The organism is Streptomyces sp. NPDC058246, from assembly GCF_042881985.1.
In the GTDB taxonomy this organism is placed as follows: domain Bacteria; phylum Actinomycetota; class Actinomycetes; order Streptomycetales; family Streptomycetaceae; genus Streptomyces.
Window position 1 is genome coordinate 56,788 of sequence record NZ_JBHVWZ010000005.1, and the last position, 230,686, is coordinate 287,473.

At 71.1% G+C, this 230,686-nt stretch carries 193 protein-coding genes, 5 pseudogenes and 1 riboswitch (2 of these 199 running past the window's edge); of the genes and pseudogenes, 89 read left to right on the forward strand and 109 right to left on the reverse strand.

Annotated features, from left to right (window positions below):
- On the forward strand, positions 1-1,300 hold the 3' portion of the coding sequence (locus ACFVXA_RS09375) for an MMPL family transporter (RefSeq protein ID WP_362017461.1). Its footprint begins 974 nt before the window's first position; 1,300 of the gene's 2,274 nt are visible here — the last part of the coding sequence; the start codon falls outside the window, past its left edge; it ends in the stop codon at positions 1,298-1,300.
- Between the two features lie 264 nt (positions 1,301-1,564).
- Here ACFVXA_RS09375 and mgt read toward each other — a convergent pair whose 3' ends face one another.
- From mgt to ACFVXA_RS09395, 4 genes are all read right to left on the reverse strand, one after another.
- A complete protein-coding gene (gene mgt / locus ACFVXA_RS09380) occupies positions 1,565-2,764 on the reverse strand; it encodes a macrolide-inactivating glycosyltransferase (RefSeq protein ID WP_390024487.1) in 1,200 nt (399 codons plus the stop codon).
- A gap of 594 nt (positions 2,765-3,358) precedes the next feature.
- Entirely contained in the window at positions 3,359-4,642 is a 1,284-nt protein-coding gene (locus ACFVXA_RS09385) for an ABC transporter substrate-binding protein (RefSeq protein ID WP_390024644.1), read from the reverse strand.
- A gap of 89 nt (positions 4,643-4,731) precedes the next feature.
- Positions 4,732-5,565, reverse strand: a complete 834-nt coding sequence (locus ACFVXA_RS09390) for a carbohydrate ABC transporter permease (RefSeq protein ID WP_390024489.1) — start codon at positions 5,563-5,565, stop codon at positions 4,732-4,734.
- Positions 5,562-6,500: a carbohydrate ABC transporter permease gene (locus ACFVXA_RS09395; RefSeq protein WP_383738154.1), complete on the reverse strand. Its 939-nt coding sequence runs from the start codon at positions 6,498-6,500 to the stop codon at positions 5,562-5,564. Before ACFVXA_RS09395 ends, ACFVXA_RS09390 begins: the two co-directional genes overlap by 4 nt.
- A 233-nt stretch (positions 6,501-6,733) precedes the next feature.
- Here ACFVXA_RS09395 and ACFVXA_RS09400 point away from each other — a divergent pair, with 233 nt between their 5' ends.
- A complete protein-coding gene (locus ACFVXA_RS09400; RefSeq protein ID WP_383738155.1) occupies positions 6,734-7,597 on the forward strand; it encodes a phosphotransferase enzyme family protein in 864 nt (287 codons plus the stop codon).
- A 49-nt stretch (positions 7,598-7,646) separates the two neighbouring features.
- Here ACFVXA_RS09400 and ACFVXA_RS09405 read toward each other — a convergent pair whose 3' ends face one another.
- The 4 genes from ACFVXA_RS09405 to ACFVXA_RS09420 all read right to left on the reverse strand — a co-directional run bounded on the left by ACFVXA_RS09405 (position 7,647) and on the right by ACFVXA_RS09420 (position 12,030).
- Positions 7,647-8,369 carry a 3'-5' exonuclease gene (locus ACFVXA_RS09405; protein WP_383738158.1) on the reverse strand — a complete coding sequence of 241 codons (723 nt, stop codon included), beginning with the start codon at positions 8,367-8,369 and terminating at the stop codon, positions 7,647-7,649.
- Between the two features lie 105 nt (positions 8,370-8,474).
- Entirely contained in the window at positions 8,475-9,764 is a 1,290-nt protein-coding gene (locus ACFVXA_RS09410; RefSeq protein WP_362017449.1) for an SAV2148 family HEPN domain-containing protein, read from the reverse strand.
- Positions 9,765-9,828: 64 nt separating this feature from the next.
- Entirely contained in the window at positions 9,829-11,148 is a 1,320-nt protein-coding gene (locus tag ACFVXA_RS09415; protein ID WP_383901078.1) for a copper amine oxidase, read from the reverse strand.
- Between the two features lie 75 nt (positions 11,149-11,223).
- Positions 11,224-12,030 (reverse strand): Tat pathway signal sequence domain protein, encoded by an 807-nt coding sequence (locus ACFVXA_RS09420; RefSeq protein WP_362017445.1) that lies wholly within the window; start codon positions 12,028-12,030, stop codon positions 11,224-11,226.
- 178 nt (positions 12,031-12,208) lie between these two features.
- On the opposite strand from ACFVXA_RS09420, the gene glgX reads away from it, so the two are divergent.
- On the forward strand, positions 12,209-14,317 hold the full coding sequence (gene glgX, locus ACFVXA_RS09425; protein ID WP_383738164.1) for a glycogen debranching protein GlgX: 2,109 nt from the start codon (positions 12,209-12,211) through the stop codon (positions 14,315-14,317).
- Here glgX and ACFVXA_RS09430 read toward each other — a convergent pair.
- Entirely contained in the window at positions 14,314-15,921 is a 1,608-nt protein-coding gene (locus ACFVXA_RS09430) for an MFS transporter (protein ID WP_390024491.1), read from the reverse strand. The two genes, glgX and ACFVXA_RS09430, sit on opposite strands and share 4 nt — an antisense overlap.
- A 552-nt stretch (positions 15,922-16,473) precedes the next feature.
- Between ACFVXA_RS09430 and treY the strand changes: the two genes are divergently transcribed.
- Complete coding sequence (gene treY, locus ACFVXA_RS09435) at positions 16,474-18,900, forward strand: malto-oligosyltrehalose synthase (RefSeq protein WP_390024493.1); 2,427 nt, start codon at positions 16,474-16,476, stop codon at positions 18,898-18,900.
- Here treY and ACFVXA_RS09440 read toward each other — a convergent pair.
- The gene (locus ACFVXA_RS09440) at positions 18,860-20,197 is read right to left on the reverse strand and encodes a cytochrome P450 (RefSeq protein ID WP_389463471.1); all 1,338 of its coding nucleotides are present in this window, start codon (positions 20,195-20,197) and stop codon (positions 18,860-18,862) included. The two genes, treY and ACFVXA_RS09440, sit on opposite strands and share 41 nt — an antisense overlap.
- Positions 20,198-20,860: 663 nt before the next feature.
- Here ACFVXA_RS09440 and ACFVXA_RS09445 point away from each other — a divergent pair.
- Positions 20,861-22,111 carry a M14 family zinc carboxypeptidase gene (locus ACFVXA_RS09445; RefSeq protein ID WP_390024646.1) on the forward strand — a complete coding sequence of 417 codons (1,251 nt, stop codon included), beginning with the start codon at positions 20,861-20,863 and terminating at the stop codon, positions 22,109-22,111.
- A 136-nt stretch (positions 22,112-22,247) separates the two neighbouring features.
- Here ACFVXA_RS09445 and ACFVXA_RS09450 read toward each other — a convergent pair whose 3' ends face one another.
- From ACFVXA_RS09450 to ACFVXA_RS09460, 3 genes are all read right to left on the reverse strand, one after another.
- Positions 22,248-22,688, reverse strand: a complete 441-nt coding sequence (locus ACFVXA_RS09450) for an SSI family serine proteinase inhibitor (RefSeq protein WP_390024495.1) — start codon at positions 22,686-22,688, stop codon at positions 22,248-22,250.
- On the reverse strand, positions 22,685-24,010 hold the full coding sequence (locus ACFVXA_RS09455; RefSeq protein ID WP_390024497.1) for a M14 family zinc carboxypeptidase: 1,326 nt from the start codon (positions 24,008-24,010) through the stop codon (positions 22,685-22,687). The genes ACFVXA_RS09450 and ACFVXA_RS09455 overlap by 4 nt, the downstream gene beginning before the upstream one ends.
- Positions 24,011-24,340: 330 nt before the next feature.
- Positions 24,341-24,892, reverse strand: coding sequence for a DUF1707 and FHA domain-containing protein (locus ACFVXA_RS09460; RefSeq protein WP_362017431.1), 552 nt, complete (start codon positions 24,890-24,892; stop codon positions 24,341-24,343).
- Between the two features lie 216 nt (positions 24,893-25,108).
- Here ACFVXA_RS09460 and treZ point away from each other — a divergent pair, with 216 nt between their 5' ends.
- Entirely contained in the window at positions 25,109-26,854 is a 1,746-nt protein-coding gene (gene treZ, locus ACFVXA_RS09465) for a malto-oligosyltrehalose trehalohydrolase (protein ID WP_390024499.1), read from the forward strand.
- Between the two features lie 303 nt (positions 26,855-27,157).
- Here treZ and ACFVXA_RS09470 read toward each other — a convergent pair whose 3' ends face one another.
- From ACFVXA_RS09470 to ACFVXA_RS09480, 3 genes are all read right to left on the reverse strand, one after another.
- Positions 27,158-28,099, reverse strand: a complete 942-nt coding sequence (locus ACFVXA_RS09470) for an aminoglycoside phosphotransferase family protein (protein ID WP_390024501.1) — start codon at positions 28,097-28,099, stop codon at positions 27,158-27,160.
- Positions 28,100-28,162: 63 nt separating this feature from the next.
- Entirely contained in the window at positions 28,163-29,284 is a 1,122-nt protein-coding gene (locus tag ACFVXA_RS09475) for an aminopeptidase P family protein (RefSeq protein ID WP_384397351.1), read from the reverse strand.
- A gap of 95 nt (positions 29,285-29,379) precedes the next feature.
- The gene (locus ACFVXA_RS09480; protein WP_384017702.1) at positions 29,380-30,000 is read right to left on the reverse strand and encodes a LysE family translocator; all 621 of its coding nucleotides are present in this window, start codon (positions 29,998-30,000) and stop codon (positions 29,380-29,382) included.
- Positions 30,001-30,157: 157 nt separating this feature from the next.
- Here ACFVXA_RS09480 and ACFVXA_RS09485 point away from each other — a divergent pair, with 157 nt between their 5' ends.
- Positions 30,158-30,910: a metallophosphoesterase gene (locus ACFVXA_RS09485; RefSeq protein ID WP_390024503.1), complete on the forward strand. Its 753-nt coding sequence runs from the start codon at positions 30,158-30,160 to the stop codon at positions 30,908-30,910.
- 76 nt (positions 30,911-30,986) lie between these two features.
- Here ACFVXA_RS09485 and ACFVXA_RS09490 read toward each other — a convergent pair whose 3' ends face one another.
- Together ACFVXA_RS09490 and ACFVXA_RS09495 are read right to left on the reverse strand one after the other, a co-directional pair.
- Positions 30,987-31,619, reverse strand: coding sequence for a PDZ domain-containing protein (locus ACFVXA_RS09490; RefSeq protein WP_362017419.1), 633 nt, complete (start codon positions 31,617-31,619; stop codon positions 30,987-30,989).
- 90 nt (positions 31,620-31,709) lie between these two features.
- On the reverse strand, positions 31,710-32,576 hold the full coding sequence (locus tag ACFVXA_RS09495) for a LysR family transcriptional regulator (RefSeq protein WP_362017417.1): 867 nt from the start codon (positions 32,574-32,576) through the stop codon (positions 31,710-31,712).
- A gap of 94 nt (positions 32,577-32,670) precedes the next feature.
- Here ACFVXA_RS09495 and ACFVXA_RS09500 point away from each other — a divergent pair, with 94 nt between their 5' ends.
- Entirely contained in the window at positions 32,671-33,567 is an 897-nt protein-coding gene (locus ACFVXA_RS09500) for a hypothetical protein (RefSeq protein ID WP_389752230.1), read from the forward strand.
- A 43-nt stretch (positions 33,568-33,610) separates the two neighbouring features.
- On the opposite strand, the gene cyc2 is transcribed toward ACFVXA_RS09500, so the two are convergent.
- Positions 33,611-35,818 (reverse strand): germacradienol/geosmin synthase Cyc2, encoded by a 2,208-nt coding sequence (gene cyc2, locus ACFVXA_RS09505; RefSeq protein ID WP_389463457.1) that lies wholly within the window; start codon positions 35,816-35,818, stop codon positions 33,611-33,613.
- A 231-nt stretch (positions 35,819-36,049) separates the two neighbouring features.
- Between cyc2 and ACFVXA_RS09510 the strand changes: the two genes are divergently transcribed.
- Both ACFVXA_RS09510 and ACFVXA_RS09515 read left to right on the forward strand, forming a co-directional pair.
- Positions 36,050-36,865: an alpha/beta fold hydrolase gene (locus ACFVXA_RS09510; RefSeq protein WP_390024505.1), complete on the forward strand. Its 816-nt coding sequence runs from the start codon at positions 36,050-36,052 to the stop codon at positions 36,863-36,865.
- On the forward strand, positions 36,862-38,130 hold the full coding sequence (locus ACFVXA_RS09515; RefSeq protein ID WP_390024507.1) for a cytochrome P450: 1,269 nt from the start codon (positions 36,862-36,864) through the stop codon (positions 38,128-38,130). Before ACFVXA_RS09510 ends, ACFVXA_RS09515 begins: the two co-directional genes overlap by 4 nt.
- Before the next feature lie 13 nt (positions 38,131-38,143).
- On the opposite strand, the gene ACFVXA_RS09520 is transcribed toward ACFVXA_RS09515, so the two are convergent.
- Positions 38,144-39,343: a damage-control phosphatase ARMT1 family protein gene (locus ACFVXA_RS09520; RefSeq protein ID WP_390024509.1), complete on the reverse strand. Its 1,200-nt coding sequence runs from the start codon at positions 39,341-39,343 to the stop codon at positions 38,144-38,146.
- 89 nt (positions 39,344-39,432) lie between these two features.
- A complete protein-coding gene (locus ACFVXA_RS09525; RefSeq protein WP_390024511.1) occupies positions 39,433-41,229 on the reverse strand; it encodes a S8 family serine peptidase in 1,797 nt (598 codons plus the stop codon).
- A 399-nt stretch (positions 41,230-41,628) separates the two neighbouring features.
- Here ACFVXA_RS09525 and ACFVXA_RS09530 point away from each other — a divergent pair, with 399 nt between their 5' ends.
- A complete protein-coding gene (locus tag ACFVXA_RS09530) occupies positions 41,629-42,582 on the forward strand; it encodes a lytic polysaccharide monooxygenase (RefSeq protein WP_390024513.1) in 954 nt (317 codons plus the stop codon).
- Positions 42,583-42,595: 13 nt separating this feature from the next.
- On the opposite strand, the gene ACFVXA_RS09535 is transcribed toward ACFVXA_RS09530, so the two are convergent.
- A complete protein-coding gene (locus tag ACFVXA_RS09535) occupies positions 42,596-43,261 on the reverse strand; it encodes a Tat pathway signal sequence domain protein (RefSeq protein WP_390024515.1) in 666 nt (221 codons plus the stop codon).
- Positions 43,262-43,822: 561 nt separating this feature from the next.
- Here ACFVXA_RS09535 and ACFVXA_RS09540 point away from each other — a divergent pair.
- From ACFVXA_RS09540 to ACFVXA_RS09550, 3 genes are all read left to right on the forward strand, one after another.
- Positions 43,823-44,482, forward strand: coding sequence for a DUF6230 family protein (locus tag ACFVXA_RS09540; protein ID WP_383738221.1), 660 nt, complete (start codon positions 43,823-43,825; stop codon positions 44,480-44,482).
- On the forward strand, positions 44,482-44,895 hold the full coding sequence (locus ACFVXA_RS09545) for a DUF6114 domain-containing protein (protein ID WP_383901036.1): 414 nt from the start codon (positions 44,482-44,484) through the stop codon (positions 44,893-44,895). Before ACFVXA_RS09540 ends, ACFVXA_RS09545 begins: the two co-directional genes overlap by 1 nt.
- Positions 44,896-45,019: 124 nt before the next feature.
- Positions 45,020-46,264, forward strand: coding sequence for a cytochrome P450 (locus ACFVXA_RS09550; RefSeq protein WP_362017395.1), 1,245 nt, complete (start codon positions 45,020-45,022; stop codon positions 46,262-46,264).
- Between the two features lie 55 nt (positions 46,265-46,319).
- Here the strand turns inward: ACFVXA_RS09550 and ACFVXA_RS09555 are convergent, their stop codons facing one another.
- The 5 genes from ACFVXA_RS09555 to ACFVXA_RS09575 form a co-directional block, all read right to left on the reverse strand.
- Positions 46,320-47,618 carry a cytochrome P450 gene (locus tag ACFVXA_RS09555; protein ID WP_389744960.1) on the reverse strand — a complete coding sequence of 433 codons (1,299 nt, stop codon included), beginning with the start codon at positions 47,616-47,618 and terminating at the stop codon, positions 46,320-46,322.
- A 143-nt stretch (positions 47,619-47,761) separates the two neighbouring features.
- Positions 47,762-48,379 carry an ATP/GTP-binding protein gene (locus ACFVXA_RS09560; protein WP_362017393.1) on the reverse strand — a complete coding sequence of 206 codons (618 nt, stop codon included), beginning with the start codon at positions 48,377-48,379 and terminating at the stop codon, positions 47,762-47,764.
- Positions 48,357-48,716, reverse strand: a complete 360-nt coding sequence (locus ACFVXA_RS09565) for a DUF742 domain-containing protein (protein ID WP_362017391.1) — start codon at positions 48,714-48,716, stop codon at positions 48,357-48,359. The genes ACFVXA_RS09560 and ACFVXA_RS09565 overlap by 23 nt, the downstream gene beginning before the upstream one ends.
- Positions 48,713-49,126 carry a roadblock/LC7 domain-containing protein gene (locus ACFVXA_RS09570; protein WP_362017389.1) on the reverse strand — a complete coding sequence of 138 codons (414 nt, stop codon included), beginning with the start codon at positions 49,124-49,126 and terminating at the stop codon, positions 48,713-48,715. The genes ACFVXA_RS09565 and ACFVXA_RS09570 overlap by 4 nt, the downstream gene beginning before the upstream one ends.
- Entirely contained in the window at positions 49,123-50,571 is a 1,449-nt protein-coding gene (locus ACFVXA_RS09575) for an ATP-binding protein (RefSeq protein ID WP_389744818.1), read from the reverse strand. The genes ACFVXA_RS09570 and ACFVXA_RS09575 overlap by 4 nt, the downstream gene beginning before the upstream one ends.
- Before the next feature lie 256 nt (positions 50,572-50,827).
- Here ACFVXA_RS09575 and ACFVXA_RS09580 point away from each other — a divergent pair, with 256 nt between their 5' ends.
- The 3 genes from ACFVXA_RS09580 to ACFVXA_RS09590 all read left to right on the forward strand — a co-directional run bounded on the left by ACFVXA_RS09580 (position 50,828) and on the right by ACFVXA_RS09590 (position 54,362).
- Complete coding sequence (locus tag ACFVXA_RS09580) at positions 50,828-51,772, forward strand: helix-turn-helix domain-containing protein (RefSeq protein ID WP_362017385.1); 945 nt, start codon at positions 50,828-50,830, stop codon at positions 51,770-51,772.
- A 91-nt stretch (positions 51,773-51,863) separates the two neighbouring features.
- Entirely contained in the window at positions 51,864-52,733 is an 870-nt protein-coding gene (locus ACFVXA_RS09585; protein WP_383738233.1) for a LysR family transcriptional regulator, read from the forward strand.
- A gap of 357 nt (positions 52,734-53,090) precedes the next feature.
- Positions 53,091-54,362, forward strand: a complete 1,272-nt coding sequence (locus ACFVXA_RS09590) for an MFS transporter (RefSeq protein ID WP_390024517.1) — start codon at positions 53,091-53,093, stop codon at positions 54,360-54,362.
- 78 nt (positions 54,363-54,440) lie between these two features.
- On the opposite strand, the gene ACFVXA_RS09595 is transcribed toward ACFVXA_RS09590, so the two are convergent.
- Complete coding sequence (locus tag ACFVXA_RS09595) at positions 54,441-55,583, reverse strand: YhgE/Pip domain-containing protein (protein ID WP_390024519.1); 1,143 nt, start codon at positions 55,581-55,583, stop codon at positions 54,441-54,443.
- Here ACFVXA_RS09595 and ACFVXA_RS09600 point away from each other — a divergent pair.
- From ACFVXA_RS09600 to ACFVXA_RS09620, 5 genes are all read left to right on the forward strand, one after another.
- Positions 55,566-56,042, forward strand: a complete 477-nt coding sequence (locus ACFVXA_RS09600; protein ID WP_390024521.1) for a hypothetical protein — start codon at positions 55,566-55,568, stop codon at positions 56,040-56,042. The genes ACFVXA_RS09595 and ACFVXA_RS09600 overlap by 18 nt on opposite strands.
- A 306-nt stretch (positions 56,043-56,348) precedes the next feature.
- Positions 56,349-57,059, forward strand: coding sequence for a TetR/AcrR family transcriptional regulator C-terminal domain-containing protein (locus tag ACFVXA_RS09605; RefSeq protein WP_362017379.1), 711 nt, complete (start codon positions 56,349-56,351; stop codon positions 57,057-57,059).
- 89 nt (positions 57,060-57,148) lie between these two features.
- Complete coding sequence (locus ACFVXA_RS09610; RefSeq protein ID WP_390024523.1) at positions 57,149-59,539, forward strand: SpoIIE family protein phosphatase; 2,391 nt, start codon at positions 57,149-57,151, stop codon at positions 59,537-59,539.
- Between the two features lie 301 nt (positions 59,540-59,840).
- Positions 59,841-60,836, forward strand: a complete 996-nt coding sequence (locus tag ACFVXA_RS09615) for a lysylphosphatidylglycerol synthase transmembrane domain-containing protein (protein ID WP_362017375.1) — start codon at positions 59,841-59,843, stop codon at positions 60,834-60,836.
- A 158-nt stretch (positions 60,837-60,994) separates the two neighbouring features.
- The gene (locus ACFVXA_RS09620; protein WP_390024525.1) at positions 60,995-61,735 is read left to right on the forward strand and encodes an SDR family NAD(P)-dependent oxidoreductase; all 741 of its coding nucleotides are present in this window, start codon (positions 60,995-60,997) and stop codon (positions 61,733-61,735) included.
- A 98-nt stretch (positions 61,736-61,833) separates the two neighbouring features.
- Here the strand turns inward: ACFVXA_RS09620 and msrB are convergent, their stop codons facing one another.
- The 4 genes from msrB to ACFVXA_RS09640 form a co-directional block, all read right to left on the reverse strand.
- Complete coding sequence (gene msrB, locus ACFVXA_RS09625; protein WP_362017370.1) at positions 61,834-62,241, reverse strand: peptide-methionine (R)-S-oxide reductase MsrB; 408 nt, start codon at positions 62,239-62,241, stop codon at positions 61,834-61,836.
- A 28-nt stretch (positions 62,242-62,269) separates the two neighbouring features.
- Positions 62,270-63,658 carry a UDP-N-acetylmuramate--L-alanine ligase gene (gene murC, locus ACFVXA_RS09630; RefSeq protein WP_362017368.1) on the reverse strand — a complete coding sequence of 463 codons (1,389 nt, stop codon included), beginning with the start codon at positions 63,656-63,658 and terminating at the stop codon, positions 62,270-62,272.
- Between the two features lie 330 nt (positions 63,659-63,988).
- Positions 63,989-64,462, reverse strand: a complete 474-nt coding sequence (locus ACFVXA_RS09635; protein ID WP_362017366.1) for an indole-3-glycerol phosphate synthase — start codon at positions 64,460-64,462, stop codon at positions 63,989-63,991.
- Between the two features lie 135 nt (positions 64,463-64,597).
- Complete coding sequence (locus ACFVXA_RS09640) at positions 64,598-65,392, reverse strand: pyrimidine reductase family protein (protein WP_383738251.1); 795 nt, start codon at positions 65,390-65,392, stop codon at positions 64,598-64,600.
- 37 nt (positions 65,393-65,429) lie between these two features.
- On the opposite strand from ACFVXA_RS09640, the gene zapE reads away from it, so the two are divergent.
- The 6 genes from zapE (at position 65,430) to ACFVXA_RS09670 (ending at position 70,595) form a co-directional block, all read left to right on the forward strand.
- On the forward strand, positions 65,430-66,527 hold the full coding sequence (gene zapE, locus ACFVXA_RS09645; protein ID WP_383738254.1) for a cell division protein ZapE: 1,098 nt from the start codon (positions 65,430-65,432) through the stop codon (positions 66,525-66,527).
- Positions 66,528-66,651: 124 nt separating this feature from the next.
- Positions 66,652-66,990, forward strand: coding sequence for a hypothetical protein (locus ACFVXA_RS09650; RefSeq protein WP_362017360.1), 339 nt, complete (start codon positions 66,652-66,654; stop codon positions 66,988-66,990).
- Between the two features lie 70 nt (positions 66,991-67,060).
- Entirely contained in the window at positions 67,061-67,639 is a 579-nt protein-coding gene (locus ACFVXA_RS09655) for a carbonic anhydrase (protein WP_362017358.1), read from the forward strand.
- Between the two features lie 8 nt (positions 67,640-67,647).
- Positions 67,648-69,186 carry a SulP family inorganic anion transporter gene (locus ACFVXA_RS09660; RefSeq protein WP_362017619.1) on the forward strand — a complete coding sequence of 513 codons (1,539 nt, stop codon included), beginning with the start codon at positions 67,648-67,650 and terminating at the stop codon, positions 69,184-69,186.
- Between the two features lie 102 nt (positions 69,187-69,288).
- Complete coding sequence (locus ACFVXA_RS09665) at positions 69,289-70,251, forward strand: slipin family protein (protein WP_390024528.1); 963 nt, start codon at positions 69,289-69,291, stop codon at positions 70,249-70,251.
- Between the two features lie 191 nt (positions 70,252-70,442).
- Complete coding sequence (locus ACFVXA_RS09670) at positions 70,443-70,595, forward strand: hypothetical protein (protein WP_390024530.1); 153 nt, start codon at positions 70,443-70,445, stop codon at positions 70,593-70,595.
- A gap of 124 nt (positions 70,596-70,719) precedes the next feature.
- Here the strand turns inward: ACFVXA_RS09670 and ACFVXA_RS09675 are convergent.
- Positions 70,720-70,905: pseudogene (locus tag ACFVXA_RS09675) on the reverse strand (hypothetical protein); the annotation flags it as partial.
- Here ACFVXA_RS09675 and ACFVXA_RS09680 point away from each other — a divergent pair.
- From ACFVXA_RS09680 to ACFVXA_RS09695, 4 genes are all read left to right on the forward strand, one after another.
- Complete coding sequence (locus tag ACFVXA_RS09680; protein ID WP_390024532.1) at positions 70,826-71,140, forward strand: hypothetical protein; 315 nt, start codon at positions 70,826-70,828, stop codon at positions 71,138-71,140. The pseudogene ACFVXA_RS09675 and the gene ACFVXA_RS09680 sit on opposite strands and share 80 nt — an antisense overlap.
- A 428-nt stretch (positions 71,141-71,568) precedes the next feature.
- The gene (locus tag ACFVXA_RS09685) at positions 71,569-72,414 is read left to right on the forward strand and encodes a PPK2 family polyphosphate kinase (protein WP_362017618.1); all 846 of its coding nucleotides are present in this window, start codon (positions 71,569-71,571) and stop codon (positions 72,412-72,414) included.
- 81 nt (positions 72,415-72,495) lie between these two features.
- Positions 72,496-73,356, forward strand: a complete 861-nt coding sequence (locus ACFVXA_RS09690; RefSeq protein ID WP_383738260.1) for a polysaccharide deacetylase family protein — start codon at positions 72,496-72,498, stop codon at positions 73,354-73,356.
- Between the two features lie 72 nt (positions 73,357-73,428).
- Positions 73,429-73,632 (forward strand): hypothetical protein, encoded by a 204-nt coding sequence (locus ACFVXA_RS09695; protein ID WP_362017352.1) that lies wholly within the window; start codon positions 73,429-73,431, stop codon positions 73,630-73,632.
- A gap of 10 nt (positions 73,633-73,642) precedes the next feature.
- Here ACFVXA_RS09695 and ACFVXA_RS09700 read toward each other — a convergent pair whose 3' ends face one another.
- Together ACFVXA_RS09700 and ACFVXA_RS09705 are read right to left on the reverse strand one after the other, a co-directional pair.
- Entirely contained in the window at positions 73,643-74,314 is a 672-nt protein-coding gene (locus ACFVXA_RS09700; protein WP_362017350.1) for an ABC transporter, read from the reverse strand.
- The gene (locus ACFVXA_RS09705; protein WP_389744836.1) at positions 74,311-75,216 is read right to left on the reverse strand and encodes an ATP-binding cassette domain-containing protein; all 906 of its coding nucleotides are present in this window, start codon (positions 75,214-75,216) and stop codon (positions 74,311-74,313) included. The genes ACFVXA_RS09700 and ACFVXA_RS09705 overlap by 4 nt, the downstream gene beginning before the upstream one ends.
- 110 nt (positions 75,217-75,326) lie before the next feature.
- Between ACFVXA_RS09705 and ACFVXA_RS09710 the strand changes: the two genes are divergently transcribed.
- The gene (locus ACFVXA_RS09710) at positions 75,327-76,046 is read left to right on the forward strand and encodes an aminoacyl-tRNA hydrolase (protein ID WP_362017346.1); all 720 of its coding nucleotides are present in this window, start codon (positions 75,327-75,329) and stop codon (positions 76,044-76,046) included.
- Between the two features lie 217 nt (positions 76,047-76,263).
- Here the strand turns inward: ACFVXA_RS09710 and ACFVXA_RS09715 are convergent.
- Positions 76,264-76,380: pseudogene (locus ACFVXA_RS09715) on the reverse strand (TetR family transcriptional regulator); the annotation flags it as partial.
- A gap of 140 nt (positions 76,381-76,520) precedes the next feature.
- Between ACFVXA_RS09715 and ACFVXA_RS09720 the strand changes: the two are divergent.
- From ACFVXA_RS09720 to ACFVXA_RS09750, 7 genes are all read left to right on the forward strand, one after another.
- Positions 76,521-76,892, forward strand: a complete 372-nt coding sequence (locus tag ACFVXA_RS09720) for a DUF4267 domain-containing protein (protein ID WP_390024534.1) — start codon at positions 76,521-76,523, stop codon at positions 76,890-76,892.
- A 127-nt stretch (positions 76,893-77,019) separates the two neighbouring features.
- Positions 77,020-77,511 carry a cupin domain-containing protein gene (locus ACFVXA_RS09725; RefSeq protein ID WP_362017342.1) on the forward strand — a complete coding sequence of 164 codons (492 nt, stop codon included), beginning with the start codon at positions 77,020-77,022 and terminating at the stop codon, positions 77,509-77,511.
- Between the two features lie 139 nt (positions 77,512-77,650).
- Positions 77,651-78,445: a DUF4142 domain-containing protein gene (locus tag ACFVXA_RS09730; protein WP_362017340.1), complete on the forward strand. Its 795-nt coding sequence runs from the start codon at positions 77,651-77,653 to the stop codon at positions 78,443-78,445.
- A gap of 162 nt (positions 78,446-78,607) precedes the next feature.
- Positions 78,608-80,167 carry a DUF692 family multinuclear iron-containing protein gene (locus ACFVXA_RS09735; RefSeq protein WP_390024648.1) on the forward strand — a complete coding sequence of 520 codons (1,560 nt, stop codon included), beginning with the start codon at positions 78,608-78,610 and terminating at the stop codon, positions 80,165-80,167.
- 282 nt (positions 80,168-80,449) lie between these two features.
- Positions 80,450-81,217 (forward strand): DUF4142 domain-containing protein, encoded by a 768-nt coding sequence (locus ACFVXA_RS09740; protein WP_383738274.1) that lies wholly within the window; start codon positions 80,450-80,452, stop codon positions 81,215-81,217.
- 165 nt (positions 81,218-81,382) lie between these two features.
- Entirely contained in the window at positions 81,383-82,165 is a 783-nt protein-coding gene (locus tag ACFVXA_RS09745) for a TIGR04222 domain-containing membrane protein (RefSeq protein ID WP_383901001.1), read from the forward strand.
- Positions 82,166-82,308: 143 nt separating this feature from the next.
- A complete protein-coding gene (locus ACFVXA_RS09750; protein WP_390024536.1) occupies positions 82,309-84,045 on the forward strand; it encodes an alpha/beta hydrolase in 1,737 nt (578 codons plus the stop codon).
- A gap of 15 nt (positions 84,046-84,060) precedes the next feature.
- Here ACFVXA_RS09750 and hemQ read toward each other — a convergent pair whose 3' ends face one another.
- Together hemQ and hemG are read right to left on the reverse strand one after the other, a co-directional pair.
- Positions 84,061-84,780: a hydrogen peroxide-dependent heme synthase gene (gene hemQ, locus ACFVXA_RS09755; RefSeq protein WP_390024538.1), complete on the reverse strand. Its 720-nt coding sequence runs from the start codon at positions 84,778-84,780 to the stop codon at positions 84,061-84,063.
- Between the two features lie 4 nt (positions 84,781-84,784).
- Positions 84,785-86,317 carry a protoporphyrinogen oxidase gene (hemG, locus tag ACFVXA_RS09760; RefSeq protein WP_383900996.1) on the reverse strand — a complete coding sequence of 511 codons (1,533 nt, stop codon included), beginning with the start codon at positions 86,315-86,317 and terminating at the stop codon, positions 84,785-84,787.
- Positions 86,318-86,490: 173 nt separating this feature from the next.
- Between hemG and ACFVXA_RS09765 the strand changes: the two genes are divergently transcribed.
- Both ACFVXA_RS09765 and ACFVXA_RS09770 read left to right on the forward strand, forming a co-directional pair.
- Complete coding sequence (locus ACFVXA_RS09765) at positions 86,491-87,474, forward strand: DUF4349 domain-containing protein (RefSeq protein ID WP_390024540.1); 984 nt, start codon at positions 86,491-86,493, stop codon at positions 87,472-87,474.
- Between the two features lie 27 nt (positions 87,475-87,501).
- On the forward strand, positions 87,502-88,911 hold the full coding sequence (locus tag ACFVXA_RS09770; protein WP_383900991.1) for an FAD-dependent oxidoreductase: 1,410 nt from the start codon (positions 87,502-87,504) through the stop codon (positions 88,909-88,911).
- 94 nt (positions 88,912-89,005) lie between these two features.
- Here the strand turns inward: ACFVXA_RS09770 and ACFVXA_RS09775 are convergent, their stop codons facing one another.
- On the reverse strand, positions 89,006-89,341 hold the full coding sequence (locus tag ACFVXA_RS09775; RefSeq protein ID WP_362017324.1) for a hypothetical protein: 336 nt from the start codon (positions 89,339-89,341) through the stop codon (positions 89,006-89,008).
- Between the two features lie 166 nt (positions 89,342-89,507).
- On the opposite strand from ACFVXA_RS09775, the gene ACFVXA_RS09780 reads away from it, so the two are divergent.
- Positions 89,508-90,326 carry a rhomboid family intramembrane serine protease gene (locus tag ACFVXA_RS09780; RefSeq protein WP_390024650.1) on the forward strand — a complete coding sequence of 273 codons (819 nt, stop codon included), beginning with the start codon at positions 89,508-89,510 and terminating at the stop codon, positions 90,324-90,326.
- Positions 90,327-90,517: 191 nt separating this feature from the next.
- On the opposite strand, the gene ACFVXA_RS09785 is transcribed toward ACFVXA_RS09780, so the two are convergent.
- A complete protein-coding gene (locus ACFVXA_RS09785; protein ID WP_389463422.1) occupies positions 90,518-91,216 on the reverse strand; it encodes a UdgX family uracil-DNA binding protein in 699 nt (232 codons plus the stop codon).
- Positions 91,217-91,441: 225 nt separating this feature from the next.
- Positions 91,442-92,509: a uroporphyrinogen decarboxylase gene (gene hemE / locus ACFVXA_RS09790; protein WP_383738290.1), complete on the reverse strand. Its 1,068-nt coding sequence runs from the start codon at positions 92,507-92,509 to the stop codon at positions 91,442-91,444.
- Between the two features lie 211 nt (positions 92,510-92,720).
- Between hemE and ACFVXA_RS09795 the strand changes: the two genes are divergently transcribed.
- The 5 genes from ACFVXA_RS09795 to ACFVXA_RS09815 all read left to right on the forward strand — a co-directional run bounded on the left by ACFVXA_RS09795 (position 92,721) and on the right by ACFVXA_RS09815 (position 99,808).
- Positions 92,721-93,389, forward strand: a complete 669-nt coding sequence (locus ACFVXA_RS09795; protein ID WP_383738293.1) for a DUF3000 domain-containing protein — start codon at positions 92,721-92,723, stop codon at positions 93,387-93,389.
- Positions 93,390-93,795: 406 nt separating this feature from the next.
- Positions 93,796-94,458: a response regulator transcription factor gene (locus ACFVXA_RS09800; protein ID WP_019073943.1), complete on the forward strand. Its 663-nt coding sequence runs from the start codon at positions 93,796-93,798 to the stop codon at positions 94,456-94,458.
- Positions 94,459-94,647: 189 nt separating this feature from the next.
- Positions 94,648-95,919 carry an HRDC domain-containing protein gene (locus ACFVXA_RS09805; protein WP_390024543.1) on the forward strand — a complete coding sequence of 424 codons (1,272 nt, stop codon included), beginning with the start codon at positions 94,648-94,650 and terminating at the stop codon, positions 95,917-95,919.
- 539 nt (positions 95,920-96,458) lie between these two features.
- Positions 96,459-97,679 carry an acetyl-CoA C-acyltransferase gene (locus tag ACFVXA_RS09810; RefSeq protein ID WP_362017315.1) on the forward strand — a complete coding sequence of 407 codons (1,221 nt, stop codon included), beginning with the start codon at positions 96,459-96,461 and terminating at the stop codon, positions 97,677-97,679.
- Positions 97,676-99,808 carry a 3-hydroxyacyl-CoA dehydrogenase NAD-binding domain-containing protein gene (locus ACFVXA_RS09815; protein WP_362017313.1) on the forward strand — a complete coding sequence of 711 codons (2,133 nt, stop codon included), beginning with the start codon at positions 97,676-97,678 and terminating at the stop codon, positions 99,806-99,808. Before ACFVXA_RS09810 ends, ACFVXA_RS09815 begins: the two co-directional genes overlap by 4 nt.
- Before the next feature lie 169 nt (positions 99,809-99,977).
- On the opposite strand, the gene ACFVXA_RS09820 is transcribed toward ACFVXA_RS09815, so the two are convergent.
- The 5 genes from ACFVXA_RS09820 to ACFVXA_RS09840 all read right to left on the reverse strand — a co-directional run bounded on the left by ACFVXA_RS09820 (position 99,978) and on the right by ACFVXA_RS09840 (position 106,579).
- The gene (locus ACFVXA_RS09820) at positions 99,978-100,994 is read right to left on the reverse strand and encodes a hypothetical protein (RefSeq protein WP_383738429.1); all 1,017 of its coding nucleotides are present in this window, start codon (positions 100,992-100,994) and stop codon (positions 99,978-99,980) included.
- A gap of 83 nt (positions 100,995-101,077) precedes the next feature.
- Positions 101,078-102,139, reverse strand: coding sequence for an NlpC/P60 family protein (locus tag ACFVXA_RS09825; RefSeq protein ID WP_362017311.1), 1,062 nt, complete (start codon positions 102,137-102,139; stop codon positions 101,078-101,080).
- A gap of 18 nt (positions 102,140-102,157) precedes the next feature.
- Positions 102,158-102,640: a poly-gamma-glutamate biosynthesis protein PgsC/CapC gene (locus ACFVXA_RS09830; protein ID WP_327432493.1), complete on the reverse strand. Its 483-nt coding sequence runs from the start codon at positions 102,638-102,640 to the stop codon at positions 102,158-102,160.
- A complete protein-coding gene (gene pgsB, locus ACFVXA_RS09835; RefSeq protein ID WP_390024545.1) occupies positions 102,637-104,397 on the reverse strand; it encodes a poly-gamma-glutamate synthase PgsB in 1,761 nt (586 codons plus the stop codon). The genes ACFVXA_RS09830 and pgsB overlap by 4 nt, the downstream gene beginning before the upstream one ends.
- A gap of 10 nt (positions 104,398-104,407) precedes the next feature.
- On the reverse strand, positions 104,408-106,579 hold the full coding sequence (locus ACFVXA_RS09840; protein WP_362017306.1) for a HAMP domain-containing protein: 2,172 nt from the start codon (positions 106,577-106,579) through the stop codon (positions 104,408-104,410).
- Positions 106,580-106,892: 313 nt separating this feature from the next.
- Here ACFVXA_RS09840 and ACFVXA_RS09845 point away from each other — a divergent pair, with 313 nt between their 5' ends.
- From ACFVXA_RS09845 to ACFVXA_RS09855, 3 genes are all read left to right on the forward strand, one after another.
- The gene (locus ACFVXA_RS09845) at positions 106,893-107,876 is read left to right on the forward strand and encodes a hypothetical protein (protein WP_389752267.1); all 984 of its coding nucleotides are present in this window, start codon (positions 106,893-106,895) and stop codon (positions 107,874-107,876) included.
- Between the two features lie 98 nt (positions 107,877-107,974).
- Positions 107,975-109,402 carry an FG-GAP repeat protein gene (locus tag ACFVXA_RS09850; RefSeq protein WP_384017616.1) on the forward strand — a complete coding sequence of 476 codons (1,428 nt, stop codon included), beginning with the start codon at positions 107,975-107,977 and terminating at the stop codon, positions 109,400-109,402.
- Positions 109,403-109,462: 60 nt separating this feature from the next.
- Complete coding sequence (locus ACFVXA_RS09855) at positions 109,463-109,834, forward strand: NTP pyrophosphohydrolase (RefSeq protein ID WP_362017300.1); 372 nt, start codon at positions 109,463-109,465, stop codon at positions 109,832-109,834.
- A gap of 111 nt (positions 109,835-109,945) precedes the next feature.
- Here the strand turns inward: ACFVXA_RS09855 and ACFVXA_RS09860 are convergent, their stop codons facing one another.
- The 10 genes from ACFVXA_RS09860 to ngcE all read right to left on the reverse strand — a co-directional run bounded on the left by ACFVXA_RS09860 (position 109,946) and on the right by ngcE (position 123,790).
- On the reverse strand, positions 109,946-111,400 hold the full coding sequence (locus ACFVXA_RS09860; RefSeq protein ID WP_390024547.1) for an ArnT family glycosyltransferase: 1,455 nt from the start codon (positions 111,398-111,400) through the stop codon (positions 109,946-109,948).
- Between the two features lie 73 nt (positions 111,401-111,473).
- Positions 111,474-112,997: an amino acid permease gene (locus ACFVXA_RS09865; protein ID WP_362017296.1), complete on the reverse strand. Its 1,524-nt coding sequence runs from the start codon at positions 112,995-112,997 to the stop codon at positions 111,474-111,476.
- Positions 112,998-113,146: 149 nt separating this feature from the next.
- Positions 113,147-115,078, reverse strand: a complete 1,932-nt coding sequence (dxs, locus tag ACFVXA_RS09870) for a 1-deoxy-D-xylulose-5-phosphate synthase (RefSeq protein ID WP_362017294.1) — start codon at positions 115,076-115,078, stop codon at positions 113,147-113,149.
- A gap of 252 nt (positions 115,079-115,330) precedes the next feature.
- Entirely contained in the window at positions 115,331-116,623 is a 1,293-nt protein-coding gene (locus ACFVXA_RS09875) for a sugar ABC transporter permease (RefSeq protein WP_362017292.1), read from the reverse strand.
- Positions 116,620-117,411: an ATP-binding cassette domain-containing protein gene (locus tag ACFVXA_RS09880; RefSeq protein ID WP_362017289.1), complete on the reverse strand. Its 792-nt coding sequence runs from the start codon at positions 117,409-117,411 to the stop codon at positions 116,620-116,622. Before ACFVXA_RS09880 ends, ACFVXA_RS09875 begins: the two co-directional genes overlap by 4 nt.
- A 183-nt stretch (positions 117,412-117,594) precedes the next feature.
- Complete coding sequence (locus ACFVXA_RS09885; protein ID WP_362017613.1) at positions 117,595-118,692, reverse strand: substrate-binding domain-containing protein; 1,098 nt, start codon at positions 118,690-118,692, stop codon at positions 117,595-117,597.
- 133 nt (positions 118,693-118,825) lie between these two features.
- Positions 118,826-120,025: an ROK family transcriptional regulator gene (locus tag ACFVXA_RS09890; protein WP_362017287.1), complete on the reverse strand. Its 1,200-nt coding sequence runs from the start codon at positions 120,023-120,025 to the stop codon at positions 118,826-118,828.
- A gap of 407 nt (positions 120,026-120,432) precedes the next feature.
- Positions 120,433-121,353: a carbohydrate ABC transporter permease gene (locus ACFVXA_RS09895; protein WP_362017285.1), complete on the reverse strand. Its 921-nt coding sequence runs from the start codon at positions 121,351-121,353 to the stop codon at positions 120,433-120,435.
- Entirely contained in the window at positions 121,353-122,276 is a 924-nt protein-coding gene (locus tag ACFVXA_RS09900) for a sugar ABC transporter permease (RefSeq protein WP_362017283.1), read from the reverse strand. Before ACFVXA_RS09900 ends, ACFVXA_RS09895 begins: the two co-directional genes overlap by 1 nt.
- Positions 122,277-122,338: 62 nt before the next feature.
- On the reverse strand, positions 122,339-123,790 hold the full coding sequence (ngcE, locus tag ACFVXA_RS09905; protein ID WP_362017281.1) for an N-acetylglucosamine/diacetylchitobiose ABC transporter substrate-binding protein: 1,452 nt from the start codon (positions 123,788-123,790) through the stop codon (positions 122,339-122,341).
- 555 nt (positions 123,791-124,345) lie between these two features.
- On the opposite strand from ngcE, the gene ACFVXA_RS09910 reads away from it, so the two are divergent.
- Positions 124,346-128,107, forward strand: a complete 3,762-nt coding sequence (locus ACFVXA_RS09910) for a GH92 family glycosyl hydrolase (protein ID WP_384017610.1) — start codon at positions 124,346-124,348, stop codon at positions 128,105-128,107.
- 74 nt (positions 128,108-128,181) lie between these two features.
- On the opposite strand, the gene ACFVXA_RS09915 is transcribed toward ACFVXA_RS09910, so the two are convergent.
- Complete coding sequence (locus tag ACFVXA_RS09915; RefSeq protein ID WP_390024550.1) at positions 128,182-131,466, reverse strand: GH92 family glycosyl hydrolase; 3,285 nt, start codon at positions 131,464-131,466, stop codon at positions 128,182-128,184.
- A 471-nt stretch (positions 131,467-131,937) separates the two neighbouring features.
- Here ACFVXA_RS09915 and ACFVXA_RS09920 point away from each other — a divergent pair, with 471 nt between their 5' ends.
- Positions 131,938-132,432, forward strand: a complete 495-nt coding sequence (locus ACFVXA_RS09920; RefSeq protein WP_389933253.1) for a hypothetical protein — start codon at positions 131,938-131,940, stop codon at positions 132,430-132,432.
- A gap of 250 nt (positions 132,433-132,682) precedes the next feature.
- On the opposite strand, the gene ACFVXA_RS09925 is transcribed toward ACFVXA_RS09920, so the two are convergent.
- The 3 genes from ACFVXA_RS09925 to acnA all read right to left on the reverse strand — a co-directional run bounded on the left by ACFVXA_RS09925 (position 132,683) and on the right by acnA (position 137,607).
- The gene (locus ACFVXA_RS09925; RefSeq protein WP_390024552.1) at positions 132,683-134,455 is read right to left on the reverse strand and encodes a sensor histidine kinase; all 1,773 of its coding nucleotides are present in this window, start codon (positions 134,453-134,455) and stop codon (positions 132,683-132,685) included.
- A complete protein-coding gene (locus ACFVXA_RS09930) occupies positions 134,452-134,703 on the reverse strand; it encodes a hypothetical protein (RefSeq protein WP_383900965.1) in 252 nt (83 codons plus the stop codon). Before ACFVXA_RS09930 ends, ACFVXA_RS09925 begins: the two co-directional genes overlap by 4 nt.
- 189 nt (positions 134,704-134,892) lie before the next feature.
- The gene (acnA, locus tag ACFVXA_RS09935) at positions 134,893-137,607 is read right to left on the reverse strand and encodes an aconitate hydratase AcnA (protein WP_390024554.1); all 2,715 of its coding nucleotides are present in this window, start codon (positions 137,605-137,607) and stop codon (positions 134,893-134,895) included.
- A 249-nt stretch (positions 137,608-137,856) separates the two neighbouring features.
- On the opposite strand from acnA, the gene ACFVXA_RS09940 reads away from it, so the two are divergent.
- Positions 137,857-138,054: a DUF4236 domain-containing protein gene (locus ACFVXA_RS09940; RefSeq protein ID WP_362017266.1), complete on the forward strand. Its 198-nt coding sequence runs from the start codon at positions 137,857-137,859 to the stop codon at positions 138,052-138,054.
- Positions 138,055-138,320: 266 nt separating this feature from the next.
- The gene (locus ACFVXA_RS09945; protein WP_362017264.1) at positions 138,321-139,850 is read left to right on the forward strand and encodes a UDP-N-acetylglucosamine 1-carboxyvinyltransferase; all 1,530 of its coding nucleotides are present in this window, start codon (positions 138,321-138,323) and stop codon (positions 139,848-139,850) included.
- 76 nt (positions 139,851-139,926) lie between these two features.
- Here ACFVXA_RS09945 and ACFVXA_RS09950 read toward each other — a convergent pair whose 3' ends face one another.
- Entirely contained in the window at positions 139,927-140,352 is a 426-nt protein-coding gene (locus tag ACFVXA_RS09950; protein WP_362017262.1) for a DUF6299 family protein, read from the reverse strand.
- A gap of 252 nt (positions 140,353-140,604) precedes the next feature.
- On the opposite strand from ACFVXA_RS09950, the gene ACFVXA_RS09955 reads away from it, so the two are divergent.
- Positions 140,605-140,799 carry a DUF5999 family protein gene (locus tag ACFVXA_RS09955; protein ID WP_383738342.1) on the forward strand — a complete coding sequence of 65 codons (195 nt, stop codon included), beginning with the start codon at positions 140,605-140,607 and terminating at the stop codon, positions 140,797-140,799.
- A gap of 71 nt (positions 140,800-140,870) precedes the next feature.
- Here ACFVXA_RS09955 and ACFVXA_RS09960 read toward each other — a convergent pair whose 3' ends face one another.
- Together ACFVXA_RS09960 and ACFVXA_RS09965 are read right to left on the reverse strand one after the other, a co-directional pair.
- Positions 140,871-141,269: a RidA family protein gene (locus ACFVXA_RS09960; protein WP_362017258.1), complete on the reverse strand. Its 399-nt coding sequence runs from the start codon at positions 141,267-141,269 to the stop codon at positions 140,871-140,873.
- Positions 141,266-142,417, reverse strand: coding sequence for an acyl-CoA dehydrogenase family protein (locus ACFVXA_RS09965; RefSeq protein WP_362017256.1), 1,152 nt, complete (start codon positions 142,415-142,417; stop codon positions 141,266-141,268). Before ACFVXA_RS09965 ends, ACFVXA_RS09960 begins: the two co-directional genes overlap by 4 nt.
- Positions 142,418-142,545: 128 nt before the next feature.
- Between ACFVXA_RS09965 and ACFVXA_RS09970 the strand changes: the two genes are divergently transcribed.
- Positions 142,546-144,243: an AMP-binding protein gene (locus tag ACFVXA_RS09970; RefSeq protein WP_390024556.1), complete on the forward strand. Its 1,698-nt coding sequence runs from the start codon at positions 142,546-142,548 to the stop codon at positions 144,241-144,243.
- Positions 144,244-144,258: 15 nt separating this feature from the next.
- A pseudogene (locus tag ACFVXA_RS09975) lies at positions 144,259-145,062 on the forward strand (PaaX family transcriptional regulator C-terminal domain-containing protein); the annotation flags it as partial.
- 401 nt (positions 145,063-145,463) lie between these two features.
- Here ACFVXA_RS09975 and ACFVXA_RS09980 read toward each other — a convergent pair.
- On the reverse strand, positions 145,464-147,731 hold the full coding sequence (locus ACFVXA_RS09980; RefSeq protein WP_390024558.1) for a bifunctional salicylyl-CoA 5-hydroxylase/oxidoreductase: 2,268 nt from the start codon (positions 147,729-147,731) through the stop codon (positions 145,464-145,466).
- Between the two features lie 168 nt (positions 147,732-147,899).
- Entirely contained in the window at positions 147,900-148,727 is an 828-nt protein-coding gene (locus ACFVXA_RS09985) for an enoyl-CoA hydratase family protein (protein ID WP_390024560.1), read from the reverse strand.
- A 395-nt stretch (positions 148,728-149,122) separates the two neighbouring features.
- Between ACFVXA_RS09985 and ACFVXA_RS09990 the strand changes: the two genes are divergently transcribed.
- Positions 149,123-149,575: an ATP-binding protein gene (locus ACFVXA_RS09990; protein ID WP_362017248.1), complete on the forward strand. Its 453-nt coding sequence runs from the start codon at positions 149,123-149,125 to the stop codon at positions 149,573-149,575.
- Here ACFVXA_RS09990 and ACFVXA_RS09995 read toward each other — a convergent pair.
- The 3 genes from ACFVXA_RS09995 to ACFVXA_RS10005 form a co-directional block, all read right to left on the reverse strand.
- Entirely contained in the window at positions 149,535-150,986 is a 1,452-nt protein-coding gene (locus ACFVXA_RS09995) for an amino acid permease (protein WP_389744897.1), read from the reverse strand. The genes ACFVXA_RS09990 and ACFVXA_RS09995 overlap by 41 nt on opposite strands.
- Positions 150,987-151,331: 345 nt before the next feature.
- Complete coding sequence (argF, locus tag ACFVXA_RS10000; protein ID WP_390024562.1) at positions 151,332-152,339, reverse strand: ornithine carbamoyltransferase; 1,008 nt, start codon at positions 152,337-152,339, stop codon at positions 151,332-151,334.
- A gap of 113 nt (positions 152,340-152,452) precedes the next feature.
- On the reverse strand, positions 152,453-153,676 hold the full coding sequence (locus ACFVXA_RS10005; protein ID WP_362017241.1) for an arginine deiminase: 1,224 nt from the start codon (positions 153,674-153,676) through the stop codon (positions 152,453-152,455).
- 196 nt (positions 153,677-153,872) lie between these two features.
- Here ACFVXA_RS10005 and ACFVXA_RS10010 point away from each other — a divergent pair, with 196 nt between their 5' ends.
- Together ACFVXA_RS10010 and ACFVXA_RS10015 are read left to right on the forward strand one after the other, a co-directional pair.
- On the forward strand, positions 153,873-154,985 hold the full coding sequence (locus ACFVXA_RS10010) for an SPFH domain-containing protein (protein WP_362017239.1): 1,113 nt from the start codon (positions 153,873-153,875) through the stop codon (positions 154,983-154,985).
- On the forward strand, positions 154,982-155,875 hold the full coding sequence (locus ACFVXA_RS10015) for a hypothetical protein (RefSeq protein ID WP_362017237.1): 894 nt from the start codon (positions 154,982-154,984) through the stop codon (positions 155,873-155,875). Before ACFVXA_RS10010 ends, ACFVXA_RS10015 begins: the two co-directional genes overlap by 4 nt.
- Positions 155,876-155,911: 36 nt before the next feature.
- Here the strand turns inward: ACFVXA_RS10015 and ACFVXA_RS10020 are convergent, their stop codons facing one another.
- The 3 genes from ACFVXA_RS10020 to ACFVXA_RS10030 form a co-directional block, all read right to left on the reverse strand.
- Positions 155,912-158,458, reverse strand: a complete 2,547-nt coding sequence (locus ACFVXA_RS10020; protein WP_390024564.1) for a polynucleotide kinase-phosphatase — start codon at positions 158,456-158,458, stop codon at positions 155,912-155,914.
- Positions 158,455-159,930: a 3' terminal RNA ribose 2'-O-methyltransferase Hen1 gene (locus tag ACFVXA_RS10025; protein WP_383738367.1), complete on the reverse strand. Its 1,476-nt coding sequence runs from the start codon at positions 159,928-159,930 to the stop codon at positions 158,455-158,457. The genes ACFVXA_RS10020 and ACFVXA_RS10025 overlap by 4 nt, the downstream gene beginning before the upstream one ends.
- A 221-nt stretch (positions 159,931-160,151) precedes the next feature.
- Positions 160,152-161,138 (reverse strand): alpha/beta fold hydrolase, encoded by a 987-nt coding sequence (locus ACFVXA_RS10030; protein ID WP_390024567.1) that lies wholly within the window; start codon positions 161,136-161,138, stop codon positions 160,152-160,154.
- A gap of 267 nt (positions 161,139-161,405) precedes the next feature.
- Between ACFVXA_RS10030 and ACFVXA_RS10035 the strand changes: the two genes are divergently transcribed.
- A complete protein-coding gene (locus tag ACFVXA_RS10035; RefSeq protein WP_389463396.1) occupies positions 161,406-161,879 on the forward strand; it encodes a DUF5990 family protein in 474 nt (157 codons plus the stop codon).
- A 218-nt stretch (positions 161,880-162,097) separates the two neighbouring features.
- On the forward strand, positions 162,098-163,021 hold the full coding sequence (locus ACFVXA_RS10040; RefSeq protein WP_362017227.1) for an LLM class F420-dependent oxidoreductase: 924 nt from the start codon (positions 162,098-162,100) through the stop codon (positions 163,019-163,021).
- Positions 163,022-163,899: 878 nt separating this feature from the next.
- Here ACFVXA_RS10040 and ACFVXA_RS10045 read toward each other — a convergent pair.
- The 4 genes from ACFVXA_RS10045 to ACFVXA_RS10060 form a co-directional block, all read right to left on the reverse strand.
- Positions 163,900-164,373 (reverse strand): DUF6099 family protein, encoded by a 474-nt coding sequence (locus ACFVXA_RS10045; RefSeq protein ID WP_390024652.1) that lies wholly within the window; start codon positions 164,371-164,373, stop codon positions 163,900-163,902.
- A 192-nt stretch (positions 164,374-164,565) separates the two neighbouring features.
- Entirely contained in the window at positions 164,566-164,901 is a 336-nt protein-coding gene (locus ACFVXA_RS10050; protein WP_362017225.1) for a nucleotide pyrophosphohydrolase, read from the reverse strand.
- Entirely contained in the window at positions 164,898-166,064 is a 1,167-nt protein-coding gene (locus tag ACFVXA_RS10055; RefSeq protein ID WP_383900938.1) for an AAA family ATPase, read from the reverse strand. The genes ACFVXA_RS10050 and ACFVXA_RS10055 overlap by 4 nt, the downstream gene beginning before the upstream one ends.
- Before the next feature lie 398 nt (positions 166,065-166,462).
- Positions 166,463-166,852: a cell division protein SepF gene (locus tag ACFVXA_RS10060; RefSeq protein WP_362017221.1), complete on the reverse strand. Its 390-nt coding sequence runs from the start codon at positions 166,850-166,852 to the stop codon at positions 166,463-166,465.
- 218 nt (positions 166,853-167,070) lie between these two features.
- Here ACFVXA_RS10060 and ACFVXA_RS10065 point away from each other — a divergent pair, with 218 nt between their 5' ends.
- The 3 genes from ACFVXA_RS10065 (at position 167,071) to ACFVXA_RS10075 (ending at position 170,542) form a co-directional block, all read left to right on the forward strand.
- Positions 167,071-167,490: a TOBE domain-containing protein gene (locus ACFVXA_RS10065; protein ID WP_362017219.1), complete on the forward strand. Its 420-nt coding sequence runs from the start codon at positions 167,071-167,073 to the stop codon at positions 167,488-167,490.
- Positions 167,491-167,587: 97 nt separating this feature from the next.
- Positions 167,588-169,333 (forward strand): hypothetical protein, encoded by a 1,746-nt coding sequence (locus tag ACFVXA_RS10070; protein WP_390024569.1) that lies wholly within the window; start codon positions 167,588-167,590, stop codon positions 169,331-169,333.
- A 411-nt stretch (positions 169,334-169,744) separates the two neighbouring features.
- Positions 169,745-170,542, forward strand: a complete 798-nt coding sequence (locus ACFVXA_RS10075) for an SDR family NAD(P)-dependent oxidoreductase (RefSeq protein WP_383738386.1) — start codon at positions 169,745-169,747, stop codon at positions 170,540-170,542.
- Between the two features lie 246 nt (positions 170,543-170,788).
- Here the strand turns inward: ACFVXA_RS10075 and ACFVXA_RS10080 are convergent.
- Positions 170,789-171,251: pseudogene (locus ACFVXA_RS10080) on the reverse strand (MarR family winged helix-turn-helix transcriptional regulator).
- 29 nt (positions 171,252-171,280) lie between these two features.
- Here ACFVXA_RS10080 and ACFVXA_RS10085 point away from each other — a divergent pair.
- A pseudogene (locus ACFVXA_RS10085) lies at positions 171,281-171,397 on the forward strand (response regulator); the annotation flags it as partial.
- 26 nt (positions 171,398-171,423) lie between these two features.
- On the opposite strand, the gene ACFVXA_RS10090 reads toward ACFVXA_RS10085, so the two are convergent.
- The 5 genes from ACFVXA_RS10090 to ACFVXA_RS10110 all read right to left on the reverse strand — a co-directional run bounded on the left by ACFVXA_RS10090 (position 171,424) and on the right by ACFVXA_RS10110 (position 174,896).
- Positions 171,424-172,764 carry a hypothetical protein gene (locus tag ACFVXA_RS10090; RefSeq protein WP_390024571.1) on the reverse strand — a complete coding sequence of 447 codons (1,341 nt, stop codon included), beginning with the start codon at positions 172,762-172,764 and terminating at the stop codon, positions 171,424-171,426.
- Between the two features lie 96 nt (positions 172,765-172,860).
- Positions 172,861-173,436, reverse strand: a complete 576-nt coding sequence (locus tag ACFVXA_RS10095; protein WP_383900924.1) for a hypothetical protein — start codon at positions 173,434-173,436, stop codon at positions 172,861-172,863.
- Positions 173,437-173,639: 203 nt separating this feature from the next.
- On the reverse strand, positions 173,640-174,050 hold the full coding sequence (locus ACFVXA_RS10100; protein ID WP_362017209.1) for a VOC family protein: 411 nt from the start codon (positions 174,048-174,050) through the stop codon (positions 173,640-173,642).
- A gap of 48 nt (positions 174,051-174,098) precedes the next feature.
- Positions 174,099-174,533: a helix-turn-helix domain-containing protein gene (locus ACFVXA_RS10105; RefSeq protein ID WP_390024573.1), complete on the reverse strand. Its 435-nt coding sequence runs from the start codon at positions 174,531-174,533 to the stop codon at positions 174,099-174,101.
- Positions 174,534-174,602: 69 nt separating this feature from the next.
- Entirely contained in the window at positions 174,603-174,896 is a 294-nt protein-coding gene (locus tag ACFVXA_RS10110; RefSeq protein ID WP_390024659.1) for a hypothetical protein, read from the reverse strand.
- Between ACFVXA_RS10110 and ACFVXA_RS10115 the strand changes: the two genes are divergently transcribed.
- The 6 genes from ACFVXA_RS10115 (at position 174,780) to ACFVXA_RS10140 (ending at position 181,459) form a co-directional block, all read left to right on the forward strand.
- Positions 174,780-175,121, forward strand: coding sequence for a hypothetical protein (locus ACFVXA_RS10115; protein WP_390024654.1), 342 nt, complete (start codon positions 174,780-174,782; stop codon positions 175,119-175,121). The two genes, ACFVXA_RS10110 and ACFVXA_RS10115, sit on opposite strands and share 117 nt — an antisense overlap.
- A gap of 319 nt (positions 175,122-175,440) precedes the next feature.
- Positions 175,441-176,637, forward strand: coding sequence for an exo-beta-N-acetylmuramidase NamZ domain-containing protein (locus tag ACFVXA_RS10120; RefSeq protein ID WP_390024575.1), 1,197 nt, complete (start codon positions 175,441-175,443; stop codon positions 176,635-176,637).
- Positions 176,638-177,316: 679 nt separating this feature from the next.
- Entirely contained in the window at positions 177,317-178,297 is a 981-nt protein-coding gene (locus ACFVXA_RS10125) for a GNAT family N-acetyltransferase (RefSeq protein ID WP_362017201.1), read from the forward strand.
- A complete protein-coding gene (locus ACFVXA_RS10130; RefSeq protein WP_390024577.1) occupies positions 178,294-179,634 on the forward strand; it encodes an ABC transporter substrate-binding protein in 1,341 nt (446 codons plus the stop codon). Before ACFVXA_RS10125 ends, ACFVXA_RS10130 begins: the two co-directional genes overlap by 4 nt.
- Entirely contained in the window at positions 179,628-180,593 is a 966-nt protein-coding gene (locus ACFVXA_RS10135; protein ID WP_390024579.1) for a carbohydrate ABC transporter permease, read from the forward strand. The genes ACFVXA_RS10130 and ACFVXA_RS10135 overlap by 7 nt, the downstream gene beginning before the upstream one ends.
- Positions 180,590-181,459, forward strand: a complete 870-nt coding sequence (locus ACFVXA_RS10140; RefSeq protein WP_362017195.1) for a carbohydrate ABC transporter permease — start codon at positions 180,590-180,592, stop codon at positions 181,457-181,459. The genes ACFVXA_RS10135 and ACFVXA_RS10140 overlap by 4 nt, the downstream gene beginning before the upstream one ends.
- Before the next feature lie 251 nt (positions 181,460-181,710).
- Here ACFVXA_RS10140 and ACFVXA_RS10145 read toward each other — a convergent pair whose 3' ends face one another.
- Both ACFVXA_RS10145 and ACFVXA_RS10150 read right to left on the reverse strand, forming a co-directional pair.
- Positions 181,711-183,051, reverse strand: coding sequence for a class I SAM-dependent RNA methyltransferase (locus ACFVXA_RS10145; RefSeq protein ID WP_390024581.1), 1,341 nt, complete (start codon positions 183,049-183,051; stop codon positions 181,711-181,713).
- Between the two features lie 91 nt (positions 183,052-183,142).
- Positions 183,143-185,221, reverse strand: a complete 2,079-nt coding sequence (locus ACFVXA_RS10150) for an APC family permease (protein WP_362017175.1) — start codon at positions 185,219-185,221, stop codon at positions 183,143-183,145.
- A 426-nt stretch (positions 185,222-185,647) separates the two neighbouring features.
- On the opposite strand from ACFVXA_RS10150, the gene ACFVXA_RS10155 reads away from it, so the two are divergent.
- Entirely contained in the window at positions 185,648-186,319 is a 672-nt protein-coding gene (locus ACFVXA_RS10155; protein WP_362017173.1) for a TrkA family potassium uptake protein, read from the forward strand.
- Complete coding sequence (locus ACFVXA_RS10160; protein ID WP_362017171.1) at positions 186,319-186,996, forward strand: TrkA family potassium uptake protein; 678 nt, start codon at positions 186,319-186,321, stop codon at positions 186,994-186,996. Before ACFVXA_RS10155 ends, ACFVXA_RS10160 begins: the two co-directional genes overlap by 1 nt.
- Before the next feature lie 222 nt (positions 186,997-187,218).
- Here ACFVXA_RS10160 and ACFVXA_RS10165 read toward each other — a convergent pair whose 3' ends face one another.
- The 8 genes from ACFVXA_RS10165 to ACFVXA_RS10200 form a co-directional block, all read right to left on the reverse strand.
- Entirely contained in the window at positions 187,219-187,974 is a 756-nt protein-coding gene (locus tag ACFVXA_RS10165) for a DUF3159 domain-containing protein (RefSeq protein WP_362017169.1), read from the reverse strand.
- 3 nt (positions 187,975-187,977) lie between these two features.
- Positions 187,978-188,376, reverse strand: coding sequence for an OB-fold nucleic acid binding domain-containing protein (locus ACFVXA_RS10170; protein ID WP_362017167.1), 399 nt, complete (start codon positions 188,374-188,376; stop codon positions 187,978-187,980).
- Positions 188,377-188,492: 116 nt separating this feature from the next.
- Positions 188,493-189,176, reverse strand: coding sequence for a response regulator (locus ACFVXA_RS10175; protein WP_389513788.1), 684 nt, complete (start codon positions 189,174-189,176; stop codon positions 188,493-188,495).
- Entirely contained in the window at positions 189,173-191,716 is a 2,544-nt protein-coding gene (locus ACFVXA_RS10180; protein ID WP_390024583.1) for an ATP-binding protein, read from the reverse strand. The genes ACFVXA_RS10175 and ACFVXA_RS10180 overlap by 4 nt, the downstream gene beginning before the upstream one ends.
- Positions 191,717-191,980: 264 nt before the next feature.
- Entirely contained in the window at positions 191,981-193,201 is a 1,221-nt protein-coding gene (locus ACFVXA_RS10185) for an alginate lyase family protein (protein WP_383906610.1), read from the reverse strand.
- Between the two features lie 560 nt (positions 193,202-193,761).
- Positions 193,762-194,526, reverse strand: a complete 765-nt coding sequence (locus ACFVXA_RS10190; protein WP_362017159.1) for a DUF3710 domain-containing protein — start codon at positions 194,524-194,526, stop codon at positions 193,762-193,764.
- Between the two features lies 1 nt (position 194,527).
- Positions 194,528-195,043 carry a dUTP diphosphatase gene (gene dut / locus ACFVXA_RS10195; RefSeq protein ID WP_362017157.1) on the reverse strand — a complete coding sequence of 172 codons (516 nt, stop codon included), beginning with the start codon at positions 195,041-195,043 and terminating at the stop codon, positions 194,528-194,530.
- Positions 195,040-195,624: a PaaI family thioesterase gene (locus ACFVXA_RS10200; RefSeq protein ID WP_362017155.1), complete on the reverse strand. Its 585-nt coding sequence runs from the start codon at positions 195,622-195,624 to the stop codon at positions 195,040-195,042. The genes dut and ACFVXA_RS10200 overlap by 4 nt, the downstream gene beginning before the upstream one ends.
- A 58-nt stretch (positions 195,625-195,682) precedes the next feature.
- On the opposite strand from ACFVXA_RS10200, the gene ACFVXA_RS10205 reads away from it, so the two are divergent.
- Complete coding sequence (locus tag ACFVXA_RS10205) at positions 195,683-196,147, forward strand: DUF3093 domain-containing protein (RefSeq protein ID WP_362017153.1); 465 nt, start codon at positions 195,683-195,685, stop codon at positions 196,145-196,147.
- Between the two features lie 277 nt (positions 196,148-196,424).
- On the opposite strand, the gene ACFVXA_RS10210 is transcribed toward ACFVXA_RS10205, so the two are convergent.
- From ACFVXA_RS10210 to ACFVXA_RS10225, 4 genes are all read right to left on the reverse strand, one after another.
- Positions 196,425-197,336, reverse strand: a complete 912-nt coding sequence (locus ACFVXA_RS10210; protein WP_390024585.1) for a hypothetical protein — start codon at positions 197,334-197,336, stop codon at positions 196,425-196,427.
- Between the two features lie 13 nt (positions 197,337-197,349).
- A complete protein-coding gene (locus ACFVXA_RS10215; protein ID WP_003997302.1) occupies positions 197,350-197,646 on the reverse strand; it encodes a DUF4193 domain-containing protein in 297 nt (98 codons plus the stop codon).
- Between the two features lie 392 nt (positions 197,647-198,038).
- Positions 198,039-199,289 (reverse strand): HAMP domain-containing sensor histidine kinase, encoded by a 1,251-nt coding sequence (locus ACFVXA_RS10220; RefSeq protein WP_362017148.1) that lies wholly within the window; start codon positions 199,287-199,289, stop codon positions 198,039-198,041.
- 6 nt (positions 199,290-199,295) lie between these two features.
- Positions 199,296-199,949 carry a response regulator transcription factor gene (locus tag ACFVXA_RS10225; RefSeq protein WP_010983842.1) on the reverse strand — a complete coding sequence of 218 codons (654 nt, stop codon included), beginning with the start codon at positions 199,947-199,949 and terminating at the stop codon, positions 199,296-199,298.
- 416 nt (positions 199,950-200,365) lie between these two features.
- On the opposite strand from ACFVXA_RS10225, the gene ACFVXA_RS10230 reads away from it, so the two are divergent.
- On the forward strand, positions 200,366-200,539 hold the full coding sequence (locus tag ACFVXA_RS10230; RefSeq protein WP_167459062.1) for a hypothetical protein: 174 nt from the start codon (positions 200,366-200,368) through the stop codon (positions 200,537-200,539).
- Positions 200,540-200,614: 75 nt separating this feature from the next.
- Here the strand turns inward: ACFVXA_RS10230 and ACFVXA_RS10235 are convergent, their stop codons facing one another.
- Positions 200,615-201,430 carry an inositol monophosphatase family protein gene (locus ACFVXA_RS10235; protein WP_390024587.1) on the reverse strand — a complete coding sequence of 272 codons (816 nt, stop codon included), beginning with the start codon at positions 201,428-201,430 and terminating at the stop codon, positions 200,615-200,617.
- An 8-nt stretch (positions 201,431-201,438) separates the two neighbouring features.
- Entirely contained in the window at positions 201,439-202,566 is a 1,128-nt protein-coding gene (locus ACFVXA_RS10240) for a ferrochelatase (protein ID WP_383740274.1), read from the reverse strand.
- 177 nt (positions 202,567-202,743) lie between these two features.
- Between ACFVXA_RS10240 and ACFVXA_RS10245 the strand changes: the two genes are divergently transcribed.
- Positions 202,744-203,982 (forward strand): MFS transporter, encoded by a 1,239-nt coding sequence (locus ACFVXA_RS10245; RefSeq protein WP_362017609.1) that lies wholly within the window; start codon positions 202,744-202,746, stop codon positions 203,980-203,982.
- A complete protein-coding gene (locus ACFVXA_RS10250; RefSeq protein ID WP_362017140.1) occupies positions 203,942-205,261 on the forward strand; it encodes a D-arabinono-1,4-lactone oxidase in 1,320 nt (439 codons plus the stop codon). The genes ACFVXA_RS10245 and ACFVXA_RS10250 overlap by 41 nt, the downstream gene beginning before the upstream one ends.
- Here ACFVXA_RS10250 and ACFVXA_RS10255 read toward each other — a convergent pair.
- On the reverse strand, positions 205,185-205,949 hold the full coding sequence (locus ACFVXA_RS10255; protein ID WP_390024589.1) for a hypothetical protein: 765 nt from the start codon (positions 205,947-205,949) through the stop codon (positions 205,185-205,187). The genes ACFVXA_RS10250 and ACFVXA_RS10255 overlap by 77 nt on opposite strands.
- Positions 205,950-206,421: 472 nt before the next feature.
- Between ACFVXA_RS10255 and sepH the strand changes: the two genes are divergently transcribed.
- Positions 206,422-207,480: a septation protein SepH gene (sepH, locus tag ACFVXA_RS10260; protein ID WP_383906599.1), complete on the forward strand. Its 1,059-nt coding sequence runs from the start codon at positions 206,422-206,424 to the stop codon at positions 207,478-207,480.
- Positions 207,481-207,664: 184 nt separating this feature from the next.
- Here sepH and ACFVXA_RS10265 read toward each other — a convergent pair whose 3' ends face one another.
- Positions 207,665-208,492: a sulfurtransferase gene (locus tag ACFVXA_RS10265; protein WP_383740281.1), complete on the reverse strand. Its 828-nt coding sequence runs from the start codon at positions 208,490-208,492 to the stop codon at positions 207,665-207,667.
- A gap of 325 nt (positions 208,493-208,817) precedes the next feature.
- On the opposite strand from ACFVXA_RS10265, the gene ACFVXA_RS10270 reads away from it, so the two are divergent.
- Complete coding sequence (locus ACFVXA_RS10270) at positions 208,818-209,621, forward strand: VOC family protein (protein WP_383740283.1); 804 nt, start codon at positions 208,818-208,820, stop codon at positions 209,619-209,621.
- A 22-nt stretch (positions 209,622-209,643) separates the two neighbouring features.
- On the opposite strand, the gene ACFVXA_RS10275 is transcribed toward ACFVXA_RS10270, so the two are convergent.
- The 4 genes from ACFVXA_RS10275 to ACFVXA_RS10290 all read right to left on the reverse strand — a co-directional run bounded on the left by ACFVXA_RS10275 (position 209,644) and on the right by ACFVXA_RS10290 (position 215,121).
- Positions 209,644-210,291 carry a thymidine kinase gene (locus ACFVXA_RS10275; protein WP_362017129.1) on the reverse strand — a complete coding sequence of 216 codons (648 nt, stop codon included), beginning with the start codon at positions 210,289-210,291 and terminating at the stop codon, positions 209,644-209,646.
- 94 nt (positions 210,292-210,385) lie between these two features.
- Complete coding sequence (locus tag ACFVXA_RS10280) at positions 210,386-211,573, reverse strand: nucleotide pyrophosphatase/phosphodiesterase family protein (protein ID WP_362017127.1); 1,188 nt, start codon at positions 211,571-211,573, stop codon at positions 210,386-210,388.
- On the reverse strand, positions 211,573-212,160 hold the full coding sequence (locus ACFVXA_RS10285) for a DUF5998 family protein (protein ID WP_362017124.1): 588 nt from the start codon (positions 212,158-212,160) through the stop codon (positions 211,573-211,575). Before ACFVXA_RS10285 ends, ACFVXA_RS10280 begins: the two co-directional genes overlap by 1 nt.
- Before the next feature lie 93 nt (positions 212,161-212,253).
- Positions 212,254-215,121 carry a GNAT family N-acetyltransferase gene (locus tag ACFVXA_RS10290; protein WP_390024591.1) on the reverse strand — a complete coding sequence of 956 codons (2,868 nt, stop codon included), beginning with the start codon at positions 215,119-215,121 and terminating at the stop codon, positions 212,254-212,256.
- A gap of 234 nt (positions 215,122-215,355) precedes the next feature.
- On the opposite strand from ACFVXA_RS10290, the gene ACFVXA_RS10295 reads away from it, so the two are divergent.
- Entirely contained in the window at positions 215,356-215,637 is a 282-nt protein-coding gene (locus ACFVXA_RS10295) for an HPr family phosphocarrier protein (RefSeq protein WP_079309245.1), read from the forward strand.
- A 170-nt stretch (positions 215,638-215,807) separates the two neighbouring features.
- Here the strand turns inward: ACFVXA_RS10295 and ACFVXA_RS10300 are convergent, their stop codons facing one another.
- The 4 genes from ACFVXA_RS10300 to ACFVXA_RS10315 form a co-directional block, all read right to left on the reverse strand.
- Entirely contained in the window at positions 215,808-216,503 is a 696-nt protein-coding gene (locus ACFVXA_RS10300; protein ID WP_362017119.1) for a GntR family transcriptional regulator, read from the reverse strand.
- 196 nt (positions 216,504-216,699) lie between these two features.
- Complete coding sequence (locus ACFVXA_RS10305; protein WP_383740293.1) at positions 216,700-217,464, reverse strand: M23 family metallopeptidase; 765 nt, start codon at positions 217,462-217,464, stop codon at positions 216,700-216,702.
- A 12-nt stretch (positions 217,465-217,476) separates the two neighbouring features.
- Positions 217,477-217,637, reverse strand: a riboswitch (cyclic di-AMP (ydaO/yuaA leader).
- A 247-nt stretch (positions 217,638-217,884) separates the two neighbouring features.
- Positions 217,885-219,273 (reverse strand): M16 family metallopeptidase, encoded by a 1,389-nt coding sequence (locus tag ACFVXA_RS10310; RefSeq protein WP_383906591.1) that lies wholly within the window; start codon positions 219,271-219,273, stop codon positions 217,885-217,887.
- On the reverse strand, positions 219,270-220,628 hold the full coding sequence (locus ACFVXA_RS10315; protein ID WP_383906589.1) for a M16 family metallopeptidase: 1,359 nt from the start codon (positions 220,626-220,628) through the stop codon (positions 219,270-219,272). The genes ACFVXA_RS10310 and ACFVXA_RS10315 overlap by 4 nt, the downstream gene beginning before the upstream one ends.
- Before the next feature lie 258 nt (positions 220,629-220,886).
- Here ACFVXA_RS10315 and ACFVXA_RS10320 point away from each other — a divergent pair, with 258 nt between their 5' ends.
- On the forward strand, positions 220,887-223,349 hold the full coding sequence (locus ACFVXA_RS10320; RefSeq protein WP_390024593.1) for a DNA topoisomerase (ATP-hydrolyzing) subunit A: 2,463 nt from the start codon (positions 220,887-220,889) through the stop codon (positions 223,347-223,349).
- Between the two features lies 1 nt (position 223,350).
- On the opposite strand, the gene ACFVXA_RS10325 is transcribed toward ACFVXA_RS10320, so the two are convergent.
- Positions 223,351-224,502, reverse strand: a complete 1,152-nt coding sequence (locus tag ACFVXA_RS10325) for a CobW family GTP-binding protein (protein ID WP_390024595.1) — start codon at positions 224,500-224,502, stop codon at positions 223,351-223,353.
- Positions 224,503-224,853: 351 nt separating this feature from the next.
- On the opposite strand from ACFVXA_RS10325, the gene ACFVXA_RS10330 reads away from it, so the two are divergent.
- From ACFVXA_RS10330 to ACFVXA_RS10340, 3 genes are all read left to right on the forward strand, one after another.
- On the forward strand, positions 224,854-225,411 hold the full coding sequence (locus ACFVXA_RS10330; RefSeq protein ID WP_389751700.1) for a DUF6082 family protein: 558 nt from the start codon (positions 224,854-224,856) through the stop codon (positions 225,409-225,411).
- Between the two features lie 283 nt (positions 225,412-225,694).
- A complete protein-coding gene (locus ACFVXA_RS10335) occupies positions 225,695-225,934 on the forward strand; it encodes a hypothetical protein (protein WP_362017105.1) in 240 nt (79 codons plus the stop codon).
- A gap of 158 nt (positions 225,935-226,092) precedes the next feature.
- Complete coding sequence (locus tag ACFVXA_RS10340; protein WP_362017103.1) at positions 226,093-226,332, forward strand: hypothetical protein; 240 nt, start codon at positions 226,093-226,095, stop codon at positions 226,330-226,332.
- Positions 226,333-226,434: 102 nt separating this feature from the next.
- On the opposite strand, the gene ACFVXA_RS10345 is transcribed toward ACFVXA_RS10340, so the two are convergent.
- Entirely contained in the window at positions 226,435-227,601 is a 1,167-nt protein-coding gene (locus ACFVXA_RS10345; RefSeq protein WP_390024597.1) for a citrate synthase, read from the reverse strand.
- Positions 227,602-227,698: 97 nt separating this feature from the next.
- Between ACFVXA_RS10345 and ACFVXA_RS10350 the strand changes: the two genes are divergently transcribed.
- The 3 genes from ACFVXA_RS10350 to ACFVXA_RS10360 all read left to right on the forward strand — a co-directional run.
- Positions 227,699-228,973, forward strand: a complete 1,275-nt coding sequence (locus tag ACFVXA_RS10350) for a citrate synthase (RefSeq protein WP_362017099.1) — start codon at positions 227,699-227,701, stop codon at positions 228,971-228,973.
- Between the two features lie 222 nt (positions 228,974-229,195).
- Positions 229,196-230,140, forward strand: a complete 945-nt coding sequence (locus ACFVXA_RS10355; RefSeq protein WP_390024599.1) for a sucrase ferredoxin — start codon at positions 229,196-229,198, stop codon at positions 230,138-230,140.
- Between the two features lie 286 nt (positions 230,141-230,426).
- Positions 230,427-230,686 carry the start of an ATP-binding protein gene (locus ACFVXA_RS10360; RefSeq protein ID WP_390024601.1) on the forward strand. The gene runs 1,672 nt beyond the window's last position, so only the first 260 of its 1,932 coding nucleotides appear in the window; its start codon is at positions 230,427-230,429; its stop codon lies off the right edge, out of view.

The following is a 230,686-nucleotide window of genomic DNA, read 5'->3' on the forward strand; positions in this document are numbered from 1 at the left end:
GGTCGCCATGGTCGGCTCCGTGACGGTGCTGCCGGCACTGCTCTCGCTGCTCGGCGAGCGGGTCGAGAAGGGCCGTATTCCGTTCCTGCACCCGGACAAGCGACGCAAGAACGGCCGTAGGAGCAAGGCGGCTTCGGGTGAGCAGGGAAGCCGGTTCTGGGGTGCCGTCCTGCGGGTCGTGCTCGCGAGGCCCGCGATCTCGCTCGTCGTCGCGGCGGGCGCGCTGCTGGCCGTCGCCGCACCCGCGCTGGGCATGAAGACGCAGAACCTTACGCTGGACCAGGAGTTCGGCGACACGCTGCCGATCGTGGGCACGTACAACCGGGTCAACGACGCCTTCCCCGGCGGCTCCGAGCCCGCCGAGGTGGTCGTCAAGGCGAAGGACATCGACGCCGCGGACGTGAAGTCCGCGCTCGCCGACTTCCGTACGCAGGCGATCAGTTCGGGCGCCACGCGCGGCCCGGTCGACATCAAGGTGCACGCCGAAGAGAACGTCGCCTTCGTCTACGTCCCGCTGGTCGGCGGTTCCGACCAGGACAGGGCGGAGAAGAGCCTGGGGCTGCTGCGTGACAAGGTGCGTCCCGACACGCTGGGCAAGGTCGAGGGCGTACAGGCGCCGATCACCGGACAGGTCGCGGGATCGCACGACTTCAACGACCAGTTGATCGGCTCGGTGACCCCGGTCTTCGCGTTCGTGGTCGTCTTCGCCTTCCTGCTGATGCTGCTGTCGTTCCGCTCCCTGACGATCGCGATCACCTCGATCCTGCTCAACCTCCTCTCGGTCGCGGCGGCCTACGGCATCCTGGTCGGCGTCTTCCAGCACGGCTGGGGCGCGTCGCTGGTGGGCGCGGAGGGCGTGGGCGCCATCGTGACCTGGCTGCCGCTGTTCCTCTTCGTGATCCTCTTCGGACTCTCGATGGACTACCACGTGTTCGTGGTCTCGCGAATCCGTGAGGCGCGACTGCGCGGCCGCAGCACCAAGGAGGCGATCCGGCACGGAGTGGTCACCACGGCCGGCGTCGTCACCAGCGCCGCGGTCATCATGGTCGCCGTCTTCGCCATCTTCGGAACGCTGTCCATGCAGTCCATGAAGCAGATGGGCGTGGGCCTCGCGGCGGCGGTGCTCATCGACGCGACGATCATCCGGGGTGTGCTGCTCCCCGCGGTGATGGCACTGCTCGGCGAGCGCAACTGGTATCTGCCGAAGTGGCTGCACCGCCTGCCGGACCTCACGCACGACGAGGCACCGCAGGACGTGTCGCCGCCGGCCGCGCTGGAGGGCGAGCGGGCCGGAGTGTAACGTCCGTCGTGTCAGGGCCTGTTGGTCCCCCCAGGGGGCCAACAGGCCCTATTTGCGCGGTGAGCTCGCCCTGGTCGCCTGGAGGCAGCAGATCGGCCCACTCGCCTGAAGGCGCCTGCACGCGCGCATGGAGATGACTTGGCACACAAGCCTGGAGACGGCTTGGCACACGCGCGCATGGGAACGGCTTGCCCCACAAGCCTGGAGACGGCTTGGCACACGCGCATGGAGACGGCTTGGCACACGCGCACAGAGGTGCTTGCCCTACTTCGCTGGAGGCAGCTCCGCCTCGATGAGGTCGGCCGCGCGTCGGGTGCCGCCCTCCCCCGCCATCTGTTCCCGGACCTCGCGCAGCCTGCGCGCCACCTCGGGATCGTCGACCATCGCGAGTACGGCCTCGCGCAGGGTGTCGGCGGTGGCCTCCTCCATCGGTACGTGGCGGGCGACACCGAGCGCCTGGAGCATGTCGGCGTTGCCGAACTGGTCGACGGCCTGCGGTACGGCGACCATCGGCGTGCCGGTGGCCAGTCCTTCCTGGCTGCCGCCCGCGCCCGCGTGCGTGATGAACGCGTCGGCCTGCCGCAAGACAGCCAACTGGGGTACCCAGGACCGTACTTCCACATTGTCCGGGACCGCGCCCAGCTCGGCCGGGTCCACATGACGGCCGATCTGGAGTACGACATGCCAGCCCGGCAGATCGCCGAAGGCCTTGACGCACTCACGGTAGAAGGCGGGCTGCTTGGTGAAGGTGGAGCCCAGCGACACGAGCAGCACCTTCTCGGCGTCGGCGGGCCGCTGCCAGTCCCCCTGCCCGGCGCGATCGCCCTGACAGGCGCCTACGAACGTGTTGCGCTTCTCGTCGACGCGATCGGCGTTCGGCTGGAGGGCCCTGGGGATCAGGACGAGACAGCGGTCGGGGCGGCCCATGAAGTCCTCGACGCTCAGGTCCATGCCGTTCTCGGCGATCCAGCGCCCGAAGGTCTCGTAGAACGCCCTGCCGCGCGGGGTCCGCTTGAGCGGCTCGAACATCGGCTTGCCGATCTCCTCGTCATACCCTTCCCAGGCCACGAGGTTCGGGGAGAGCTGCACGATCGGGACGCCCCAGCGGTGGGCGAGGACCCGGGCCGGATACGCGGTGATGTCGTAGAGCACCACATCCGGCTCGTCGCCCGCGTACGCCGCCGCCAGCTGCGGCTCGGCCTGCAGTGCGTCCGCCAGGAACGGCTCGATGTTGTCGATCAGTTCGGTCCCCCAGGCCTCCGGGTCGTCGTCGGTGGGCAGCGTCGAGTCCCACAGCTTCGGCTCCGCCCCGGTCTCGGCGACCTTCTCGGCGAAGGCGGGCGGAATCGCGTACGTGACGCGGTGCCCGCGCGCGACGAGCTCCCGGATCACTTCGATGCTCGGGTTCACGTGCCCGTGGGCGGCGATGGAGAACATGGCGATGTGAGCGCGTCGGGTAGTCATGCGGCGAGACTAAGCGAGACGAGACGTCTCGTCCAACTTATTTGGGTCCGCGGTCATGGCGTGCTGACGTGGCGAGTCCCCGGCAGGAGGTGGACGCCTGCCGCTTACTCGCGCGGGTGAGTCCGGCGACGTATCTGCCGCGGATGTCGAAGGCGCTGGTCCGCCTCGGCCGGGACGACTCGGTGCGCGAGCTTCCGGAGGCCCGGCTGGGGCTGCGTGCGCAGGCCGTGAAAGCGGCGCGCGAGCCGGACGAGTCCGACCCCCAGTACACGGAGGTCCTGCCGGACATCGCCGGAGGCAGGGGCTTAGGGATCGGACACAAGAACAAGCCCCGCCCCCCGAGACACCGGGGGGCGGGGCTGGGTTGGAGCGCCGGGCAGGCCTTGCACCTGCATCTCCCCGCAGGAAGCGGGACGTCTTTCCTTGGACCACCAACGCCAGGCTCACCGCGGAGAGTTCCGGCGGTTCGCTCTGGAACGATCATAGCGCAAACACGGCGTAGGGTCACTCCGAGCTTCGTCGAAAACTGCGGCTTCCGGGCGGGCGACGTGCCTGCCCGGGGGTGAGGCGGACGAGCCACATCCCGTCACCTCCTCAGCGCTGATAGCGGGCCAGCACCAGATTTCCGTCCTTCACCAGGCGTGCGCCGAGCTCGCTCAACCCGATCGCCCCGCTGTAGTACTCCTGGAACGCGGGCGTCGCGACCTTGTCCTTCCACTCCGGGTAGCCGCGCACGGACTGGGCGGGCGCTGGGCGGAGGTGGGCCGCGAGGGCGGTGCCGGTCGCCCAGTCGTCCTTGGTGGTGTGCAGGGCGGGGTCCTTGAGGGCCTCGGTTCCGGTGGGCAGCATCCAGTCGCCCAGCGCGAGCCGGACCATGTTCTTCGGCCGGAGCAGGAAGTCGATGAACTCGGCGGCCTCCTTCTTGTGCGGGCTGTCCTCGGCGATGGACAGGGTCTGGGGGCTGACGCCCTGGGTGAGTCCGTCAGCGCCGGCCGGGGCGGGCAGCACCTGCCAGTCGAAGCCCTTCGGCGCCTGCTGCACGATCTGCTGGCGATAGGAGAAGCCGAGCGGGACCATCGCGTACTTGCCGCCGAAGAAGCCGGGAAGCGTGTCGGAGCCGCCCATGCCGAGCGTGGTGCCGGATGCGCTCCGGTCCGCGTTCACCTCGTCGCGCACCGTCCGGGGCACCACTTCGTCGGCCGCGTCGAAACGGACCGTCACCTTGCCGTCGGCGACCAGGTGGAACATCTGCCCGCCCGCGGACAGGGAGAGGTTGAGCGTCGCGGAGACGGGTTCCTTGAGCGGCCACGCGACGCCGTACCTCCCCTGGCCGCTCAGTTGCTTCGCGACCTCCCGGAACTCGTCCCAGGTCCACGGCTTCTCGGGGGTCGGTATGCGTACGCCTGACTGCCGCAGCCACTTGGCGTTGGCGATCAGGACGCGGGGTTCCTGGAGGAACGGCACGCCGTAGATCCCTCCCCCGAAGGTCGCCGTCTCCCAACTGCGCTGCGGAATGTCGGACTTGAGCCGCTCGGGCAGCAGTCCGCGCAGATCGGCGAGGTAGCCGCCGTATGCGAAGTCCGCGAGGTCGTCCGAGGCGTCGTGGATGATGTCGGGCGCCTCACCGCCCTCGAAGGAGGTGAGCAGTTGGTCGTGGACGCTGTCCCAACTCCCCTGGACGTACTCGACCTTGACGTCCGGATGTGCCGCGTTCCACTCCTTCACCAGCTCCTTGTTGGCGGCGACGGACTCCTGCTGCCAGGCGAGCGACTGGAACCGGAGGGTGATCCCTCCGCCCGGTCCGCCACCGCTGCCCCCCGTGCACCCCGCGAGCAGCAGGCCGAACACCGACAGGACCACCAGCATCCTCGTCCGCATCAGTGCCTTGTGCGGCAGTGCCTTCCGCATCAGTGCCTTGTGCGGCAGTCCCGTCCGCGGACGGCTCGGCCATGTCGGATTCGCCCTCATCAGCTCTTCACCGCCCCGGCGAGCATGCCACCCGTGATCCGCTTCTGGATGAGGGCGAAGACGACCAGTGAGGGCAGAGTCGCCAGGAACGCCGCCGCGGCCAGCGGACCGAGGTCCGCGACGCCCTCCGCTCCGATGAAGTGGGTGAGGACGACCGGCAGCGTCTGCTGCTCCGGCGTCTTGAGCAGCACCAGCGCGAAGAAGAACTCGTTCCACGCGCTGATGAACGCGAACAGCGCCGTCGCCACGATGCCCGGCGCGAGCAGCGGCGCCGTGACCGAGACCAGCGTCCGCACCCGGCCCGCGCCGTCCACCGCGGCGGCTTCCTCCAACTCGGCGGGCACCGCCCGGACATACCCGACCAGCATCCACAGCGCGAACGGCAGCGCCCAGACCACGTACACCATGATCAGTCCGGGCATCGAGTCGATCAGCCGGAGGTTCTTGAGGACCAGGAACAGCGGGATGATCACCAGCACGAAGGGGAACGCCTGGCTGACCACGACCCACCCGGTGGCGACCTTCGCCGGCAGCGTGCGGTGCCGCGCCATGACGTACGCCATCGGGGTCGCGATCAGTACGGCGATCACCGCCGCGCCGAGCGCCGCGATCAGCGAGTTGAACCCGGCGCGCAGCAGCGGCTGCTCGTCGAAGGCCTGGCGGAAGTTGGCGAGGGTGGGGTCCTTGGGGATCCAGGTCGGGTGCAGGCTCGCCAGCTCGCGCGCCGGTTTGAAGGCGGTGGAGATCAGCCAGAGGAGGGGGAAGGCGAGGAAGACGAGATAGGCCAGGAGGGCCAGATACTGGCCCGCTCGGGCGCCTTTGCCGGTCTTCACGCGTCCTCGCCTCCCCTCAGCCGGCCCACCAGATACACGGCGAGGATCACCGAGATCACCGCGACCATCACACAGCCCATCGCCGCCGCGTAGCCGAACTGCCCGTAGCGGAACGCCTCTTCGTAGGCGAAGAGCATGGGCAGCCGGGTACGGCCGCCCGGTCCGCCGTTGGTCAGCACATAGACCAGGGCGAAGGAATTGAAGTTCCAGATGAAATTCAGCGCCGTGACGGCGAGCGCGATCGGTCTGAGGGCCGGCCAGGTGACCGTCAGGAAGCGGCGCCAGGCGCTCGCGCCGTCCATCGCGGCGGCCTCGTGCAGTTCGCGCGGGGTGTTCTGCAGCCCGGCGAGCAGCGCGACCGTGGTCTGCGGCATGCCCGCCCAGACGCCGACCACGATCACCGCGGGCAGGGCGGTGCCGAGGCCGCTCAGCCAGTCGCGGCCGTCGCCGAGGCCGAGGTCGCGCAGGGTCTCGTTGAGGATGCCGGCGTCCGGGTTGTAGACCAGCCGCCACATGATGCCGACGACGACTTCGGGCATCGCCCAGGGGACGATCGCGAGGGCACGCGCCAGCCAGCGGAACCGCAGCTCCTGGTTGAGCAGCAGGGCGAGACCGAGCGCGAGCAGGAACTGCGGCACGGTCACCCCGACCGCCCACAGCAGACCGATCCGGAACGAGTCCCAGAACAGCGTGTCGTGCAGCAGGTCCTGGAAGTTGAGGACCCCGATCCACTTCGTCGCCTCGGTCCGTCCCGACTGCGCGTCGGTGAACGCCAGCGCGATCCCGTACAGCAGCGGTCCCACACTCAGCACCAGGATCGGGATCAGCGCGGGGAGCACGAGGAACCAGGCGCCGTGGTCGGCGGGACGACGGTCCCGGCCCGCCGTGCGCGGCGCGCCCTTCGATGACCGCTCCGTCGCGGTCGCCAATGTCACGGATTCAGCTCCTTTGGGCGGCTCGTGGCGGTCCGGCCTCCCAGGCGGCCCCCGTCATGGTCGTGAAGCTGGTGTACGGCGTCAAGACACTGCGCACGCCGCCCGACCTGTGGGAATGCGACACTGGCCGACAGATGGCGTGAACCCGACGCTGTACGAGGGGGCTGCGCGAGGGCAGCGCACCCGTACCCGAGGGACCGCACGGACTGCGCGTGAGGACACGGAGGCGAAGGATGGACGAGGCACGGGCGCGGGACGTACTGGCCGCGGCGGATGTGCTGCCGGGGCCGGCGCGGGATGCCACGCTCCTCGCCCTCGGCGAGAACGCGGTGTTCGCCGCCGGTGACCTGGTGGTCAAGGTGGGGCGCGACGCCGAACTCCTGGACCGCGCACGGCGGGAACTGGACATCGCGGCCTGGCTCGCCGACATGGGCGTCCCCGCCGTGCGGGCGGCCGAGGCCAAGGCGCTGCTGGTGGAGGGACACCCGGTGACGGTGTGGCACCGGTTGCCCGATCCCGTACGGCCCGCCGAGCCGCGGGATTTGGCCGAACTGCTACGGGTGGTGCACGCACTTCCCTCCCCCTCCTTCGCCTTGCCGCCCCGCGAGCTGCTGGGTGGCGTGGAGCGCTGGCTGCGCCTGGCGGGCGACGCGGTCGACCCCCTGGACGCGGCGTATCTGCGGGCGCGCCGCGACGGGTTCGCGGACGCCGCCGCGGCGCTCACGCCGCATCTGCCGCCGGGCCCGATCCACGGCGACGCGCTGCCCCGCAACGTCCATGTCGGCCCCGACGGCCCGGTCCTGGTCGACCTGGAGACCTTCTCCGCCGATCTGCGCGAGCACGACCTGGTGGTCATGGCCCTCTCCCGCGACCGCTACGGACTCCCGGCCGAGGCCTACGACTCGTTCACCGAGGCATACGGCTGGGACGTCCGCGTGTGGGAGGGCTGCTCGGTGCTCCGCGGCGCCCGCGAGACCGCCAGTTGCGCCTGGGTCGCCCAGCACGCGCCGAGCAACCCCAAGGCACTCGCCGAGTTCGAGCGCAGGGTGGCGTCGCTGCGGGACGGGGACGACAGCGTGCGCTGGTACCCCTTCTGAGAGGTCTCACCGAGCGGGAGGCCGATCCGACGGCCGGCCTGAAGGGAGCTCAGACCCGCTCGTCCGCCAGATCGCGCAGCGGCCATGTCCCGTCCACCACCGCGTCCGCGTCGCCCTTGCGGCGCAGGAAGCTCTGGAAGTCGACCGCCCATTCCGCGTACCACTCGATCTGGCGGCGGTGCAGCTCCGCCGGGCCGAGGGCCGCGACCTTCGGATGGCGCTCGGCTATCGCACCGGCGAGCCGGGCCGCGGCGAGCGCGTCGGCCGAGGCGTCGTGCGCGGAGTCCAGCGCCACGCCGTACTCCGTGCAGACCGCTTCCAGGTTCCGCTTGCCGCGGCGGTAGCGGTCGACGGAGCGGTCGATCGTGTAGGGGTCGACGACCGGGGCCGGGTCGACGCCGCCGAGCCGCCGGCGCAGCGACGGCAGTCCGTACCTGCGCAGTTCGGCGGAGAGCAGGGTCAGGTCGAAGGCCGCGTTGTAGGCGACGACCGGGACGCCCGTCTTCCAGTAACCGACGAGGACGTCCGCGATCGCGTCGGCGACCTGGTCGGCGGGCCGGCCCTCGGCCGCCGCACGTTCGTTGCTGATCCCGTGCACCGCCACCGCGTCCGCCGGGATCTCCACGCCCGGATCGGCCAGCCACTCGCGGTGCCCTATCGGTTCTCCGCCCCTGACCTCGATCACGGCCCCCGTGACGATGCGCGCCTCGCGCGGATCGGTCCCGGTCGTCTCCAGGTCGAAGCCGATCAGCAGCTCCCGGTGCCAGCCCATGGGCGGCCCCCTTCCTCGTGGTGCTTTCCCCCAGTGGTCTCCACGATCCCATGAGCCACTGACAATCCGAGGACCGCGTTCCGCTTACCGCCAGAAGTCGTCATTTCAGGACACCGGGCGCGAATCCGCCCAGGCCACCTCGAACTCCTCGCGATAGGTCGGGAAAAGGCCCTCTTCATCCTTGTCATCCGGTTTGACCACCCGGCCCCCGCCGCGCAGCACGAGAACCGGAGCCTCCATGCCGCGCGTACGGCCCAGATACGACTGCACGACCGCGACGCCGTCCGAGCCGTCGCCGTCCACCAGGTAGGCGGTGAAGCGGGGCGTCTCGTCGAAGACCTGGATCTCGAAGGCGCCGGGGTCACGCAGCTTGGACCGCACCCGGCGCATGTGCAGGATGTTCATCTCGACGGCGCGGCTCAACTCTCCTCGCTTGATGCCGAGTTCCCGCTCCCGCCGCTTCACCGCGCTGGACGCGGGGTTCAGGAACAGCAGCCGCACCCGGCAGCCGGACTCGGCGAGGCGGACGAGCCGCCGTCCGGAGAAGTTCTGCACCAGCAGGTTCAGGCCGATACCGATGGCGTCGAGGCGGCGGGCGCCGCCGAAGAGGTCCTCGGCGGGGAACTGGCGCAGCAGCCGCACCCGGTCCGAGTGCACGCCGACCACATCCGCGTACCGGTCGCCGACGAGGTCCTCCACGGCGTCGACGGGCAGCCGGCGCGCGGAGGGCACGTCACTGCCGGCGCCGAGTATCTCCAGGAGCTTCGCCGCGGCCCGCTCGGCCTGGTTCAGGACCGCCTCGGACAGCGCCCGGTTGCGGGAGACCACGTTCCGGGTGACTTCCAGTTCGTCCAGGGCGAGTTCGACGTCCCGGCGCTCGTCGAAGTAGGGCTCGAAGCACGGCCAGTGCTGCACCATCAGCTCACGCAGCTGCGGCAGCGTGAGGAAACTGAGCACGTTGTCGTCGGCCGGGTCGAGCAAGTACCCCTTGCGGCGGCTGACTTCGCGTACGGCGACCGCGCGCTGCACCCACTCCTGTCCGGCGGGTCCGGCCGCGGCGACCACCCATTCGTCGCCGTGGACGGGTTCGTAGATGGGACGGAGAACAGCGGCCACGACCGCGCGCAGCCGCTGTTCGACCAGGTTCAGCCAGATGTAGGCACGCCCGGCTCGCTGAGCGCGCGTACGCACCTCGCGCCAGGCGTCGGCGCCCCAGTCCAGTTCCGGTCCAATGGATCCCATTTCCATCGGCCGTGCCAGGGACACCGCGCCGGGTGGGACATCTGTGGAGTTCCCCTCGTGACCCTCGTCACCAGGAGGCAACTCCAGCCCTCCCGAGCCCACCCGCGCACCGCCTTCCGCTCCCCCGAGCTCTCCCCAGGGGCCAGGCCCCATTCAACGATCAAGGAAGGGTACTCCGGGAGCGGTGGACGGTGCAGCCCGATGGACAGGTAGTTTCTCAACTACCTTGTTCCACATGGCCGTTCTGGTTCGCCAGCTCCGGCGGAGTGAGCGGATTCATAGCGGTGACATCGCGAGGCGCGAGGGAGAAGCCCTGCCAGTGGACCGGCATGGGCTGCTGGTCCTCGTCGCGCGCGATGTGGTGGAAACCCACGTTGACCCAGACCACGGGGTGGGTGAGCGTCTGCCCGTCCACCCACTTGTCGACGGACTTGCCGTGCCCGGCACCACAGTTGCGCAGGTTGTCGCTGGCGAACTGCTCGCACTTGTTGTACTCGGTGAAGTAGATGTCGTGCTTGGTGAAGCTGCGGCCGAGGTACTTGGTCGTCGCGCCCGGGACGATCTCGTACGAGCGCGCGTGGTTGTCCTTGTTCTTGCCGGTGTTGCTGACGAGGCGCCACCAGCGCATGTTCTTGGCGTCGCCCGCGAGTTCCTTGGTGATCTTCGTGCGAGTGGTCTTGTTGCTCGGCGCCTGAGCGCCGTGCGCCGGCGGGCTGACCACGGAGTCGTACTGCTCGACCTTGGCCTTGGAGGAGCCGTCGAGGCCGAAGTTCAGCCGCCAGAAGACGTTGTGGCTGTGGCTGGTGGCGTAGTCCTTGGCGCCCTTGCCGAGCGGCCAGCCGCGGCCGTCGCCCGCGTCGTAGTCGCCGGGCGAGAGGCTGCCGGTCGCGCCGACGTTCATGTTGAGAGTGCCGTCGTCCTGGAAGCGCCACTCGGTGATGTACTCGTACCAGCCGACCTTGTTGACCGTGTAGATCAACAGGTCCTTGCCCTGCTTCTGGAAGACCTTGTTCCCGGTGTCGGCCTGCATGCGGTAGGCGTGGCCGCGGGTACGGGTCGTGGTGCACAGGCCCTTGACGTCGGCATGCTGCGGGTCCCAAGCGTCGGGGATCTTGACCGTCTTGATGGTGCCGCCGGGGCACTCGGCGGGCGCCATGTCGACCAGGCCCTGTCCGAAGCCGGCGCCCGTGAGGTCGCTGTACTCGACCGATCCGTCGTCGTAGGGCACGTCTATCTGGGCGAGCTTCGCGCTGGCGAGGACCTTGATGGGGTGGGCCTCGCCGGGCGGCTGGTACGAGACGTTCTCCAGGACGAGCCCGGCCTCGCTCTCGTAGTGCCAGCACATCCGCCAGGTGGTGCCGGTGGCGAGCTTCTGCTCGATCTTGTACGCCGCGCTGCAGTCGGCGGCCGCCGCGGAGGCGGTCTTGGGCTGGGCGACGGCCGGTCCCGCGGCCGTCGTCGCGCCGGCGGCCAGGGCGAGAGCGGAAAGGCCCACCGCCGTCCGGCCGCGGGCACGACTGATTCTGTTGACGCGCATGAAGAAGTGACTCCTTGCGGAAAGCAGGAAAGCAGAAAGGATGGGAAGAAGCTGGAAGGTGCGAGAAGGCGGCGCTCAGCCGAGCTTGCCGACCTTTCGGGCACTCAGGTCGATCACCAGGTCACGGCTGTCGATCCAGGGCCCGTTCTTGACCTTCGGGAAGAGCCGTACGCAGCGGTGCTTGCCGCATGCGTCGAGGACGGCGGGCTGGGCGCCGGACGTCGCACGGTAGACCATGCTGTTGAGCATCAGCTGGTCGGGCGAGGTCAGCTCCTTGCCGGTGGCGTCCTTGAAGTCCGCCTTCAAGCCCGCGCCGAGCGGGTCGGCGATCAGCAGCTTGGCGGCCTCGACCATCTCGTCGCGGCTCAGTGGCGGCTGGACGTCGTGCTGCGTGCCCGTCTTCTCGACCTTCCCGGTGTCGAGGTTGACGGTCTTGGTGACGAGCGCGTCGTCCTTGTAGTCGTAGAACGACACGTCGGCGCGCCGGGGCGCGTTCGGGTCGTCCAGCTCGCTCGCCTCGGGTTCGGCGAGGTTCACCCCGATGCGCTGCGGGCCGCGCTTGCCCTCGACGTTCTCACTGGCGCTGAACGACTGCTGGTTCAGCGCGATCCGCTCGACCCGCTTCAGCTCGTCGTCGGTCAGCGGGTCGCGGCCCTTGCCCTGCTCGCCCTCGGCCGGTGCCTGCTCGACGACGCCCGGCCGCACGGCCGCCTGGCCCTGCAGCCCCGCCTGCTGAGAGGTCCCGCCGCCCAGGCCCCCGTCCGATTCCTCGGCCCCCGCCGAGCCCGGAAGAGTGATCCCGACCATCACGGCCGTCCCGGCCACCGCGACGGCCGCACCTGCCACCACCTTGCCCAGATGGCGGTGCACTATCTTGCGCACATTTCCCCCTACTCCCCCTATGACGACAGGAGTCGCTTGAGCCCCACTGGTTCGGCATACGGCGTATGCCTGGTCAGTGGGTAAGAGGGATGTAAGTCATAGGAGGTTCCATCACTTTCGGGGAGACTCGGTTCGGACTCGCCCCCACGGGCACGCCACTACTGGAAGAGTCGTATCCATGCAGGTCTGGCCTGGAGAGGCATATCCACTCGGTGCCACGTACGACGGCGCCGGTACCAATTTCGCGGTCTTCTCGGAGGCCGCCGACCGGATCGAGCTGTGTCTGCTGCACGACGACGGCTCGGAGACGGCGGTGGAGCTGCGCGAGACCGACGCGTTCGTCCGGCACGCGTATCTGCCGGGGATCATGCCCGGACAGCGGTACGGCTTCCGGGTGCACGGGCGCTACGCGCCCGAGCGCGGGCAGCGCGCCAACTCCGCGAAGCTGCTCCTCGATCCGTACGCGCGCGCCGTCAGCGGCTCCGTCAAGTGGGGCGAGGAGGTGTACGGCTATCCCTTCGGCTCCCCCGACAAGCGCAACGACCTGGACTCGGCACCGCACACCATGTCCGCGGTCGTGGTCAACCCGTACTTCGACTGGGGGGACGACCGGCGCCCCCGCACGGAGTACCACCACACGGTGATCTACGAGGCCCATGTGAAGGGCCTCACGATGCAGCACCCGGCGCTGCCCGACGAACTGCGCGGGACGTACGCCGCGCTCGCGCATCCGGCGATCATCGAACACCTGACGGAACTGGGCGTCACCGCGCTGGAACTGATGCCCGTACACCAGTTCGTCAACGACCACCGTCTGGTCGAGATGGGCCTCAACAACTACTGGGGCTACAACACCATCGGCTTCTTCGCCCCGCACAACGCGTACGCCTCCTGGGGCGACCGCGGCCAGCAGGTCCTGGAGTTCAAGTCGGCGGTCCGCGCGCTGCACGAAGCGGGCATCGAGGTCATCCTGGACGTGGTCTACAACCACACGGCCGAGGGCAACCACCTGGGCCCGACGCTGTCCTTCAGGGGCCTCGACAACGCCTCGTACTACCGCCTCGCGGACGACCCCCGCTACTACATGGACACCACGGGCACCGGCAACTCCCTGCTGATGCGCTCCCCGCACGTGCTCCAGCTGATCATGGACTCGCTGCGCTACTGGGTCACCGAGATGCACGTCGACGGCTTCCGCTTCGACCTCGCCGCCACCCTCGCCCGTCAGTTCCACGAGGTGGACCGGCTGTCGTCCTTCTTCGACCTGGTGCAGCAGGACCCGGTGGTCTCCCAGGTGAAGCTGATCGCCGAGCCGTGGGACGTCGGCGAGGGCGGCTACCAGGTGGGCAATTTCCCGCCGCTGTGGACGGAGTGGAACGGCAAGTACCGCGACACGGTGCGAGACATGTGGCGCGGTGAGCCGCGCACGCTGGCGGAGTTCGCGTCCCGGCTGACGGGTTCGTCGGACCTCTACCAGGACGACGGCCGCCGCCCGCTGGCCTCCATCAACTTCGTGACCTGCCACGACGGCTTCACCCTGCACGACCTCGTCTCGTACAACAACAAGCACAACGACGCCAACGGCGAGGACAACCGCGACGGCGAGAGCCACAACCGGTCCTGGAACTGCGGTGCCGAGGGCGACACCGACGACGAGGACGTGCTGGCCCTGCGGGGCCGCCAGATGCGCAACTTCATCGCGACGCTGATGCTCTCCCAGGGCGTGCCGATGCTCAGCCACGGCGACGAGTTCGCGCGCACGCAGCGCGGCAACAACAACGGCTACTGCCAGGACAGCGAGCTGTCCTGGGTGCCCTGGCCGGAGGACGGCAGCGAGCTGCTGGACTTCACGCGCGCGATGGTGTGGCTGCGGCGCGACCACCCGGTCTTCCGGCGGCGCCGCTTCTTCCACGGGCGCCCCGTCCAGGGCACCCACGACGAGCTGTCCGACATCGCCTGGTTCACCCCCGAGGGCACGGAGATGACCCAGCGCGACTGGGGCTCCGCGCAGGCGCGGGCGCTGTCCGTCTTCCTCAACGGCAACGCGATCTCCGAACCGGGCCCGCGCGGGGAGCGCATCTCCGACGACTCCTTCCTCCTGATGTTCAACGCCTCCGCCAAGTCGCTGGACTTCGTGGTGCCGGTCAATCACGGGCGGCAGTGGCAGGTCGTCGTCGACACGTCCCGCCCCGAGGGGGTGGCTCCGGGGACGGGCGCCAAGATCGGGGCGGGCGATCGTCTGACACTGGTGGACCGGAGCATGACGGTGTTGCAGCGGCCTGCCTAAGGGGGCGGGTTGGTGCCTTGCCGGGGCAGGTGACGCACGCGCGCGTGGGACTCGATTTCGGGGTGCACGCGCGCATGGGGCTCGCCTTCCGAGTGCACGCGCGCGTGGGGCTCGCCTTCCGAGTGCACGCGCGCGTGGGGCTCGATTGTCTGTGGCTCGCCTGTGTGGGGCCCGATCTCTTCCTCCACGCGCGTGGGGAGGGCCTTTTCGGGTGCGGTGTACGTCGTCGGGCGCGCCGTCAGCGCGATGGCGCAGGCGAGCGCGGCGACCGAACTGCCGACGGCGAACGCCGCGTTGGGGCCGTTGGACTCGGCCAGGCGGCCGGTGACGGCCACGGCGAGGGCCTGGCCCCCGACGATCGCGCTCGTCGCGAAGGCCATCGCCTCGGCCAGCCGGGTCGGCGGCACGGCACGCTCGGTGAGCACGAACACGGTGATCAGATGCGGGGCGTACGCGACACCGAGGACGGTGACGACGGCGTACAGGCCCCAGAGGTTCTCCGTCCACAGCAGGGGCAGGGACAACAGGAGCGCGGCCGCGGTGGCCGCCCTCCAGCGGAGCCTGAGCCCGAGACGGGCTGGCACGGCAGCCATGGTGAGCCCGGCCACGGCGCTCATGACCCCCATGGCGGCGTACACCAGCCCGGCCTGGTCCTCCCGTCCGAGGCGCTCGGTCAACGCGGTGATACCGGCCTGGCAGGCGCCGAACATGGCGCCCTGGAGGGCGAGGGCAGCGCGGAGGGCGTGGACGGAGCGGGGGATGCGGGGGCGTGCGCCGGACGCGCGTGAGCCCGGCGTGCGGCCGTGGTCGCGCGCCGGGTGCGTGGTGGTCGCGGAGGCCGTCGGATGCGACCCGGTGGCCGTTGCGTGCGTCGCGGTCGCTGTCGGGTGCAGGGCGAATCCACTGCCGCACACGGCGGCCAGCAGGGCCGCGCCGCCCAGCGCGTACGCCGGGTGCGCCAGCACCGCTGCGACGCCCACCATGGCGGGGCCCAGCACGAAGGAGATCTCGTCGAGGGTGCTCTCGAGGGACAGCGCGGCGTTCACCGTGCGGTCGTCCGCGCCGCTGCCGCGGGCCAGGGCCACCACGCGGGCTCGGGCCAGCGGGCCGACGAGCGGGACACTCGCTCCGGCGAGGGCGCCGAGCAGGGCGAGGGGTCCCGGGGCCAGATGGCTGAGCGCGCCCGACACCAGGGCGGCGATCGCGAGGGCGTTGGCCAGCGAGAAGACGAGGACGACGGTGCGCTGGCCGTGCTGGTCGGCGAGGCGCCCGACGAGCGGCCCGCAGGCGACCTGCCCGACGGCGAGCGCCCCACCGACCAGCCCCGCGGTGCCCAGCGAGCCACTCGTCCGCGCGACGAGCAGGAGGCTGCCGAACTGGACCGTGGCGGTGGGCAGCCGGCCCAGGAAGGACACGACGGGAAGGGCCGCACCGGTCAGTCCGACGACGCGGCGATAGGTACGGAGGGTGCTGTCGGCACGGTGACGTGTGTCGCCCGTCCCGAGGGCGCTGACCGCTCGGTGGGACGCGCCGTCCGTGCCGAGGCTGTCAGTCGCGCGATGAATCGTGCCCTCCTTGCCGACCATTCCGGGGGTGGTGGCCACTCGGTGAGGTGCACCCGCCGCTCCGGAGCAGCTAGTCGCTCCGTGCGACGTGCGCACCGCTCCGGGGCTGCCGGTCGCACCGTGAGACGCACTCGCCGCTCCAGGGCTACCGGTCGCACCGTGGGGCGGGGCCGTCGTGCAGTCCGTGCCGAGAGGTGTGTCGGGCGTTACCTGTGGCGCAGCGCGCCGCACGCCCGGTGTCACGTCCGCGGCGCGGCCCGTGGGCGGCGTCCCGTACTCGGCGCGGCCCGTGGGCGGCGTCCCGTACTCGGGGTGGTCCATGGGCGGCGTCCCGTACTCGGTGCGACGCTCGTCCGGTGTCCCGTGGAGGCCGCCCGGCTGGGCCGGCAAAGGCGCGGCTTTCGGCTCGGCGGCCGGCTCCGGCGGCGTGCCGTCCGCGCCGGGTGTGCCACGGGTCCCCCGCGCTTCCCGCGTGCCCCGTATGTCGTCGCCTCGCCCCGCGTTCCCCATCGTTCGACGTTAGCCACGCGCGCGTGCCCGGATGCATGCGTCGATGACACGAAAGGCGCTGAGGCGGGTACGTAGCTTCGCATGACACCTGAGCGTCCCGACCCGGTGATTCCGGGCTCGGCGGTCCCCCGCGCGGTGGCTCCCGCCGTGCCGACCGCCACGTACCGGCTGCAGCTGCAGCCGGAGTTCCCCTTCGGGGCCGCCGCGGCGGCCGTGCCGTATCTGGCCTCGCTCGGCGTCTCCCATCTGCACCTGTCGCCCGTTCTGGAGGCGGTACCGGGCTCGATGCACGGCTACGACGTGGTGGACCACGCGCGCGTGCGGGCCGAACTGGGCGGCGAGGAGGGGTTGCGTACGCTGGCGCGCACCGCGCGGGCGCACGGCCTGGGCCTCGTCGTGGACATCGTGCCGAACCACATGGCCATGGCCCCGCGCCACAACCGTCCGCTGTGGGAGGTGCTGCGCGAGGGCCCCGGGTCGCCCTACGCCCGCTGGTTCGACGTCGACTGGGACGCCCAGGGCGGACAGCTCCTGCTGCCGGTGCTCGGAGACCGGCTCGGCGCGGAAATCGACCACCTGAAGGTCGACGGCGACGTACTGCGCTACTACGACCACGTGTTCCCGCTGCGCGAGGGCACCGAGGGGCTGCCGCTGCCACGGCTCCTCGACGCCCAGTGGTACCGCCCGGTGTGGTGGCGACTGGCCCGCACCGAGCTCAACTACCGCCGCTTCTTCAGCATCTCGGAGCTGATCGGCGTGCGCGTCGAGGACCCGGAGGTCTTCGCGGCGACCCACGCGAAGATCCTGGAGCTGCTCGCCGACGGCGTGGTCGAGGGGCTGCGCATCGACCACCCGGACGGTCTCGCGGACCCGGACGCGTATCTGCGGCGCCTGCACGACGCCACCGGAGGCCGCTGGACGGTGGTCGAGAAGATCCTCGCGGACGGCGAGCCGCTCCCAGCGGCGTGGCCCGTCGCGGGTACTACCGGCTACGACGCGCTGCGGCACGTGGACGGCCTCTTCACGGACCCGGCGGGGGCGGGGGAACTCCTCGGCCAGTACCGGCGGTTCGCGTCTCCTCAGGCCGACCGGGGCGGCCACTGGGAGTCGACGGTGCGCAGGGCGGCGTACAAGGTGGTCACGCACGAGCTGGCCACCGAGATCGATCGCCTCACGCGCGTGGTGAGCCGTTTGTGCGCCGCGTCGCCGGACCCGGCGTTGCGCGACCACGCCCCCTGGACCCTGGGCACCGCGCTGCGGGAACTGCTCGTCCGCCTTGAGGTGTACCGCCCGTACCCCTCCACCGACGCCTCCCTGGTGGTGACGGAGGCGGCCGCCGCCGAGGCCCGGGCGGTCTTCACGGTGCCCGAGGAGGCGGCTGCCGTGGACGTCGTACGGGATCTGGTGCTCGGGCGGGCCGGTGACGGGCCGGGGCCCGCGGAGTTCCGGGCGCGGTTCGCGCAGACCTCGTCCGCCCTGCGGGCCAAGTCCGTGGAGGACACGGCGTTCTACCGCTATGTGCCCCTCCTCGCGGCGAACGAGGTGGGCGGCGACCCGGGCGGTCCGGCCGTGTCCCCGGAGGACTTCCACGCGTACTGCGCGCGCGTGCAGCGCGACTGGCCGGCCACCGGTACCGCCCTGTCGACCCACGACACGAAACGCAGCGCCGACGTGCGCGCGGCCCTTTCGGTGCTCACCCAGTGCCCCGAGAGGTGGGCCGACGTCGTGGCGGAGGTGACCCGCGACGGCACGGGTGTGCCCGACCCGCAGGTGGCGTGGGCGGCGTGGCAGACGGTGTTCGGGCTCGGGCCCGCCGATGAGGAGCGGGTCCAGGGAGCGGTGTTGAAGCACATCCGGGAGGCCGGGCTGCGCACCTCCTGGACCGAGCAGGATCACGCGTACGAGGAGGCCGTGGCGGCGTTCGTCGCGGCGGGGCCGTGCGGGGCGCCAGGGCGGCGCGTGGCCGACTTCCGGGCCGCTCTGGCGCCGCATGTCCGGGCGAACGTCCTGGGGGCCGCTCTGGTCCATCTGACGATGCCGGGAGTGCCGGACGTCTATCAGGGCACCGAGGACGAGTACCTGGCGTTGGTGGACCCGGACAACCGGGCGCCGTTCGTACCGCACGAGCCGCACCAGCGGCCCTCGGAGAAGGCCGCGCTGACCTCGGCCGCGCTGCGGCTGCGCGGGCGACGCCCGGCCGTCTTCGGCGACTCGGGGACGTACGCGCCCCTCGCGGCGGAGGGCCCGGGCGCCGCGCACTGTGTGGCGTTCGTACGTTCTGAAGAGGTGGTCACGGCCGTCACGCGGATGTCGTTGCGGCTGGCCGAGGCCGGTGGCTGGCGCGGCACGCGGCTCACGCTTCCCGAGGGGCGGTGGGCCGACGTACTCACCCCGGGGCGGGAGTTCACCGGACACGCGCGCGTGGAGGAGCTTTTCGAGCGGTTGCCCGTGGTGTTGCTGGAACGGGTCAGCACGGACGCACCAGCAGGGTCCGGGGCGAGCGACTGACCAGCCCCTCCGGCGCGGGCCGGAAGCCCGGTGCCCAGCGGAGGTCCGGCAGGGCGTCCAGCAGGGCGTGCAGGCCGTGCTCCGCCGTGAGCCGGGCGAGCAGCGCGCCCGGGCAGAAGTGCCGCCCGGAGCCGTACGCGAGCTCGCCCGGATCCGTGCGGAAGGCGTCGTAGCGGTCCGGGTCGGCGAACCGCGCCGGGTCGCGGCCCGCGGCGCCCAGCAGACACGCCACGACGGCACCCTCGGGGATCGCGCCGACCGGTTCGACGGCCCGGCGCGCCACGACGTGCAGCGGCGGATCGCGGCGCAGCGACTCGGCCCACGCACCGGCCGTCAGCGCGGGACGGTCCCGGATCACGGCCAACTGGCCGGGGTGGTCGAGGAGGTTGGCGAGGAACGACGCGAGCGCCCGCGCGGTCGCCTCGCCGCCCGCTCCGAGCAGCGTCCCGGCGAGCCCCGCCACGGCCTCGTCGGACAGCGGACGTCCGTCCGCCCGGGCCGTGCACAGCGCGGACAGCAGATCGGCACCGGGGTGGGCGCGGCGGCGGGCGATGTAGGGGCGCAGGAAGGCGTCGAGTTCGGGGTGGTGGCCCCCGAGGTGGTCGAGGCCCGTACGGCACCACGCGTGCACACGCGCGGTGCCCTCGTACGGCAGTCCCAACGCGGCGACGGCCGCCGCGGTGGGCAGCCAGTGGCAGAACTCGGCGACGAGATCGGCCTCCTCGCGCGCGGCGAGGCGGCGCGCGAGGACGTACGCCGTGCGTTCGACACCGGCGGTCAGCGCGGCCAGCGCACGCCCGCGGAACGCCGGGGAGACGAGCGCCCGGTGCGCGCTGTGCGTGCCGCCCTCCAGGTGGGCCAGGGTGCGTCCGGGCGGCGACGCGACGAGCCGCCGGTCCGCGAGCGCGGCGCGCACATCGGCGTACCTGCTGACCAGCCAGGCGCCGAACGGCTCGTCGTACACGAGCGGATGACGCTCCCGGAGGGTCCGGTACAGCGGGTACGGGTCACCCTCGGTCCCGGGTGCGAGCAGACTCGGCGGCGCCCCCGAGGAGCTCGCGCCGGGGGGCGCGTACGGGCTCGGGGGCGCGGGCGGGTTGCGTGCGCCGGTCTCCGGGGGTGTGGGCTGGGTGCGTGCGCCGGTCTCCGAAGGCGCCGGCGAGTTGCGTGCGCTGGTCTCGGGGGGCGCGGGCGGGTTGCGTGCGCCGGTCTCGGGGGGCGCGGACAGGTTGCGTGCGCCGGTTTCCGGGGGCGCCGACAGCAGCCGCGCGGGTCGTGGTCCCGTCGGCGAGGCCACGGGCGCGCCTTCGCCGGGAAGGCCGTGAGGACACAGCACCGCCGGCCTCCACCTCAAACGTGCGCGCCGGATCCGCGCGCGGATGTTCTCAGCGGACCATCGCGGCGGCCGGACCGCAGTCCGCGTACACCCGTACGGGTGATGGGGAGTCCTTTCCGCAGGGTCAAGGTTCAGGAGGCGGCCAGAACTCCACGATGGCCTCCGCGGCGCGCCCGTCGGCGATACCCGCGAGAAAACGGTCACGGCGCGCGCCCAGGGCGGGTCGACGGTGCGCGGCACGCCGCACGACGGCACATGGCCGGGTGCGAGCCCGCGGGGGGCGGAATCCGCACCGTGGTTGCCGAGCGGTTCCTGGTGGTCGAGCGGCTCCTGGTGGCCGACGGCCCGGCGCCCGTGGCCGGGCGGGGCTGGATCTCGCCCCAAGGGGCGCGGGCCGGATGAACGGGGCGCCGGGAGCGCCCGCCGAAGGGGCCGCCCGGAGACGCCGGTGCCCGGAATCCACGGGGTGGCCGATCTGCTGCCGCCTCCGTCGCCCGGCCTCACACACCCCTTGCCGGGGGTAAATGCCACCTGGCGCCCCCTGGAGCCGCCCCATCGCCTCCTTGACAGTTCACTCAGTCCGTGGAGTACTGCGGAAAGCGACGCAGGGCGGACAAGTCGGGGGTGAGTCTCCTGCCGGAGTTGCGCTACCCCAGTGTGACCGAAATCGTCTCGTCCGCCCGGGCGTTGGCGGCTCACCGACCCGGCCTGTGCGTCCTCAGACAAGTGGGTGTCTCACGCGCGGGCAGACCCCTTCACCTGCTGTCCGTCGGCCACGCGCAGCGCGCGGTTCTCGTCGTGGCGGGCGCCCACTCCAATGAACCGACGGGCGGCTCGACCCTGTTGGCCCTGGCGGAACGCGCACTGCACGAGCGGGAGTTGCGCAGAAACACCTCCTGGCACTTCCTGCTCTGCGCCGACCCGGACGGGGCGAGCCTCCATGTGACACCCGCGCCCCGCACCCTGCTCGACTACCACCGGGGCTTCTTCCGTCCGGCCGGCCCCGAGCAGCCCGAATGGTCGCCCTCCGTCCTGCCGCCCGACCGGTTGCCGCCGGAGACCCGCGCCCTGACCCGGGTCATCGACGAACTGCGGCCCTACCTCCAGGTGACCCTGCACGGGACCGATCTGGGCGGCAGTTGGGTGCAGTTGACCAAGGACGTCCCGGGGCTCGCCGAGCCGTTCGCCAAGTCCGCGGCGGAGCTGCACATCCCGGTGGAGACGGCCGCTTCGGACGCCGCGGGCTGGCCCGCCTCGGGGCCCGGGGTGCATGTGATGCCGGCGCCCGGCTCGGACGCGGCGTACCCGAGCATGCCCGACGACGCACGGCACAGCACCTGGTACCACGCCCACCGGTACGGCGGTCTGACCGCCGTCGTCGAGGTGCCGATGTGGGCCAGTGACCTGGTGGACGATCCGGCGCCGCACCCCGCCCCGGCGGCGGCGATGCGGCGTCTGGCGCGTCGGCTGCTGCGCGACGCGCTCCAGGTGGAGGCGGTGCTCCGGGAGACCGTGCCGCGGCTGCCGGGCCCTGACGGGCCGCTTCTGCGGGCCGCCAAGTGGGCGCTGGAGCTGGTGCCGGGCCTCGCCGAAGACTGGGTCCAGACGCCGCCTCCGAACACGACGATGGCGTACATCGGAAGCGTCGACGCGTTCGGCCGCCGGCTCCCGCTGCGGGCCGCCGCGATGCTGTTGCGCGTCCTCCAGGAGTTCGACGACCGCGAGGCGCCACGCCTGGAACACCTCGTGGCCCTCTGGAGCGACGCCTTCGCCGAACGGTTCCGCGCCCGCTGGGTGCCGCTGGAGCACCAGGTCGAGCATCAGGCCCGCACGGTGGTGGCGGCGGCGCGCCACGCGCGTGACGCCGCGGCGTGAGGGTCGCGAGGGTTCCGAGGAGCACGCACGCACGCGCGCGTGCCGAGCCGCCGCCACCGCCCGACTCGATCCGATCCGATCCGACCGGTGAGTCGTTCAGTCAGGCAGTGAGCCGGCCGGCCAGTCGGTCGGTCAGTCAGTCCGACAGCTGGAACACCGCACCCGTCTCGGCCTCCATCACGCACGAGTTCGAGAAGGTGTGCTTGTACGTGATCCTGCGGCCGTCCCATTCACCCAGGGCGGCGGCGGTCACCGGGGCGTAGATCATGGAGCACAGGACGTCGGCCCGGGGCGGGACACGGGAGATGTCGCCCCCGGCGGCGCGGAGTTCCGCACAGGCCTGGGCCGCGTGCGAGTGCTGCCCCCCGGGCGGGTCGCACAGCAGCAGGGCGCCGTGCACGGAGCTGGAGGTGAGGTCACCTTGCGTGACGGTGAGGTGGAGCCAGTTGCCGGGCAGGGACTCCTGGGGTGCCGCGTGGGCCGGGGCGGCACCCACCGTGAGGAGAGTGGCCACGGCGAGCAGACCGGCGCGGATGGTTTTCGTCGGAATGGATTTCGTCGGAATGGATTTCGTCATTCCCGATGCATCGGCACCGCGGCCTGCGAACCCCACCCGCACTCACCCGAACGGGCACGCACGCGCGCGTGCCGCCCGGCGAGGTCGAAGGCGGCGAGCACCACGCGCGCCTGGTACTCGACCTGGCGGGCCACCGGAATCCAGCGCGCGCCGCAGCCGTCGCGGTAGTCGGCGCACCACTCGTCGATGAGCCCGTCGAGCTCCGGCAGCGCGCCGCGCGGGTCGTCCCCGGAGAGGGTCACGAGCTGATGCAGCAGCCCGGCCGTGCGGAGCGCGACCCGGCGTCCCGCGAGGCGCAGGGCCGTCAGACGGGCGGTGTCGAGCGGCGGCAGGGGGCGCGCGGCGGCGTCGTACGCGTCGGGGTCCCACGAGTCGGCGAGCCCGGGGCCGACCAGTAAATAGTCGTCCACGGGGGCGAGGAGGCGGGCCACGTCCGGGGAGGCGCCGAGGCCGGGCCGCACGCGGGCGAGGATGCCCTCCAGGAGTCGCGTGTCGTGGCGCAGCGTGCGGCTGACGGAGCGCAGCAGCGCGTCGGCGTCGGCGGGCCGCGCGGGGTTCTCCACGGCCGCCACCCCCCACATGGGCGCCTCGACGACCGCCGTCACCGTGCCGTACGGGTGCGGGTGGAACCAGGTGGACTCGACAGCGGCCTCCGTGATGGCGGCGGCGAGATCTCCCCTGCGCGGCGGCGGGATGCGGTAGACGGCGGGCCCGAGCGTCGGCCAGTACAGGGTGTCGTACGGGCCGAGTTCGCGCGGGATGCCCAGGCGCGCGGCGGTGTGCGCGACGCGCTGGGCGAGCCCGGGCAGTTCGCGGGTCAGCTCGACGAAGGCGCCGCCGACGTCGACGCCGTGCAGCGAGCACTGCAGGAAGGGCCGCAGCTCGTCCTGGAGGTCGAGCAGGGCGCGGGTCTCCGGCAGAGCGGCCCCGTCCGCCCCCTCAGGGAGCCACTCGGGCTGTTCCAGGAAGCCCGGCCGGAAGAAGTGCCGGAAGTAGTTGCCGAGGGTGTACGGGCCCGACAGCCAGGCTTCGTTGCGGCGGGCGCCGTCGGGGTCGAGGCAGAGCAGCAGGTTCCAGGTGGCGTCCGCCCCTTCGGTCAGCCGGGGGTCGGCGAGCGCCCGTTCGGCCAGGCGCAGGGCCGTGGCGCCGCCGACGGGTTCGTTGGCGTGCGGTCCGGCGACGACGAGGGCCTGGCGGCTGCCGTGTCCGACGGACAGAAGCCACAGCGGTGCGCCCGCCCGGGAGGTGCCGACGCGGCGCAGCCGGGCGTCCCGCGGATGGCGGGTGACGAGCGCGTCCGCACGGGCACCCAGCTCGTCCACAGTCGGGTAGCGGAGGAGTGGCGGCAGGGCACACCTCCACTTATGTGGTGCCGTCGGTTCACCTGGTGTGCATGGTGTACGCACAGTCAGTCACGGCTCGTGGGGTACGTCAACACCATGGAACGTAAGGGATGTTGAGGAAAACAGTATGGAATACCGGGCCAGAGGTCGACTGGACCGGGGCTCAGGCCGAAACGGGGCCCAGGCCGAAACGGGGTCCACTCCGCCAGGGGGCACGCTCCGACAGGGAGCTCAAGCCGACAGGAGACGCTCAGCCCGACAGGAGACACTCAACCCGACACGACGACACTCAGTCCGACACGCCGACGCTCAGTCCGACGACAGACGGAACAACATCCGCCCGAACCCGATCTGGTCGCCGTCCTTGACGACGACGGAGCCGATGACCCGCCGTCCGTTGACCGTGGTGCCATTGGTCGAGCCGAGGTCGCGCAGCACCCACAGTCCGCCCTGCCGGCTCAGTTCGGCGTGCACCCGGGACACCGTCTCGTGGTTGAGCCGAAGTCCGCTGGCGGGGTCACGGCCGATGCGCAGCGGGTACGGGTTGCCCGGGTGGGGCAGCTGGAGCTTCGGGAGCCGCTCGGCCTGCCAGGCCCTGCGCAGCCGTACGGTGAAGCCGGAGACCGCCTCCACGGTGCCGAACACCAGCCTCGACCAGCGGCCCTCGGTGGGCAGGTCGGCCGTGAGCGCGGCGAGTTCGTCGGACCTGCGGGCGGCGAGCGCCAGCTCCATGCGGCGGATGAACGTGTCGTGCGAGAGACGGCCGAGGGCGACGCCGTCACGGAGCGACTTGAGCGCCCGGTCGCGCTCCGCGTCGGACAGCCGCGCGGGGTACGTGTGGAACTCGAAAGACGACGTCACGCTGGTGATTGTCGGTCAGCGGGGACGGGGTGTCCAGAAAACGGGGAAACGGGGCCGCGCCCGGCCGGAGCGCTCCGCGTGCCCGGAGGCGTGACAGGAGGCGTGCCAGGAGGACGGCAAACACGCGGCAAAAGGGTGGATTCGAAAGCGAATTGATCTCACGTGCAGCACCATGGACGGATTACGTCACGGAGAGCTGACAAGGGGGAACCGTCTGTGCGGTTCGAGGTGTGGGCACCGCAGGCCGACCGGGTGACGCTCCATTGCGCGAGCGCCACGCGCGCGTTGGAGCGCGATCCGGAGCGAGCGGGGTGGTGGACGGGCGACGCGGACGCGCAGGACGGGACGCGGTACGGGTTCGCGGTCGACGGCGGCCCCGTGCTGCCCGATCCCCGCTCACGGCGGCAGCCGGACGGCCCCGACGGGCTGAGCGCGGTGGTCGACCACGGGCGGTACACCTGGCACACCGAGTGGGCGGGCCGCCCGCTCCCGGGCGGGGTGCTGTACGAGCTGCACGTGGGGACGTACACCGGCGAGGGTACGCTCGACGCCGCCGCCGACCGCCTCGGCCATCTGGCGGAACTGGGTGTCACCCACGTCGAGTTGATGCCGCTGTGCCCGTTCCCCGGGCGGCACGGCTGGGGGTACGAGGGCGTCTCGCTGTGGGCCGTGCACGAGCCCTATGGCGGTCCCGAGGCGCTGAAGCGCTTTGTCGACCGGGCGCACGAACTCGGCCTGGGCGTCGTCCTCGACGTCGTGCACAACCATTTCGGCCCGTCCGGCAACCACCTGCCCGCGTTCGGGCCCTACTTCACGGACACCCATCACACGCCCTGGGGCTCCGCCGTGAACCTGGACGCGCCCGGTTCGGACGAGGTGCGCGCGTATCTCGTCGGCAGCGCGCTGGCGTGGCTGCGCGACTACCGGCTCGACGGACTGCGCCTGGACGCGGTGCACGCGCTGTGCGACACACGTGCGTTGCCCTTCCTGGAGGAGCTGTCCACGGCCGTCGACGCCCTCTCGGACGACCTCGGACGACCGCTCTTCCTGATCGCCGAATCGGATCTGAACGACCCGCGGCTCGTCACCCCCCGCGAGGAGGGCGGCCTCGGACTGCACGCGCAGTGGAACGACGACTTCCACCACGCACTGCACACCGCGCTGACCGGTGAGGCGCAGGGCTACTACGCGGACTTCGGCCGCGCTCCCTTCGCGGCGCTCGCGAAGACGCTGACGTCCGGCTACTTCCACGACGGCACGTACTCCAGCTTCCGCGGCCGCCATCATGGCCGCCCGCTCGACCGTACGCGCGTCTCGGCGCACCGCCTGCTCGGTTACGCCCAGACCCATGACCAGATCGGCAACCGCGCCCAGGGCGACCGGCTCTCCGCCTCCCTCTCCCCCGGGCTGCTGGCCTGCGCCGCCACGCTGACGCTCACCGCGCCCTTCACCCCCATGCTCTTCATGGGCGAGGAGTGGGCCGCCGGCACGCCCTGGCAGTTCTTCACCGACCACACCGATCCCGAGCTCGCCGAGGCGGTACGGCGTGGCAGGCGACGGGAGTTCGCCGCGCACGGCTGGGCCGAGGAGGACGTCCCCGACCCACAGGACCCGGCGACCCGGGACCGCTCCTGCCTCGACTGGTCGGAACCGGAACAGGCGCTCCACGCGCGCGTGCTGGCCTGGTATCGCGAGCTGATCGCCCTGCGCCACCGCCAGGCCGACCTCTCGGACCCCGATCTCGCCGCGGTCCGGGTCGCCTACGACGCGGAGGCCCGCTGGCTGGCCCTCCGGCGCGGTGACGTCAGCGTGGCCGTCAACCTCTCCAAGGACACGGCGGCCATCCCGCTCGGCCTACGCCACGCGCGCGTGCTGGCCGCCTGGGAGCCGGTCGAAGCGCCGGCCGTGGACGGGGTGTTGAGCGTGCCGGGCGAGTCGTGCGTGGTGCTGACACAGGCGTGAGCGGCGGCAGGGCCCGGCGCCCGCACGGACCGCCGGGCGCCGACGGCCGGCCCCGCCGCCCCCGACGTAAGCGTTTACGCACACGCTTACGCGAGCGTTGACGTCCGCCTCGGCCACGGCACCTCGCCCTCGGCCACGGCACCTCGCCCTCGGCTACGGCGCCTCGTCCAGCCGGCCGACGGCCGGCCCCCGCCACCCCCGACGTAAGCGTCTACGCACACGCTCACGCGAGCGTTGACGTACGCCTCGGCCCCGGCACCTCGCCCTCGGCCACGGCCACCTCGGCCACCTCGGCCACCTCGGCTACGGTGCCTCGTCCAGCCCGTCCCGCAGGTCGGTGACCCGTTCCAGCAGGATCGCCTCCCAGGCGCGCAGCAGTTGCGTCTCCAGCAGCGGTACGGGGCTGTCGTCACGGCCCTGGAGGCGGTCGGCGAGGCGGATGACAGTGTCGCAGCGGGACAGCCACAGGCCGCGCAGACAGGGGCGGGCGCCGTACCCGGCGAGCGTGGCGGCGCGTACGGCCGCCGGGGCGCCGACGGCGATCGCGAGCCCGGCGATGTCCTCGGCGGGATCGCCGATCACCGTGCCGGTCCAGCCGAGGACGCCCCGCACCCGCCCATCGGTGCCGACCACGAGGTGTTCGCCCTTGAGGCCATGGTGCACGAGGAACGCGGCGCCGGGCTGTGCGCCGAGCTGGCCGGCGGCGGGCGCGTTGAGCTGGGCGAGACGCGCCGGGTCGAACTCGTCGGCGCCGGCGAGTTCCTCGGCGGCGCGCACGGCGGCCGTGCGCAGCGTCTCCAGGGAGCGCGGCGCGGTGCGCGGGACGCCGAGCGTCTCGGCCTGGCGTACCGGCACGTCGCGCAGCCCTGTGAGCAGCGCCGCGAGGTCCGCCTCGCCGACGGCCGTGACGGGCTGCGCCTCGGCGGAGGCACCGGGGAGCCTGGTGTCCAGGGTGTAGCTCAGTCCGCTCGCCCACTCGCCGTGCGCGACGCTCACCGGGACCGGAACCCCGATGTGCGGGCGGACCAGGTCGCGCAGCCGCAGTTCGCGGCGTTGGCGTGCGGAGGCGTCACGGTCCCGGGCGAGGCGCAGCACATGGCGTGTGCCGACCCACCAGGTGGCGTGCTCGCCCCCCTCGGCGACGGGCCGCACGTGGGGTCCCGCGCCCGCCGTCGCGCCGTCGGCGAGCAGTGAACGGACCAGTCGGCGGACGGTGTCCGCGGTCGGTGTGGGTGCCTGGGTCATGGTCGCGCCCTTGTCGTTCGGGGGCGTGGGCGGTGCTCCTGCCGCACGGTCGGGTCGTGCACGTCAGTCGACGATCACCAGCTCGCGGGAGGTGGTGTTGAAGCGCCGCCCGCCGTCCTCCGTCACGGTCACGATGTCCTCGATGCGCACTCCGAAGCGGCCGGGCAGATAGATGCCGGGCTCCACGGAGAAGCACATTCCGGGGACGAGGGGCTGCTGTTCACCCTCGATCATGTACGGCGGTTCGTGGGTCGTGACGCCGATGCCGTGCCCGGTGCGGTGGATGAAGTACTCGCCGTACCCGGCCTCGGTGATGACCGCGCGGGCCGCCCGGTCGACGTCCTGGCAGGCGGCGCCGGGCCTGACCGCGCGGAAGCCCGCCTCCTGGGCGGCGCGCACGATGTCGTGGACCCTGCGTTCCTCGTCGTCGGGTTCGCCGACGTGGACGGTGCGGGAGGTGTCGGAGCCGTAGCCCTCCTTGAGTCCGCCGAAGTCCAGGACGACCATGTCGCCGTGCTCGATGACCCGGTCGGCGGCCTCGTGATGCGGGTTGGCGCCGTTCGGGCCGGAGGCGACGATGGTGAAGTCGACCTGGGAGTGTCCGAACCGGCGCAGCAGATCGGCGATGTCGGCGGCCACCTCGGTCTCCCTGCGGCCGGCGAAGGGAACGTTCCGGATCTCCTCGTACGTTGCGTCCGCGGCCGCTCCCGCGGCCGCCAGCCGGTCAAGTTCCGCCGTGTCCTTGACGGCCCGCAGCATCGGCAGGGCCTCGGTGAGGGCGATGTGGCGGGTGCCCGGCAGCCGCTTCTGGATGCCGAGCAGGTGCAGGGCCCAGGCGTTGTCGCTCACCCCGAAGCGGCCGTCGCCGGCGAGGAGGGACGCGGCCGCCTCGTACGGGTCCTTGCCGTCGGTCCAGTCGCGGAGGGTCAGCGCGGGCGCGCCCGCCGCCTTGGCCGCGTCGGGCGCCTCCAGGGTGGGCACGACCAGCACCGGGTCCTGTCCGGGCCGCAGCACGAGCAGAGTGAGCCGCTCGGTCTCGACGGGCCGGTACCCGGTCAGCCACACCAGATCGGGCCCCGGCGCCACCAGGACGCCGTCGAGCCCGGCGTCCGCGGCGGCCTCGGCCGCGCGTCGCATCCGGGCCTCGTAGTCGCCGGCGGTGAAGGGCGCGGGCGTGCCGGTCATCCATGCCTCCGTCTGTCCGGAGTTCCCCAGGGGGCTACGGGCAGCATCCTGCCCTTCCGGTGGGGCGGGCGCGAGCCGGTTGACGCCGTCGCGCGTCAGCTCTCCAGGGCGAGGCGGGCGCCCAGGAGCAGCAGGACGCCTCCGGAGACCTGCTCCAGGCGGCGGCGCACGCCGGTCCGGGACAGCACGGCCTTCATCCGGCCGACGAACCACACGTACAGGCCGTAGTAGCCGACTTCGTAGACCGCCCAGAGCGCCGCAAGGCCGACCATGGTGGGCAGATGCGGGGCGCCCTGGGGTACGAACTGCGGCAGGAAGGACATCGCGAAGATGGCCGCCTTCGGGTTGGCGAGGTTCAGCAGCAGCCCGCCCCGGTAGGAGGCCCAGCCGCTCTTCTCGGCGCCCTCCCAGCCGCCTTCCACGGCTCCCTTGGAGCGGCGCGCCTGCCACAGCGTCTGGACGCCGAAGCCGACGAGCACCGCGGCGCCGACGATCCGCATGACGTCGTACGCCATCTCGGACGCGGCGAGCAGCGCGGTGAGGCCGAAGGCGGCGACCAGGCCCCAGATGAAGACGCCGGTCTCGTTGCCGAGCACGGTCAGGAAGCCGGAACGCCTGCTGCGCAGGGACTGCTTGATGATCAGCACGGTGCTCGGGCCGGGCGAGGCGGCGATCAGCGTGCAGGCGCCGAGGAAGGCGAGGAGGGTGCTCAACATGCGGCCATCGTGACGTGCCGTCTTACGTGCGGCCAGCCCTTTTTCCGGTCCCGTGCGGCACTCTCCTCCCACTCCCCTTCTAACGGCCGCGTGTTGCCCAGCCATTAGGGCTAATGCTTGGATGAGTTACTTCCATTAGCTCGACGAGGGGATGGGCATGCTCGTACTGGCGCACATCAGCGACCTTCACCTGGACGGGACCGAGCGGGCGACACAGCGGGCCGAGCGGGTGCGTGACCGGCTGTGGGAGCTGCCCGGGCGGGTGGACGCGCTGCTGGTCACGGGGGACATCGCGGACCACGGCGCGGAGGCGGAGTACGAGGAGGCGGCCCGCCTGTTCGGACTGCGCGACGCCGGGGCCCCCTTCCCCGTACTCACCTGCCCGGGCAACCACGACAGCCGCGCGCCCTACCGCAAGGCCCTCGTCGGGCTGCCCGCGGCCGACGGCCCGGTCAACAGCGTCCATGTCTTCGACGGCGCGGCCGTGCTGATGTGCGACTCCAGCATTCCGGGCCGGGACGAGGGAGAGCTCGACGAGGAGACGTACGCCTGGATCGACGCGACGCTCGACGAACTGGACGGCGGCCTGCCGGCGTTGCTCGCCTTCCACCACCCGCCGGTGGCACTGCACCATCCACTGCCGGACGGATACCAGTTGCGCCAACCGCGTTCCCTGGCAGCGCTGTTGGAGCGCAGGCCCGAGGTCGTCGGGCTCATCACCGGCCACGCGCACACGCCCGCGGCGACCGCCTTCGCCGGACGGCCCCTCGTGGTCGGCCCCGGCGTGACGTGGACGCTGCGGCTGCCCTGGGAGGGCGAGAGGGTCGCGGACCGGGACGCTCCTCCCGGGTTCGCTTTTCATGTTCTGGACGACGAGGGACGGTTGACGAGTCACTTCAGGGTCGCCTGAAGGGGCGTTGGAAGTCCGGAACGGGCCACCGGCCTCAAGGGGCCTCGAAGGAGGCGTTCGCGTACGTCACCTCACGTCACGTCACGACACCGGGGACCGTCGACAATTGCTGGTGGCCGCCGTTCGCGTGCCGCACGGTCAGGGTGACGGCGGTCCCGGGGCGCGCTGCCGCCACCGCGCGGGCGAGGTCGGCGGCCGACCCGATCCCGCTCTCACCGAAGGCCACCAGGACGTCGCCGCGGACCAGGCCCGCTGTGTAGCCCGGGCCGGGGATGTGGACACCGACCACGAGGGCGCCCGCGTCCTTGGGGGCGTCGACGGCCTCGACGCCGAGGGTCGCCTTCACCGGTTCCTTGCCGGGCTCCGTCGACGGGGTCGGACTCCCCGCGCCGGACGCCGACTTGGAGCCGCCGGGCCGCGGCGCGCCGGGGAGCTGCCCCGCTTGCCCCGGCGCCCCGTGCGCCCCTTGCGCTCCGGCCTGCTTCTGAAGGTCCGCCAGCTTGCTCATGCCGATCACCGTGGCGCCCACGGTGCCGAGTCCGACGCCTGACAGGACCAGCACCGTCCCGACGAACAGGCTGAACATCAGGGTCATCAGCCGCTTGCCGCGTCGGCGTGCGGCGTGCGGGCGCCGGGTGCCGCCGGGCGGCCGACCGCCGCCCGGTTCCTGGCCGGGCATCGGCTTGGGACGCAACGCGGTCTGTTCCATGGATCGCCTCCGGCAGATGCTCTACGGACCGCCTCCGGCTCTGTCTACCCTGCGCCCCGGCGCGGGACGATTCACGAACGAGTGAGACTGTCAAGCGCGTTCGAGAAGTTGGTCCGCCATGATCGCCGCCGCTCCGCGCAGCGACGCGCCGTGCACCAGCTCGGTGCGGTGCACGACACGCGGCGCCACGAGCGGGACGGCAACCGCTCCGGGCACGCCGGTGGCCGCCGTGCGCGGCAGCAGGGTCAGGCCGTGTCCTGCGGCGGCCAGCGCCGTGAGAGTACGGAGGTCGGTGCCCTCGTAGCGCAGGGCCGGGCGGAAACCTTCACTGCCGTGCGCGGCGCGGAGCTGGGCCAGCGGGAGTCCCGCGCCGGGGGCGTCCAGCCAGCGGGCGTCGACGAGGTCGCCGAGGCGCAACCCCGTGCGCCGGGCGAGCGGATGGGAAGCGGGCAACAGGACACAGACCGGCTCCTCGCCCGCGCCGTGCGTCGTCAGCGGTGCCACGTCGGGCAGCCGCAGGGGGTCGCTGGGCGCGGCGAGGCCGTCGACCAGGCCCAGGTCCGCGGTGCCGGTCGCGACCGCCGCGGGGATCTCGTCGCGGGCCAGCACCCGCAGGGTGACGCCGGCGGCGGGCAGCGCCGCGAGAGTACGCGACCCGAGGGCGGTCGGTGCGACGGCGAGCGACAGCCCGTGCTCGGGTGCGCCGGCCATCCGTACGACGTCGGCGCGGGCCGCGTCCAGGCGCAGCAGCAGCGGGCCCGCGTGTTCGAGGAGCCGCTCGCCGGCCGCCGTGGGCGCGACGGGACGCCGGGTGAGCAGGGGTGCGCCGAGGTCCTGCTCCAGCGCGGCGATGTGCTGGGACACCGCGGACTGGGTGTACCCGAGTTCGCGCGCGGCCTCCGAGAAGGACGCGAGCCGGGTCACCGTGACGTACGTACGCAGAAGATGCGGGTCCATGCGCTCCAGGATCCCGCATTCCATCAGCGTTGCTTATCGAGGGTGCAGAAATCATCGTTGGACGTGAACTGGACGGCGCGCCGAGGATGAGGCCATGACCACGCACACCTCAAGGAACGGCCCAGCCGCGGACATGCCGGCGCACGGCGCGAGCACGCCCGACGCGACCGACGTCCCGGCCAGGCGCACCCCGGCCGACGGCAGGACCACGCGCACGGCGAACGGCACGACCACGCTCACCCCGACGAACGGCACGACCGTGAACGCAGCACAGACCGCCCGTATCGCCCTGGTCGGCGACCGCTCCCCGAACGTCGTCTCGCACACCCGCGTCCCACTGCTCCTCGACGCCCTCGCCACCCGCGAGCGGATCGTCCTCGACGCCTACTGGATCCCGTCGGAGGACGCCGAGGACGAGGCGGCGGTACGCGGCTTCGACGCCGTGTGGGTGCTGCCGGGCAGCCCGTACCGGAGCGAGGCGGGAGTGCTCACGGCGGCCCGCACCGCACGGGAGGACGGTGTCCCGTTCCTCGGCACGTGCGGCGGCTTCCAGCACGCTCTCCTCGAGTACGCCCGCACGGTGTGCGGCCTCGCCGGGGTCGCGCACGCCGAGAACGACCCCGGCGCCGACGACTTCCTCATCGAGCCGCTCGCCTGTTCCCTCCTCGGCCACGAGGCCCTCGTCGTCGTCGAGCCGGGCTCGCTCGCGCATTCGGTGATCGGCTCCGAGCGGACGGTCGAGCGCTACTTCTGCGCGTACGGGCCCTCCCGCCACCTCGACACGCTGCGGGCGCACGGGCTGCGCTTCAGCGGGCACGACGAGGACGGTCACGTCAGGATCGCCGAACTCCCCGGCCATCCCTTCTACTTGGCCACCCTCTTCCAGCCGGAGCTGTCCGGGGACGGCTCGCGCCCGCATCCGATCGTGCGGGCGCTGGCCCGGGCGGCCGTGGCCCACGCCGCCGTCGCGCGCGAGGGCCGACCGGTGTGACCGTGGCGGCACCCGGTCGCGCCGGGCCGCCTCGGAGGACCTGTCAGACGGGGGCCGGAAAGGCCGATGGGACGGCAGGCGACACCGAGGTGCCGGGCCAGGCGAACGGCAGCGTGGGCGCCTGGTCCGGAACGAAGCCGTGGGCGCGCCGGGCCAGGTCGGCCGCGCCGTAGCGGTGGCAGTCCTGGTGCCACTTCAGGATCCCGGCCGTCCAGTTCTGCAGCTCCGCCACGTAGCCCCGCATGATCTCGCGCACCTCCTCCGAGAGCTTGAAATCCTCGTACAGGATGGGGAGTTCATGGGTGGCGACGTGTTGGAACTGCTGCATGCGCTGGGTCATCAGGTCGTGGATGATGCCGAGCGCGGTCGGGTAGTCGCAGCCGAAGAAGTTCTGGACGACGAGGATGCCGTTGTGGATCTCGCCCTCGTACTCGATCTCCTTCTGGTACGAGAAGACGTCGTTCATGAGCATCGCGTAGTCCATGGCGGCGTTCTCCAGCGACCGGACGGGGCCGCTGCGGTAGACCTCCGGCGGAACCTTCCGGCCGTGACCGAGGCGGCACAGGCTCATGGTGAGTTCGGAGCCGAACGTGGCGCGGCGCATCTCCAGGTAGTCGACCGGGTCGGGGATACGGTGCTGGATCTGGTTGGACAGCTCCCACAGCCAGCTCTCCGTCATCACGTCGACCGCGGCCCGGAACTGACGGCGCTCGTCCGGCGTCATCTCCGCGGCGGTGCGCTGCCAGAGCTCGATGAGGCCGCGCTCCATGCCGTTGACCGGGACGGGGACCTCCTCGCCGTCGACGGGCATGCAGGCCGACAGGCGCGCGGTGGTCTGCTTGGCGGCAGCCAGGTCGCGGCGGTTGCCGAAGACGAGCGGGTAGTAGTCGTCGCCGTAGGTTCCCCAGGCCAGCCACTGGGAACTGACGTCGAGGGCTTCCGGCGTCGCGTCCGGGTGGATGCCGGCCGCGCAGAGCGGCAGGTCGTAGGCGGCGAGTTTGTCTTCGTCCCAGACGCCCTCCGCGAGCATGCCCATGGCGTGCATCCAGCCGGTGAGGCGCTCGCGTGCGCCTGGCAGGTGCGGGCTGAGTGTCACCTCGAACGGCATGTAGAAGTCGGGGAGTCGGGACGGTCCGACCTTGCGGAAGGGGACATGGGTGTAGGAGCGCAGCCGCTCAGCTCCGGCCGCGGAGAGCAGGGCGCCGACGTCCACGGCGGACGTGCCGAACCCGCCGATGCCGAAGGGCCGCTCCGCCTCCAGCGCCCCCTCGTTCATGTAGCGGCTGGAGCGCATGTGCCACTCGTGGCCGCCCGACTGCCAGTCCTGCAGACCTTGTGTGTACGCGGCGACCGCCGCGACCTCGTCCGGGGTGAGCCCCTTCTCGGCCGCCAGCGCGGGCACTTCGGCGAGCGCGGTGTGCTCGAACTGGTGGAGCCGCGAGGTGAGGATGTCGTTGACGGCCTCGGCGGCCTCCTGGGTGGTGCAGCCGAAGAACGTCTCCAGGACGAGGATGCCGTTGCTGAGCTCGCCCTCCTCCTCGACCTCCCGCTGGTAGGAGAAGAGGTCGTTGCGCAGGTGCACACCGTCGGAGAAGGTCTCCATCAGCACGCGCAGGGGCCTGGACTCGGCGACAGAGACGGGGACTTCGGCCGTCGCGTACTCGACGAGCCCCGCCGACCAGGGGGCGCCGCCCACCTTGCGGCGCATCTCGATGTACTCGACGGGGTTGGCGATCCGTCCTTCGTTGATGTTGGAGAGCTCCCACAGGGACTCGTTCAGCAGATGCTCGGTGGAGACGGCGAATCGCTCGCGCCACTCCAGGGACATCGACGGCACCGTGCGCGCCCACAGGTCGGCGAGGCCCGCCTCGACCGGATTCTCCGGCTCCGGTACGGGAGTCGAGAGGTCCAGCGGCATGAAGAGGGGCAGCCGGTCGAGGTACGCCTTGCCGCCGTCGCGGTCCTGGCTGCGTTTGAAGGTCTCCAGGAAGTGGTCGTCGAAGAAGAACACCCACACGTACCAGTCGGTGATGAGGGAGAGCGCGGGCCCGTCGCAGTCGGGGTGCGTGTACGCGCACAGCAGGCCGTAGTCGTGCGCGTCGAGGTCGGACTGTTCCCAGATGCCGGAGCCCTCCAGCATGCCCATTCCGCGTGCCCACTCGACCGAGTGGACCCGCGCCTCGTCGAGGTGCGGGTTCAGCCGCGCGGGATACGGCATGTAGAAGTGCGGGAGTTCGAACGGCTGCGTCATGGCCGGGCCCTACCCATGCCCTTCCGGCGACATCCGCCTGCCTGGACATGATCACACCATCGCGTGAATCCGGACGTTTTCGATGCGTGACGGCACGGTGCACAGGCAACGGACGTCCTGCCGATCAACGGGTGCGACGACGACGAACACGGATCGGCGGTCGGCCTGTTCGGCCCCTCCGGCGTGGACACGCCCCTTGCCGTCCCGGAGCCGGCCGGTCACCGTGGTCGTATGACCTCCTTCGTGCTCCCCCATGAAGTGCACGGCGACGGCGCCCACAAGGTGTTCGCCGTGCACGGTTGGTTCGCCGACCGGTCCGCGTACGCGGCGGTGCTGCCCGACCTCGACCGCTCCGCGTTCCAGTACGCGCTGGTCGATCTGCGCGGCTACGGAGAAGCCCGGGACGCGGCCGGCGCGTTCACGACCGCCGAGGCCGCCGCCGATCTCGTCGAACTGGCGGACCGGCTCGACTGGGAGCGGTTCTCGGTGGTCGGTCACTCGATGGGCGGTGCCGTCGCGCAGCGCCTCCTCGCCCTCGCCCCGGACCGGGTGCGCCGGGTGGTCGGGATCTCCCCGGTGCCCGCTTCGGGGCTGGCGATGCCCGCGGACCAGTGGGAACTCTTCGCCGACGCCGCGCACAAGCCGGAGAACCGGCGCGCCATCATCGACTTCACGACCGGTGGCCGCCGCCCCGCCGCATGGCTCGACCGGATGGTGGCCCGCTCGCTCGCGCTCAGCGACGCGAAGGCGTTCCGCGCGTGGCTGGACTCCTGGGCCGGGGAGGACTTCCATGCCGAGGTGGAGGGGTCGAGGGTGCCCGCGCTGGCCGTGACGGGAGCCTTGGATCCCGCTCTCTCGGCGGGTCTGATGCGGGAGACCTGGCTGAGCTGGTTCCCCCGCGGCGACGCGCACGAGCTGCTCGGAGCGGGCCACTACGCGATGGACGAGACCCCGTTGGAGGTGATCCGAGTCGTGGAGGACTTCCTGCGCACGGACGACGCGGGCGCGCCGGCGGCCGGGCGCACGGACGAGGGCGAGCGCGTGTGAGCGTCGCGCGCGAGACCGCGCCGCCCGTGCCGGACGTCTTCGATCCCCGGCGGTACGCCGACGGGGTCCCGCACGCCGCGTACCGCGTCCTGCGCGACCATCACCCCGTCGCCTGGCAGCGGGAGCCCGAGGTGCTCGGCTGGCCGGCGGGTCCCGGGTTCTGGGCGGTGACCCGGCACGCGGACGTGGTCCGGGTGCTGAAGGACTCGGCGACGTACTCCTCGTACCTCGGAGCGACCCAGATTCGCGATCCGGACCCGTCCGACCTGCCGTTCATCCGTCGCATGATGCTCAATCAGGATCCGCCGGAGCACGGCCGGTTGAGGCGTCTGGTCAGCCGGGCGTTCACGCCCCGGCGCGTCGAGCACTTCGAGTCGGTCGCCCGCGAACGGGCCCGTACGCTGCTCGGGCAGGCGCTCGCCGGAGCCCGCGCCGGTGACGGCACCTGCGACCTCGTCGCCACCGTCACCGACGACTACGCCCTGCTCAACCTCGCGGACCTGCTCGGCGTGCCGGAGCGCGACCGCGGGCTGCTGCTGCGCTGGACGCGGCGCGTCATCGGCTACCAGGACCCCGACGAAGCGGGCACGCCGACGCTCGACGCCACCGGAAAACCGGTCAATCCGCGCTCTCCGGCCATGCTGCGGGACATGTTCGCGTACGCACGGCAGTTGGCCGCGCACAAGAGACGTCACCCCGATGACGACGTGCTGACCACCCTCGCCGTCGACCCCGAACTCGCCCCCGCCGAGCTGGAGATGTTCTTCTTCCTGCTCACCGTCGCGGGCAACGACACCGTGCGCGGTGCGGCTCCCGGAGGCCTGCTGGAGCTGGCGCAGCACCCGCACGCGTACGACGCACTGCGCAAGGGCCATGTCCAGCTCGGCACGGCTGTGGATGAGTTGCTGCGACGGCAGCCGCCCGTCCTCACCTTCCGCCGCACGGCGGCCTGCGACACGGAGCTGGCCGGGCAGCGCATCCGCGCGGGCGACAAGGTGGTCGTCTTCCATGCCTCGGCCAACCACGACGAGCGCGTCTTCAGCAACCCGCATCGCCTCGATCTCACCCGTGCCCCGAACCCCCATGTCTCCTTCGGGGACGGCCCGCACGTCTGCCTCGGCGCCCACTTCGCCCGTCTGCAGCTCCGTGTGCTCTACGAGGAGACCCTGCGGGCCCTGCCCTCCCTGCGGACCGCCGGACCTCCCCGCCGTCTCGTCTCGAACTTCATCAATGGGCTCAAGTCACTTCCGCTGCAGGTGACTTGAGCGATGGAAACACCTAGGCCCGCACCTGGATCAGGGCGTGTGTCCCGCTGGTGCGCCAGCGCTGTTGCTCGGCGGCGACGAGTGCGGCCTCGATGTCGGGAGCGAGACCGACGATCACGTCGGACTTGAGGGTGCGCAGCGCGGCCACCGGTCCGGGGAAGTACGCGGTGGGGGTCGCGAAGGGGGTGGTGGCGGGGCGGAGTCGGTCGCCGATGAGGCGGCGGTAGTTCAGGTCGCCCTTCATGACGGTCACGTCGGCCGCGGCGAACTCCTCGCGGAGGTCGTCGGGCATGTCGGCGTACGGCAGCGGGGCGCAGGAGAAGGGGTGGGCCCGCAGCGAGAGCCGGCCATCGGCCATGGCCGACCAGAGCCGGTGGCCCGACTCGGCCGCCGCCCCCTTCGCCGCGGTGAGACGGCGCAGTGCGTCGATCACGTCGGCCGTCGTGGCGTCGGAAACGTAGTACGGGTACGGCTTGACGTGCAGGACGGCCCGCTCGACGCGCTGGTGGAGGATGAGGTGGTCGATGAGGAGCAGGTCGGGGATGAGTTCCCGGCCCGCGTTGTCCGCGACCAGACAGAGGGTGCCGCCGGCGAAGAGGGATTGCAGCAACTCGCTGTCGTTCGCGACGAGTTGGCTGTCGACCGCTTCTTCGCCCTCGGCCGCGGCCAGGCGGAAGCCGAGGTCCGCCCGGTTGCCCCACAGCGAGCCGTGCAGCAGCGCCCGCTCCTGGTCCTCGACCGGCTGCCGCGCGAGTTCGTCCAGGGCCCCGAGCTCCTCGTCGGCCTCCGCGGTGTCGAGTTCGGCGAGTTTGAAGGGGCGGGAGGGGTCGATGCCCTTCCAGGGTCCCGGCGCGAAGTAGCCAACGGACTCCAGGAGTTGGCGGTAGAAGTAGCTCTCGGACCACAGGAACGGCACGTCGAACCAGGACCTGCCGAAGTGGTCACGCCCCCACACGTCCCACTGCCCACGGTCCGCCGCCCGCGCGCCGAGCGGCTCGATGACACCCTCGGTGCTGTTGCGGAGCAGTTCGTCGAGCGCGCGGGTCTGTTCGGGGCCGTACGGAAAGGCGTCCCGTACCTTCCGGATGAGCGCCGGGTGCCGCTCGGCGAGCACGCTCCAGGGGAACGAGCCCACCGTGTTGCTGAGGATCACGGGCGCGTCGGCGGGACCTGGGGAGTGGGGGGAATCGGGGGATTCGGCGTGCTCGGGCATGCCGCTCACCGTACCGGCCGTGCCGAAGGGGCCGGCCCGCACGTATCCGCGCCGGCCGGCCCCTCCCCCCGTAAAGCCCAACCGGTCCGCTAGAAGGTCAGCTTCCAGCTGTTGAGCGTGCCCGTGTCCTGTGCTGCGACGTCCTGGACGCGGAGCTTCCAGGTGCCGTTCGCCGTCTCGCTGGAGGCGTCGACCGTGTAGGTGGCGCTGACGTTGTCCGCGGAGTCCGAGGTGCTGGAGGACTTCAGACGGTAGGTCGAACCGTCCGGGGCGACCAGGTCGATGACGAGGTCACCGCGGTAGGTGTGGGTGATGTCCACGCCGACCTGGAGGGCGGAGGGCGCGTTGCCGCCGCGGCCGCTGACGGCGATCGGCGACTCGACGGCGGAGCCGGCGTCCGGGATCGCGAGGGCGGTGGTGTTGGAGAAGGTGGTGCCGCCGGTCGAGCCGCCGCTCGACGCGACCGCCTGGACGGTCTTCGTCGCGTCGGCGAGTCCGGCGCCGCAGCCGCCCGAGCACGTGCCGGGCAGGGCACGGGCGTTGGCCTTGATGGCCAACTCGATCTGCGCGGGGGTCAGCGACGGGTTCGCCGACTTCATCAGCGCCACCAGGCCGACGATGTGCGGGGTGGCCATGCTGGTGCCCTGGTAGTACGCGTACGACTCCGTGGAGGGCGTCTTCGTACCGGAGTTGAGCGTGGACAGGATGCCGTTGGCGGTGCCCGTGCTCATCTCGCCGCCGGGGGCCGCGATGTCGACGATCGAACCGTAGTTGGAGTACGAGGCCCGGGAGCCGGTGCGCCCGGTCGCGGCGACGGTGATGACGTTGCTGCAGCTCGCCGGGGAGTACTTGGAGGCGTTGTCGTTGTCGTTGCCCGCGGCGACGACGACCGTCGTGCCGCGGTTCACGGCGGCGTTGATGGCGCTCTGGGTGGCGGAGGTGCAGGCACCCGAGCCGCCGAGGCTCATGTTGATGACCTTGGCGACGTTGGTGTTGGCCGGCACGCCGGAGACGCTGCCGCCGGAGGCCCAGGTGATCGCGTCGATGATGTCGGAGTCGTAGCCGCCGCACTTGCCGAGCACACGCAGCGGGGAGATCTTCGCGTTGTACGCGATGCCCGCGACACCCTTGTTGTTGTTCGTGACGGCGGCGATGGTGCCCGCGACGTGCGTGCCGTGCCAGGACGAGCCGCTGGAGCCGGTGCCCGCGCCGCACTCGTCGGTCGCGTACCAGTCGCCCGGGTCGGCCGGGTTGCTGTCGCGCCCGTCGCCGTCGACCGAGACGGCCGTGTCGGAGATGAAGTCGTAGCCGCCGACGATGTTCGCGGCGACGTCGGAGTGCGCCACGTAACCGGTGTCGATGACGGCGACCGTCACGCCGCTGCCGGTCGAGGTGGACCAGGCGCCCGGCACACGCATGCCCGCCGTGGACTCGAACAGGTCCCACTGCTTGGCGTACTCGGTGTCGTTCGGGTCCGCCTGCGGCTTGTTGAGGCGGTCCGGTACGACGTAGGCGACCTGCGGGTCGGCCTGGTACTGCGCGATGACGTCGGCGACGTCCGCCTTCTTCAGCTCGGCGCCGAGGTCGACCAGGGCCGCGCCGGTGCCGAGGCGGCGCTGGAAGTCGAGGTCCTCGCCCGCCTTCTCGCCCTTGGCCCGGGCGTCCGCGTCGGCGGCCTTGTCGGACGTGGCCTCGGCGGCGCCGGACCTGTAGCCGACGATCAGGCGCTCGGCCGGGGCGGCGGCCTGCGCGGCGGGGGTGACCTCCGCCTTCTCGGTGGACGTCCGGGCGGCCACCGTGGTGGCCGTTCCGGCCAGCAGAGCGGCGGATATCGCGGCGACGGACAGCAGCTTCCGGCCGGCGTCGCGGGAGGGGGAGGGACGCAAGGGCTTGCCTTTCGGGGCCGGCTCCGGGCAGCGCGGTGCGCCCGCGGAGCAGCGGTCGATTCGCTTCGTCGTCGAAGCGGCGGGGGGTGCAGAACCAGAAAGCGGCGCGGTGGCCGGCCATGCGCGTGCGACCCGGTGAGGGGTTACCTGTGGGTCGGCTGTGCTCGAACGATAGGCAAAGCGCAGGTAAGAGGGATACAGGGGAAACCCTCGATCTGGCTGGTAACCGACCCTCTCCTGTGGGCAGTTGGCGGCGAACATCCCGTTTCGCGCGTATCGCGTGGCTGAACGTACGGCCCCCTGGCCCCGTACTTCACGGTGCCCCGGGCGAGGAGTACGTCAAATCAAGGCCACGCACGGTGTCCCACCCGCTTCGCCGAGACCGAGGAGACCCACCGGATGACCGCCTACCGCACCGCCACCGCGGCCGCCGTCGCCATGGCGGCCTCGCTGCTCCTCGCGACCTACCCCGCGGTGCCCGCCCAGGCGCACGGCGCGCCGACGAATCCGGTCAGCCGGGTGGCGGCCTGCTCGCCCGAGGGCGGGAACCTGACGCGTACGGCGGCCTGCGAGGCGGCGATCGCGGCGAACGGCGCGCCCTTCACGGCCTGGGACAACCTTCGGGTGGCCGGCGTCAACGGCAGGGACCGCCAGGTGATCCCCGACGGTCGGCTGTGCAGCGGGGGTCTGTCCGCGTACAAGGGGCTCGACCTCGCCCGCGCGGACTGGCCGTCGACCCGGCTGACTCCCGGCGCGCGCTTCACCCTCACGTACAGCTCGACGATCCCGCACACGGGGACCTTCAAGCTGTATCTGACCAAGCCGGGTTACGACCCGACCCGGCCGCTGAAGTGGTCCGATCTGCCGGAGAAGCCGTTCGCGACCGCGACCGACCCGGCTCTGGTGAACGGCGCGTACCACATCAGGGCCACGCTGCCGTCCGACCGGACCGGCCGCCAGATGCTCTACACGATCTGGCAGAACTCGAGCACGACGGACACGTACTACTCGTGCTCCGACGTGGTGCTCTCGGGCGGGCGCGCGGCGTCGGCCCCGGACCCGAACACCCAGAACGCCCAGAACAGCCAGAGCGGTCAGGGCGCCCAGAAGACGACGGCGCCGGCGAAGCAGGAGCCCACTCCCTCGCGGACCACCGCTTCACCGGCGTCGACGACCGGCTCGCCGAGCCTGGTGACCACGTCACCGGCCGAGGAGACCGCGCCGGATCACCTGGCGCCCGCCGCCGACAGCACGTCGGGCGGCAGCAGCGCCGCGCTCCCCCTGATCGCCGGGGGGACCGCGGCGCTCCTCCTCACGGCGGGCGTCGCCGTCACCCTCCGGCGCCGCCGCTGAGCCGTCGGTCGACTCAGTTGACGTGGACCGACGGACTCCCCGACTGGCTGGTGTCGCTGACGGGCGCGTACTTGGCGGTGAAGTAGCCGTTGCCGAAGCACAGCGACGAGCCGGACGTCTTGGTGAACTGCTGGTTGGTGAAGGCGATGCTGTTGTCCGTGTTGCTCGCCGTGCCGGAGAGGCCGGCCGCCTGGTAGACGCAGGTGATGCTGCCCAGCAGGGTGCGCAGTTTGACCGTGGTCTGGATGGTGGAGCCGGCGGCGGGAGTGACGGTGACGGTGCCGTCGGAGGCGACCGTGGTGGTGTACGGCACGTTGTCGACCGTGATGCCGGTGACGCCGAGCACCCCGACGACATTGCTGGTGCAGGTGCTGCTGTCGAAGGTGTGCCCGGTGAGCGACTCGGTCGCCGTGCCGGGCGCCGCCGGGTTGTCGGTGACGGTGGCCGTGAAGGTCGACGCCGAGCAGGAGACGCCGCTCGTGCCGGTGCTGCTGGAGTAGAGCGTGGCCGCGGTGCCGCTCGCCAGTGAGGCGCTCAGGACGTCACCGGTGGCGACGGGGGTCCCGCCGGTGGCGCCGGTGGTGAGCACCGGGGTGTCGGCCGCGGAGGCGGGGACGGTCGCGGACACCGAGAGCGCCGCGGCGACGCCGAGGAGGGCAAGGAGGGATCGAGTACGCATGGGGGGTGCCTCTTCTCCGAAGGGGGTGCGGGGGCCTGGGGCCGCTGCCGGCCCATGACGCCTTCTCCGTACGCGACGGACCGGCAGCGGCAGGCGGGCGACCGGGCACGGCCAAGGGGGGAAGGCGGCCGTGCCGGATGCCCTGAGGGGGTGGCTGGTGAGGGATGGCGCCGCGCGTCCGGATGCGTCACGTTCGCCCCGCGACAGGCGGGGGCCGGGAGGGTGACCTTGCGCCGCGCCGTGGATCCGGCGCCACGGATCCCTGCGAAACAAGGGAGAGTTGTAGACCCGGTGAAGGGTCAACGTCAAGGCAGGAAAGGGAAGTTGAAGGTCAGCGCGGTCTCGCGCTCACAGCTCCGACACAACCGACACCCTCTTCTCACAAGTCCCTTGACCCGTGAATGTAACCCCGGGTAACTTCCTCGGCGGCTACTGCGGCGTAACGAGAAAGCCCTTGCACCCGCCGGGAGTTGTGAGGAGCCGTGCGCCACAGCCGCTGTCCGCGCCAGGGCAACGAGCCGCCGAAGCCCCACCCGCATGGACTATGCCCAGGGAGCAGACATGGCCTCGACCTCGGACGCCACGGCGTCCAACGGTTCCACCCCCGAAGACCCGGAGAGCGCTTCCACAAGACGCGGGCGGGTCCGCCTGCGCCGCGCCGCCGTGATGGCGGTGCCCGCGACCGCGGTCGCCGCGGGGCTGATGATCCTCACCGCCCAGGGCGCCCTGGGCGTCCAGTTCGCCATCTCCGGAATGCCGTTCACGGTCACGGCCACGGATCTCGACGGCACGGGCTTCGAGCAGTTCGGCGGCCTCGACAACATGGCGGAGGGCAGTCCGAACGCCGGCGACACGGGCGGCCAGGTCCTGATCGTCACCTCGGCGATCAGGAGCGCGACGCTCACCAAGCTGTGCCAGAGCGTCGACCTCGGCGGTACGAACCTGCTCATCACGGCGGGCAGCGGATCGGAGAAGGTGCAGGCGAGCCATCTCACCACCGACTCCACGGAGCTGTCGGGCGACGCGTCCTTCGACAACATCGAGATCGGCAACGACGCCGGCACGCTCGACAAGGCCGGAGTCCAGGGCCCCAAGGGCGTGTTCAGCCAGCAGGCCGACACCGTGCACATCGGCAACCTGCGGCAGACCAACTACGCGACCACGGCAGCCGTGTTCAAGCTACCGGGCCTCAAACTCCGCTTCAGCGACCAGGGTTGCTGATGGCACCCTCCCGGAACCTGCGGACCGGTTTCCGGCAGTGGCGCGCGCACCGCCCCTTCTGGGGCGGGCTGCTGCTCACCCTGGCCGGGGCGGAGATCCTCGTCACCGAGAAGGCGTCCCTGAAGGTCGTGCTGCACATCGGCGTGCAGGGCCTGGCGGGCTACCTTCTCCCCACCCTGATGCTGCTCTGCGGCCTGCTGATCCTCTTCAACCCGACCCAGCGCCTCTTCTACTCCCTCGTCGGTATCCTCCTCTCCCTGGGCACCTGGCTCACCTCCAACCTCGGCGGCTTCCTCATCGGCCTGCTCCTCGGAGCCGTCGGCAGCTGCCTCACCTTCGGCTGGCTCCCGGACCAGGAACCCCGCCGCCGTCCGCTGCGCGCCCGCGGCACCGGTCCCACCTCACCCGTGTGACTTGCCGGTACGCGCACGGAAGTTGCCCGCGTACGCACCGGCCGTGAGGCGGTCTCGCTGCGCAGCCGTGCCCCCGCGTAGCGTGACCTGCCGTATTGACGTTCGAGTGCCAGGGAGGCTCCCGATGGGAAACCCAAGCCCCTTAGTGATAGACGCGTCCGGCCGCGACATTCACGGAGAAGCCGCCCGCATCCGCGCCAGGGGGCCCGCCACCCTGGTGGAGCTCCCCGGTGGCGTGGAGGCCTGGGCGGTGAGCAGCCCGGAGCTGCTCAAGCGGCTGCTGACCGATCCCCGGGTGTCCAAGGACGCCCGGCAGCACTGGCCCCGGCTCGCGAACGGGGAGATCACACCGGACTGGCCGCTGTTCACCTGGGTCGCCGTGCAGAACATGTTCACCACGTACGGCGGCGAACACAGACGGCTGCGGCTGCTGGTCTCCAAGGCGTTCACCGCGCGCCGGACGGCCGCGCTCCGGCCGCGTATCGAGGAGATCACCCGGCAGCTCCTGGACCGGATCGAGGAGGCGGGGCAGGGATCCCAGGTCGTCGATCTGCGCGAGGAACTCTGCTATCCGCTGCCGATCCAGGTGATCAGCGAGCTGTTCGGCCTGCCCGAGGAGCGGGGGCCGGAGCTGCGGCGGCTGGTGGACCGCATCTTCGACACCTCCGCCGACCCCGGCGAGATGACCTCCGCCTACGAGCGGTTGTACCTCGTTCTGGCCGAACTCGTCGCCGCCAAGCGGGAGTCCCCGGGTGACGACCTGACCAGCGGACTGATCGCGGCCCGCGACGAGGAGGGCGGTACGCCGCTCAGCGAGCAGGAACTCCTCGACACCCTGGTGCTGATGATCAGCGCCGGGCACGAGACCACGGTCAACCTCATCGACAACGCCGTCCACGCCCTGCTCACCCACCCGGACCAGCTCGCCGCGGTGCGCGCGGGCGACGCCTCGTGGGATGACGTGGTCGAGGAGACACTGCGCGTGGACGCACCGGTCGCCAGCCTGCCGCTGCGGTACGCCGTGGAGGACCTCGACCTCGCCGAACTGGGCGTCGCGGACGGGACGGTGATCGGCAAGGGCGACGCGATCCTCGCCGCGTACGCCGCCGCGGGACGCGACCCCGAGCGGTACGGGAAGGACGCCGACCGCTTCGACGTCACCCGCGCCGACAAGGAGCACCTCGCCTTCGGCCACGGGGTGCACCACTGCCTCGGCGCACCCCTGGGCCGCATGGAGACCCGTATCGCGCTCCCGGCCCTCTTCGAGCGCTTCCCCGAGCTCCGACTGGCGGTCGACGCAGGGGAGTTGCGGCCGGTGGGCTCCTTCATCTCCAACGGCCACCGGTCCCTTCCCGTACGGATCTCGTAGCACCGCGAAAGAGATCACTTCCTCGCGGGGAGTGATCACCCCCTCGCGCAAGTGATCACTCCCCGCGCCACCACGCCAGCAGCCGGGCCCAGCCGCTCCTCGGGCGCCCTGGTGCCTCGGCGGGCCGCTGCGCCACCGGCGCGGGGAGGGCGCCGGCGTACGGCCGGCGCTCACCGTCCGGTCGTACGGCCGTCGTGGTGGGCGGGAAGCGTACGGGCAGCGCGGCGAGCGCGCGGTGGAACGGTCCCGGCCGCCAGGCCAGCTCCTCGACGGGCACGGTCAGTTCCACGTCGGGGAGGCGGTCCAGGAGCTTCTCGACCGCGACCGCCGCGATCAGCCGGGCCGGATTCTGCGCCGGACAGTTGTGCGGGCCCGCGCTCCACGCCAAGTGGGCGCGGTTTCCCGCCCGCTGATCGGACGTCAGGGACGGGTCGGTGTTCGCCGCGGCGAGACTCACCACCAGTGGATCACCCGCGGGCAGCAGCGTCCCCTCGTACACGACGTCGTGCTTCGGGTAGTGCACGGCGTAGTTGGCCATCGGCGGGTCGGTCCACAGCACCTCGTCGAGGGCGTCCTCCACCGGCAGGCTGCCGCCGGACAGGTCGCCGCCGAAGCGGTCGTCGGACAGCAGCAGCCGCAGACTGTTCGCGATCAGGTTCTGCTGCGGTTCCGTGCCGGCGCCCATCAGCACGACGAGGGTGTGGATCATCTCCTCGTCGGTGAGTCCGGCGGGGTGCGCCATCAGCCAGGACGTCATGTCCTGCCCGGGGCTCGCCCGCTTCAGCGTGACCAGGTCGAGCAGGGTGGTGGTGAGCAGCGCGTTCGCCTTCTCGGCGTCCACCCCGTCGAAGATCCCGGACATGCCCTCGACGAGCCGGACACCGTAGTCGGCGGGACAGCCGAAGAGGTGGTTGAACACGAGCAGCGGCAGGACCTGCGCGTACTCGCCGAGCAGGTCCGCCGTGCCGAGCGGAGCGAACCGGTCGATGAGTGTGTCGGCGCTGCGCTCCACGTACCCGCGCAGCGTGTTCGGCTCCACCCTGGCCAGGCTGTCGGTGATCGCCCCGCGCAGCCGGCGGTGCTCCTCGCCGTCCGTGAACAGCGCGTTGGGCCGGTACATCATCATCGGCACGACCGGGCTGTCCATCGGGACGGTGCCGTCGGCCAGGTCCTTCCAGCGGCGGGGATCCTTGGAGAAGGTCTCCGGGCTGCGCAGCACGTGCAGGGCCGCTTCGTAGGAGGTGACCAGGCGCGCCTGGACTCCGGGTGCCAGTTCCACGGGTGCGGTCGGGCCGAGCCGGCGCAGCCGCTGGTAGACGGCGGCCGGGTCGGCCGCGAACTCCGGCCCGTGCAACGGCTCGTGGAACGGGCAGCCCGGTGGCGGGACAGCCTGGGACGGTACGGCCTGGAGTGGTACGGACTCGGGCGGTACAAACCCGGGCGGCGCGGACTCGGGTGGCACGGACTCGGGTGGTACGGACCGGGGTGGTACGGCGCTCACGCGTGCTCCAGTTCGCCCGGGCGGCTCTCGCCGGTGCGGGTCAGCAGGTATTCGACGAGGGCGATCAGCGCCTCGGTGGAGGAGACCCGGTCGCGGGCGTCGCAGCGCACCAGCGGGGTCGCGGGCAGCAGGTCGAGGGCCTCGCGCACCTCGTCCAGACCGTGTTCGGGCGCGTCGTCGAAGTCGTTCAGGGCGACGGCGTAGGGAAGACCCAACTCCTCCAGTACGCCCATGACTTCGAAGGACTGGTCGAGGCGTCGGGTGTCGGCCAGGACGAGCGCGCCGAGCGCGCCGCGTGTCATGTCCTGCCACAGCTCGGTGAAGCGCTGCTGCCCCGGGGTGCCGAACAGGTACAGCACCAAGGCGTCGTTGAGGGTCAGGCGGCCGAAGTCGAGGGCGACCGTGGTCGTCGTCTTGTCCTGCGTACCGGCCAAGTCGTCCACGAGCGCGCCGGCCTGGGTCATGACCTCCTCGGTGCGCAGCGGCCGTATCTCGGACAGTGCGCCGACGAAGGTGGTCTTGCCGACCGCGAAGTGGCCGACGATCAGGAGCTTGACCGCGGTCTGCACCCCTTCGCGCAGATACATGGCTTCAGAGGCGGGCGCGGAGCCCATCGAGCACCTCCTGGAGGATACGGGTGTCGGAAGGGCGGGCGGAGGGGATCGGCGCGCGGGTGACGATGTGACCGCTGTCCATCAGGTCGGCGATCAGCACCTTGGCGACACTGACCGGCAGCTCCAGATGCCCGGCCACCTCGGCGACCGACAGGGCTCCGGGCCGGCACAGCTCCATCAGCCGGCGCTTCTCCGGGCTGAGGCCGGTCAGCGGCAGATCGTCGGCGGCGATCAGCAGCGTGACCAGGTCGAGGGTGTTGCGGGACGGGTGGGAGCGGCCGTCCGTGACGACGTACGACCGCACCAGCCGCTCTCCGGGACGGCGCCGGGGCGTCATGCCGGACTGCCGGTGTCCTGCCGGGCCGGGCTGGTCAGCTCCTTGCCGAGCCGGTCGACCAGCTTGTGCATGCGGTAGGTGACCGCCTCCATGTCCACGTTCTCGGTGGTGGACACCGCGAGATAGGCACCCTCCCCCGCGGCGACGAGGAAAACGTACCCGTGCGCGAACTCGATGAGGGTCTGCCGCCACGGCGTGTGCGGACTGCCGCAGAACTCGGCCGTGCTGCGGCTGATCGACTGCACCCCGGACAGCCCCGCGGCCAGCCGCTCGGCGTCGTCCCGGTCGATGTCCGCGGAGTGGGCCCGGAGCATGCCGTCGGCGGACAGCAGGATCGCGTGCCGCGCCTCCGGCACCTTCAGGACCTCGTCGAGCATCCACCCCAGCTCGTTGGTCATGGGCGCGATCATCCCTGTGTGTTCCCTTCGTTCTCGTGGGGGGCTTCGATGGCGGCATCGGAGGCGTCGGAGGCGGTGGCCGCTGTGCGGGCGTCCTGGGCGGCCCGGCCGAAGCGGGTGCCGCGCGCGAACGCGCCCATGCGCCGGGCGTTCTCCTCGGCCGAGCGGCCGCCTGCCTCCGCGGTCGGGGCGGCGGCGGCCGGCGCTTCGGCGGTCGCCACCGACTGGGGCGCACGGCGGCGCCGTTTGGGCAGTCCTCCGGCCGTGGTGGCCTCCGCGGGTTCGGTCGTACGAGGGGAGGTACGACGGGTCGTACGGGACGGTGTCGTGCCGGGCGCCGCGGCGGTGGACGCGGCGACGGTCGTGGCGGACGGCGTAGCGGTGGACGCGGCGACGGTCGGTGCGGACGGCGTGGACGGCGGCGAAGAGGCCGGCGGCGCCTGCGACCCGGCCTCCGCGTCCACATGGGTGAGCAGGGCGGCCGGCACGAACACCACGGCGCGGACACCGCCGTACGGCGAGCGGGTGTCCACGGAGACGCTGAAGCCGTAGCGCGCCGCGAGCACGCCGATGACGGCGAAGCCGAACTGCGGCGGGTCGTCGAGTCGGGTGACGTCCACCGCGTCCCGGCCGGAGAGCAGCGCGGCGGCGTGCTCCGTCGCCTGCCCGTCCATGCCGACGCCCGCGTCGTCGATGATCACGCAGGCGCCGTTGTGCACGGACTGGACGTTGACCTCGACGGTCGTGTTGGGCTGCGAGTGGCGGGCCGCGTTGTCCAGCAGTTCGGCGACCGCGAGGACGACCGGCTCGACCGCGCGGCTCTCGACGGCGATGTCGACCTGTCCGTTGATCCGGATGCGCCGGTAGTCGCGGATGCGGGAGGTCGCGCCGCGTACGACCTCGATCAGCGCGGAGGTGGCACGCTGCCGTCCCGGCCAGGAGCCGCACAGGACGGCGATGGCCTGGGCGCGCCGCCCGAACTGCGCGTTGGTGTGGTCGATTTCCAGCAGGTCGCGCAGCACGTCGGGGTGGTCGTGCCGGTCCTGCATCTCCGAGATGGACACCTGCTGCTCATTGGCGAGGGCCTGGATGGAGCGCATGGACGCCTTCAGGGCGGCCTTCGCGGACTGGTCGGCGCGGGACTGCGCGTGCTCCACGGCTCCGGAGAACCGTTCGAGGACGCTGTCGAGGCACTTCGCGAAATCCGTGTCGGCCAGCCGGGCGTCGAGCAGGCCCACGGCCGGAGGGGACTGGGGCGGAGCGTCCTCCAGGGCCGGGAGGCGGACGGCGACCAGATGGCGCAGCTCCTCGTCCCGGAGCCGTACTCCGTCCGCCAGTTCAGCGGCCCGTCTGCGCTGCCGCGCGGTGATGCCGCGCTGGCGCAGCAGCAGGACGCTGACAGCGAGCAGCCCGACGGCCAGGCACCAGAAGGCCGCCTCCGGTATCCGTTCGGTCATGAGTCTTCAAGTCCTCAAACACATAGGCAGATTGAAGGGATCAGAGTGGGAAGAATGAGGGGTGGGGCGCGAGTTGGGGCGCCGCACGACGGTAGCCGCGCGTCGGCGCCCGCGCTTGCCCCGGCGCGCAAGGAAGTTGCTGTCATGCGCACGGACCGTGTGCACTAGGCTGACCGCGAGTAACTGGGTCCTGTTCGCGCAACTGAGGCCAGCCGTACGGAAGTTGAGGGTGCCCTTGCCCGCGGGAAGCTACCTCGTGGAATCACAGTCGACCGGTGAGGTGGATCCGCGCGAGCGGGCCGACTTCTGGAGCGAGCACATCGGGTCCTACCAGTCCCGGATGGGCTACCGGTACGCCCGCACCGACAACTTCCGCGGCGAGACGGTCCGCCAGCGCACCGACAGGTATCAGCTCGTCAGGTTCCACTCGGACGAGGTCGAGTACAGCCGCACCGCCGGTCAGGTCCGGGAGGAACCCGACGAGGACTACCGCCTGCTGCTCCCGCTCAGCGGAGAGATGGTCCTGCGGCAGGACGACCACGAGGCGCGGCTGACGCCGGGGACCGGCACGCTCGTCTCCTTCGGCGCCCCCTTCGAATGCCTCCAGAACCCCTCCACACAGGGGTTCATCCTCACCATCCCGGCCCGCGAGGTGGACGGCCCGCTGAACCGCAAGTCTCCGCTGGCCACCGGCCTGGACCTGAGCAGAGGCCTCGGCCGGGTGATCGGCTCCATGGTGAACGACCTGTACACCGAGCGCGACCACCTCACAGACCCGCAGTTCAACGCCGTCTCCGACCGCCTCGTCGAGCTGCTGTGCATGCTCGCCACCGGGGACGACCGCCCGGACGGATCCCGGCATCTCACCGACGTCGAGACCATGGTCCGCCGCTACGTCCGCGAGCACGCCGCCGATCCGGGCCTCACCGGTACGTCGATGGCCCGTGCCCTCGGCTGGTCGCTCCGCCAGATCCAGCTGGCCCTGCAACGCGCCGGCACCACCCCGCGTGACCTGATCCGCGAGGAACGCCTGCGCCTGGTCCGCGAACGCCTCCGGTGCGGGGACTGCGAACACCTGACGATCACCGACCTCGCCTACGCCTCGGGCTTCTCCTCGGCGAGCGCGCTGAGCACGGCGTTCCGGCAGCGGTTCGGGGTGAGCCCGCGGGAGATGCGGAACGGGGGACGGCGGCCGCTGTGAGCCCTCACGATCCGGGCGTCTCGAACCATCGCGACCTGCGATCATTGCTGGAGACGGTGTTCTCGGGCAGAGATGCGGTGCGGGGGCGGACATGGATCTGCGGCAGATGGAGGTCGCCGTCGCGGTGGCCGAGGAGGGCGGGTTCACCGCGGCGGCACAGCGGCTGCACGTGGTCCAGTCCGCCGTGTCGAGCACGGTGCGGGCGCTGGAGCGGGAGCTCGGCACCCCGCTGTTCGACCGCACCACGCACCGGGTGTCGCTGACCCCGGCCGGCGAGGCCTTCGTCCCCGCGGCGCGCGCGGCCCTGCGGGCCGCGGAGCAGGCACGGGCGGCCGTCGACATGACCCAGGGGCAGCTGCGGGGACGGATCACGGTAGGCACCATGCAGGGCGTCTGGGCGGATCTGCATCGTCCGCTGGCCGCGCTGCGGGCCGAGCACCCGGGGCTGGTGGTCCGGCTGCGGCAGGCCGCCGTGACCGACATCCGCCAGGCGCTGCGCGAGGGCACGGTGGACCTGGCCGTGGTCGCGCTCGACCGGCAGCAGCAGCGGGGCCTGGTCACGCGGCTGCTGTCCCGCGAGGAGATGGTGCTGGTGTCCGCACCGGCGCGGGCCCTCCCCGGCAACGGCCCGCAGGGCACGATCACCTTCGCCGACGCCGCCCGGCTGCCCCTGGTGGACTTCACGCCCGGCTGGGCGATCCGCCTCTCCGTGGACCGGGCGTTCCGCGCCGCCGCCGTGGAACGCGAGACGACCTTCGAGGTCAACGACATCGTCGCCGCGTCCGAACTCGTCCGCAACGACCTGGGCGTCTGCGTCATGCCCGCCTCGATCGCCGACCGGTTCCCGGACCTCACCACACACCGCTTCGACCGGCACGCGCCGTCCTGGAAGGTCATGGTCGTACGCCCGCGCGGGGTGCCGTCGCCGTCGGTCGCCGCGCTGCTGCGCCACATGGCGTAGGCCCGCGGAGGGCGCACTGCCCCCGTCCCGACAGGGCCGCGGCGGGTGCGTCGCCCCGTCTCGGGGCACGGCGGGCGCGTCGGCCGTCTCGGGCCTCGGAAGCACGCCGCCCCCGTCTCGGGCCACGGCCCCGTCTCGGGCCTGGAAGGGCGCCGCCCCCGTCCCGGGCCACGGCGGGCGCGTCGGCCTCATCTCGATCAGAGATAACCGCTATCTCGATCCATCGCCGGCGCCAGGGAAGCCCGCGGGCCCGCCGGGCGCTGTACGGAGCATGCGAGCGGCAAGGAGGCCGCCCGACCACCGCGCAGCGTTCCCGTCGAACCGTCCACCACCGGTTCCCCCCTCGAGAAGGTTCCCGTGCCCGCAACCCCCGCACCTCCGGCGTCCCCCGGTCTCCAGGGTTCCCAGGCCCCGAGCCCGTCCGCCACCCCCACCCCCGCGTCCGCGTCCGCGCACGGTGTTCCGAGGTGGCTGGTCGCTCTGCTCGCCGTCGCCTCCGGTATGACGGCCGCCAACCTCTACTACGCGCAACCCCTGCTGTCCTCGCTGCGCGACGTCTTCCACATCAGCACGGCGACCGCGGGTGCGCTGATCACCCTCACGCAGGTCGGATACGTCATCGGCATGCTGTTCCTGGTTCCGCTCGGCGACCGTCTCGAGAAGCGCAACCTCATCACCGTCCTGCTGACGGTCACCACGCTCGCCCTCGCCGCGGCGGGCCTCGCGACGAACTTCCCTATGCTGCTGGCCGCTTCCCTGGTCGCCGGAGCCACGTCGGTCGTCGCCCAGATCGTCGTCCCGTTCGCCGCGAGCCTCGCGCCCGACCACGCCCGCGGCCGTATCGTCGGCCGGGTGATGAGCGGGCTGCTCACCGGCATCCTGCTCTCGCGCACCCTCAGCAGCCTGGTCTCCGACGCGGCCGGCTGGCGGGTGGTCTACCTCGGTTCGGCCGCCCTGATGGCCCTGCTGGCCGTGGCCCTGCACCTGGCCCTGCCGCGCCAGACGCCGACCACGACCGTCCCGTACGGCGAAGTCCTGCGCTCCACGCTCCAACTGGTCCGCAGGCACCCCGCGTTGGTGCGCCGCGGCCTCTATCAGGCGGCGATGTTCGGCGCGTTCAGCGCGTTCTGGACCACGATCTCGTACGTCCTCACGGGCCCCCACTTCCACTACTCCCCCGTCGGCGTCGGACTCTTCGCCCTGGTCGGCGCGGCCGGCGCGGCCGTGGCGCCGCTCGCCGGGCAGTGGGCCGACCGCGGGCTGGGCCGCCCGATGACCGGTGTCGCCTTCGTCGTCGTGGCCGTGGCGTTCGCCGTCGCGGGTCTCGGCGGGCACCACATCGCCCTGCTCGCGCTGGCCGCCGTACTGCTCGACATGGGCGTCCAGACCTCCCTCATCCTCGGCCAGCACACCGTCTACCAGCTCGACCCGGCCGCCCGCGCCCGTCTCAACAGCGCCTTCATCGCCACCTTCTTCATCGGCGGCGCGCTCGGCTCCCAACTCGCCTCCGTCGCCTACCACGCGGCGGGCTGGCCGGCGGTGGCCGCCTTCGGCACGGCCCTGCCCGTCCTGGCGCTCCTGTACTGGCTGACGGAACGCCCGGCGTCCCGCACCGCCGCCACCCGCTGAGACCCGAGCCGGGACCGGGACGAGGACCCGTCCCGGTCCCGGTCCTGGCCCGTGGACCGTGGACCGTCCGAGCGACCGTCAGGCGGGCTGCGGGGTCAGCCGGTGCAGGCCCTTGCGGTCGTAGTAGCGGGTCATCGCGAAGCCGAAGAGCAGGGCGACGGCGGTTCCGACGGCGATCATGATCCAGGCGCGGTCGAGGCCGGCGTCGATGCGCGCGTCGAAGTAGAGGATCGCGCGGACCCCGTCGCTGAGCTGGCGCATGGGCTCGAAGACTGACAGGAAGCGGTAGAAGCCGGGGACGGCCTGGAGCGGGACCGTGGCGCCCGAGGACGGCAGGCCCAGCGCGATGAACAGGAACATGGACACGAGCTGCCCGATGCCGCCGAACGCCGCGTTGATGGCCTGGACGGTCAGGCCGACCGCGAGGCTCGCGCAGTAGGAGTAGATCCACAGCAGCGGCAGGTGGGAGGCGTCCATGTGGAGGATCGCGATGGTGGCCAGCATGATCAGGGAGACCGTGAGGACGGTGATTCCCGCGGTCATGAGCATCTTCAGCAGCAGTGTCTGGGTGCGGCTGATCGGCACAGTGGGACGGCGGGTGTGCCAGGGACCGACCTCGCCGTCCGCGTAGCCGAGGGCGGTGTCCACGCCGCTGCTGATGAGGTTGGCGCCGAGGAAGCCGGACAGCACGAGCAGCAGGGTGTAGTAGAACGCGGTCAGGCCCAGGCCGCTGTGGGCGCCGATGGGGTGGCCGACCTCGGTGACGATCTGGACCGGGTCGGCCAGCAGCAGGCGCGTGGTCGAGTCGGCCCGCGCGACGGCGGGGGCCTCCGTCAGTTGCTCGCCGATGGTCAGGGAGGCCTGCTGGGCGGTCGCCGTGGTGATCCTGGCGGCCAGGGAGGAACCGAGGCTGCCCGTGCCGGGGTTGGTCAGCACCGTCATCCTCGGCCGCGCCGTGGCGTTCGCGGTGGTGAGCGCCGCGAGGGAGGTGGTGAAGTCCGAGGGGATGACCAGGGCGCCGTAGATCTTTCCAGAGGACAACTGGTCCTGGGCCTGGGCCCGGGTGAGCCGCCGCCAGTCGGCCGTGCCCGAGCTGTCCCTGGCGAAGACGGCATCGGTGACCTGCGTGCCCACGTTCTGCCGCTGTCCGGTCAGCGGCCGGCCGGTGTCCGCGTCGACGATGCCGATGGGCAGGTCGTGCAGTTGCCTGTTCGGGTTCACGATGCCGCCCATGTAGAGCAGCGACAGCAGCAGCGCGAGCAGCCCGGTCAGGACGCTGGGCACCAGCCACAGCTTCGGACGCCGCAGAAGCACGACGGCACGTGCCTGGAAGGGGATGTCGCCACGGTCACCGCCTTCACGGTCACGGCCTTCACGATCGCTCCCGTCTCGGTCACGGCCTTCCCGGTCACGGCCTTCCCGGTCACGGCCTTCCCGGTCGCCGCCTTCACGCTCGCTCCCGACTCGGTCACGACTTTCCCGGTCGCCGCCGTCCCGGTCACCGCCTTCACGCTCGCTCCCGTCTCGGTCACGGCCTTCACGGTCGCCGCCGTCCCGGTCAAGGCCTTCCCGGTCGCCGATGTCACGGTGGCCGTCGGCCCCATGGCTGTCGTGAAGGTCGCCGTCGCCGCGGTCGATGCCCTCACGGTCACTGCTGTCGGCGGCCATGGTTCTCCGTAAGTTGTCAGGCGGCCCGGGACGGCGGAGGCGGCGGACCGCACCGGCGATCCCGGCGGTCCCGGCGACCCCGGCGCCACCCGCCCAGGTCAGGATGCGGCGTACGACGGTGAGGCGTTCGACGACTCGCCGAGTTCCCACCGCGGCCAAGGGCCTGGCCCGGGCATCGGACCGGCTCCCGGACGGAACACTTACAGAGCATGTGTTCGATCCTCGGAGGCTAGACTTGTCTTGTAGTGGTGTCAGACGTCCGGCGGGATCACCGGGCTCGTCGGCGTCACAGCCCCCGCACAGGGAGCGTGACCGCGCATGAAACCCCGAGGCAACGGCCGTGGCAGGCGGCTCGGCCTGACGCGCGACAAGGTGATCGCCGCTGCGGTGACGATGATCGAGCGGGAGGGAATCGACTCGTTCTCCCTGCGGCGGCTGGCCACCGAGCTCGACGTCGAGGCGATGTCGCTCTACAACCACGTGTCGAACCGGGACGCGCTGCTCGACGGCGTCGCCGAGCTACTGCTCGCCGAGGTCGACTTCTCCGGGACGGACATCGGAACGTGGCAGGACCGCGTACGCGCGCACGCGGCCGCCTTCCGTGCCGCCGCGCTCCGGCACCCCAAGGCCTTCCCCCTGGTGCTCACCCGTCCCTCGAAGTCACCGGAGGCGCTGGAGACCATCCACTCCGCGCTGACCTGCTTCGACGAACTCGGCCTTCCTCCGGAGGAGTTGGTCCACACCCTGCGCAGCATCTCCGCCTACATCGTGGGCACGATCATGCGGGAGCTGGGCCATTCGATCTCTCTGGGCACCTGGGACCCCAGCCACGCCCCGCGGCGGATCGAGGAGCTCACGGCGACGGGTGATCCCCTGCTGGCCACCGTCGCGCCGTACTTGGCCGTCGGCGACCACGACATCGAGTACGCGTACGGCATCGAGCTGCTGATCGCCGGGATCGCCGCCCGGATGGGAGTGCCGTACGACGGCGGCCCCCGCACCGCGACGCGGACCTCGCCCGCGCCGTAAAGCGGCGCTCTTCGGCCACGCGGTCAGCGCGCGCCGCACCCCCGGCCCCTGGCTTGATGCCACTGCCCGATCGCATCATCCTTGTACATATGGCGACATTGCCGGGTGATACGGGGCATGCCACCACGGCCGAAGACGCCATGGCGCTCGTCGACGAACGCGGAGTCGTCACGGGCTGGAGCGAGGGAGCTCGCCTGCTGACGGGATACACGGCCGAGGAGGTCACCGGACGGCCGGTGTCGGAGCTGGTGCACGGGGACACCGAAGCGGCCGGGCGGGAGCTGTGCACCAGCGGCGGCACGGTGGTGGCCGTACGCCGTCGGGACGGGCGGCGGACGGAGCTGGCCCTGCGGGTCTGCCCGCTGCTCGGCGGGAACGGGGAACGGCGGGGATACGTGGTCACCGCGACGCTCGACGAGGGGGGCCAGGCGCTGGGAGAGCTGGCGTTCCGGCAGTCCTCGATGGCGATGTCGATCCTCGACACCGACCAGCGGTACCTGCGGGTGAACGAGACGGCGTGCCGGGTCATGGGCCGAACGGAGGCGGAGTTCCTCGGCCGCCACTTCCCGGACATCGCGGAGAACGAGGAGCACAGCCGCGGCTTCCTGCGCCATCTGCGCAAGGTCGTCCGGACGGGACGGGCCGTGCACTACGAGAGCTGGACCCGGGCGCCCACCGGGGCGCGGACACACGCCTGGAACACCGAGATGTGGCCGCTGCGGGGCCCTTCCGGGCAGGTGCTCGGCGTCGCGCTCGCCGCGTTCGACAGCAGCGAGCAGTACTGGGCCAGACAGCGGCTCGCCCTGCTGAACAAGGCCGCCACCAGTATCGGTACGCGGCTCGACGTGATCCACACCGCCCAGGAGCTGGCGGAGCTGGTGGTGCCCCGGCTGGCGGACTTCGTCAGCGTGGACCTGCTGGACTCCGTGCTCCAGGGCGAGGAACCCACCGTCGGCCCGGTGGACACCGATCTGGAACTGCGCCGCGTCGCGCATCACTCCCGTACCTCCGGAGTGCCCGAGGCGGCGATCGCCCTCGGCGCCGCCGACGTCTATCCGCCCGCCTCACCGCCGGCCCGCGCGCTGGCCACCGGCAACCCGGTGCTCACCAGGACCGGCGAATCCGACCTCGACGGCTGGCTCGGGCGGCACGGCGACCGGTCCGCGAAACTGCGGGAGGCGCGGGACCACGACTTCTCGCTGATGGCCGTACCTCTGGTGGCTCGCGGTACGACCCTCGGCGTGGCGGTCTTCGTACGGCTGCTCACGGAGCGCAGTCCCGACCCCTTCGACCACGACGACGTGTCGCTCGCGCGGGAGCTGGCCAGCCGTGCCGCCGTCAGTGTCGACAACGCCCGCCGCTACACCAGGGAGCGCACCACCGCGCTGGCCCTGCAGCGCAGTCTGCTGCCCCGGGCGATGGCGGACCAGGCGGCGGTCGAGTTCGCCTCCCGCTATCTGCCCGCGCACTCCAAGGCGGGCGTCGGCGGCGACTGGTTCGATGTGATCCCGCTGTCCGGCACCCGGGTGGCGCTGGTCGTCGGGGACGTCGTCGGACACGGCATCCACGCCTCCGTCACGATGGGCCGGCTGCGGACGGCGGTGTGGACGCTGGCCGATGTCGATCTGCCCCCGGACGAGTTGCTGACCCATCTCGACGACCTGGTCGGGCACTTGTCGGGCGACGACAGCGGGGTGGGCGGCGAGCTCGGCGCGACCTGTCTGTACGCGGTGTACGACCCGGTGGCCCGGCGGTGCGCGATCGCCTCGGCCGGGCATCCGCCGCCCGCCGTGCTGTTCCCCGACGGAACCGTCGAGGTGCTCGGGGTGGCCGCGGGGCCGCTGCTCGGTGTCGGTGGCCTGCCCTTCGAGTCCACCGAGGTGGACATGCCGGAAGGCGCTGTGCTCGCCCTCTACACGGACGGGCTCGTGGAGGCCCGCGACCTCGACGTGGACGAGGGCACCGCCGTGCTGTGCACCGCCCTGGCGGCCCCGGCCGGGGACCTGGAGGACGCCTGCGACAACGTACTGAAGGCACTGCTCCCGGAGCGGCCCGCCGACGACGTCGCCCTGCTGCTGGCCCGCACCCGCGCCCTGGACACCGGACAGGTCGCCGTCTGGGACCTGCCCGCCGATCCCGCGGTGGTGGCCGCCGCCCGCCAGCACGCCACCGAGCGGCTCACCGAGTGGGGGCTCGACGAGGCCGCCTTCGTCACCGAACTCGTCGTCAGCGAACTGGTCACCAACGCCATCCGCTACGGCGGCGCCCCCATCCAGCTCCGGCTGATCCGCGACCGCACCCTCATCTGCGAGGTGTCCGACGCGAGCAGCACGTCTCCCCATCTGCGCCGGGCCCGCACATACGACGAGGGCGGCCGCGGCCTCCTCCTGGTCGCCCAGCTCACCGACCGCTGGGGCACCCGCCCGACCGGCACCGGCAAGACGATCTGGGCGGAGCAGACGCTTCCCACCGCCCTGTGACGACTCGCGGCCTCGGCGACCGCCGACGCGACCGGCTGCGGCGCCGGCGGCGACGAGGCGCCTGGCCGACCGGGCGCCCAGGACACTGGCGAGATGCCAGGCCACACCGGAGTCGAGACCGGCGGGAGACCGAGTCGTTTCCGCCTCGGATCGTGTTGCTCGCTCGCCCGCGACCCTTCGGCTGCCGGACACCGTGGCGTCACACCGGACGGGAACGTTTCCGCCGTCCCCTCCTGCTGCCCCGGCTTGTATCCGTCCGACCCGCGCCGCGCGGGCGTGACGCGGAAGGACGACGTGCGCCGTGTCCCTGCTGCCGCTCGACGATGTGCCCGGACCACTCCCCGCTCCGGTCCGCTCCCCCTCCGTCGCACGCCTCGCCGGCCGGGCGCTGACCCTGCTCCCGGTCCTGCTGATCGGCGCGTGGGCGGCGATCGACTGGCGCGCCATGTGCGCCGGCGCCGCCCGGCTGGCCTCCGCCGACCCCTGGTGGCTGCTGGCCGGGGTCTTCTTCACCTGCCTGGGCTGGGTGGCCGCCGCGTGCGTCCGGCAGGGCGCCGTACCCGAACGGCTCCCGCCCGGGCTGCTGTTGGCGTCGCAGTTCGCCGCCGGAGCCGCTAACCACGTCCTTCCGGCGAGCATCGGGGCCCACGCGGTCACCCTGCGCTTCCTTCAGGGGCGCGGCATACCCCTCGCACGGGCCACCGCCTCGCTCGCCCTGTACTCACTGGTCAAGCCGCTGGCGAAGACGCCCGTCCTCATCGTCTTCGTGGTGGCCTTCCCGGACACGCTCCGGCTCGGCCAACTCGCCCCCGGCAAGGGGACGTTGCTCCTGGCCGTCGGCGGGGTGACGCTCGGTCTCGCCACCGCTTCCCTGCTCGTGACGGTCGTACGTCCGCTGCGTCGCCCCCTCCTCGGCTTCGTACGCACCGCCCTGACCGACATACGGCTCCTGCACACCCGGCCCAGCCGCGTCCTCGCCCTGTGGGGCGGGTCGGCGGCCGCTCCCGTCCTTCAGGGAAGCGTGATCGCCTCCGTCGGATTCTCACTCGGGCTGCCGTTGTCCTGGGCGGAGGTGGTCTTCGCGCTCCTCCTCGCCACCACCGCCGTGGGGGCCGTGCCCGCGCCGGGCGGCATCGGCCCGGTGGACGCGGCGCTGGTGTTCACCATGGTCGCGTTCGGCGCGCCGATGGGCCTGGCCACGACGACCGTCATCGGCTACCGCGTCCTGACGGTCTGGGCGCCGCTGCTCCCGGGCGCGCTGGTGCTCTCGCTCCTCGTACGCCGCGAGGTGCTGTGAAGCCGAAGGGGCCGCCCGGTACGCCCCCGGAACGCCGACGCACGATCCGCGGCACGAAGCCCAGCCCTTCACTTTCCGTAATATGGAAACTTGATTTCGCATGCCGATAGAATAAGATCACGCACCGTCGACCGTCAGCCCTCAGTTCCGGAGCCCGCATGAACGACCGCCCCGTCGCCCTGATCACCGGTTCGTCGTCCGGGATAGGTGCCGCGACAGCCCGCCGGTTCGCCGCCGAGGGAATGCGCGTGGTCGTCAACTCCGCGTCCAGCGTCGAGTCGGGCGAGAAACTCGCGGCCGAGCTGCCCGACGCGGTCTACGTTCAGGGTGACGTGTCCGACGCCGCGGACGCCCGGCACATCGTCGACGCCGCGATCGCCGCGTACGGACGACTGGACGTACTCGTCAACAACGCGGGAACCACGCGCTTCATCCCGCTCGACGATCTCGACGCCGTCGACGCCGACACCTGGCGGGCCATCCTCGACATCAACGTCATCGGCACCTGGCAGGTGACCGCCGCCGCCGTCCCCCATCTGAAGGCGTCCGGCTCGGCGGCGGTCATCAACATCTCGTCCGTCTCCGGAAGCCGGGCCCTCGGCAGTTCCATCCCGTACGGAGCGAGCAAGGCGGCCGTCAACCATCTGACGCGCATGCTCGCGGCCACCCTCGGCCCCGAGATCCGGGTCAACGCCCTTGCCCCGGGGCTGATCGAAACGCCGTGGTACGACGAGGCGCCCAAGGTCCTGGAGGACTCGCGCGAGTGGGTCGCGGCACACACACCACTGCGCCGGGCCGGCACACCGGAGGACGTGGCCGAGGCCGCCCTCGCCCTGGTGCGCGCGACCTACACGACCGGGGACGTGCTCTCCCTGGACGGCGGCCGCCACGTCGTCTGACAGCACCCAGGGCTGCCGATGTCGCACCGATCGGCGCACCCGGCGCGACAACGGCTGCTCAGTGCCCGGCTCGAACGACGCCCCGAGGTCCCTCCGGTTCAGGCTTCGTCGGGCGTCAGCCTCAGCGAAATGCTGTTGATGCAGTACCGCTGGTCGGTGGGAGTGGCATAGCCCTCCCCTTCGAACACATGCCCGAGGTGAGACCCGCACCGGGCACACCGCACCTCCGTCCGCACCATCCCGTGCGACCGGTCGTCGATCAGCTCGACCGCGTCCGTGTCCTTCGGGTCGAAGAAGGACGGCCAGCCGCAGTGCGACTCGAACTTCTCGTTCGAGGTGAAGAGTTCCGCACCGCAGGCGCGGCAGGAGTAGACGCCCTTGGTCTTGGTGTCGGTGTACTCACCCGTGAAGGCGGGTTCGGTCCCCGCCTTCCGCAGGACCGTGTATTCGGCCGGGGTCAGCTCCGCGCGCCACTGCTCGTCCGGCTTGTCGACGTCGTACGACATGAAGCTCAACCCCTCACGAAAGCTACGGCTACCGCGCCAGGCGGGTCAGGATCTCGGGTCCGAGGTCCGTGACGTCACCCGCGCCCATGGTGAGAACGAGATCACCGGGCTTGGTCATTCCCGCCACGACCGAGGGAACCTCGGCCTTGTCGTGAACCGGCGTCACGTCCGCGCCCGCAGCCCGTGCCGCCTCGATGATCAGCTCGCTGGTGACGCCCGGGATCGGGTCCTCGCGGGCCGGGTAGATGTCCAGGACGACGGAGGCGTCCGCCAGGGACAGCGCCTGGCCCATCTCCTTGCCCAGCTCCTGGGTGCGGGAGAACAGGTGGGGCTGGAAGACCACGAGGACGCGGCCGGAGGCCCCGGCGCGCATCGCCTCCAGGTCGGCCGTCATCTCCGTCGGGTGGTGCGCGTAGGAGTCGATGACCTGGACGCCGGCCTCCTCGCCCTTCAGCTGGAGGCGGCGCTTCACGCCCGTGTAGGAGGCGAGGGCCGGGGCCAGCTCGGCCGCCGGGATACCCAGCGCCACACCCGCCGCGAGCGCCGCCACCGCGTTGCTCGCGTAGTGGCGGCCGGGGACGGAGACCGCGAAGGTGAGCGGCGCGCCGTCCAGCTCGACGGTGACCTCGCTCGTCAGGCCCTGGGGCACGACGGAGAGGATGCGCACGTCCGCGTCCCGCGATTCGCCGTACGTCACCACGCGGACGTCACGGGCCGTGACGCGCCGGGTCAGCTCCCTCGCACCCGCGTGGTCCGCCGAGATCACCAGCGTGCCGCCCTCGGTGACGCGGTCCACGAACGACTCGAACGACTCGTAGATCTCGTCCATGGACGCGTAGTTGGCGTGGTGGTCCAGCTCCACGTTGAGGATGATCGCGACCTCGGGCGCGTACTTGTGGAAGCTGCGGTCCGACTCGTCGGCCTCGGCGACGAAGATCTCGCCCTCGCCGTGCAGGGCGTTGGAACCGGGGGCGTCGAGGTCGCCGCCGATCGCGTACGACGGGGACAGACCCAGCGACGACAGGGACACCGCCAGCATCGACGTCGTGGTCGTCTTGCCGTGGGTGCCGGCGACGGCGATCGGGCGCAGGCCGTCCATCAGACGGGCGAGGGCGTCCGAGCGGTGGACCACCGGGATGCCGAGCTCCGCCGCGCGGGCCAGCTCGGGGTTGTCGGCGCGGATCGCCGAGGAGACCACGACGCAGGTGGCGTCGGAGGCGAGGTGGTCGGCCGCGTGGCCGATGTGCACCGTCGCGCCGAGCGCGCGCAGGGCCTCGGCGGTCGCGGACTCCTTCGCGTCGCTGCCCGCCACCTTGGCCCCGCGCTGCGCGAGGATCTTCGCGATGCCCGACATTCCGGCGCCGCCGATGCCGATGAAGTGCGGTCGGTCCATGGCGGTAGGAAGGCCGGGTGCCATGCGCTGTTCTCCCCAAGATCCGGTACGAGGCTGAGCGCGCCCACGGACGGAGCGCGCCCCCAGCCTATTGCGTGCGGCGTCCGGCGCCCTGCAAGGGGCGTCGGCGATGGTGCCGGGGCGGCGGCGACGATGCCGGGACGGGGGGCGATGGTGCCGGGACGCGGGGCGATGGTGCCGGGACGGGAGCGCGGGAGGGCGGCGTCCGTCATGCGGCTCCGCCGCGCGGGTGCGACCAGCCACGCGGCACCGCACCCACACGGCACCGCACCCCCGCGACACCCCCACCCCCGCGCCGCCGACCGCGCCCACGGCCGAGCCCAGGCGGGGGCGTCACGCCTTGCTGTGCGAGAACAGCTTCAGCACCGGCACACCGACCTTGTGGCGGGCCCGGGAGGCCCAGTCGCGGTGGAAGAACTCCTCCACGTAGTGCGGGTCGGTCAGCACGATGACCTCGTCGGCGTCGATCTCGTCGACGAGCGCCTTCAGGGCGTCCAGCGGATGGTCCTCGATGAGCCGGCCCTCCGCCTCGCTGCCGGCCGAGCGCAGCGCCAGCAGCGACACGTCGAGGGCCTGCTGCCCCTGTCCGACGGCGTCCTCGCCCTCCGGCGTCTCGTTCTCGTGGGCCGCCTCGTCCAGCTCACCGAGCGCGACGTCGTCGATGGCCCGCAGCAGCCGGTCCGCCTGGTCACCCCGGGGCTGGAGCAGCACATGGAAGGCGACGGTCTCGTCCCCGTGCAAGGTGGTGACGAACTCCACGTCGGCGGATGTCAGGGCCTTCTCGATCATCAATACGCTCGTGAACACGACAGGCGCGCCCTTCTCCTCCGTGGGCCGTCCATAGGCCCCTGCGGAAACCATCCTGCCCCGTGACCGCACGGGGTCTGCGAGATTTAGTGTGCCCGGCGGAAGATAAACGGAACGGACCATTCCGCCTACTTGTCAGGTGCGACGGTATCGGGTGTAGAGGAACCCGGCCTCCTCCAGCAGGGACACGAGTTCGAACCGTGCGGGGACCGGGATCGAAGGCCCTCCGGCGATCCGCTGCGCGTCTCCCGCGGCGAGCAGGGGGGACACGCTCAGACAGAGCTCGTCGAGCACTCCGGCCGCGACCAGCTGGCCCAGCAGCCGCGGGCCGCCCTCGGTCAGCAGCCGGGTGAGGCCGAGGTCGCCGAGCGCCCGTACCGCGCGGGCGGGGTCCACGCCCGCCCCGTCCCCGGCGATCACCACCCGGGCGCCCGCCTTCTCGGCCGCCGCGACCCGGTCCGGGGCCGCCGCGGCGCCCGTCAGGACCAGGGTGGGCACCAGGGGCGAGGTGAAGAGCGGCAGCGTGAAGTCCAGGTCGAGGCTCGCCGTGACGACCGCGATCGCGGGCGCGGGACCCTGCCCGGCGACCTCCCGGCGCGCGGCGAAGGCCTCACGCGCGCGTGCCGGGCGGTAACCCTCCTGGCGTACCGTTTCCGCACCGACCATCACGACGTCGGCGAGCCCGCGCAGCACGCCGAAGACGCGCATGTCGGTGGCGCTGGAGATGGGCTGCGAGCGCCCGTCGTGCTGGGCGGCGCCGTCGAGCGTGGAGACCATGTTGGCCCGCAGCCAGGGCGTGCGGACGTCCGGGTAGGCGTACGCCTCGGCCAGTTCGTCGAGCCCCCACTCACGGTCCGTCGTGTCCGGCCCCTGGGCCCCGCCCGAGGCCTGGGCTGCTGTTTCGTAGGTCACAGGGAACAGGCGTCGCATGACGTGCAGTGTGGCACGGCCCGTACAGTGGTTAACCGTGTCGTCCACCACCACCGCCTCCGGGATCGACCCGATAGCCGACGCGGCCCCGCTGTCCCTGTGCGCCCGCGAGCCGCACGTCCCCGCCGACCGGCTCGTCGCCGAGATGGTGCCGCCGCCACGCTTCGACTCGGTGCGCTTCGCCACGTACATCCCGGACCCGAACCAGCCGAGCCAGAACGAGGCCGTACGCGTGCTCGAAGGCTTCACGGGCGGTCTCGGCGGGGCGCACGCCACGGGCGCCGGAAAGCGCCGGCTGTTCGGCTTCGGCAAGGCCCCGAAGGCTCCCGCCGGCCCCCGCGGCGTCTACCTGGACGGCGGGTACGGCGTCGGCAAGACCCACCTGCTGGCCTCCCTGTGGCACGCGACCCCGGCGGAGCCCGCGCTCAAGGCGTTCGGCACCTTCGTGGAGCTGACGAACCTGGTCGGCGCGCTCGGCTTCCAGAAGACCGTGCAGACGCTCTCGGGTCACCGTCTTCTGTGTATCGACGAGTTCGAGCTCGACGACCCCGGCGACACCGTGCTCGTCTCCACGCTGCTCGGCAAGCTGGTCGACGCGGGTGTCGCGCTCGCCGCCACCTCGAACACACTGCCGGGCAAGCTCGGCGAGGGGCGGTTCGCGGCGGCCGACTTCCTGCGCGAGATCCAGGGCCTGTCGGCGCACTTCCGCCCGCTGCGCATCGACGGCGAGGACTACCGCCACCGCGGGCTGCCCGAGGCCCCGGCTCCGTTCTCCGACGAACAGGTCACGAAGACGGCGTACGCCACCGCCGGCGCGTCCCTCGACGACTTCCCGCACCTGCTCGACCACCTCGCGCGCGTCCACCCCAGCCGGTACGGTGCTCTGACGGACGGCCTCAGGGCCGTGTGCCTCACCGACGTCCAGCCGGTGCCGGACCAGTCGACGGCGCTGCGCCTCGTCGTGCTGGCCGACCGTCTGTACGACCGCGAGGTACCGGTTCTCGCCTCCGGAATGCCCTTTGACCAGCTGTTCAGCGAGGAGATGCTGAACGGCGGCTACCGCAAGAAGTACTTCCGCGCGATATCCCGGCTCACGGCGCTGGCGCGGGACGCCAAGGGGCTGGTGGAAGCGTAGTTTCCGGCCGCCGAGGTATCGGTTCCGGCCCTCTTCGGGGTGAAACTTTGAGTTAACCCTGCAAACAACTTGCCTTGTTAACCTATGTGTTGACATTGAGAGAAGAGGCGCGGGGAGGGGGCGCATGCTTCGAGGTACGACGGCCCGGACCCTGTTCATGGTGCTCGCCGCCGTCCTGATCAGTCTGCAGCTCTTGTGTCCTGACGATTCGTTCGCGTCCGCGCACAGAGGTGAGGTCGCCTCCAGCGCCGAGGCCGAGCATCCGCACAAGGTGGCGCCGCCCCTGGGCGCCCGCCAGCGGATCCGCGACGAGGACCTCGTCCCCGAGCCGCCGACGCGCGCCCTGTTGGAGAGCGATCCCGCGGGCACATACCCCCCGGCCCCCCTCACCGCCACGCATCCCCGCACGTCGAGATCCTCCGTCGACCATTCCCCCGCGGGACTTCAGGTCTTCCGCTGCTGAGCGGAGCGCTACCCCCCACGCTCCGTTTCGTAAGCCGACGCGCCCTCATGGCGCGCCAGGAGGAACCGACATGCAGCCCCTCATCGACCATGCCCGCTCCTTCGGCCGGCGGCCCGAGGAATTCGCCTCGCTCGCCCACGGCCAGTCCCCCCAAGTGCTGTTCATCACCTGCTCCGACTCCCGGGTCGTCCCGGCCCTGATCACCGGCGCCCGCCCGGGCGAGCTCTTCGAGCTGCGCACCGCGGGCAACATCGTCCCGCCGTACGTCCCCGGCCGGCCGACCTCCGAGGCGGCCACCGTCGAGTACGCGGTGGACGTGCTCGGCGTCCAGGAGATCGTGGTCTGCGGCCACTCGCACTGCGGCGCCGTGGGCGCGCTGGTGCGCGGCGAGGACCTCACCGCCGTACCGGCCGTCCGCGACTGGCTCGCCCAGGCCGAACCCCCGTCCGACGTGCCGGACGACGACCCGGCCGTCGCCGGCGCGGTGTGCAACCACGTCCTCGCCCAATTGCTCAGGCTCCGCGCCTACCCCTGTGTGCAGCGGGCCCTGACGGCTGGTCAGCTGCGCGTGCACGGCTGGTACTACGAGGTGCACACCGGCGCCGTGCGCGTGCACCGGCCGGACACCGACTCCTTCGAGGCGCTGTGAGCGCCGCGATGAAGTACCCGGGCCTCGCGGGGCGATTCCCCCACCTGCGGCAGGACTTCGCCGCCTCGATCGTGGTGTTCCTGGTCGCCCTGCCGCTGTGCGTGGGCGTCGCCGTCGCCTCCGGCGTACCGGCCGAACTCGGGCTGGTCACCGGCATCGTGGGCGGTGTCGTCACCGGCCTGATGCGCGGCAGCAGCCTCCAGGTGTCGGGCCCGGCCGCCGGGTTGACCGTGCTGGTCTTCGAGGCGGTACGGGCGTACGGGCTCGCCGTCCTCGGAGTCGTCGTGCTCGCCACGGGAGTCCTCCAACTCCTCATGGGCGCCCTGAAGCTGGGGCGTTACTTCCGGGCGATCTCGGTGGCCGTCGTCGAGGGCATGCTGGCCGGGATCGGTCTCGTGCTGATCGCCGGGCAGCTCTACTCGATGGCGGGCCTCAAGGCACCGGCGTCCGGGCTCGACAAGATCACCGGACTGCCCGAGGCGCTCGTCGACACGGCCCGCAGCACCGAGGCGCTGGCCTCGGTCGGGCTCGGGGCCGGCACCATCGCCGTACTGGTCCTGTGGAAGCGGCTGCCACGGCGCGTGCGTACGGTGCCGGGGGCGCTCGGCGCGGTCGCGCTGGCCACCCTCGCCGCCCTGGCGTTCGCACTGCCCGTGGCCACGGTCGAGGTGCGGGGGCTGGTCGGCTCGGTACAGCTGCCCTCCCTCGACGCCCTCGGCGAGCTCGCGCACCCCGGCGTGCTCGGCACGCTCCTCGCCTTCACCCTGATCGCCTCCGCCGAATCCCTGTTCAGCGCCGCCGCCGTGGACCGGCTGCACGACGGGCCGCGGACCGACTACGACAAGGAGCTGATGGCGCAGGGCGCGGGCAACACGGTCTGCGGGCTGCTCGGTGCGCTGCCGATGACCGCCGTGATCGTCCGCAGTGCGGCGAACGTCCAGGCGGGAGCGCGGACGAAGGCGTCCCGCGTGCTGCACGGCGTGTGGCTGCTGTTGTTCGCGGCGCTACTGCCCGCCGCGCTCGGGGTCATCCCGCTGCCCGCCCTCGCGGGCGTCCTGGTGCACGCGGGCTGGAAGCTCATTCCGCTCCGCGCGATAGCGTCGCTGTGGCGCGAGCACCGGGGCGAGGCGCTGATCCTCGTCGTCACCGCCGTGTCGATCGTCGCCGTCAGCATGTTCGAGGGCGTCCTGATCGGGCTCGCGCTGGCGGTCGTCAAGACGGCGTGGGAGGCCTCGCACGTACGTCTGGAGGTCATAGACAAGGGCGCGGGTCCCGTCCAGGCGTACCTGTCGGGCAACGCGACCTTCCTGCGGCTGCCCAAGATGCTGGACAGCCTGGAGGCGCTGCCGCAGGACCGGCCCGTCGAACTGGACCTCTCCGGTCTGCACCATCTGGACCACGCGTGCCGGACCGCGCTGGAGAACTGGTCGGCGCGGCACAGTGCGACGGGAATCGAGCCGGTGAAGGTCACCGATCCGGTGACGGCCACGGATCGGGTGAAGGCCACGGATCGGGTGAAGGCCACACCGGTGCCGCCGGGGTCGTGAAGCGCTCGTGAACCAGGGGCTGGGCTCGCTTCACGGCGAGCCCGGCCCTACGACGTAAAATAGACATACTGGTCATCATTGGCGGCTCGGAAGGGGGTCGTCATGCTCGAGGAACTCATCGTCGCGGGGGTGGCGGCAGGTTCGGCCTGTCTGGTCTATGTCACGGCGGCGGCCCGGGTCGTCAAGCAGTACGAGCGCGGGGTGGTCTTCCGGCTGGGACGGCTGGCCGGTGATGTGCGCGGTCCGGGCTTCACCATGGTGATCCCGGGCGTGGACCGGCTGCGCAAGGTCAACATGCAGATCGTGACGCTGCCCATTCCGGCCCAGGAGGGCATCACCCGGGACAACGTGACGGTCCGGGTCGACGCGGTCGTCTACTTCAAGGTGGTCGACGCGGCGAACGCGATCATCCAGGTCGAGGACTACCGCTTCGCGGTCTCGCAGATGGCGCAGACCTCACTGCGGTCCATCATCGGCAAGAGCGACCTCGACGACCTCCTCTCCAACCGCGAGAAGCTCAACCAGGGCCTGGAGCTGATGATCGACAGCCCGGCGATCGGCTGGGGCGTGCAGATCGACCGGGTGGAGATCAAGGACGTGTCGCTGCCGGAGACGATGAAGCGCTCGATGGCCCGGCAGGCCGAGGCCGACCGGGAGCGGCGCGCCCGGATCATCAACGCGGACGCGGAGCTCCAGGCCTCCAAGAAGCTCGCGGAGGCTGCCGGGGTCATGTCGGAGCAGCCCGCCGCGCTCCAACTGCGGCTGCTGCAAACGGTGGTGGCGGTCGCCGCCGAGAAGAACTCGACGCTGGTCCTGCCCTTCCCGGTGGAGCTGCTGCGGTTCCTGGAGCGCGCACAGGCCGGACAGCCGCCCACCGCGGCCGAACAACCGCCCAGGGTCGAGCGGCCGACGCCCGAGCGACCCGATGAGCTCGTCGAGCCCCTCCCCCTCAGTGAAGTCGTGTCGCTGGATGAGCCCGAGCCGCTGGATGAGCCCGGCCCGTCCGACGAGCCGGTGGCTCTCGACGTGCCGGAGGAACCCGATGAGTTCAGGGGCGACAAGTGACCGCGGATCAATTCCCCTGCCCGCCGGCCCATCCGCTGCCGGCGTCGTCGGCATGAAGCGTGCCGCTGTGAACACGACGACGCCGGAGAGTGTCCCGGCGCGCTGACCGCTGACGTGAGTCCGAAGCCCCGGGTCGAGTGCCCCGGGGCTTCGCCGTGCGGGCACCGTCCCTCCCTCGTGAGGAGACCGCCATGCACGACCACCGCCGACTCGGCCGCGACCTGCACCTGTTCGACACCGACCCCTTGATCGGCGCGGGCCTGCCGTACTGGCTGCCCGACGGCGCTGCCGTGCGGCACGCCCTGGAGGAGTACGCCCGCGACGCCGAGCGGCGGGCGGGCTAGCGGCACGTGTACTCACCCGTGCTGGGCAAACGGGAGCTGTACGAGATCTCCGGGCACTGGTCCGGGCCGCGTGGACGCCGAGTGCGGCGTACGCCTGTCTGATCAACTCCAGGGCGGCGTGGGCCTCTTGGGCCACCTGGTCCGGGGTGCAGAAGACGTGCGCGTCGTTGAGCTGGATGGCGCGGACGCGGGTGAGTCCGCCGAGCACGCCGGACAGCTCGGAGCGGTACATGGCCGAGCGCTTCGACCTGCACTGCACCGGCCCCGACGGCGCGAAACACCGGCCGGTCGTGGTCCACCGCAGCGTCATCGGCAGCCTGGAACGGGCCGTCGCCCACCTCATCGAGGTGCACGGCGGAGCGTTCCCGGCCTGGCCGGCCCCGACCCAGCTGGTGGCCCTGCCGGTCTCCGACGCCGAGGCCGACGGGGCGGCGGGCTGGTGCGCTGCCGCGACCGGGGGCTCCGGGCCGAGCTCGCCACCCCGGACCAGGGCACCCTGGGTGCCCGGGTGCGCGCCGCCCGCCTCGTCCCGTACCAGGCGGTGATCGGCCCCAGGGAGGCCGCCGCCGACCGGATCGCCCCGCGCCTGCGCGACGGCCGCCGCCTCGACGCCCTCCCCCCACCGAGACCCTGCATCACATCGCACGGTTGATCGAATCTCACAGCACCGACCTGCTCGACCACGACCATGAGGCCTGATCGCGAGTAGCGGGCCCCGGCCGCCCGTCGCACCATCGAGGGACACGGCCGGAAGGGGTACGCGGTGGCCAAGAAGGACGGCAAAAGTGACGGCAAAAAGGACGGGAAGAGGGACGGCGGGAAGGCCGACAGGAAAAGCGACACGAAGAACGGCAGGAAGGACGGCGGGGAGCGCAGCGAGGTAAAGCCTCGGGGCAAGGCCGGGAACGAGGCGAGGGGCAAGGTCGAAGCGGCGGCGAAGGGCCGGGAGCAGGCGCCCGACCACCTCCGCGAGCTGCTGCGCCTGCGCGGCGGCCAGAGCGTCGACCTCTCCTCGTACCGCACCCGGGCCACCCCCGCCGGTCCGCCCGACAAGGCCGCCGGTCTCGCCGCCACCGCCCGCATGGGCGAACACCTCGCCGGCCTCCAGGAACGCCTGTGGGCGGCGAGCACGGCCGGTGACCGGCGCCGTGTCCTGCTGGTCCTCCAGGGCATGGACACGAGCGGCAAAGGCGGCACGGTCAAGCACGTCACCAGGCCTCTCAACCCCTCGGGCTGCCGCATCCGGGCCTTCAGGGCGCCGACCCCCGAGGAGCGCAAGCACCCCTTCCTCTGGCGGATCAGGCGGGCACTTCCCGAGGCCGGCGAGATCGGCGTCTTCGACCGCTCGCACTACGAGGACGTCCTGATCGCCCGTGTCCGCGACCTGGCCCCGCACCGGGAGATCGCCCACCGCTACGGCGAGATCAACCGGTTCGAGCAGTCCCTGGCCGACGACGGCTTCACCATCGTGAAGTGCTTCCTGCACATCTCGTACGAGGAGCAGCGCCGCCGCCTCCTCGCCCGCCTCGACAACCCCGCCAAACACTGGAAGTTCAACGTCGGCGACATCGACGACCGCGACCTGTGGCCCGCGTACCAGAAGGCGTACGAGATCGCCCTGGAGCGCTGCTCGACCCCACAGGCTCCCTGGTACCTGATTCCCGCCGACCGCAAGTGGTACCGGAACTGGGCGATCAGCAAGCTCCTCCTGGAGCACCTGGAGGCACTGGATCCGCAGTACCCGAAGGCGGACTTCGACATGGAGGAGAGCCGGCGGCGCCTGCTCGCGCAGGCCCCGGACCCCGGTGCGCGGCTCTAGGCGGGTGACTTCGGCGCCGTATCCGCGCGGCATGGGCCTGAAATAATCCGATTATCACATTTATGTCGATATCTTCATTCGGTGATCATTCCTGTACGACGATTCGCCGCGACCTGTGCCCTCGGCACCCTCGGGATCGCGCTCGCCGCCTGTGGTGCCCCCGGCACCCCGCACACCGCCCGCCCAGGGCACCCCGCGTCCGCCACCAGCGCCGCTCCCTCCCGGCCGCCGACGCTCGCTCCCGGCCCCTCCGGGCTCACCCCCGTCTTCGAGAACGGCCCGCGTACGCCGGACAAGACCGTCGCGCTGACCTTCGACGCGGACATGACCGCGGATCAGGGGCCACGCGCCGCGGCCGGGGAGCACTTTGACAATCCGCAGCTGATCGCCACGCTGCGCGGGTTCAAGGTGCCGGCCACCGTGTTCATGACGGGGCGGTGGGCGGACGAGTATCCGCAGGAGGCCAAGGACATCGGGCAGGACCCGCTGTTCGAGGTCGCCAACCACTCGTACAGCCACTACGCCTTCACGGGCGACTGCTACGGGCTGCCGACCGTCCCCGAGGAGTCGATGCGCTCGGACGTGGAGCGGGCGTTCACCTCCATCAAGAAGGCGGGGGTGAAGAACGTGATGCCGTACTTCCGTTTCCCCGGTGGGTGCTACGACCAGCGGGCGCTGCGGGCGCTGAGCCCGCTCGGCGTGACCCCGGTGCAGTGGGACGTGGTGAGCGGGGACGCGTTCGCGACGGACGTGGATGCCGTGGCACGGCAGGTGCTGGAGGGCGTGCGGCCGGGGTCCGTGGTCGTGATGCACTGCACGCGGAGCGCCGCTCCCACGACCGAGCGGGCGCTGCACACGATCGTTCCCGAGCTGCGGAAGCAGGGGTACCGGTTCGTGAAGGTGTCCGAGCTCATCGGGGCGACGACAGGCGGGCACCGGTAGGCACGCCCCGGTCCCGGCCGACGACTGGCGGGCGCCCATGGGGACGCCCCGGTCCCGGCCTACGCTGGGACCATGAGCGACTACTGCGGCACGGACCCGGTCTCCACGCCTCCCGGCACGGACCCGGCCCCCGCGCCTCCCGGCACGGCGGGCGAGCCCTTCGCCGAGTGTGTGCTGTGCCAGAAGCCGACGGAGTACTCGGAGTCGTACAAGGGGATCACGCTGTGTCTGGTCTGTGAGTGGCAGGAGGCGCAGCGCAGCGCCTGCTCGGGCTGAGCGGCGCGGCTCAGCCCGACCGGCGGGTGGTGAGCGCGCAGGCCGCGGTGATCGCGGCCGCCGCCAGGAGCGCGGCACCCGCCAGCGGCAGCAGCGGCGCGGGAACCGTGCCGGCCCGCGAGCCGGTGATCAGGTCGGTGAGCGCCGCGTGGGCCGGGGAGCCCGTCACCACCAGCGCGAGGAGCGCCGCGAGCAGCATCGCGGGGACCGCGCGCCCCGGCGAGCGCAGCAGCGGCCAGGTCGTGAGCGCGCCGACGGCGGTGCCGAGCAGCGCGCAGACGAGGGCCGCGAGGAGCCCGGCGCCGGCCGCCGCGAGCACCGGCACCCGCTTCTGGTGGTCCGTGCTCGTCGGATCGCTGATCACCGTGACGATCACGGTCGCCGTCGCCCCGATGAGCACGGCCGCGCCCAGCGCGACGGCCAGGCAGGCCAGGTGCGCCCGTCCGGGGCCGACCGCCGCTCCCACGCAACCGCGTGCCGCGGGCGGCTCGTTGGTCGCGCAGATCCGTACCAGCCAGGCGGCGACGGGCAGCACGGCCGCCGCCGCGTAGCCCAGCGAGTCGAGCACCGGCTGGCCGCTCTGCACCCCGATGGCGAGGAACGCCGCGTACAGGATGAACGGCGGCAACCAGCGCTGGGAGCGCAGCAGGAGGGCGGCCTGGTAGCGGAGGAGGGCGGTCATCGGCGGCTTTCGGTGTCGAGGGGCGGTACGGCGGTTTCGGGGTGCTCACCCTGGGGGCGCGCGTGGCCGACGGTCACCACGTGCCAGGGCGGGCGGGCGTCCAGCAGCGACCTCAGCAGTACGTCGGAGTGCGACTCGGGCACGGTGAAGCGCGCCGGCCCGGTCGCGGTCCGCTCCACGGACGTCGCGAGCGCCGCCGCCTCGACGGGTGGCCGCGCCCCCGGCGGGCCCGCTGCCTCGACGACGACGTGTGGTCCGGCGACCGCCGAAGTGGTGCTGTCCGTACGGCGGTCGAGGGATCCTTCGAGCACCGTGTAGGTCACGTCCGGTGCCCCCGCCAAGCGGCGCGGGTCGTGGTCGACGAAGACCACGGAGGCGCCGGCCGCGGTGCGTTCCGCGACGGCGCGTTCCAGTTCGGCGCGGGCGGCGGTGTCGAGCCCGGTCCAGGCCTCGTCGAGGACGAGGAGTTCCGGCCCGGCGAGGAGGGCCTGGGCGACGGCGACTTTCTGGCTGCTGCCCTTGGAGAGCTCCGCCATGGGCGTACGGGCGTATCCGGCGGCGCCGAGCCGCTCCAGCCACTCGTCGGCGGCCCGGGCGGCGGCCGTACGGGGCAGGCCGTGGACGGCGCCGAGGTGGGTGAGGTACCCGGCCGCGGTGAAGGGGAGCGCGGCGGGGAAGCGCTCGGGGACGTACGCCGTGCGCGGGCGTCCGGTGATCCGGCCCTCGGTGGGCGCGTCGATCCCGGCGAGGAGACGCAACAGGGTTGATTTTCCGGTGCCGTTGGCGCCCTCGACGCGGATCAAGGTGCCGGGTTGGACGGTCAGGTCCACCCCGCGCAGCACCCAGGGCCCGCGGATGCCGTACCGGCGGCCGACCCCCTCCAGCCGTAGCTCCCCCTTCATGGCGCCCCTTCTCTCTCGTGCCGATCGTCCTCACCCGCCGCCGCTCGGCCTCGCTCGTCCTCGCGACCGCCCGGGAAAGAACCGATCTTCCGCCTGGCAGACTGGAGGACGTGACCAGTGATCCGGCCGTTCCCGGCGGCAGCCCCTTTCGTTCCGAGCGCACCGCGCGTGACGAGGCACAGCAGTTCGTGCTGCCGCTGGTCGTCCGCATCGAGAAGGCCGCTCCCCCGGCACGCACCGACGCCCTGGAGACCGCGGCCCGCGCCGTGCTGACCGTCCTCGACGACGAGCGGTCGCTCGGGGACGGCGAATGGGCGCAGGCGGTGCGGGACTGGCAGGACGCCAGGATCCGCAAGGTCGTCCGGCGGGCGCGCGGCGCCGAGTGGCGGCGGGCCGAGGCGCTGCCGGGTATCACGGTGACCGGGAAGTCCGCCGAGGTGCGCGTCTTCCCGCCGGTCCCGCTGGACGGCTGGCCCAAGGACCTGGCCCGGCTCCAGGTCTCCGGCACGGACCTCGACGACCCGGAGCCGCCGGTGGACGCCGACCTCTCCGCCCCGGTGCTCTGGCTCAACCCCGACCTCGACATGTCGGCCGGCAAGACGATGGCCCAGGCGGGGCACGGCGCCCAGCTGGCCTGGTGGGAACTGTCGGACGAGGAGCGGGCGGCCTGGCGTGACACGGACTTCGCGCTCACCGTCCGTGTCGCGGACCCGGCCCGCTGGCGTGAACTCACCACCTCCGGGCTGCCGTTGGTCCGCGACGCGGGATTCACGGAGATCGCCCCGGGGTCGTGCACGGTGGTCGCGGACCATCCGGCGCTGCGCGGCTGACAGGCCGTCCCCCACACCAACGCCCCCGCGTGGCAGGGAAGTTACCCGGGCGGGGCGAAGTGGCCGATCAAGGCGGACGGCCGGCGGGCGTGACCCTCACGGGGGAGGCGTCCACCGCGCATCAGCGTGACGATTCCGCAGCCCGCTCCAGAAGGTCTCCGTCAGGAGGCCCGGGTCATCCTCCCCCTCGACCGGCTCGACGGTCCGGTGCGGCTCACAGCACGGGCCGGCCGTACTCGATCTCAGCGGCCGGCCGACGTCTGGTCATCGCGTCCCAGCCCTCGGCCTCGGCCAGTTCTCGCGCGGCGGTGACGATCAGCCGCTCGCGCTCCACTCGTTCTCGCGCTCAGCTCGTTCTCGCTCTCTCGGGGCGTCTGGATCGACATGGCTGAAATGCTAGCGCCGCTAGTATTCATGTCGGGGCTATGCTAGCTTCGCTCCTGTTCCTGGCAGCGCTAGAAAAGGGGATCCGACATGCTCACACCGATCGCTTACGGCCTCGCCGGCGTGCTCGACCTGTTCGTCGTGTTCATCGGCGCGCGGTTCCTGCTCCAGCCGCAGCCGGCCGCCGCCGGGTACGGCGTCCCCGCCAAGCCGAACGGTGACGCCGCCTACCTCACGATCAAGGGCCTGCGCGATGCCACCTTCGGCATCATGGGTCTCGTCCTGCTCGCCTTCGCCGGCGCCACCGCCCAGGCGTGGTTCATGCTGGTCGTCGCCCTGGCGCCACTCGGCGACACCCTGATAGTCCTGCGTCACGGCGGCACCAGGGCCACCGCGTTCGGAATTCACTTCGCCACGGCCGTCGTTGTCCTCATCAGCGCCGGCCTCCTCTTCGCGGTCTGAAAGGCCCGACGACCGAAGGCCCAAGGTCGAAGACCGACGTCCGCCGCCCGATCCACCGCCCGAACCGTCGCCCGATCCACCGCCCGAACCGTCGCTCGATCCATCGCCCGAACCAGGGAGTCATGAGATGTCGTTGATCGTGCCCGACTTCGACAAGTCCGTGATCGTCCGCTCCGCGGAGGCCGAGGTGATCGGCCGAGCCCCCACCGCTCTCCAGTTGCTGGCCGACAGCAGCTCGACCGGGGGCGCGCTCTCCACCCTGCGGGCCACGCTCACCGACGGCGCCGACGGCGCCAAGCCGCACCACCACGCCGGTTCCGCCGAGTTGTTCTACATGCTCGACGGCACCGCCCAGCTCCTCTCCGGCGAGAAGATCGTGACCGCCGAACGCGGCGACCTGGTCGTCGTACCGCCCGGTGTTCCGCATGCCTTCGCGGCCGCGCCGGGACACGACGCCGACATCCTCATCGTCATCACCCCCGGTGTCGAACGCTTCGAGTACTTCCGCCACTTGGAGCGCATCGCCTTCGGCAAGGTGCCCCCGGAGAGCCTGCTGGAGGTCCAGGAGCTGTACGACACGTACTTCCGGCAGAGTCCGGCGTGGGACGAACGGCGCTGAACGGCCCGCGACACGTCGGCCAAGACGACCGGCGGTCCCCGCCCGGATGTTTGAACACCGCAGCCGTCCCGTACGTACCTCCTGGCGCTGGCCAAGTAAAGGTTCCCAACGACCAGTTGGTTTGCCCCAGGAGGATCATTTGCGGCGTATCAACGGCAGCGCCCTCGTCATCGCGGCACTCGTCGCCACCGTCGGCGCTCTCGCGTTTCCCGTGTGGTCGTACGCCGACCGATCGGGCACCGGCGCGGCGAACGTCGCCGCCGGGACGGTGAACACACGCTGGGGGCCACTGACCGCCGCCGACCGCGACCTGATCGTACGAGTGCGGCTGGCCGGCCTCTGGGAGTTGCCGGCCGGGCAGCAGGCGATCGAGCGGGCCCCCACCAAGGCGATCAAAGAGGCCGGCGATCACCTGATCGTCGGGCACACCGACCTCGACAAGCGGGTGCGGATCGTCGCGGCCCAGCTCAACGTCGAACTGCCGAACCAGCCGAACGAGCAGCAGCAGGGCTGGTTGCAGGAGCTGACGGCGGCGTCGGGCAAGGAGTACGAGTACAAGTTCGCGAACCTGCTGCGGGCCGCGCACGGCAAGATCTTTCCGGCCATCGGCACGGTCCGCAACACGACCCGCAACACGCTGGTGCGCGCGCTGGCCTCGGACGCCAACCTGACGGTGCTCGACCACATCACGATGCTGGAGAAGACCGGGGAGGTCGACTTCGACGCCATCGCCGCGGCCGCGGCCGCCACGACGACCGCCAGCCCGACCGGTCCCCCGGCGCCCACCATCGGCGCGTCGGCGGCCTCCGCGCCGCCCGTCCAGCCGGGCAACGGCGTCGACGTCTCGTCGAACCCGTCGGCGCTGCCGCAGGCCGACGCCAACATCAACACCAGCCGACCGGAGCCCACGGACTCGGACAAGGTGCTCCAGTAGCCCGACCGGAAACCTCAAATGTTGCTCTGAACGTCCCCTCTCATGGGTTCGGCCCCGGCTCCCGGGGCCATGACTCCGGCACGCCGGAACACAGGTCCGTCGTAAGGAGACGACACGCAGGGTCGGGTCGAGATGCGTGACGGAGGAGGGGACATGAAGCCCATGCAGCAGCTGAGGCGGCTGGGGACGGGAATCGGGTGGCGGCCGGAGATCGCCGAGGCCGTGGAGCGCATGCCCGGCATCGACTGGGTCGAGGCGGTGGCCGAGAACGTGTGCCCCGGACATCTCCCCGAGTCGCTGCTGAGGCTGCGCGAGCGCGGTGTCACCGTCGTGCCGCACGGGGTCTCGCTGGGCCTCGGCGGCGCGGACCGTCCCGACGCGTCCCGGCTCACCGCGCTCGCCGAGCGGGCCGAGGCGCTGGGCTCGCCGCTCGTCACGGAGCACATCGCGTTCGTCCGGGCGGGCGGGCCGCTCACCGCGTCGCCGCTGCTGGAGGCCGGGCACCTGCTGCCGGTCCCGCGCACCCGGGACGCCCTCGACGTGCTGTGCGAGAACATCCGCATCGCGCAGGACGCGCTGCCCGTCCCGCTCGCGGTGGAGAACATCGCCGCGCTGATCAACTGGCCGGGCGAGGAGATGACCGAGGGGCAGTTCCTCTACGACCTGGTCGACCGGACCGGCGTACGCCTGCTCATCGACGTCGCCAACCTCCACACCAACCACGTCAACCGGGGTGACGATCCCGCCAAGGCCCTCGACGAACTCCCCGTCGAAGCCATCGCCTACGTCCACGTCGCCGGCGGCTTCGAGCGCGACGGCGTCTGGCACGACAGCCACGCCCACCCCGTCCCCCAGCCCGTTCTCGACATCCTCTCCGACCTCGCTTCCCGCGTGAGTCCGCCCGGGGTCCTCCTGGAGCGGGACGAGAATTTCCCGGAGCCCGGGGAACTGCAGCGGGAACTGGAAGCGATCCGGGAGACGCTGGAGAAGGCGGCCACCACCGGGGAGGGCTCCCGGCCGGCGACCGGGGCGGACGCGGCGGCGACCGGCACGGCGACGATTGCCCCCGCCTCCGCCGCCACCGGCACGACAGCGCCTGCCTCCGCCGAGACCGGCACGGCACCGACTGCGGCTCTCTCCTGCGAAACAGGCACCGCAACGATTGCCTCCGCCGTGACCGATGCCGGAGCCCACGCCGACGCCGGAGGCGAAGCCGAAGCCGGCTCCGAAGCCGGAGCCGGAGCCCGAGACGGAGACGAAGCCGGAGCCCCAACCCGAGCCGAGGCCGGACCCGGAGCCGTGACCGATGCCCCCCGGCAGCGCCTGGCGCTTGCGCAGACCGCGCTGCTCTCCGCGCTCGTCGCGGGGTCCCCCGTGCCCGAGGGGTTCGACCGGGTGCGGCTCGGGGTGCAGGCGCGGGCGCTCGCCGCCAAGCGGGCGGACGTGGTCGCGAAGGTGGCTCCGGAGCTGCCGGGGATCCTGGGCGAGGGGTACCGGCCCGCGTTCCTCACGTACGCCCAAGGTCATCCGATGACCGGGGGGTATCGGCGCGACGCCCTGGACTTCGCCGAGCAGCTGCTCCTCGCCGGACAGCCCGAGGACGCGGAGACCCGCCGCAGGCTGCGCGAGTGGTGGCTGGAGCGCTCGGGCCCCGCCCCGCTGTCGCGGCGCCCCACGGCCCGGCTGGCCCGTGCCACCCGCCGGGTGCTGCTGCGCCGCTGAGGTGCACGCGCGGCGGCGACGCAGCACCCCCGACTACGCGCGGCGGTACCCCACGCCGCCGCAGAGTGTGCCCGGGTTAACACGCACCCTTGTGAACGAGATGTGCACGTCCGTTTCCCTGCACTTTGGGGCGGTCTGAGCCATGCTCGAAGCACCACATCAAGCGCATTCCGCCCACCGTCCAACCCCATCTCCTCGTACGGCAGTTGGCGTAGCGCCCGCAGTAATATGCCAACCCGCACCCGAAGCGCACTAGCGTGCGGTGCCGCAACAGGAGGCACCATGCGATCCATCAACCGCACCGGATTGGTCAGTGGGACAGGGCTCCTCATCGCCGCCCTCACGGCGACCCTCGTCGCGCTGGTCTTTCCGATCTGGTCGTACGCGGACCGCTCCGGCACCGGCCTGGACACTCTGAGCACACAGAGCGTGTCGACCCAGTTCGGTCCGCTGTCGGCCCTGGACCGGGAGTTCATCACCAAGGTCCGGCTGGCCGGGCTCTGGGAGCTGCCCGCGGGCCAGCAGGCCCAGGAGCGCGGCACCACCCAGGCCGTGCGGACGGCCGGCGAGCACCTGATCGAGGGCCACACCTTCCTGGACGCGCGGGTCCGCAATGTCGCCGCGCGGCTCGGCCTGGAGCTGCCCAACCAGCCCAACCCGCAGCAGCGCCAGTGGCTGGCCACGCTGAACGCGGCGCACGGCGTGGACTACGACCGGAAGTTCGCGAACATCCTGCGCAAGGCCCACGGCAAAGTCTTCTCCGTGGTCGCCCAGGTCCGCGCGAACACCCGCAACTCGCTCGTACGCGACCTCGCCGACGACGCGAACACCACCGTCCTCGACCACATCAAGGTCCTCGAAGCCACCGGATACGTCGACTTCGACGCCCTCGCCCAGGACGCGGCCACCGCGAGCCCGCCGCCCCTCACCAACTCCCCGGCCCCGCCCGGCCCGACGCAGTCTCCGAACTCGCCGGTGCCGGTGACCCCGTCGCCGGGCTACCCGCTGCCGCCGGCCGCCTCGCGCGCCAAGCCCTCCTCAACTCCCTAGCGTCCGCGCGGCGGATCATGCCGGACAGGCCCTGGCCCCGCTTGGCTGCAGAGGCGCCCACCGGCCTCCACAGAACACAGAGCGGAACGTCACATATCCACAACGCTCCGTCCACATGGTGAATAACCCATGGCGCCCGCCCGGCCCTTCGCATAGAAAAACGCCATGTTCTGGGTCCTTCTCCTGCTCCTGGCCTGGGCCGCGGCCGGCACCTCCTGCACCCGGCTGTGCCTGGCCGCCGTACGCGCGGCGGCCGTCGACGCGAACGCGGCCCGCGGGCACGACCTCACCCTGTACGAGGCGGCCTTCCTGTCCGGCGGGCCGGCCCGGGTCGCGGACCTGACGCTGGTGTCGATGGCCCGGCAGCGCCGGCTGCTGCTCGCGCACACCGGCTGGGCGACCGTCGTGGACCCGCTCGGGCGCGACGAGATGGAGCGCTCGGTGATAGGAGCCATCGGCCCGGAGGGCCAGTCCCGGATAGCGCCGGTCCGCGCGACCGCGGCCGCCGCCGACTCCGTGCGCGGCCTCGCCGACCGCCTGGTCGCCGCGGGGCTCGCCGTGCCCGACAGCGCGCGCACCACCGTCGCGGGCGCCGTCCGCCAGGTCCAGGCCGCCGCGGCGGCAGTCCTCGCGCTCGGCGCCGTCGCCGTACTGCTGCCGTCCCAGACCACCGGGAACGAGGTGCCGGTCGCCGTCTGGTTCACGCTCCCCCTCGTCCTCACACTGAGCTGCCTCGCCATCGCCCGCATCGAGGTGCACCCCTACACCCGCTGGGCCTCTCCGGCCGGACAGCGGCTGCTGGGCACCCTCGCCCGGCGCTCGGACGACTCCGGCGACGACCGTACGTACCTCACCTCCGTCGCCGTGCGGGGCATCCGGGCGATCGGCGAGCCGGATCTGCGTGCGGCCTTCGCCCACCGTGACCACGGCCCGGGGCGCAGGGGCTAGCCGAGGGCCCGCGAAGGGGCTGAGGGGCGCCCGAGGGGGCGCATCGGGGTCAATGGAGCCGACACTGGCGGGCGGTGCTTTACTTCGCCAACCGTCAAACGAAACATCCCTTTTGTCGCTGCCGCGCGCTGAAGGGATTCTCGATGAGAGCTGCCGTCCGCTACGGAACCGCGGGGTCCATGCTCCTGACCGCCCTCGTCGCCGCCCCGGCGGGCGGTACACCGGCCCGGCCGGCTCCAGGGGGGACCGCCGAGATGCACGGCACCGCCGTCGCCGTCCAACGCGCCGCCGTCAAGGGCATCCAGTTCGGGAAGTGCTCCAAGGAGCTGCCGGCTTCGGGCAAGGTTCAGTGCGGCACGGTCACGGTGCCCCTCGACTACGCGCATCCCGAAGGCAAGCAGATCAAGCTGACGGTCAGTCGCGTCAAGGCCACCGGGAAGGACGCGAAGAACTCCAAGCGGAAGGTGCCGCGACAGGGCGCCTTCGTCTACAACCCCGGCGGTCCGGGCGCCTCCAGCGTGTACTTCCCGCTGGTCGGCGTCCTCCCCGAGTGGCAGCGCGTCGCTGCGGCGTACGACCTGGTCGGCTACGCCCCGCGTGGTGTCGACCGCTCGGCCCCGCTGTCCTGCCAGGACCCGAAGCAGTTCGTGAAGGCGCCCTCGCAGTCGCCGACGTACCCCTCGGAGTCGTACAAGAAGGAACGCGTCGCCGAGGCGCGGGCGTACGCGCGCGGCTGCGCCGAGCGCTCGGGCAGCGGCCTGCGCCACTACACCTCGCTCAACAACGCCCGCGACCTGGACGTGCTGCGCGCCGCGCTCGGCGAGCCGAAGCTGACCTTCATGGGCGCCTCCTACGGGACGTACTTCGGCGCCCTCTACGCGACGCTCTTCCCCACGCACGTACGCCGGATGGTCTTCGACTCGGCGGTGAACCCCGATCCCGGACAGATCTGGTACCGCAACAACCTCGACCAGTCGGCGGCGTTCGAGCGCCGCTGGGCGGACTTCCGCGCGTGGGTCGCGAAGCACGACGGGGTGTACGGGCTCGGGGGCACGCCCGAAGAAGTGCAGATCAGCTACGAGAAGGCGCGGGCGCAGCTCGCCGCCTCGCCCGCGGGCGGCACGGTGGGCCCGGGGCAGTTGCAGGGCGCGTTCCTGGACGCCGGGTACTACGACGACATGTGGCCGCGGCGCGCCCAGGCGCTCTCCGCCTATCTGAAGGGCGACCCGAAGCCGCTGATCGAGCAGGCCGGCCCGCATCCGAAGACGGCGGTCTCGCAGGAGAACGGGAACGCGGTCTACACGGCCGTCGAGTGCAACGACGCGCCCTGGCCGACCGACTGGCGCACTTGGGACCGCGACAACACGCGCCTCGCGCGCGAGGCGCCGTTCGAGACCTGGGACAACGCGTGGATGAACCTGCCGTGCGCGTACTGGCCCGTGCCTCAGCAGAAGCCCCTCGATGTGCGGACGCTGCCCGGGGAGCTGCCGCCGACCCTGATCCTGGCGGCCGAGCGGGACGCGGCGACGCCGTACGAGGGGGCGGTGGAGCTGCAGCGGCGGCTGTCCGGCTCGGTCCTGGTGACCGAGAACGGGGCCGGGACGCATGGGATCGGGGGCGGTCCCAACAAGTGTGTCAACGGCTACCTGGACGCGTATCTGGTGGAGGGCCGGCTCCCGGAGCGGCGCGCGGCGTGCGCGCCGCACGCGGAGCCGAAGCCGGCGGCGCCGAAGTCGGCGGCGCCGGGCGGTCGCTCGAAGAACGCCGAGGGCGCGAAGGGCGCGGAGGGCGCGGAGGGCGCGAAGGCCTCCGAGAACGCGGAGGACTCCAAGACCTCTCGGCACTCCGCGGACTCGAAGACCACCCGGCAGGCGCCCTGATCGGGCGAGGCCCGATCAGGCGAGGCCCGCGACCAGTTCGGCGATGTCCTTGCGGCGGCCGGTGTAGAACGGGACCTCTTCGCGGACGTGCATGCGGGCCTCGGAGGCGCGCAGGTGACGCATGAGGTCGACGATGCGGTGGAGCTCGTCGGCCTCGAAGGCGAGGAGCCACTCGTAGTCGCCCAGCGAGAACGAGGCGACCGTGTTGGCGCGCACGTCCGGGTAGCCGCGGGCCATCTTGCCGTGGTCGGCGAGCATGCGGCGGCGGTCCTCGTCGGGCAGCAGGTACCAGTCGTAGGAACGCACGAAGGGGTAGACGCTCACATAGTTCCGCGGCGTCTCGTCGGCGAGGAACGCCGGGATGTGCGAGCGGTTGAACTCGGCGGGGCGGTGCAGCGCCATGTTCGACCAGACCGGCTCCAGGGCGCGGCCCAGCTTGGTGCGGCGGAAGAGGTTGTACGCCTCCTGGAGCTGGTCGGCGGTCTCGGCGTGCCACCAGATCATCAGGTCGGCGTCGGCGCGCAGCCCCGAGAGGTCGTACGTGCCGCGGACGGTGACGTCCTTCGCGGCGAGCTGCTTGAAGAGCTCCTGGACCTCGTCGGCGTAACCGGCGCGGTCCTCGGGCAGCACGTCACGCAGCTTGAAGACGGACCACAGGGTGTAGCGGATGACCTCGTTGAGGTCCTTGGCCTTCTTGCCGGCGTTCGGGATCTTGGCGGGGGCGTCGTCACTCATGGGGCTATTCTCCCGCGCCGCCGTGCAGACTCTGCACCGGGTTCCTGATCAGCGCGTCCAGACCGGCGCGGTCGCCGCCGAGCTGGTCGACGGCGGCGTAGGCGCTCGCGATGCAGGCGGGGATGCCGACCCCGTCGTACGCGGCGCCGCACACGGCGAGGCCCGGGAGCTTGCCGACGTGCTCGCGGATGCGGGCCACGCGCGCGTGGTGTCCGACGGGGTACTGGGGCAGCCCGTCGTCCCACCGGGTCACCCGGGTCGCCAGCGGCGCGGCGTCCAGACCGGTCGCCTCCCGCAGGTCGTGCCGGGACACCTCGACGAGGTCGGTGTCCTCCCGTCGGAGCACCTCCGTCTCGCCGTACCGCCCGACGGAGGTGCGCAGCACCAGCAGGTCCGGGTTCTCGTCGGCGATCCAGCCCCACTTCCGGGAGGCGAAGGTGGACGCCTTGATGGTGCGCCCGTCGACAGGCGGCACCAGGAAACCGCTCCCTTCGGGGAGGACGGCTTCGTCACGCCGGTAGGCGAGGGTGACGAGCGCCATGGAGGCGTACTCCACGGCGGCCAGCTCGGCCGCCGCGGCGGGCGCCTCGCCCCGCAGCAGCGCGGCAGCGGCGGCGGCGGGTACGGCGACGACGACCGCGTCGGCGTGCAGGACCCGGTCCCCGGCGACCACACGCCACGCGGCGGGCGGCCGCCCCGCCGGGGAGCGCCGCACGGACAGCGGGCCGTCGCCGGACGGCGCCCCCTGCGGGGATGCCGTCTCGGTCCTGCGGAGTTCGGTCACCGGCATCCCGGTGAGGATCTCGCCCCCGCGAGCCCTGACCGACTCCGCTACCGCGAGGGGCAGTTGGCCCACGCCTCCCTCGATGCCCATGAAGACCGGTCCCGCCTGCTGGGCGGCGACCGCCTTGGTCTGGATCTCGCGGACCGCCTCCAGCAGGGAGGCGTGGGTGCGGGCGGCCGTGAAGAGCTGGGGGACGGCCAGGCGCATGGAGATGCGGTAGGCGTCGCCCGCGTAGACACCGCCGAGGAGGGGTTCGACCAGGCGGTCGACGACCTCGCGGCCGAGCCGGGCCGCCACGTACTCCCCCACCGCCACGTCGTCGCCCACCTCGGTGCGCGGCAGGTCGGCGTCCCGCTCGATGCGGCGCAGGCCCTCGTCGGAGAGGACGCCGAAGAGGGCGGAGGCCGTGCCGGGCACTCCCATGACGTGGCCCTTGGGCATGGGCCGCAGCGCGCCTCGGGTCCAGAGGGAGGCCGTCGCGGTGGCGGGCGGCTGGAGTCGGTCAAAGAGGCCCACCTCGCGGGCCAGGGCCACCGCCTCGGGGCGGCGCGCCAGCATCGACTCGGCGCCCAGGTCGACGCGTGCGCCCGCGATCTCGCCGGGCAGCAGCTTGCCGCCGACGCGGTCCGACGCCTCCAGGACGGTCACGCGCGCGCCGCGGTCCAGCAAGCGGTGGGCCGCGGCCAGACCGGCGATCCCGCCCCCGACGACCACGACGTGTCCCGTACCCGTACGAGTCTCCTCTTCGCGCATGCCTCCACCTTCTCAGACCCCGCCGACACTCCCGCCGGGAGTCCGGTGTCCTGCACGAGTCCTGACCGTGACCGCTTCGGGACCGGATCGGGCCAACGTCCCGGCCGGGTCAGGCGTCGAAGGAGCGTCAGTCGTCACGACACAGATGTCACGACCCTCGGGGGCAGGCCCATATGCGCATACCAAGTTCCGCACGATCCGGGCATTCCGTACGACCCGTCCATGCTCTGGCGGGGATGCTCCTCGCCGCCGCGCTCGCGCTGACGGGCTGCGGCGCCGGTGACAACGGGGGGACGGCCTCCGACTCCAAGGCCGACCAGGGGGCAGCCGCCGCCCAGGACGGCGAGAAGGGCGCCGGGGGCGCCGCGGACAGCGGCCGGGCGAACGGTTCCAAGGCCACCACCCCACCCAAGGTGACCGCGAGCCACATCATCCGGACCGCCTCCCTGACCGTGCGGGTCAAGGACGTGCCCAAGGCCCTGGACGACGCCCGCGCCACCACCGAGAACGCGGGCGGCTACGTCGGCAACGAGACCACCACCCGCGACGACCGGGGCCACGAGCGCACCCGCGTCGTCCTGCGCGTGCCCACCGACCAGTACGAGCAGGTGCTCGCCGACCTGGAGGGGACGGGCAAGGTGGTCGAACGGACGGCCAAGGCCCAGGACGTCACCGACCAGGTCGTCGACGTGGAGAGCCGGATCAAGTCACAGCGCGCCAGCGTGGCCCGGGTCCGCGAACTCATGGACCAGGCGACCAAGCTCAGTGATGTGGTCTCCCTGGAAGGGGAGCTGAGCAGCCGTGAATCCGACCTGGAGGCGCTGCTCGCCCAGCAGGCGTCCCTGAAGGACCGCGCCAGCCTGGCCACGATCACCCTCTCGCTGTCCGAGACCCCGGTGCAGAAGGCCGAGAAGAAGGACGCGGCCCCGGGCTTCGTGGACGCGCTCACCGGCGGCTGGCACGTGCTCGTCACGATGGTGCGCTGGATCGCGCTCGCGCTGGGCGCCGTCCTGCCGTTCGCGGCGGTTCTGGCGCTGATCGTCCTGGTGTGGATGCGTCTCGTACGGCCCCGGCTGCCGCGCCGCCCGGCCCCGGCCGGACCGGGTGCGCTCCCCGTGGCCCCGCCCGCGCGCGAAGAGGGTGGCGAGGAGAACTGAAATGCCGGGCCCCCGTAGCGTGTTCGTATGAGCATGAGCCGTACGAGCGGTACCAGCGGGGCCAGGGAGCGACTGGTCGTGATCGGCGGTGACGCGGCGGGCATGTCCGCCGCGTCCCAGGCGCGCCGGCTGCGGGGGCCGGACGAACTGGAGATCGTGGCGTTCGAGCGGGGGCACTTCACCTCCTACTCGGCGTGCGGCATCCCGTACTGGGTGGGCGGCGACGTCCCCGAGCGGGACCGGCTGATCGCGCGGACGCCCGAGGAGCACCGGGAGCGCGCGATCGACCTGCGGATGCGCACGGAGGTCACGGAGATCGATGTCGCGCGCGCCCGCGTGCGCTCCCGGGACCTCGGATCCGGGGCCGAGGAGTGGACGTCCTACGACAAACTCGTGATCGCCACCGGCGCGCGCCCGATCCGCCCCGACCTGCCGGGCATCGACGCGCCGGGAGTGCACGGCGTGCAGACCCTGGACGACGGCCAGGCCCTCCTGGACACCCTGACGGCGACGGAGGGCCGCCGCGCGGTGGTCGTCGGCGCGGGCTACATCGGCGTGGAGATGGCCGAGGCGCTCATCAACCGCGGCTACGAGGTGACGGTCGTCAACCGCGGCAAGGAGCCGATGTCCACGCTCGACCCGGACATGGGCCGCCTGGTGCACACGGCCATGGAGGGCCTGGGCATCACCATGGTCGACGACGCCGAGGTCACCAAGGTGCTCACGGGACAGGACGGCCGCGTCCGCGCGGTCGCCACGGAGGACGCCGAGTACCCGGCGGACGTGGTGGTGCTCGGCATCGGCGTACGCCCCGAGACGACGCTCGCCAAGGCCGCCGGGCTGCCCCTCGGCGACCACGGCGGGCTGCTCACCGACCTCGCGATGCGGGTGCGCGGGCACGAGAACATCTGGGCGGGCGGCGACTGCGTGGAGGTCCTCGACCTGATCTCGGGCCGCGAGCGGCACATCGCGCTCGGCACGCACGCCAACAAGCACGGGCAGGTGATCGGCTCCAACGTGGGCGGCGGGTACGCCACCTTCCCCGGTGTCGTCGGCACGGCGGTGAGCAAGGTCTGCGATCTGGAGATCGCCCGCACCGGACTGCGCGAGAAGGACGCACACCGGGCCGGTCTGCGGTTCGAGGCCGTCACCATCGAGTCCACCAGCCGCGCGGGCTACTACCCGGACGCGGACCTCATGACGGTGAAGATGCTCGCCGAGCACCGCACGGGGCGGCTGCTCGGCGTGCAGATCGTCGGCGGGGAAGGCGCGGCGAAGCGGGTCGACATCGCCGCGGTGGCGCTGACCGCGGGCATGACGGTGGAACAGATGACATCCCTGGACCTGGGCTACGCGCCCCCGTTCTCACCGGTGTGGGACCCCATCCTGGTGGCGGCACGCAAGGCGGTAGCCGCGGTGCGACGAAGCGCCCCGTAGGGGCGCGGGGCTGTGACAGATGCGGCTCCGCCGCATGGGCGCGACCAGCCACCCACGACCCACGGTCGACGCCCGACCGCAGCCACCGGCGCCCCTACGCCGATTCGTGCCCCGCGTTCCCGTTGATCCGGTCTATCGCCTGCCGCGCCTGCTCCCCCGGCGGCCGCGCCGGAAGCGAGGACACCGACGCCGAGGCGGTGACGGCCGCGGGCTGCGTGGTGGGCGGCTTGGCGTGGGCGGCCGACCGCGCGGAGCGCAGTCGGTGGCTCACGGCCTCGTCGAGGGTCACCGGCCGCTGCATCCGCGCCGCGAGCCGTCCGGCCTCCTGGCCGAGCGCGGCGACGTCCTCCCAGGGGAGGTGCAGCACCAGGGCGATTTCCGCCTCACCGTCGGGCAGGGCATGCATCGGAGGAGTAACTCGGTCGTTCATCGCCTGTGTCCTCACGTCTTCCTCGCGTCGCGTCTTCGTCGCGGCGCGGGCGGTTGAGGAGACATACGCACACGGGGACGGCGGCGTTCAGCGACAGCGGGGTGCAGCGGCGATGGCGTCAGCTTCGCCGGCGTTCAGCGACGACGTATCGGGGCACTACTTCCTTGTGGTCATCCCCGTCCATGACGTCAACCCGGTACGGCGCACGCCCTATGTGACGTACGCGCTGATCGCCGCCAACGTGCTCGTGTTCCTGTACACCCCCGGCCTGGCCGGATCGGTGGCGGGCGACAGCGGGCTGTCGCAGCTGTGCCATCTGCAGGCGTTCCTGGACCACTACGCCGCGCTGCCCCAGGAACTGATCCATCATCAGATGCCGCGCCTGGTGCCCACCGGAGACGTCGGCGCGGGCCCGCAGGGGGCCGGGTGCGTGGTGGGCCCGCCGGACTACGACAAGTCACCGCCGCTGTCGGTGTTCACCGCGATGTTCCTGCACGGGAGTTGGCTGCATCTGCTGGGCAACATGCTGTTCCTGCTGATCTTCGGGAACAACATCGAGGACCGCATGGGACATGTGCGGTTCACGCTCTTCTACGTGGCCTGCGGCTTCGCGGCGGCGTACGGTTTCGCGCTCCTCAACGACAACTCGTCCGACCCGCTGATCGGCGCCTCCGGAGCGATCGCCGGGGTCCTCGGCGCGTATCTGGTGCTCTATCCGAAGGCCAGGGTCTGGGTCCTTGTCCCGTTCCTGATCTTCCTGCCGCTGCGGCTGCCCGCCTGGCTGGTGCTGGGCTTCTGGTTCGTCCTCCAGGCGGTGTACTCGTCCGGCGAGGGCGTCTCCACCGCCGGCACCGTCGCGTACGCGGCCCACGTGGTCGGCTTCCTCGTGGGCATGCTGCTCGCCTGGCCGCTGCGCCCGGGTACCCCGCCCCCACCGGAACCGCGGCGCCTGCTGTGGGGCAGGCAGGCGCGGCACAGCTGGTGAGGACGCGTGTCTCGACCGCGGACGACGTCCACTTCTGACGCCACCATCCGCGGGGAACAGCACCTTGTCCGGCCGGTGGATGTCGAGGCTGCGGCGTCGGGCCGCACGGTCTCGGTACTGGCCATGATGCTCTCCTCCTGGACGTCAACAGGCTCGACCGCGCGTTGCGGCAGGAACCCGCTCCCGCCCTCTCAGTGGCGTTCGCGCAGCGCCCGCGCGGCGACCTCCAGGTCCGACACCAAACCCGCGTAGGCGGCTTCCCGGTCGTCGGCACGCAGCACGGCCGAGGGGTGAAGGGTCGCGACCACATAGCGCTCCTCGCCCCCACGGCGCCGCTCGCCCTCGCCTGGCAGGGGGATGAGTGTTCCGCGGTCCCTGGTCACGCGGAACGACCGTCCGAGCAGTGCCTTTCCGGCCGTCGCGCCGAGGACCACCACCACCTCCGGCCGGACCAGGTGCAGCTCCGCGAGGAGCCAGGGCCGGCAGGCGGTCAGCTCCCGCAGGTCCGGCGCCTTGTGGATGCGGCGCTTGCTGCCTTCGGCGAGGGTGAACTTGAAATGCTTGACCGCGTTGGTGACATACGTGGTGTCCCGGTCGATCCCGGCCTCCGTCAGGGCCTTGTCCAGCAGCCGACCGGCCGGGCCGACGAAGGGCTCGCCCTGCTTGTCCTCCTGGTCTCCGGGCTGCTCCCCGACGAGGACGATCCGCGCCGTGGGCGCGCCCTTGCCGAAGACGGTCTGGGTGGCGTTCTCGTACAGAGGGCATCCCTGGCACTTCGCCGCCGCGCGCCGGTGCGCGGCGAGGCCGCCCCGCTTCGGTACGTAGGGTCCGGCGTCGTAGGCGTCAGGCCCGGGGCCCTCGTTCGCGTGTGCGCTGTCGGATCGGCTCATGTCGCGGCCGAGTGATCCAGTGCGTTGTCTGCCGTCAGCATGGATCCCGAGTACCCGACGGACGAGACGACCAATCAGCCTGAACACCCAGCTGAATATCCCCGCGAAATGACGATCCCCCGGCGGACGGCCGGGGGATCGCCAGACGTTTTCGGCGGGGTCGCCGAACCGCATCACCCGCGGTGGGGCAGGCAGGCGCGCGGCACAGCTGGTGAGGCCGAGGGGTCAGCGGGCGGTCTGCGTGTGCACGAACTCCACGAGCCGGGTCAGGGCGTCCGGGTCGGTGGTGGGCGGCACGCCGTGGCCGAGGTTGAAGACATGGCCCTCGAGTCCGGCGGCGGCGTCGAGCACCTCACGGGTCTTCGTCTCGACGGCCTCGGTCGTGGAGAAGAGGACGGCCGGGTCGAGGTTGCCCTGGAGCGCCTTGCCGGGGCCGACGCGGCGCGCGGCCTCGTCGAGCGGGACGCGCCAGTCGACGCCCACGACGTCGGCGCCCGCCTCGCCCATCAGACCGAGCAGCTCACCGGTGCCGACGCCGAAGTGGATACGCGGCACGCCGTACGAAGCGACGGCCTCGAAGACCTTGGTCGACGCGGGCATCACCGAACGCCGGTAGTCGGCGGGTGCCAGGGCGCCGACCCAGGAGTCGAAGAGCTGGACGGCGCTGGCGCCCGCCTCGATCTGGACCTTCAGGAAGGCGGAGGTGATCTCGGCGAGACGGTCGAGGAGGTCGGCCCACAGCTGCGGGTCGCCGTACATCAGCGCCTTGGTGTGCTCGTGGTTCTTGGACGGGCCGCCCTCCACGAGGTAACTCGCGAGGGTGAAGGGCGCGCCCGCGAAACCGATGAGCGGGGTCGGACCGAGCTCGGCGGTGAGCAGGCCGATCGCCTCGGTGACGTAGCCGACGTCCTCGGGGGTCAGATCGCGCAGCTGGGCCAGGTCGGCTCGGGTGCGGATCGGGTTCTGGACGACGGGGCCGACGCCGGGCTTGATGTCGAGGTCGATGCCGATGGCCTTCAGCGGGACGACGATGTCGCTGAAGTAGATCGCCGCGTCCACCTGGTGCCGTCGTACGGGCTGGAGGGTGATCTCGGCCACCAGCTCGGGCCGCATGCACGACTCCAGCATGGGGATGCCCTCGCGCACCTTGAGGTACTCGGGCAGCGAGCGACCGGCCTGCCGCATGAACCACACCGGCGTGTGCGGCACGGGCTCGCGCCTGCACGCCCTGAGGAAGGCGGAGTCGTACGTCGCTGTCGGCTGCTGCCCGGAAGGGCTGTGGTTGGCACTCACGACGGAAAGTCTCGCACGCCGCACCGACAGCCCTTCCCGACCTCGGGTCGGCATCGTTGCCCCGACTGCGGCCTGCCTCCCCGGTCCTGGCCGCCCGGCCCGCGACGAGTGCGCTGCCGGGGGCGTGTTCACGCGGCGCGATCCGGACAGTGGTCCCACGCACGGGTGTCTCTCCCTGCACGACGGCTCCGTTCCCCTTAACCTTCCCCGCATGGCTGCGGCTCAGGGACGACTGTCGGACGGCGCTGGCGGAATGGACGACTCGAAGGAGGAGGACCGGAATGCGAGGGAGACGGCCCCGCCGCCCTTCCGGGCCGCCGTCGACGCGCTGAGGGCCGCGCGACCGCGGCCGGAGATCGAGATCGACCCGACGCGTCCGCCGCAGCGCCTGGCCCCGTACGCGTACGCGCTGGAGGCCGCGGTCGTCGCGGACGACGAGGATCTGGCGGACGGCCGCCTCGTGCTGCTGCACGACCCGGAGGGCCACGACGCCTGGCAGGGCTCGTTCCGTCTGGTGACGCTGATCCGCGCGGAGCTGGAGCCGGAGATGGCCGCCGACCCGCTGCTCCCCGAGGTCTGCTGGTCATGGCTGACCGGCGCGCTCCAGGCCCGCGGCCTGTCGTACGGCGAACCCAGCGGCACCGTCACCCGCGCGAGCTCCCACTACTTCGGCGGTCTCGCGGAGCGCCCTGCCGCCTGCCAGATCGAGATCCGGGCGTCGTGGACGCCCCGGGAGGGCCTCGGCGGCGTCCCGGACACGGCCGCCCATCTCGCGGGGTGGTGCGACCTGCTGTGCCAGGTCGCCGGGCTCCCGCCCGTGACCCCCGGCGACGCCTCGGTGGTCACCCTTCCGCAGCGCAGGGGGCCGCAGTCCCGCTGACGTCCGGGCCCCCATCACGCTGACGTCCGGGCCCCGGTCCGCTTGAATTCCCGGACCGGCCCGGGGACCCGTACGCCCGGCCCACGTGCGGACGTTCCTGTACGCCCGGCCCACGCGCGGACGTTCCCGTACGCCCGGCCCACGCGCGGCCTTACCGGCACATACCGGTCCTTACCGTTTCTTTGTCGATACGGCCACTTTCGGCCGCGTATCGACGTGGAGCGACTCGGTTTGATCTTCGGATGATCGATCGCGTGTCCGAATTGCACGGATTGTTACTCACCACATCGTGATCATTCTCTAAAGTTCGCCAGGTTTGGTGCCGAAGACGTCTGTGACCTTGAAAGCACGGTTCGTCCCGGCTTCATCCCCAGAGCCGGCCCCGTCCCGCACCCCAGGAGGCCTGGTGTCCGTTCTCCTCGAGCAGCCCGCAAGCCTGGTCGCCTACCGCCCGAACAAGCCGACCGCCATGGTGGTCGTGGCCGACCCCCGGGTCCGCTCCACCGTCACCCGCCATCTGTGGGCGCTCGGAGTGCGCGACGTCATCGAGGCGTCGTCCGTCGCGGAGGCCCGTCCCCGAATCGGCAACCCGCGCGACATCTGTGTCGCCGACGTCCATCTGCCCGACGGCAGCGGGCTCACCCTGCTGTCCGAGACCAGAGCCGCGGGCTGGCCCAACGGCCTCGCCCTCTCCGCCGCCGACGACATCGGTGCCGTGCGCAACGCCCTCGCGGGCGGCGTCAAGGGCTACGTCGTCACCGGCACCCGTACGAACGTCGGGCTCCCCACCCGGCCGGGCGCCGCGCCCATCGGCTCTGCCGCCGCCCGTATGCACCGCCGCCCCCCGGGCGCCCCGAGCCACCCGGGCGGCTACCGCGAGCTCTCCGGCCGCGAGGTCGAGGTGCTTCGGCTGGTGGCGGAGGGCCAGTCGAACAAGGCCATCGGCGTCTCGATGGGCCTGTCCGCGCTGACCGTCAAGAGCCACCTCGCCCGCATCGCCCGCAAGCTCGGCACGGGCGACCGCGCCGGGATGGTGGCGGTGGCCCTGCGCACCGGAATCATCCACTGACCGCGCCCAGCCCCTCTCCCTCCACTGGCCCTGCCCCGGCGCATTGCCCGCCACCCCTTCACCGCGAACCGCCCTTCCCCCGATCGTGAACCGGATCTTTCACCGACCTGACTGGTTTACGACCCTCAGACGCCCGTCGACGGAACGTTCCGTCGGCGGGCGTAGTCCATACACAGATACCCTTGACAGGTGACCGACGCCCAAGAGACCGCAGCAGACAGCTCACTGCGAACCACCGGAGGCGCCCCTCCGGACGACGTCGAACCGGCGCCGATCCCTTTGCTTGAGCCCCGAGACGGCATTCCGCCCGTGATCGCCGACGACGCCTCGCTCGCCGAGGTGATCGCCGCCTTCGCCGCCGGATCCGGCCCCGTCGCCGTCGACGCCGAACGCGCGTCCGGATACCGATACGGCCAGCGCGCCTATCTGGTCCAGCTGCGCCGCGAGGGATCGGGGACCGCACTGATCGATCCCGTCGGGTGCCCCGATCTTTCGGGCCTCGGCGAGGCGATCTCCGGAGTGGAGTGGGTGCTGCACGCGGCCACCCAGGACCTGCCCTGTCTGCGCGAGATAGGCATGGTGCCGACGCGGCTCTTCGACACCGAGCTGGCCGGGCGGCTCGCCGGATTCCCCCGGGTGGGCCTCGGCGCGATGGTCGAGAGCGTGCTCGGCTTCGTCCTGGAGAAGGGGCACTCCGCCGTCGACTGGTCGACGCGCCCGCTGCCCGAGCCCTGGCTGCGCTACGCGGCGCTCGACGTGGAGCTGCTCGTCGACCTGCGCGACGCCCTGGAGAAGGAGCTGGACCGGCAGGGCAAGCTGGAGTGGGCCCGGCAGGAGTTCGACGCGATCGCCCAGGCCGAGCCCGCGCCGCCGCGCAAGGATCCCTGGCGCCGTACGTCGGGGATGCACAAGGTGCGCCGCCGCCGGCAGATGGCGGTCGTACGGGAGCTGTGGGAGACCCGGGACCGGGTCGCGCAGCGCAGGGACGTCTCGCCGGGCAAGGTGCTGGGGGACGCGGCCATCGTGGAGGCCGCGCTCGCTCTCCCGGCCAATGTGCACGCGCTCGCCGCGTTGAACGGGTTCGGGCACCGCATGGGCCGCCGCCAGCTGGAGCAGTGGCAGGCCGCCGTCGACCGCGCCAAGACGCTGCCCGACTCCCAGCTGCCGCAGCCGGGTCAGCCGGTGACCGGGCCGCCGCCGCCGCGGGCCTGGGCCGACAAGGATCCGGCCGCCGCTGCCCGGCTCTCCGCCGCGCGGGCCGCCGTGTCGGCGCTGGCCGAGCAGCTCACCATGCCGCAGGAGAACCTGATCACGCCGGATACGGTGCGGCGGGTGTGCTGGGAGCCGCCGAGCCCCGACCCCGAGTCGGTCGCGGCCGCTCTCGCCGGATACGGGGCACGGCCCTGGCAGGTCGAGCAGGTGACGCCGGTGCTGGTGGCCGCGCTGTCCGCGACGAGCTGACGTGACAGGACGCGCGGCGCCGTAGGTGGTCCGGTCCTGCGGCGACCGCGGGTGGCCCTCGGCTGCTCGCGCGGTTCGCCGTGCCCCTGAAGGGGCGTGTCAGCGCGCCACTCCAGCGGGACAGGAACGTCGAGATCAGGCCAAGATCCCGGAGGGCCGACTCGTCGGGTGAGAGCAGGCCTCGGGGTCTGCGGCGGCTCCCCGGCGTGCCACCTCATCCACGGCTCTGCGGCGGCTCCGCAGTGTGGCACTCCGTCTACGGCACTCCATCTACGGCTCTGCAGCGGCTCCCCGGCGTGGCACTCCATCCACGGCTCTGCGGGCCGTCCACAGGTGTGCGGGGGCCGTATCCGGCTTGTCGCGCGGTTCCCCGCGCCCGTGAAGGGGCGCTCCAGCAGCGGGGTTTCCATGTGACCTTCGCCGCTCCCGCCTCCGGGGCTGGGCAGGGTGGTTACTCGTAAGTAGCATGTGGGGGTGAGCGCGCGCTCAGGCGTGTGCGCCGCGCAGCAGTGCCATCCCGCATCTGGAGGAGAGCCATCGTGCCTCGTACCGTCAGGGACGTCGTCTTCGTCGACGGCGTCCGCACCCCGTTCGGCAAGGCGGGCCCGAAGGGCATCTACCACGAGACCCGCGCCGACGATCTCGTCGTGAAGGCCATCCGGGAGCTGCTGCGCCGCAACCCCGGCCTGGACCCCCAGAAGATCGACGAGGTCGCCATCGCCGCGACCACGCAGATCGGTGACCAGGGTCTGACGCTGGGCCGCACGGCCGGCATCCTCGCCGGGCTCCCCCAGTCCGTCCCGGGCTACTCCATCGACCGCATGTGCGCGGGCGCGCTGACCGCCGTCACCACCACGGCCGGTTCGATCGCCTTCGGTGCGTACGACGCCGTCATCGCCGGTGGTGTCGAGCACATGGGCCGCCACCCCATGGGCGAGGGCGTGGACCCGAACCCGCGGTTCGTCAGCGAGAAGCTGGTCGACGAGTCCGCCCTCTTCATGGGCATGACCGCGGAGAACCTGCACGACCGCTACCCGCACATCACGAAGCAGCGCGCCGACGAGTACGCGGTGCGCTCGCAGGAGAAGGCCGCCAAGGCGTACGCCAACGGCAAGATCCAGCAGGACCTGGTGCCGATCTCGGTGCGCAACACCAACGCGGAGGTCGGTGAGACCGGCTGGGGCCTGGTCACCGCCGACGAGCCGATGCGGCCGGGCACCACGCTGGAGAACCTGGCCGGTCTGAAGACGCCGTTCCGCGTCCACGGCCGCGTCACGGCCGGTAACGCCGCCGGTCTGAACGACGGCGCCACCGCGTCGATCATCGCGAGCGAGGACTTCGCCCGCGAGAACGACCTGCCGGTCAAGATGCGGCTCGTGTCGTACGCCTTCGCGGGCGTCGAGCCCGAGGTGATGGGCTACGGCCCGATCCCGGCGACCGAGAAGGCCCTCGCCAAGGCCGGTCTGTCGATCGGGGACATCAACCTCTTCGAGATCAACGAGGCCTTCGCCGTCCAGGTCCTGGCCTTCCTCGACCACTACGGCATCGCGGACGACGACGCGCGCGTCAACCAGTACGGCGGCGCGATCGCCTTCGGTCACCCGCTGGCCTCCTCCGGCGTCCGTCTGATGACGCAGCTGGCCCGCCAGTTCGAGGAGCAGCCGCACGTCCGCTACGGCCTGACCACCATGTGCGTCGGCTTCGGCATGGGCGCGACGGTCATCTGGGAGAACCCGCACTTCGACGGAGGCGACAAGTGAGCACCACCACCGCTGAGCTTCTGAAGGGCGCGGCCGAGCTGTTCCCGGACGAGGTCGTGACGTCCGCGCACGTACGTCATCTGGATCTGCCGTTCGGCGCCGGGCGCTTCGCCCTGATCACGCTGGACAACGGCTTCGACCACACCAAGCCGACCACCTTCGGTCCGGCGTCGCTGGCGAACCTCGACACCGCCATCGACCAGGTGGAGGCGGAGGCCGCGGCCGGCGAGATCGTCGGTGTCGGTATCACCGGCAAGCCGTTCATCTTCGCGGTCGGCGCCGACCTCAAGGGCGTCGAGCTGCTCAAGAGGCACGAGGACGCGCTCGCCATCGGCAAGGGCGGCCACGAGGTCTTCAAGCGCCTCGCGGGCATCGCGGTCCCCACCTTCGCGTACTACAACGGCGCGGCGATGGGCGGCGGCGTCGAGGTCGGTCTGCACTGCCAGTACCGCACGGTCTCCGCGGCGCTCCCCGCCTTCTCGCTCCCCGAGGTCTTCCTGGGCCTGGTCCCGGGCTGGGGCGGCTGCACGATCCTGCCGAACCTGATCGGTGCGGAGAAGGCCGTCTCGGTGATCATCGAGAACTCGCTCAACCAGAACAAGCAGCTCAAGGGCGAGCAGGTCCACGCGCTCGGGATCGCCGACGCGATCTTCGAGGGCGCCGACTTCCTGGAGCAGTCGCTGCTGTGGACGGCGGCCGTCCTCAAGGGCGAGATCGCCGTGGAGCGGCCGGAGATCGACCGCGGCGAGGCCTGGGACCAGGCCGTCGCCAAGGGCCGCTTCATCGCCGACGGCAAGGTGCACGGTGCGGCCCCGGCCGCGTACCGCGCGCTGGACATCATCGCCGCGGCCAAGAACGGCGACCTCCAGCAGGGCTTCGACGCCGAGGACCAGGCCCTCGCCGACCTGATCATGGGCGGCGAACTGCGTTCCGGCATCTACGCGTTCAACCTCGTCCAGAAGCGCGGCAAGCGTCCCGCGGGCGCGCCGGACAAGAAGCTGGCGCGTCCGGTCACCAAGGTGGGCGTCGTGGGCGCGGGCCTGATGGCCTCGCAGCTCGCTCTGCTCTTCCTGCGCCGCCTGGAGGTGCCGGTCGTGCTGACCGACATCGACCAGGAGCGCGTCGACAAGGGTGTGGGCTATGTCCACGCCGAGATCGACAAGCTGCTGCTCAAGGGCCGTATCAACACGGACAAGGCCAACCGCCTCAAGGCGCTGGTGACCGGTGTCCTTGACAAGGCCGAGGGCTTCTCGGACGCGGACTTCATCATCGAGGCCGTCTTCGAGGAGATCGGCGTCAAGCAGCAGGTGTTCGCGGAGGTCGAGGCGGTCGCCCCGGCGCACGCGATCCTCGCCACCAACACCTCGTCCCTCTCGGTCACCGAGATGGCGTCGAAGCTGAAGAACCCCGAGCGGGTCGTGGGCTTCCACTTCTTCAACCCGGTCGCGATCCTTCCGCTGCTGGAGATCGTGCGGGGCGAGACGACCGACGACGCGTCGCTCGCCACGGCGTTCGCCGTCGCCAAGAAGCTCAAGAAGACGGCGGTTCTGGTGAAGGACGCCCCGGCGTTCGTCGTCAACCGCATCCTCACCCGCTTCATGGGCGAGATCCAGAACGTCATCGACGAGGGCACGCCGGTCGAGGTCGCGGAGAAGGCGGTGGAACCGCTCGGTCTGCCGATGTCCCCGCTCGTCCTCCTCGAGCTGGTCGGTCCCGCGATCGGTCTGCATGTCTCCGAGACCCTCAACCGGGCCTTCCCGGACCGCTTCACGGTCTCCCCGAACCTCGCGGCCGTCGTCAAGGCCGGCAAGCGCGGCTTCTACGTGTACGACTCCGGGAAGCCGGAGCTCGACCCCGAGGTCGCCGCGCTGCTGAAGCAGGGCGATGTCGTCCTCACCGAGGAGCAGGTCCGTGACCGCGTCCTGGACGCCGTCGCCCAGGAGATCGGGCTCATGCTCGACGAGGGTGTCGTCGCCGAGGCGCAGGACATCGACCTCTGCCTGATCACCGGCGCCGGGTGGCCCTTCCACCTGGGTGGGATCACTCCCTACCTGGACCGTGAGGGCGTCTCCGAGCGGGTGAACGGCAAGCGGTTCCTGGAGACGGGTGTGGCTTCCGTCCCCGCGTAAGCGCTCCGCTGTGTTCGCCGGGTGCCCCGTACGCCTCCGTGGTGTGCGGGGCACCCGGCGTTTGTGCCGGACCGGAGGGTATTTCGCCCCCGCCTCCCCTACCCATTCCCGTACCTGGGGGCTGCCGCCCCCAGACCCCCGCCAAAAGACTGCGCAGTTCCCCGCGCCCCTAGGGGCGGCGCCAGGCCTCCAGGGCCAGGCCCGGCTCGGCCTTTCGGCGGGTGAGGAGGAGGTCCCCGCTCGCGGGTGAGAGGCTCGCCGCGACGACCCGCCCGTCCTCGTCCTCGGCCAGCGACACCCGCGCATCGGCGGGGAGTTGAGGTCCGGACTCGGCCCACCACGCCCCCGCCGACTCCTGCTCGGTCGGATAGGCGGCGAAGACGACCCGCCCGCTCGCCGAGCGCTGGCCGACCAACGTGCAGTCGTGGCCGTCGAGTTCACAGCGGATGGCGGACACGGGCCCGGGCCCGGCACTGGCGAGCAGCGGCGCGGGCTTGGCGCCGGGACGCCAGGCGCACAGATCGCCGCTGTCGTCGGTGAAGAAGAGGGTGGTCGAATCGGCGGAGGTGGCGAGCGCGTAGAGAGTGCCGGGGCGTGCGGGGGTCTCCAGCTCCTCCTCCAGGACCGGTTGCTCGCCCGGCTCCTCCTGACGCCAGTGCAGGAGGCGGCCCGGCCCGGCCGCGTACAGCTCGACGCGGCCGGACTCCCCCGTCACGGCCGCCAGGTCCTCGTGCACGTCACGCCCCTTGAGGTCGCGCCAGGGGCCCCAGCCGCCCTTCTCCTTCTGGGCGACCATGCTCACCCCGCCGCCCTTGTTCCGTACGAAGACATGGGCGCGCCCCTCGGCGTCGACCGCGACGGCGGGTGTGCCGGTGCGGTCGCCCTTCTTGTCGGGGTGCCCGATCGGGTTCCAGTCGAGGGCGGCCAGCCGCGGCCTGAAGTGCGTCGAGTGGACCAGGCCCGACTCGCCGGTGACGGTGGGGCGCCAGGAGACGAGGTGGGCGTAGCCGTCGGGGCCCTGGCCCACGGCGAGCACGGGATGCACACGTTGGTCGCCGCCCACGGTGCGCGGAGCGTCCCAGGGGCCGCCGGGGCCGCGCTCGGCCCGGCAGCGGACAGCGGCCTCCGACAGCAGGTACGCACTGAGCCTGCCGTCGCGGCCGCGTATGAGCCAGTCGCCGTTCACCTTCACCGGTTCACTTTAATCGGCGACGGCCCGGTCACCGAGGGCCGCCCCCGAGCGCGCCCAGGGCCCTCCCCACCATCCGCTCACAGCCGCTTGGCGCTGCGGAACAGCCCGGCGTAGAAACCGTTGCCGTCGATGCGCGAGGCGCCGCCCTTGTCGCCCATCGTCGGACCGTTGACCTCCTTGCGGCTGGAGATGAAGACGCGGTGGCCGTCGGTGTCCAGCCCGAGGTAGAGGGCGACATGGTCGATGTGGTTGCCGGTGCGGTGGTCCATCTTGAAGAACAGCAGGTCGCCGGGCTGCAGCACGTCGATGTTCTTCGGGCGCGTGTACCAAGGGGCGGGGCCCTGCATCTTGATGACGTCGACGCCCACCTTCGAGCGGGCCATGCCGTCGGCGGTGCGCGGCAGGCCGTCGCCGGCGGTGTTGGTGGCCATCAGCGGATAGCGGGCGCGGTAGCCCCAGATCATCCGCATGAAGCCGGAGCAGTCCAGGGCCCGGTAGCGCTCCGGGCGGGCCGGCATGGTGGTGCCGCTGCGGAAGGTGTACGAGATGCCGAGGTAGTCGTAGAAGTCGTTCTGCTCCAGGCGGTCCACGCCGTCCGCCTTGAACGGGCCGAACACCGCGTCCCCCGCGTACGGGATGCCCTCGTCGTCCTTCTTGACCGGAGCACCCTGCACGTACTGGAAGGCGTACGCGAAGATGTCGTCCTCCTGGCTGCCGTAGTACTGCTTGAACCAGTCCTTGAACCACTTCTCCTTCTCGGCGCCCTTGGTCCACGGCTCGGGCATCAGCCGCACCCAGTCCTCCGTCACCACCTTGGACGCGGTGTTGGCGGGCTCGCTGAAGGTGCGGGAGGGGCCGCGCAGGGTGGCGGTGCGGGCGTTGTCCGTGAAGGTGCCGAGGACCTGGCCCTTGGCCCCGCGCAACACCGTGCGATCGGGGTTCTTCAGGCGCTCCCAGGTCTGTTTGCCGCCCTGCTGTCCGGTGCTGGACTCCAGGTTCGGCTCGTCCGTGACGGCCTGCACCGAAGGCGCCTTGGCCTGCTCGTCCTTGCGCAGCTCCACCGTGAGGTAGCCGCTGGCGCCGAGCAGTGCGAGCACGGTCACGGCGTGGACGACGGGGCGCTTCTTCTTGGGGGACATGTGGGTCGACTCCGGTGGTCAGGCGGACGGCATGACGCCGAGGAGGATTCCGGCGGTGAGGACGACATAGGCCATGAGCGTCACCGAGCCGGTGGCCAGCAGGGTGGGGCCCTTGGGCTGGCGGACCAGCTGGTAGGCGATCAGGCCGGGCACGATGAAACCGAGCGTCTGGTTCGCGTACATCAGCGGGAACTCGAGCGACAGCACGATCATCACGGTCGCCTGAAGCGTCACGCCGAGCAGCACGACCGCGGCGAACAGCCGCTTGCCGTACAGGATCACGAACTTCTGCATCAGCAGGGTGCCGACGTATGTCAGCACGGTCACGCCGACCACCATGGCGGCGCGCTGGAGGTCCTCGACGAGGGTCAGCGCGAGCCAGCCCGGGGTGATCATGCCGCCGGGCGAGAGGTTGGTCGTCAGATAGCAGACCAGCGAGAAGAGCAGCCCGATGGCGATGCCTATCGCGGCGATCTCGGGGGTGAGGACGGAGGGGATCAACGGTGCTGCTCTCCTGGGTTCTGCCACTGCTGAGAGTCGTCGGCGGGGGACGCGGGCGGGACGCGGGGCTCGAACAGGCCACGGGACTGCGGGAGTTCGGGGCGCTGCGGGGTTTCGGGGTGCTGCGGGGTCTCGGGGTGCTGCGGTCGGGGCTCCCGGTGCTGCTGAGGTTCCCCGTGGTACTGCTGGGGTTCCCCGCGATACCGCTGAGGCTCCCCTTGTTGCTGCTGAGGTGCGACCGGCGCCTGGACGGCGGTCGGCCAGGGCTCACGGGACTGCCGGTCCTGCTGGGACTGCCGGCCCTGCTGGGGCTGCCCGTGCTGCTGAGGGGCGTACGGCTGAGGCGGCTGTGGCTGCTGGTGTGACTGCGGCGGTGACTGCCGCTGCGGGTACGGCCGCTCCGTGTCGCGCTGCGTCGGCACATGGATACCGGCGTGCGGCGTGTACCGGGCCTCGTACGCCTCCGAGTACGGCTGGTACGGGTCGAGGTGCGGCGCGTACAGCTGCACTGTCTCGACGTGCTGGGCGACCGGTGCCTCCGCCGCCGCGGGCTCCTCCCGTACGTCGTCGGGGGTCTCGTCCGCCGGAAGCTCGGCGAGGTGCTCCAGAAGGACCTCGCCCTGGCCGTGGATGTTGCCGATGGCGACGAGCGAGGAGTCGGCGCCGAGGCGGCCGAGGAGCTGCTCCATGAACTCCTCGGGGTCGCGCCGGTCGCCGCCGAGGTCGACGGCGCGGTCGCGGTACGCGGCCGGGATCGCGTCGATGGCGGACTTGGCCGGGTGGCCGATCACGAAGACCTGCTCGGGGTCGAGCTCAGGGATGATCTCGCCCATCTGGCCGTTGCGTTCGACACGGTCGGGGCGGCAGTTGATGACGACGTTCAGCGGGCGGTGGATGGCGCCGAGGTCGAGCAGCTGGTTGATGTTCATCAGCGTCGACTCGGGGTCGTTGGCCGCGAAGACGTTGGCGAAGCGCAGCTTCTTGTCGTCGTGGGTGACGTACCGCTCGACGGACAGGACACCGGGGTCCGGCGGAGCGTCGTACATGCCCTGGAGGGCGGTCTGCCGCTCCACGCCGACGAGTTCGGCGACCTTGAGTGCGATGGAGACGTTCTCCTTGAAGGTGAACCAGCTGAAGCCGCGCAGCTCCTCGTCGCTGACCGTGTCCGGGTCGGCGTAGATCAGCTCGCAGTTCCGGGTGTCCGCCTCCTCCTGGAGGATGTGGAAACGATCCTTCTCGGCGGTGACGCAGATGCCGCCCTCGGGCATGGACCGGCACAGGGAGCGCGCCACATCGTCGAGGGTCGGGCCCATCTCGGCCAGGTGGTCCTCGCGGACGTTGCACAGCACGCCGATGGTGGAGCGGATCAGCTTGGACTGGTTGATCTCCTGGAGGGCCGGCATCACGGCCATGCACTCGATGACGAGGGCGTCCGGATTGTATGCGGCGGCGCGCCGCACGATGCCGATCTGCTCGACGACGTTGGCGATGCCGAACTTGCGGTAGACCGGCTCCTCCGTGGCGTCGGGGTGGATGAACCGGGCGGCGGTGCCGGTGGTCTTGGCGACGGTCGTCAGATCGCCGCCGCGCAGGGCGCCCGCGCACAGCCGCGTGATGGACGACTTGCCGCGGATGCCGTTGACGAGCACGCGGGTCGGGATGTGGTCGAGGTTCACGAAGTGGCGCCGCTGTTCGACGATTCCGGCGATCAGCAGGATGGCTCCGCACACCACGAGCACGGTGTAGAGGAAAAGCACGGTTTGGGTCCTAGTTCCTTCCGACTCCGGCGGGGGTGCGTGCCCCGCCGTCGCGTCCGCGCCGCTGCCCCTGGAGCTGCTGTCTGATCAGCTCCAGGCTGCGGGCGACGGCGCCGACCTCGTCGTGGTGGCGCGGATAGAGCACGGTCTTGCGGTCGCCGCCCGCGAGCGCCTCGGCCTGGCGGGCCAGTTCACGCAGCGGGCGTACGACGACGATGTGCAGCCAGCCCAGGCAGGCCGCGGCGGCGGTCAGGCCGAGCAGTCCGGCGAGGACCGTGCGGTTCTGCAGGCTGTACTCGGGGATGGCGAGGCCAGAGGCGGGCTGCCAGCTGACGACCTTCCACTGCAGGGACTTGGCCTCGCCGCCGCCGGTGAAGGGGGCCACGGCCGTGACGCGTACGGTGCCGCCGCGCTGGACGGTGGCGTAGGCGTCCTTCTTGCCGAGCAGCGGGGTGAGGAAGGAGGGCGCGTCCTGGAAGGCGAGGTAGCCGGAGTCCCCGCCGATGACGCGGTTCCTGGCGTCGAGAACCCGGACGTCGCCCATGCCCTGGCGGCTGAGCAGCGCGTTCAGGAACTCGATGCGGAACTCGCCGACCACGGCGGCTCCGTCCCGTCCGGGTGCCTCGGCGGTGGCGGTGATGACGGGCTTCTTGCCGCCCTCGCCGGTGACTTCGAGGGACTTGGTGGAGGGGCCCTTGCCGGCCGTGTGGTGGGGGGTGTGCCCGGCCTGGGCGAGGATCTTGCCGTCGGCGCCGAGGACGTACAGCGACTGGTAGCGGTCGTGGTCCTCCAGGGTGCGCGCCAGGACCGTCTTCATGTCGTCGGCGGAGGTGCGGTCGCCGATCAGCGCGGCCACCGCGGAGAGGTCCGCGTGGCCCTCGTTGAGGGCGCGGCGCACCCGGTCGCTGACCGTGGCGGTGCGCGACTTCTGGTCGCGGACGATCTGGTTCGGTACGAGGACGGAGCTGTCGGCGCGGTTGAGCACCAGCATCAGCGGCGCCGACCACACGAGCAGCAGCACGGCACAGACGGCGAGCAGGGCGCGCGCTCCCAGACCCTTGCGGGGCGCGGGAGCGTCCGGGTCGGCCGGGGCCCCCTGCAACTGAAGCCGCAGCCGCTCCAGGGCGGAGCCGACCCGGGCGGCCTCCCCGGCCCTTGGCACGGTCACCGGGCGCGCGAGGTCGCCTCGGGTGAGCCGGCGGCTCTCCAGGAACAGCCGGATCAGCGGGCGCTGCACGGTGCCGAGCAGCAGCATGATGGCGAGGCCGCCGATCAGCAGCAGGGCACCGGCGGCCGCGATGCCGAAGGCGGGCCGGGTGAGCTGTGCGGTGCGTTCCCTGACGTCGACCTGGGTGACGACGGTGAGCCCGAGGCCACTGGCCACGGTGGTGTCACCGGCGACGGGCGCGGAGAGTGTGGCGTATCCGCCGACGGTGCGTACGTTCTGGGTGGCGCCCCCGGTCAGATGGCCGCTGACGCCCGTGTAGCCGCCGGAGCCCGGCTTCTTGGCGGTGATGGGGTTCTGCTCGGCCTTCCTCGCGGCGAGCGAGGCGAAGGACTTCAGCTGCTGCTGGGCACGCTTGGCGTCGAGGCTGCCGTGGCTGCTGAGGACCCGTCCGGTGGAGTCGACGACGCCGATGGCGCGTCCGCCGGAGAGGCTCACTCCGGGGAAGGTCAGGCTGCTGGAGGCGACCAGGAGCTGCTGCGGCTGCCCCTTCCAGGAGAGCACGGCGAGGATGACCAGACGGGTCTGGCCGTTCTCCATGCGCACCATGCGGGGGGCGAGGCCGTCCTTGGCGGAGAGCTTGGTGCGGTCGATCGCGGTCAGCGGCACGTTCTCGCCACGGGCGGCGAGCAGGTTGCCCGACTTGATCTCGATGACGGCGGTGCCGCGCCATTTCTGGTAGACGTCGCCGACCTTGTCGAGGACGGTGTCCGCGGAGACGGGCTGTCCCTCGTTGAAGAGGGTGGCCGTGTTGGTGAGGTCGCTGATGGACTCGTCGAGCGAGGTCCGCAGGGCGACGGCCCCGTCCTCGGCGACGTACTGCTGAGAGGTCAGTACGGCCTTCGGGACGAGGACGCTGTCCGGTTTGCCCAGGGTAAGAGCGGTGATACCGGCGAGCGTGAGGAGCAGAACGGACAAGACAGCTATGGGTGGACGTATCCCGCCAATCAGGGACATGTCAGCCCTTCGGCGGACCTTGTGCCGCCGCTTCGGACGCGCAGCGGCCAACGGGGTGCTCCTCTCAGGCAGTTACAGGGCACACCTCTGCCACGAATGACACGGCACGCCCCAGAGGGCACAGGTGTGCCACTCGTTCTCATCAGACAGCCAAACGACTCAAAGGGTTGCACATCTTAAAGAAACAGGTAGGAAATCTGTTTGTGTCCGGTCAGGGCCGGGCATACGGAACCCTCGCGTCCTACCCTTGTCCGCTGCTCCGCCCCGCCCCGCGTGAGCCTGTGCCGCCTCTGTGGCTATCTTGGGTTCGGCCATGAGTGTGACAGTGAACCGAGCGAAAACGATCAGCGTCGCGGCGACGATCGTGGTCCTTGGCGTACTCGCGGCCGGGCTCGCCGCCTACGGTTTCGGCCGGGCGAGTCAGGCGCGCGGGGGCGCCCCGTCCCCGGACCGGGCCGGCACGGCCTCTCCCGGGGGCGTCAGCGTGGAGCGCCGGATCACCGACTTCACCGCCGGGTTCGGACCGGACTCCGGGTACCGCGAGCCGCGCCGGGACGAGCGGCAGGCCGTCGCCGACGCCGTGGGCCAGATCCTCGACGGCCACCCGGACCGCGCCCGCGCCCTGCTCTCCGACATCGACTTCCAGCTGCGTACCGTGACCGACTCCACATCCGGACGCCGGTACGCGGAGCTGTCCGACCGCACCGAGGAGAGCCCCGCGCCGCGCGGCTGGGGCCGCGTCTACATCGACCTCTCGGCGCCGGTCCGCTGGTCGGTGCAGGTGCCGCACCCCGTCGCCGACGCGGACACCGAACGGCTCGGCGCCCGTGTGCTGCTCGGCTCGCCCGGCGGGTTGCTCGTGCTCGCCGGCGCGCACCGCAGGGCCGGGGTGGGCGACGCGGCGGACATGGCCCACCGGCGCGACTCCGTCTTCGACGCCGTGTGCGACGAGCTGGCCCGGCGCGGGCTGCCCGGCATCCAACTGCACGGCTTCGCCGACGACTCCGCCCCCGACCACGACGTCGTCGCCTCCACCGGCAAAGGCACGCTGGGCCGCGCCGAAGGCCGCCGGCTCGCCGCCGCGCTGGACGACCGGGACTTCGCGGTGTGCCGCGCCTGGGTCCGCTCGTGCCCCCTGGAGGGCCACGACAACGTCCAGGGCCGCACGGCCGCCGCGCGGCACGTGCCCTTCCTGCACATCGAGTTCGCCCGCTCCGTCCGTACGAGCGACGCGCGTACCTCGCAGGCGGCGGCCGCCATCCGTACGGTCACCTCGCAGTGGGCGAAGGGCACCTGAGCCGGTCCCGCATACAACCTTTCGATCACCGAGTGGTCTGTTCAGTGGGTGTTCGAAGACGGCCACCCGTGATTCGAAAGTCATGTGGGGGAATCTGGATGACCGCACGCACCCATGCCCGTTCGGCTGCCGCCGTGGCCCTGTCCGCGGCCACGGTTCTCGGCGTGACCGGACTGGCCCCCGCCGCCGCGGCCGCCGCTCCCACCGCCGCCGGCCGCACCTCGTCGGACTTCAACGGTGACGGCCGGCCCGATCTCGCGATCACCGCTCCCACCATGACCGTCGACGGCCTGAGGCAGGCCGGGGCGGTGACCGTCGTCTACGGCTCCGCCACCGGGTACGACACCGCGCACAGCCAGATCATCACGCAGGCGACCGACGGCGTGCCCGGCGATCCGACCGCCGAGCGCCGCTGGGGCTACCTCGGCGGCAACGGGGATCTGAACGGCGACGGGTACGACGACCTCCTCGTCCGCTCAAGCTCCAGGTGGACGGTCCTGTGGGGCGGCACGAACGGCCTGAGCGGCGCCGGCGAACTGCCCGCGGCAGGGGGCGGCGAGGGGACGCCGAGTTCCCCCTGGCTGTTCAACTACCAGGCCGACGTGGGCGACATCGACGGCGACGGCACCGCGGACCTGGCCGCGCCCGCCCAGGTGGACGGCGCCTGGGGCCTGGCCGTGTACCACGGCCCGTTCGACCGCACGGGCGCCCCCGAGCGCATCGAGTTCCGCGACACCGAGGAGAAGGACGACGGGTACGCGCCCGGAACGGTGTTCGTGGGCGACATGACCGGTGACGGCGTGGCCGACATCGTGACCCACGGCAACGAGCGGGACTTCACTTCGACCGGGCGCCTCTACGTGGGCTCGGCGTCGGGCCTGACCGACGCGGGAACCATCAAGGCGACCGGTGGGGGCGCGTTCGGCGACATCGACGGCGACGGCTACCAGGACTTCGTCAGCGGGAACGGCCACCCGGGGACGGCCGCCGCGCCCGGCGGCGCCGTCTACGTGACCTACGGCGGTCCGGGCGGCATGAGCACGACGCGCGCGCCGCGGACTCTCACGCAGTCCACCACCGGCGTGCCGGGAGTCGACGAGAAGAACGACCGGTTCGGCGACGACGTCGTCCTTGGCGACACGAACGGCGACGGCTACGACGACCTCGTCATCGGCGCGCCGTGGGAGACCGGCAGCGACCCTGAGGCCACCTCCCGGGCGGGCGCGGTCACCGTACTGCGCGGCGGGCCGCACGGCGTCACCACCACAGGTGCCCAGGTGATCACGCAGAACACCAAGAACGTGCCGAGCACGTCGGAGGCGGGCGACCACTTCGGCGCCGCGGTGCACGTGGCCGACGGCGAGGTCGTGGTCGGCGGCAACGGTGAGGACAGCTGGAAGGGCCGCGTGTGGCGGCTGCCTGCCACCGCCGGCGGCGTCACCGGAACGGGCAGCACCAGCTTCAACGTCACCGCGCTCTCCGGCCCGTCCGGCGCCGCCCACTTCGGCGAGGCCTTCAGCCGCTGACCCGTCCGTCTCCCGCGGGCCGGTCCCGCATCCGCTCCCGGGGCGTGCAACCCTTGCCTCATGACCGCCCCCTCGCTCGTGATCGTCGACGCCGCGAACGTCGTCGGGTCGGTGCCCGACGGGTGGTGGCGGGACCGCCGCGGCGCCGCGGAGCGACTGCGCGACCGGCTCGCCCGGGACGGGCTCCCGGGGCACGACGGTCCCATGGAGCTCGTCCTGGTGGTCGAGGGCGCGGCCCGGGGCGTGGAGTCCGTCCCGGGAGTACGCGTCGTCGACGCTCCCGGCAGCGGCGACGACAAGATCGTGGAGCTGGTGGCCGAGGCCGGCGACCGGCCGGTCCTGGTCGTCACGGCGGACCGCGAACTGCGGCGCAGGGTCACCGAGTCGGGGGCGGAGGTGGCGGGGCCGCGGACGGTACGGGGTGACGCGTGAGCGGTCCTTCCGCCCCCTCGGCCCTGCCCGTCCCGTACCTGGGCACCCCGCCTCCACACCCCCGCATCGGCCTGAACCGTCTCGTCCTCGAACGCCGGGCGGCCTGAGGGTTCACGGCGTTCGCACGTACAGCACCGCTCCGTCCACCGCCCCCGCCTCCTCGTAGTCCGCCGCCAGCAGGCGCCGCAGCGAGGGAACGCGGTCCGGGGCGTACGGCCTGCCCTGGGAGTCGTCGACGACCAGGGCGGGTGGATGGGTGGTCATTTCCTCGCGGAAGGCGGGCCAAGCACCGGCCACGGCGTACTTCTCACCGACCTGGGGGCCGTCGCGACCCCCGCTGTAGTTCGTCAGAAGCCCGGCGGTGAGGAAGCGGCTCGCGGGCCTGCGGTCGGCCAGCCAGTACGTCTCGGGGTGCATCCCCCACACCAGCACCCGGTCACCGGGATCCGTACGGTGCCCCAGCGCCTCCGCGACGCGCTCCGCGTGCGCGAGTTCGGGACGCGGCGCGAGCAGACCCCAGGCCAGGAACAGCGTGCAGCAGCAGGCCGAGGTGAACAGCGCGGTCGCCAGCCGGTCACGCGGCAGGATCTGCAGCGCGGCGGTCGCCAACAGGGCGACGGGCGGGATGAGTTGCAGGTAGTAGTGCCCGAAGAAGTGGAAGCCCAGCATGACCGCCAGCGCCGACGAGGCCAGCCACAGCCACAGCTCCGCCGCTCCGGTGCGGGCGATCCGCAACACCCGTACGACCGGCGGGATCAGCCCCGCGCAGGCCACCGCCAGGATCGCCGTGTTGATCAACCCCCGGAACAGAACGTGCAGTTCGGACCCGGTGAAGGCGGCGTACGCGGCCGAGCCGGTGACCGTCCAGAACAGGAACCCGGAGGGGTCGGTGAGCAGCGCCGCGCACAGGACCGGAAGTGCCATCCCAACTCCCAGCCGCACCAGCCCGGTTCGCGAGAGGCCGTACCGCCACAGCTGCCACACCACCGGCACCAGCACCGCCCCGCCCGTCTGCTTCGTCAGACACGCGCAGGCGACGGCGAGCCCGGCCGCACCCCAGCGGCGCCGGTCCGCGCACCACATCGCCGCGGCCGTGCACGGCAGCATGAACACCTCGAAGGTCGCGGCCTGCGCGTCCTCGGGGTTGAGCCCGATGGAGGCCAGCAGGTACAGCACGCCCGCCGTGCGCCCCGCCGCCCCGCCCCAGCGGCGCCGGGCAAGGGACGCCAGCAGCACGGCGGTCGAGAGCTGGGCCAGCACCGCGAGGACCCGTACCGAGGTGAGCGAGTCGGAGCCGCACAGCGCGAACGCCGCTTCGTACAACCACGGCACGAACGGCGGCTTGCGGTCCACGACGGTCTCGTACAGCCGTCCCCCGGCCGCCAGCATCCGCGCCTGTATGGCGAGATAGCCCTCGTCCGGGTTCCACAGCGGCCGTACGAAGGAGGGGGCCCGGGTGACGCAGGCGAGCAGGACCAGTACGGGCAGGACCCGTCTCCAGTAACCGCGGCCCGATACCGGGGGCGTGACTACGGAGCGTGGTGAACCCAGGACCTCGGCGAGCATACGGTGCACGCTATCCGGCCCCGCAGTCTCCACCGAAGCGGGACATACGGGGCCGGGGCATCAACCGGGCCGATTACCCGGCGTTGTGGCCGGGCGGATTCGGAACCCCGCCGGCCGGCGTCTCCTCGTGGCGGCCGAGACGACTGTGCGAGCGCCCGTACAGGAAGTAGACGGCGAAGCCGATCACCATCCAGATCGCGAACCGCAGCCACGTCTCCGCGGGCAGGTTCAGCATCAGCCACAGCGAGGCGAGCACCGACAGGATCGGCACCAGCGGCACCAGCGGAGTGCGGAAGGAGCGGGGCAGGTCCGGGCGGGTGCGGCGGAGGATGACGACGCCGATCGCGACGACGACGAAGGCGAAGAGCGTGCCGATGTTGACCAGTTCGGCGAGTGTGCTGAGGCTGGTGAAGCCCGCCAGGATCGCGATGATCACGCCGAGCAGGATGGTCGGCCGGTGCGGGGTGCGGAACTTCGGGTGGACGCGGGAGAAGAACCGCGGCAGCAGTCCGTCGCGGCTCATCGCGAAGAAGACCCGGGTCTGGCCGAGCAGCAGGATCATGCAGACCGTCGTCAGACCGACGGCGGCACCGAAGCTGATGACGCCCGCGTACCAGGGGTGTCCGGTCGCCTTGAAGGCGTCGGCGAGCGGGGCGTCGACGGACAGCTGGGTGTACTTCTGCATGCCCGTGACGACGATCGACACGGCGACGTAGAGCGCCGTGCAGATGAAGAGCGAGCCGAGGATGCCGCGCGGCATGTCCCGCTGCGGGTTCTTCGTCTCCTCGGCGGCCGTCGCCACCACGTCGAAGCCGATGAAGGCGAAGAAGACGACGGAGGCGGCGGTGAAGATGCCCATCACACCGAAGTTGGTGGGCGCGTACCCGAACATCAGCTGGACGAGCGGGGACTGCAGACCGCCGCCGGCCGGCTGCGGCCGCGCCTCGGGGATGAACGGCCGGTAGTTGCCGCCCTTGATGAAGAAGGCGCCCGCGATGATCACGATCAGGACGACGGTGACCTTGATCGCGACGACGACCGAGGTGACCCGGGCGGAGAGCTTCACGCCGATGACGAGGATGGCGGTGAGGACCAGCACCAGCGCGGCGGCGAGGATGTCGAACCCGAACCCGGCGGTCCCTTCGCGCCCACTGAGATAGTCGGGCAGGTGCCAGCCCGCGTTGTCCATCAGCGAGCGCACATACCCCGACCAGCCGACGGCGACCACCGCCGTGCCGAGCGCGAATTCCAGGACCAGGTCCCAGCCGATGATCCAGGCGGGCAGTTCCCCGAGCGAGGCGTACGAGAAGGTGTACGCCGATCCCGCCACCGGGACCGTGGAGGCGAACTCGGCGTAGCAGAGCGCGGCCAGACCGCAGACGACTCCCGCCGCGACGAATGCGAGCGACACCGAAGGGCCCGCGTTCTCCTTGGCGACCTTGCCGGTGAGAACGAAGATGCCGGTGCCGATGATGACACCGACGCCGAAGACGGTGAGATCCAGAGCGGACAGCGACTTCTTGAGTGCGTGCTCCGGCTCCTCAGTGTCCAAGATCGATTGTTCGACCTTCTTCGTCCTGAAGAGGGTGCTGCTCACGGGCGTACCTCCCACGCTTGTCGTCCTCGACATGATCGAGGGGGCTCGTGCTGCGTATGCCCCGACATGGGTGATGTCACGCGAACGGGCCGGTTCCACCACCCGTACAGGGTGCGGAAACCGGCCCATTGGACCTGCGTGATGGTACGTCAGTCGCGCGCGGGCTCCACCGAGTCAACGACCTGCGCCGCGGTACCGGCGAAGCGTCCGTCGAGCTTGGCGACCAGACCGGTGACCTGGCGGGCGATGTCCGGCGCGGTCAGGCCGATCTCCGCCATGACCTCGGCACGGGAGGCGTGGTCGAGGAAGCGCGGCGGGATGCCGAAGTCGCGCAGCGGGACGTCGACGCCCGCGTCGCGCAGGGCCTGCGCGATCGTGGAGCCGACGCCGCCGACGCGGGAGTTGTCCTCGACGGTGACGACCACGCGGTGCTGCTCGGCGAGCGGGGCCATGGCCTCGTCGACCGGCTTGACCCAGCGCGGGTCGACCACCGTCGTGGAGATGCCCTGCTTGTCGAGCAGGTCGGCGATCTCCAGGCACATCGGCGCGAGCGCGCCGACGGACACGAGCAGCACGTCGGGCGCGTCGGTGCCCGGGGCGCGCAGCACGTCCATGCCGCCGATCCGTCCCACGGCGGGCACGGCCGGCCCGACCGCGCCCTTGGAGAAGCGGACCACCGTCGGCGCGTCCTTGACGTCGACGGCCTCCCGCAGCTGGGCGCGGACCTGGTCGGCGTCGCGCGGCGCGGCGAGCCTGAGGCCCGGCACGACCTGGAGGATCGACATGTCCCACATGCCGTTGTGCGAGGCGCCGTCGGTGCCCGTGACGCCCGCGCGGTCGAGGACGAAGGTGACACCGCACCTGTGCAGGGCGACGTCCATCAGGACCTGGTCGAAGGCACGGTTGAGGAAGGTCGCGTAGACCGCGAAGACGGGGTGCAGTCCGCCGGTGGCGAGGCCCGCGGCGGACACGGCGCCGTGCTGCTCCGCGATGCCGACGTCGTACACCCGCTTCGGGAAGGCCTTGGCGAACTTGTCGAGGCCGACCGGCTGGAGCATCGCGGCCGTGATGGCGACGACGTCCTTGCGCTCCCTGCCGAGCTTGACCATCTCCTCGCCGAAGACGGAGGTCCAGTCGGCGCCGGAGGATGCGATCGGCAGGCCGGTGTCCGGGTGGATCTTGCCGACGGCGTGGAAGCGGTCCGCCTCGTCCTGCAGGGCGGGCTGGTAGCCGCGGCCCTTCTCGGTGAGGCAGTGCACGATGACCGGGCCGCCGAAGCGCTTGGCGCGGGCGAGCGCCGACTCCAGGGCCTCGATGTCATGGCCGTCGATCGGACCGACGTACTTCAGGCCCAGGTCCTCGAACATGCCCTGCGGGGCGATGAAGTCCTTCAGGCCCTTCTTGGCGCCGTGCAGGGTCTCGTAGAGCGGCTTGCCGACGACCGGGGTGCGCCCCAGGAGGTCCTTGCCGCGGGCCAGGAAGCGCTCGTAGCCGTCCGTGGTGCGCAGGGTCGCCAGGTGGTTCGCGAGGCCGCCGATGGTGGGCGCGTACGAGCGCTCGTTGTCGTTGACGACGATCACCAGGGGGCGGTCCTTGGCGTCCGCGATGTTGTTCAGCGCCTCCCAGGCCATGCCGCCGGTGAGGGCGCCGTCACCGATGACCGCGACCACGTGGTCGTCGCGCTCCAGGACCTGGTTGGCCTTCGCCAAGCCGTCGGCCCAGCCGAGGACCGTGGAGGCGTGCGAGTTCTCGATGACGTCGTGCTCGGACTCGGCCTGCGACGGGTAGCCCGAGAGGCCGCCCTTCATCTTCAGCTTCGAGAAGTCCTGACGGCCGGTGAGCAGCTTGTGGACGTAGGACTGGTGGCCCGTGTCCCACAGCACTCTGTCCTTCGGCGACTCGAAGACGCGGTGCAGGGCGATGGTGAGCTCCACGACACCGAGGTTGGGGCCGAGGTGGCCGCCGGTCTTGGAGACCGCGTCGACGAGAAAGGTCCTGATCTCGCCGGCCAGCTGGTCCAGCTGCTCCAGGCTGAGCCGGTCCAGATCGCGCGGTCCCCTGATGCGGGTCAGCAGCGGCACCCGTGCCTCCTTGCAGTTGAGCTGTTCGAGCTTTGCCGGGTCTGTCGAGTCTAATGTTCCGCCTTTCATGACGACGTCCGGGCTCCGCGTTGTACGTCACGCGAACGGCCGTAAATCATCCGTACACGCGTTCCTTTCGCAACCGCACGCTCGTCCCGTTCACGGACCGGCGCGCTGGGCTCCGGACATGGAAGTGCCCGGTACCGCCGTTGGTACCGGGCACTTCGTCATGGGCCCAGAGGACCGGGATCGCTACGCGCGACCGGCGGTCTTCTGGGTCTTGCGCGTCACCGCGTCGATGACGACGGTGGCGAGAAGCACACCACCGGTGATCATGTACTGGACCGGAGAGGCGATGCCCTCCAGCGCCAGGCCGTACTGGATCGAGACGATGACCAGTACGCCGAGCAGCGCGTTCCAGGTACGGCCGCGGCCACCGAAGAGGCTGGTGCCACCGATCACGGCCGCCGCGATGGCGTTCATGAGGAGGTCACCCGCACCCGCGCCCTGGTTGGCGGAGGCGATCTTCGAGGCGATGAACAGACCGCCGACCGCGGCGAAGGTGCCGGAGATCGCGAAGACCGAGATCCGCACCATCTCCACGTTGATACCGGCACGCCGGGAGGCCTCGACGCTGCCGCCGAGCGCGAAGATCTTGCGACCGTAGGAGGTACGGCGCAGTACGAAGTCCGTGAGCAGCAGCACCGCGATGAAGATCACCACGGCCAGCGGCAGACCCTTGTACTGGTTGTAGACGATCGCCACGGCGAAGGCGAGGATCGCCAGCAGCACGGTGCGCGCGATGGTCTCGCTCAGCGGCGCGGACGGCACCCCGGCGGCCTCACGGCGACGGTTGCCGAAGTAGGAGCTGAGGAAGTACACGGCGGTCACGGCGACCGCGAGTACGTAGGCGGCGGCCACATCGGTGAAGTAGTAGCTGGTCAGCTTGGCGACGACGCCGTTGCTGTCCAGGTTGATGGTGCCGTTGCTGCCCAGGATCTGGAGCATGAAGCCGTTCCAGAACAGCAGACCCGCCAGGGTGACGGCGAAGGCCGGCACACCGATGCGCGCGAACACGAAGCCGTGGATGGCGCCCGCGACCGTGCCGGTGAGGATGGCCAGGATGAAGGCCAGCCACTCGTTCATGCCGTGCGTGACGTTCAGCACCGCGAAGGCGGCGCCCGCGACACCGGAGACCGAACCGACCGACAGGTCGATCTCGCCGAGCAGCAGTACGAAGACGATGCCGACGGCGATCATGCCCGTGCCGACCATGGCGACGGAGATGTCGGACAGGTTGCCCGCGGTGAGGAAGTTCGAGTTCAGGCTGGCGAAGATCGCCCAGATGATGATCAGGCCGATGACGACCGGGATGGAACCCAGGTCGCCGGACTTCATCTTGCGCTTGAACTCGGAGAGGTAGCCCGCGAAGCCCTGCTCGCGGACGAGCAGCCGGGGGTCGACCACGGTGACCGCCTTGGCGGCCGCCTCGGGGTTCTCCACGGCGTGGTCCTCGGGGGTGGCGGAGGTCTTGTCGATGCTCACTTCTGAGCCTCCCCATTGTTGCGCGCCGCGCGACGGGTCACGGCGTTCTCCGTGGCGCCCGTGATGGCGGAGATGATCTCTTCCTGGGAGGTCGACTTGACCTCGAAGACGCCGTTGTTGCGCCCGAGGCGCAGGACGGCGACCTTGTCGGCCACAGCCTTCACGTCAGCCATGTTGTGGCTGATGAGGATCACCGCGTGGCCGCGCTCTCGCAACCGCTCGACCAGGTCGAGGACCTGGGCGGTCTGCTCGACACCGAGGGCGGCGGTGGGCTCGTCGAGGATGACGAGCTTGGGCTCACCGAGCATCGAACGGGCGATCGCCACCGTCTGGCGCTGACCACCGGAGAGAGAGGCGATCGGGATACGGACGCTGGGGATGCGGATGGACAGCGTGTCCAGCAGCTCGCGCGAGCGGCGCTCCATCTCGACCTCGTCCAGGATGCCGCGCTTCTTCAGCTCGCGGCCCAGGTAGAGGTTGCCGACGACATCGATGTTGTCGCACAGCGCGAGGTCCTGGTAGACCGTCGCGATGCCCAGCGACTGCGCGTCGTGCGGCTTGTTGATCTGGACGGGCTTGCCGTCCCACTCGATGGCGCCCTCATCGATGGGGTGCACGCCGGCGATCGTCTTGACCAGCGTGGACTTTCCGGCGCCGTTGTCGCCCACCAGGGCGACCACTTCACCGGCGTGGACCTCAAGCTCTACGTCGGTGAGCGCCTGGACGGCACCGAATCGCTTGGAGACCCCGCGCAACGCCAGAACAGGCGTAGCGGACACGTGAACCATCTCCTTCGCCGCCTGACCCGGCGGGAGGTTGTGCAGAAAGTTTTGGAGGGGGGGTGTACCGTCCGGCGCCCCGCCTAGCTTGCGGGGCTGTTGGATGCGGGGCGCCGGAGGGGCTCGATTACGCAAGTCCCGTACGGGAATTCAAGAGCGAATTCCCGTACGTGGATAGAGACTTGCGGAGGTTTACTGCAGGCCGATCTTCTTGCAGTCCGCGGCGTAGGCCGAGGTGCAGATCTCGTTGACCGTGTAGACGCCGTCCTTGATGACGGTGTCCTTGATGTTGTCCTTGGTCAGCGAGGTGACCGGGACGAGCACCGACGGGATGGCCTTGTTGGTCGGGCTGTCGACCTTGTCCTTGGCGACGGTGTCGAGCGCCTTGCCCTGGGCGAGCGCGACGGCCATCTCGGCGGCGGCGTCGGCCTCGGGGGCGTACGGCTTGTAGACGCTCATGTACTGCTCACCGGCGACGATGCGCTGCACACCCGCGAGCTCGGCGTCCTGGCCGGTGACCGGGACGGAGATGCCGGCGGCCTTGAGGGCGGTGATGATACCGCCGGCCATGCCGTCGTTGGCGGAGTAGACGCCGATGATGTTCTTCTTGCCGAGGGCCGAGATGGCGCCCTCCATGTTGGAGTTGGCGTTCTCCGGCTTCCACTCCTTGGTGTCGTACTCCTTGCCGATGTTCACCTTGCCGTCGAGGACGGAGTGGGCGCCCTTCTTGAAGAGCGCGGCGTTCGGGTCGGTGACCGAGCCGTTCATCATGACGATCTTGCCGCTCTTGGCCTTGGAGCCAAGAGCCTTCAGGAGCGCCTCACCCTGGGTCTTGCCGACGGTCTCGTTGTCGAACGAGGTGTATGCGTCGATCGGGCCCTGCGCGAGACGGTCGTAGGCGACGACCGGGATACCGGCGTCCTTGGCCTTCTGCACCGAGTTCTTGATGGCGGCAGCGTCCACAGCGTCCACGATCAGCACGTCCACCTTGTTGGTGATCATCGTGTCGACCTGCTGGTTCTGCGTGCTGGCGTCCTGCTTGGCGTTGGCGTAGACGACCTCGCCCTTGTTGTTCGTCAGCTCCTTGATCTTCTTCGTGATCAGGGGCTTGTCGAACTTCTCGTAACGCGCGGTCTGGTTCTCGGGAAGGAGCAGACCGACCTTGATCGCGTCGCCCTTCTTGGCAGAGCTGGAGCTGTCGCTCTTGTTGCCGGACTCCTTGGCACTGCCACAGGCGGCCAGCGAAACGGCCATCGCACCAGCGGCAACGGCAACAGCGGCACGACGCATACGCGTGTTCACTTCAGAAACCTCCCTGACGAGGCCGCGTCGTTGCGGCCGAGGTGGCTGGAAGTCAACTCGGCCACGCGTGCGACGTCAAGAAGTAAATACTTAACGAGATGGCAACGGTGCCATGCGTTCTCTAAGTGAAGGCGGGAGCCGCAGCGGACAGCGAGCCATCCAAAAGGGTCGAATCGCCCATCTCGCTGAGCGCGAGAGCAAGCGCGCCGAGCACCTCGGCGCGGCCCCCAAGGGCCCCTGGAAGCACCGAGAGTTGACGTGCGGCGCTGGGGATCGCGTAGCGGCCGACCGACTCCCTGATGGGCCCCAGAACCAGCTCTCCGGCCTCGGCCAGATCGCCGCCGAGGACCACCCGGCTGGGGTTCAGCAGATTGCAGAGATTCGCGACTCCGCTGCCGATGTGGCGACCGACGTCGGCGATCACACGGCGGCAGCCCGGATCCCCGTCCCTCGCCAGTCTGACCACGCCTTCCATGGTCAGGTCGGTGCCGTGACTGGACTGGAGGAGCGGCAGCACATAACGCGCGGCGGCAAAGGTCTCCAGGCAGCCCCGGTTGCCGCAACGGCAGACGGGGCCGGATTCATCGAGGGTGATGTGACCGATCTCGCCCGCTGTGCCGCCCGGCCCGCGGTAGATCTTGCCGTCGATCACCAGGCCCGCGCCGACGCCGCTGGCGACCTTGATGTACGCCAGGTCCTTGACCCCGCGCCCGCTCCCCCAGACCATCTCGCCGAGCGCGCCCAGGTTGGCGTCGTTGTCCACGTGCACGGGCACGCCGAGCCGCCCCTGCAGCTCCTCGGCGGGCCGCGCGCCGGTCCAGCCCGGCAGGATGGAGGTGGAGCCGAGCGTGCCCGATTCGACGTCGATCGGGCCCGGCACGCCGAGCCCCACGCCCGCGATCTTGGTCCGGTCGACCCCGGTGGCCGCGATCAGACGGCTGACCAGCTCTTCCGCCCGGTCGAAGCCCTGCGCGGCGGAGGCGTCCACATCCAGCGGCTCGGACTCCTCGGCCAGCACCTGATGGGCGAGGTTCCCGACCGCGACACGCAGATGCGTATGCCCGAAATCGACCCCGATGACGATGCCGGCGTCCCCGCTCAGACTGACGCTGCGGGCCCTGCGACCGCCCGCCGAAGTGGGTGTGACCTCGACTGTTCCGCCGTCCTTGAGTTCACGGACGATATTGGAGACGGTCGCGGCGGACAGGCCCGTCGTCCTCGCGATCTCCGCCTGCGTGAGCGAACCGGCAAGGCGCACCGCACGTACGACGCGCTCCAGATTGGCTCGGTGCAGCGACGACTGCGACCCCGGAGTCTCCACGACGACCTCCCGCGTACGAGGCCGCCACGATGAGGCCCCGCCTATGTCCAACTAGTGAACTCTAAGCTGAGCTGTTTGGGTTACCTCCCGTCAAGAGGTTGAGCTGCATCCGGCGCGGATGAGCACATGTGAGAGCCGTATTTTCAAGGAAACCCGGCCGACACGGGCGGTGCGGCACATGATCCAGGTCACAGTGGCGGTATCCCGCCCCCTTACAAGTTGTCACGGCCTCGACTGTGAACGTACAAGTTGTCACGGCTTCGGCCGTGAACGATCAATCTTGTGGCCGTTTCGGTATGGCCACGGCACGGCCGACGCGGCGAGGTGTCAGCAGCCCCTCGTGGGCGAGGTGCCGAGGTGGCCGCCGTGCGGTGCACGACGGCCACGAGCTCCTGATCGCCGCACCGCTACTTGAGCGCGCCCGCCGTCAGCCCCTGCACCACCTGGCGCTGGAAGATGATGTACGCGGCGAGAACCGGCAGCATCGCCATCACCAGGCCCGCGAACAGGCCCGACCAGTCGCCCTTGTACCCCTGGCTGGTCGCCAGTTCCACCAGGCCCTGGGAGAGCACCTTCTTGTCCGGGTCGGTGTTCAGCACCGTCGGGAGCATGTACTGGTTCCACTGCCCCAGGAAGTTGAAGATGCCGACGCTGATCAGGCCCGGCTTGGCCATCGGCAGCATGATCTGGAAGAAGGTCCTGGTGTGCGACGCGCCGTCGACGAACGCCGCCTCGGCGATGGAGGTCGGCAGCGTCCTGAAGAAGGAGGTCAGGAAGAAGACCGTGAACGGCAGTGAGTACGCGATGTAGACGAGGATCAGGCCCGGCAGCGTGTTCAGCAGCTGCATGTTGTTCAGTACGTAGAACAGCGGCACCAGAGCGAGCATGACCGGGAAGCTCATTCCTCCGACGAAGAGGAAGTAGATGAAGCGGTTGCCCGGGAACTCGAAGCGGGCGAGCACGTACGCCGCCATCGAGCCGAGCACGAGCGTTCCGACCAGCGAGAAGCCCACCACGATGAGTGTGTTGCCGAAGTAGTCGCTCATGTGCGCCTGCGACCAGGCACGCGACCAGTTCTCGAAGTGGAGCTTGTCCGGCAGCGACCAGGGCGAGCTGAAGATGGAGTCGTCGTTCTTGAAGGACGTCATCACCGCCCACAGGAGCGGCAGGACGACCATGATCGCCCAGATGACGAGGATCGCGTGCGAGAAGACGTTGAGGACACCGCCCTCGCTGCTCTTCGCCTTCGCGGGCGCGGCCGGCGTCTTCGCCACCCGGGGCCGGTCCTCGACCGGCTCCAGGGGCGGCGGGGTGTCAGTGGTCTTCATCAGAACTCCAACCGCTCGCGCCGGCCCAGCCGCATCACGATCGCCGCGAACAGCAGCGTGATGATGAGGAGCGCGACGCCGATCGTTGTCGCGTAGGCGGCGTTCGCGTCACGGAACGCCGATTGGTACACGTACAGCGGGAGGACCGTGGTCGAGTAGTCGGGCCCGCCCGGGCCCACGGTCATGATCTGCACGGCGGCGAATGCCTCGGCACCAAGAGCCAGGATTCCCATGTAGACCCATCCCGACTGCACGGTGTCCCAGAGCAGCGGAAGGGTGATTTTGAAGAAAGTGGTGAATCGACTGGCGCCGTCGAGGAGGGCGGCCTCGTAGAAGTCCTTCGGGATCGAGGCCATTCCCGCGGAGAACAGTACGACGAAGAATCCGACGGTGCTCCACAGGAGCACGGCCATCACACACCAGAGGGCCAGATTCGGATCGCCCAGCCAGTCCGGCTGGACACTGTCGAGGCCGATGGCCTTCAACGTCCCGTTGATGACGCCGTCATTGGGGTTGTAGGCGAACTGGAAGAGCAGGGCGACAATCGCGATGGACAGCACCTGCGGGAAGAAATAGGCGATCTTGTAGAAGCCGGATCCGCGCACTCCGGTGATGGCGGCGCCCTTTCGGCGCCGGCCACCGACGTTGAGCATGAAGGCGAAGAAGAGCGCGAGGCCCAGTGTCACCAGCGGCAGCAGGAGAGCGAACAGCAAGCTGTGCTGCAACGACTTCCAGAAGATGTCGTCGTGCAGCATTCTGGTGTAGTTCGCGAAGCCGACCATCTTGAAGTCGGGGCTCAGGCCGGTCCAGTCCGTGAACGAGTAGTAGATCGCCTGGATGAACGGCCAGATCACGAAGATCGCGTACAAGACCAAGGGGGTCACCAAGAACCCCACAATGAACCGGTACTTGCCGTGTTGCATGGTTACCGACCCCGATCGTTTCGCGGGTGCCGCCGCTGGTGACGTAGGCGCACGTGCCGCTGCTACTGGTGCTTGTAGTGCTTGATGGACTGGTCCTTGGCCGCCGCGTCCGCGTAGCCCTGGATCTTCTTGATGGCCTCGGCCGGGGTCAGGCGCCCTGCCATCATCTCGCCGAGACCGGCGACACCGATCTGCTCCTTCTGGAGCTTCACGTACCAGTCCTGCAGGCGCGGGTTGACCACGTTGTCGCCGGCCTTGTCCAGCGCCGCGACGCCGGACTTGAGGCCGGGGGTCAGCGTGATGCCGTCGGTACCGCCGTTGAAGGCCGTCAGCGACTTCACCTGGCTGGTGAAGTTCTTCGACGAGGCCTCACTGAGCATGATGCGCAGTTGTTCCATGCCGCCCGTGGGGTTGGCCGCCTTGGCCGGGACGATGAAGGGCTCACCGCCGGAGGCCCAGATGGTGCCGAAGGGCAGCTTGTCGGAGCTGTCGAGGCTGGACGGACCGCTGACGGCCAGGTTGAAGTCCTTGGGGATCACGTTCGCGGACTCGTTCTCCACCCACGACCCGTTCGGGATGAAGAGCGCCTTGCCCTTGGCCCACGCGGTCTGCGACTGGATGTGGTCGATGCCCGGGGTGCCCTTGAGGATGTAGCCCTTCTTGTAGAGCTCGTAGTACGCCTCGAAGGCGGCCTTGACGGCGGGGTCCTTCCAGGCGTTCGGCTCCAGGTTGTCGATCTTGTCGAGAACCTCGCGGCCGCCGATCTTGCCGATGAAGGGGTAGAGCGAGAACGGCAGGTAGTAGGGGTACTTGCCCGCGTACGTCCAGCCGGCGATGCCCTTCTTCTTCGCCTTCTCGCACAGCGCGAGCATCGCGTCCCAGTCCTCGGGGTACGTCGCGTCGAGCTTGTCGAGGGCGGTCTGCGAGTACCACACGCCGTAGACCGTGTAGGCGTAGTACATGATCCAGACCGGGTCGCCGTCGAACTGGCCCATCTCGACGATGCCCGGGCGGAGCGTGTCGCGGACCTTCTTCGACGGGTCGTCGATCGACGGCGCGTCGAGGAGCGGGGTCAGGTCGGTCAGCTGCTTCTTGCCGACGAGCACGCCCATGTCCATCTGCTGGGCGCCCGAGTTGTCGATCAGGTCCGGCGGGGTGCCACCGTTGAACTTGGGCTGCAGCTCGGACTGGATCTTCTGGGTCTTGTGGAAGTCGATCTTGGCCTTGGGGTACGCCTTCTTGTACTCGGCGTTGGCGTCGGTCGCGTACTTCGTGCCGAAGCCTCCGTCGAAGATGACGACCGAGAGCGCGGCCGTCTCGTTGACGCCCAGCGGATTCTTCTGCGACTTCTTGCCGGCCTTGGCCTTCTTGTCGGAGCCGCTGTCGCTGCTCGCACACGCGGACAGGAAGCTCATCGTCGGGACGGAGATCAGGCCGAGTGCCGCCGACCGTTTGATCAGATCACGGCGGCCGACACCCTTGGTGCTGCTGTTCTCGGCGGAAGTGGATCCCATGCTCAAGTCCTCGCCTTCTCCAGGACTCAGGCGGTGAACCGGATCCTCCCCGGCACCGCGGTTAGGTCAAGCTGGGGTCGTGCATGGGGGATTCAGTGGGACGACACCACAGTAGGTGTACGTGACACGGTCCGTGGCCTCCCGATTTCCCCCCTGGGTCCTGCCAGTCCACGGCCGTCGAACGGCTTGGCAGACGCCGACAGGTATAGTCCACTTCCCGCCAGCGGAGCAAGATCGAATGCACGTTTGCCGGTGGGTCTTTTCCGAGTTGAGACCTCCCGGAAATATGGGACACCCATGGCTTGCCCTGACGAAGATCCACAGGTGTCAACCTCCCGCATTGGGAGTAATGCGCGGCTCGTCGCACGGTATTCACCCCTGACACCCCACCCAACACCCTTGACATCGCTGACAACTTGACTCCCTACTGGTCCTTGCGCAGCAAAGCTGACAACGTTGTCCAGGCCAGCCCAGGGAGGGTGCTCGCGCATGCAGCACAGAGCTCGGTACAGACGGAGTTCTTTCGCTCGGCCCAGATGGGGTTCCTCGACGGTCATGGGGGTGGCAGCGCTTTCTCTGGTGGTCGCCTCCCAGGGCGTGGCGGTCGCCCTGCCCGCCCAAGCGGCGGCGAAGGACCGGCAGTTCGCCTCCTCGTTCGAATCGGGTGATCCCGCTCCCGACTGGCTGAACACGGTCGATACGGGACCCGACGGGGCCAAACGGGCGTCGGGTGTCGACGGTGGCTACAGCACCGGCATCCCCGGAAACGTCACCGACCACGTCACGGACGTCCGCGCCGGCGGCGAGAACACCGGGGCGGGCGAGGTGAAGGAGAACCTGGTCGACGGCGAGCCGAGCACGAAGTGGCTGACCTTCGAGCCCACCGGCTGGGCGGAGTTCGACCTGGACGCCCCGGTCAAGGTGGTCACGTACGCGCTTACTTCCGCCAACGACCACGACGAGCGCGACCCGAAGGACTGGACGCTCCAGGGCTCGACGGACGGCAAGGACTGGAAGTCCCTCGACACCCGCTCGGGCGAGTCCTTCGGCGAGCGGTTCCAGACGAAGTCGTACGACATTGCGAGCCCCGCCGAATACCAGCACTTCCGGCTCGACGTCACCAAGAACAACGGCGGCGACATCCTTCAGCTCGCCGACGTCCAGTTCTCCACGGGCCAGAGCGACGACCCGACGCCCAAGGACATGCTCTCGCTGGTGGACCGCGGCCCGAGCGGCTCGCCCACCGCGAAGGCGGGCGCGGGCTTCACCGGCAAGCGGGCCCTGCGCTACGCGGGTACCCACAAGGCGGACGGCCGGGCGTACTCGTACAACAAGGTCTTCGACGTGAACGTGGCCGTCGGCCGCGACACCGAGCTGGCGTACCGGATCTTCCCGTCGATGGCGGACGGCGACCGGGACTACGACGCCACGAACGTGTCCGTGGACCTGGTCTTCACCGACGGCACCTCGCTGAGCGACCTGGGCGCCACGGACCAGCACGGGTTCGCGCTCACCCCACAGGGGCAGGGCGCGGCCAAGGTGCTGTACGTGAACCAGTGGAACAACGTGACCTCGCGGATCGGGTCGGTCGCGGCCGGCAAGACCGTGGACCGGATCGTGCTGGCGTACGACTCGCCCAAGGGGCCCGCGAAGTTCCGCGGCTGGCTGGACGACGTCTCGCTGAAGACGGTCGCTCCGGAGAAGCCGAAGGCGCACCTGTCCGACTACGCGCTGACCACCCGCGGCACCAACTCCAGCGGTGGCTTCTCGCGCGGCAACAACTTCCCGGCGACGGCCCTCCCGCACGGCTTCAACTTCTGGACGCCGGTGACCAACGCGGGCTCGCTGAGCTGGCTCTACGACTACGCCCGTGCCAATAATTCGGACAATCTACCCACGATTCAGGCGTTCAGTGCCAGCCATGAGCCCAGCCCCTGGATGGGTGACCGGCAGACCTTCCAGGTGATGCCGTCGGCCGCCTCCGGCACCCCGGACACCGGCCGGGAGGCCCGCGAGCTGGCGTTCCGGCACGAGAACGAGACGGCGCGCCCCTACTACTACGGCGTGACCTTCGAGAACGGACTCAAGGCCGAGATGGCCCCGACGGATCACGCGGCCTCGCTGCGGTTCACCTATCCCGGTGACGACGCGAGCGTGATCTTCGACAACGTCACCGAGCAGGCCGGGCTGACCCTCGACAAGGACAACGGGATCGTCACCGGCTACTCGGACGTGAAGTCCGGCCTGTCGACCGGGGCCACGCGGCTCTTCCTGTACGGCGTCTTCGACGCGCCGGTGACGGACGGGGGCTCGGCCGGGGTCAAGGGATACCTGAAGTTCAAGGCCGGCGCCGACCACACCGTCACCCTGCGCCTGGCCACCTCGCTGATCAGCGTCGACCAGGCCAAGGACAACCTGCGCCAGGAGATACCGGACGGCACGTCCTTCGGGACGGTCGAGGCGCGGGCCCAGCGCACCTGGGACAAGCTGCTGGGCAAGGTCGAGGTCGAGGGCGCGACGCCGGACCAGCTGACCACGCTGTACTCCAGTATGTACCGGCTGTACCTGTACCCCAACTCCGGCTTCGAGAAGGTCGGTTCGAAGGACCAGTACGCCTCGCCGTTCTCGCCGATGCCGGGTCCGGACACCCCGACCCACACCGGCGCGAAGATCGTCGACGGGAAGGTGTACGTCAACAACGGCTTCTGGGACACCTATCGGACGACCTGGCCCGCCTACTCGCTGCTGACACCCAGTCAGGCGGGGGAGATGGTCGACGGATTCGTCCAGCAGTACAAGGACGGCGGCTGGACCTCACGCTGGTCCTCGCCCGGGTACGCGGACCTGATGACCGGCACGTCGTCGGACGTGGCGTTCGCGGACGCGTATGTGAAGGGGGTCGACTTCGACGCGGAGTCGGCGTACAAGGCGGCTCTGAAGAACGCGACCGTCGTCCCGCCGGTCTCGGGCGTGGGCCGCAAGGGCATGTCGACCTCGCCGTTCCTCGGCTACACGAGCACCGACACCCATGAGGGCCTGTCGTGGGCGCTGGAGGGCTACCTCAACGACTACGGCATCGCGAAGATGGGCCAGGCGCTCTACAAGAAGACGGGCGAGAAGCACTACAAGGAGGAGGCGGACTACTTCCTCAACCGTGCCCAGGACTACGTGAACCTCTTCGACTCGAAAGCCGGTTTCTTCCAGGGCCGCGACGAGAAGGGCGACTGGCGGGTCGAGTCGTCGAAGTACGACCCGCGCGTGTGGGGATACGACTACACGGAGACCAACGGCTGGGGCTACGCGTTCACCGCGCCGCAGGACTCACGGGGGCTCGCCAACCTGTACGGCGGCCAGAGCGGGCTGGCGGAGAAGCTCGACGCGTACTTCGCGACGCCGGAGACGGCCTCGCCGGACTTCGTGGGCTCGTACGGCGGAGTCATCCACGAGATGACCGAGGCCCGTGACGTACGGATGGGCATGTACGGGCACTCCAACCAGGTGGCGCACCACGTCAACTACATGTACGACGCGGCCGGCCAGCCCTGGAAGACGCAGAAGAACGTCCGCGAGGTTCTCTCCCGCCTCTACACCGGCAGTGAGATCGGGCAGGGCTACCACGGCGACGAGGACAACGGCGAGCAGTCGGCCTGGTACCTCTTCTCCTCGCTCGGCTTCTACCCGCTGGTGATGGGCAGCGGCGAATACGCCATCGGCTCACCGCTGTTCACCAAGGCGACGGTCCATCTGGAGAACGGCAGGGACCTGGTCGTCAAGGCGCCCAGGAACAGCGCGAAGAACGTCTACGTGCAGGGTGTGAAGGTCAACGGCAAGAAATGGACGTCGACTTCGCTCCCGCACTCGCTCATCTCCCGCGGCGGTGTCATCGAGTTCGACATGGGCGCCAAGCCGTCCTCGTGGGGCACCGGAAAGAACGCGGCACCCGTCTCGATCACGCAGGACGACAAGGTGCCCGCGCCGCGCTCGGACGCCCTCGAGGGAGAAGGCGCGCTCTTCGACAACACCTCGGCGACGGACGCGACGGTGACGTCGGTGGACCTGCCGGTCTCCGCCGCCGCCAAGGGAGTTCAGTACACCCTGACATCGTCCTCGGACCATACGAAGGCGCCCACCGGCTGGGTCCTGCAGGGTTCGTCCGACGGCAGTCAGTGGACCGACCTCGACAAGCGCTCCGGGGAGTCCTTCGCCTGGGACAAGCAGACCCGGGCGTTCACGGTCGCGGACCCGGGCTCGTACACCCACTACCGCCTGGTCCTCGACGGTGAGGGGACGCTCGCGGAGGTGGAACTGCTGGCCTGACACACACCCCCCACGGGAGGGGCGGGCGCGGAGAATCCTCCGCGCCCGCCCCGTCTTGCTGTGGGCCCGCTCGCTCAGTTCGCGGCGAGCGTGAAGACGTGCAGGTCGGTGTTGTCCGGCAGCCGCACGCTCTTGATGGTCTTTCCGTCCGGGGCCTGGAAGGGCTTGGTGGCGAAGACGTACGTCGCCACCGGGTCCTTGTCGGCGCCCGCGACATTGCGGTAGGCGGCCTTGGCGACCGTCACGTTCCCATACTGGACGGTGCCGCCTCCGCCGCCGACGGTCCAGTCGGTGAAGGAGAGGTCGACGGAGTCGGTGGTGCCGTCGGTGTAGGTGACGGTCGCCCTGGTCTGCTGGTTGCCGTTCACCGCGCTGCCGATGAAGGACAACCGCGTCGCCTCGTGGGTGAGTTCAATGTTCTGGCCGGTCGCCGAGGCGTTGTCGGGACGGCCCGAGGGGGAGTTCGGCCAGGTGAAGGTGAGGCCGTCCACGGTGCCCTGTTCGCCGGGCGTCAGGCCCGCGTCGGCGAGCGCCTGACGGGAGTAGCTCCAGCCACCGCCGTCGTAGTCGGCCTCATCGTGGTCGCCGGCGTCGTCCGAGACGCCGGTGTTGTCGTACGCGGCGAGGAGGGAGCCGGGCGCCGCGACGGTCAGGGCCACCGGCTGCTCGTACGAGGTGTCGGTCGACGTCACCGTGACCTTGACGTCGTAGAAGCCCTGCGTGGCGTCGTCACCGGCCGCCAGGGTGATCTGCTGGGCGCCGTCGGTCACCGTGCCCTCGGCCGGAGTGGCGGTCACGCCGTCCGGCACGTCCACCTGGAAGCGGACCTCGGGTCCGGCGCCACCGCTCAGGGCGAGGGCGCGGATGTCGAGCTGGGTGCTGCCGCCGGGCGCGAGCGTCGCCGTGGTCGGCCCGACACCGATCTGGTACGGCTGCTCGCCCGCACGGAAGGACGGCGGCGCGGCGGCCTCGGAGCTGCCCCACCGCTGATCGGGGGTGTCGCTCAGCGTGTAGTCGAGCCTGCCGCCGTCCCGGACGAAGGAGGCCGGGAGCCAGGGCCGGTCGCTGGTACGGCCGTTCACCTTCAGCGACTGGATGAACGGGGAGTCGGCGGCCGCACCCGTCGCCCGGATCTCGATGTCGGCGCCGCCCGGGCGCTCGATCTCCACCCTCGGGAACAGCGGTGAGGACAGGGTGAGTTCGGCCCGTGAGGGCACCTGGGGATACATGCCGAGCGAGGAGAAGACGTACCAGGACGACATCTCGCCGAGGTCGTCGTTGCCGGGGATGCCGCCCGGCTGCGTCGACCACAACTGGGTCATCGCCGCGCGGACGGTCTGCTGCGCCTTGTAGGGCGCGCCCGCGTAGTCGTACAGGTAGGGCACGTTGATCGACGGCTCGTTGTCCAGCTCGGACTTGTCACCGCCGCTGCCGGTGAAGGCCCAGCTGCCGTCGGCGTCGTGGAAGAAGGAGTCGAGGCGGTCGAGGGCCTTGTCGCGGCCGCCCATCGCCGCGAAGAGTCCGGCCGGGTCGTGCTGCACCATCCAGGTGTACTGGGCCGCCGTACCCTCCACGAAGCCGTTGCCGGTCGCCGGGGTGAAGCCGGTGACCCAACTGCCGTCCGCCTTGCGGTTGGCGACGTAGCCACCGCTCGGGTCGGCCGCGATGTTGAAGTTGTTCTGCCACCACTGGGAGCGGCGGGCGAAGTCCGCGGCGGTCTTCCTGTCCCCCGCGGCGGTGGCCAGCTGAGAGATCGCGAAGTCCGCGCCGGACATCTCCAGGGTCTCGGCGGCTCCGCCCCAGGCATTGGAGACGGACGGCATGTAGTGGGAGTCCATGTACTTGTCGAGGGAGGGCCGTTGGCCCACCGAGAGGACCGGCTTGCCCGCCGGGGACAGATCCTGCTCGGTCGGTACGGTGGCCGCCTGGACCAGCGAGTCGAGCGCGCCCAACAGGTCGAAGTCCGTGCCGCCGAAGGCCCGGATGCCGGCGAGTGCGGGCGCCGACGGGTCACCGTTCATGACGTGTGTGCCACTGGCGCCGTGCAGCCAGCGGTCCCAGACTCCCCCGTTCTGCCGCGCGAGTTCGAGCAGTGACTGGGCGATGTCGGAGCCGGTGTCCGGGTTGAGCAGGGTCAGCAGCTGGACCTGGGAGCGGTAGACGTCCCAGCCGGAGAAGGTGCCGTACTGGGCATGGTGGCCGCGGCTGACGACATGGACCTTGTCGTCGGGGCCTCTGTATCTGCGGTCGGCGTCGCTGATGACGTTCGGGTGCAGGAGTGCGTGGTAGAGGGCGGTGTAGAAGGTGGTGCGCTCACTGTCCGTGCCACCGCCGACCTTGATGGCGCCGAGCTGGTCGCGCCAGGCGCGGTGGGCGGCGTCCTGGACCGAGCCGAAGGACCGGGACGGCGGGTTCTCGGCCGCGAGGTTGGCCGCGGCGCCCGCCTCACTGACGTACGAGATACCGATCTTGACGTTCACGGGACCGGTGCCTGGCTCGAACTCCACATAGCCGCCCGCTCCCTTGCCGGCGACGGGACGGCCTCCGTGGGAGAAGCCGCCCGTGTCCCCGCTCGCCTCGGTGGCGCCCGGGCTCAGTCTGTCGTCCTGCCAGGTGCCGGTGGTCTTGAAGTCGTGGTCGAAGCGGGCGGTGAAGTAGAGGGTGTAGTAGGCGCGTTGGCCCTCTGGGTCGAGATAGCCGCAGAAGTTCCCGGAGGTGACGGAGCCGGAGACGGTACGGGTCGCCGGGTCGATCTTCACGGACGAATCCGTCGACCCGACCTCGGAGTTGGCGGTCCGGACGAGCAGCGAGGCGGGCTTGTCGGCGGGGTAGGTGAAGCGTCCCGAGCCCGTGCGGGCGGTCGCGGTGAGGTCGGCGGTGACGCCGGAGGAGAGGCCCACCTTGTAGTGGCCGGGCTCCGCGGTCTCGTCGTCGTGGCTGAAGTCCGCCGCGTACACGGCGTCCTTGGTGTCGCTCGCCGGGGAGGAGGTGACCTCACCGGCGTACGGGAAGAAGGGGATGTCGCCGCTGCCGCCCGCGCATCCCGTACCTGACATGTGGGTGAGGCTGAAGCCCCGGATGCGCGTGGCGTCGTACTGGTAGCCGCCCGGCGCGGCGGTGCGGGTGGCGTCCCCGCGGGTGTTCTCCGGGCTCCAGGAGAGCATGCCGAAGGGCACGACGGCGCCGGGGAAGACGTTGCCGCCGTTCTTGGTGCCGATGAGTGGGTCGACGTACGGGGTGGGGTCCCGGACCAGGTCCGGCGGTGCGGCGGTGGCGGCCACCGCGGGGGTGACGGCGGGGGTGATCCCGGCGGCCGCCAGGGCGACGGCGAGCAGGACGGATGACGGACGGAAACGCATGACGCGGCCCCTCCTCCTTCGGACGGGTCGCGCACCACAGGTCGCACAAGCCGCAGGGACAGTAACGTGCGCCACGGGTACCACGGAAGACCGCCTGCGGCGCCGGTGGCACGCCCGGCATCCACCCAATGGCGCAGTACGCCCCCCGACCTGCGGCCAACTGGCTTGACATCGTTGTCCGTTGAGGCGGTAGAGTCATATGCAGATCATTCGACAACGTTGTCGCGCACTGCGATCGGTACAAGCCGCGCACTCCCGAAAGCAACGCTCCACCCCGGGCCGGGCCTCCCCCGACCCCGCCCGGGCTCGCGGACCGGGTGAGTCCTGAACCAACCACCCGGTCCGCCCCGAGCACATGACATGAATGACTTCAGGGCCCCTTCGCTCGTTGGTCGTACGGAACCTCGCGCGCGCTCATCCCCTCTTCCTGTGAAAACGGCATGAATGCGGGCAAGGCGAAAGGGCGGGCGTGTGCGCGTGTCTGAAACGGGTGGTGCCGACGAGAGCGGGGCCGTGCGCGACCCCGGGGCCGTCCATGGCCCGGGCACGGGGCACGGCGCGGGTGCGGGGCACGGCGCGGGTGTAGATGGTCCTGGGCTGGATGCCGGTTCCGGGCCGGGTGCCGGTGCCGGGCCGGGTGCCGTGCGCCGCCTGGGTGCGCCCGCGCTGGCGAATCTCCTGATCGGACTGGCCGCGATCGTCCCGGGCCTGTGTCTGCGGTGGCTGCTGACCAAGTACCCGTCGGTCGGCTGCGGGCACAGCGTCGGCTGCGGCAAGGCGGCCTCCCACCACTCGCTCGGCATGATGACCGGAGCCGTGCTGGGCGGCGGTTTCGTCCTCGGAATGGTGCTGGTGGTCGACTTCTTGGTGCCCCATCAGGAGGGCGGACCCGTGGGCACGTGGCTGAGCATGGCGCTGCTGATCCCCGCCCCGTTCGTGGTCGGGCAGGCGTTGGGCTGGATCTAGGAACCCGGTGGGTTGCCCCTCGCTCGACCCCGCGGCGGGGGGGGCCTAGGTCGGCGCCGACGCCGGGGGTCGAATCGACGCCGGGGGTCGAATCGACGCCGGGGCCGAATCGACGCCGAGGCCGAATCGACGCCGAGGTCCAAATCGTCATCGGGGTCCGAATCGGCATCGGGGTCGGCGCCGGCACCGGGGCCGCGGTTGGCGTCAGGGCCGGGGCGCGGCAGGGCCGCGAGGGGGACCCTGCCCGCGGTCATCGTCGGGCAGCGGTCGGCTCCATGTCCGGAGGCGACACCGCGCGAGCCCCCGTCGGGCCCGCTGCCTCCGTCGTACCCGCGGCGCTCGGAGCCGCCGTCGGCGCCACGCCCTCCGCCCTGGGAGCCGCGGCCGGCCCGATGCCCGGCACCATCGGGGCCCCTGTCGGCGTCGCACCCGGCGTCGTTGTCAGGACCGCGGCCGACGCGGTGCCGGTGAGCAACATCGGTGCGGCCGGGGGCAGTTCGAGGGTGAACTCCGTGCGGCCCGGGGTGCTCTCCGCTCGGAGGGTGCCGGCGTGGGCCGCCGTGACCGCCGCGGCGATGGCGAGGCCGAGGCCCGACCCGCCTGCCTTGGCGGACACGCGGGAACGGGACGCGTCGGCGCGGGTGAAGCGCTCGAAGACCCGGGGCAGGAGCCCGGGCGGGATGCCCGGTCCGTCGTCGCGTACGCGGACCACGCAGTGAGCCTCGGTGACCTCGACCGAGACGATCACCGTGGTGCCAACGGGCGTGTGCATACGGGCGTTGGCCAACAGGTTGGCCACCACCTGGCGCAGCCGCGCCTCGTCTCCCACGACCAGGGCCGGGGCGTCGCGCGGCAGCACCAACTGCCAGTCGTGCCCCTCCCCCGCCGACCGCGCGTCCCACACCGCCTGCGCGACGAGTGCCGCGAGGTCCACCTCGGCACGCTCCAGCGGCCGGCCCTCGTCGAGACGGGCGAGCAGGAGCAGATCCTCCACCAGCCCCGTCATCCGCGCCGACTCGGCGGAGACGCGACGCCAGGCGAGCGTCGACTCGCCCTCCTCGGCACCACGGTTCATCAGCTCCGCGTAGCCCGCGATCGAGGCGAGCGGCGTGCGGAGTTCATGGCTGGCGTCGGCGAGGAACCGGCGCATGCGCTCCTCGCTGCGGCGCATCTCCTCCGCTCCGCGCCGACGTTCGGCGAGCGAGGACTCGACCTGGTCGATCATGCGGTTGAGCGCGGCGCCGACCTGGCCGGCCTCGCTGCCGGGGTCGGTGTCGCGTTCGGGAACGCGGGTGAGGCCCGAGACCTCCCCCCTCCCCAGCGGGGAGCGGGAGACCTCGACGGCGGTGGCGGCGACCCGCCCGAGCGGGCGCAGCTGCCGCCGGATGACGACGGCGCAGACGCACCCGGCGGCGGTGAGCCCTGCGGCCCCCACCGCGGCCTCCACCGTCTCCAGGCCGCTGATCATGTCCTCCACGTCGCCCATGGGGAGCGCGGTGAGGACGGGGCGCCCGCCGCCGTCGAGGGCCGTGACCCGGTAGGAGCCCAGGCCGGGCACGGTCCGGGTATGCAGCGAGCCGTCCGCCTCGACGCCGGCGAGGGCGGTGCGCTGGGGGGTGGTGAGCGGCCGCGGTCCGCCGGAGCCGGTCACCTCCGCGGCGGCGATGACGTTCCCCTCGCTGTCGAGCCGGGCGGCGATGGTGCCGGCCGCCTGGCCCCGCGTGTCGAGGAACTCAAGGTCCGTTTCCGACCCCGGCGCGATCCGCACCCCGCCCCGGCTGCGCTCGGCGGCGTCGGTCACCCGCTGGTCGAGGTTGTCCAGCAGATAGGCGCGTTGGGCGTAGACCGTGGCGAGGGCCATGGCCGCGCAGACGACGACCAGCGCGGCGCCGATGAGGACGAGGAGCCGCGTCCGCAGGGACCGCCCGCGCGGCGGGGTCCCCGGTGAGGGCTTCGGCCTGGACGCCGGGGCCGACACCGAGCGCCCCCGCAGCCGTTCTCGTACAGCCCGTCCCCCGGTCATCTCCCCTCCTCCGGCGGCCTGCTGGCGTACCCGGCCCCGAGCACCGGGTGGATCACCGGCGTGCGCCTCTTGACGAAGGTGAGCAGCTCGGGCTCCTCGGCCGTGAGCCGGGCGGAGGCGGACGTGCCGTCGAGCACGAGGGCGCGCGGGGCGCCGCCGTGGGCGTCGCGCAGCGCGGTGAGCCACGGCTCGTCGTCGGCGATCAGCACCCGTACGCTGCCGCCGCGGACCCCAGAAGTGCCAGACATGTAGCAATCGTGTCCCGTTCCACTGAGGGAACCCTGTGTTCCACCTGAGCCCTGCCGATGTCCTCGCGGGCACGATGGATGCCAACGGCGAAGGGCCGCACCCCCGTCACCGGGGATGCGGCCCTCAACCGCCGTACAGCTGCCGTACAGCTGCCCGGCAACTGTTCTTCAACTGTCCTGCCGTACCGCTTACTTGCGGATCAGGCTGCGCAGCACGTACTGCATGATGCCGCCGTTGCGGTAGTAGTCCGCCTCGCCGGGGGTGTCGATGCGGACGACCGCGTCGAACTCGACGCCGGTGTCGGTGGTGACCTTCACCGTGCGCGGGGTGGTGCCGTTGTTGAGCTCCTCGACGCCGGTGAAGGAGAAGGTCTCCTCGCCGGTCAGGCCGAGGGCCTCGGCCGAGGTGCCCTCCGGGAACTGGAGCGGGAGCACGCCCATGCCGATGAGGTTCGAGCGGTGGATGCGCTCGTACGACTCGGCGATGACGGCCTTCACGCCGAGGAGCGCGGTGCCCTTGGCGGCCCAGTCGCGGGACGAGCCGGAGCCGTACTCCTTGCCGGCCAGGACGACCAGCGGGATGCCCTGCTCGATGTAGTTGCGCGAGGCGTCGTAGATGAAGGCGACGGGGGCGTCTTCCTTCGTGAAGTCGCGGGTGTAGCCGCCCTCCGTACCCGGCGCGATCTGGTTGCGCAGGCGGATGTTGGCGAACGTACCGCGGATCATGACCTCGTGGTTGCCGCGGCGGGAGCCGTACGAGTTGAAGTCGCGGCGCTCGACGCCGTGCTCCGTCAGGTACTGGCCCGCCGGGGTGTCGGCCTTGATCGCACCGGCCGGGGAGATGTGGTCGGTGGTGACCGAGTCGCCGAGCTTGGCGAGGACGCGGGCGCCGGCGATGTCGGAGACCGGGGTGGTCTCCATCGTCATGCCCTCGAAGTACGGGGGCTTGCGCACGTAGGTGGACTGCGGGTCCCACTCGAAGGTGTTGCCGGTCGGGATCGGCAGCGCCTGCCACTGGGCGTCGCCCGCGAAGACGTCCTGGTAGGACTTGTTGAACATGTCCTCGCCGATGGCGTTCGCCACCACGTCGTTGACCTCGGCCTCGGTCGGCCAGATGTCCTCGAGGTAGACCGGCTTGCCGTCCTGGTCCACGCCCAGCGCGTCCTTGGTGATGTCCACCTTCATGGAACCCGCGAGGGCGTACGCGACGACCAGCGGCGGGGAGGCCAGGTAGTTCATCTTGACGTCGGGGTTGATACGGCCCTCGAAGTTCCGGTTGCCGGAGAGGACCGAGGTGACCGCGAGGTCGTGGTCGTTGACGGCCTTGGAGACCTCCTCCGGCAGCGGGCCGGAGTTGCCGATGCAGGTGGTGCAGCCGTAGCCGACGAGGTTGAAGCCGACCTTGTCGAGGTACGGGGTCAGGCCCGCCTTGTCGAAGTAGTCGGTGACGACCTTGGAGCCCGGGGCGAGCGTGGTCTTGACCCACGGCTTGCGGGTCAGGCCCTTCTCGACCGCCTTCTTGGCCACCAGCGCGGCGGCGACCATGACGTACGGGTTCGAGGTGTTGGTGCAGGAGGTGATCGCGGCGACCGTGACGGCGCCGTGGTCGATCTCGTACGTCGAGCCGTCGGGGGCCGTGACCAGCGTGGGGCGGGTCGGCACGCCGTTGGCGGCGGCGGGGGCGTCGGAGGCGGGGAAGGACTCCTTGCCGGCCTCGTCGTCGTCCTCGACGTAGTTGCGGACGTCCGTCTTGAACTGCTCGGCGGCGTTCGTGAGGACGATGCGGTCCTGCGGGCGCTTCGGGCCGGCGATCGAGGGGACGACCGTGGAGAGGTCGAGCTCCAGCTTCTCGGAGAAGTCGGGCTCGGCGGCCGGGTCGAGCCAGAGGCCCTGCTCCTTGGCGTACGCCTCGACGAGCGCGACCTGCTGCTCGTCACGGCCGGTCAGGCGCAGGTACTTCAGGGTCTCGTCGTCGATCGGGAAGATCGCGGCGGTGGAGCCGAACTCCGGCGACATGTTGCCGATGGTGGCGCGGTTGGCGAGGCTCGTGGCCGCCACGCCCTCGCCGTAGAACTCGACGAACTTGCCGACGACGCCGTGCTTGCGCAGCATCTCGGTGATCGTGAGCACGAGGTCGGTGGCGGTGGTGCCGGGGGTGAGCTCACCGGTGAGCTTGAAGCCGACGACGCGCGGGATGAGCATCGAGACCGGCTGGCCGAGCATCGCGGCCTCGGCCTCGATGCCGCCGACGCCCCAGCCCAGGACGCCCAGGCCGTTGACCATGGTGGTGTGGGAGTCCGTACCGACGAGGGTGTCGGGGTACGCCTGCCCACCCCGGACCATGACGGTCCGCGCGAGGTGCTCGATGTTCACCTGGTGGACAATGCCGGTGCCCGGCGGGACGACCTTGAACTCGTCGAAGGCGGTCTGACCCCAGCGCAGGAACTGGTAGCGCTCCTTGTTGCGGCCGTACTCCAGCTCGACGTTCTGCGCGAAGGCCTCGTTGGTGCCGAACTTGTCGGCGATGACGGAGTGGTCGATGACCAGCTCGGCCGGGGCGAGCGGGTTGATCTTCGCCGGGTCGCCGCCGAGTTCCTTGACGGCCTCACGCATGGTGGCGAGGTCGACGACACAGGGCACGCCGGTGAAGTCCTGCATGATCACGCGGGCCGGCGTGAACTGGATCTCCTGGCTGGGCTGGGCCTGCGAGTCCCAGCCGCCGAGGGCCCGGATGTGGTCGGCGGTGATGTTCGCGCCGTCCTCGGTGCGGAGCAGGTTCTCCAGCAGCACCTTCAGGCTGTACGGAAGGCGAGCCGAGCCTTCCACCTTGTCCAGCCGGAAGATCTCGTACGACTCGTCGCCCACCTGCAGCGTGCTGCGGGCGTCGAAGCTGTTCGCCGACACGACAGTCTCCTTCATTGATGTGCGCGTACCCACCGCAATCCTGCCGCCACGACTGATGGACCGATCCGCTAAGGTAAGGCTAAGTTAGGTAACCCTTACCAGGGTGGCGGCTGCGGGGCGCCTTCGGCAGATATCTCGATGTCGAGATAACTCTAGTACATGGGCGCGGGCTGGTCATGCCCGGCCTCCTTCGGGGTACCCGGTGTCGACCGGGAACCACCCGGCGTAACCGACGCGAGGGGGGCAGCCATGCCACTGACGTTCCGCAAGAGTTTCCGCATCCTTCCCGGGGTGCGGCTGAACATCAACCGTCACTCGTGGTCGATCACCACCGGTGGACAGCACGGGCCGAAGCACACCCACAGCAGCACCGGGCGCCGGACCACGTCGATGGACCTGCCGGGCCCCTTCGGGTGGCGGCGGACGACACGGCGCAGGGAGCGGTGACGCCTGGGGACCCCGGCTCCACACACGGATGAAGCGCCTGAAAAGCGACAAAGCTTCTCAGTGCCGACGAACCGTCATGGACCCGTATCTTCACGGCACTCACCGGACGTGACATCAACCGGCCGCCCCCAGGACGCACCACCATCGTCGCCGCGCTCCCGGAGCACAGCACCCGAACTCCCCTGCGACCGACGCCTTCTGACCCGCACTACACGGAAGGACGCGCTCCATTTTTCTTTATCTCACATCCGATATACGGTCGCGCCATGGCAGACGACTACCTCGTACGCATCGGCAAGCTCATCCGTGACGCCCGGCAACACCGGGGCTGGACACAGTCGCAGCTGGCCGAGGCACTCGGCACCAGTCAGAGCGCCGTCAATCGCATCGAGCGCGGCAACCAAAACATCAGCCTTGAGATGATCGCCCGAATCGGTGAGGCCCTGGACAGCGAAATCGTCTCTCTGGGCTATGCGGGTCCGATGCATCTGCGCGTCGTGGGCGGGCGTCGTCTGTCGGGCTCGATCGACGTCAAGACCAGCAAGAACGCGTGTGTGGCGCTGCTGTGCGCGACGCTGCTGAACAAGGGGCGCACGGTGCTGCGCCGCGTCGCCCGGATCGAAGAGGTGTACCGCCTTTTGGAGGTACTCGGTTCGATCGGCGTCCGCACCCGCTGGATCAACGACGGGGTGGACCTCGAAATCGTGCCCCCCTCCGAGCTGGAGATGGAGGCGATCGACGCCGAGGCGGCCCGCCGCACGCGCTCGATCATCATGTTCCTCGGCCCGCTGCTGCACCGTATGGACAGCTTCAAGCTGCCGTACGCGGGCGGTTGCGACCTGGGCACCCGGACCATCGAGCCGCACATGATCGCGCTGCGCCGCTTCGGGCTCGACATCGCCGCCACCGAGGGGCTCTATCACGCCCAGGTAGACCACTCGGTCACTCCCGGCCGCCCGATCGTGCTGACCGAGCGCGGCGACACGGTGACCGAGAACGCGCTGCTCGCGGCCGCCCGCCACGACGGCGTGACCGTCATCCGCAACGCCTCCTCCAACTACATGGTCCAGGACCTGTGCTTCTTCCTGGAGGCGCTGGGCGTACGGGTGGAGGGCATCGGCACCACCACGCTCACCGTCCACGGTGTGCCGAACATCGACGTCGACGTGGACTACTCGCCCTCCGAGGACCCGGTCGAGGCGATGAGCCTGCTCGCCGCCGCCGTGGTCACCGAGTCGGAGCTGACGGTGTGCCGGGTGCCGATCGAGTTCCTGGAGATCGAGCTCGCGGTCCTGGAGGAGATGGGCCTCGACCACGACCGCTCGGCGGAGTACTTCGCCGACAACGGCCGTACGCGCCTGGTGGACCTGACCGTCCGGCCCTCCAAGCTGGAGGCGCCGATCGACAAGATCCACCCGATGCCGTTCCCGGGCCTGAACATCGACAACGTCCCGTTCTTCGCGGCCATCGCGGCCTCCGCCCAGGGCCAGACCCTCATCCACGACTGGGTCTACGACAACCGCGCGATCTACCTGACCGACCTCAACCGCCTCGGCGGCCGGCTCCAACTCCTCGACCCGCACCGCGTGCTGGTGGAGGGCCCGACCCGCTGGCGGGCCGCCGAGATGATGTGCCCGCCCGCGCTGCGGCCCGCCGTGGTCGTGCTGCTGGCGATGATGGCGGCCGAGGGCACGTCCGTCCTGCGGAACGTGTACGTCATCAACCGCGGATACGAGGATCTGGCGGAGCGCCTCAACACGATCGGGGCGCAGATCGAGATCTTCCGGGACATCTGAGGGTCGAGCCACGTGCGGGGAGCCGCCGGTCCCGTTCCGGGTCGGCGGCTCCCCGCATGTGTACTGCGGCGCCCGCTCAGCCCGCGACGACCTTGATGTCCTGATCCTGGATCGCGTGGAACATGGGCAGCGGAAGGCCGGTCGCGCTCAGTTCCATCAAGGTGGCCTCGACGTGTGCGGTGCCCGGCGTGAGGGCGCCGGGGGCGCGCTTCTCGGAGTTGGTCCAGCGGTGCTCCGCGCCGTCGCAGACGGCCGAGCTGCCGCCGATGCCGTAGTACACCCTGGAGTCGCCCTGCGACACCGAGGAGGAGACGAACACGGGCCCGGAGGCGCTCAGACAGCGGTAGGTGCCGGAGAGGGTGACGGTGCCGTCGGCCGCGACATGGCCGGTGGGGTCGACGGTCAGCTCGTCGGACGCGCGGGACACGGCCACGGCGGACGGTGCGACGAGCAGGAGCAGCGCGGCGCCGGTGGCCGCGCCGATGACTTGGCGCAAGGACATGGAAGTACCTCCTGGAACGGGGGCGGGAAGGGGCGCTCCATGGGTACCGGTCCGGCGTCCCCGGGGCGGTGATCGTCACCCCTTTGGTGGCGAGTCCGCGCCGTCCGTCTTGGGGACGTCCGAGAGTTGTCCGCGTGTTGTCACGCTTCACGTCCGGCTGTTCCGATGAGTTCGCCGCGCGCGCATGGTCTATGTATGCGAAGGGCGGCGAGAGCGCCGCCATACTCATCGCATCCGACGTGGAGGTGCGCCATGTGTTCCCACCAGTCCTCGTGCCCGTCCGCGGACTCCCACGCCCCGCACATCGTGGCGGCCCACCCCGAGCAGGGCTGGAACCTCCGGTGCGACGGCGCGATCGTCTTCGACGACACCGGTGAACTGCTCCCCGACGGCAGCGTGGTCGCTCCGTACCGGGGAGCCGTCGAGCGGCTGGCCGTCGCGGCCTGAGCCCGCGGCCGGCTCGGTCGGGGCAGTCGGCTCGGTCGGCTCAGCCGGTTCGGTCCGCTCAGCCGGCGCGGCTAGGGCAGCACCGCGAAGCCGTCGAGTTCGACGAGGGCCCGTTCGTCCCAGAGGCGGGCGGCGCCGATGACGGCCATCGCGGGGTAGTCGCGGCCCGCCGACTCCCGCCAGATACGGCCGAGTTCGCGGGCGTGGGTGCGATAGTCGGCGACGTCCGTGGCGTAGACCGTGACCCGGGCGAGGTCCGCCGGAGCGCCCCCCGCGGCCCGCAGCGCGGTCAGCAGATTCGTCAGGGCCCGCTCGAACTGCTCGGGCAGCGTCTCGCCGATCACCTTCCCGTCCGCGTCGAGCGCCGTCTGGCCCGCCAGGAAGACGACGCGGCTGCCGGTGGCGACGACCGCGTGGGAGAAGCCCGTGGGCGGCGAGAGCTCGGGCGGGTTGACGCGCTCGGTGCTCACTCGACCTCCACGGTGACATTCGGACGCTCGGACATCTCCCGGTACAACTCCTTTGCTATGACAGCTCGTTGGACCTCACTCGCCCCCTCGTAGATACGCGGCGCGCGGACCTCCCGGTAGAGGTGTTCGAGGAGATGACCGCGGCGCAGGGCGCGGGCGCCGTGCAGCTGTACGGCCGCGTCGACGACGTACTGGGCCGTCTCGGTGGCCAGCAGCTTCGCCATCGCCGCGCGCTTGGGTACGTCCGGTGCCCCTTCGTCGTACGCCGCCGCTGCCGCGTACACCATCAGGCGGGCGGCCTCCGTGCGCAGCGCCATCTCGGCGACCTGGTGGGCCACCGTCTGGAGGTCCCTCAGCCGGCCGCCGAACGCCTCCCGCCCCGCGGTGTGCGCCAGGGTCGCCTCCAGCGCCGCCTGCGCCATGCCGAGCGCGAAGGCGCCCACGCTCGGCCGGAAGAGGTTGAGGGTGTGCATGGCGACCCGGAAGCCGCGGTCGGGTTCCCCGAGCACGTCGTCCGCCGTCACCGGTACGGCGTCGAAGGCGAGGGCTCCGATGGGGTGCGGGGAGAGCATGTCGAGCGGGGTGCCGGTGAGGCCGGGTCGGTCGGCGGGGACGAGGAAGGCGGTGACGCCGCGGGCTCCGGCGTCGGGGGCGGTCCGTGCGAAGACCGTGTAGAAGTCGGCCTCGGGTGCGTTGGAGATCCAGCACTTCTCGCCGGTCAGCCGCCAGCCGTCCAGGCCGTCCTCGTCCGCCCTGAGCGCCAGCGCGGCCGCGTCGGAGCCCGCGCCGGGCTCGCTCAGCGCGAAGGCGGCGACCGCGCTGCCGTCCGAGACGGAGGGCAGCCAGCGCTCGCACTGGGCCCGTGTCCCGTACGCGTGGACCGGGTGCGCGCCCAGCCCTTGCAGAGCCAGCGCGGTCTCGGCCTCGGTGCAGGCCTGGGCCAGGGACTCACGCATCAGGCAGAGGTCCAGCGCGCCCGAGGTGAACAGACGGGCGAGCAGGCCGAGTCGGCCGAGTTCGGCGACGAGGGGGCGGTTGACATGGCCCGGCTCGCCCTTCTCCGCCAGCGGGCGCAGCTGCTGCGCCGCCAGCGCGCGCAGCTCGCCGCACCAGGCGGCCTGTGCCGGATCAAGCGAGAATGCGGTCATTGCCGGTCCTCTCTGCCCCGTCGAACCCTCTCCCACGTTATCGCGAACCGTTGACTGTCGTCACCAACCCGATACGCTCCTGGTGCGAGCCCACCACGACGCCCACCAAGGCAAGGGGGCGAACCGCCATGGATCCCAGGGACACCGGCGTCCGCGCAAACGCTTACGCGGGCGTTGACGCCTCGGCCCACATCGACACCTTCGCGCGCGACCACCTCCCGCCCCAGGAGCAGTGGCCCGAGCTCCACTTCGATCTGCCCGAGCTGCGCTACCCCGATCGGCTGAACTGCGCCGCGGAACTCCTCGGCCACGCCGGCCACGAGCGCCCCGTCTTCCGTACCGCGTCCGGCGACCTGTGGACTTACGGACAGCTGCGCGCCCGCGTCGACCGCATCGCCCATGTGCTCAGCACCGAGCTGGGCGTCGTGCCCGGTAACCGGGTGCTGCTGCGCGGCCCCACCACACCGTGGCTGGCGGCGTGCTGGCTGGCGGTGCTGAAGGCGGGCGCGGTCGCCGTCACCGTGCTCGCGCAGCAGCGTCGGCACGAGCTGACCACCATGTGCGAGATCGCACGGGTGACGCACGCGCTGTGCGACGTACGGTCGGTCGACGACCTGGTCAAGGCGGAGATCCCGGGACTGCGGGTCACGACGTACGGCGGGGACGCGCCCGACGACCTGCTGCTGCGGATCACGGGCGCGCCGGACGAGCCGTTCGAGGCGGTCGACACGGCGGCCGACGACGTCGCGCTGATCGCGTTCACCTCGGGCACCACGGGACGGCCCAAAGGCTGTATGCACTTCCATCGCGATGTGTTGGCGATAGCGGACACCTTCTCGAAGCATGTGTTGCGGCCACATGAGGACGATGTCTTCGCGGGCAGTCCTCCGCTGGGTTTCACGTTCGGGCTCGGCGGTCTCGTCGTCTTCCCGATGCGTGCCGGTGCCTGCTCCTTGCTGCTCGAACAGGCGGGCCCCAAGCAACTGCTGCCGGCGATCGCCGAGCACGGCGTCTCCGTGCTGTTCACCGCGCCGACCGCGTACCGGGCGATGCTCGCGGAGCTGGACGACCACGACACCGGGTCGCTGCGGCGCTGTGTGTCCGCGGGCGAGAACCTGCCCGCCGCTACCTGGCGGGGCTGGCACGCGCGCACCGGGCTGCGGATCATCAACGGCATCGGCGCCACCGAGCTGCTGCACATCTTCATCTCCGCGGCCGACGAGCACGTCCGCCCCGGCACCACGGGCATTCCGGTACCGGGGTGGCACGCGCGCGTGGTCGACGCCGACGGTTCGCCGGTGCCGGACGGCGAGCCCGGGCTGCTCGCGGTGCGCGGCCCGGTCGGCTGCCGCTATCTCGCCGACCCCCGGCAGCGGGAGTACGTCCGCGGTGGCTGGAACATCACCGGCGACACCTATGTGCGCGACCCCGACGGCTACTTCAGCTATGTCGCCCGCGCCGACGACATGATCATCTCGGCGGGGTACAACATCGCGGGCCCGGAGGTCGAGGACGCCCTGCTGCGTCACCCGGACGTGGTCGAGACGGCCGTCGTGGGGCGGGCCGACGAGGCGCGCGGGCAGGTCGTGGTGGCGTACGCGGTCCTGCGCGCCGGCGCGCGCCAGGACGTGGAGGCGCTGCGCGCCTTCCTCAAGTCGGAGCTCGCGCCGTACAAATGCCCCCGCGAGATCGTCTTCCTGGAGGCGCTGCCGCGCACCGCGACGGGCAAGCTCCAGCGGTTCCGGCTGCGCGAGCACGGCCGTCCGGACGCCCCGGTGCCGCCCGCCCCGGAGGGTGACTTGTCCACAGGCGGCGACCCCAAGTGATCTTCGCGCACTAGAGTGATCAACGTGTCAGAGCAGCACGCCCCCCGGTCCCTGATCGTGACGTTCTACGGCGCGTACGGCCGTTTCATGCCCGGCCCCGTGCCGGTGGCCGAGTTGATCCGGCTTCTCGCCGCGGTCGGCGTCGACGCGCCCTCCGTACGGTCGTCGGTGTCCCGGCTCAAGCGCCGCGGCCTCCTGGAACCGGCGCGCACGGCCGCCGGCGCTGCCGGGTACGCGCTGTCGGCGGACGCGCGCCAGTTGCTCGACGACGGCGACCGGCGGGTGTACGCGACGGCGCCGCCGCAGGACGACGGCTGGGTGCTCGCCGTGTTCTCCGTGCCGGAGTCCGAGCGCCAGAAGCGGCATGTGCTGCGCTCGCGGCTCGCCGGTCTCGGCTTCGGGACGGCGGCCCCCGGGGTGTGGCTCGCCCCGGCGCGGCTGTACGAGGAGACACGGCACACCCTGGAGCGGCTGCGGCTCGATCCGTACGTCGAGTTGTTCCGCGGGGAGCACCTCGGCTTCGCGGCGACGGCCGACGCGGCCGCGCGCTGGTGGGACCTGGCCGCCATCGCCAAGGAGCACGAGGAGTTCCTCGACCAGCACGCGCCCGTGCTGCACGCCTGGGAGCGGCGCTCGGACACCCCGTCCGAGGAGGCGTACCGCGACTATCTGCTCGCCCTCGACTCCTGGCGCCATCTCCCGTACGCCGACCCGGGACTGCCCGCCGCGCTGCTGCCCCAGGACTGGCCGGGCGCCCGCTCGGCCGCCGTCTTCCGGGCGTTGCACGAGCGGCTGCGGGACGCGGGGGCGGTGTTCGCGGACGTGCCCGCGCACTCCGCGCACTCCCAGTACCCGGAGCGGGCCGGGCACGCCCCGTACCCGGAACAGCCGGGGCACGCCGAGCAGCCGGGGCACCCTGAGCAGCCTGAGCACTCCGAGCACCCCGAGCACCCCGAGCACCCCGAGCACCCCGAGCACCCCGAGCACCCCGAGCACCCCGAGCACCCCGAGCACCCCGAGCACCCCGAGCACCCCGACGGAGTGTGACCTCAGATACGTCATCGGGTGCTAAGAGAACCCTCAGGCCTCCTCCTGCTCTCTGAAGGCCGGGGGCACCGCGTGGAAGTCCTCGACGGTGACAAGATCGCCGCTTCCTCTCCGCCGGCCGACGGTGCGACGCCGACCGTCGGGATGGTCACCTCTCCTGAGCCGGTACGCCGTCAAGTCCCGAGCGTGAGCCGGGGTTTGGGGGCGTCCATGCGTCCGGTCTGCGGACGTCGGCTGCCCGCCCGGTAGGGCATGGGCCAGGCGACGCCCGGACCCTCGTAGCCCTGCTCAGCCGCCGCGTGCAGCGTCCAGTGCGGGTCGTACAGATGCGGCCGGGCGAGCGCGCACAGGTCCGTACGCCCGGCCAGGATCAGGGAGTTGACGTCGTCCCAGGAGGAGATCGCTCCGACGGCGATCACGGGGAGGCCGGCCTCGTGGCGGATCCGGTCCGCGTACGGCGTCTGGTAGGAGCGCCCGTACTCCGGCTCCTCGTCCGCCACGACCTGCCCCGTCGACACGTCGATCGCGTCGGCGCCGTGCGCGGCGAACGCCCGGGCGATCTCGACGGCTTCGTCCCCGGTGGTGCCGCCCTCGGCCCAGTCGGTCGCGGAGATACGGACGGTCATGGGCCGCTCCTCCGGCCATACGGCCCGTACGGCGTCGAAGACTTCGAGCGGGAAGCGCAGCCGCTTGGTGAGCGAGCCGCCGTACGCGTCGGTGCGCCGGTTGGTCAGCGGTGAGAGGAAACCGGACAGCAAGTAGCCGTGGGCGCAGTGCAGTTCGAGCAGGTCGAAGCCGCAGCGGGCGGCGCGCCAGGCGGCCGCCACGAACTGCTCGCGCAGATCGGTGAGCTGGGCGCGGGACAACCCGCGCGGGGTCCGGCTCCGCGGCTTGTACGGGATCGGGGACGCGGCCACGAGCGGCCAGTCGCCGTCCTCCAGCGGTTCGTCCATGCCCTCCCACATCAGCTTCGTCGAACCCTTGCGGCCGGAGTGGCCGAGCTGGATGCCGATCGCGGTGCCCGGCGCCTGCTGGTGCACGAAGTTGGTGATCCGCCGCCAGGCCTGGGCCTGTTGGTGGCTGTAGATACCCGCGCAGCCGGGCGTGATACGGCCCTCGGGACTCACGCACACCATCTCGGTCATCACCAGTCCGGCCCCGCCGAGCGCCCGCGCGCCGAGGTGGACGAGATGGAAGTCGCCGGGGACGCCGTCCACCGCCGAGTACATGTCCATGGGCGAGACGACGACACGGTTGCGCAGCCGCAGGCCGCGCAGCCGGAACGGGGTGAACATCGGCGGCGTACCGGGCGGGCAGCCGAACTCGCGCTCGACGGCCGTCGTGAAACGCGGGTCGCGCAGTCGCAGGTTGTCGTGGGTGACGCGGCGGCTGCGGGTGAGGAGGTTGAAGGCGAACTGGCGGACGGGCTGGTCGAGGTAGCGGTCGAGGTCCTCGAACCACTCCAGGCTGGCCCGCGCCGCCCGCTGGGTGGACGCGACGACGGGGCGCCGCTCCTCCTCGTACGCGGCGAGGGCCCGTTCGAGGCCGGGCTGTTCCTCCAGACAGGCGGCCAGCGCGAGGGCGTCCTCGACGGCGAGTTTCGTCCCGGAGCCGATGGAGAAGTGGGCGGTGTGCGCGGCGTCGCCGAGGAGGACCAGGTTCCGGTGCGACCAGCGGTCGTTGACGACGGTGCGGAAGGTGGTCCACGCCGACTTGTTGGACCGCAGCGGCCGGCCGCCCAGCGTGTCCGCGAAGAACTTGGCGCACCGCTCGACGGACTCCTGCTCGTCCAGGTCCGCGAACCCGGCCGTCCGCCACACCTCTTCGCGCATCTCGATGATGACCGTGGAGGCGTCGGCGGCATACGGGTAGCCGTGCAGTTGCATCACGCCGTGCTCGGTCTCGGCGATCTCGAAACGGAAGGCGTCGAAGGCGAAGTCGGCGGCGAGCCAGATGTATCGGCACCGGTGCTCTTCCACGGCCGGTCCGAACACCTCGGCGTACGCGCCCCGGGTGAGGCTGTGCACGCCGTCGGCCGCGACGACGAGGTCGTACGCCGTCATCAGCTCGGCCACGGGCGGGGCCTCCGCGCGAAAACGCAGCTCGACGCCGAGCGAGTGGCAGCGCTCGTGCAGGATCTCCAGCAGCCGGCGCCGGCCGAGCGCCGCGAAACCGTGGCCGCCGGAGGTGTGCCGCACTCCGCGATGCACGATGTCGATGTCGTCCCAGCGCACGAAGTCGTCCTGGAGCGCCGCGTACACGACCGGGTCGGCGTGCTCGATGCCGCCCAGCGTCTCGTCGGAGAGGACCACGCCGAAGCCGAAGGTGTCGTCCGGGGCGTTGCGCTCCCAGACGGTGATCTCACGGTCGGGGTCGAGCCGCTTGAGGAGGGCTGCCGCGTAGAGCCCGCCGGGACCGCCGCCGATCACCGCGACGCGCATCGCGCGCCCACCCTCGCCCGTCCCACGCACGCCTCGCCCACCCTCGCGCGTCCCACGCACGCCTCGCCCACCCTGGCCTGTCCCACGCACGCCTCGCCCACCCTCGCGCCCGCCGCGCGCCCCGAACTCACGCTCCCGCATCCCGTGCTCGCTCTCGCGCATTGCGTCTCACCTCCCTCGCCACTTCGGGGCCCGCTTCTCCGTGAAGGCCGCATGGAACTCGGCGTAGTCCTCGCCGTTCATGAGCAGGGCCTGGGTCGAGGCGTCCAGTTCGACGGAGGCGGCGAGCGGCATGTCGAGTTCGGCGGTGAGGAGGGCCTTGGTCTGGGCGTACGCGAGGGCGGGGCCCTCGGCGAGGCGGTGGGCCAGCTGCTGGGCGGCCTCGTCGGCGCCGCCCTCGTCGGCCAGCTCGCTGATCAGGCCGATCCGCTCGGCCTCGGGCGCGCGCACCGGTTCGCCGAGCATCAGCAGCCGGGTCGCGTGGCCGAGTCCGACGACCCGGGGCAGCAGATAGGCCGCGCCCATGTCGCCGCCGGACAGGCCGACGCGGGTGAAGAGGAAGGCGAAGCGGGCCGACGGGTCGGCCACCCGGAAGTCGGCGGCCAGCGCCAGCACCGCACCCGCGCCCGCCGCCACTCCGTGCACCGCCGCGATCACCGGGAACGGACACTCCCGTACCGCCCGTACGACCTGCCCGGTCATCCGGTTGAAGTCGAGGAGCTGGGCGGTGTCCATGGAGAGGGTCGCGCCGATGATCTCGTCGACATCGCCTCCGGAGCAGAAGCCGCGGCCCTCGCCGGCCAGCACCAGGGCGCGTACGGAGCGCTCGCGCGACAGCTCCGCGAGCAGATCGCGCAGGTCGGCGTAGGCGCCGAAGGTGAGCGCGTTGAGCTTCTCGGGGCGGGCCAGGGTGACCGTGGCGACCCCGTCGGCGATCGCGCACCTCAGGTGCTGCCAGTCGGCGGTACGGACGGCGGAGCCGGTGAAGGGACTCATGACGTGCGGCCTCCTCGGGCAGGGCGGCGCTACCTCATGAAATTATCACTCATCTGTGACTGTCGTCACGAGTGCACGATAAGCCAACCCGTCGGCCAACCCGTCGGCCAACCCCTCGGCCAACCCGTCGGCCGACCCGTCGACCAACCTCCCGACCGACCCGGGCGGCCGGCCCGCCCGGCGAGCCCCGACAAGCCCCGACGAGCCGCGCACGCCCGTCACCCGGTCACGGATCATCGACAGGCCCGTAACGGTCGGAGCGAGCATGCGCGGCGGGCCGTTGGTCTGGGTACGACGCCGTATGCCGGGCCGAACGTCCCGGTGAAAGGCCGCCGAGCGCCTCTGCCCGGCAGCGCCGTACCATTCCTGAGGTTGAAAGCAGGACAGCCTGCTCCATGAACGGACCCGCCTTGCACGACACCCCCGTCCCCGCCTCCTGGCGCATCGCGCTGCCGCACTCCACCGCGGCCGTGCCCGTCGCCCGCGCGCTGGTCCGTACGGCGCTGGCCGAGCTGAAGCACGCGGCCGACAGCGACACGGCGGAACTGCTCACCGCGGAGCTGGTCGCCAACGCCGTGGAGCACACCGCCGGGGACGGTCCCATAGAGCTGGTCGTGGAGCTGATGCCTACCGGCTGTCAGGTCGAGGTGCACGACCCGGACCCGGCGCCGCCGGGCAATCTCACGATCCCCCACCCCGTCGGCGAACCGGACCCCTGGCAGGAGCACGGGCGCGGCCTGCTCCTGATCCGCACCCTCAGCTCGTCCTGCGGCCACCGCCCCACCGACTCCGGCAAGGCGGTCTGGTTCAGACTGCCTGTGGTTCCCGCTCAGCGGCGGCCGACGTAGCCTCCGCCCGGACGGCCAGCCGGGAGTGCCGGCGCCCGTAGAGGACGTACACGAGGAATCCGGCCGCCAGGAAGCCCGCGAACTGGATCCAGGTCGTCCAGCCCGTCTCGTACATCAGATACAGGCAGAAGCCCACGCCCAGCAGCGGAACGACCGGATAGAGCGGCACGCGGAAGGTGCGTGCCAGCCCCGGCTCCCTCCTGCGCAGCGCGATCACCGCGACATTGACGGCGGCCATGGTGGCGAGCGTGCCGATCGTGCACAGGTTGACCGCGGCGTCCAGCGACGCGAAGGCGGCCGGGACGGCGAAGACGACCGCGACGATCACGGTGCCCGCCACCGGTGTCGAGGTCTTCGGCGAGACCTTCTCGAAGACGCGCGGAACGAGTCCGTCACGGGACATCGACATCAGGATGCGGGTCTGCCCGTACATCACCGCGAGGACGACCGAGGCGATGGCGACGACCGCGCCGAACGCGATGACACCGCCGCCGACGGTGGAGCCGGTGACCTCGTTGACGACGTACGACAGTGCGGCCTGGCGGCCACCGACCTCGTCGCCGCCGATCGCGCCGATCGCGGCCATGGCCACGGCGCAGTACAGCAGCGTGACCAGGCCGATGCAGATCAGGATGGCGATGGGGATGTTGCGGCGGGGGTTCTTCGCCTCCTCGCCCGCGGTGGTGATCGCGTCGAAGCCGATGTACGAGAAGAAGGCGGCCGTGGTGCCCGCGCCGATGCCGCCGAGTCCGGCCGGCGAGAACGGCGTGAGGTTGCCGTCCTTGAAGGCGCTGAACCCGATCGCGCAGAAGAGCACGAGGATGGCCAGCTTCAGCACGGCCATGGCGGCGGTCGCCCCGGCGCTCTCGCGTACGCCGCGCACGAGCAGGACCGAGGCCAGCGCGATCACGATGACCGCGGGCACGTTGATGATCCCGCCGTCGGCCGGTCCGGAGGAGAGCGCGGCGGGCAGCTGCCCGCCCGTGAGGCTGCTGAGCAGCTCGTTCACGTACTGGCTCCAGCCGACCGCGACGGCCGACACCGAGACGCCGTACTCCAGGAGCAGACACCAGCCGACCAGGAAGGCGGTGCCCTCGCCGAGTCCGGCGTAGGCGAAGGAGTACGAGGATCCGGAGACCGGGATCGCGCCGCCCAGCTCCGCGAACGCGAACGCGGTGAAGACGCAGGTGATCGCGGCGAGGATGAAGGAGACGACCACGGCGGGTCCGGCCTGGGCGACCGAGTCGGACAGGCCGACGAAGATCCCGGTGCCGACGATCGCGCCGACGCCGAAGCAGACGAGCTGGAAGAGGCCCATGGTGCGCTTGAGGCCATGGCCTTCGAGGTCGGCGCCCGATTCGGCGAGGAGGACCTCGGGGGACTTGATACGGAGCGTGCGTGGAGCGGGCATGCGGGTGGTGCTCATTTCCGGTGGTGCGGGTGCGACGCGAGGTGGGTCGCCCGACGGCCGCGGAATGGGTGGCTCCGGGCCGCCGGTCAGGATAAGGCCTGCTGACACACGGGACGGACCGACGAGGCCCGCAACCAGTCCGGCCCGCCGGGACGGGCGCCAGACCAGCGAGGCCCGCAACCGACCAGCCCCGCCGGAACGAGGGGTCAGGTCAGCGCGGGCCGCAACCGGTCAAGCCCGCCGGAACCAGGGACAGACCAGCGAGGCCCGCAACCGGCCAGCCCCGCCGGGACGAGGGGTCAGGCCAGCGCCGGCCGCAACCGGCCAGGCCCGCCGGGACGACGGTCAGGCCAGCGTGGCGACCAGGATCGCCTTGATGGTGTGCAGTCGGTTCTCCGCCTCGTCGAAGACGACGGAGTGGGCCGACTCGAAGACCTCGTCGGTGACCTCCAGGGAGTCCAGGCCGTGGGTCTCGTAGATCTCGCGGCCGACCTTCGTGCCGAGGTCGTGGAAGGCCGGGAGGCAGTGCAGGAACTTCACGTCGGGGTTGCCGGTGGCGCGCAGCACGTCCGTGGTCACGGCGTACGGGGACAGCGCGGCGATGCGCTCGGCCCAGACCTCCTTGGGCTCCCCCATGGAGACCCAGACGTCCGTCGCGACGAAGTCGGCGCCGAGGACACCCTCGGAGACGTCCTCGGTGAGCGTGATGCGGCCGCCGCTGCGCTCCGCGAGTTTGCGGGCCTGCGTGACGATCTCGTCGGCGGGCCAGTAGGCCTCGGGGGCGACGACGCGGACGTCCATGCCGAGCAGCGCGCCGGTGACCAGGTACGAGTTGCCCATGTTGAAGCGGGCGTCGCCGAGGTAGGCGAAGGCGATCTCGCCGAGCGGCTTGGCGCTGTGCTCGGTCATCGTGAGCACGTCGGCGAGCATCTGGGTGGGGTGCCAGTCGTCGGTCAGACCGTTGTAGACGGGCACTCCGGCGTACGCGGCGAGCTCCTCGACGGAGGCCTGGCTGTCGCCCCGGTACTCGACCGCGTCGAACATCCGGCCGAGGACGCGCGCGGTGTCCTTCACGGACTCCTTGTGGCCTATCTGCGAGCCGGACGGGTCCAGATACGTCGTCGAGGCACCCTGGTCCGCCGCCGCGACCTCGAACGCGCAGCGCGTGCGGGTCGAGGTCTTCTCGAAGATCAGCGCGATGTTCCTGCCCCGCAGGTACTGGGTCTCGGTCCCGGCCTTCTTGGCCGCCTTCAGCTCGGCGGCCAGCTCGATCAGACCGCGGAACTCCTCTTCGGTGAAGTCCAGCTCCTTGAGGAAGTGGCGGCCGGCGAGGGCGGTCGGGACTGTCGCCATGGCGGTGCTCCAGGGTTACGAAGACGGGGACTGTGGAATTCTATACGATGGCCAGAATTTCTATACGGCACCTATGGTGACTGTACGATCTCGCCCCGCACCGCTCCGTACCGCTACACGGCCTCGCGTTCGACGGGACAGCTCATACAACGCGGCCCGCCCCTCCCCCGCCCCAGCTCACTCCCCGGGATCTCGATCACCTCGATGCCCTGTTTGCGCAGATGCGTGTTGGTGGTCGAGTTCCGCTCGTAGGCGACCACGACCCCCGGTTCGACGGCGAGGACGTTGCACCCGTCGTCCCACTGCTCCCGTTCGGCCGCGTGCACGTCCTGCGTGGCGGTCAGGACACGGATCTCGCTCAGCCCCAGCGCCGCGGCGATCGCGCGGTGCATGTGCTCCGGGGGATGGTCGGTGACCTTCAACTCCTTGTCCCCCGCGCCCGGTTCGATGGTGTACGAGCGGAGCATGCCGAGCCCGGCGTACTGCGTGAAGGTGTCGCCGTCGACCATCGTCATCACGGTGTCGAGATGCATGAAGGCCCGCCGCTTGGGCATGTCGAGCGCCACGATCGTACGGGCGGACCCGGCGGCGAACAGCTTGTGCGCGAGCATCTCGACGGCCTGGGGCGTCGTCCGCTCGCTCATGCCGATGAGCACGGCTCCGTTGCCGATGACGAGCACGTCACCGCCCTCGATGGTGGACGGATAGTCCACCTGCCCCTCCGACCAGAGGTTGAAGGACTCGTCACGGAAAAGCGGATGGTGCCGGTAGATCGCCTCGAAGTGCACGGTCTCGCGCTGCCGGGCCGGCCAGCGCATGGCATTGATGGAGACCCCGTCGTAGATCCAGGCGGAGGTGTCCCGGGTGAAGAGGTGATTGGGCAGCGGCCCGAGCAGGAAGTCGTCGAGGTCCATGACATGGAAGCGCACGGAGGTCGGCTCCGGGTGGACGTCCAGGAACTCCCGCTTGGTCATGCCGCCGACGAGCACGGACGCCAGCTCCGGTGCGGGCAGTGTCTCGAAGGAGGCCCGGAGATGGTCGGTGGCCAGCGGCCCGTACTCCTTCTCCTCGAACACCCGGTCAAGGACGAGCGATCGGGCCGCCGGGATCTCCAGGGCCTCGGCGAGCAGGTCACCGAAGAGGTGGACGGTGACCCCGCGGTCGCGCAGCACGTCGGCGAACCCGTCGTGCTCCGCACGCGCCCTGCGCACCCACAGCACGTCGTCGAAGAGCAGGGCGTCCTTGTTGCTGGGGGTGAGCCTTTTGAGCTCGAGATCCGGCCGGTGCAGGATGACGCGGCGCAGCCGCCCGGCCTCGGAGTCGACGTGGAGTCCCATGTCTCCATCCTGACCATCCGGACGCGTGTTCACCCGCCGATCGCCGGACCCGCCCCTCTTTGATTTCGTCCCCTTGACGATAAGCCGCCACCTCTTTATCGTCTTACTGACGACAACAGCGAGCGAGCACGAGAGGTCGCCCGGACCGCTCGGCGACAACGGATCGCCGGGACCGCCCGGCGACGAGGGGGTACACATGGCCGACATCACCCGGCGTCTGGGCTGGCGCCATCTGCGCGGAGCGCCGACCGCCCATGTCCGGCACCACCGCTCGGGCCGCCTGGTGCACGACGGCCCCGGGCTCAGCTTCTGGTACCGCGCCCTGACCGCCGCGCTCTCCGAAGTCCCGGTCGACGACCGCGAGTTGGCGATGACCTTCCACGCCCGTACGTCCGATTTCCAGGACGTCGCGGTGCAGGCGACCGTCACCTACCGCATCAGCGATCCCGCGGTCGCGGCCGCGCGCCTGGACTTCTCCATCGACCCCGACACCGGCGCCTGGCGCGGCGCACCCCTGGAGCAGCTCTCGACCCTGCTGACCGAGACGGCCCAGCAGCACGCGCTGGACGTACTGGCCCGTACGTCGCTGGCGGCCGCCCTGGTCGACGGCGTCGCGGCGGTACGGGAACGGGTCGCGGGCGGACTCGCCGCCGAACCCCGGCTGCCCGCGACGGGGATCGAGGTGGTGGCCGTGCGGGTCGTCGCGCTGCGCCCGGAGCCCGAGGTGGAGCGGGCGCTGCGCACCCCCGCCCGCGAGCAGATCCAACAGGACGCGGACAAGGCGACGTACGAACGCCGCGCGGTCGCCGTCGAGCGGGAGCGCGCGATCGCCGAGAACGAACTCGCCAGCCAGATCGAACTCGCCCGCCGCGAGGAGCAGTTGGTCGACCAGCGGGGGACGAACGCACGGCGCGAGGCGGAGGAGCACGCGGCGGCGGACGCGGTACGGGCCGGTGCGGAGGCGGCACGGACGGTGCGCCTCGCGGAGGCGGAAGCGGCGCGCACGGTGCAGCTCGCGGAGGCGGAGGCCACGCGGTCGCTGCGCCTCGCCGAAGCGGAGGCCACCCGTAAGGTGCGGCTCGCGGGCGCCGAGGCCCAGGCCGAGCGCGAGATCGGTGCGGCCCGGGCCGAGGCACAGGCCGCCTGGCTGCGGGTCCACGGGGACGTGGACGTCACCACCCTGCATGCCCTGACGGGCACCCGGCTCGCGGAGAACCTGCCGCGGATCGAGAGCGTCACGGTCTCCCCGGACGTCCTGACGGGGCTGCTCGCCAAGCTCGGCAACGGTGTCGCCGGGGAGCCGGAGTGAGTCTCGCGCCCCGGGTCGTCCTCGTCCATCGCACCACGGAGTACGAGGAGTTGGTCGCCCGGCACGGCACGCACGGGCAGGCGGCGTTCTTCCTCTCCTCCCGGGGACGGGACATCGAGGAGGTGGCCGAACGGCACCGGCGGGCACGGGAGGCGCTGGCCGAGGTGGTGTCCGTGGTGCCCTTGACATGGCGTCAGGCGCGCGTGGAGCGGGCGGACCTGGACCGGTTCCTCTTCGCGCCCGAGGACGTGGTGGTCGTGGTCGGGCAGGACGGACTGGTCGCGAACGTGGCCAAGTACCTCACGGGCCAGCCGGTCGTGGGCATCGACACCGATCCGGGACGCAATCCTGGGGTGCTGGTGCGGCACCGCGCCGGCGACGCGGGCGCGCTGCTCGCCGCCGCGCGCGGGGGCCACGCCGACGAACTGACCATGGTCGAGGCGGTCGCCGACGACACGCAACGGCTGGTCGCGCTCAACGAGATCTACCTGGGAGCCGCGGGCCATCAGACGGCCCGCTATCGGCTGGGGCTCGACGAGTACGGGGGTGCCGTCGAGCCCCAGGCCTCCTCCGGTGTCCTGGTGGGCACCGGGACGGGGGCCACCGGCTGGCTCCGCTCCGTATGGCAGGAGCGGGGCGGCGAACAGCCGCTGCCCGGCCCCACGGACGACCGCCTGCTCTGGTTCGTCCGCGAGGCCTGGCCGTCACCGGCCACCGGCACATCGCTCGTGGCCGGCGAACTCACCGCGTCCGGCCGCCTCTCCCTCACCGTGGAGTCGGACCGGCTCATCGTGTTCGGGGACGGGATGGAGGGGGACGCGGTGGAGCTGACCTGGGGGCAGACGGTGCGGGTGGGGGTGGCGGGGGTCCGGCTGCGGTTGGTGGGGTGAGGCCGGGGCGGGCCGGTCCCCGGGGCGGCGAGAACCCTAAAGGCGTGGGTCCACCGGTTCCGACTCCAGCGCCAGTACCCCGAACACGGCCTCGTGCACTCGCCACAGCGGCTCGCCCTCCGCGAGCCGGTCCAGGGCCTCCAGCCCGAGCGCGTATTCGCGGATCGCCAGCGACCGCTTGTGGTTCAGGAAGCGCCCGCGCAGCCGCGCGAGGTTCTCCGGGCGGGTGTACTCCGGACCGTAGATGATCCGCAGGTACTCGCGCCCCCGGCACTTGATGCCGGGCTGGACCAGGCGGCCCTGCGGGCTGCGCACCACCGCGCCGACCGGCTTGACGACCATGCCCTCGCCACCGCGGCCGGTCATCTCCAGCCACCAGTCGACGCCGGCCCGCACCGACTCCGGGTCGGCGGTGTCGACGTACAGCCGTCGGGTCGTCTGCAGCAGTCCGGTTCCGTCGTGCTCCACGAGGCGGTCGAGCAGGGCGAGCTGCTCGTCGTGCGGGAGCCCGCTGAGGCTCCGGCCCTGGACCGCGAGGATCTGGAAGGGAGCCAGGCGCACCCCGTCCAGGCCGTCCGTCGTCCAGCAGTAGCGCCGGTACGCGTCCGTGAACGCCGCCGCGTCCGAGGCGCGTTCACGCTGCCGCGCCAGCAGGTCCCGTACGTCGACCCCACGCTCCGCCGCGCCTTCGAGCGCGGCCAGCGCCCCCGGGAACGCTGCACCGGACGCGGCGCCCACAGCCGCGTACTGACTGCGCAGCAGCCCGGACGCCTTCAGCGACCACGGCATCAGCTCGGCGTCGAGCAGCAGCCAGTCGGTCTCCAGGTCCTTCCACAGCCCGGCCTCCGTCACGGCGGCCCGCAGCCTTCCGAGGATCTCCTCGGTGACGGCGGCGTCGCCGAAGAAGGGCCGGCCGGTACGGGTGTACAGCGAACCCGTGGGCCCGTCCGCCACCCCGAACCGCTCGCGCGCCACCTCCGCGTCCCGGCAGACCAGCGCCACGGCCCGCGAGCCCATGTGCTTCTCCTCGCACACGACCCGGGCGACCCCGTCCTCCCGGTACTGCGCGAAGGCCTCGGCCGGATGCTCGAGGTAGCCCTCGATGTGCGAGGTCGCGGTCGGCGCCATGGTCGGCGGCAGGTACGGGAGCAGCCGCGGGTCCACGGCGAAGCGGCTCATGACTTCCAGGGCAGCCGCCGCGTTCTCCTCGCGGACGGCGACCCGGCCCGCGTGCCGCGTCTCGACGGCCCGGCGGCCGTACACGTCCGCCAGGTCCAGCGGCCGGCCCTCGTGTCCGCCGGGCGCCTCGGAAGCGAGCGGCTTGGCCGGCTCGTACCAGACCCGCTCGGCCGGTACGTCGACGAGCTCGCGTTCCGGCCAGCGCAGCGCGGTGAGCTTGCCGCCGAAGACGGCACCGGTGTCGAGGCAGATGGTGTTGTTCAACCAGGTGGCCGTCGGGACCGGGGTGTGGCCGTAGACGACGGCCGCCCGGCCCCGGTAGTCCTCCGCCCACGGGTAGCGCACCGGCAGCCCGAACTCGTCCGTCTCGCCGGTCGTGTCGCCGTACAGGGAGTGCGAGCGCACCCGGCCGGAGGTCCGCCCGTGGTACTTCTCGGGCAGTCCGGCGTGGCAGACGACGAGCCTGCCCCCGTCGAGCACGTAGTGACTGACGAGTCCGTCCAGGAACTCCCGCACCTGCCCCTTGAACTCCTCGCTCTCCCCCTCCATCTGCTCGATGGTCTCGGCGAGGCCGTGGGTGTGCTGGACCTTGCGGCCCTTGAGGTGGCGGCCGAACTTGTTCTCGTGGTTGCCGGGCACGCACAGGGCGCTGCCGGACCCGACCATGGACATCACGCGGCGCAGCACGCCCGGGGTGTCCGGGCCGCGGTCGACGAGGTCACCGACGAAGACGGCCGTACGTCCCTGCGGGTGCACCCCGTCGACGTACCCCAACTTCCTGAGCAGCAACTCCAGTTCGGAGGCGCAGCCGTGGATGTCGCCGATGATGTCGAAGGGGCCGGTGAGGTGGGTCAGGTCGTTGAAACGCTTCTCGGTGACGACCGACGCGTTCTCGATGTCCGCCACGCCCCGCAGGACGTGTACCTTCCTGAACCCCTCGCGTTCCAAGTGCCGCAGCGAGCGGCGGAGTTCACGGGTGTGGCGCTGGATGACGCGGCGGGGCATGTCCGCGCGGTCGGTGCGGGAGGCGTTGCGCTCGGCGCACACCTCCTCCGGCACATCCAGCACGATCGCGATGGGCAACACGTCGTACTTCTTGGCGAGTTCGAGGAGCTGGCGGCGACTCTCCTGCTGCACGCTGGTCGCGTCGACGACCGTGCGGCGGCCGGCCGCGAGCCGCTTGCCCGCGATGTAGTGCAGGACGTCGAAGGCGTCGCCGCTGGCGCTCTGGTCGTTCTCGTCGTCGGCGACGAGGCCCCGGCAGAAGTCGCTGGAGATGACCTCGGTCGGCTTGAAGTGCTTGCGGGCGAAGGTCGACTTGCCCGATCCCGACACACCGATCAGGACCACGAGGGAGAGGTCGGTGACGGGCAGGGTACGTGCCTTCTTGATCTCGTCGGTCATGCGGCCTTCTCCTCCTTCGTGGTCGGCGTGTCTGTGCTCATCGAAAAAACGGCCATCTGGGTGGGCGGGCCCACCTCGGGGTCGTCGGGCCCGACGGGAGTGAACTCCACGTCGTAGCCATGGCGTCGGGCGACCCGCTCGGCCCAGGTCCGGAACTCCTCGCGCGTCCACTCGAAGCGGTGGTCGCCGTGCCGGGAGTGGCCGGCCGGGAGGGTCTCCCAGCGGACGTTGTACTCGACGTTCGGCGTCGTGACGAGGACCGTCCTCGGGCGGGCGGAGCCGAACACCGCGTACTCCAGGGCGGGCAGCCTCGGCAGGTCGAGGTGCTCGATGACCTCGCTGAGCACGGCGGCGTCGTACCCCTTGAGGCGGGTGTCGGTGTAGGCCAGCGAGCCCTGGAGGAGCTGGACGCGCGCGGCCTGCCGCTCGCCCATCCGGTCCAGCTTGAGCCGCCGCGAGGCGATGGTGAGCGCGCGCATCGACACATCGACGCCCACGATCTCGGTGAACCGCGTGTCCTTGAGCAGTGCCTGCACCAACTGGCCCTGTCCGCAGCCGAGATCGAGGACGCGGGCCGCTCCGGACGTGTGCAGCGCGGCGAGGATCGCGTCCCGCCGCCGGACCGCGAGCGGCACGGGCTTCTCCTCGGTGTCCGTCTCCTCGTCGACCGCGTTGTCGATCTCCTCGACCTCGGTGTCGTCGGCCTCGGCGAGCCGTACGAGTTCGAGGCGCTCCATGGCCTCCCGGGTCAGCGACCAGCGGCGCGAGAGGTACCGGCTGGTGATCAGCTTCTGCTCGGGGTGGTCCGGCAGCCAGCCCTCGCCCGCCCGCAGCAGCTTGTCGACCTCGTCGGACGACACCCAGTAGTGCTTGGCGTCGTCGAGCACGGGGAGCAGAACGTAGAGGTGGCGCAGCGCTTCGGCGAGCGTCAGCCCGGCCGCATCCAGTACGAGGCGCACGTACCGCGAGTCGCCCCACTCCGGGAACTCGCCGTCCAGCGCCACGGCCTCGACCGTCACCCTCCAGCCCAGCGGCTCGAAGAGCTGTCGTACGAGGTCGGCGCCGCCGCGTGCGGGCAGCGCGGGCACCTCGATCCGCAGCGGCCTGGGCTGCTCCGGCAGCTCGGGCCTGGCGGTGCACTGGCCCTTCATCGCGCTGGAGAACACGCTGCTCAGCGCCACGGCGAGCAGGGAGGAGGCCGCGTACGGGCGGTCGTTGACGTACTGCGCGAGCGCGGCGTCGGGCGCACCGCCGCGGCCCTTGCCCTTGCCGCGCCGGACCAGCGCCACCGCGTCGACCTCCAGCAGCAGCGCGGCCGTGCACCGCTCGACGGACGCCTCGGGGTACAGGACGTGCGCCGTGCCGTAGGAGGTCGAGAACGCCTGCGCCTTGTCGGGATGCTTGTGCAGCAGGAAACCGAGGTCGGTCGCGGGGCGCTCTGGGGTACCGGTGGTACTGATCGTCAGGAACACGGTGGGTCTGCCTCGAAACGTCTTCAGTGGGAAGGCGCGCCTGGTTGATCACAGCGCCTTCACAACGTACAGCGAACGCCTCGAAGGGATTCGGGAATTTCCTCCGCGTACGTCGACGGCCCCCTCGGTGCCCGGCGCGGTGACCGGCGTCGGCGGCCCGGGCATCCCCGACAGCTGACGGGCGAGGGCGAGCGCGCGACAGGGAGAGAGGGAGAGGCTGGTCAGGAGGGCAGGGAGGTGAGCCAGTCAGTCAGGAGGCGGTTGGTCTCGGCCGGGCGCTCCTGCTGGAGCCAGTGGCCGCAGCCGTCGAGGATGTGGGAGGAGACCAGGCCGGGCAGGGTGGTGGGGTACGCCTCGATGGCGTCGGCCATCCATGTGGTGGAGGCGTCCAGGCCGCCGCCGAGGAAGAGCGACGGCTGGGTGAGGGCGGCACCGTCGTAGCCGGCGAGGTCTTCCCAGTCGCGGTCCATGTTCCGGTATCGGTTGAGCGGCCCGGTCATGCCGGTCCGCTCGAACTCCCCGGCGTAGACGTCGAGATCATTCTCGCCGAGCCAGGCGGGCAGCGGCCCGGTGGGGAAACGGTCGCGGAGCCGCCCGCCGCCGGTGACGAAGTGCGGGTCGGGTGCGCCGGGTCCGGGCATGGTGTCGGCGGACAGGGCGGCGTAGAAGCCCGCGAGCCAGCCGCGTACGTCGGGCTCGATCTCCGCTTCGGCGCGGCCGGGCTCCTGGAAGTAGGAGACGTAGAACTCCTCTCCCTCCGGCCCGCCCAGCTGCGCGAAGATCTCACTGGGCCGCGGACCTCCCCGCGGGGCGTAGGGGACGCTGAGCAGCCCGACGGCGCGGAAGACGTCCGGCCGGATCAGGGCGGAGTCGGCGGCGATGGCCGACCCCCAGTCGTGCCCCACGATCACCGCCTGCCGCTCGCCGAGAGCACTCACGACCGCCGCGTTGTCCGCGACCAGTTCGAGCATGCGGTACGCGTCCGTGGCATCGGGCTTGGACGAACGGCCGTAACCGCGGACGTCGATGGCGACCGCGCGGTACCCGGCCGCGGCCAGGGCCGGCAGTTGATGGCGCCAGGAGTACCAGGACTCCGGGAATCCGTGCACGAGCAGCACCAGCGGTCCGGTGCCCTGCTCGACCAGATGGATCCGGCCCCCCGGCGAGGAGACCAGCCGGTGGGTGAGGTCCGTGGTCGGCTGCGTCATGGGTGCGTCCTTCGCGGCGTGGTCGGCTGCGTCATGGGTGAGTCCTTCGCGGCATGGTCGGCTGCGTCATGGGTGAGTCCTTCGCAGCGTGGTCAGTTGCGTCATGAGTGAGCCCTTCGCGGTTCGCTGTCCGTCCTGGGCCAGATCGATTCCGATCCTGTGACAAGCGCGTGGCTGCCGCGAGGCTTGTTGCCGGTTCGGCAAATCGGCTGCGTGCTGAACCGCCCGCCGTACGAGGGCCACGTCCGCCCGGGGATGATGGCCGGTATGCGCATCCGTATCGAAGCCGTCGATCTGCCCGGACTCACCTGCCCGGCGCCCGCCGACGGCGACGTCGCCGTGTACGGCAACATCCACGTCGCCGTACAACGCCGCGACCGTCCCGCCGAACTCCTCGAACCGCACCCCGGCGACGCCGCGTCCGCGACCTGGACCCTGGAGTGCACGGCGACCGCCTCGCCGACCGGCACCGACGTGAAAGGCCCCTACGTCCAGGACCGGCTGGGCCGCCGGTTCATCTACCTGTCGTGGGGCACGGTCGACGAGTCGGGCGTCTTCTCGATGTTCCGCCGGGCCAAGCTGATGCTGGACGCCGTGCCCGCCGACGTACTCGCCGCGGCCGCCCGCGACGGTCTGCTGGTCGGACGCCTCGGCCTGACCGACGCCTGCGGCAACCCGCTGTGCGCGCGGGTCGAGCCCCCGAGGATCACTTGGACCGCCGGACCCGCCGGACCTGCCTGACCCGCCGGACCCGCCGGACCCGCCGGAAGCGGGGACGGAAGCCGGGTTCGCCCGAACGCTTGAACGGCTCCGCGCTCCTGCCGAGCCATGCCGCCACTCCCACCGATGCCGCCACTCCCGCCAATGCGCCCAATGCCGCCGAGGACGCGTGTCCCGGGTTACGGGTGTGACAGCGGTTCACAGTGGGGCCGTTGTGGTGACCGGTGCATGATGGATGCATGGATCTTCGAGTCTTCACAGAACCGCAGCAAGGGGCGACCTACGAGACGCTGCTCCGCGTCGCCAAGGCCGCTGAAGACCTCAATTACGGAGCCTTTTTCCGCTCGGACCATTACCTGCACATGGGGTCCGTCAGCGGCCTCCCCGGCCCCACCGACGCATGGATCACGCTGGCCGGTCTCGCCCGTGACACCAGCCGCATCCACCTCGGCACCCTGATGACCGCCGCGACCTTCCGGCTGCCCGGCGTCCTCGCGATCCAGGTCGCGCAGGTCGACCAGATGTCGGGCGGCCGGGTGGAACTCGGCCTCGGGGCCGGCTGGTACGACACCGAGCATGAGGCATACGGCATTCCGTTCCCCAAGGAGAAGTTCGCCCGTCTGGAAGAGCAACTCGCCGTCATCACCGGGCTGTGGGCCACGCCCGTCGGCGAGCGGTTCTCCTACGACGGGACGTACTACCAGCTCAAGGACTCGCCCGCGCTGCCGAAGCCCGCGCAGTCGAAGGTGCCCGTCCTCATCGGCGGCCACGGGGCCAAGCGGACCCCCGCGCTCGCGGCACGCTACGCCGACGAGTTCAACATGCCCTTCGCCTCCCTCGCCGACACGGAGCAGCAGTTCGCCCGGGTGCGCGCGGCCGCCGAGCAGGCCGGGCGAAAGGGTGACGAGCTGGTGTACTCCAACGCGCTCGTCGCTTGTGTCGGGAGGAACGACGCCGAGGTGAAGCGTCGGGCCGACGCCATCGGGCGGGAGGTCGAGGAGCTGAAGGCGAACGGGCTCGCGGGTTCGCCGGCGGAAGTCGTCGAGCGGATCGCTCAGTACGAGGGCGTCGGGTCGCAGCGCATGTATCTCCAGATGCTGGACCTCGACGACCTGGATCATCTCGAGCTGATCGCGTCCGAGGTGATGCCCCAGCTCGGGTAGGCCGACGACGAGCGGGGGCCGGCGCTGGGGGCCAGGGGGTGAGGCCAGGGGTTGAGGCCAGGGGCCCGCGCTGGAGGGCAGAGGTGAGGCCAGGGTCCCGCGCTGGACGGCAGAGGCGAGCCCAGGGTCCCGCGCTGGACGGCAGAGGCGAGCCCAGGGGCCCGCGCGGGGGGCCAGGGTCCCGCTCTGGGCGCCGGGGGTTGGGGCGGGGGCCGGGGGCGGCCTGGGCCGGTCACATCGGTCGATCGGCCCCCTGGTCAACCCCGTCGGTTCCGCTGAGCGCTCCCGTCCCCGGCCGGGTGAAATCCGTCAACCCGGTGTGTCGGGGCGGGGCCATGCCAGTGACTCGGGTCGGTGGTGATCGTTGGCTCGGGCGGAGCCGGACCGCCCGGCACCCGTCGCCGGCGGTCGCCGGGGCGTCACGCTCATCAGTGGCCCTCCTTCCCGGGGGCCGAGGAGGCCGTCGTGTCCCAGGAAGCCGTGCCACAGGAGGGGACGCCCGCACAGCCGAAGGGGCTGCTTCAGCAAATGGAGGAGCTGATGGCCGCGCTCAACGCGGACCTGTCCCAGTTGGACGCGGATCTTTCCGGTGGGCGGCCCGGAGTTCCTTCTGGGGCGCGGCCCGAAGTTCCCACCGGTGGGCGGCCCGGAGTTCCCACCGGGGCGCGGCCCGAAGTTCCGTCAGGGGGGCGGCCCGGGATGGCTTCCGAGGTGCGGGCCGGGCTTTCCGACGAGGGTGACCAGGCCTGAGGCGGGCGCGCCGAGACAGCGTTTTTCTCCCCCTCCGCCCCTACCCGTCCCGTACCTCGGGGCTGCGCCCCAGACCCCCCTCGGCCTGAACGGCATCGCCCTCGGACGCCGGACGGGCCGAGGCTCCGCTACGCCAAGTCTCGTTCCACCAGGCTCTTCTGGTCCCGGACCGCCAGACGTCTCAGCATTTCTATGACCCGGTCCCTGGACTCGTCGGCCGCGTCGATGGCTTCCATGCACTGCCAGTAGGTGCCCTCGTCGTCGGCCGCGCAGGCGACTCCGACGAGGGCGATGCCGACCTCGCCAAGGAGGCTGCCGAGGCAGAGGAGCGCCTCGCGGGCATCGCCCAACCCGGTGAGCTGGGCGGCGCGTAAGGCGCCGATGTCGAGGCTGGGGGCCTCGAGGACGCCGCAGCCGCGTCCCGCCAGCTCGGTCAGGCCGAGGGCCTCGCCCCGCAGTTCAGGGGGCCCGGAGACCGCGAAGCGGCTGCCTATCGCCTGGGCCAGGGAATGTGCCTGCCACGCCTCCGCCATCACCTCCGGGGTGTCACCGCTCTCCGCCAGGGCACGCCTGCTCGCCACGATGAGCCGCACCGCGTCCATGCGCTGCCCCCGTCTGTCCCGACGCGCTTGTCGCACGTCCGCCCGAACTCCGTTGTCCACTACCCAGAGTGAAGGTCCGTGGGACGAAAAGCCAGAGGAAGCCCGAAATCTGTGGACACGGAGTTGAGTGTGGACAACACACTGACTTCGGAGAGTGACAACGGTCGTTGTTCTCCAGGATCGCCGCCCCCGTCACGAGTCGGCTCCCGGCGCCGGGAACCTCCGCTCATTCCGGTCGATCTTCGCGTCGAGCGCCGCCAACGGGTCGATCCCGAGCACCTCGCACAGCTGGAGCAGATACGCCAGGACGTCCGCGACCTCGTCGGTGACGCGGTGGGCGGTGTCCGCGTCGTCCATGACCCGGGCCGACTCCTCCGGCGTCAACCACTGGAAGATCTCCACCAGTTCGGAGGCTTCGACGCTCAGGGCGGCGACCAGGTTCTTGGGGGTGTGGTACGGCTGCCAGTTCCTCGCGGCTGCGAACTCGGCCAGTCTGCGCTGCAGTTTCGCCACGTCCAGTTCTGTCACGGTTCAAGGTCTACCACTGTGGCCCCGGCCACCCCGAAGGCGCAGGAGGCGTCGCTCACCGTGCCCACCAGCCGGATGTGCCCGCGCTCGCACATCCGCGCCGCCAGCCGCATCAGCTCCCCGGCCTGCCTGGCGTCCAGGCAGCGGTCGAAGCCGTCGGCCAGGACCGTCAGTGCCTGGAGTGCCGCGGGGACCTCGCCCGCCTGGTCGACCTCCAGCACGCCGGGCCCGGTGAGCAGCACCAGGGCCAGGGCGAGATACCGCAACTCGCCGTCCCCGAGCAGCCCGAGGTGCGTACGGACGCCGTCGCCGCGGTCGAGGAACACGCGGATCGTGCCGTCACCGACCGGTTCGGCCGCCACGTCCGCGACCGGACCCGCGCATCCGGCCCGTACCGCCGCGACCAGATGCGCGTAGCGGTGGGCGCACTCCGACCTCGTACGCCACAGGACTTCGGCCAGGTTGTCGCAGCCCCGCAGCAGGCGGCCCGCGCCGACCGGGGCGGCGGGGCGCATGCGGTGCGGGCTCGGGTCGCAGGTGTAGACCGACCGCAGGGCCAGAACCATCTGCTCGGCGGCGGCCAGGACTTGGCGCTCACCGGCGGTCCGGCCCGCGACGCGCAGTGGCAGGAGCGCGGTGCCCAGCCGGTCGTCGGGGAGCGGGCCCCGGGTCACCGCGGAGGAGCCCGCGGTGTGCCAGGCCGCCTGCACGACCGGGCGGCCCGGATCGCGCAGCGCCGTCTCCAGCAGGGTCTGCCCGCCCGCCGTCAACCGCTCGCCGACGATGCGCAGTTCGGGCTCGGCCTGTACGGCGATGTCGAGCCGCACGGGGCCCTCGGGGCCGTCCACCGTGCAGCCGATGCGGAAGCCTCGGCGGTGCTGGGCATCCGGTCTGGCCCGTTCCGGTACGCAGGTGACCGGGTCCGGGAACACCTCGGCGAGGGTGGCGCCGCCACCGAGCCGCGCCAGCGCCTCGTACGCCCGCAGCGCGGTGGTCTTGCCGCTGCCGCTGGGACCGGCGACGAGGGTGAGCGGTCCGAGCGGGAACCGGACGCGGCGGTGCGTGGCGAAGGCGGCGAGCCGCAGTTCGGTGACGCCCGGGCGGTCGGGGCGCGCCTCCGCCGCCGCGGGGGCCTCCGGGGAGGTCACGGAAGACACGGTCATATGCGGACGATAGTTCTCCACGACCGAGCGAATCGTTCCGCTCGGGAGACCTTCCTACGATCGAGGGACCGGAACGCGTCTTCGCGGGGACCTGAACCCGCCACCCCGGAGACCAGACCCCGCCACCCCGGCAAACGGAACCCGACCCCGGGAGCCAGACCCCGCCACCCCGGCAAACGGAACCCGACCCCGGGAGCCAGACCCCACCACCGCCCCGGCAAACGAAACCCGTCACACCCGGGAGCCAGACCCCGCCACCCCGGCCACCTGAAACCTGCCACCCCGGGAGGCCGACGCCGCCATCCCCGGAGTCAGACGCCGCGACCCCGGAGACCGGAAACCCGCCCCCCGGATCCATGAAGCTGGCTCCCGGCTGCCCGACCCCGGCTCGCCCCGCATCACACGCCAGGAACCCCCGCTCCTTCCATCAGCCCGCGCACCTCGGTGCCCGGTGGTGTCAGCAGGAACACGTTCCGGTCGACCCGGTGCATGCCGCTGGCGAGGCCGAAGACCACGCCCGTGCTGAAGTCCAGCACCCGCTTGGCGACCTCGGTCTCCGCGCCGGTCAGGTCGAGGAGTACGGGGATGCCCGCCATCAGGGTCTCGGCGACCTCGCGGGCGTCCGCGAAGACATTGACCCGCTGGACCACGAAGCGGCGGCGGGCCTCGGTCTCGGCCTCGGGTATCGACCGGTGGTCGACCGCGGACGGCCACGCGTCCCGGCCCCGCAACGGAACGACCTGGGCGAGCCCCTCCCACTGTTCATCGGTGACGTCGTGGCTGTTCAAGGCCCCACCCCGTCCTGGCTCGCACTCGTTGTCTGCACCGGGCAATTCTTACGCATGGTCACCCGTTCGGCTCAACAGCGACACGGTCCGCGACGCGGTCGCGGGAGCGGGGTATGCGGCAAACTGGACAAAGCCGTTCAAAATCATCGCCCCACGCGGCAATCCAGTCCCCCACACAACAAATCCAGTCCCCCACAGAACAATCGAGGCCGCCCCCCATGAGCCTGAGCATCCGCAACCAGTTGCCCGGAACCGTCACCTCCGTCACTCCGGGCGAGGTGATGGCGACGGTGAAGGTCCGTCTCGACGGCGGCCAGGAGATCACCGCGGCCGTCACCCTGGAGGCCGTCGAGGACCTGGGCCTGGCGTCCGGGTCCACGGTGCGCGCCCTGATCAAGTCGACAGAGGTGTCCCTGGCCTCCGGCCCGGTGTCCGGAGTGAGCATCCGCAACCAGCTGCCGGGCACGGTCACCGACGTCACCGGCGGCGGAGCCATGGCCCGCGTCAAGGTCGACATCGCGGGCGGCGAGCTGACCTCCGCGATCACCAAGGACGCCGTCGCGGATCTCGGCCTGACCACGGGTGCCGAGGTCGTGGCGCTGATCAAGTCCACCGAGGTCTCCCTGTCCAACGCCTGACACGCCGGACGGGCGACCGCGCTTCTTACCTGTCTCACACCGGACTCTTCACGTCCAGTCGCGCGCCGCTCACCTGCGGGAATTACCGTCTGGAGCCGTGTACTTGGCAGAAACCAGGCCGTCGCCCACCGGTCGGCAGGCCCCCTCGAAGGCATCGTCCGACAGGGCGCCCGCGCAGTGGCACCCCGACGAGGCGCCCGCCCAATGGCACCGTGTCCTGACCCTGCTCGCGGACATCAGCCTCTTCATCGGGACGCGCGCCCTGTGGACGTCGGCCGCGAGCCACCGGCTCCTCGTGGCCGCGGTCATCTCGCTCTGCTATGCCTCGATCCTGGTGACGGGCGTCCTGACCCTGGTGGTACGCCGCGCCCGTTCGCTGAGCCGACTGGACCTGGTCGTCCTGGTGACCGCCGTGACGCTCGGCGTGTGCGGGCTGATCATGAGCCACCACGGCAGTGACGAGTCGGTCCTCACCACCCAGGCCGCTCACGAGTTCCTCGCCGGCCACCAGGTCTACGGGCGACCGTGGCCCTGGCTCTTCGGACACGGCGTCGCCCTCACCACCACCATGGACGGCGGCTACGACTACACGTACGGCTATCCGCCGCTGCCCCTGATGCTCACCGCGCCGCTGCTGTGGATCGGCCATGGCCAGCTCGCGGCGACGACGGTCAGCACCGGGTCCCTGATCGTGAGCGCGATCGTGATGTGGCGGATGCTGCCGGTGCCGTGGCGTTCCGCGGCCACGCTGGTCTGCCTCGGTCTCGGTCTGCTGCCGGCGTACGCCCGGCTGGGCTATCCGGCGATCGTCGCCTGCGCCCTGCTCATCCCGGTGGTGGTCGGCTGGCCGCGGCTGGGGCGCGGCGGCCGGGGCGACCTGGTGCGGGCGGTGTGCCTGGGCGCGGCCTGCGCGGCCCAGCAACTTCCCTGGTTCCTCACGCCGTTCCTGCTCGCCGGGGTCTACGCGCTGCGCCGCGGGGAATTCGGCCCGCGCGCGGCGGCGGTCGCCGTGGGCCGGATCGTCGGCGTGGCCGCCGCGACCTGGCTGGCGATCAACGCGTACTTCATCGTGACCGAGCCCCGCTCATGGATCTCCGGTATCGCGCTCCCGCTCACCCAGAAGGCCAACATCCACGGCCAGGGCCTGGTCGGCATCTCGCTCTACTTCACCGACGGCAGCGACCGGCTGGCCTGGTACTCGCATGCGAGCCTGCTGCTGGCCGCCGGCCTGCTGGGCCTGTTCGTGCTCTTCGTACGGCGGCTGGGGCCTGCCGCGACGGTGCTCCCCTGGTGCGCGTTCTATGTGGCGACGCGCTCCCAGGACGGCTACTACCTGATGATGACCCCGCTGTGGCTGGCCGCGGCCGTCACCGCGCCCTGGCAGTCCTTCACCGCGGCATGGCAGCCCCGCCCCGCCTTCCTGCGCGGCCCGCACAAGCGGGGCGCCCGGGTGGCCGCGGCCGCGCTGCTGCTGGCCCCGGCCGCGACGGCGGTGACCCTGGCCGTGTCGGGGTCACCGCCGCTTCGTATGGACGTCGTCGGCGCACGCCGGACCAGCGGAGCGGCGGTCACCGAGCTCACCGTCCGCGTCACCAACCTCGGCGGCGCGGCCCTGAGCCCTCACTTCACGCTGACCACGGGCCAGGGGATGAGCCGCTACTGGACCGTCGTGGCCGGCCCGGCCACGCTGCCCGGTCATGGCTCGGCCAGCTACCACCTCCTGCCGCCCGACGGAAAGTTCCAGCTCCCGAAGGCGGGCACCCGCATCCGCGTACGGGCCGTATCGGCGTCGCCCATGACGCTGTCGAGCGCGGACGTCCGCCTGTCGGCCCTCACTCCCTGACGGTCCGTCAACGCCCCTGGCTGACATGAGGCAGGTCACTCGCGTGGCGCAGAGGCGCGCGGGCGCGCGGGCGCAGACCGCCCGGGCGATCACCGAATCGCCGAATCGCCGCCCGCATCTTCCGGCGGCTGGGACGACGTGCTGGAATACCCCATCGCCGGGCTGTACGCGTACGGCCGGCGGCCGTACGCGGGCGCGGGTTTCACCGGCGGTATGCGGGCGCGGGTACCACCGGCCGAGCATGGCGCACGTATCACCCGGCCGCGCGCGGTGCACGTATCACCAGGCTGTGCACGGCGCACGTATCACCCGGGCGTACGCGGGCTCGCGCATCGTCCGGATCCAGACCGGAGGGGCGGCCGGCTCGGTCATGAAGGTCGTCGGCGCCATGTCCTTGAGGCGGTGAACACCATGGCGGATAACCAGAGTTGTTCCAGCGCCGGCGATTTTTCCGGGCGGCCCGGCGCCGCGTTCGTCGCGGGTGGCACGGGCGCCATCGGCGCGGCGATCGTACGGACGCTCGCCGGGCGGGGCAGCGACGTGGTGTTCACCTATCGCGCGCGCCGGGCCGCGGCCGACTCGCTCTGCGCCGAGGTCAAGGAGTACGGACGTCAAGTACTGGCGCTGCGGCTCGACTTGGCGGACGAGTCGGCCACGGCGGCGGCCGTGGCCGAGGCGGTGTCGGCGTTCGACGGCATCCACACCCTCGTGTACGCGGCGGGCCCGCACGTGCCGATGGTGCACCTGAGCAGGGTCACGCCGAGCCAGTACCGCGCCCAACTCGACGCGGACGCCGGGGCGTTCTTCAACCTGGTCCATCCCGCGCTGTCCCCGCTGCGGGAGAGCCGGGGCAACATCGTCGCCGTCACCACCGTGGCCACCCGCCGGTTCCCCGTCCGCGACGGCCTCTCGTCGGGCACGAAGGGGGCGGTCGAGGCGGTCGCCCGGGCACTCGCCGCCGAGGAGGGGCGGTACGGGGTCCGCGTGAACTGTGTGGGCCCCGGCATGCTGACCGATGGCATCGCCGCCCGTCTGATCAGTTCCGGCGAACTCGACGAGGCGGCACTGGAGATCACCCGCCGCAACATCCCGCTGCGCCGCTTCGGCGACGCGACGGACATCGCGGAGGCGGTCGCGTTCCTGGCCTCGGACCGCGCGGACTTCATCACCGGGCAGGCGCTGGGCGTGGACGGGGGGTACAGCGTCTAGGCGGGGGGACGGCGTCGAGTCGTACCGCCGGTTCCAGGGTGGTCGTCAGCAGTTCGACGGCCGCCGCCGCGTCGTCGGCGGCGGCGACCCGTCCATGACCGATGGACCCAGCAACCGAAGGACCGGCGGACAGACCGTTCGGCCTGGCAGGACCTTCGCGTCGGGGCCGGGTTTCGGACCGGACCGGCGCCCGGGGGAAACCGGCACTCACTGGGTTCCTTGCGTGCGGACGCGGCGAGAACGCCCTCAGACTGGCGACACCGCCTCGCCCGTGACGTCCGCGTCCTCGGCGGAGTAGAAGTCGTCGACCATCCGGTGGAACAGCGTGGCCAATTGCCCCAGCTCGTCCGGGGACCAGTTCTTCAGGGCGACCCGCATACCCCGGCAGCTCGCCTCGCGGACCCGTTCGATCACGGCCTGGCCGGTCGGGGTGATCCGAATGAGCTGGGCGCGGCGGTCGTCCGGGTCCGGCACGCGGGTCACGTAACCGGCCTTCTGCAAGTGCTGCACCTGCCGGGTGACATGGGACGCCTCCACGGCCAGCAGATCGGCCAGCTCGCCGGGACGCATCGGCTCGGCGTCGGCGATCTGCCGCAGCAGCGCCACGGCCGCGCGGTCCAGCGACACTCCGGCCAGAGCCATCAGGCGGTCGTGCTGCCGGACGCGGCCGCTCAAATAAATAGGAGATGCGATTGAGGGCACCCTCGATGTCCACGATGTCGGTCGAGGCCGGGGCGCGACGTCGTCCTGATGGACATCCGTATGCCCGGCACCGACGGTCTCAGCGCCACGGCCACCATCTGCGCCGACCCGGATCTGTCGGCCACGCGTGTCCTCATCCTCACCACGTTCGAGGTGGTCAGCCCCCTGACTGAGCGCGGTCACGGGCGCCGAGCTTGGTCATCGCGCGGTGGATGTGGGTGCCCCACACCGCCGCCCACCTCGGCGCCCTCACCTCGCCGGTCGTCGAGGAACTCGATCAGGGCGAGGGCGAACAGGGCTCCCAGCGCGATCCAGAGGGTGACGGCGCCGGTCGGGTGGTCCCAGGCGATCAGGGTCGCGGCCGCGACGGCGACCACCGTCCAGTCGAGCCAGGACTTGGACCGGCGTACCCACGCTCCGATCCCGCCCGCCTCGAAGCCCGTCGCCTCGCGTACGGCGTCGATGCCACCGGTCCAGGCGGTCCTGACCCGGGAGGCCGCCCGGCCGTCGCCGGTCAGCCAGGCCGCCAGGGCGACGACGACACCGAGGGTGATCACCATGCGTACCGTCGTCCGCAGGTAGCGGACCAGGGTGTCGAAGACGGTTCCCGCGGCGGCCTGGGAGACCTTGGCGGGCAGACTGTCGAGGTACAGGGCGCGGGCGACCCAGAGCCCGAGTGCGAGGAGCGCGGCGCCGGCCGCCACGGCCAGGGCGGCCGCGACGAGGGCCCGGCGTCTGCGGACGGCGGTGACCACACCCGCCGCCGCGAGCAGCAGCGTCAGCACCGGCAGCCAGAACCCGGCGAGTTGCAGCAGCCGGAAGCCCTTCTGGGCCTTGCCGACGGCCTCGGAGGTCATGACCGTGAAGTCCGTGTGCACTTCGGGGATCTTCGACGCCACGGTGAGGCCCTTGTCGACCAGCGCCTGCTTGACCTGGTCGATGACGGGTGCGAGATCGATGACCACGGCGTCGCCGGTGAGTTTCACCGCGCCGCCGCCGCTCCCCGTCAGGGCCTTCACGGCGGCGGCGTGCGCCCTCCTGTTGAGCTGGGTCCACAGGGTGGCGAACGCGTCACTGCTGACGAACTTCTGGGCCGTGCTGTGCACGAACTCCTCGAGTCCGGAGGTGAGCGGTCCGCTCAGCGCGTCCAGGGCCTTGCCGAGGCGTGGCCGGTCGGCGGGGGCGACCGAGGAGAGGAGCGTCTGGAGGTCGAGTCGCTGCATCACCGCGCCGGTCACCCGGTTGGCGACGGCCGCCTGCACGTCCGGGTCGGAGGCGAGGGGCTCCATGGTCGCCACGTACCGGTCGGTGTCCCCGATCTCGTCGCTCGTCCAGGCCGCGACCGCGCTCAGCGGGGTGAGTACGGCGGCGAGGAAGATCAACAGGGCGGCGAGCAGCGCCCGCATCCGATGCCGGTCCCGGGAGGCCGCCGGGACATCCCGCTTCTCCAGCTCCGCGACCCTGGCCCGCAGATCGGCGAGCTCCCGCTGCGCGTCGTGACCACCCACCGCGTCACCCACGGCGCACCTCGATGTCCACCGCGGGGCCGGATCCGTCGATACGGAGGGCGACGGTGCGGAGTGGTGGTTCGAAGCCGCTCCATGAAACCACGGCGTTCACACCCGCGCGACGTCGGGCTTGTAGGCGGCCAGCGCCCAGATCACGAAGAAGTCGATGGCGATCATGACGAGCCCCCACAGGGGCGCGTACGGCAGGAACAGGAACTGGGCGATGATGCTCAGCGAGGCCACCAGGATGCCGGTGAGGCGTGCCCACGCGGCGCCCTTGAGGATCCCCGCGCCGGTGACGGCGACGACCGCGCCCAGGATCACCAGGATCCAGCCCCAGCCCGTGAGGTTGATCCGGTAGACGTAATCGTGCACGCGGGCGTACACGTCGTCCCTGGCGATGGCGGAGATGCCTTGGAGGACGGCGAGGATGCCGTTCATCAGCAGGAGGATGCCCGCGAAGGTGACCCCGCCGGCCGCCCAGGCGCTCCCGCCGGACGGCGGCACACCTCCGGAGCCGCCCGCACCCGCGGGCTTCCCGGCCCCTTGCCCCCAGAGCGGCCTGTCGTCACCGGCCGGCGGGGTTCCCCCCGCCGCACCCGGGGCTGCTCCCGAACCCGGGGTTCCCCCCGAACCGGTGCCGGGTGGAGGCGGCCCTGACGGCTGCGAGGCGTCCTGACTCATGGTCGACCCCCTGAGAGGTGTCGGCGGCTGCCCGCCCGATACGGCGAACGCCGAGGCGACTACGAGCCTGTGCCCCGACCGGGGGCTCCGCCACGCGGGGTCGGCCGATCGGGTGACAGCGGCTCCGGGGGCGAAGAGTCACTCACACGGCGGGCCGCCGAGCTCCATCTGGCGGCCGAAGTCGACCGGGCCGTCGAACCGTCTCAGGCGCTCGGCTGGGTGAAGCGGATGCTGTTGCCGAAGGGGTCGCGCAGGCCGCAGTCGATTCCGTACGGACGCTCGGTGGGTTCCTCGGTGAACTCCACGCCGCGGCCCAGCAGCGTCTCGTACGTCTTGCGGCAGTCGTCCGTGCTGAAGATGAGGTGACCACCCGTGGCCCCCTTGGTCAGCAGTTCGCGGACCTGCTGCGCCGTCTCCTCGGACATCGCCGGGGGCCCCGGCTTCTCCAGCAGAATGTGGCGCTCCGGGTGCCCGGGGACGCTGACGGTCAGCCAGCGCATGAAGCCCAGGTCGACGTCGGCGCTGACCTCCAGGCCGAGCTTGCCGACGTAGAAGTCGAGGGCCTCGTCCTGGTCGAGGACATAGATCTGTGAGTGCGTGATGGCGTTGAACATGTGCCTCACGCTACCGAGGGAGCCGGACGAGAACTTATCCAAAACCGCTCAGTCGACGGACGGTATGGGCAGTGCGGACGGTGCGGCGCTCGGCCGCATCCACGCCATCGTGAAGCACGTCGGCACGGCCGCCGCCGCGCCTCGCCCGGCCTCCTTGCGGTACGCCCGCGGCGACCGGCCGACGATGTCGTGGAACGTGCGGCTGAAGGTTCCCGGGCTGTTGAAGCCGACCTCGAAGCAGATGTCCGTCACCCTGCGGTCGGTCTCCCGCAGCAGGAACATCGCCCGCTCGACCCTGCGGCGCTGCAGGTAGCGGTGCGGCGTCTCACCGAACGTGGCCCGGAAGGTGCGCGCGAAGTGTGCCGGGGACACATGGGCGATCCGGGCCAGGGCCGGAACGTCCAGCGGCTGCGCATAGGCACGGTCCATCGCATCCCGTGCCCGGAGCATGCGGCGGTTGGTCTCCTCTGCGGCGCGGCTCACAGCGCCATCACATCACGGCTCGGTTCTCCGCCGCCCGTGACGGGATCCAACGCCCGTCCGCCCGGACCCTCACACCGTGCTGAACCCCGCCGCCAGCCACCAGACACCAGTCACCAGCCACCAGCCACCGGCGTTGCCCTGGGCAGAGTCGCCAGTCCTCGATCGCCAGGCCCTTCGCCGCGAGAAGCGCGCCACGGCCGGGTCGGCGACTTCACCGTCCGGGAGCCGATGGTGCTCGGACACGAGATCGTCGGCCACGTCGCCGCCCGGGGAGCCGGCGGCAAGGGACCGGCCGTCGGGCCCCCGGTGGCCGTCCACCCCGCCACGCCGTGCGACCGTGGCGGGCAGGCGGGTCCTGGTCACGGGGCATGGCCGATCGGCTGCCTGGTCACCGCCGTTCTGCGCCACAAGGGCGCTGCCGAGGTCACTCGTGAGCGACCTCCTCGACACCCCCTGCACATCGCCGCCGCATCCGGAGCCACCGCGACACTACGGGCCGGCGAGACCGACGACGGCGCGTGGCCGGACCAACCCCGTTCGACGTCGCCCACGACCGGGTCGTCGCCGCCAAGGTTCTTCTGGTCCTGACGACCCGCGCCTGACGAAGGACTCGGCCGACGGCATCACGCGCACGGCGTCGTACAGCTGCCTCCGCCGAACGCCTGCCTGACGCCACATCAGAACGAGCGAGAACCTGGCCGTTGCGTTCCTCGCTGACCGAACGACCCTGCAGTCCTCGACGGCTGCCACGGCTACAACGGCGCCTTCGCGGCCGCTGGGGCGGCGACGCCCGCGTTCCCGCGGCCGCCCTCGGCACGAACTGTTTCTGACTCATTGCCAAATTGCAGGACATGCAAGTAAATTTCCGACAGTCGCTTCGAAATGTCACCGGCAGACGGGGCAAAGGATGAGCACGGACGATCGCGTCGCGGTGACACCCGGGATCGCACGACTGCACGCGTCGCCCGGACTTGCCGGCCCTGGCCGGCTCGGGCTGGTGACCAACCACACCGGCGTCCTCCCCGACCTGCGCCCGGCCGCGCCCGCGCTGCTCGAGGCCGGCGCGCGACTCATCGCCCTGTTCGGTCCCGAGCACGGGCTGCACGGGACCGGCCAGGCCGGCGAGAGCGACGCCGCTCACGCGGACCCCACCACCGGCCTGCCGGTCCACGACACATACCGGTGCAGCGGCGAGCGCCTCGACGAACTGCTGCTCGACAGCGGCGTCGACGCCCTGGTGTACGACCTGCAGGACATCGGGGCCAGGTTCTACACCTACGTGTGGACCATGTTCGACCTGATGGTCTCGGCGGCCCGTACGGGCGTACGGTTCGTGGTCGCCGACCGGCCCAACCCCCTCGGTGGACTCGTCAGCGAGGGCCCGCTACTCAACCCGGCGTGGGCCAGCTTCGTCGGGCGCGCCGCGGTGCCCGTCCGGCACGGTCTCACCTGCGGCGAACTCGCCCGGCATCTCAACGCCTCGGCCGTGCCCCAAGTGGCCGGCAGGGCCGTCGACTTGACGGTGATCGAGGCTGCCGGCTGGCAGCGCGCCATGGACGCCGCTGCAACCGGCCTGCCGTGGGTCGCACCCTCGCCGAACATCCCGACGCCCACCACCGCCACCTTCTACCCCGGCACCTGCCTGTTCGAGGGCACGAATCTCTCGGAAGGCCGTGGTACCACGCAGCCCTTCGAGATCGTCGGGGCCCCGTACATCGACGAGCGGTTCGCGCCCTCACTCGCCGAGCTCGCCCTGCCAGGAGTGCACTTCCGAGATCTGCGGTATGTACCGACCTTCCACAAACACGCCGGACGGGCGCTGCGCGGAGTCCAGCTGCACATCACCGACCGCGAGGCGTTCGCCCCCGTACGTACCGCCGTCGCGATGCTCACCACGCTGCGGCGGCTGTACCCGGACAACTTCGCCTGGCACACCACGGACGGAGGCGGGGAGGGTACCGGCCACCGTCACTTCATCGACTTGCTGTGGGGGTCCGACCGGTTGCGGCGCGCCGTCGACGCGGGCGACGACCCGCTGCCGCTGTGCGATCCGCCGGCGCCGCCGGGCCGGTGGGCCGGCGACGACGTGCTGCTCTACCCCTGAGACCTCCTGCCCCACCGCGGCGACCTGCTGCTCTGCCCCTGAAAGGAGCGGACGCTCATGCAGACTCAACAGCCAACCACGGACGCCCTGTTGTGCAGCCGGGTCGGCCGGGCCGCCCTGGCCCCCGCCACCGGCCCCGCCCACGGGGTCGGCGCGAGCGGCTTCCCCGTATGTGATTCGCGGCAGGGGCTCTACCCGATCGGGCTGCCCCCGCGGCCTTCGAGGACTCCCACGAGGCGCCGGCCGCGGCCGGGCTGGTCGGCGACAGCGACAGCAACAGCAACAGCAACAGCAACAGCAACAGCAACAGCAAGGTGTATATCGGGGTGTCCGGCGTGTCCCACTCGGGGACCACGCCCGGGACCGTCAGGGTCCCCGGCCCGGCCCGCCGCCGCGGCGCGATAGCCGCTGCCGTCACCGACGCCGCGCGCGCCCCTCACCAACGCCCCGCCCAGCCCCGTCACCGACCCCGCGGACGCCGTCCTCACCACGGTGGTACGCGAATCGGGGCGGCGTTCGGGCGCGTTGACCGGCCGCGACGACCGGCCGCGACGCCCAACTCGCCCTCGTGGACTGCGCCCTGATCACCGTGGCGCAGCGTATCCGCACCAGACCGAGGCAGCACTGCGAGCGACGTTCGACGCCGTCCGCGACCTGCGTATGGAAGGACAACCCGTCGATGACCGACCGCACGACGACATCCCGGCCCGAGATTCGTGGCTTTCGCGCGGGTGACGGACCGCAGTTGGTGGAGGCGTGGCGCCGGAGTGCGCCGGCCGACCCCATCACCCCGGACCGCTTCCGCTCCCTGGTGCTGCTCGACGCCAACTTCGATCCGGAGGGGCTTCGGGTCGCCGTCGACGGCGACCGTGTCGTCGGCGCGGCCTACGCGGTGCGCCGTCAGACGCCGATGACCGGCACCGACCTGGAGCCGGAGCAGGGCTGGATCCCGTTCTTCTTCGTCGCCCCGGCCGTCCGCGGGCGCGGCCTCGGCCGCCGGCTGCTGACCGACGCCCTCGACTGGCTGCACGGCCACGGCCGCACCCGGGTGGACTTCTCCTCGTACACCCCGAACTACGTCCTCCCCGGCCTGGACGCCGAGGCGTACCCGGAAGCGGCCGGGCTCCTGGAGTCCCTGGGCTTTCGCACTCTGTACGAGGCGGCTGCGATGGACCGCGGCCTGGTCGGCTATCGCTTCCCGGAGGACGTCGCGTGCCGCTTGGACGAACTGACCGCGCGGGGCTACCGGTTCGCCACCCCGCGCGACGACGACCTGGTGGACCTGTTCGCGCTCGCCGGGAACCACTTCGGCCCGGACTGGGCGTGCACGATCCGGCAGTGTCTGGCCGCGGGCACGCCGCTCGACCGGATCGTCGTCGCCCGGGACCCCTCGGGCCGTCTGGTCGGCTGGGCGATGCACGGCACGTTCGATTCGGTGGACGAGCGGTTCGGGCCGTTCGGCGTGCTGGAGGAGATGCGCGGCACCGGACTCGGCAAGGTCCTGCTCCACCTTGTCCTGGAGCGGATGCGGGCGCGCCGTGCGCACTCCGCGTGGTTCCTGTGGACCGGCGAGCAGTCCCCGGCGGGCCATCTGTACCGCAAGACCGGTTTCACCACGACCCGGGTGTTCCGCGTGATGCGCCGGGAGGCCGCCGGATGACGCCGTCACGCCGCACCGGCGGCCTGAGCCGGCGTCACTTCGCGCTCGCGCTCCCCTCGGCGCTGCTCGCCTCCGGATGCGCGGCGCCGCACCAGGGCACCGGGCGCCCCGGGGATCCGATCGTCCTCACCCTGCTCTCCCACTACGCGAGCGGGGCGCTCAAAGAGGCCCTGCAGGGCCCGGTCGACGAGTGGAACGCCACTCACGACCGGGTCACGGTGCGGACGAAGGCCGTCGAGTTCACGGACCTGCTGACCACGTTCATGGTCCGGCAGGCCGCGGGCCAGGGCGCCGACATCATCCACCCGTACTGCCTGTGGAACGGTCAGCTCGTCCAGGCCGGCGTCCTGCGGCCCGCTCCGGCCGACCACGCCGAGGAGATCACACGCGGCTACGGCGCGGCCGCGGTCGCCGCCTCGTCGGTGGGGGGCAAGGTCTACGGCTACCCCACCGAGGTGCAGACGTACGCCCTCTACTACAACAAGCGGCTGCTGCGCGAGGCCGGCATCGACGGCCCTCCGCGCACCTGGCGGGAGCTGGAGGAGACGGCCTACCGCACCGCCAAGCGGGACCGGTACGGCAACACGCTGGTCCAGGGGTTCGGGTTGTCGACGTACGACGACTCCACCACGGTCGGCCAGACGCTGGCCCTGCTCAACGCCGCCGGCGGAACGTTCGTCTCCGCGGACGGCAGGAGCACCGCCATCGACTCGCCGGCCGGCCGGGCCGTGTTCGATCTGGAGCACCGACTCGTCGTCCAAGGTGCGAGCGCCCCCGGTGTCAACGTCTACAAGGCGTTCCAGTCGGGGCAGGTGGCCATGGTGGTCAGCGCCGGCTGGTGGACCGGGAACCTCAAGGCCCAGATGGGCAAGGACTACCGCGATGTCGGCGTCGCGCCGCTGCCCGTCCCCGAGGCGCACGACAAGCGCGCCACGCTCTCCACCGGCTTCATGCTCGGGGTCGACGCGGCCAGTAAGTACCCGCGCGAGGCCTGGGAGTTCCTGCGCTGGCTCAACACCGACAAGGTGAGCGTGAAGAGCGCCAAGAACGGCGCGGCGGCGACCCGGATGAGCTCCCTGCAGGTGTCGGTCGGCTCGCTGACCGGCCGCGCCGACGACATGCGGACGCTCTTGGGCGAGGGCAGCGATCCGAACCTGCTCCCGTTCCTGGACGCGCTGGCGTACGCGGTGCCGGAGCCGAACGTGCCGGGCGCGCAGCAGGCCAAGTCGCTGCTGCGCAAGAACATCGAGGCGTTGTGGACCGGTCAGCAGTCGGTCGACGAGGCACTGCGCACCACCCGCCGTCAGGTCGATCAGGAGGTGTCGCGGTCATGGTGAACACCTTGATCCCGGAGACGACTGAGCCCGCGCACGACCGGCTGTCTGCCGGGCCCGCTGTCACCGGCCGCGGCCAGACCCGGCGCCGGCGCCACCAGGCCGTCGTCGCCTATGTCTTCCTGACCCCGACGCTGCTGTTCTTCGCGGTCTTCCTGACCCTGCCGCTCGGCTTCGCGCTGCTGCTGTCGATGTCTCGCTGGGCCGGGTTCGAGCTCGGCGACATCGATCCGGTCGGCCTGGACAACTTCACCGGCCTCTTCGCGGACGGATCGACGTTCCTGGCGCCGATCCTCACCAATACGCTGCTGTTCGCCCTGGGCACCGTGGCCCTCGCGCTCGCCGGCTCCGTGCTCGTCGCCACCTGCATCGACAAGCTGCGGTTCCAGGGGCTGTGGCGCACCCTGTACTTCCTGCCGATCGTCACGACCGTCGTCGCCGTCGGCAACGTATGGAAGTACATGTACGAGCCGGGCGGCCTGGTCAACGGCGTCCTCAACGCCCTCGGGCTCGGCTCGGTGACGTTCCTCCAGGACCCGGACACCGCGCTGCCCTCGGTCGTGGTCGTACAGGCCTGGGCCTCGGTCGGCACGGCGATCCTCATCCTGACCGCCGGGCTGAAGTCCATTCCCGAGTCGTACTACGAGGCCGCCGCGCTCGACGGCGCCGGGCCCGTCACCGTCTTCTGGAAGATCACACTGCCGCTGTTGCGGCCGTCCCTGCTGTTCGTGTGCATCACCCAGTTCATCACCGGCCTGCAGTCGTTCGCGCTGATCATCGTGATGACGAAGGGCGGGCCGGGTGACGCGACCAATGTGGCCGCGCTGGAGATGTACCGGCAGGCCTTCAGTTACGGCGACTGGGGCACTGCGAGCGCCGCCGCCTTCGTGCTGTTCGTGGTGGTCCTCGTGGTCACCCTGGCGCAGTTGTGGATCTTCCGGCGCAAGGGGGAGGACGCATGATCCGCCGCCGTTTCCCGTGGTTCTCGTATCTGGTGGTCGTGACCGGCGCCGTACTCACGGTGGTGCCGTTCCTCGACATGGTGATGACGTCCTTCAAGGGGCCCGGCGAGTCCGGCACGCTGCCGTACCGGTTCCTGCCCGAGGCGTTCGACCTGTCCAACTACCGGGCGGCGTTCGACCAGCTCGATCTGCCGGTGCTCTTCCGCAACAGCGTCATCGCCACCGCCCTGATCACCGGATCGGTGTTGCTCACGTCGTCACTCGCCGGCTACGCGCTCGCCAAACTCCGCTTCCCCGGCCGGAACTTCATCTTCCGCCTGGTGCTGTCGACGATGATGTTCCCCCCGTTCCTCTTCTTCATCCCGCACTTCCTGATCCTGGTGCACTGGCCGCTGGCGGGCGGCAACGACCTGTTCGGGCGCGGCGGCGCGGGCCTGACCGTCAGCATCGCGGCGCTCGCCATGCCGTTCCTCGTCAACGGCTTCGGGATCTTCCTGATGCGCCAGTTCATGGTCTCGATCCCGGACGAGGTCCTCGAGGCCGCGCGCATCGACGGGGCCGGCGAGTTCGCCGTGTGGTGGCGGATCGTGGTGCCGCAGACCAAGCCGGTCATGGTGACGCTCGGGCTGCTGACCTTCGTCGACGCCTGGAACGAGTACATCTGGGCGCTGCTCGTCTCCACCGCCAACCCGGACGTGATGACCCTGCCCGTCGGCATCCAGCTCCTCCAGGACTACGTCGACCCGACCCGCACGATGCCCATCGTCATGGCCGGCCTCGTCCTGAGCATCCTGCCGGTCCTGATCCTCTTCCTGCTGCTGCAGAAGTACTACATCCGCGGCGTCATGCTCAGCGGCCTCAAGTAGAGACCGAATCCGTGACCGGCACGAGAACGAAGACGATCCTCGCGATCGGCGGCCACACCGGCGACATGGACCTCACCGCAGGCCCCCTGCCGGCCGAGCACATCCTCAACGCGATCCGCGGCACGGCGTGCCCTGTCCATGCTCCTCACCGGCGGATCCGCCGTGCAACCACACCGCCTCGCGAGCCACCCCAGCCCAGCCAGGACCTCGATGTCGCCACCGAAGATCCGGCGCCCACGGTGCGGGCAAGGTCAAGAGCCCTTCGCGACCGGTTCAAGGATCGCGACGCACTCCACATGATGAGTCATCGGAAACAGATCGAACGCCCGCAGCGACCGCACCTTGTAGCCGCCGTCGCGGAAGTACGCCAGGTCGCGGGCGAGGGCGGCCGGGTCGCAGGCGACGTAGGCGATGCGGCGGGCGCCGAGGGACGCGAGGTGTTCGACCGTCTTCTTGCCGGCGCCGGCGCGCGGCGGGTCGAGGACGATGAGGTCGACCTCGGTGATGCCGGTGCGCGGCAGGACCGTCTCGACCTTGCCCTGTTCGATGCGGACGCGGTCGAAGCCGGCGAGGTTGTGCCGGGCGTCCTCCACCGCGCGCTTGCCCGACTCGATGCCGAGGACCGCGCCCTTGTCTCCCAGACGGTCCGCGAGGGCGCCGGCGAAGAGGCCGACGCCGCAGTACAGGTCGAGGGCCATCTCGCCCTTGCGCGGCAGCAGGCCCTGCATCACGGCGAGCACGAGGGTGTCGGCGGCCTTCGGGTGGACCTGCCAGAAACCGCCGCTGCCGACACGGTACGTACGGCCGTCGGCGCGCTCGCGCACGAACGCGCGGCCGTGCACGCGGTGGATGCCGCCGTCGTGCTCCTCGACGCGCATGACGGAGACGGGCCGGTCCAGCTCGACCAGGGGAAGGCGGGCGCCGGGCCGGGGCTCCAGGATCACCATGCGGTCCTGGGATCCGGTCGCCGCGATCGCCTCGACCGACTCCATGCCGGACCAGTCGCGCTCCTCGATGCCCAGCTCGCTGACGCCCGGCGCCGCGATCATGCAGTGCTCGATGGGCTCGACCTCGTGCGAGCGGTGGCGGCGCAGCCCGGCGTTGCCGTCGGCGTCGACCGCGTACTGCATGCGCGTGCGCCAGGCCGGGACCTCGCCCGCCGGCAGCTTGTCGCCTTCGGCGGGCATCACGGTGCCGTCCCAGCCCGCCTCCTCGGGCGTGAGGCCCGCGAGGCGCTGGAGCTGCTCGGCGATGACCTCGCCCTTGAAGCGGCGCTGCGCGCCCGGCTTGGCGTGCTGCCAGTCGCAGCCGCCGCAGTGGCCGGGGCCGGCGTACGGGCAGGGCGCCTCGACCCGGTCCTTGGACGCGGAGAGGATCGTCACCGCGTCCGCGCGCAGGAAGCGCGCGCCCTCCTCGCCCTCCGTCACGCGTGCGACGACGCGCTCGCCGGGCAGGGCGTGCCGGACGAAGAGGACCTGCCCCTCGCTCGTACGGGCGATGCAGTGGCCGCCATGGGCCACGGGGCCGATCTCGACCTCGTACTCCTCCCCCACCAACGACCCCGCCTGCGACTTCTTCGGTTCTGCCTGCATGGCGGGGTGACTCCAGATGAGAAAGGGGGAACGGCCGGACAACAGCCCACCAGTCTACGTGGACGCCGCCCGGCCGCTCACCACGAGTCCGTCAGCCCTTCGCGGGCCCCGAGGAAGACCCCGGAGCGGTCGCCGAGGACTCCTTCGGGCGCTCCTCCGCCGGACCCCGGCGCACCGCACCCGGCGCGCTCCAGTCCTGCCGCTTGCGGGCCCGCTGCTTCGCCGCCTCGGAGGACTCCAGCTGGTAGGGCACGGAGGTCACCATGACGCCGGGAGTGAACAGCAGTCGGCCCTTGAGGCGCAGGGCGCTCTGGTTGTGCAGCAGATGCTCGTACCAGTGGCCGACCACGTACTCGGGGATGATCACCGACACCGCGTCGCGCGGGGACTCGCGGCGCAGGCCCTTCACGTACTCGATGACCGGGCGGGTGATCTCGCGGTACGGCGAGTCGAGGACCTTCAGCGGTACGTCGATGCCGCGCCGCTCCCACTCCTCGCGCAGCGCCTTCGTCTCGGCCGGGTCGACGTTGACACTGAGCGCTTCGAGGGTGTCGCTGCGCATCAGCTTGGCGTAGGCGAGGGCCCGCAGCGTCGGTCGGTGGATCTTGGAGATGAGGACGACGGAGTGGACGCGGGAGGGGCGGACGCTGTCGTCGGAGGGGCCCTCCGGGGCGGCGATCTCCTCGGCGACCCGGTCGTAGTGCTTACGGATCGCGCTCATCGTCGCGTAGAAGATCACCATGCCGAGCAGCGCGACCCAGGCGCCGTGGGTGAACTTGGTGACCAGGACGACGACCAGCACCAGGCCGGTGAAGAAGGCGCCGAAGGCGTTGATGGCGCGGGAGCGCATCATGTGGCGCCGCTTGGCCTGGTCCTTCTCGGTGCGCAGATGGCGGTTCCAGTGCCGGACCATGCCGGTCTGGCTGAGCGTGAAGGAGACGAACACGCCGACGATGTAGAGCTGGATGAGGCGCGTCGAGTCGGCGCCGTAGATGACGACGAGGAGCATGGCCGCGCCCGCGAGCAGCACGATGCCGTTGGAGAAGGCGAGGCGGTCGCCGCGGGTGTGCAGCTGGCGCGGCAGGTAGCGGTCCTGGGCGAGGATCGAGCCGAGCAGCGGGAAGCCGTTGTACGCGGTGTTGGCGGCCAGGAACAGGACCAGCGCGGTGGCCGCGGCCAGCACGATGAACAGGAAGCTGCCCTTGCCGAACACGGCCTCGGCGACCTGCGAGATCACCGGGTTCTGGACATAGCCGGAACCGATCGCGACACCGTTGTGGATCAGGTCGGTGGCCGGGTTCTCGGCCATCCTGACCTTGGTCTCCATGGCGAGGGCGATGATGCCGCAGAACATGGTGACGGCGAGCAGGCCCATCGCCGCGAGCGTGGTCGCGGCGTTCTTCGACTTCGGCTTGCGGAACGCGGGGACGCCGTTGGAGATCGCCTCGACGCCGGTGAGCGCGGCACAGCCGGAGGAGAAGGCGCGCAGGAGCAGGAAGACAAGGGCGAACCCGGCGAGTCCCTGGTGTTCGGCCTTGATGTGGTAGTCGGCGGTGGGTGCCCGCATGGTGTCGTTCAGGACGAGCCCGCGGAAGGCGCCCCACGCGATCATGATGAAGACGCCCGCCACGAAGACGTACGTCGGAATCGCGAAGAGCTTTCCGGACTCCTTGACTCCGCGCAGGTTCATCAGCGTGAGCAGCACGATGACGGCCACCGCGCAGGCCACCTTGTGCTCGACCACGAAGGGGATCGCCGAGCCGAGGTTCTCGATGCCGGAGGCGATGGAGACGGCGACGGTGAGGACGTAGTCGACGAGCAGGGCGCTGGCGACCGTGAGTCCGGCCTTGGGGCCGAGGTTGGTGTTGGCCACCTCGTAGTCGCCGCCGCCGCTCGGGTAGGCGTGCACGTTCTGCCGGTAGGAGGCGACCACCGTGAACATCAGCACGACGACCGCGAGCGCGATCCAGGGGCTGAAGTGGTAGGCCGACACGCCCGCGATGGAAAGGACCAGCAGCACTTCTCCGGGCGCGTAGGCCACGGAGGAGAGCGGGTCGGAAGCGAAGACGGGGAGTGCGATGCGCTTCGGCAGGAGCGTTTCCCCAAGCCGATCACTGCGCAGTGCGCGCCCGATCAGGATCCGTTTGGGCACGTCGGTCAGTTTGGACACGCAGAGGATCGTAAGCGTTCGAACGGGGGGTCGCCCACCCACCGCCCCGCATCAGCCGCGCATCGGACGCCCCATCTGCCCTCCGAGTGAAAACAGAGGCGGGCCCAGCTGCGGATTCCGTGGCTACGGACATCCGCATGCCTATATGACAAAAGTCCACTCATTCCCGGCTTTGGAGGTTCCATGCATGCCACCGCGGAGCTCATCGGCGCCGTCGCCGGACTCGTCGGCCTCGGATTCCTGACCCTGGCGAGCGTTCGCAGCATCACACGCCGCTGATCACTCCCCCGCCCCCGTCGGTCGACGAAAACCCGCAGGCGACAGTGCACAGGGGTGCCCCCGACGGACCGTGCGTGTGTAGCTTGGGCGGCGGTCTGAGACCCTGTTTAGCCTGAGCCGTAACCATTCACATGCGGAAGGACGGTCGTGCACATCGTCATCATGGGCTGCGGAAGAGTGGGTTCCGCTCTTGCCCAGACCCTGGAGCAACAGGGGCACACGGTCGCCGTGATCGACCAGGACCCCACCGCCTTCCGACGGTTGGGCTCCGGGTTCGGCGGCCGACGTGTCACCGGAGTCGGCTTCGACCAGGACACCCTGCGAGAGGCGGGCATCGAGGAGGCCGGCGCGTTCGCCGCGGTCTCCAGCGGTGACAACTCGAACATCATCGCCGCACGGGTGGCCCGCGAGATGTTCGGCATCGAGAACGTCGCGGCACGTATCTACGACCCCCGCCGCGCCGAGGTCTACCAGCGCCTGGGCATCCCGACCGTCGCCACCGTCCGCTGGACGGCCGACCAGATGCTGCGCCGGCTGCTGCCCTCGGGCGCCGAGCCGCTGTGGCGCGACCCCACCGGCGGTGTCCAGCTCGCCGAGGTGCACACCTCCGCGGGCTGGGTCGGTCACAAGATCAGCCGGCTCCAGGACGAGACGGGCGTACGCGTGGCCTTCCTCACCCGGCTGGGCGAGGCGATCCTGCCCACCTCGCAGACGGTGTTGCAGGAAGGCGACCTGGTGCACGTGATGATGCGCACCGACGAGGTGGACAAGGTCGAGGCGGCGTTCGCCAAGGGCCCTGAAGAGGAGGCCGGTCACTGATGAGGGTCGCCATTGCCGGTGCCGGTGCCGTGGGCCGCTCGATCGCGGGCGAGCTCCTGGAGAACGGCCACGAGGTCCTGCTGATCGACAAGGCGCCGACCGCCATCTCGGTCGAGCGCGTCCCGCAGGCGGAGTGGCTGCTCGCCGACGCCTGCGAGATCACCTCCCTGGACGAGGCAGCGCTCCAGCGCTGCAACGTGGCCATCGCGGCCACGGGGGACGACAAGGTCAACCTCGTCGTCTCCCTGCTCGCGAAGACCGAGTACGGGGTCCCGCGGGTCGTCGCCCGCGTCAACAACCCGAAGAACGAGTGGCTCTTCAACGAGTCCTGGGGCGTCGACGTCGCCGTCTCCACCCCGCGCCTGATGTCGGCCCTGGTCGAGGAGGCCGTCAGCGTCGGCGACCTCGTCCGGCTGCTCCGCTTCAGCCACGGCGACGCCAACCTCGTCGAGCTGACCCTGCCGCCGGAGTCCGCCCTGGCCGGTACGACGGTGGGCGACGTGGAGTGGCCTCAGGACACCTCCCTGGTGACCATCATCCGCGGTACCCGCGTCCTCACCCCGTCCCAGGAGGACTCCCTGGAGGCGGGCGACGAACTCCTCTTCGTGGCCGCGCAGGCCCGCGAGGAGCAGCTGGAGGACTTGCTGTCGGTGCGGCGCGAGGACACCACGAGCTAGTTCTTTCCCGTGGTACGACGGTGGGGGCGCCCTGAGATCTCAGGGCGCCCCCACCGTCGTACACACTTCGGACTCGACGCCTCCCGACGCCGTACGGCCGAAAACGCCGATCACTCCCCGACGCCGTACGTACAGCCGAAGACGGCGGTCACGCCCCGACGCCGTACGTACAGCCGAAGACGGCGGTCACGCTTTCGGCCGCCGTCCGGGCGAATACCCCGGTCACGCCTCCCGGCGGTGCCGGGTCGGCGCGGTCTCACCGTGCTCCTCGGCGAGCGCGGCCTTGCGCTCCTTCTCCGCCTTCTCCTCCGCCTCCATCTCGGCGAACACGTCGATCGGCGGGGGCGCCTTGGCCAGGAAGACCCAGGTCAGCCAGACGGCGAGCAGGAACGGCGGGATCTTCAGGGCGATCAGGACCCAGCCGAACTGGGTGGTGTCGGCCCACCAGTAGAGCGGGAACAGCACCGCGCACTTGGCGAGCAGGATCAGGCCCCAGGCCCAACTGGCCTTCGCGTATGCCTTCTTGCGGCCGGGGTTGCGGGTGCGCCAGGAGAGATTCTCCTTGAAGACCGGGCCGAGGATCAGGCCGATCAGGGGGACGCCCGCGAGGGTCGTGACGATGTAGGCGATGGCCAGGCCGAGCGTGTAGAGCATGCCCGGCAGGTAGAAGTCCTTCGCGTTGCCCGTCATCATCGCGAAGACCACGCCGAAGGCGACGCCGAAGACGCCGCTGAAGGCGTGCTTGACGGTGTCGCGCATGACGAGGCGGACCACGACGAGCAGCAGGGACACCCCGAGGGCGGCGATCGCCGACCAGTGCAGGTCCTTGTTGATCGTGAAGATGGTGACGAAGAGGAGGCCGGGCACCACGGTCTCGACCATGCCCCGCACGCCGCCGAACGCCTCGAAGAGCGCGGCCTCGGTCACCGCCCTCGAGTCCTGCTGGGCGTCTTCGGTCGGCTTGTCGAGCGACGTCACCGGCTACTCCCGTCCGAGCGGTCTGAGTTCGTACTTCGGGTTGAACAGCACCCTACGGCCCCGGCTCATCGAAATGCGGCCCGATGCGATCAGCTTGCGCCCCGGCTCGATCCCGACGATGGAGCGCCGGCCGAGCCAGACCACGTCCAGGGCCGCCGAGCCGTCGAACAGCTCGGCCTCCAGGGCCGGGACTCCGGCGCGTGGCCGTAGAGTGACCGTGCGCAAGGTACCAGTAACCGTGACGATCTGTCGGTCGTGGCAGTCACCGATGCGGGTGCAGCCCGTGGTCACGGTGTCCTCCCGCAGCTCCTCGGACTCCAGGTCCTGCTGGGACGAGGAGAGCCGGTCTATCATGCGCCGGAACCGGCCCGCCGGCTTTTCGGAACGAGGAACAGCACTCATATCTGAAGCGTACCGGGGGCCGCCGACACCTACGTAACCGCGAGGGTCGGCGATGACGCGGAGCGAAGGTCGGCGATTTCGAGGCCACAAGGGCAAGCGCTCACATACCCGCGAGGTCATCGCTCGAACCGGTAACCCATCCCCGGCTCCGTGATGAAGTGCTTCGGGTGCGAGGGGTCCGTCTCCAGCTTGCGGCGCAGCTGGGCCATGTAGACCCTCAGGTAGTTCGTCTCCGTGCCGTACGAGGGCCCCCACACCTCCTGGAGCAGCTGTTTCTGGCTGACCAGGCGGCCCGTGTTGCGGACCAGCACCTCCAGGAGGTGCCACTCCGTGGGGGTCAGGCGGACGTCGCGGCCGTCGCGGTTGACCTTCTTCGCGACCAGGTCGACGGTGAACCCCTCCGCCTCGACCATCACGTCGTCCTCGTCGCCCCCGGTGGGCTCGGCACGGCGGACGGCGGCGCGCAGCCGGGCCAGCAGTTCGTCCATGCCGAACGGCTTGGTGACGTAGTCGTCGGCGCCCGCGTCGAGCGCCTCGACCTTCTCGTCGGAGGAGTGCCGCGCGGACAGCACCAGGATCGGCACCCGCGTCCAGCCGCGCAGCCCCTTGATCACCTCGACGCCGTCCATGTCGGGCAGGCCCAGGTCCAGTACGACGACGTCGGGGTGGCGGGCGGCTGCGAGCTGGAGCGCGGTGGCTCCGTCGGGGGCCGCGTCGACCTCGTACTTGCGCGCCCTCAGGTTGATCACCAGGGCTCGGGTGATCTGCGGCTCGTCGTCGACCACGAGGACCCGGGTCATGAGACCTGCCTTTCCGCTGCTGATGTTGCCGTGGCCAGGTCGGGACGGCGTTCCACCGCCGGGACCGTGAGCACCATGGTGAGTCCGCCGCCGGGGGTGTCCTCGGCGTTGAGCGTGCCGCCCATCGCCTCGGCGAAGCCGCGGGCGACCGCGAGGCCGAGGCCCACGCCGGCGCCGCGCGGGGCGTCGCCGTAGCGCTGGAAGGGCGCGAAGATGCGCTCCTTGGCCTCGTCCGGGACGCCCGGGCCGCGGTCGACCACCCGTACCTCCACACGGTCGGCGAGGGCGCTCGCGGACACCAGGACCCGTTCGTCGACGGGGCTGTACTTGACGGCGTTCTCGACGAGGTTGGCGACCGAGCGCTCCAGCAGCCCGGCGTCGACGGCGACCATCGGCAGGCTCTCCGGGATCTCCAGCTCCACGGTCTCCTCGGGGACGCCGCCGAGCGCCATCGGGACCACCTCGTCGAGGTCGATCTCGCGGATCAGCGGGGTGACGGTGCCGGTCTGGAGGCGGGACATGTCCAGCAGGTTGCCCACCAGGTGGTCGAGCCGGTCGGCGCCGTCCTCGATGCCTTCGAGGAGCTCCGCCCGGTCCTCCTCGGACCAGGCCACGTCGTCGGACCGCAGCGAGGAGACGGCGGCCTTGATCCCGGCGAGCGGGGTGCGCAGATCGTGGCTGACGGCGGCCAGCAGCGCGGTGCGGATGCGGTTGCCCTCGGCCAGCGTGCGCGCCTGGTCGGCCTCGTGCTGGAGGCGCTGGCGGTCGAGGACCACCGCGGCCTGTGCGGCGAAGGCGGCGAGCACCCGGCGGTCCGAGGCGGGCAGCACGCGTCCGGACAGGGCGAGCGCCATGTGGTCGCCGACCGGCATGTCGACGTCCGCGTCCTCGGGACGGTTCGAGGGTCCCGGGCCCACGCTGCCCGCGCACGTCCACGGCGCGACGTCGCTCTCCCGCTCCAGCAGCGCGACCGACTCCATCCCGAACGTCTCCCGGACCCGATCCAGCAGGGCCACCAGGCTGGTCTCGCCGCGCAGCACGCTGCCCGCCAGGAAGGAGAGGATCTCCGACTCGGCGCGCAGGTGCGCGGCCTGGTGCGTACGGCGGGCGGCCAGGTCCACCACCGACGCCACCGACACGGCGACGCCGACGAAGATCGCGATGGCGACGATGTTCTTGGGGTCGGCGATGGTCAGCCGGTGCAGGGGCGGCGTGTAGTAGTAGTTCAGCAGCAGCGAGCCGAAGGCCGCCGAGGCCAGCGCCGGGTAGAGGCCGCCGAGCAGGGCCGCCGCCACCGTCAGCGCCAGGAACAGCAGCATGTCGTTGGCGAGGCCGAGGTCGACGGTGTTCAGCAGGAGCGCCAGGATCACCGGGCCGCCCACGCCGACCAGCCAGCCCCAGATGATCCGGGAGCGTCCGAGCCGCGCGCCGCGCGCGACCGGCAGTCCGCGCCCCTTGGCGACCTCTTCGTGGGTGACGATGTGGACGTCCAGGTCGGGGCCCGACTCCCGGGCGACCGTGGTGCCGACGCCCGGTCCGAACACGTACTGCCAGGTCTTGCGGCGCGAGGAGCCGAGCACGATCTGGGTGGCGTTGACGCCCCGGGCGAAGTCCAGGAGGGAGGCCGGAATGTCGTCCCCGATGACATGGTGGAACGTTCCGCCCAGGTCCTCGACCAGGGTGCGCTGGACGGCGAGTTCCTTGGGCGAGGCGGAGGTGAGCCCGTCGCTGCGGGCGATGTAGACGGCCATCACCTCGCCGCCCGCGCCCTTCTCCGCGAGGCGTGCGGCACGGCGGATCAGGGTGCGACCCTCGGGGCCGCCCGTCAGCCCCACCACGATGCGCTCCCGCGACCCCCAGATCTTGGAGACCCGGTGGTCGCTGCGGTACTGGGTGAGGTACTCGTCGACCCGGTCGGCGACCCAGAGCAGCGCCAGCTCACGCAGGGCGGTGAGGTTGCCGGGCCGGAAGTAGTTGGACAGGGCCGCGTCGACGTTGTCGGACTTGTAGATGTTGCCGTGCGCCATCCGCCGCCGCAGTGCCTGGGGCGACATGTCGACGAGTTCGATCTGGTCGGCCCGGCGCACCACCTCGTCCGGGACGGTCTCCCGCTGCCGTACGCCCGTTATCGACTCGACGACATCGCCGAGTGACTCCAGATGCTGGATGTTGACGGTCGAGACGACGTCGATGCCGGCCGCGAGCAGCTCCTCCACGTCCTGCCAGCGCTTGTCGTTGCGCGAACCGGGGACGTTGGTGTGCGCGAGCTCGTCCACCAGGGCGACGGCCGGGGCGCGCTCCAGTACGGCGTCCACGTCCATCTCGGTGAAGACGGACCCCCGGTACTCCAGCTCCTTGCGCGGGACCTGCTCGAGACCGTGCAGCATCACCTCGGTGCGCGGCCGGTGGTGGTGCTCCACGAAGGCGACCGCACAGTCGGTCCCGCGCTCGACGCGCCGGTGCGCCTCGGAGAGCATGGCGTACGTCTTGCCGACGCCCGGTGCCGCACCGAGATAGATCCGAAGCTTGCCGCGTCCCATGACCCCTATTGTCTTCCCGTCACCGCCGTGTACGCAGCGTCAACCTTACGGCCGGGATTTCCGGCAAAAGGGACGGGGAGGGTCGCCGGCCGACGACCTTGACGCAACCCTGATGCGCCGGCCGGCTCGCGCCAGGGCACACCGGCGTCCGCGCCCGACCGGACGACTCATACCCCTCCCCCGTCGGCCGGGCGCCGCATGTTCGGCGGGCGCCCGGCCGGGCACGGGGTCGGGGCGGTGCGAGTCGGCTCCTCGGTGATCGGCTCAGCTCGGGTTGTCCCCGTGGGTCAGCGTCTCCCAGGCCACGAAGAGGTTGTTGCTGCCGGCCGGGCGGTTCTGCTGGGTCAGCGTCTGGGTGTTGGTCATCGCGTAGCCCAGGCGGTTGTGCATGGCGTTGTAGCCGACCTCGGTGATGGGCCCGAGGCCGAGGTTGAGCGAGCCGCCGCACAGCCAGCTCGGCACCGCCTCGCCCAGTTGGTACTTGGACTGGAAGCCGAGCGCCTGCCGCAGCCGCTCGCCGACGTCGGTGCCGTACAGGTCCTGGCCCTGGATGCGGCTGGTCTCGGCGACGTGCGAGATGGCCGAGATGCCGTACCCGGTGTGCGTGAAGTCGCGGCACGTCTCCTGGGTGAGCCCGGTGACGAAGGTGGACTGTCCCTGCCAGTAGCTGACGATCTTCGCCGTGGTGTCGAGGTTCTGGCTCGGCACCGTCTTCGGCACGGACCCGTCGGAGGAGAGGTAGATGTACGCCGCCGTACGCGTCCGGAACTTCGACATCGCCTTGTCGTACGACGTCTTGTCCTCGAGGAACACGGAGATGCCGATGGCGGCCTCCATCATCGACAGCTCCCAGTTCCCGTTGGAATTGGAGCCGTTGATGATCTCGGGGAGGTACACGTCGCGCAGCATGGTCGCGAAGCGGCCGGAGTTCGCCCACGTCCCGGTGTACGTGTACTTGATGATCTCGGCGGCCTTGGGCCACGAGGATCCGGCCCAGCCGGTCTGCAGCGGCGCGTTGCTGTTGGTGTGGTCCTTGATCACCGCCGACCAGGCGTCCATCAGCTCGATCGACTTCTTCGCGTACCGGTCGTCGCGCGTGATGTACCAGGCGAGGGCGTCGGTGTACGCGGCTATCGCGTCCTCGCGCTCGTCCGTACAACCGTAGTTGGGGTTGGAGTACGAGCCGCACTCGACGGTCGCGCGGGGCGCGGCGGTACGGGTCAGCGAGGCGTACTTGCTCGCCATCATCTGGTCGAACGCGCCCTTCCAGGGCTGGGCGCCGGCGTTGACCTTGGTGCGGGCGAAGTCCAACTGCCCCTTGGAGACGGTGACTCCGGGGTGCACGAAGGTGGCGGGGGCCGCCTCCGCCTGGTGCGCGCCCGGCCAGGAGAGGAATCCGGCGACCAGGGCGGCGGTCGCCGCGGCGACGGTGGCGAGCAGGGCCGGCCGCCGTCCGCGGCGGTGAGCTGCGGGGGTGTCGGGCATGTGGGGGGCCATCCGTTCTCGTATGTGAACGACGCACTGGGGACTGAACACACGCGTTGGCCGGGACCATAGGTACAGACCAGTCGTCCGTCAAGACCTGAAGGAAGACGCGCAGCTCAACTGAGGTTCATGGATGAGAACTTGGATGTGACCTGGGCGTACGGGCGCTGGGCGTACGGCCGTAGGGCAGGCGTGCGCAGGGCATTCGGCCGTAGGCATGGCGTGCGCAGGGCAGACGGCCGCAGGGCAGTCGGGCGGAGGGCACACGGCCGTAGGGCAGGCATGCGCAGGGCATACGGCCGCAGGGCAGTTGGGCGCAGGGCAGACAGGCGCCGGTGCCGACTCCGGGCGGACTGACGGGCCCACCAGATGCTGCGGGCGCTCGGACTTCCGGCTGGCGGGCGAAACCGGCGAACCGGCCGAGGGGCGGACGGCCGGACGGGCGGACGGGCGGACGGGCCTGGGCATACGAAAAGGCCGCACCCTCGGGTGAGGGTGCGGCCCATCCATGTGTGACCAAATGTCACCAACTGCCGCGTCTCTGTGACCGACTGTCGCGTCTAGCGGACCTCGGTGATCTCCGGCCCGCGCTGCAACTGCCCCATGCCGCCGGAGAAGCGGGAACCGCTCTGCTCCTCCTGCTGCACGCCCTCGGCCACCATCTGCGCGTCGTCAGGCAGCTTCAGGACGATCGGGTCCCGCGGGGCCATCGGGCCCTCGCCGCGGACGACGACCGTGTCCCGGAAGATCTGCTCCAGCAGACCCGCGGCCTGCGGCTGCACCGCGCCCTGCCCGGAGATCACTCCGCGCAGGAACCAGCGGGGGCCGTCCACGCCGACGAAACGCACGACCTGGAAACCGCCCGTGCCGTCCGGCAGCTGCACCGGCACCTGCGCCCGCAGCTCCCAGCCCAGCGGCCCCTCGACCTCGTCGATGACACCGCCCTGCTGGGTGATCCCGGAGGCGATCTCCTCGCGCACCTCGCCCCAGATGCCCTCGCGCTTGGGAGCGGCGAAGGCCTGGAGCTGGATGGCGCTGTCCTTCAGCACGACGGTGGCCGCGACGATCGCATCGCCCGCGACCTCCACCCGCAGCTCCATGCCGTCGACTCCGGGCACGAAGAGACCGCCCAGGTCCACCCGGCCCTCGGCCGGATCGCGGACCTCGGAGCCGTCCCATGGCCCGTCGGGCCGCGGCTCGGGCTCGAGCCGCACGCGCTCACGCTCGGCTGCTTCGTCCGCCTCAGTGTCGAACTCGTCGACGACCTGCTCGGCCTCGCCCGCCGCGTCCTCGGCGGCACTGCCCTTCTTGCGACGTCCGAACACGTCACTGTCCTTCCCGGTCGGATACGACCGAAGCGTATCGATTCCCACCCGTTGTGCTGCCCACGGCGGCATGACCTCCAGTGGACCCGAAGCCCCCTGCGGCCCGCGCCGAGTCGGGAAGTTCCGCGACCTCTTCGAAGCGGACTTTCTCGACCTGTTGAACGACCAGTTGGGCAATCCGGTCGAAGCGCTCGAACCGCACGGACTCGCGCGGGTCGAGATTCACCACGATCACCTTGATCTCCCCACGGTACCCGGCATCCACCGTCCCCGGGGCATTCACGAGGGCGACACCGCAGCGGGCGGCGAGCCCGGAACGCGGGTGCACGAAGGCCGCGTACCCCTCGGGAAGCGCGATGGACACTCCCGTGGGCAGAACGACTCGTTCACCGGGCTTCAGCTCGCAGCTCTCCGTCGTCCGCAGATCGGCTCCGGCGTCTCCGGGGTGCGCGTACTCGGGAAGCGGGACTTCCGGGTCGACGCGCCGGATCAGTACGTGCACGGGGTTACGGGTCACGGGTTCACCTCGAAGGCGCGAGCGCGCCGGGCCTGGTCCGGGTCGTTCATGGCGGCCCGGATCTCCTCCGGACGGCCGTTGTCGATGAAGTGGTCGACCTTGACCTCGATGAAGAGGGCGTCGGCGCGGACGGCGACGGGTCCCTCGGGACCGCCGATCCGTCCGGTGGCGGTCGAGTAGATCTTGCGGCCGGCCACCGCGGTGACCTCGGCCTCCAGGTGGAGCACGGTGCCGACGGGCACCGGGCGCCGGAAGTCGGTCTCCAGCCGCCCGGTCACGGCGATCGTGCGCAGCAGCCAGTTCAGCGAGCCGAGCGTCTCGTCCAGCGCGGTGGCGAGGACGCCGCCGTGCGCGAGCCCCGGAGCACCCTGGTGGGCGGGCCGCACGGTGAACTCCGCCGTGATCCGGACCCCCTCCCCCGCGCGGGCCTCCAGGTGCAGTCCGTGGGGCTGCTCCCCACCACAACCGAAACACTGTTCGTAGTGCGGCCCGAGGAGCTCGCCGGGGGCGGGCGCGTCGGGGTGCCGCACCGGCGCGACGGCGTCGGCGGGGGGCGTCAGAGCTGCGGAAGTACCACTCACAGCCGCAGACCCTACCCGTGCGTCCACCGAGTCTTCGCACCATGCCAAGCTTGGCTTCATGCAGCTCTCCGCCTCGCCGTACGAAGAACGCCTCACCGCACCCCGCACCTGGTGGGCGATCTGCTTCCTGGTCGGCATCGCGATGGCCCTGATCTTCCTCCCGTTCGGCACGCTGCCGCTGCTGGGCGCCCTGGTCGGCGGCACGGCGGTCTCGGCCGTCGTGGCCAGCTCGTACGGCTCGATCCGCATCCGGGTCGTCGGCGACTCCCTGATCGCGGGAGAGGCGAAGATCCCGGTGACGGCCCTGGGCGACGCCGAGATCCTGGACCAGGAGGAGGCGCGCGCCTGGCGCACGTACAAGGCCGACCCCCGCGCCTTCATGCTCCTGCGCGCCTACATCCCCACGGCCCTCCGCGTCCAGGTGACGGACCCGGCGGACCCGACGCCGTACCTGTACTTGTCGACGCGGGAGCCGGAGCGCCTGATCGCCGCGCTGGAGACCGCACGCGCGACCGCCGCGTAGCACTGCTTTCCAGGCCGGCCAGGCTGGTTCCTGGCTCTTCTACGCCGGGCAATGCTCCTCCGCCCCAGCGGCGCGCACCCACGCCGGCCCTCTCCGCGGGCCCTCTCCGATGGTGCCGGACCCAGCACCATCGGTGACGCGGGCCCGACCGCAGGGCAAAGCCCCGGGACGGGCAAGGACCCCCGGGACGGGCAAGGACCCCCGGGACGGGCGAGGAAGCCCTGGCGAGGTCTGAAAAGGTCGCGAGCCTCGCCGCGCGGGCTGGCTGGCCGGCTGGCTAGTGCCCCAGCTCCTTGGGGATCTCCCCCATCCGCAGCGGATCCGCCGGCTTCTCCAGCGGCGGCAGATCGGGCAGCGCGTCCCACGGCACCTGCATCTTCCGCAGGTCCTTGCGGATACGCGCCGCGAGGCGTTTGGTGTCGCGGCGGTTCATGACCGCCCCGACCGCGGCTCCGACCATGAACGGCATCAGGTTGGGCAGATCCCGAACCGTGCGCTTCATGATCTGCTGGCGCAGCTCGCGCTTCATCTGGCCGCCCAACGCGGCGTTGATCGTCGACGGCTTGGTCACGTCGATCCCGCGCTCTCCTGACCAGGAGTTCAGATACGCGGTACTGCGCTGTGTGAGGGTGCCCGGCGGCCGCAGGCCGTAGACCTCGTGGAGTTCGGCGATCAGCTTCAGCTCGATCGCGGCGACGCCGGTGATCTCGGCGGCCAGCTCGGTGGGCATCGCGGGCGGCACCGGCAGCATCGCGGCGGCGCCGATCCCGGCACCGACCGTGGACGTCGCGGCGGCCGCGCCCGCGACGAGCTTGTCCGCGAGCTGCTCGGGACCGAGGTCCGGGAACTGCCTGCGCAGGGTCGGCAGGTCCCGTACGGGGATCCGCGGGGCGATGTCGATGATCCGGTCGGCGACGTACGCCAGGCCCGCCCTGGCCCGGCTGCCGCCCTTCTGGACGCCTTTCCTGATCCCGTCCCGGACGACCGCCGCGCGGCGCCTGGCGACGGGCGCGGGGGTGCCCTGGGGGGCCGGCAGGGCGCCTGTGGCGGACGCCCGCTCGAGCGAGGCTGCTCCCGGTTCGGAAGAGCCCCGCTCGTCGTCACGCACGCCTTCAGAGCCGTCGGACGGCCCTTCGTCCGCTCCCCGTCCGGGGAAGCGGCGCTTCCAAGGTGGGGTCGAGCCAGTCACGGCCGACCCTGCCTCAGTCGCAGTCGCGGCAGATCGGCTGACCGTTCTTCTCGCGGGCCAGCTGGCTGCGGTGGTGCACCAGGAAGCAGCTCATGCAAGTGAACTCATCCTGCTGCTTGGGCAGGACCCGGACGGCCAGCTCCTCGTTCGAGAGGTCGGCTCCGGGCAGCTCCAGGCCTTCTGCGGCCTCGAACTCATCTACGTCGACGGACGAGGTCGACTTGTCGTTCCGGCGAGCCTTCAGTTCTTCAAGGCTGTCCGAGTCGACGTCGTCGTCGGTCTTGCGTGGGGTGTCGTAATCCGTTGCCATGTCGCTCTCCCCCTCTGGGTGTCTGCGGTGTCTCCAGCGCACGTAACGCGTGAGAGGCCGGACTTGTGCCCGACCCGAGGCGGAGATTTTGCCTCACATCAAGGTCTGTTACTCAATCGACACCCAACCGGACTCCTCAAGAGTGATCGGCTTGGATGGCGATGCGGACCGTACACGGTCCGAAGGCGCACTTCAAAGGCGTCCCACCGTGTACTTCCCGTGATCAAGACCCCTGAAAACCCGGATTTTCCCGGCTTTCCGGCAACTTGCATGATCACGGAGAGTAAATGGCCGGAAATTCGCCCTTGTGATCGATCACACACGAGTCTCCCGGGCGAGTGCCCAGAAAATTCCGCGCAAAGCGAACAACGTCGCGTGTCGGCGTCATGGTCTCAGATAGGAAGGGTGACACGCATCACGAGCCCACCCCCCTCACGCGGCTCCGCGACGATGTGGCCCCCGTGCGCGCGGGCGACCGACCGGGCGATCGACAGGCCGAGACCCACGCCCTTGTCGCTGCCCGTGCGCTCCGTGCGCAGCCGTCGGAAGGGCTCGAAAAGGTTGTCGATCTCGTACGCGGGCACCACGGGACCCGTGTTCGACACCACCAGGACCGCCTGACCGTGCTGGGCCTCGGTCGTGACCTCGACCCAGCCGCCCTTGGGTACGTTGTACCGCACGGCGTTCTGGACGAGGTTCAGGGCGATGCGCTCCAGCAGGACGCCGTTGCCCTGGACGACCACCGGGGCCTGTCGGCCGCGGATCTCCACGCCCTTGGCCTCCGCCTCGGCGCGCACCTGGTCCACGGCCTGCGAGGCGACCTCGGCGAGGTCCACGGGCTTGCGCTCCACGATCTGGTTGTCGCTGCGGGCGAGCAGCAGCAGGCCCTCCACGAGCTGCTCACTGCGCTCGTTGGTGGCGAGCAGCGTCTTGCCGAGCTGCTGGAGCTCCATCGGTGCCCCCGGGTCGGAGAGGTGCACTTCCAGGAGGGTGCGGTTGATCGCGAGCGGGGTGCGCAGTTCGTGCGAGGCGTTCCCGACGAACCGCTGCTGGGCGGTGAAGGCTCGCTGCAGCCGCTCCAGCATGTCGTCGAAGGTGTCCGCCAGCTCCTTCAACTCGTCGTCGGGCCCGTCCAGCTCGATCCGCCGGGACAGGTCCGAGCCCGCCACCGCGCGCGCGGTGCGGGTGATCCGGCCGAGCGGCGAGAGCACCCGGCCGGCCATCGCGTAGCCGAAGGCGAAGGCGATGATGGCGAGGCCGAGCAGGGCGAGCAGCGAGCGGCTGAGCAGGTTGTCCAGGGCCGCCTGGCGCTGGTGGTCGATGCAGTTGCTGATCGCGGTGTTGAACTCGTCGAGCGGCACGTTGTTGCCGCCGTCGACCGCCGGGCAGGTGGTGCTGGCGACCTTGATCGCGCTACCACCGACGATCTTGAAGAGCGGCTCGTTGCCCGTGTTCAGCGCCTGCGCCGCGAGCAGGTAGATGATCGACAGCAGCATGATGCCGGCGATCAGGAACATGCCTCCGTACAGCAGCGTGAGCCGTATCCGGATGGTCGGGCGCAGCCAGGGGAACGGGGGTTCCTGCCTTCTGGGGTCCCAGGTGGGCTTGGGAGGCGCCGTGGGAGGCGCGGGTGTCGTGGCCACGGCGGGTCAGATCCGGTAGCCGGAGCCGGGCACGGTGACGATCACCGGGGGCTCGCCGAGCTTGCGGCGCAGGGTCATCACGGTGACGCGCACGACGTTGGTGAACGGGTCCGTGTTCTCGTCCCAGGCCTTCTCCAGGAGCTGTTCCGCGGAGACGACGGCGCCCTCGCTGCGCAGCAGCACCTCCAGGACGGCGAACTCCTTGGGCGCGAGCTGGACCTCCTTGCCGTCGCGGAAGACCTCGCGGCGGTTCGGGTCGAGCTTGATGCCGGCGCGCTCCAGGACGGGCGGCAGCGGCACGCTCGTACGGCGGCCGAGGGCACGCACGCGTGCCGTCAGCTCGCTGAACGCGAAGGGCTTGGGGAGGTAGTCGTCGGCGCCGATCTCCAGGCCCTCGACGCGGTCGCTGACGTCGCCGGAGGCGGTGAGCATCAGCACCCGGGTGGGCATGCCGAGCTCCACGATCTTGCGGCAGACGTCGTCGCCGTGCACGAGCGGGAGGTCGCGGTCGAGGACGACCACGTCGTAGTCATTGACGCCGATGCGCTCCAGGGCGGCCGCACCGTCGTACACGACGTCGACGGCCATGGCCTCCCGGCGCAGTCCGGTGGCCACCGCATCGGCGAGCAGCTGCTCGTCCTCGACGACGAGTACGCGCACGTCGCTTGTCCTTCCTCTGTCCACCCGCGTGGCACGCTTCAGGGCACCACGTGGGCAGGTCTGTCACGGATGAGGTCTCCATCCTGCCCTTTTCGGCCGTAAACCGGCTGTAAGGCGGGTGTGGAGACGTTCCGGAAGCCGATCCGCGGGTACGGGAATGCGAGATTTTCTCGGTGGGTTGAGGTTTCCACGGAAGGGAGCGGGGGGAGGACGGCTTTACACCCCGCGATCACGCTCTGCATGTGGCAAGCCACCTTGTGGTACGTCCAACCGCTTCCGCAGAGCGGGCGTGGGTGTCCGGCACCGTCGCCGCCCAGCCTGGGCAGCGCTGGGCACCCATCTGGAGACGTGATCGCCCCTTCCGAACGGCACACCCCCGTGCCACCGACCCACGACCCAGGACGAGGGGGCGCAGCATGGACGCATTCACCGCAGGACTTCTGCAGCGCATAAGGGCGACCGAGTCCGACCTGACGCGGGCTCGCGAAACAGGCGACGACTTCCTCGCGGAGGTCGAGCAGGCCGAGCTCGACGACCTGCACCGCCTCGCCGCCGAGCACGGTGTGGAGGTCGGCGCGACGCGCGTCTGATCGGTTCGTACGCGAGCGGGGCCCCGGCATCGATCCAGTGCCGGGGCCCCGCTCGCGTCGTGTCATCACGCGCTGTCAGTCGTGCCAGGCGCCGAAGTCCTCCAGATGCCGCTGGAGGGGCTCGAAGACGCCCGGTGAGGCAGCGATCGCCAGATCGCGTGCGGGGCGCTCTCCGGGCCGTCCACCGGTCACGGCGCCCGCCTCACGGGCGATCAGGTCGCCCGCCGCGAGGTCCCAGGGGTGCAGTCCGCGCTCGTAGTAGCCGTCGAGGCGGCCGGCCGCGACGTCGCACAGGTCGACCGCGGCCGAGCCGCTGCGCCGGATGTCGCGCAGCAGCGGGATCAGCCGCTGGGCGACGTCGGCCTGGTGGGCCTTGACGTCGGCCACGTAGTTGAAGCCCGTCGAGACCAGGGCCTGGTCCAGGGGCGGCGACGGGCGGCAGGCCAGCCGGCGCTCGCCCACCCAGGCTCCGGTGGCCCGGGCGCCGCGGCCGCGCACGGCGTGGTACGTCTCGCCGCGCATCGGGGCCGCGACGACTCCGACGACGGTCTCGCCGTCCTGTTCGGCCGCGATGGACACCGCCCAGGTCGGGAGCCCGTACAGGTAGTTGACCGTGCCGTCGAGCGGGTCGACGACCCAGCGGATGCCGCTGGTGCCCTCCGTGGCGGCGCCCTCCTCACCGAGGAAGCCGTCGTCCGGGCGGTGCCCGGCGATCAGGGAGGTGATCAGCTTCTCGGCGGCGATGTCCATCTCGGTGACGACGTCGATCGGACTGGACTTGGTGGCGGCGACCGCGAGGTCCGCCGGGCGTCCGTCCCGCAGCAGCTCACTGGCGCGCTGGGCGGCCTGGAGGGCGAGCTGGAGCAGTTCGGTGTGCAGGGGCTCGGTCACGGGGCTCCTCAGGCGTACGGGCTGTCGGCACCCGCGGCGGCGGGCTTCGGGGCACGGGCCGGGCAGCAGCCCACCGGACACAGGTCCCGGCTCGCGCCGAGCGCACCCAGGGCGCAGGGTGTCACCTGCCGCCCGCTCTCGGTCGCGGCGCGCTCCAGGACGAGGTCGCGGATCGCCGCGGCGAACCGCGGGTCGGCACCCACGGTGGCCGAGCGGCGCACCGGCAGCCCCAGCTCCTCGGCCTTGGCCTTCGCCTCCGTGTCGAGGTCGTACAGCACCTCCATGTGGTCCGAGACGAACCCGATGGGGGCCATCACGACGGCCGGGACCCCTGCGCCGTGCAGCTCCTCCAGGTGGTCGCAGATGTCGGGCTCCAGCCACGGGATGTGCGGGGCCCCGGAACGCGACTGGTAGACGAGCCGCCAGGGGTGCGCGACGCCGGTCTGCTCGCGCACCGCGTCGACGATCAGCCGCGCGACGTCCAGGTGCTGCTTGACGTACGCGCCGCCGTCTCCGTGGTCCTCGACCGGTCCCGAAGTGTCCGCCGCGGAGTTCGGGATGGAGTGCGTGGTGAAGGCGAGGTGCGCGCCCTCGCGTACGCCTTCGGGGAGTTCGGCGAGCGACTTGAGGATGCCGTCGATCATGGGGCGTACGAAGCCCGGGTGGTTGAAGTAGTGCCGCAGCTTGTCGATCTTCGGCAGTTCAAGGCCCTCGGCCTCCAGGGTGGCCAGGGACTCGGCGAGGTCCTCGCGGTACTGGCGGCAGCCCGAGTAGGAGGCGTAGGCGCTGGTGGCGAGGACGAGGATGCGGCGCCGGCCGTCGGCGATCATGTCGCGCAGGGTGTCGGTCAGATACGGCGCCCAGTTGCGGTTGCCCCAGTAGACGGGCAGGTCGAGGCCGTGGGCGGCGAAGTCCTTGCGGAGGGCGTCGAGCAGGGCGCGGTTCTGGTCGTTGATGGGGCTGACCCCGCCGAACAGGAAGTAGTGCTGCCCCACCTCCTTGAGCCGTTCCTTGGGGATGCCGCGCCCCCGCGTCACGTTCTCCAGGAACGGGACCACGTCGTCCGGGCCTTCGGGGCCGCCGAACGAGAGCAGGAGCAGGGCGTCGTAGGGAGTGGCATCGAGCGCATCTGGCATGTGTCCGATCCTGCCACCCGTCGCTGACAGCCGGGCGACGGCCACGTCAGGAGCGGGTACGAGTGGGTGCGTTGGGATCACCTCACCCGTAAGCTGTACCGGCCAGCTTCACGCCTTACCGGAGTTCGGACCGCCCGTGGTGACCGGGTGGCCGAGCCGAGCCGACCGGAGACCTCCGTGCCCAGCCCGTACCGCGCCCTGTTCGCCGCCCCCGGCTCCAAGGGCTTCTCCGCCGCGGGCTTCCTCGGCCGGATGCCGCTGTCGATGATGGGCATCGGCATCGTCACGATGATCTCCCAGCTCACCGGAAGGTACGGGCTCGCGGGCGCGCTGTCGGCGACCATGGCGCTCGCCGCCGCGGCCCTCGGCCCGCAGGTGTCGCGTCTGGTGGACCAGTACGGGCAGCGGCGGGTGCTGCGTCCCGTGACGCTGCTCGCGCTCGCCGCGGCCGCCGGGCTGCTGCTCACCGCGCACTTCGGGTGGCCGGACTGGGTGCTGTTCGTCTGCGCGGCCGGCATCGGCTGCGTCCCGAGCATCGGCGCGATGATCCGGGCCCGCTGGGCGGCCCTCTACCGGGGTACCCCGCAGCTCCACACCGCCTACTCGTTCGAGTCGGTGGTCGACGAGATCTGCTTCATCTTCGGGCCGATCATCTCCATCGGCCTGTCCACGGTGTGGTTCCCGGAGGCCGGACCACTGCTCGCCGCCTGCTTCCTGGCGGCCGGGGTCTTCTGGCTGACCTCCCAGCGCGCCACCGAGCCCGAGCCGCACCCGCGCGAGCAGCACACCGGCGGTTCGGCGCTGCGCGCGCCCGGACTCCAGGTCCTGGTGGCCACGTTCGTGGCGACCGGGGCGATCTTCGGGGCCGTCGACGTGGTCACCGTGGCCTTCGCCGAGGAGCAGGGCCACAAGGGCGCGGCGAGCGTCGTCCTGGCGCTGTACGCGGCGGGCTCCTGCGTGGCCGGAGCCGTGTTCGGACTGCTGCACTTCAAGGGGGCGCCCGAACGTCGGTGGCTGCTGGGCATATGCGCGATGGCCGTGAGTATGATCCCCCTGCTACTGGTCGGAAACTTGCCGTTTCTGGCCGTGGCGCTGTTCGTTGCGGGCCTGTCCATCGCTCCCACGATGATCACGACGATGTCCCTCATCGAACAGCACGTACCACGCGCGAAACTGACCGAGGGCATGACCTGGGTGAGCACCGGACTCGCGGTCGGCGTCGCGCTCGGCTCCTCCGTGGCCGGCTGGGTGATCGACGCCGCCGGTGCGAAGGCCGGGTACGGGGTTCCGGCGGTGTCCGGGGCCGTCGCGGTCGCGGTCGGATTCCTGGGGTATCGCCGGCTGAAGAGGCCGGTTCCGCAGCGGGAGGGGACCCATGAGCACCACAGTGAGCGGGAAGAGCGGCACGTGGCGTAACTGGGCGGGGAACGTCACCGCCCGTCCCGTACGGGAGGTCGCCCCCGCCTCGGTCGAAGAACTCTCCGCCGCCGTACGGAAGGCCGCCGACGACGGCCTGAAGGTGAAGGCGGTCGGCACCGGGCACTCCTTCACGGCCGCCGCCGCGACCGACGGTGTGTTGATCCGCCCTCAACTCTTGACCGGTATCCGCGGCATTGATCGTGAAGCCGGAACCGTCACCGTTGAGGCGGGCACCCCGCTCAAGCGTCTCAATGTGGCTCTCGCGCGCGAGGGACTGTCGCTCACCAACATGGGCGACATCATGGAGCAGACGGTCTCGGGGGCGACCAGCACCGGAACGCACGGCACGGGCCGCGACTCGGCCTCGATCGCCGCTCAGATCAAGGGCCTTGAGCTGGTCACGGCGGACGGCTCGGTCCTCGTCTGCTCCGAGAAGGAGAACCCCGACGTCTTCGCGGCGGCCCGCATAGGAATCGGCGCCCTGGGGATCGTCACCGCGATCACCTTCTCCGTAGAGCCCGTTTTCCTGCTCACGGCCCGCGAGGAGCCGATGACCTTCGACCAGGTCACCGCCGACTTCGATGAACTCTTCACCGAGAACGAGCACTTCGAGTTCTACTGGTTCCCGCACACCGGCAACTGCAACACCAAGCGCAACAATCGCAGCGCGGGCCCGGAGAAGCCGGTCGGGCCGGTCGGCGGCTGGATCGAGGACGAGTTCCTCTCCAACGGCGTCTTCCAGGTGGCCAATCTGCTCGGCCGCGCCGTGCCCGCCACCATCCCGACGATCGCGAAGATCTCCAGTCGTGCGCTGTCCGCCCGGACGTACACCGACATTCCCTACAAGGTCTTCACCTCTCCGCGCCGGGTGCGCTTCGTGGAGATGGAGTACGCCGTCCCGCGCGAGGCCCTGGTCGAGACGCTGCGCGAGTTGAAGTCGATGGTCGACCGCTCGTCGCTGCGGGTCAGCTTCCCCGTGGAGGTGCGCACGGCCCCCGCCGACGACATCACGCTCTCCACGGCGTCGGGGCGGGACACCGCGTACATCGCCGTCCACATGTTCAAGGGCACCCCCTATCAGGCGTACTTCACCGCCGCCGAGCGGATCTTCACCGCGCACGAGGGTCGGCCGCACTGGGGAAAGGTGCACACGCGCGACGCGGAGTACTTCGCCGAGGTCTACCCGCGCTTCGGCGAGTTCACCGCGCTGAGGGATCGACTGGACCCGGATCGGCGCTTCGGGAATGACTACTTGCGCCGGGTGTTGGGCTCGTAGGCGCGCTGGACGTGGGCGTCGGGCTGTCGGCCGGCGCCTGCGAGGCGGCGCTGGAACTCGGCGTCGGCGTCGGCGTCGTACCCCTCCCGCCTTCCTGAGTGGCACCGGCAGCGCTGCCGCCGGACGACGGCTGCTCGGTGGAGGATCCACCCGAAGCGGAGGGGCCGGCGGACGGCGTCGTACGGGGCTCCGCGTTCCCCGAGTGGGAGCGGCTCCCCTTCAAGGCGTCGCCGACGGTCGTGTTCCTCCCGTCGCCGCTGAAGCTCTGCCCCGACACCAGTTCGTACGTCGTGATGCCCGCCATCGTGACGCCGAAGACGAGCGTCGCGGCGAGTACCGGCCGCTTCCAGCTCTTGACCCGCGCGCGGTAGACGGTGCCCTCGGTGAACTCCCCCACGGCGGCCGCCCGCTGGGGCCTCGGTCTGGTCGGGACCGTCACCTCGCGAAGCTGCTCACCGGTGCGCTTGAAGAAGTGCTGGAAGACGGTGCTCCCGCAGGTCGCGATCACGCTGATCAGTCCGGCGCCCAGGATCGTCCCGTACACCCCGAAGCAGGAGGCGAGTTTGGCCGCCACCACCGCGGCCACGGCGCTGCCCGCCACTTGCGGCAGGCTCAGATCCACCCGCCTCTTCTTCGACTCCCCCTGCTTCGCCTTCGGTTCCTCGTCGGCATCCGACTTCTCACGCATCCCCGGACCTTGCCTGCCTTTCCCGTACTTCATCGACCGACTGCACGAGAAAGGGACGGACGGGCGAAACGTTTAGTTCCATTTCAGGTGATTGCGTGAAGTACGCCACGTTTAGTGGTCACGAAAACGGCGCATCGGGCGCCCAACTGCCACCCCCCGCCAGAAGTTGGGCGGCGCGCCGATCCACGCACGTGGCCCGAATGGAGTACTGTTGCGAGCCCTGGGTCCGGACTCCCGCCAGGGTGTCCGGGGCCTTGCAGGACCGCCGGGAGGGGGCTCGTTGCACAGGGTGATGGAGTTCGTCACTTAGCGTTGCGAATAGGTAACCGTGCCATAACGGCGATCCCGGGTCTGTGCCCGACACGCCGGGCAACTCGGCAAGGTTGTGGCAGGCTGCACCCGGGCAGGCCACACTCGACTAGCGGAAGCAGCGACGCACGTGACGTCGGCAGGCACCACCCGGGAGGTCCCCATGCCCGAACTGCGTGTCGTGGCCGTCTCTAACGACGGCACACGGCTGGTGCTGAAGGCTGCGGACAGCACGGAGTACACGCTTCCGATTGACGAGCGTCTGCGCGCCGCCGTCCGCGGCGACCGTCCCCGCCTCGGCCAGATCGAGATCGAGGTGGAGAGCCATCTCCGCCCCCGGGACATCCAGGCGCGGATACGTGCCGGTGCCTCCGCGGAGGAAGTCGCCCAGTTCGCCGGAATCCCCGTCGATCGCGTACGCCGCTTCGAGGGCCCCGTGCTCGCCGAGCGCGCCTTCATGGCGGAGCGGGCGCGGAAGACTCCCGTCCGCCGCCCCGGTGAGAACGCCGGACCCCAGCTCGGCGAGGCCGTCCAGGAACGGCTGTTGATCCGGGGCGCCGAGAAGGACACCGTCCAGTGGGACTCATGGCGCCGCGACGACGGCACCTGGGAAGTCCTGCTGGTCTACCGGGTCGCGGGCGAGCCGCACTCGGCGAGCTGGACGTACGACCCGCCCCGGCGGCTCGTCCAGGCCGTCGACGACGAGGCACGTTCGCTGATCGGCGAGTCCGACGACCTCGCGGCGGCGCCCGAGCCGAGCTTCCCGTTCGTGCCGCGGATCGCGCGGCTGCCCCGGGACCGTCCGCTGGACCGCGCCCTGGACCGGCAGATGGAGCGGCCGAGCCTGCCGTCGCCGTCTCCCGAGCCGGTCGAGGAGTCCACGAGCGAGCGGGACTCGCTCACCAGCCTTCTGGAGGCCGTGCCCAGCTTCCGGGGCGACATGGTGGTGCCCGAGCGGCCCTCCACCACGGAGCGTCCCGCCGCGGAGGAACCGGCGCCCGAGCCCGAGTCGGAGGAGCCGCCGGCTCCCGCGGCCTCGGCGGGTGCGGGTTCCGCCTACGCGGACGTCCTGATGCCCCGCTCGGTCGGCAGCCACCGCGACCGGCTCGTCGGAGCGACCGACCGCCAGGCCGAGGCCGACGGCGTCCGCCCGGGCCGCAGAGCGGCGGTCCCGAGCTGGGACGAGATCGTCTTCGGCACGCGACGGAAGAAGCAGGACTAGTCCGTTGTACGTCGATGGGGCCCGCGCCAGGTCGGTGCGGGCCCCATCGCTGTCACCGGTGACCGGGTCCCGGACCGCGGGGCCTCTACCGCGGTTCCGGGTCCCCTGTGGCACGTCGCTACCGCGGGTCCGGGCCCCCTGTGCGGTGTCGCCACTGCGGGTCCGGATCCCCTGTGCCGTGTCGCTACTGCGGGTCCGGGCCCACCGCCACCGGGCGGTTCTCGGCCCGGGACCACTCCGACCAGGAGCCCACGTACAGGGCGGCGGGAATGCCCGCGACGGCCAGCGCGAGCACCTCGTGCGCCCCCGAGACGCCGGAGCCGCAGTAGACGCCGACCTCGCAAGCGCCGGTCGCACCCAGGGACTTGAAGCGGTCCGCGAGCTCGGCGGCGGCCAGGAACCGTCCGTCGCCCGTGACGTTCTCCGTGGTCGGCGCGGAGACCGCCCCGGGGATGTGGCCGCCCACGGGGTCGATCGGCTCTACCTCGCCCCGGTAGCGCTCACCGGCCCGGGCGTCCAGCAGCAGCCCCGTGCGAGCGAGGGCCGCCGCTCCGTCGGCGTCGAGCAGCGGCCGGGCACCGGGCGCCGGCACGAAGCTTCCGGGAGCGGGCGCGGGGACCTCCGAGGACACCGGCCCGCTCCAGGCGGCGAACCCGCCGTCAAGCACACGAACCGACGGATGACCCGTATAGCCCAGCAACCACCAGGCACGCGCGGCGCCCCAGCCCAGACCGCCGTCGTACACGACGACGTCGCGGTCCGCAGAGACTCCGGCGGCCCGCATCGCCGCACCGAAGACCTCAAGATCGGGCAAAGGATGACGGCCCCGCGACCCCGCCGGACCGGCGAGTTCGGAATCCAAATCGACAAAAACGGCCCCTGGAATGTGCGCCTCCTCGTACTCGGAGCGCAGGTTCGGACCGCCCAGCTGCCAGCGGACATCGAGGAGGACGGGAGGGTTCGGTCCCGCCAGGTCGCTCGCGAGTTCGGGCGCGGAGATGATGGCGTTCATGGCCACCATCCTTGCGCACGGGGTGGCCGCGTCGTCCAGGTCCGGCTACTCTGCTCCGCCGGGCAGGTCCGATCACGTGGCGTATGGGATCGGGCACATGCTGTACAGCCGATGGACTCCATACGGCAATCGGCCCGAAACGGGTGAGAGACGGCACATCGGGCATGCTCCGGCCGTGCGCCGCTGAACGGGCGGCGCGGCCGGGACGCGCGGTGTGACGCGTGGTGCGACCATCGGCACGGGGCGTGCACGCACGTGGGCGCGGTACGCGTGTTCGTAGGCGGAAGGTGACCGGCCACCGCGAGGGGCCGAGAAGAGAGTGACGATGACCGAGGCACGGGGGTCGGCCGGCCTGAACGGCGCAGCGGGCGCTCGGCACGCGCCCGGCACACCCTGCTGGGTGAGCCTGATGGTGCACGGGATGGCCGCGACCCAGGAGTTCTACGGAGCGCTGTTCGGCTGGGAGTTCCAGCCGGGACCACAGCAGCTCGGCCCCTACGCGCGGGCGCTCCTCGACGGCCGCGAGGTGGCGGGGATCGGCCAGCTGCCGCCCGACCGGCATCTGCCCATCGCCTGGACGCCGTATCTCGCCTCGGACGACGTGGACCTGACCGCCGAAACGGTGCGGCACAGCGGCGGCACCGTGGGCGTCGGTCCCCTCGACGCCGCCGAGGCGGGGCGCCTGGCGATCGCCTCGGACCCGACGGGTGCCGTCTTCGGCATCTGGCAGGCCGCGGCCCATCTGGGCATCGGGATCACCGGCGTGCCGGGCACCCCCGCCTGGAACGAACTCGTGACTCGCGACACCGAGAGCGTCGTGAAGTTCTACCAGGGGGTCTTCGGCTACGAGCTGGAGCCGGTCGTCTCGGCCGACTTCGACTATGTGACGCTGCACGTCGGGGGCCGTCCGGTCGCGGGCGTCCACGGCGTCGGACGCGGCCTGCCCCGCGACCGGGGCCCGCACTGGATGACGTACTTCGAGGCGGCGGACGTGGACGATGCCGTCCACCGTGTCGTCGAGCTCGGCGGACACGTCCTCAAAGCCGCCCACGACTCGCCGTACGGGCGTGTGGCGACGGTGGCGGACCCCGAGGGCGCGATGTTCTCGCTGATTCACGCCGGCCGCTGAGCGGGCCGACGGCGGGCCAGGCTCAGGCCGAGGCGATCGGCAGCACGTCGGGTGACAGGGCGCCCGCGCGGGTCGTGGCGGCCGTCATACGGCGGCGGTGGTGCCGGCGGCACAGGACCTCGTAGCCGATGTCCTCGGCCTGGTTGACGTCGCCGACGACCACTTGGGCGCCCTCGACGACCATCTCGCCGCCTATGGTGCGGGCGTTGTGGGTGGCGCGGGCGCCGCACCAGCACAGCGCCTCGACCTGCAGGACCTCGACCCGGTCGGCCAGCTCCACCAGGCGCTGGGAGCCGGGGAAGAGCTTGGAGCGGAAGTCGGTGGTGATGCCGAAGGCGAAGACGTCGATGTCCAGGTCGTCCACCACACGGGCCAGTTGGTCGATCTGCGCCGGCGCCAGGAACTGCGCCTCGTCCGCGATCACATAGTCCGCCCGGCCGCCCTGCGAGAGATGGTCGACGAGGTACGCGTACAGGTCCTGGTCGTCCGCCACCTCGACCGCGTCCGTGACCAGGCCAAGGCGCGAGGAGAGCTTGCCCTCGCCCGCGCGGTCGTCGCGCGTGAAGATCATGCCCTGCAGGCCCCGGGCCGAGCGGTTGTGCTCGATCTGGAGAGCCAGCGTCGACTTCCCGCAGTCCATCGTTCCGGAGAAGAACACCAGCTCGGGCATGGGGAGTTGAGCACCTTTCGGCAACCGCGGATCGGGAGGGGCGGGCGGAGCGGGAGGGACGGATCGGAAGGGACGGATCGGGAGGGGCGAGGCTTCAGGAGCGTACTTGCAACAGGGGTACGAGCTGTTCGACGGGGGTCATCGAGCCGTGGTTGCCGACCATGGCCGACTCCTTCGGCTCGCGCTCGGTCGCGATGATCAGGACGTCGTCGCGAGCCGCCGCGACGACGTCGCCGATCCGGGCGTACACCCGGTCGTCGACCTGCGGGCCGAACCAGCCCGCCGCGATCGCCTCGTCCCGCGAGGCCACCCAGAACTGCTCGCCGAGCACCTCGCGCCAGCAGGTCAGGACATCCGCCTCGGCGCCCGGAACGGCGTAGACATGGCGGGCGCGGCCCTCGCCGCCCAGCAGGGCGACCCCGGCGCGCAGCTCCCAGTCCTCGTCGAAGTCGATGCGGTGCTGCTCGTCGAACGGGATGTCGATCATGCCGTGGTCGGCGGTGACGTACAGGGCCGTCCGCGGCGGCAGCTGCTCGGCGAGGCGCTGGACCAGGCGGTCGACGTACATGAGCTGGCCGCGCCACGGGTCCGAGTCGACGCCGAAGCGGTGGCCCTTGCCGTCCACCTCGGCGTAGTACGTGTAGACCAACGAGCGGTCCCCGGCGGCCAGTTGTTCGGCCGCGAGGTCCATGCGCTCCTCGCCGGACAGCCGCCCGTGGAACGTGCCGCCACTCAGCGCGATCTTCGTCAGGGGGGTGTTCTGGAAGGTCGGGGACGAGACCTGGGCGGTGTGCACACCGGCCGCGTCGGCCAGCTGGAAGACCGTGGGGTACGGCTGCCAGGCGTGCGGGTCGGTCCACGGGTTCCAGCGGAGCTGGTTCATCAGAGCACCGGTCGCCGGGTTGCGCGCGGTGTAACCGGGCAGGCCGTGCGCGCCGGGCGGCAGGCCGGTGCCGACGGAGGCGAGGGAGGTCGCCGTGGTCGCCGGGTAACCCGCCGTGATCGGTCGGCCGCTGCCCCCGCGGGAGGACGCCAGGAGCGACGTCATGAAGGGCGCCTCGTCGGGGTGCGCCTTCAGCTGCTCCCAGCCGAGGCCGTCGATCAGGAAGACGCAGTTCCGGTCGGCCTCGGTCAGCTCGGGTATGGCGGCGGTCATGCCGGGCACGGCCATGCCCGCGGCCAGCGTGGGCAGCAGGTCGGCGAGCGAACCGGTGCCGTACTCGGGGACGGGCGCGGAGTCGACGGCGAGCGGTTCGGGGTGGTCCCAGGCGGGCAGTGCCATCAGCGCGTGATGTCCGCGGTCGCCTCGGAGAGGGACTGCGCGAAGGCGAGGGCCTGGCGGACCGTCTCCGGACCGTCCCCGGCCTCGCTGACCCGCAGGCTCAGGTCGTCCGCCGTCGAATTGCCGGTGTAGCCGTGGTCCGCCTCGCAGTTGGGGTCGCCGCAGGCGGCGGGCTCCAGGTCGATACGGGAGACGGCGCCCCAGCCGATGGTCAGGACGACCTCGCGGGGCAGCGTGCCCGGCGTGTACGACTCGGGGTTGGCGACGACGCGGCTGACGACGACCGACGAGATCCGGCCGAGCTTCACCGACTCGGTCGACGTCGTGGCGTAGGGCGTCGGCGACGTCGTGTCCGCGTTCTGCTCGTCGGTGTGGCTCACGATGAAGCGGTTGTCGGTGAGGACGAGCACGGTGACGTGCCGCCGCACCTCGTTCGCGTCGAACGTGGTCTCCTGGTGAACCAGGTACGACCGGATGGTCTCGCCGCCGATCGCGGCCTCCACCGCCTCGGCCACGAGGGCCGGGTAGTAGCCGCTGCGCTCGATCGCCGCTCGCAGCCCCTGGGTCGTCGTACTGGTCTTGGCCATGACGTCCATCCTACGGGGGCCCACTGACTGCGAGGCACCGCTCGCGGCTGTCCGTCGTGGACGGAACGGATGCGCGAGCGGATGAGCGCCGGCTCAGACGACGGGGAGCGTCCGCGGGCCGAGGTCGTCGCGGAGGGGCGCGCGGGCCAGCCGCACGGTGGCACCCAGCACGCTCAGGCCGCGCGGGGCGACGACCACGGGCTCCAGGGAGACCGCGACGACCTCCGGGTGGTCGTCGACCAGCCGGGACACGCGCAGCATCAGCTCTTCGAGGGCCGCCGTGTCGACCGGCGCGGAGCCCCGCCAGCCGAACAGGAGCGGCGCGGTCCGGATCGACCGGACGAGCGAGGTCGCGTCCCGGTCGGTGACCGGAATCAGCCGGTGCGCCATGTCCCCGAGCAGCTCCGAGGCGGCACCGGCGAGCCCGAACGACAGCACCGCGCCGGCCGCCGGATCGATCACCGCCCGTACGACGGTGTCGACCCCGCGCGGGGCCATCGCCTGCACGACCGGCCGAAGCTCCTCCGGCGTCCCGAACAGCTCGGTCAACTCCGTGTATGCCCGCCGCAGTTGCTCCTCGTCCGCCAGATCGAGCCGGACGCCGCCCAGGTCGGCGCGGTGCCGCAGGTGCGGGGCGGTGGTCTTGAGGGCCACGGGGTAGCCCAGGGTGCGCGCGGCCGCCACGGCGGCGTCCGGCGTGGGTGCGGGCAGCGCCCGGCGTACGTCGATGCCGTACCGACCGAGCAGGGCGCCCGTCTCCTCGCCGCCGAGGGTCAGCCCCTCCCCCCGTACGAGCAGCCCGTCGATCAGCCCGGCAGCCCCCTTCTCATCGATGTCCTCATACTCCGGCACCCTCCCGGGTTCCCCGGCATCGCGCCGCCACTGGGCGTACTTCACGGCTTGCGAGAGGGCCCGGACGGCACGCTCCGCGGCGGGGTAGGCGGGGATGAGGCGGGGGTCGGACTCCGGGTCGCCGCTTGCCGCGGTGGGCAGGCCTTCCGCAGGGCGACGGGGGGCACCCCGCTCGGGCGAGGCCGAGAGTGGGGAAGGGCGGGCGCCGCCTGCAGTGCCGGGTGCCTTCGGGCCGGCCTGTGGTGCGGTGACGGCGGCAGCGGACAGAGCCTCGGCAAGCCCGCCGAGCTCGACGTGGACCACGAGCACCGGCTTCGCCGGAAACGCCGTGGCGGCAGAGCGGAGAGCCTGGGCCAGCGCCTCGTCGGCCGCCGACGTCTCCCCCACCGCCGGAATGGCGGTCACCACCACAGCGTCACACCCCCCGTCGGCGAGGGCTTCCGACAGCGCCTGCCGGAAGTCCTCCGCCGACGCCCCCGTGGTCAGATCCGACGGAGGAAGCGGCCGGAGCCCTTCGGCAAGACACGCGTCGTACGTGAGCAACCCCAGCGACTCGGAGTTCCCGAGGATCGCGACCCGGGGCCCGAGGGGAAGCGGCTGGCGCGCCAGCAGCAGTCCCGTGTCGACGAGCTCGGTGATCGTGTCCACCCGAATCACCCCGGCCTGCCGCAGCAGCGCCGACACGGTGGCGTGCGGCAACCGGGTGGCCCGCACGGCATGTCCCTGGGGAGCCGCGCCACCGTGCCGCGCCCCCTGCACCACGACCAGCGGCTTCGCCGCCGCCGTCCGCCGCGCGAGGCGGGTGAACTTGCGGGGGTTGCCGATGGATTCGAGGTACATCAGGGCGACGTCGGTGTCCGGGTCGTCGTACCAGTACTGAAGTACGTCATTGCCCGAGACGTCCGCCCGGTTGCCGGAGGAGACGAAGGTCGACACGCCGGTCACGCCCGTGACACCGCCGCCGCGCCGGTGCAGTCGGGAGAGCAGCGCGATGCCGATGGCACCGGACTGGGCGAACAGGCCGATCCGGCCGGGGCGCGGCATCTCGGGCGCGAGCGAGGCGTTGAGGCGCACATCGGGGGACGTGTTGATGACCCCGAAGGCGTTCGGCCCGATGATGCGCATCCCGTACGTACGCGCCTGGCGGACCAGTTCGCGCTGGCGCTCGCGCCCGTCGGGCCCACTCTCGGCGTACCCGGCGGAGACGACCACCAGCCCCTGCACCCCGTGCTCACCGCACTCCGCGACGACCTCCGGGACGTACGGCGCGGGCACGGCGACGACGGCGAGGTCGACGGGCTCGGAGATCTCGCGGATGGAGCGGTGTGCCGGGACGCCGTCGAGCTCCTTCTCCTCCAGCGCCTTGTTCACCGCGTACAGACGGCCGGTGAATCCGCCGTCCCGGAGGTTGGTGAGGACGCTGCGACCGACCCCGCCCGGGGTGCGGCCCGCACCGATGACGGCGACCGAGCGGGGCGCGAGCAGCCGGTGCACGGACCGGGCCTCGGCGCGCTGTTCCCGCGCGCGCTGCACGGCGAGCGACCGGTCGGTGGGTTCGAGGTCGAACTCCAGGCGTACGACACCGTCCTCGAAGTGCCGCTTCTGCTGGTACCCGGCGTCCGTGAACACCTTGATCATCTTGGTGTTGGCGGGCAGCACCTCGGCGGCGAAGCGGCGGATGCCGCGCTCGCGGGCCACGGCCGCGATGTGTTCGAGGAGGGCGGAGGCGACACCGCGCCCCTGGTGCGCGTCCTGCACGAGGAAAGCGACCTCGGCCTCGTCGGCGGGAGCGGACGCGGGCAGGCCGTCGGCATTAATGCGGTCATAGCGTACGGTGGCGATGAACTCGCCGCCCACCGTGGCCGCGAGACCCACCCGGTCCACAAAGTCGTGGTGCGTGAAGCGGTGGACGTCCTTGGCGGACAGTCGCGGGTAGGGCGCGAAGAAGCGGTAGTACTTCGACTCGTCCGATACCTGCTCGTAGAAGCTGACCAGGCGCTCGGCGTCATCAACGGTGATGGGCCTGATGCGTGCGGTCCCGCCGTCGCGCAGCACCACGTCGGCTTCCCAGTGGGCGGGGTACTCGTGCCGGTCCGACGAGGTCTGCATGGGCCCCAGAGTACGGCTCGCGTCCGACAACGGCGCGAGGCAGTCTGTGGGGGACGGAGGTCGGATCGAGGCCGCGATCCGACACCACTCGGGACGGAACGCGGGGACCCTTCCGGATCTTGAGGGAACGCAAGCAGCCTTCTGGATCGGGACGGGACCCACGGCCGCTCCGGGCACGCTTCACGATATGGGACACTGGTCTAGACAACCCTGAACACTGAAGGGCAGCATCACATGGCTGAGCGCCGCGTCAACGTCGGCTGGGCTGAGGGCCTCCACGCCCGCCCCGCCTCCATCTTCGTCCGGGCCGCCACGGCCTCCGGCATCCCCGTGACGATCGCCAAGGCCGACGGCAACCCCGTCAACGCGGCCTCCATGCTCGCGGTCCTCGGCCTGGGCGCCCAGGGCGGCGAGGAGATCGTCCTCGCCTCCGACGCCGAGGGTGCGGACGCCGCCCTCGACCGTCTGGCCAAGCTGGTCTCCGAGGGGCTCGAGGAGCTTCCCGAGACCGTCTGAGCAACGCCTCCGTAGCGGTGCCTTCGCCCCCAGGGCGTCACCCAGCACACATTTCGGAGACATATCGAAGGGCTCGCCCGAAAACATCGGGCGGGCCCTTTGCTTTTCCGGATTGCGGGCAGCAGAAATAATCCCCCGCGAATTACTTCTCTTTGTATACGGCCCTCGTGTTAATGCCGCAGGCCCGTCATGTTTACGGGATGTTGCGAACTCCTCACACGTTCCGGTCGATCTCCGCCGCCGGGAAAGCGGAGCCGGTGGGCGGCCGTGGCGCGCTCGGTGTGCAGCGCCGTGATCGCCCGGGCCCGCTCGCTGTCCCCGCGCGCGACGGCGTCCACGATGCCGCCGTGCTCGGCCCAGGACTCCGCGGGGTTGGCCGGCGCCTCGACCGCGTACATCCAGGCGATCTTGTGCCGCAGCTGGGCGAGCGTGGAGGTCAGCGCGGAGCTTCCGGAGGCCTGCGCGAGGGTCTCGTGGAACCAGCCGCCCAGCGAACGCAGATCCTCGCTGTGCCCCCTCCTGGCCCGCTCCTGACCCAGCCTGACCAGGCCTCGGAGCACCTTGAGGTGGGCCTCGGTGCGGCGCTGTGCGGCCCGCGCCGCGCCCAGCGGCTCAAGGAGCATGCGCATCTCCAGCAGGTCGGAGGCCTCCTGCTCGGTGGGCTCCGCGACGCACGCGCCCGCGTGCCGACGGGTGACCACGAAGCCCTCGGCCTCCAGGGTGCGCAGGGCCTCGCGCACGGGGACGCGCGAGACGCCGTAGCGGCGGGCGAGCAGTTCCTCGGTGAGCCGGCCGCCTCGCTCGTAGACCCCCGCGACGATGTCGTCACGGATCGCCGTGCATACCGAGTGCGCCGGAATACGCATGACCGGACCTCCGCTTTAATCCCCGTGAAACGCCGTCGATTGACGCTTGTTCAGTGACTCTATTGCAGAAAGCCTGAATTTCCGATGGCGGGCCGGAATCCATGGATATTTTTTGGACAGGCGGCCGCGTGAAACGACGATGCCCCGGCTGGCTGAGCCGGGGCATCGGAAGGCCGAAGAAGAGGTGACGCGCTCGTCAGACGTTCACACCGTGCGAGCGGAGGTAGGCGACGGGGTCGATGTCCGAGCCGTACTCCGGGGTCGTGCGGGCCTCGAAGTGGAGGTGCGGCCCGGTGGTGTTGCCGGTGGCCCCGGAGAGGCCTATCTGCCCGCCCGGGGTGACCGTCTGGCCCACGGAGACACCGATGGACGACAGGTGGCCGTACATGGTGTACGTGCCGTCGTGCATCTTGATCACTACTTGATTGCCATAGGCCCCGCCCCAACCGGCCGTGACGACAGTGCCGGAGCCGACGGCGTGCACCGGGGTGCCCGACGCGGCGTGGAAGTCGACGCCGGTGTGGCTGCCGGAGGACCAGAGGCTGCCGCCGGCCTTGTAGCCGGTGGAGATGTACGAACCGGTGATCGGCAGGACGAAGGAGTTGAGGCGCTTGCGCTCGGCCGCGCGGGCGGCGCGTTCCTTGGCCTCACGCGCCTGCTCGGCCTTCTTCGCGGCCTGCTTCCGGGCGGCCTCCTCGGCCTTCTTCTGCGCCGCAGCCTCGTCGGCGGCGTACTGCTGGGCGGCGGCCTGCGCGTCGATCTTCTCGGCGATGGTGTCGCCGATGGTGATCACGGGTGTGAGGCCGGTCTGCTCGACGGAGGGCTCCGCGGCGAGGGCCGGGGACGCGAGGGTTCCGATGACACCGGTGGTGGCGAGCGCGGCGACGCCGACGGCGTTGGCGGTCGTGCGCTGTGCGCGGCCCGGTCGACGATGCTTCCCGGTGCCACAGATGAACGCCATGTAGGGGCTGATCCTTTCCTTCCCTCTCGCCTACCGGGTTAGCTGACGGGTTCGGAGCAGGAAGGTCTCCTACGGACCCCTCCAAGGGAGGGCGTCCGATTCACCCCAGGGACTGCGTATGGGTCCCCGGCTCCCCTGGCTCGCGCCGTACGGGGACTCGGCGATGACTGTCCGGTGCCGCGGGCGCGGCGCACTGCGTGACGAACAGCCGGACCGACGCTAAACGGGACATCTTTCAATCGACAAACGGATCACGGCTTTTGTAGCGCATGCCACAGGGCAGACAGGCAACCTCCCTACCAATACGGACACCTTGGGGACGAAGTCCGCGATGAGGGGACGAAGTCCGGGCAAACGGAGACCCAGGTGACGCTTCGGTCACCTGGGTCCTCGGGTGGCCCCTCGTGGAGCCGGGCCGCGCTACTCGGCCCGTACGACGGTCACTTCACCGATTCCGAGGGCCTTGACCGGCTCCTCGATCTGCGCGGCGTCACCCACCAGGACGGTCACCAGACGGTCGACCGGGAAGGCGTTCACGGCGGCCGCGGTGGCCTCCACGGTGCCGGTCGCGGCGAGCTGCTGGTACAGCGTCGCCTGGTAGTCGTCCGGCAGGTACTGCTCGACCTGGTCGGCGAGCGTGCTCGCGACGGCCGCGGCGGTCTCGAACTTGAGGGGTGCCACACCCACCAGGTTCTGTACGGCGACGTCGCGCTCGGCGTCCGTCAGGCCCTCGGCGGCGAGGGTGCGCAGCACCTTCCACAGGTCGTCGAGCGCCGGGCCGGTGTTCGGGGTGTCCACGGAGCCGCTGATGGCGAGCATCGCGATGCCGGTGCCGTCCGGCGCGGCGCGCAGGACCTGGCCGAACGCCCGCACTCCGTAGGTGTAGCCCTTCTCCTCGCGCAGGACGCGGTCCAGGCGCGAGGTGAGGGTGCCGCCGAGGCAGTACGTGCCGAGCACCTGGGCGGGCCACACGCGGTCGTGCCGGTCGGCGCCGACGCGGCCGATGAGCAGCTGGGTCTGGACGGCACCGGGACGGTCCACGACGATCACGCGGCCGGTGTCGTCGGCGGTGACCGGCGGCACGGGGCGCGGCTCGGCGGACGAACCGGTCCAGGAGCCGAGCGTGTCGGTGAGCAGCCCGTCGACGTCGACGTCGGTGAGGTCACCGACGATGACGGCAGTGGCCGTCGCCGGGCGTACGTGCTTCTCGTAGAAGGCGCGCACGGCCGCCGAGTCGATGCTCTGGACGGTCTCCTCGGAGCCCTGGCGCGGACGCGACATGCGCGAGGTCGCCGGGAACAGCTCCTTGGAGAGCTCCTTGGCGGCCCGGCGGGCCGGGTTGGCCGTCTCGTGCGGGATCTCGTCGAGCCGGTTGCGGACCAGCCGCTCGACCTCGCTGTCCGCGAACGCCGGTGCCCGCAACGCGTCGGCGAGCAGACCGAGCCCCTTGGACAGGCGCGAGACGGGGACTTCGAGCGACAGACGTACGCCGGGGTGGTCGGCGTGCGCGTCCAGGGTGGCGCCGCAGCGCTCCAGCTCGGCGGCGAACTCCTCGGCGGAGTGCTTGTCGGTGCCTTCGGAGAAGGCCCGCGCCATGATCGTGGCGACGCCGTCGAGGCCGGCCGGTTCGGCCTCCAGGGGCGCGGCGAGGATCACCTCCACGGCGACGACCTGCTGGCCGGGGCGGTGGCAGCGCAGGACGGTCAGGCCGTTGTCGAGCGCGCCGCGCTCGGGGGCCGGGAAGGCCCACGGCTTGGCCTCGCCGGCCTGGGGCTGCGGGTGGAACTCCATGTTCGCGAGCTCGGTCACTTCGCCGACTCCTCGTCCTCGTCGGTGTCTTCCGCGGCTTCAGCGGCTTCGGTAGCGATCGGCTCGTAGACGAGCACCGCACGGTTGTCGGGACGCAGGCGGGCCTGGGCGACCTCCTTGACCTCCTCGGCGGTGACGGCCAGGACGCGCTGCACGGCGGTCAGGGCGAGCTGCGGGTCGCCGAACAGGACGGCGTACCGGCACAGTTCGTCGGCGCGGCCTGCGACCGTGCCGAGCCGGTCCAGCCACTCGCGCTCCAACTGGGCCTGGGCGCGCTCCATTTCCTCGGCCGTGGGGCCCTCCGCGGCGAACCGGGCGAGTTCCTCGTCGACGGCGGCCTCGATGACCGGGACCTCGACGTCACCGGACGTCTTCACGTCCAGCCACCCCAAGGAGGGCGCTCCGGCGAGCCGCAGCAGGCCGAATCCGGCCGCGACGGCGGTACGGTCGCGGCGTACGAGCCGGTTGTAGAGCCGGGACGACTCGCCGCCGCCGAGGACGGTGAGCGCCACGTCGGCCGCGTCGGACGCGCGCGTGCCGTCCTCCGGAAGCCGGTAGGCGGCCATCAGGGCACGCGCCGGGACCTCTTCCTCGACGACCTCGCGCAGCTCCTCGCCGATGATCTCGGGCAGCGCGCCGTCGCGCGGAGCGGGCTTCCCGTCGTGCGCGGGGATGGAGCCGAAGTACTTCTCGATCCAGACGAGCGTCTGCTCCGGGTCGATGTCGCCGACGACCGACAGGACCGCGTTGTTGGGCGCGTAGTAGGTCCGGAAGAACGCGCGGGCGTCCTCCAGGGTGGCCGCGTCCAGGTCCGCCATCGACCCGATCGGGGTGTGGTGGTACGGGTGGCCCTCGGGGTACGCGAGCGCGGTCAGCTTCTCGAACGCGGTGCCGTAGGGCACGTTGTCGTAGCGCTGCCGGCGCTCGTTCTTGACGACGTCCCGCTGGTTCTCCATGGACTCGTCGTCGAGCGCGGCGAGCAGCGAGCCCATGCGGTCGGCCTCCAGCCAGAGCGCGAGCTCCAGCTGGTGGGCGGGCATGGTCTCGAAGTAGTTGGTGCGCTCGAAACTCGTCGTGCCGTTGAGCGAGCCGCCCGCGCCCTGGACGAGCTCGAAGTGACCGTTGCCCTTCACCTGGCCCGAGCCCTGGAACATCAGGTGCTCGAAGAGGTGAGCCAGGCCGGTACGGCCCTTGACCTCGTGGCGCGAGCCGACGTCGTACCAGAGGCACACCGCCGCGACCGGGGTCAGATGGTCCTCGGAGAGCACCACGCGCAGGCCGTTGGCGAGGCGGTGCTCGGTCGCTGTCAGGCCGCCGGAGCCTGCCTCAGCTGTGGCCGTGTGACCCATGGGCATGTACGTCCCTTCGATCGCGGAAACTGCATATTTCCTGTCGGTCCTGCCACTGTATGCAAGCGCGCCGACAGCTGGCGAAGTTCCCGCGCCTCGTACGCCCAGAGCGAGACTCGCGGACGGCTCGGGCGTGTCCCACGAGGCCCCCCGGGGCCCGCTACGGACGGGTCGCGGTCGGCGTTGTCAGTGGGGCGGTCCACAATGGTCCGCGTCAGAACCCGTTCATGCCCCGGCAGAGACTGTGAAGGAGCCGCAGCAGCGATGGCCCGCCGCAGCACGAAGACCCCGCCGCCCGACGACTCGTACGAGGAGAAGATCCTCGACATCGACGTCGTGGACGAGATGCAGGGCTCCTTCCTCGAATACGCGTACTCGGTCATCTACTCGCGAGCCCTGCCGGACGCGCGCGACGGCCTCAAGCCCGTGCACCGCCGCATCGTCTACCAGATGAACGAGATGGGCCTGCGCCCCGACCGCGGCTATGTGAAGTGCGCCCGCGTCGTCGGCGAGGTCATGGGTAAGCTCCACCCGCACGGCGACGCGTCGATCTACGACGCGCTGGTCCGGCTGGCGCAGCCCTTCTCCATGCGCCTGCCCCTGGTGGACGGCCACGGCAACTTCGGCTCGCTCGGCAACGACGACCCGCCGGCCGCCATGCGTTACACCGAGTGCCGGATGGCCGACGCCACGTCACTGATGACCGAGTCCATCGACGAGAACACGGTCGATTTCACGCCGAACTACGACGGCCAGGAGCAGGAACCGGACGTCCTTCCCGCGGCGTACCCGAACCTCCTGGTGAACGGCTCGTCGGGCATCGCCGTCGGCATGGCGACGAACATGCCGCCGCACAACCTCGGCGAGGTGATCGCCGCCGCCCGGCATCTGATCCGCTACCCGGGCGCCGATCTCGACACGCTGATGAAGTACATCCCGGGCCCCGACCTGCCGACGGGCGGCCGGATCGTCGGTCTCTCCGGCATCAGGGACGCGTACGAGTCGGGCCGCGGCACCTTCAAGATCCGCGCCACGGTGTCGGTGGAGAACGTGACGGCGCGCCGCAAGGGCCTCGTCGTCACCGAACTGCCCTTCACCGTCGGCCCGGAGAAGGTGATCGCGAAGATCAAGGACCTGGTCGGCGCCAAGAGGCTGCAGGGCATCGCCGACGTGAAGGACCTCACCGACCGCGCGCACGGCCTGCGCCTGGTCATCGAGATCAAGAACGGCTTCGTGCCGGAAGCGGTCCTGGAGCAGCTCTACAAGCTGACGCCGATGGAGGAGTCCTTCGGCATCAACAACGTGGCGCTGGTGGACGGCCAGCCGCTCACCCTGGGCCTCAAGGAGCTCCTGGAGGTCTATCTGGACCACCGCTTCGAGGTCGTGCGCCGGCGCAGCGAGTTCCGCCGCGGCAAGAAGCGCGACCGGCTGCACCTGGTCGAGGGTCTCCTCGTCGCCCTCCTGGACATCGACGAGGTCATCCGCCTCATCCGCTCCAGCGACAACTCGGCGCAGGCCAAGGAGCGCCTGATCGAGCGCTTCTCGCTCTCCGAGATCCAGACGCAGTACATCCTGGACACGCCGCTGCGCCGTCTGACCCGGTTCGACCGCATCGAGCTCGAGTCGGAGCGCGACCGGCTCAACGGCGAGATCGACGAGCTGACCGGCATCCTGGACTCGGATGCGGAGCTGCGCAAGCTGGTCTCCGCCGAACTGGCCGCGGTGGCCAAGAAGTTCGGCAACGACCGGCGCACCGTGCTCCTGGAGTCGGCGGGCGCCCCCGCCGCGACGGTCCCGCTCCAGGTCGCCGACGACCCGTGCCGCGTGTTGCTGTCCTCGACCGGCCTCCTCGCCCGTACGGCCAACGGCGACCCCTTCGGAGAGGTCGATGAGGAGACCAAGCGCACCAAGCACGACCTGATCGTCTCCGCGGTGCCGGCGACGGCCCGCGGTGAGATCGGCGCGGTCACGTCCTCGGGCCGCCTGCTCCGCCTGAGCGTGATCGACCTCCCGCAACTGCCCGAGACGGCTTCGGCACCCAACCTCTCCGGTGGCGCACCGATTTCGGAGTTCCTGTCCTCCCTGGAGGCGGACGAGACGGTGATCTGCCTGACGACCCTCGACGAGTCCTCGCCGGGCCTGGCGATCGGCACGGCACAGGGCGTCGTCAAGCGCGTGGTGCCCGACTACCCCACGAACAAGGAGGAGTTGGAGGTCATCACCCTCAAGGACGGCGACCGCATCGTCGGCGCGGTCGAGCTGCGCACCGGCGAGGAGGACCTGGTCTTCATCACGGACGACGCCCAGTTGCTGCGCTATCAGGCCTCGCAGGTGCGCCCGCAGGGCCGTGCGGCGGGCGGCATGGCAGGCATCAAGCTCATCGACGGCGCGAAGGTGATCTCCTTCACGGCGGTCGACCCCGCGGTGGACGCGGTGGTGTTCACGGTCGCGGGCTCGCGCGGCACTCTGGACGACTCCGTCCAGACGACGGCCAAGCTGACCCCGTTCGACCAGTACCCGCGCAAGGGCCGCGCCACCGGTGGCGTGCGCTGCCAGCGGTTCCTGAAGGGCGAGGACTGCCTGTCGCTGGCCTGGGCCGGCCCGGTGCCGGCGCGTGCCGCGCAGAAGAACGGCACGCCCGCCGAGCTGCCGGAGATGGACCCGCGCCGCGACGGCTCGGGCGTGTCCCTGGCGAAGACGGTGGCGGTGGTGGCGGGGCCGGTGTAGATCAACCGGTCGCGTCAGGATCCTTGTCCTGAGCGTCGCGTGCGTCAGGATCCTTGTCCTGTACGTCGCGAGCGTCAGGATCCCTGTCCTGTACGTAGCGGAGGACGCCCCACATGCTGTGCTCGTCGGCGTGTGGGGCGTCGTCTTTGCACGCCTCCAGTTCCTTGGCCAGCGCCGCCGTGTCGATGCCGGAGCCGATGAGGACGAGCTGGGTGAGACGCGCGTCGGCGCCCTCCGCAGGAGCCCAGGGCTCCGGGTAGAAGCGCAGGAACCGCCCGACGGCGTGCACGGCGTACCGGTTGGCACGGTCCTGGACGCCGAAATCCACGTACCCCTTGATGCGGTAGAGCCCCTCGGGCCTGCTGTCGAGGAACTCCATCAGCCGCCGGGGGCCGAGCGGGACGTCGGAGGTGAAGGACAGGGTGTCGTAGGCGGAGTGCAGATGGCCGGCGTGGGCGTGCTCGTCGTGACGGTCGTCAAGGTCGTGATCGTGACGGTCGTGGACGTCGTGGAGGTCGTCGAAGGACAGCTGCCCGATACGCTCCTCGCTCGGCCTGCAGTCGAAGAGGAACTCGGGGTCGACCCGGCCGTAGGTGGCGGGCACGACGGCGGCGCGATCGGCGAGTTCGCGGACGACGTCCAGCACGCGCTCGCCGTCGTCGGCCCGGTCGATCTTGTTGACGACGACGAGATCCGCGAGGGCGAGATGCCGGTCGATCTCGGGGTGCTTCGCGCGCGTACCGTCGAACTCGGCCGCGTCGACCACCTCGACGAGCCCCCCGTACACGACCCGCGGATGCTCACTGGCGAGCACCATCCGCACGAGCTCCTGGGGCTCGGCCAGCCCGCTCGCCTCGATGACGATGACGTCGATACCGGCCGAGGGCTGAGCGAGCCGCTCCAGATACACATCCAGCTCACTGGCGTCGACGGCGCAGCACAGACACCCGTTCCCCAGGGAAACGGTGGAATCCCCCAGCGCTCCCGCCACGGCCATGGCGTCGATCTCGATCGCGCCGAAGTCATTGACGATGGCCCCGATGCGGCTGCCTCCGCTGCGGTGCAGCAGATGATTCAGGAGAGTGGTCTTTCCGGAGCCCAGGAATCCGGCGAGGACGACGACCGGGATCTGCTGTGGACTCTGCTGACTCAACGTGCGCCCTCTCTGAACCGTCGCGTACGCCGGCGCGCGGACCGGCTCCCGTACGAGGGCGGCTCACGCCCTGGCACTCGTACGAGGAATGAATGCCGACCCAGCATACGAGCAGGAGGAAACGCCCCGAAGTGAACGATTGTTAGCGGCGCTCGCGGGGCACACGTTGGACATGGCGCCGGGACACGCGACCCGCACTTCCCTCCGTGCGCCTCCTCTCCGCCTCCCCGCCGATCAGAGCCGCTCGGCAAAACTGGGAGACGGCAAGCGCGCCGCCCACCGCTCGCCGGTCCGCTCCCTGTCGCCCCACACCCGACGACCGGCGGACGGTCGCCTGATTCGGGGGTTGACATGGTCACACGGAAAGTCAAGGTACGGAGCTTGGGCTCCGCCGCCGCCGCAGCGATCGGCTTGGTGACAGGAGCCGCCGTCACCCTGGCCGCCCAACGCACCACGCTGGACGCGTTGCACGCACGCATCGAAGTACTGGAACAAGCCGCGCAGATCCAGCGCCAGGCCAACCTCGCCCATCAGCAGCGGCTGCACTGGGAGCTGTTGAGCAAGGCGATGGACGATCCCGAACTGGCCGAGGTACTGAACGCCTACGAGGGGACCGTCTCCCCCAGGAAACAGCGCCAGTTCCTCTTCGCCAACGCCTTGTACACCAACGCCCTCTGCTACTACCGCATGGGCAACATCACCCGCGAGGAATTCTTCGGCTTTGCCCGAGGCATGCTCCAACACCCCATTTTCCGGGAGTACTGGTACGCGACACGCCCCCATCGGGCAACCCTCATCGACACCTCCGACGAAGCCGAAATCGGACGTATGGTCGAGGATCTCTTGGTCCAGTTGGAGGAAACGGACATCGACGAGTGGTGGGTGGTCGGCGAGCCGCCGACCGAGTAGCAGCTTCCGTCATCTGCGCACCGGTGGTAAACACCTCGCCCCGCGCCACCCTCCCGAGCGGATCACACTCCCGGGCGATAACGAACCAGTAAACCGCCGCGTTTCCACAGTTGCCAACAGGGTTGACTACTGCGCGATCACGTACGGGTCGATCCCCCGCTGAACCGCCGCTCCACGCCGCTCGGTCGTCGAGGCCGCAGCCCCACAGGGCCGCATCGCGCCGCGCAGCAACAGCGCGCGCAGGTACATCCCACCTCGTCGAGACCAAAGGGAATCAAGAACAGTGAGCCACATCATCCGTCGGATTGGCACTCCTCCGAGCGCGCGAGGAAGCACGACCGGAGCCAATTGCCCAGACATTTTCGAATTGTCCGACGGAAGGTTCGCTGTCATCGGAACAGATGTCACCGACACTCTCGACGCCGAACTCCCCGCCGACGCGTCGCGCGCCGACTACGAACGCATCGTCGTAGTCACCCGCGAAACCCTCATTCACGCGAAGGTGGATATCCCGGACGCATAGTCGGCCACAGCCGTACGCTCACTCAAGCACGGCATCATCACATCAACGTGCGTTCGTTTCGCCCTCGGTGGTCCCGACTCGTCCTGCGCCTTTTCCGGCAGGACGCGATGGGACGGCCCACACCATGACCTCCGGGTCACAGCACGAAAGGCCGAGACATGGCGACCATCGTCCGTCGGATCGGCGTCTCTCCCAGCGCCCGAGGCAGCGCGTCAGGACAGACCTGTCCCGACATCTTCGAACTCAGCGACGGCAACTACGCCGTCATTGGCACAGAAGCCACGGCGGAACTCGATGGCGAACTCCCCGCGGACGCCGCTCGCGCGGACTACGAACGCATCGTGATCATCAGCCGCGAGACACTCATCCAAGCCAGGAGAGACATCCCCCGCGCCTAGCGGCAGCTCTCCAGCGGAAGCGGTCGTCCATGTCCCGGGCTCGGCACCGAATTCGGTGCCGAGCCCGTTTCGTTTCCGCTCGAACCCCCCCCGGTTCCGCGATCAGACCACGGCAGGCACCGCCACCGGCGCCTCCGGCCCCACATACCGAGCCGCCGGCCGGATGATCTTCGGGTCCTCCGCCTGTTCCAGGATGTTGGCGCTCCAGCCGACGACGCGGGCGGCGGCGAAGGTGGGGGTGAACATCTCGCGGGGCAGACCGCACAGGTCCATGACCACGCCGGCGTAGAACTCCACGTTGGTGCGCAGGGCGCGGCCGGGCTTGAGTTCGGCCAGGATCGCTTCCACCTGGCGTTCGACCTCGACCGCGAAGTCGACCAGCGGACCGCCGAATCGCTGAGCGATGCCACGGAGCATGCGCGAACGCGGGTCCTCCGTACGGTAGACGGGGTGACCGAAGCCCATGATGCGATCGCCGGCGAGGACGCGTGCGCGGATCCATGGGTCGATGCGGTCAGGTGTCCCGATCGCGTCGAGGGTGTCCAGAGCGCGGCTGGGAGCACCACCGTGGAGCGGGCCCGAGAGGGCACCGACCGCACCCACTAGGCACGCCGCCACGTCCGCCCCCGTCGACGTGATCACCCTTGCCGTGAAGGTTGATGCATTGAATCCGTGGTCAATGGTGGATATCAAGTACTGCTCGACCGCCCGCGCCCGCGCCACGTCCGGCACCGAACCCGTCAGCATGTAAAGGTAGTTGGCGGCGTACGCGAGGTCGTCCCGCGGCTCCACCGGCTCCAGCCCCTGCCCGAGCCGGTACAGCGCGGTGAGCAGCGTCGGTACGGCCGCGGTCGCCGCGAGCGTGTCGGCGCGACGCCGGTCGGCGTCGATGTCGTACACCGGCCGAAACCCCGACGCCGCACCGAGCAGCGACAACGCGGTGCGCAGCCCGGCGAGCGGCCCCGAGAGGCCTGTCGCCGCGGCGATCGCGGGCAGTGCGGCCCGTACGTCGTCGGGCAGTCGGCGCAGCTCCGCCGTCCGCGCGGTGAACGCGGCCCGCTGTTCCGCGTCGGGCAGTTCACCGTGGACCAGCAGATGCCAGACGTCCTCGAAGCCGCGGGTCTGCGCGAGTTCTACGGCCGAGTACTGGCGGTAGTGGTAGAAGCCCTCCAGCCCCCTGACGTCACCCAGTTGGGTGTCGGTGACGACGACGCCCGCGAGTCCTCGCGGCACATCGACAGAGGTGGATCCGGCCCGGCTGATCGGCATGTTTCCTCCCTGGACTTGATTCGACTGTCCATGCTTGACTCAATTTCTGTCAATGTTGATCCAGTCAATACATCGATACACGGATACGGTGGCGACCATGAGGGATCGAGAAGCCGCAACGCCGGAGCACGAGGGCCGACGGCTCAGCACCAAGGAGACCGCCGAACTGCTCGGCGTGAAGCCCGAGACCGTGTACGCATATGTGAGCCGCGGTCAGCTCAGCAGTCGGCGCGAATCCGGAGGGCGCGGGAGCACCTTCGACGCCAAGGAGGTGGGGGCGCTCGCGCGGCGCAACAGGCGGGAGACGAGCGGAAGTTCGAACACGGGCGGCGAGCTCTCGGTCCGTACCCGCATCACGTTGATCGACAAGGACCGGTACTACTTCCGTGGCGTCGACGCCACGGAACTGGCCGCGCGGTACTCCTACGAGGAGATCACCGAGTGGCTGTGGACCGGAGAGCTGCGTCCCGGCGTCACGTTCACCGCCCCGGAGGCGTCCATCGCCGCCGCCCGACGCGCCGTCGACGCGCTGCCGGAACACAGCGGCCCGACGGACCGGCTGCGCGTCGCCACGATCGCCGCGGCGGCCGCCGACCCGCTGCGCTTCGACCTCTCCGAAGACGCCGTCCTCGGCACCGGACGCACCCTCATCCCCACCCTCGTCGCCGCGCTTCCGCCGCTGAGACACGACCACCGCGACGAGGGCCCGCTGGCCCACCGCCTGTGGGGTCGGCTCACCGGACGCACGCCCGACGAGGCATCACTGCGCGTGCTGGACACGGCACTCGGGCTGCTCGTCGACCACGACCTGGCCGCCTCGACGCTCGCGGTCCGGGTCGCCGCGTCGGCCCGGGCCCATGCGTACGCGGCCGTCTCCGCGGGTCTCGGCGTGCTCGAGGGCCCGTTGCACGGCGCTGCCAGCGGGCTCGCGCACCGGCTGCTCCTCGACGTCCTTGACAGGGGCACCGCGGCCCCCGTGGTCGCGGACGAGTTGCGCGCCGGACGCCGCGTCCCGGGGCTCGGCCACCGGCTCTACCCCGAAGTGGATCCACGCGCGCGTGCCCTGTTCGCCCTCCTGGAGGAGATGCCGGGCGCGGCACCCGCCCTGGCGGCGGCCCGTGACGTCGTGACCACCACCGCCCGCCACACGCCGCTGCACGCCAACGTCGACCTGGCCCTGGCCGTCCTCACCGTCTCCTCCGGCATGCCGGCCTCGGCGGGCGAGACGGTCTTCGCGATCGCCCGGACGGCGGGCTGGATCGCCCACACCTTGGAGGAGTACGAGGAGCGCCCCCTGCGCATGCGCCCGAGTGGTCGGTACGTGGGCGAGCGCCCGCCACAGCCGCTCCCGGGCCAGGCGGCCGGCAGATAGGCGCATGCCCCGGCGGAGCCCGTCGGTGCCCAGGGCGCCCCCCACCTCACACCTCCGGATCGCACGCTCCCGCGGCCCGCCGCACCCGCCCCCACTCCGTCGCGCGCCCCCAAACACCACCACGCGCCCCCACGTCCCGCCGCACGCCAAGACTTCCCTCCCTGCGCCCCCATGCGCGCGGCCGGAAGTCGCCCTCGCTCAAGTCAGGTTAGGCTCACCTCTGTGAGTACGTGCACGAGCGCGTCGCGGCACCTCGACGAGCCCCTCGCGGGGACCGCGGCCACCGCGAGGACATGGCTGCTGATCGAGCAGTCCGGGCCCTGGGGTGCCAAGGCGCTCACTTCGAGCCACCTGGATCCCGCGCTCGGCCGCGCCCTAGAAGCGGCCGCGGACGGCACCGGCGTTCGGATCGCCCTCATCCGCCGCCCCGGACGGCACGCCGACTGCGGTGACTCCGCCGAGCGCCATGTGTATGCGGCCCACACCACTCCGGGAAACGTATGGCTGCACAGCGCCACAACCTGTGCTCCCGAGCAGGTGCTCGACCTCGACTTCGCCGCACTCGGTATGGGTGACCCACATACCTTCGACGCGGTTCTCCAGGGCCGGCCCCACACGGGTGACCCGCTCGCCCTTGTCTGCACCAACGGCAAGCGCGACCGCTGCTGCGCGTTGCTCGGACGCCCTCTCGCGACCGAGCTCAGCTCCTCCGGGGTGGAGGATGTCTGGGAGGTCACCCATCTGGGCGGTCACCGCTTCTCGCCCACGCTGCTCGTCCTGCCGTACGGATACGCGTACGGGCGCGCGGAGTCCCACGCCGTCAAGGAGGTCCTCCAGGGCGTCGGGGAGGGGCGCGTCGTCGTCGAGGGCTGCCGTGGGAGGTCCACCTGGGAGCGGCCGGGGCAGGCGGCCGAGCTGGCCGTGCGTACAGCCGCGGGAGAGCACTCCGCTGACGCCCTGACCGTGGTGCGCACGGAGGGCGCCGCGCCGCGCTGGGAGGTCACTGTCACCCACACCGACGGCCGTCTGTGGCGCGTCATCGTCGCGCAGGGCGCCTCACTGCCGCCCCGCCCGGAGAGCTGCGGTTCGCCGCTGGGCTCGCCGGCCCGGATGGACGTGGTGGCGGTACGGGAGCTGACGACGACGGCGTTCGCCGTACCCTGCTGACGACCGGTCCCGCTGCCCCTACGGCCCCGGCAGGCAGCCGCCCGTATCGCCGCCGCAGGCCGATTCGTCCCCCGTCGACGCCCCATGAAGCCGTCCCGCCCGCATCACCCCGCGAGGCCTGCCCTTCTCCCGCCGGCCCCGGATCCCGCGCTCGTGGCCCTCGTACGCGTACCCCTCCCCCAGGGGCCTCCGCCACGACCACCTCACAGCTCTCCCACTTGACGATCAAGAGATCCACGCCACATCCCCTACGGCGATGTCCGACCGCCCCCGTACCGTCATAGGCATGAGCCCCACTCCCCCCGCACGACGACTGCGCCTCGGTCTTCCGCGGCGGGTGTTCTCGCAGGTGCTGTTGATGCAGGTGGCGATCGCGGCCGGCGTCGCTGTGCTCGCCACCGGACTGTTCCTCGCGCCGCTCAGCGCGCAGCTGGACGACCAGGCGATGCGCCGCGCGCTCGCCATCGCGCAGACCACGGCGGAGCAGCCGCAGATCGCCGAAGACCTCCAGACGACGCGTCCGTCCGTGAACGGGCCCGTACAGGC

Coding starts and splice junctions, on each gene's coding strand:
- mgt (WP_390024487.1), bottom strand. CDS start 2,764: ATGACTACCCGACGCGCTCACATCGCCATGTTCTCCATCGCCGCCCAC.
- ACFVXA_RS09385 (WP_390024644.1), bottom strand. CDS start 4,642: ATGCGGACGAGGATGCTGGTGGTCCTGTCGGTGTTCGGCCTGCTGCTC.
- ACFVXA_RS09400 (WP_383738155.1), top strand. CDS start 6,734: ATGGACGAGGCACGGGCGCGGGACGTACTGGCCGCGGCGGATGTGCTG.
- ACFVXA_RS09405 (WP_383738158.1), bottom strand. CDS start 8,369: ATGGGCTGGCACCGGGAGCTGCTGATCGGCTTCGACCTGGAGACGACC.
- ACFVXA_RS09410 (WP_362017449.1), bottom strand. CDS start 9,764: ATGGGGCCTGGCCCCTGGGGAGAGCTCGGGGGAGCGGAAGGCGGTGCG.
- ACFVXA_RS09415 (WP_383901078.1), bottom strand. CDS start 11,148: ATGCGCGTCAACAGAATCAGTCGTGCCCGCGGCCGGACGGCGGTGGGC.
- glgX (WP_383738164.1), top strand. CDS start 12,209: ATGCAGGTCTGGCCTGGAGAGGCATATCCACTCGGTGCCACGTACGAC.
- treY (WP_390024493.1), top strand. CDS start 16,474: ATGACACCTGAGCGTCCCGACCCGGTGATTCCGGGCTCGGCGGTCCCC.
- ACFVXA_RS09450 (WP_390024495.1), bottom strand. CDS start 22,688: ATGACGAAATCCATTCCGACGAAATCCATTCCGACGAAAACCATCCGC.
- ACFVXA_RS09470 (WP_390024501.1), bottom strand. CDS start 28,099: ATGACCCAGGCACCCACACCGACCGCGGACACCGTCCGCCGACTGGTC.
- ACFVXA_RS09475 (WP_384397351.1), bottom strand. CDS start 29,284: ATGACCGGCACGCCCGCGCCCTTCACCGCCGGCGACTACGAGGCCCGG.
- ACFVXA_RS09480 (WP_384017702.1), bottom strand. CDS start 30,000: ATGTTGAGCACCCTCCTCGCCTTCCTCGGCGCCTGCACGCTGATCGCC.
- ACFVXA_RS09485 (WP_390024503.1), top strand. CDS start 30,158: ATGCTCGTACTGGCGCACATCAGCGACCTTCACCTGGACGGGACCGAG.
- ACFVXA_RS09490 (WP_362017419.1), bottom strand. CDS start 31,619: ATGGAACAGACCGCGTTGCGTCCCAAGCCGATGCCCGGCCAGGAACCG.
- ACFVXA_RS09495 (WP_362017417.1), bottom strand. CDS start 32,576: ATGGACCCGCATCTTCTGCGTACGTACGTCACGGTGACCCGGCTCGCG.
- ACFVXA_RS09500 (WP_389752230.1), top strand. CDS start 32,671: ATGACCACGCACACCTCAAGGAACGGCCCAGCCGCGGACATGCCGGCG.
- cyc2 (WP_389463457.1), bottom strand. CDS start 35,818: ATGACGCAGCCGTTCGAACTCCCGCACTTCTACATGCCGTATCCCGCG.
- ACFVXA_RS09510 (WP_390024505.1), top strand. CDS start 36,050: ATGACCTCCTTCGTGCTCCCCCATGAAGTGCACGGCGACGGCGCCCAC.
- ACFVXA_RS09520 (WP_390024509.1), bottom strand. CDS start 39,343: ATGCCCGAGCACGCCGAATCCCCCGATTCCCCCCACTCCCCAGGTCCC.
- ACFVXA_RS09530 (WP_390024513.1), top strand. CDS start 41,629: ATGACCGCCTACCGCACCGCCACCGCGGCCGCCGTCGCCATGGCGGCC.
- ACFVXA_RS09535 (WP_390024515.1), bottom strand. CDS start 43,261: ATGCGTACTCGATCCCTCCTTGCCCTCCTCGGCGTCGCCGCGGCGCTC.
- ACFVXA_RS09540 (WP_383738221.1), top strand. CDS start 43,823: ATGGCCTCGACCTCGGACGCCACGGCGTCCAACGGTTCCACCCCCGAA.
- ACFVXA_RS09545 (WP_383901036.1), top strand. CDS start 44,482: ATGGCACCCTCCCGGAACCTGCGGACCGGTTTCCGGCAGTGGCGCGCG.
- ACFVXA_RS09550 (WP_362017395.1), top strand. CDS start 45,020: ATGGGAAACCCAAGCCCCTTAGTGATAGACGCGTCCGGCCGCGACATT.
- ACFVXA_RS09560 (WP_362017393.1), bottom strand. CDS start 48,379: ATGGGCTCCGCGCCCGCCTCTGAAGCCATGTATCTGCGCGAAGGGGTG.
- ACFVXA_RS09565 (WP_362017391.1), bottom strand. CDS start 48,716: ATGACGCCCCGGCGCCGTCCCGGAGAGCGGCTGGTGCGGTCGTACGTC.
- ACFVXA_RS09570 (WP_362017389.1), bottom strand. CDS start 49,126: ATGATCGCGCCCATGACCAACGAGCTGGGGTGGATGCTCGACGAGGTC.
- ACFVXA_RS09575 (WP_389744818.1), bottom strand. CDS start 50,571: ATGACCGAACGGATACCGGAGGCGGCCTTCTGGTGCCTGGCCGTCGGG.
- ACFVXA_RS09585 (WP_383738233.1), top strand. CDS start 51,864: ATGGATCTGCGGCAGATGGAGGTCGCCGTCGCGGTGGCCGAGGAGGGC.
- ACFVXA_RS09605 (WP_362017379.1), top strand. CDS start 56,349: ATGAAACCCCGAGGCAACGGCCGTGGCAGGCGGCTCGGCCTGACGCGC.
- ACFVXA_RS09610 (WP_390024523.1), top strand. CDS start 57,149: ATGGCGACATTGCCGGGTGATACGGGGCATGCCACCACGGCCGAAGAC.
- ACFVXA_RS09620 (WP_390024525.1), top strand. CDS start 60,995: ATGAACGACCGCCCCGTCGCCCTGATCACCGGTTCGTCGTCCGGGATA.
- msrB (WP_362017370.1), bottom strand. CDS start 62,241: ATGTCGTACGACGTCGACAAGCCGGACGAGCAGTGGCGCGCGGAGCTG.
- murC (WP_362017368.1), bottom strand. CDS start 63,658: ATGGCACCCGGCCTTCCTACCGCCATGGACCGACCGCACTTCATCGGC.
- ACFVXA_RS09640 (WP_383738251.1), bottom strand. CDS start 65,392: ATGCGACGCCTGTTCCCTGTGACCTACGAAACAGCAGCCCAGGCCTCG.
- ACFVXA_RS09650 (WP_362017360.1), top strand. CDS start 66,652: ATGCTTCGAGGTACGACGGCCCGGACCCTGTTCATGGTGCTCGCCGCC.
- ACFVXA_RS09655 (WP_362017358.1), top strand. CDS start 67,061: ATGCAGCCCCTCATCGACCATGCCCGCTCCTTCGGCCGGCGGCCCGAG.
- ACFVXA_RS09660 (WP_362017619.1), top strand. CDS start 67,648: ATGAAGTACCCGGGCCTCGCGGGGCGATTCCCCCACCTGCGGCAGGAC.
- ACFVXA_RS09665 (WP_390024528.1), top strand. CDS start 69,289: ATGCTCGAGGAACTCATCGTCGCGGGGGTGGCGGCAGGTTCGGCCTGT.
- ACFVXA_RS09670 (WP_390024530.1), top strand. CDS start 70,443: ATGCACGACCACCGCCGACTCGGCCGCGACCTGCACCTGTTCGACACC.
- ACFVXA_RS09680 (WP_390024532.1), top strand. CDS start 70,826: ATGGCCGAGCGCTTCGACCTGCACTGCACCGGCCCCGACGGCGCGAAA.
- ACFVXA_RS09695 (WP_362017352.1), top strand. CDS start 73,429: ATGAGCGACTACTGCGGCACGGACCCGGTCTCCACGCCTCCCGGCACG.
- ACFVXA_RS09700 (WP_362017350.1), bottom strand. CDS start 74,314: ATGACCGCCCTCCTCCGCTACCAGGCCGCCCTCCTGCTGCGCTCCCAG.
- ACFVXA_RS09705 (WP_389744836.1), bottom strand. CDS start 75,216: ATGAAGGGGGAGCTACGGCTGGAGGGGGTCGGCCGCCGGTACGGCATC.
- ACFVXA_RS09720 (WP_390024534.1), top strand. CDS start 76,521: ATGCTCACACCGATCGCTTACGGCCTCGCCGGCGTGCTCGACCTGTTC.
- ACFVXA_RS09725 (WP_362017342.1), top strand. CDS start 77,020: ATGTCGTTGATCGTGCCCGACTTCGACAAGTCCGTGATCGTCCGCTCC.
- ACFVXA_RS09735 (WP_390024648.1), top strand. CDS start 78,608: ATGCAGCAGCTGAGGCGGCTGGGGACGGGAATCGGGTGGCGGCCGGAG.
- ACFVXA_RS09740 (WP_383738274.1), top strand. CDS start 80,450: ATGCGATCCATCAACCGCACCGGATTGGTCAGTGGGACAGGGCTCCTC.
- ACFVXA_RS09745 (WP_383901001.1), top strand. CDS start 81,383: ATGTTCTGGGTCCTTCTCCTGCTCCTGGCCTGGGCCGCGGCCGGCACC.
- ACFVXA_RS09750 (WP_390024536.1), top strand. CDS start 82,309: ATGAGAGCTGCCGTCCGCTACGGAACCGCGGGGTCCATGCTCCTGACC.
- hemQ (WP_390024538.1), bottom strand. CDS start 84,780: ATGAGTGACGACGCCCCCGCCAAGATCCCGAACGCCGGCAAGAAGGCC.
- hemG (WP_383900996.1), bottom strand. CDS start 86,317: ATGCGCGAAGAGGAGACTCGTACGGGTACGGGACACGTCGTGGTCGTC.
- ACFVXA_RS09765 (WP_390024540.1), top strand. CDS start 86,491: ATGCGCATACCAAGTTCCGCACGATCCGGGCATTCCGTACGACCCGTC.
- ACFVXA_RS09770 (WP_383900991.1), top strand. CDS start 87,502: ATGAGCATGAGCCGTACGAGCGGTACCAGCGGGGCCAGGGAGCGACTG.
- ACFVXA_RS09775 (WP_362017324.1), bottom strand. CDS start 89,341: ATGAACGACCGAGTTACTCCTCCGATGCATGCCCTGCCCGACGGTGAG.
- ACFVXA_RS09785 (WP_389463422.1), bottom strand. CDS start 91,216: ATGAGCCGATCCGACAGCGCACACGCGAACGAGGGCCCCGGGCCTGAC.
- ACFVXA_RS09795 (WP_383738293.1), top strand. CDS start 92,721: ATGGCTGCGGCTCAGGGACGACTGTCGGACGGCGCTGGCGGAATGGAC.
- ACFVXA_RS09825 (WP_362017311.1), bottom strand. CDS start 102,139: ATGTCCCCCAAGAAGAAGCGCCCCGTCGTCCACGCCGTGACCGTGCTC.
- ACFVXA_RS09840 (WP_362017306.1), bottom strand. CDS start 106,579: ATGTCCCTGATTGGCGGGATACGTCCACCCATAGCTGTCTTGTCCGTT.
- ACFVXA_RS09845 (WP_389752267.1), top strand. CDS start 106,893: ATGAGTGTGACAGTGAACCGAGCGAAAACGATCAGCGTCGCGGCGACG.
- ACFVXA_RS09850 (WP_384017616.1), top strand. CDS start 107,975: ATGACCGCACGCACCCATGCCCGTTCGGCTGCCGCCGTGGCCCTGTCC.
- ACFVXA_RS09855 (WP_362017300.1), top strand. CDS start 109,463: ATGACCGCCCCCTCGCTCGTGATCGTCGACGCCGCGAACGTCGTCGGG.
- ACFVXA_RS09860 (WP_390024547.1), bottom strand. CDS start 111,400: ATGCTCGCCGAGGTCCTGGGTTCACCACGCTCCGTAGTCACGCCCCCG.
- ACFVXA_RS09880 (WP_362017289.1), bottom strand. CDS start 117,411: ATGGTTCACGTGTCCGCTACGCCTGTTCTGGCGTTGCGCGGGGTCTCC.
- ACFVXA_RS09885 (WP_362017613.1), bottom strand. CDS start 118,692: ATGCGTCGTGCCGCTGTTGCCGTTGCCGCTGGTGCGATGGCCGTTTCG.
- ACFVXA_RS09895 (WP_362017285.1), bottom strand. CDS start 121,353: ATGAAGACCACTGACACCCCGCCGCCCCTGGAGCCGGTCGAGGACCGG.
- ACFVXA_RS09900 (WP_362017283.1), bottom strand. CDS start 122,276: ATGCAACACGGCAAGTACCGGTTCATTGTGGGGTTCTTGGTGACCCCC.
- ngcE (WP_362017281.1), bottom strand. CDS start 123,790: ATGGGATCCACTTCCGCCGAGAACAGCAGCACCAAGGGTGTCGGCCGC.
- ACFVXA_RS09910 (WP_384017610.1), top strand. CDS start 124,346: ATGGGGGTGGCAGCGCTTTCTCTGGTGGTCGCCTCCCAGGGCGTGGCG.
- ACFVXA_RS09915 (WP_390024550.1), bottom strand. CDS start 131,466: ATGCGTTTCCGTCCGTCATCCGTCCTGCTCGCCGTCGCCCTGGCGGCC.
- ACFVXA_RS09925 (WP_390024552.1), bottom strand. CDS start 134,455: ATGACCGGGGGACGGGCTGTACGAGAACGGCTGCGGGGGCGCTCGGTG.
- ACFVXA_RS09930 (WP_383900965.1), bottom strand. CDS start 134,703: ATGTCTGGCACTTCTGGGGTCCGCGGCGGCAGCGTACGGGTGCTGATC.
- ACFVXA_RS09940 (WP_362017266.1), top strand. CDS start 137,857: ATGCCACTGACGTTCCGCAAGAGTTTCCGCATCCTTCCCGGGGTGCGG.
- ACFVXA_RS09945 (WP_362017264.1), top strand. CDS start 138,321: ATGGCAGACGACTACCTCGTACGCATCGGCAAGCTCATCCGTGACGCC.
- ACFVXA_RS09950 (WP_362017262.1), bottom strand. CDS start 140,352: ATGTCCTTGCGCCAAGTCATCGGCGCGGCCACCGGCGCCGCGCTGCTC.
- ACFVXA_RS09955 (WP_383738342.1), top strand. CDS start 140,605: ATGTGTTCCCACCAGTCCTCGTGCCCGTCCGCGGACTCCCACGCCCCG.
- ACFVXA_RS09965 (WP_362017256.1), bottom strand. CDS start 142,417: ATGACCGCATTCTCGCTTGATCCGGCACAGGCCGCCTGGTGCGGCGAG.
- ACFVXA_RS09970 (WP_390024556.1), top strand. CDS start 142,546: ATGGATCCCAGGGACACCGGCGTCCGCGCAAACGCTTACGCGGGCGTT.
- ACFVXA_RS09980 (WP_390024558.1), bottom strand. CDS start 147,731: ATGCGCGTCGCGGTGATCGGCGGCGGTCCCGGCGGGCTCTACGCGGCA.
- ACFVXA_RS09985 (WP_390024560.1), bottom strand. CDS start 148,727: ATGAGTCCCTTCACCGGCTCCGCCGTCCGTACCGCCGACTGGCAGCAC.
- ACFVXA_RS09990 (WP_362017248.1), top strand. CDS start 149,123: ATGAACGGACCCGCCTTGCACGACACCCCCGTCCCCGCCTCCTGGCGC.
- ACFVXA_RS09995 (WP_389744897.1), bottom strand. CDS start 150,986: ATGCCCGCTCCACGCACGCTCCGTATCAAGTCCCCCGAGGTCCTCCTC.
- argF (WP_390024562.1), bottom strand. CDS start 152,339: ATGGCGACAGTCCCGACCGCCCTCGCCGGCCGCCACTTCCTCAAGGAG.
- ACFVXA_RS10005 (WP_362017241.1), bottom strand. CDS start 153,676: ATGGGACTCCACGTCGACTCCGAGGCCGGGCGGCTGCGCCGCGTCATC.
- ACFVXA_RS10010 (WP_362017239.1), top strand. CDS start 153,873: ATGGCCGACATCACCCGGCGTCTGGGCTGGCGCCATCTGCGCGGAGCG.
- ACFVXA_RS10020 (WP_390024564.1), bottom strand. CDS start 158,458: ATGACCGACGAGATCAAGAAGGCACGTACCCTGCCCGTCACCGACCTC.
- ACFVXA_RS10030 (WP_390024567.1), bottom strand. CDS start 161,138: ATGACGCAGCCGACCACGGACCTCACCCACCGGCTGGTCTCCTCGCCG.
- ACFVXA_RS10035 (WP_389463396.1), top strand. CDS start 161,406: ATGCGCATCCGTATCGAAGCCGTCGATCTGCCCGGACTCACCTGCCCG.
- ACFVXA_RS10040 (WP_362017227.1), top strand. CDS start 162,098: ATGGATCTTCGAGTCTTCACAGAACCGCAGCAAGGGGCGACCTACGAG.
- ACFVXA_RS10045 (WP_390024652.1), bottom strand. CDS start 164,373: ATGGACGCGGTGCGGCTCATCGTGGCGAGCAGGCGTGCCCTGGCGGAG.
- ACFVXA_RS10055 (WP_383900938.1), bottom strand. CDS start 166,064: ATGACCGTGTCTTCCGTGACCTCCCCGGAGGCCCCCGCGGCGGCGGAG.
- ACFVXA_RS10065 (WP_362017219.1), top strand. CDS start 167,071: ATGAGCCTGAGCATCCGCAACCAGTTGCCCGGAACCGTCACCTCCGTC.
- ACFVXA_RS10075 (WP_383738386.1), top strand. CDS start 169,745: ATGGCGGATAACCAGAGTTGTTCCAGCGCCGGCGATTTTTCCGGGCGG.
- ACFVXA_RS10095 (WP_383900924.1), bottom strand. CDS start 173,436: ATGAGTCAGGACGCCTCGCAGCCGTCAGGGCCGCCTCCACCCGGCACC.
- ACFVXA_RS10100 (WP_362017209.1), bottom strand. CDS start 174,050: ATGTTCAACGCCATCACGCACTCACAGATCTATGTCCTCGACCAGGAC.
- ACFVXA_RS10120 (WP_390024575.1), top strand. CDS start 175,441: ATGAGCACGGACGATCGCGTCGCGGTGACACCCGGGATCGCACGACTG.
- ACFVXA_RS10125 (WP_362017201.1), top strand. CDS start 177,317: ATGACCGACCGCACGACGACATCCCGGCCCGAGATTCGTGGCTTTCGC.
- ACFVXA_RS10130 (WP_390024577.1), top strand. CDS start 178,294: ATGACGCCGTCACGCCGCACCGGCGGCCTGAGCCGGCGTCACTTCGCG.
- ACFVXA_RS10135 (WP_390024579.1), top strand. CDS start 179,628: ATGGTGAACACCTTGATCCCGGAGACGACTGAGCCCGCGCACGACCGG.
- ACFVXA_RS10140 (WP_362017195.1), top strand. CDS start 180,590: ATGATCCGCCGCCGTTTCCCGTGGTTCTCGTATCTGGTGGTCGTGACC.
- ACFVXA_RS10145 (WP_390024581.1), bottom strand. CDS start 183,051: ATGCAGGCAGAACCGAAGAAGTCGCAGGCGGGGTCGTTGGTGGGGGAG.
- ACFVXA_RS10160 (WP_362017171.1), top strand. CDS start 186,319: ATGAGGGTCGCCATTGCCGGTGCCGGTGCCGTGGGCCGCTCGATCGCG.
- ACFVXA_RS10170 (WP_362017167.1), bottom strand. CDS start 188,376: ATGAGTGCTGTTCCTCGTTCCGAAAAGCCGGCGGGCCGGTTCCGGCGC.
- ACFVXA_RS10175 (WP_389513788.1), bottom strand. CDS start 189,176: ATGACCCGGGTCCTCGTGGTCGACGACGAGCCGCAGATCACCCGAGCC.
- ACFVXA_RS10180 (WP_390024583.1), bottom strand. CDS start 191,716: ATGGGACGCGGCAAGCTTCGGATCTATCTCGGTGCGGCACCGGGCGTC.
- ACFVXA_RS10185 (WP_383906610.1), bottom strand. CDS start 193,201: ATGCCCGACACCCCCGCAGCTCACCGCCGCGGACGGCGGCCGGCCCTG.
- ACFVXA_RS10205 (WP_362017153.1), top strand. CDS start 195,683: ATGCAGCTCTCCGCCTCGCCGTACGAAGAACGCCTCACCGCACCCCGC.
- ACFVXA_RS10215 (WP_003997302.1), bottom strand. CDS start 197,646: ATGGCAACGGATTACGACACCCCACGCAAGACCGACGACGACGTCGAC.
- ACFVXA_RS10230 (WP_167459062.1), top strand. CDS start 200,366: ATGGACGCATTCACCGCAGGACTTCTGCAGCGCATAAGGGCGACCGAG.
- ACFVXA_RS10240 (WP_383740274.1), bottom strand. CDS start 202,566: ATGCCAGATGCGCTCGATGCCACTCCCTACGACGCCCTGCTCCTGCTC.
- ACFVXA_RS10250 (WP_362017140.1), top strand. CDS start 203,942: ATGAGCACCACAGTGAGCGGGAAGAGCGGCACGTGGCGTAACTGGGCG.
- ACFVXA_RS10255 (WP_390024589.1), bottom strand. CDS start 205,949: ATGCGTGAGAAGTCGGATGCCGACGAGGAACCGAAGGCGAAGCAGGGG.
- sepH (WP_383906599.1), top strand. CDS start 206,422: ATGCCCGAACTGCGTGTCGTGGCCGTCTCTAACGACGGCACACGGCTG.
- ACFVXA_RS10265 (WP_383740281.1), bottom strand. CDS start 208,492: ATGAACGCCATCATCTCCGCGCCCGAACTCGCGAGCGACCTGGCGGGA.
- ACFVXA_RS10270 (WP_383740283.1), top strand. CDS start 208,818: ATGACCGAGGCACGGGGGTCGGCCGGCCTGAACGGCGCAGCGGGCGCT.
- ACFVXA_RS10275 (WP_362017129.1), bottom strand. CDS start 210,291: ATGCCCGAGCTGGTGTTCTTCTCCGGAACGATGGACTGCGGGAAGTCG.
- ACFVXA_RS10280 (WP_362017127.1), bottom strand. CDS start 211,573: ATGGCACTGCCCGCCTGGGACCACCCCGAACCGCTCGCCGTCGACTCC.
- ACFVXA_RS10285 (WP_362017124.1), bottom strand. CDS start 212,160: ATGGCCAAGACCAGTACGACGACCCAGGGGCTGCGAGCGGCGATCGAG.
- ACFVXA_RS10290 (WP_390024591.1), bottom strand. CDS start 215,121: ATGCAGACCTCGTCGGACCGGCACGAGTACCCCGCCCACTGGGAAGCC.
- ACFVXA_RS10295 (WP_079309245.1), top strand. CDS start 215,356: ATGGCTGAGCGCCGCGTCAACGTCGGCTGGGCTGAGGGCCTCCACGCC.
- ACFVXA_RS10300 (WP_362017119.1), bottom strand. CDS start 216,503: ATGCGTATTCCGGCGCACTCGGTATGCACGGCGATCCGTGACGACATC.
- ACFVXA_RS10305 (WP_383740293.1), bottom strand. CDS start 217,464: ATGGCGTTCATCTGTGGCACCGGGAAGCATCGTCGACCGGGCCGCGCA.
- ACFVXA_RS10315 (WP_383906589.1), bottom strand. CDS start 220,628: ATGCCCATGGGTCACACGGCCACAGCTGAGGCAGGCTCCGGCGGCCTG.
- ACFVXA_RS10320 (WP_390024593.1), top strand. CDS start 220,887: ATGGCCCGCCGCAGCACGAAGACCCCGCCGCCCGACGACTCGTACGAG.
- ACFVXA_RS10330 (WP_389751700.1), top strand. CDS start 224,854: ATGGTCACACGGAAAGTCAAGGTACGGAGCTTGGGCTCCGCCGCCGCC.
- ACFVXA_RS10340 (WP_362017103.1), top strand. CDS start 226,093: ATGGCGACCATCGTCCGTCGGATCGGCGTCTCTCCCAGCGCCCGAGGC.
- ACFVXA_RS10345 (WP_390024597.1), bottom strand. CDS start 227,601: ATGCCGATCAGCCGGGCCGGATCCACCTCTGTCGATGTGCCGCGAGGA.
- ACFVXA_RS10350 (WP_362017099.1), top strand. CDS start 227,699: ATGAGGGATCGAGAAGCCGCAACGCCGGAGCACGAGGGCCGACGGCTC.